Origin of the sequence: Streptomyces ochraceiscleroticus (assembly GCF_000720485.1) — a bacterium.
Classification (GTDB): domain Bacteria; phylum Actinomycetota; class Actinomycetes; order Streptomycetales; family Streptomycetaceae; genus Streptomyces; species Streptomyces ochraceiscleroticus.
Genome location: NZ_JOAX01000004.1, coordinates 1 through 230,686, shown reverse-complemented (window position 1 = coordinate 230,686; position 230,686 = coordinate 1). Strand labels below are relative to the sequence as shown.

Annotated in this window: 197 protein-coding genes and 14 pseudogenes (1 of these 211 cut by a window edge); 110 read left to right on the top strand and 101 right to left on the bottom strand. The window is 68.7% G+C overall.

Annotated elements, in window-relative coordinates:
• A protein-coding gene (locus IG84_RS0106860) for an RsbRD N-terminal domain-containing protein (protein WP_063761748.1) crosses the window boundary here: on the bottom strand, positions 1–180 show its start. The gene continues 1,074 nt to the left of window position 1, outside the view; 180 of the gene's 1,254 nt are visible here — the first part of the coding sequence; it begins with the start codon at positions 178–180; its stop codon lies off the left edge, out of view.
• Between the two features lie 290 nt (positions 181–470).
• Here IG84_RS0106860 and IG84_RS0106855 point away from each other — a divergent pair, with 290 nt between their 5' ends.
• From IG84_RS0106855 to IG84_RS0106845, 3 genes are read left to right on the top strand one after another with little or no spacing between them, the layout of a single operon-like run.
• Positions 471–1,967, top strand: coding sequence for a class I adenylate-forming enzyme family protein (locus IG84_RS0106855; protein WP_031052535.1), 1,497 nt, complete (start codon positions 471–473; stop codon positions 1,965–1,967).
• Positions 1,968–1,995: 28 nt separating this feature from the next.
• Positions 1,996–3,837: a DUF3556 domain-containing protein gene (locus IG84_RS0106850; protein WP_078648654.1), complete on the top strand. Its 1,842-nt coding sequence runs from the start codon at positions 1,996–1,998 to the stop codon at positions 3,835–3,837.
• Complete coding sequence (locus IG84_RS0106845) at positions 3,834–5,258, top strand: phytoene desaturase family protein (RefSeq protein ID WP_031052531.1); 1,425 nt, start codon at positions 3,834–3,836, stop codon at positions 5,256–5,258. The genes IG84_RS0106850 and IG84_RS0106845 overlap by 4 nt, the downstream gene beginning before the upstream one ends.
• Before the next feature lie 42 nt (positions 5,259–5,300).
• Here the strand turns inward: IG84_RS0106845 and IG84_RS41500 are convergent, their stop codons facing one another.
• The 7 genes and pseudogenes from IG84_RS41500 to IG84_RS0106815 all read right to left on the bottom strand — a co-directional run bounded on the left by IG84_RS41500 (position 5,301) and on the right by IG84_RS0106815 (position 13,975).
• On the bottom strand, positions 5,301–6,656 hold the full coding sequence (locus IG84_RS41500; protein ID WP_031052528.1) for an NAD(P)/FAD-dependent oxidoreductase: 1,356 nt from the start codon (positions 6,654–6,656) through the stop codon (positions 5,301–5,303).
• 144 nt (positions 6,657–6,800) lie between these two features.
• A pseudogene (cydB, locus tag IG84_RS41495) lies at positions 6,801–7,748 on the bottom strand (cytochrome d ubiquinol oxidase subunit II); the annotation flags it as partial.
• A 24-nt stretch (positions 7,749–7,772) separates the two neighbouring features.
• Entirely contained in the window at positions 7,773–9,362 is a 1,590-nt protein-coding gene (locus IG84_RS0106835; protein WP_031052525.1) for a cytochrome ubiquinol oxidase subunit I, read from the bottom strand.
• On the bottom strand, positions 9,362–10,492 hold the full coding sequence (locus IG84_RS0106830; protein WP_051861457.1) for a hypothetical protein: 1,131 nt from the start codon (positions 10,490–10,492) through the stop codon (positions 9,362–9,364). The genes IG84_RS0106835 and IG84_RS0106830 overlap by 1 nt, the downstream gene beginning before the upstream one ends.
• A gap of 192 nt (positions 10,493–10,684) precedes the next feature.
• Positions 10,685–12,172: a CoA transferase gene (locus tag IG84_RS0106825; RefSeq protein ID WP_031052519.1), complete on the bottom strand. Its 1,488-nt coding sequence runs from the start codon at positions 12,170–12,172 to the stop codon at positions 10,685–10,687.
• Between the two features lie 36 nt (positions 12,173–12,208).
• A complete protein-coding gene (locus IG84_RS0106820) occupies positions 12,209–13,201 on the bottom strand; it encodes a 3-hydroxyacyl-CoA dehydrogenase family protein (protein ID WP_031052517.1) in 993 nt (330 codons plus the stop codon).
• Positions 13,202–13,237: 36 nt separating this feature from the next.
• A complete protein-coding gene (locus IG84_RS0106815) occupies positions 13,238–13,975 on the bottom strand; it encodes an acetoacetate decarboxylase (RefSeq protein WP_031052515.1) in 738 nt (245 codons plus the stop codon).
• Positions 13,976–14,149: 174 nt separating this feature from the next.
• Here IG84_RS0106815 and IG84_RS0106810 point away from each other — a divergent pair, with 174 nt between their 5' ends.
• Complete coding sequence (locus IG84_RS0106810) at positions 14,150–15,067, top strand: LysR family transcriptional regulator (RefSeq protein ID WP_245659244.1); 918 nt, start codon at positions 14,150–14,152, stop codon at positions 15,065–15,067.
• Between the two features lie 102 nt (positions 15,068–15,169).
• Here IG84_RS0106810 and IG84_RS37715 read toward each other — a convergent pair.
• Positions 15,170–15,660, bottom strand: a pseudogene (locus tag IG84_RS37715) (DUF1345 domain-containing protein).
• Positions 15,661–15,918: 258 nt separating this feature from the next.
• On the opposite strand from IG84_RS37715, the gene IG84_RS0106800 reads away from it, so the two are divergent.
• A complete protein-coding gene (locus IG84_RS0106800) occupies positions 15,919–16,260 on the top strand; it encodes an amidohydrolase family protein (RefSeq protein ID WP_211266422.1) in 342 nt (113 codons plus the stop codon).
• A gap of 64 nt (positions 16,261–16,324) precedes the next feature.
• Here the strand turns inward: IG84_RS0106800 and IG84_RS0106795 are convergent, their stop codons facing one another.
• Positions 16,325–17,164 carry a MurR/RpiR family transcriptional regulator gene (locus tag IG84_RS0106795; protein WP_211266421.1) on the bottom strand — a complete coding sequence of 280 codons (840 nt, stop codon included), beginning with the start codon at positions 17,162–17,164 and terminating at the stop codon, positions 16,325–16,327.
• A 31-nt stretch (positions 17,165–17,195) separates the two neighbouring features.
• Entirely contained in the window at positions 17,196–17,498 is a 303-nt protein-coding gene (locus tag IG84_RS0106790) for a putative quinol monooxygenase (protein WP_078648652.1), read from the bottom strand.
• A gap of 80 nt (positions 17,499–17,578) precedes the next feature.
• Between IG84_RS0106790 and IG84_RS0106785 the strand changes: the two genes are divergently transcribed.
• Both IG84_RS0106785 and IG84_RS0106780 read left to right on the top strand, forming a co-directional pair.
• A complete protein-coding gene (locus IG84_RS0106785; RefSeq protein ID WP_157848833.1) occupies positions 17,579–19,036 on the top strand; it encodes an MFS transporter in 1,458 nt (485 codons plus the stop codon).
• Complete coding sequence (locus IG84_RS0106780) at positions 19,033–20,253, top strand: metal-dependent hydrolase family protein (protein WP_031052498.1); 1,221 nt, start codon at positions 19,033–19,035, stop codon at positions 20,251–20,253. The genes IG84_RS0106785 and IG84_RS0106780 overlap by 4 nt, the downstream gene beginning before the upstream one ends.
• Before the next feature lie 101 nt (positions 20,254–20,354).
• Here the strand turns inward: IG84_RS0106780 and IG84_RS40485 are convergent, their stop codons facing one another.
• The 7 genes and pseudogenes from IG84_RS40485 to IG84_RS0106755 form a co-directional block, all read right to left on the bottom strand.
• The gene (locus IG84_RS40485) at positions 20,355–20,585 is read right to left on the bottom strand and encodes a hypothetical protein (protein ID WP_157848832.1); all 231 of its coding nucleotides are present in this window, start codon (positions 20,583–20,585) and stop codon (positions 20,355–20,357) included.
• 59 nt (positions 20,586–20,644) lie between these two features.
• Entirely contained in the window at positions 20,645–21,346 is a 702-nt protein-coding gene (locus IG84_RS0106775; protein ID WP_031052496.1) for a type 1 glutamine amidotransferase domain-containing protein, read from the bottom strand.
• A 43-nt stretch (positions 21,347–21,389) separates the two neighbouring features.
• Positions 21,390–22,988: a succinic semialdehyde dehydrogenase gene (locus IG84_RS0106770; protein ID WP_031052493.1), complete on the bottom strand. Its 1,599-nt coding sequence runs from the start codon at positions 22,986–22,988 to the stop codon at positions 21,390–21,392.
• 14 nt (positions 22,989–23,002) lie between these two features.
• Entirely contained in the window at positions 23,003–23,923 is a 921-nt protein-coding gene (locus IG84_RS0106765; protein WP_031052490.1) for an acetoacetate decarboxylase family protein, read from the bottom strand.
• An 89-nt stretch (positions 23,924–24,012) separates the two neighbouring features.
• Positions 24,013–24,150 (bottom strand): hypothetical protein, encoded by a 138-nt coding sequence (locus tag IG84_RS42885; protein WP_425424018.1) that lies wholly within the window; start codon positions 24,148–24,150, stop codon positions 24,013–24,015.
• A 12-nt stretch (positions 24,151–24,162) separates the two neighbouring features.
• Positions 24,163–24,977 (bottom strand): annotated as a pseudogene (locus tag IG84_RS37710) (alpha/beta hydrolase); the annotation flags it as partial.
• Between the two features lie 322 nt (positions 24,978–25,299).
• Positions 25,300–26,565 (bottom strand): NADH:flavin oxidoreductase/NADH oxidase family protein, encoded by a 1,266-nt coding sequence (locus IG84_RS0106755; RefSeq protein ID WP_031052487.1) that lies wholly within the window; start codon positions 26,563–26,565, stop codon positions 25,300–25,302.
• Between the two features lie 109 nt (positions 26,566–26,674).
• On the opposite strand from IG84_RS0106755, the gene IG84_RS0106750 reads away from it, so the two are divergent.
• Positions 26,675–27,283, top strand: coding sequence for a TetR/AcrR family transcriptional regulator (locus tag IG84_RS0106750; RefSeq protein WP_031052485.1), 609 nt, complete (start codon positions 26,675–26,677; stop codon positions 27,281–27,283).
• On the opposite strand, the gene IG84_RS42880 is transcribed toward IG84_RS0106750, so the two are convergent.
• The 5 genes from IG84_RS42880 to IG84_RS40480 all read right to left on the bottom strand — a co-directional run bounded on the left by IG84_RS42880 (position 27,234) and on the right by IG84_RS40480 (position 31,724).
• A complete protein-coding gene (locus IG84_RS42880) occupies positions 27,234–27,566 on the bottom strand; it encodes a recombinase family protein (RefSeq protein ID WP_157848831.1) in 333 nt (110 codons plus the stop codon). The two genes, IG84_RS0106750 and IG84_RS42880, sit on opposite strands and share 50 nt — an antisense overlap.
• Before the next feature lie 197 nt (positions 27,567–27,763).
• Entirely contained in the window at positions 27,764–28,360 is a 597-nt protein-coding gene (locus IG84_RS0106745; RefSeq protein ID WP_037799430.1) for a S26 family signal peptidase, read from the bottom strand.
• 223 nt (positions 28,361–28,583) lie between these two features.
• Positions 28,584–30,419 carry an ABC transporter ATP-binding protein gene (locus IG84_RS0106740; protein ID WP_245659243.1) on the bottom strand — a complete coding sequence of 612 codons (1,836 nt, stop codon included), beginning with the start codon at positions 30,417–30,419 and terminating at the stop codon, positions 28,584–28,586.
• 131 nt (positions 30,420–30,550) lie between these two features.
• A complete protein-coding gene (locus tag IG84_RS0106735) occupies positions 30,551–31,108 on the bottom strand; it encodes a redoxin domain-containing protein (protein ID WP_031053029.1) in 558 nt (185 codons plus the stop codon).
• Positions 31,008–31,724: a MauE/DoxX family redox-associated membrane protein gene (locus IG84_RS40480; protein WP_211266420.1), complete on the bottom strand. Its 717-nt coding sequence runs from the start codon at positions 31,722–31,724 to the stop codon at positions 31,008–31,010. The genes IG84_RS0106735 and IG84_RS40480 overlap by 101 nt, the downstream gene beginning before the upstream one ends.
• A gap of 993 nt (positions 31,725–32,717) precedes the next feature.
• On the opposite strand from IG84_RS40480, the gene IG84_RS38745 reads away from it, so the two are divergent.
• Positions 32,718–33,407: an RICIN domain-containing protein gene (locus IG84_RS38745; protein WP_051861455.1), complete on the top strand. Its 690-nt coding sequence runs from the start codon at positions 32,718–32,720 to the stop codon at positions 33,405–33,407.
• 244 nt (positions 33,408–33,651) lie between these two features.
• Here IG84_RS38745 and IG84_RS39655 read toward each other — a convergent pair.
• From IG84_RS39655 to IG84_RS0106705, 5 genes and pseudogenes are all read right to left on the bottom strand, one after another.
• A protein-coding gene (locus tag IG84_RS39655; RefSeq protein ID WP_425424017.1) for an IS5 family transposase occupies positions 33,652–34,469 on the bottom strand; the annotation gives its coding sequence in 2 pieces (ribosomal slippage) (positions 33,652–34,137 and positions 34,140–34,469; 816 coding nt in all).
• Between the two features lie 73 nt (positions 34,470–34,542).
• Positions 34,543–35,254: pseudogene (locus tag IG84_RS37705) on the bottom strand (IS5 family transposase).
• Positions 35,255–35,475: 221 nt separating this feature from the next.
• Entirely contained in the window at positions 35,476–36,081 is a 606-nt protein-coding gene (locus IG84_RS0106715; protein ID WP_051861454.1) for an ATP-binding protein, read from the bottom strand.
• Positions 36,082–36,223: 142 nt separating this feature from the next.
• Positions 36,224–37,192 carry an MEDS domain-containing protein gene (locus IG84_RS0106710; protein WP_031052462.1) on the bottom strand — a complete coding sequence of 323 codons (969 nt, stop codon included), beginning with the start codon at positions 37,190–37,192 and terminating at the stop codon, positions 36,224–36,226.
• A gap of 84 nt (positions 37,193–37,276) precedes the next feature.
• On the bottom strand, positions 37,277–39,583 hold the full coding sequence (locus IG84_RS0106705; RefSeq protein ID WP_063761747.1) for an ATP-binding protein: 2,307 nt from the start codon (positions 39,581–39,583) through the stop codon (positions 37,277–37,279).
• 311 nt (positions 39,584–39,894) lie between these two features.
• Between IG84_RS0106705 and IG84_RS37700 the strand changes: the two are divergent.
• Positions 39,895–40,711 (top strand): annotated as a pseudogene (locus tag IG84_RS37700) (IS5 family transposase); the annotation flags it as partial.
• A 261-nt stretch (positions 40,712–40,972) separates the two neighbouring features.
• Here IG84_RS37700 and IG84_RS0106695 read toward each other — a convergent pair.
• From IG84_RS0106695 to IG84_RS0106685, 3 genes are all read right to left on the bottom strand, one after another.
• A complete protein-coding gene (locus IG84_RS0106695; protein WP_051861492.1) occupies positions 40,973–41,866 on the bottom strand; it encodes an SPFH domain-containing protein in 894 nt (297 codons plus the stop codon).
• Between the two features lie 216 nt (positions 41,867–42,082).
• Positions 42,083–42,529, bottom strand: coding sequence for a DUF5994 family protein (locus IG84_RS0106690; RefSeq protein WP_245659241.1), 447 nt, complete (start codon positions 42,527–42,529; stop codon positions 42,083–42,085).
• A gap of 319 nt (positions 42,530–42,848) precedes the next feature.
• Positions 42,849–43,439: a DUF5994 family protein gene (locus IG84_RS0106685; protein WP_031052453.1), complete on the bottom strand. Its 591-nt coding sequence runs from the start codon at positions 43,437–43,439 to the stop codon at positions 42,849–42,851.
• A 778-nt stretch (positions 43,440–44,217) separates the two neighbouring features.
• On the opposite strand from IG84_RS0106685, the gene IG84_RS0106680 reads away from it, so the two are divergent.
• Positions 44,218–45,039, top strand: a complete 822-nt coding sequence (locus tag IG84_RS0106680; protein WP_031052451.1) for a fatty acid desaturase family protein — start codon at positions 44,218–44,220, stop codon at positions 45,037–45,039.
• A gap of 167 nt (positions 45,040–45,206) precedes the next feature.
• A pseudogene (locus IG84_RS42055) lies at positions 45,207–45,421 on the top strand (ISAzo13 family transposase); the annotation flags it as partial.
• A gap of 348 nt (positions 45,422–45,769) precedes the next feature.
• Here IG84_RS42055 and IG84_RS42560 read toward each other — a convergent pair.
• The 7 genes and pseudogenes from IG84_RS42560 to IG84_RS0106655 all read right to left on the bottom strand — a co-directional run bounded on the left by IG84_RS42560 (position 45,770) and on the right by IG84_RS0106655 (position 49,274).
• On the bottom strand, positions 45,770–45,898 hold the full coding sequence (locus tag IG84_RS42560; RefSeq protein ID WP_281179320.1) for a hypothetical protein: 129 nt from the start codon (positions 45,896–45,898) through the stop codon (positions 45,770–45,772).
• Between the two features lie 75 nt (positions 45,899–45,973).
• Positions 45,974–46,615: a hypothetical protein gene (locus IG84_RS0106670; RefSeq protein WP_245659240.1), complete on the bottom strand. Its 642-nt coding sequence runs from the start codon at positions 46,613–46,615 to the stop codon at positions 45,974–45,976.
• A 597-nt stretch (positions 46,616–47,212) separates the two neighbouring features.
• A complete protein-coding gene (locus IG84_RS41490; RefSeq protein WP_169749861.1) occupies positions 47,213–47,383 on the bottom strand; it encodes a hypothetical protein in 171 nt (56 codons plus the stop codon).
• Positions 47,384–47,417: 34 nt separating this feature from the next.
• Positions 47,418–47,664 (bottom strand): annotated as a pseudogene (locus IG84_RS42050) (PRC-barrel domain containing protein); the annotation flags it as partial.
• A 1-nt stretch (position 47,665) separates the two neighbouring features.
• Positions 47,666–47,862: pseudogene (locus IG84_RS40475) on the bottom strand (transposase); the annotation flags it as partial.
• A gap of 154 nt (positions 47,863–48,016) precedes the next feature.
• Positions 48,017–48,646 carry a P-loop nucleotide/nucleoside kinase family protein gene (locus IG84_RS0106660; RefSeq protein WP_051861452.1) on the bottom strand — a complete coding sequence of 210 codons (630 nt, stop codon included), beginning with the start codon at positions 48,644–48,646 and terminating at the stop codon, positions 48,017–48,019.
• Positions 48,633–49,274: a bifunctional 4-hydroxy-2-oxoglutarate aldolase/2-dehydro-3-deoxy-phosphogluconate aldolase gene (locus tag IG84_RS0106655; RefSeq protein WP_031052440.1), complete on the bottom strand. Its 642-nt coding sequence runs from the start codon at positions 49,272–49,274 to the stop codon at positions 48,633–48,635. Before IG84_RS0106655 ends, IG84_RS0106660 begins: the two co-directional genes overlap by 14 nt.
• Positions 49,275–49,443: 169 nt before the next feature.
• Between IG84_RS0106655 and IG84_RS0106650 the strand changes: the two genes are divergently transcribed.
• The 8 genes and pseudogenes from IG84_RS0106650 to IG84_RS41060 all read left to right on the top strand — a co-directional run.
• Positions 49,444–50,439: a Gfo/Idh/MocA family protein gene (locus tag IG84_RS0106650; RefSeq protein WP_031052438.1), complete on the top strand. Its 996-nt coding sequence runs from the start codon at positions 49,444–49,446 to the stop codon at positions 50,437–50,439.
• Position 50,440: 1 nt separating this feature from the next.
• The gene (locus tag IG84_RS0106645; RefSeq protein ID WP_245659262.1) at positions 50,441–51,430 is read left to right on the top strand and encodes a LacI family DNA-binding transcriptional regulator; all 990 of its coding nucleotides are present in this window, start codon (positions 50,441–50,443) and stop codon (positions 51,428–51,430) included.
• Positions 51,427–51,966, top strand: a complete 540-nt coding sequence (locus tag IG84_RS0106640) for a VOC family protein (protein WP_031052434.1) — start codon at positions 51,427–51,429, stop codon at positions 51,964–51,966. The genes IG84_RS0106645 and IG84_RS0106640 overlap by 4 nt, the downstream gene beginning before the upstream one ends.
• Positions 51,966–52,877, top strand: a complete 912-nt coding sequence (locus IG84_RS0106635; RefSeq protein ID WP_031052432.1) for a sugar phosphate isomerase/epimerase family protein — start codon at positions 51,966–51,968, stop codon at positions 52,875–52,877. The genes IG84_RS0106640 and IG84_RS0106635 overlap by 1 nt, the downstream gene beginning before the upstream one ends.
• Complete coding sequence (locus IG84_RS0106630; RefSeq protein WP_031052428.1) at positions 52,874–53,857, top strand: Gfo/Idh/MocA family protein; 984 nt, start codon at positions 52,874–52,876, stop codon at positions 53,855–53,857. Before IG84_RS0106635 ends, IG84_RS0106630 begins: the two co-directional genes overlap by 4 nt.
• 262 nt (positions 53,858–54,119) lie before the next feature.
• Entirely contained in the window at positions 54,120–55,466 is a 1,347-nt protein-coding gene (locus tag IG84_RS0106625; protein ID WP_245659238.1) for an MFS transporter, read from the top strand.
• Entirely contained in the window at positions 55,463–56,227 is a 765-nt protein-coding gene (locus IG84_RS0106620; protein WP_031052423.1) for an SDR family NAD(P)-dependent oxidoreductase, read from the top strand. The genes IG84_RS0106625 and IG84_RS0106620 overlap by 4 nt, the downstream gene beginning before the upstream one ends.
• A 431-nt stretch (positions 56,228–56,658) precedes the next feature.
• Positions 56,659–56,793 (top strand): annotated as a pseudogene (locus IG84_RS41060) (flavin reductase family protein); the annotation flags it as partial.
• 356 nt (positions 56,794–57,149) lie between these two features.
• Here IG84_RS41060 and IG84_RS0106615 read toward each other — a convergent pair.
• The 8 genes from IG84_RS0106615 to IG84_RS0106585 form a co-directional block, all read right to left on the bottom strand.
• The gene (locus IG84_RS0106615) at positions 57,150–58,712 is read right to left on the bottom strand and encodes a long-chain-fatty-acid--CoA ligase (RefSeq protein WP_031052420.1); all 1,563 of its coding nucleotides are present in this window, start codon (positions 58,710–58,712) and stop codon (positions 57,150–57,152) included.
• Positions 58,713–58,802: 90 nt separating this feature from the next.
• Entirely contained in the window at positions 58,803–59,090 is a 288-nt protein-coding gene (locus IG84_RS0106610; protein ID WP_078648672.1) for an SDR family NAD(P)-dependent oxidoreductase, read from the bottom strand.
• A gap of 23 nt (positions 59,091–59,113) precedes the next feature.
• Complete coding sequence (locus tag IG84_RS37695; protein ID WP_211266419.1) at positions 59,114–59,947, bottom strand: acyl-CoA dehydrogenase family protein; 834 nt, start codon at positions 59,945–59,947, stop codon at positions 59,114–59,116.
• A 41-nt stretch (positions 59,948–59,988) separates the two neighbouring features.
• Positions 59,989–60,345 carry an acyl-CoA dehydrogenase family protein gene (locus IG84_RS41780; RefSeq protein WP_211266418.1) on the bottom strand — a complete coding sequence of 119 codons (357 nt, stop codon included), beginning with the start codon at positions 60,343–60,345 and terminating at the stop codon, positions 59,989–59,991.
• Positions 60,346–60,447: 102 nt separating this feature from the next.
• On the bottom strand, positions 60,448–61,815 hold the full coding sequence (locus IG84_RS0106600) for a flavin monoamine oxidase family protein (protein ID WP_031052414.1): 1,368 nt from the start codon (positions 61,813–61,815) through the stop codon (positions 60,448–60,450).
• 7 nt (positions 61,816–61,822) lie between these two features.
• Positions 61,823–62,203 carry a hotdog domain-containing protein gene (locus IG84_RS0106595; RefSeq protein ID WP_031052407.1) on the bottom strand — a complete coding sequence of 127 codons (381 nt, stop codon included), beginning with the start codon at positions 62,201–62,203 and terminating at the stop codon, positions 61,823–61,825.
• Positions 62,200–63,861 (bottom strand): flavin-containing monooxygenase, encoded by a 1,662-nt coding sequence (locus IG84_RS0106590; protein ID WP_031052406.1) that lies wholly within the window; start codon positions 63,859–63,861, stop codon positions 62,200–62,202. The genes IG84_RS0106595 and IG84_RS0106590 overlap by 4 nt, the downstream gene beginning before the upstream one ends.
• Before the next feature lie 116 nt (positions 63,862–63,977).
• The gene (locus IG84_RS0106585; protein WP_037799427.1) at positions 63,978–64,973 is read right to left on the bottom strand and encodes an alpha/beta hydrolase; all 996 of its coding nucleotides are present in this window, start codon (positions 64,971–64,973) and stop codon (positions 63,978–63,980) included.
• A 180-nt stretch (positions 64,974–65,153) separates the two neighbouring features.
• Between IG84_RS0106585 and IG84_RS0106580 the strand changes: the two genes are divergently transcribed.
• The 6 genes from IG84_RS0106580 to IG84_RS0106555 all read left to right on the top strand — a co-directional run bounded on the left by IG84_RS0106580 (position 65,154) and on the right by IG84_RS0106555 (position 73,076).
• Positions 65,154–65,804, top strand: a complete 651-nt coding sequence (locus tag IG84_RS0106580; protein ID WP_107053827.1) for a hypothetical protein — start codon at positions 65,154–65,156, stop codon at positions 65,802–65,804.
• Entirely contained in the window at positions 65,797–67,170 is a 1,374-nt protein-coding gene (locus IG84_RS0106575; RefSeq protein ID WP_031052403.1) for a glutamine synthetase family protein, read from the top strand. Before IG84_RS0106580 ends, IG84_RS0106575 begins: the two co-directional genes overlap by 8 nt.
• The gene (locus tag IG84_RS0106570) at positions 67,167–67,973 is read left to right on the top strand and encodes a gamma-glutamyl-gamma-aminobutyrate hydrolase family protein (RefSeq protein ID WP_031052402.1); all 807 of its coding nucleotides are present in this window, start codon (positions 67,167–67,169) and stop codon (positions 67,971–67,973) included. The genes IG84_RS0106575 and IG84_RS0106570 overlap by 4 nt, the downstream gene beginning before the upstream one ends.
• Positions 67,970–70,417, top strand: a complete 2,448-nt coding sequence (locus IG84_RS0106565; protein ID WP_078648645.1) for an AMP-binding protein — start codon at positions 67,970–67,972, stop codon at positions 70,415–70,417. The genes IG84_RS0106570 and IG84_RS0106565 overlap by 4 nt, the downstream gene beginning before the upstream one ends.
• Before the next feature lie 69 nt (positions 70,418–70,486).
• On the top strand, positions 70,487–71,584 hold the full coding sequence (locus tag IG84_RS0106560; RefSeq protein ID WP_031052400.1) for a Zn-dependent alcohol dehydrogenase: 1,098 nt from the start codon (positions 70,487–70,489) through the stop codon (positions 71,582–71,584).
• Positions 71,585–71,612: 28 nt separating this feature from the next.
• Positions 71,613–73,076: an aldehyde dehydrogenase family protein gene (locus IG84_RS0106555; RefSeq protein ID WP_031052398.1), complete on the top strand. Its 1,464-nt coding sequence runs from the start codon at positions 71,613–71,615 to the stop codon at positions 73,074–73,076.
• Between the two features lie 102 nt (positions 73,077–73,178).
• On the opposite strand, the gene IG84_RS0106550 is transcribed toward IG84_RS0106555, so the two are convergent.
• Positions 73,179–73,814, bottom strand: a complete 636-nt coding sequence (locus IG84_RS0106550) for a TetR/AcrR family transcriptional regulator (protein ID WP_245659237.1) — start codon at positions 73,812–73,814, stop codon at positions 73,179–73,181.
• A gap of 384 nt (positions 73,815–74,198) precedes the next feature.
• Between IG84_RS0106550 and IG84_RS0106545 the strand changes: the two genes are divergently transcribed.
• From IG84_RS0106545 to IG84_RS0106525, 5 genes are all read left to right on the top strand, one after another.
• The gene (locus IG84_RS0106545; protein ID WP_031052393.1) at positions 74,199–75,677 is read left to right on the top strand and encodes an MFS transporter; all 1,479 of its coding nucleotides are present in this window, start codon (positions 74,199–74,201) and stop codon (positions 75,675–75,677) included.
• A gap of 109 nt (positions 75,678–75,786) precedes the next feature.
• Entirely contained in the window at positions 75,787–76,479 is a 693-nt protein-coding gene (locus IG84_RS0106540) for a hypothetical protein (protein WP_031052392.1), read from the top strand.
• Between the two features lie 43 nt (positions 76,480–76,522).
• Positions 76,523–77,869, top strand: coding sequence for an NAD(P)/FAD-dependent oxidoreductase (locus IG84_RS0106535; RefSeq protein ID WP_031052391.1), 1,347 nt, complete (start codon positions 76,523–76,525; stop codon positions 77,867–77,869).
• Between the two features lie 114 nt (positions 77,870–77,983).
• On the top strand, positions 77,984–78,343 hold the full coding sequence (locus IG84_RS0106530; protein ID WP_031052389.1) for a hypothetical protein: 360 nt from the start codon (positions 77,984–77,986) through the stop codon (positions 78,341–78,343).
• On the top strand, positions 78,340–79,938 hold the full coding sequence (locus IG84_RS0106525) for a sodium:solute symporter family transporter (protein WP_051861451.1): 1,599 nt from the start codon (positions 78,340–78,342) through the stop codon (positions 79,936–79,938). Before IG84_RS0106530 ends, IG84_RS0106525 begins: the two co-directional genes overlap by 4 nt.
• Here the strand turns inward: IG84_RS0106525 and IG84_RS0106520 are convergent.
• From IG84_RS0106520 to IG84_RS0106495, 5 genes are all read right to left on the bottom strand, one after another.
• The gene (locus tag IG84_RS0106520; RefSeq protein WP_031052385.1) at positions 79,931–82,072 is read right to left on the bottom strand and encodes an ATP-binding SpoIIE family protein phosphatase; all 2,142 of its coding nucleotides are present in this window, start codon (positions 82,070–82,072) and stop codon (positions 79,931–79,933) included. The two genes, IG84_RS0106525 and IG84_RS0106520, sit on opposite strands and share 8 nt — an antisense overlap.
• A 179-nt stretch (positions 82,073–82,251) precedes the next feature.
• Entirely contained in the window at positions 82,252–83,148 is an 897-nt protein-coding gene (locus IG84_RS0106515; RefSeq protein WP_031052382.1) for an MBL fold metallo-hydrolase, read from the bottom strand.
• 553 nt (positions 83,149–83,701) lie between these two features.
• Positions 83,702–84,190 (bottom strand): glutathione peroxidase, encoded by a 489-nt coding sequence (locus IG84_RS0106505; protein ID WP_031052381.1) that lies wholly within the window; start codon positions 84,188–84,190, stop codon positions 83,702–83,704.
• Between the two features lie 200 nt (positions 84,191–84,390).
• Positions 84,391–85,215 (bottom strand): IclR family transcriptional regulator, encoded by an 825-nt coding sequence (locus IG84_RS0106500; protein ID WP_063761746.1) that lies wholly within the window; start codon positions 85,213–85,215, stop codon positions 84,391–84,393.
• Positions 85,216–85,603: 388 nt separating this feature from the next.
• Positions 85,604–86,752, bottom strand: a complete 1,149-nt coding sequence (locus tag IG84_RS0106495) for an acyl-CoA dehydrogenase family protein (RefSeq protein WP_031052378.1) — start codon at positions 86,750–86,752, stop codon at positions 85,604–85,606.
• A 266-nt stretch (positions 86,753–87,018) separates the two neighbouring features.
• On the opposite strand from IG84_RS0106495, the gene IG84_RS0106490 reads away from it, so the two are divergent.
• The 12 genes from IG84_RS0106490 to IG84_RS0106435 all read left to right on the top strand — a co-directional run bounded on the left by IG84_RS0106490 (position 87,019) and on the right by IG84_RS0106435 (position 102,182).
• Complete coding sequence (locus IG84_RS0106490; RefSeq protein WP_031052376.1) at positions 87,019–88,344, top strand: MmgE/PrpD family protein; 1,326 nt, start codon at positions 87,019–87,021, stop codon at positions 88,342–88,344.
• Positions 88,341–88,829 (top strand): MaoC family dehydratase, encoded by a 489-nt coding sequence (locus tag IG84_RS0106485; RefSeq protein WP_037799424.1) that lies wholly within the window; start codon positions 88,341–88,343, stop codon positions 88,827–88,829. Before IG84_RS0106490 ends, IG84_RS0106485 begins: the two co-directional genes overlap by 4 nt.
• Positions 88,826–89,296: a MaoC family dehydratase gene (locus IG84_RS0106480; RefSeq protein WP_031052369.1), complete on the top strand. Its 471-nt coding sequence runs from the start codon at positions 88,826–88,828 to the stop codon at positions 89,294–89,296. Before IG84_RS0106485 ends, IG84_RS0106480 begins: the two co-directional genes overlap by 4 nt.
• Positions 89,293–90,507 (top strand): CaiB/BaiF CoA transferase family protein, encoded by a 1,215-nt coding sequence (locus IG84_RS0106475; protein ID WP_031052367.1) that lies wholly within the window; start codon positions 89,293–89,295, stop codon positions 90,505–90,507. Before IG84_RS0106480 ends, IG84_RS0106475 begins: the two co-directional genes overlap by 4 nt.
• A gap of 69 nt (positions 90,508–90,576) precedes the next feature.
• Positions 90,577–91,476 carry an HpcH/HpaI aldolase/citrate lyase family protein gene (locus IG84_RS0106470; protein ID WP_031052364.1) on the top strand — a complete coding sequence of 300 codons (900 nt, stop codon included), beginning with the start codon at positions 90,577–90,579 and terminating at the stop codon, positions 91,474–91,476.
• Between the two features lie 54 nt (positions 91,477–91,530).
• Positions 91,531–92,943, top strand: a complete 1,413-nt coding sequence (locus tag IG84_RS0106465; protein WP_031052362.1) for an MFS transporter — start codon at positions 91,531–91,533, stop codon at positions 92,941–92,943.
• Positions 92,940–94,196: an acyl-CoA dehydrogenase family protein gene (locus IG84_RS0106460; RefSeq protein WP_031052360.1), complete on the top strand. Its 1,257-nt coding sequence runs from the start codon at positions 92,940–92,942 to the stop codon at positions 94,194–94,196. The genes IG84_RS0106465 and IG84_RS0106460 overlap by 4 nt, the downstream gene beginning before the upstream one ends.
• 86 nt (positions 94,197–94,282) lie before the next feature.
• Positions 94,283–95,680 (top strand): aldehyde dehydrogenase family protein, encoded by a 1,398-nt coding sequence (locus tag IG84_RS0106455; RefSeq protein ID WP_031052358.1) that lies wholly within the window; start codon positions 94,283–94,285, stop codon positions 95,678–95,680.
• A gap of 20 nt (positions 95,681–95,700) precedes the next feature.
• Positions 95,701–96,453, top strand: coding sequence for an SDR family oxidoreductase (locus tag IG84_RS0106450; RefSeq protein ID WP_031052355.1), 753 nt, complete (start codon positions 95,701–95,703; stop codon positions 96,451–96,453).
• A gap of 38 nt (positions 96,454–96,491) precedes the next feature.
• On the top strand, positions 96,492–100,028 hold the full coding sequence (locus tag IG84_RS0106445) for an indolepyruvate ferredoxin oxidoreductase family protein (protein ID WP_063761757.1): 3,537 nt from the start codon (positions 96,492–96,494) through the stop codon (positions 100,026–100,028).
• The gene (locus tag IG84_RS0106440; RefSeq protein ID WP_051861448.1) at positions 100,025–101,149 is read left to right on the top strand and encodes an SMP-30/gluconolactonase/LRE family protein; all 1,125 of its coding nucleotides are present in this window, start codon (positions 100,025–100,027) and stop codon (positions 101,147–101,149) included. The genes IG84_RS0106445 and IG84_RS0106440 overlap by 4 nt, the downstream gene beginning before the upstream one ends.
• Positions 101,142–102,182, top strand: a complete 1,041-nt coding sequence (locus tag IG84_RS0106435; RefSeq protein WP_031052336.1) for an isocitrate/isopropylmalate family dehydrogenase — start codon at positions 101,142–101,144, stop codon at positions 102,180–102,182. Before IG84_RS0106440 ends, IG84_RS0106435 begins: the two co-directional genes overlap by 8 nt.
• 102 nt (positions 102,183–102,284) lie before the next feature.
• Here IG84_RS0106435 and IG84_RS0106430 read toward each other — a convergent pair whose 3' ends face one another.
• The 6 genes from IG84_RS0106430 to IG84_RS0106405 form a co-directional block, all read right to left on the bottom strand.
• Positions 102,285–103,256 carry a PDR/VanB family oxidoreductase gene (locus IG84_RS0106430; protein ID WP_031052334.1) on the bottom strand — a complete coding sequence of 324 codons (972 nt, stop codon included), beginning with the start codon at positions 103,254–103,256 and terminating at the stop codon, positions 102,285–102,287.
• A 29-nt stretch (positions 103,257–103,285) separates the two neighbouring features.
• Positions 103,286–103,513 carry a hypothetical protein gene (locus IG84_RS0106425; RefSeq protein ID WP_031052332.1) on the bottom strand — a complete coding sequence of 76 codons (228 nt, stop codon included), beginning with the start codon at positions 103,511–103,513 and terminating at the stop codon, positions 103,286–103,288.
• Positions 103,510–104,574 carry an aromatic ring-hydroxylating oxygenase subunit alpha gene (locus IG84_RS0106420; protein WP_031052330.1) on the bottom strand — a complete coding sequence of 355 codons (1,065 nt, stop codon included), beginning with the start codon at positions 104,572–104,574 and terminating at the stop codon, positions 103,510–103,512. Before IG84_RS0106420 ends, IG84_RS0106425 begins: the two co-directional genes overlap by 4 nt.
• Before the next feature lies 1 nt (position 104,575).
• On the bottom strand, positions 104,576–105,865 hold the full coding sequence (locus IG84_RS0106415; protein WP_031052327.1) for a cytochrome P450: 1,290 nt from the start codon (positions 105,863–105,865) through the stop codon (positions 104,576–104,578).
• Positions 105,866–105,999: 134 nt separating this feature from the next.
• A complete protein-coding gene (locus tag IG84_RS0106410; protein ID WP_245659236.1) occupies positions 106,000–107,169 on the bottom strand; it encodes a serine hydrolase domain-containing protein in 1,170 nt (389 codons plus the stop codon).
• A gap of 48 nt (positions 107,170–107,217) precedes the next feature.
• Positions 107,218–108,027 carry an SDR family NAD(P)-dependent oxidoreductase gene (locus tag IG84_RS0106405; protein WP_031052321.1) on the bottom strand — a complete coding sequence of 270 codons (810 nt, stop codon included), beginning with the start codon at positions 108,025–108,027 and terminating at the stop codon, positions 107,218–107,220.
• A 202-nt stretch (positions 108,028–108,229) separates the two neighbouring features.
• Between IG84_RS0106405 and IG84_RS0106400 the strand changes: the two genes are divergently transcribed.
• The 4 genes from IG84_RS0106400 to IG84_RS0106385 all read left to right on the top strand — a co-directional run bounded on the left by IG84_RS0106400 (position 108,230) and on the right by IG84_RS0106385 (position 112,542).
• A complete protein-coding gene (locus IG84_RS0106400; RefSeq protein WP_051861447.1) occupies positions 108,230–108,850 on the top strand; it encodes a TetR/AcrR family transcriptional regulator in 621 nt (206 codons plus the stop codon).
• A gap of 148 nt (positions 108,851–108,998) precedes the next feature.
• Positions 108,999–110,081, top strand: a complete 1,083-nt coding sequence (locus IG84_RS0106395; RefSeq protein WP_031052315.1) for an aromatic ring-hydroxylating oxygenase subunit alpha — start codon at positions 108,999–109,001, stop codon at positions 110,079–110,081.
• Between the two features lie 267 nt (positions 110,082–110,348).
• Positions 110,349–111,311 (top strand): PDR/VanB family oxidoreductase, encoded by a 963-nt coding sequence (locus tag IG84_RS0106390; RefSeq protein WP_031052313.1) that lies wholly within the window; start codon positions 110,349–110,351, stop codon positions 111,309–111,311.
• A gap of 19 nt (positions 111,312–111,330) precedes the next feature.
• Entirely contained in the window at positions 111,331–112,542 is a 1,212-nt protein-coding gene (locus tag IG84_RS0106385) for a cytochrome P450 (RefSeq protein ID WP_031052311.1), read from the top strand.
• On the opposite strand, the gene IG84_RS0106380 is transcribed toward IG84_RS0106385, so the two are convergent.
• Entirely contained in the window at positions 112,539–113,369 is an 831-nt protein-coding gene (locus IG84_RS0106380) for a PaaX family transcriptional regulator (protein ID WP_051861446.1), read from the bottom strand. The genes IG84_RS0106385 and IG84_RS0106380 overlap by 4 nt on opposite strands.
• 141 nt (positions 113,370–113,510) lie before the next feature.
• Between IG84_RS0106380 and IG84_RS0106375 the strand changes: the two genes are divergently transcribed.
• The 5 genes from IG84_RS0106375 (at position 113,511) to IG84_RS41055 (ending at position 118,463) form a co-directional block, all read left to right on the top strand.
• A complete protein-coding gene (locus IG84_RS0106375) occupies positions 113,511–115,061 on the top strand; it encodes an AMP-binding protein (RefSeq protein WP_031052306.1) in 1,551 nt (516 codons plus the stop codon).
• A gap of 39 nt (positions 115,062–115,100) precedes the next feature.
• Positions 115,101–116,027, top strand: a complete 927-nt coding sequence (locus IG84_RS0106370) for an SDR family NAD(P)-dependent oxidoreductase (protein ID WP_031052305.1) — start codon at positions 115,101–115,103, stop codon at positions 116,025–116,027.
• Positions 116,024–116,965: an amidohydrolase family protein gene (locus tag IG84_RS0106365; protein ID WP_051861445.1), complete on the top strand. Its 942-nt coding sequence runs from the start codon at positions 116,024–116,026 to the stop codon at positions 116,963–116,965. The genes IG84_RS0106370 and IG84_RS0106365 overlap by 4 nt, the downstream gene beginning before the upstream one ends.
• Positions 116,962–117,096 (top strand): hypothetical protein, encoded by a 135-nt coding sequence (locus IG84_RS42555; RefSeq protein ID WP_281179319.1) that lies wholly within the window; start codon positions 116,962–116,964, stop codon positions 117,094–117,096. The genes IG84_RS0106365 and IG84_RS42555 overlap by 4 nt, the downstream gene beginning before the upstream one ends.
• A gap of 818 nt (positions 117,097–117,914) precedes the next feature.
• Positions 117,915–118,463, top strand: coding sequence for a hypothetical protein (locus IG84_RS41055; RefSeq protein WP_157848829.1), 549 nt, complete (start codon positions 117,915–117,917; stop codon positions 118,461–118,463).
• A gap of 406 nt (positions 118,464–118,869) precedes the next feature.
• On the opposite strand, the gene IG84_RS38740 is transcribed toward IG84_RS41055, so the two are convergent.
• The 6 genes from IG84_RS38740 to IG84_RS0106335 all read right to left on the bottom strand — a co-directional run bounded on the left by IG84_RS38740 (position 118,870) and on the right by IG84_RS0106335 (position 124,985).
• Positions 118,870–119,556 carry an acetoacetate decarboxylase family protein gene (locus tag IG84_RS38740; RefSeq protein ID WP_157848828.1) on the bottom strand — a complete coding sequence of 229 codons (687 nt, stop codon included), beginning with the start codon at positions 119,554–119,556 and terminating at the stop codon, positions 118,870–118,872.
• 55 nt (positions 119,557–119,611) lie between these two features.
• A complete protein-coding gene (locus tag IG84_RS0106355; protein WP_031052295.1) occupies positions 119,612–120,808 on the bottom strand; it encodes a cytochrome P450 in 1,197 nt (398 codons plus the stop codon).
• Positions 120,805–121,719, bottom strand: coding sequence for an SDR family NAD(P)-dependent oxidoreductase (locus IG84_RS41050; protein ID WP_157848827.1), 915 nt, complete (start codon positions 121,717–121,719; stop codon positions 120,805–120,807). Before IG84_RS41050 ends, IG84_RS0106355 begins: the two co-directional genes overlap by 4 nt.
• Entirely contained in the window at positions 121,716–122,669 is a 954-nt protein-coding gene (locus IG84_RS41045) for a terpene synthase family protein (protein WP_157848826.1), read from the bottom strand. The genes IG84_RS41050 and IG84_RS41045 overlap by 4 nt, the downstream gene beginning before the upstream one ends.
• A 65-nt stretch (positions 122,670–122,734) precedes the next feature.
• Positions 122,735–124,390 (bottom strand): prenyltransferase/squalene oxidase repeat-containing protein, encoded by a 1,656-nt coding sequence (locus tag IG84_RS0106340; protein WP_169749860.1) that lies wholly within the window; start codon positions 124,388–124,390, stop codon positions 122,735–122,737.
• A gap of 37 nt (positions 124,391–124,427) precedes the next feature.
• Positions 124,428–124,985 carry an EF-hand domain-containing protein gene (locus IG84_RS0106335; protein WP_031052285.1) on the bottom strand — a complete coding sequence of 186 codons (558 nt, stop codon included), beginning with the start codon at positions 124,983–124,985 and terminating at the stop codon, positions 124,428–124,430.
• 926 nt (positions 124,986–125,911) lie between these two features.
• Between IG84_RS0106335 and IG84_RS42040 the strand changes: the two are divergent.
• A pseudogene (locus tag IG84_RS42040) lies at positions 125,912–126,113 on the top strand (lipoate--protein ligase family protein); the annotation flags it as partial.
• Positions 126,114–126,381: 268 nt separating this feature from the next.
• On the opposite strand, the gene IG84_RS41040 reads toward IG84_RS42040, so the two are convergent.
• Positions 126,382–126,552, bottom strand: a complete 171-nt coding sequence (locus IG84_RS41040; RefSeq protein WP_157848825.1) for a hypothetical protein — start codon at positions 126,550–126,552, stop codon at positions 126,382–126,384.
• 325 nt (positions 126,553–126,877) lie between these two features.
• Here IG84_RS41040 and mdoH point away from each other — a divergent pair, with 325 nt between their 5' ends.
• The 15 genes from mdoH to IG84_RS0106250 all read left to right on the top strand — a co-directional run bounded on the left by mdoH (position 126,878) and on the right by IG84_RS0106250 (position 155,083).
• On the top strand, positions 126,878–128,899 hold the full coding sequence (gene mdoH, locus IG84_RS38730; protein ID WP_051861441.1) for a glucans biosynthesis glucosyltransferase MdoH: 2,022 nt from the start codon (positions 126,878–126,880) through the stop codon (positions 128,897–128,899).
• Positions 128,900–128,949: 50 nt separating this feature from the next.
• Positions 128,950–129,822, top strand: coding sequence for an arylamine N-acetyltransferase family protein (locus IG84_RS0106315; protein WP_031052275.1), 873 nt, complete (start codon positions 128,950–128,952; stop codon positions 129,820–129,822).
• Between the two features lie 14 nt (positions 129,823–129,836).
• The gene (locus IG84_RS0106310; RefSeq protein ID WP_037799492.1) at positions 129,837–130,691 is read left to right on the top strand and encodes an arylamine N-acetyltransferase family protein; all 855 of its coding nucleotides are present in this window, start codon (positions 129,837–129,839) and stop codon (positions 130,689–130,691) included.
• 874 nt (positions 130,692–131,565) lie between these two features.
• Positions 131,566–131,763 (top strand): hypothetical protein, encoded by a 198-nt coding sequence (locus IG84_RS0106305; RefSeq protein ID WP_031052271.1) that lies wholly within the window; start codon positions 131,566–131,568, stop codon positions 131,761–131,763.
• A 1,146-nt stretch (positions 131,764–132,909) separates the two neighbouring features.
• Positions 132,910–141,078, top strand: coding sequence for a non-ribosomal peptide synthetase (locus IG84_RS0106295; RefSeq protein WP_078648639.1), 8,169 nt, complete (start codon positions 132,910–132,912; stop codon positions 141,076–141,078).
• Positions 141,075–142,796, top strand: a complete 1,722-nt coding sequence (locus IG84_RS0106290) for a thioester reductase domain-containing protein (protein WP_051861438.1) — start codon at positions 141,075–141,077, stop codon at positions 142,794–142,796. The genes IG84_RS0106295 and IG84_RS0106290 overlap by 4 nt, the downstream gene beginning before the upstream one ends.
• Positions 142,793–143,986, top strand: coding sequence for a cytochrome P450 (locus tag IG84_RS0106285; RefSeq protein WP_031052264.1), 1,194 nt, complete (start codon positions 142,793–142,795; stop codon positions 143,984–143,986). The genes IG84_RS0106290 and IG84_RS0106285 overlap by 4 nt, the downstream gene beginning before the upstream one ends.
• A gap of 147 nt (positions 143,987–144,133) precedes the next feature.
• Positions 144,134–145,048 carry an acyltransferase domain-containing protein gene (locus tag IG84_RS0106280; protein WP_157848824.1) on the top strand — a complete coding sequence of 305 codons (915 nt, stop codon included), beginning with the start codon at positions 144,134–144,136 and terminating at the stop codon, positions 145,046–145,048.
• A gap of 11 nt (positions 145,049–145,059) precedes the next feature.
• The gene (locus tag IG84_RS0106275; protein WP_031052259.1) at positions 145,060–145,272 is read left to right on the top strand and encodes a hypothetical protein; all 213 of its coding nucleotides are present in this window, start codon (positions 145,060–145,062) and stop codon (positions 145,270–145,272) included.
• A gap of 21 nt (positions 145,273–145,293) precedes the next feature.
• Positions 145,294–150,642, top strand: coding sequence for an SDR family oxidoreductase (locus tag IG84_RS0106270; protein WP_051861436.1), 5,349 nt, complete (start codon positions 145,294–145,296; stop codon positions 150,640–150,642).
• 65 nt (positions 150,643–150,707) lie between these two features.
• Complete coding sequence (locus tag IG84_RS0106265) at positions 150,708–152,309, top strand: MFS transporter (protein ID WP_157848823.1); 1,602 nt, start codon at positions 150,708–150,710, stop codon at positions 152,307–152,309.
• A gap of 58 nt (positions 152,310–152,367) precedes the next feature.
• Complete coding sequence (locus IG84_RS0106260; protein ID WP_078648637.1) at positions 152,368–153,003, top strand: NADPH-dependent FMN reductase; 636 nt, start codon at positions 152,368–152,370, stop codon at positions 153,001–153,003.
• A 47-nt stretch (positions 153,004–153,050) separates the two neighbouring features.
• Positions 153,051–153,812 carry a thioesterase II family protein gene (locus IG84_RS0106255; RefSeq protein WP_037799420.1) on the top strand — a complete coding sequence of 254 codons (762 nt, stop codon included), beginning with the start codon at positions 153,051–153,053 and terminating at the stop codon, positions 153,810–153,812.
• 5 nt (positions 153,813–153,817) lie between these two features.
• Positions 153,818–154,528: a 4'-phosphopantetheinyl transferase family protein gene (locus tag IG84_RS39615; RefSeq protein ID WP_245659261.1), complete on the top strand. Its 711-nt coding sequence runs from the start codon at positions 153,818–153,820 to the stop codon at positions 154,526–154,528.
• A gap of 12 nt (positions 154,529–154,540) precedes the next feature.
• Positions 154,541–155,083, top strand: a complete 543-nt coding sequence (locus tag IG84_RS0106250; protein WP_031052247.1) for an NADPH-dependent FMN reductase — start codon at positions 154,541–154,543, stop codon at positions 155,081–155,083.
• Between the two features lie 122 nt (positions 155,084–155,205).
• Here IG84_RS0106250 and IG84_RS0106245 read toward each other — a convergent pair whose 3' ends face one another.
• The 4 genes from IG84_RS0106245 to IG84_RS41030 all read right to left on the bottom strand — a co-directional run bounded on the left by IG84_RS0106245 (position 155,206) and on the right by IG84_RS41030 (position 158,490).
• Entirely contained in the window at positions 155,206–156,069 is an 864-nt protein-coding gene (locus IG84_RS0106245) for an SCO6745 family protein (RefSeq protein ID WP_031052245.1), read from the bottom strand.
• A gap of 192 nt (positions 156,070–156,261) precedes the next feature.
• Positions 156,262–156,540 carry a hypothetical protein gene (locus IG84_RS41035; protein ID WP_157848822.1) on the bottom strand — a complete coding sequence of 93 codons (279 nt, stop codon included), beginning with the start codon at positions 156,538–156,540 and terminating at the stop codon, positions 156,262–156,264.
• 476 nt (positions 156,541–157,016) lie between these two features.
• On the bottom strand, positions 157,017–158,261 hold the full coding sequence (locus tag IG84_RS0106235; RefSeq protein ID WP_245659234.1) for a pyridoxal phosphate-dependent aminotransferase: 1,245 nt from the start codon (positions 158,259–158,261) through the stop codon (positions 157,017–157,019).
• A gap of 64 nt (positions 158,262–158,325) precedes the next feature.
• Positions 158,326–158,490 carry a hypothetical protein gene (locus IG84_RS41030; protein ID WP_157848821.1) on the bottom strand — a complete coding sequence of 55 codons (165 nt, stop codon included), beginning with the start codon at positions 158,488–158,490 and terminating at the stop codon, positions 158,326–158,328.
• A gap of 143 nt (positions 158,491–158,633) precedes the next feature.
• Between IG84_RS41030 and IG84_RS37690 the strand changes: the two genes are divergently transcribed.
• On the top strand, positions 158,634–159,023 hold the full coding sequence (locus tag IG84_RS37690; RefSeq protein WP_063761745.1) for an ArsR/SmtB family transcription factor: 390 nt from the start codon (positions 158,634–158,636) through the stop codon (positions 159,021–159,023).
• A 110-nt stretch (positions 159,024–159,133) separates the two neighbouring features.
• Here the strand turns inward: IG84_RS37690 and IG84_RS0106220 are convergent, their stop codons facing one another.
• Positions 159,134–160,207, bottom strand: a complete 1,074-nt coding sequence (locus tag IG84_RS0106220) for a permease (RefSeq protein WP_031052234.1) — start codon at positions 160,205–160,207, stop codon at positions 159,134–159,136.
• Between the two features lie 110 nt (positions 160,208–160,317).
• Between IG84_RS0106220 and IG84_RS0106215 the strand changes: the two genes are divergently transcribed.
• A complete protein-coding gene (locus IG84_RS0106215; protein WP_031052231.1) occupies positions 160,318–160,665 on the top strand; it encodes an ArsR/SmtB family transcription factor in 348 nt (115 codons plus the stop codon).
• A 185-nt stretch (positions 160,666–160,850) separates the two neighbouring features.
• Here IG84_RS0106215 and IG84_RS41485 read toward each other — a convergent pair whose 3' ends face one another.
• Both IG84_RS41485 and IG84_RS42035 read right to left on the bottom strand, forming a co-directional pair.
• Positions 160,851–161,417 (bottom strand): TerD family protein, encoded by a 567-nt coding sequence (locus IG84_RS41485; protein ID WP_031052229.1) that lies wholly within the window; start codon positions 161,415–161,417, stop codon positions 160,851–160,853.
• A gap of 150 nt (positions 161,418–161,567) precedes the next feature.
• Positions 161,568–162,344 (bottom strand): annotated as a pseudogene (locus IG84_RS42035) (serine/threonine-protein kinase); the annotation flags it as partial.
• Between the two features lie 306 nt (positions 162,345–162,650).
• Here IG84_RS42035 and IG84_RS0106205 point away from each other — a divergent pair.
• Together IG84_RS0106205 and IG84_RS0106200 are read left to right on the top strand one after the other, a co-directional pair.
• The gene (locus IG84_RS0106205; protein ID WP_031052225.1) at positions 162,651–162,974 is read left to right on the top strand and encodes a hypothetical protein; all 324 of its coding nucleotides are present in this window, start codon (positions 162,651–162,653) and stop codon (positions 162,972–162,974) included.
• A gap of 216 nt (positions 162,975–163,190) precedes the next feature.
• Entirely contained in the window at positions 163,191–164,576 is a 1,386-nt protein-coding gene (locus IG84_RS0106200; protein WP_031052223.1) for a GNAT family N-acetyltransferase, read from the top strand.
• A 105-nt stretch (positions 164,577–164,681) separates the two neighbouring features.
• Here IG84_RS0106200 and IG84_RS0106195 read toward each other — a convergent pair whose 3' ends face one another.
• A complete protein-coding gene (locus IG84_RS0106195; RefSeq protein ID WP_031052220.1) occupies positions 164,682–165,674 on the bottom strand; it encodes a helix-turn-helix domain-containing protein in 993 nt (330 codons plus the stop codon).
• Between the two features lie 481 nt (positions 165,675–166,155).
• On the opposite strand from IG84_RS0106195, the gene IG84_RS40465 reads away from it, so the two are divergent.
• From IG84_RS40465 to IG84_RS0106165, 6 genes are all read left to right on the top strand, one after another.
• A complete protein-coding gene (locus IG84_RS40465; protein ID WP_211266417.1) occupies positions 166,156–166,476 on the top strand; it encodes a hypothetical protein in 321 nt (106 codons plus the stop codon).
• Complete coding sequence (gene aroA, locus IG84_RS0106185) at positions 166,473–167,783, top strand: 3-phosphoshikimate 1-carboxyvinyltransferase (protein ID WP_031052218.1); 1,311 nt, start codon at positions 166,473–166,475, stop codon at positions 167,781–167,783. The genes IG84_RS40465 and aroA overlap by 4 nt, the downstream gene beginning before the upstream one ends.
• Positions 167,780–169,321, top strand: coding sequence for a 2,3-bisphosphoglycerate-independent phosphoglycerate mutase (gene gpmI / locus IG84_RS0106180; protein WP_031052215.1), 1,542 nt, complete (start codon positions 167,780–167,782; stop codon positions 169,319–169,321). The genes aroA and gpmI overlap by 4 nt, the downstream gene beginning before the upstream one ends.
• Positions 169,318–169,683, top strand: a complete 366-nt coding sequence (locus tag IG84_RS0106175; RefSeq protein WP_031052211.1) for a hypothetical protein — start codon at positions 169,318–169,320, stop codon at positions 169,681–169,683. Before gpmI ends, IG84_RS0106175 begins: the two co-directional genes overlap by 4 nt.
• On the top strand, positions 169,680–170,411 hold the full coding sequence (locus IG84_RS0106170; RefSeq protein ID WP_031052208.1) for a CTP synthase C-terminal region-related (seleno)protein: 732 nt from the start codon (positions 169,680–169,682) through the stop codon (positions 170,409–170,411). Before IG84_RS0106175 ends, IG84_RS0106170 begins: the two co-directional genes overlap by 4 nt.
• Before the next feature lie 104 nt (positions 170,412–170,515).
• On the top strand, positions 170,516–171,574 hold the full coding sequence (locus IG84_RS0106165; RefSeq protein ID WP_031052204.1) for an inorganic phosphate transporter: 1,059 nt from the start codon (positions 170,516–170,518) through the stop codon (positions 171,572–171,574).
• Positions 171,575–171,677: 103 nt separating this feature from the next.
• On the opposite strand, the gene IG84_RS0106160 is transcribed toward IG84_RS0106165, so the two are convergent.
• The 3 genes from IG84_RS0106160 to IG84_RS0106150 form a co-directional block, all read right to left on the bottom strand.
• A complete protein-coding gene (locus tag IG84_RS0106160; RefSeq protein WP_031052202.1) occupies positions 171,678–172,055 on the bottom strand; it encodes an ArsR/SmtB family transcription factor in 378 nt (125 codons plus the stop codon).
• 101 nt (positions 172,056–172,156) lie between these two features.
• Positions 172,157–173,137, bottom strand: coding sequence for a thioredoxin-disulfide reductase (trxB, locus tag IG84_RS0106155; RefSeq protein WP_031052200.1), 981 nt, complete (start codon positions 173,135–173,137; stop codon positions 172,157–172,159).
• Positions 173,134–173,547 (bottom strand): arsenate reductase ArsC, encoded by a 414-nt coding sequence (locus tag IG84_RS0106150; protein ID WP_031052198.1) that lies wholly within the window; start codon positions 173,545–173,547, stop codon positions 173,134–173,136. The genes trxB and IG84_RS0106150 overlap by 4 nt, the downstream gene beginning before the upstream one ends.
• A gap of 73 nt (positions 173,548–173,620) precedes the next feature.
• Here IG84_RS0106150 and IG84_RS0106145 point away from each other — a divergent pair, with 73 nt between their 5' ends.
• The 5 genes from IG84_RS0106145 to IG84_RS0106125 all read left to right on the top strand — a co-directional run bounded on the left by IG84_RS0106145 (position 173,621) and on the right by IG84_RS0106125 (position 180,769).
• Positions 173,621–173,935: an ArsR/SmtB family transcription factor gene (locus tag IG84_RS0106145; protein WP_031052195.1), complete on the top strand. Its 315-nt coding sequence runs from the start codon at positions 173,621–173,623 to the stop codon at positions 173,933–173,935.
• Positions 173,932–175,029 (top strand): ACR3 family arsenite efflux transporter, encoded by a 1,098-nt coding sequence (gene arsB, locus IG84_RS0106140; protein ID WP_031052192.1) that lies wholly within the window; start codon positions 173,932–173,934, stop codon positions 175,027–175,029. Before IG84_RS0106145 ends, arsB begins: the two co-directional genes overlap by 4 nt.
• Positions 175,026–176,096 carry an ArsO family NAD(P)H-dependent flavin-containing monooxygenase gene (locus IG84_RS0106135; protein ID WP_031052181.1) on the top strand — a complete coding sequence of 357 codons (1,071 nt, stop codon included), beginning with the start codon at positions 175,026–175,028 and terminating at the stop codon, positions 176,094–176,096. Before arsB ends, IG84_RS0106135 begins: the two co-directional genes overlap by 4 nt.
• Before the next feature lie 212 nt (positions 176,097–176,308).
• The gene (locus IG84_RS0106130; protein WP_382467406.1) at positions 176,309–178,789 is read left to right on the top strand and encodes a molybdopterin-containing oxidoreductase family protein; all 2,481 of its coding nucleotides are present in this window, start codon (positions 176,309–176,311) and stop codon (positions 178,787–178,789) included.
• 294 nt (positions 178,790–179,083) lie between these two features.
• Entirely contained in the window at positions 179,084–180,769 is a 1,686-nt protein-coding gene (locus IG84_RS0106125; RefSeq protein ID WP_031052175.1) for a DUF6119 family protein, read from the top strand.
• A gap of 32 nt (positions 180,770–180,801) precedes the next feature.
• On the opposite strand, the gene IG84_RS0106120 is transcribed toward IG84_RS0106125, so the two are convergent.
• Both IG84_RS0106120 and IG84_RS0106115 read right to left on the bottom strand, forming a co-directional pair.
• Positions 180,802–181,161 carry an ArsR/SmtB family transcription factor gene (locus IG84_RS0106120; RefSeq protein ID WP_031052173.1) on the bottom strand — a complete coding sequence of 120 codons (360 nt, stop codon included), beginning with the start codon at positions 181,159–181,161 and terminating at the stop codon, positions 180,802–180,804.
• 102 nt (positions 181,162–181,263) lie between these two features.
• The gene (locus tag IG84_RS0106115; RefSeq protein WP_031052171.1) at positions 181,264–182,337 is read right to left on the bottom strand and encodes a flavin-containing monooxygenase; all 1,074 of its coding nucleotides are present in this window, start codon (positions 182,335–182,337) and stop codon (positions 181,264–181,266) included.
• Positions 182,338–182,443: 106 nt separating this feature from the next.
• On the opposite strand from IG84_RS0106115, the gene IG84_RS0106110 reads away from it, so the two are divergent.
• The 4 genes and pseudogenes from IG84_RS0106110 (at position 182,444) to IG84_RS42030 (ending at position 187,264) form a co-directional block, all read left to right on the top strand.
• Entirely contained in the window at positions 182,444–183,808 is a 1,365-nt protein-coding gene (locus IG84_RS0106110; RefSeq protein WP_031052168.1) for an NAD(P)-binding domain-containing protein, read from the top strand.
• A gap of 5 nt (positions 183,809–183,813) precedes the next feature.
• Positions 183,814–185,151, top strand: a complete 1,338-nt coding sequence (locus IG84_RS0106105) for an MFS transporter (protein ID WP_078648632.1) — start codon at positions 183,814–183,816, stop codon at positions 185,149–185,151.
• A pseudogene (locus tag IG84_RS42870) lies at positions 185,084–186,115 on the top strand (zinc-ribbon domain-containing protein); the annotation flags it as partial. The gene IG84_RS0106105 and the pseudogene IG84_RS42870, both read left to right, overlap by 68 nt.
• A gap of 36 nt (positions 186,116–186,151) precedes the next feature.
• Positions 186,152–187,264 (top strand): zinc-ribbon domain-containing protein, encoded by a 1,113-nt coding sequence (locus IG84_RS42030; protein ID WP_245659233.1) that lies wholly within the window; start codon positions 186,152–186,154, stop codon positions 187,262–187,264.
• Positions 187,265–187,385: 121 nt separating this feature from the next.
• On the opposite strand, the gene IG84_RS0106100 is transcribed toward IG84_RS42030, so the two are convergent.
• The gene (locus tag IG84_RS0106100) at positions 187,386–187,832 is read right to left on the bottom strand and encodes an NUDIX domain-containing protein (protein ID WP_031052164.1); all 447 of its coding nucleotides are present in this window, start codon (positions 187,830–187,832) and stop codon (positions 187,386–187,388) included.
• Positions 187,833–187,836: 4 nt separating this feature from the next.
• On the opposite strand from IG84_RS0106100, the gene IG84_RS0106095 reads away from it, so the two are divergent.
• From IG84_RS0106095 to IG84_RS39580, 4 genes and pseudogenes are all read left to right on the top strand, one after another.
• Positions 187,837–188,250: a type 2 periplasmic-binding domain-containing protein gene (locus IG84_RS0106095; protein WP_031052162.1), complete on the top strand. Its 414-nt coding sequence runs from the start codon at positions 187,837–187,839 to the stop codon at positions 188,248–188,250.
• The gene (locus tag IG84_RS0106090; protein ID WP_037799417.1) at positions 188,250–189,152 is read left to right on the top strand and encodes a carbohydrate ABC transporter permease; all 903 of its coding nucleotides are present in this window, start codon (positions 188,250–188,252) and stop codon (positions 189,150–189,152) included. The genes IG84_RS0106095 and IG84_RS0106090 overlap by 1 nt, the downstream gene beginning before the upstream one ends.
• Positions 189,153–189,157: 5 nt before the next feature.
• Positions 189,158–190,066: a carbohydrate ABC transporter permease gene (locus IG84_RS0106085; protein ID WP_051861434.1), complete on the top strand. Its 909-nt coding sequence runs from the start codon at positions 189,158–189,160 to the stop codon at positions 190,064–190,066.
• 137 nt (positions 190,067–190,203) lie between these two features.
• Positions 190,204–190,392: pseudogene (locus tag IG84_RS39580) on the top strand (transposase); the annotation flags it as partial.
• 584 nt (positions 190,393–190,976) lie between these two features.
• Here the strand turns inward: IG84_RS39580 and IG84_RS0106080 are convergent.
• Both IG84_RS0106080 and IG84_RS0106075 read right to left on the bottom strand, forming a co-directional pair.
• Positions 190,977–191,930 carry a recombinase family protein gene (locus IG84_RS0106080; RefSeq protein ID WP_031052156.1) on the bottom strand — a complete coding sequence of 318 codons (954 nt, stop codon included), beginning with the start codon at positions 191,928–191,930 and terminating at the stop codon, positions 190,977–190,979.
• Positions 191,927–192,403 carry a recombinase family protein gene (locus IG84_RS0106075; protein ID WP_031052154.1) on the bottom strand — a complete coding sequence of 159 codons (477 nt, stop codon included), beginning with the start codon at positions 192,401–192,403 and terminating at the stop codon, positions 191,927–191,929. Before IG84_RS0106075 ends, IG84_RS0106080 begins: the two co-directional genes overlap by 4 nt.
• A gap of 124 nt (positions 192,404–192,527) precedes the next feature.
• On the opposite strand from IG84_RS0106075, the gene IG84_RS0106070 reads away from it, so the two are divergent.
• Complete coding sequence (locus IG84_RS0106070) at positions 192,528–193,154, top strand: flavin reductase family protein (protein ID WP_031052151.1); 627 nt, start codon at positions 192,528–192,530, stop codon at positions 193,152–193,154.
• 307 nt (positions 193,155–193,461) lie between these two features.
• Entirely contained in the window at positions 193,462–194,394 is a 933-nt protein-coding gene (locus IG84_RS0106065; RefSeq protein WP_031052149.1) for an endonuclease/exonuclease/phosphatase family protein, read from the top strand.
• 37 nt (positions 194,395–194,431) lie between these two features.
• On the opposite strand, the gene IG84_RS0106060 is transcribed toward IG84_RS0106065, so the two are convergent.
• From IG84_RS0106060 to IG84_RS0106035, 7 genes are all read right to left on the bottom strand, one after another.
• Positions 194,432–194,671, bottom strand: a complete 240-nt coding sequence (locus IG84_RS0106060; protein ID WP_031052144.1) for a DUF2277 domain-containing protein — start codon at positions 194,669–194,671, stop codon at positions 194,432–194,434.
• Positions 194,672–194,812: 141 nt separating this feature from the next.
• Complete coding sequence (locus tag IG84_RS40450; RefSeq protein WP_107053814.1) at positions 194,813–194,998, bottom strand: hypothetical protein; 186 nt, start codon at positions 194,996–194,998, stop codon at positions 194,813–194,815.
• A 96-nt stretch (positions 194,999–195,094) separates the two neighbouring features.
• Positions 195,095–195,679, bottom strand: coding sequence for a sugar O-acetyltransferase (locus IG84_RS0106055; protein ID WP_031052143.1), 585 nt, complete (start codon positions 195,677–195,679; stop codon positions 195,095–195,097).
• A gap of 250 nt (positions 195,680–195,929) precedes the next feature.
• Positions 195,930–197,159: an MFS transporter gene (locus IG84_RS0106050; RefSeq protein ID WP_063761744.1), complete on the bottom strand. Its 1,230-nt coding sequence runs from the start codon at positions 197,157–197,159 to the stop codon at positions 195,930–195,932.
• A 105-nt stretch (positions 197,160–197,264) separates the two neighbouring features.
• Positions 197,265–198,137 carry an undecaprenyl-diphosphate phosphatase gene (locus IG84_RS0106045; protein WP_031052140.1) on the bottom strand — a complete coding sequence of 291 codons (873 nt, stop codon included), beginning with the start codon at positions 198,135–198,137 and terminating at the stop codon, positions 197,265–197,267.
• A 527-nt stretch (positions 198,138–198,664) separates the two neighbouring features.
• Positions 198,665–199,210 (bottom strand): flavoprotein, encoded by a 546-nt coding sequence (locus tag IG84_RS0106040; RefSeq protein WP_031052137.1) that lies wholly within the window; start codon positions 199,208–199,210, stop codon positions 198,665–198,667.
• Between the two features lie 125 nt (positions 199,211–199,335).
• Positions 199,336–200,613 (bottom strand): helix-turn-helix domain-containing protein, encoded by a 1,278-nt coding sequence (locus IG84_RS0106035; protein ID WP_031052134.1) that lies wholly within the window; start codon positions 200,611–200,613, stop codon positions 199,336–199,338.
• Between the two features lie 173 nt (positions 200,614–200,786).
• Between IG84_RS0106035 and IG84_RS0106030 the strand changes: the two genes are divergently transcribed.
• Positions 200,787–201,257, top strand: a complete 471-nt coding sequence (locus IG84_RS0106030) for an ATP-binding protein (protein ID WP_031052132.1) — start codon at positions 200,787–200,789, stop codon at positions 201,255–201,257.
• A gap of 388 nt (positions 201,258–201,645) precedes the next feature.
• Here the strand turns inward: IG84_RS0106030 and IG84_RS0106025 are convergent, their stop codons facing one another.
• Positions 201,646–202,356, bottom strand: coding sequence for a TVP38/TMEM64 family protein (locus tag IG84_RS0106025; RefSeq protein WP_031052129.1), 711 nt, complete (start codon positions 202,354–202,356; stop codon positions 201,646–201,648).
• 168 nt (positions 202,357–202,524) lie between these two features.
• Here IG84_RS0106025 and IG84_RS42550 point away from each other — a divergent pair, with 168 nt between their 5' ends.
• From IG84_RS42550 to IG84_RS0106005, 4 genes are all read left to right on the top strand, one after another.
• Positions 202,525–202,659: a hypothetical protein gene (locus IG84_RS42550; protein WP_281179317.1), complete on the top strand. Its 135-nt coding sequence runs from the start codon at positions 202,525–202,527 to the stop codon at positions 202,657–202,659.
• Positions 202,660–202,868: 209 nt separating this feature from the next.
• Entirely contained in the window at positions 202,869–204,068 is a 1,200-nt protein-coding gene (tuf, locus tag IG84_RS0106015; RefSeq protein WP_031052127.1) for an elongation factor Tu, read from the top strand.
• Between the two features lie 257 nt (positions 204,069–204,325).
• Positions 204,326–205,225, top strand: coding sequence for a patatin-like phospholipase family protein (locus IG84_RS0106010; protein WP_031052126.1), 900 nt, complete (start codon positions 204,326–204,328; stop codon positions 205,223–205,225).
• 155 nt (positions 205,226–205,380) lie between these two features.
• Positions 205,381–206,214 (top strand): spermidine synthase, encoded by an 834-nt coding sequence (locus IG84_RS0106005; protein WP_031052124.1) that lies wholly within the window; start codon positions 205,381–205,383, stop codon positions 206,212–206,214.
• On the opposite strand, the gene IG84_RS0106000 is transcribed toward IG84_RS0106005, so the two are convergent.
• Positions 206,201–207,550 carry an MFS transporter gene (locus IG84_RS0106000; protein WP_051861433.1) on the bottom strand — a complete coding sequence of 450 codons (1,350 nt, stop codon included), beginning with the start codon at positions 207,548–207,550 and terminating at the stop codon, positions 206,201–206,203. The two genes, IG84_RS0106005 and IG84_RS0106000, sit on opposite strands and share 14 nt — an antisense overlap.
• Before the next feature lie 51 nt (positions 207,551–207,601).
• Complete coding sequence (locus IG84_RS0105995; protein ID WP_031052120.1) at positions 207,602–208,645, bottom strand: DUF8017 domain-containing protein; 1,044 nt, start codon at positions 208,643–208,645, stop codon at positions 207,602–207,604.
• Positions 208,646–208,909: 264 nt separating this feature from the next.
• On the opposite strand from IG84_RS0105995, the gene IG84_RS0105990 reads away from it, so the two are divergent.
• The 4 genes and pseudogenes from IG84_RS0105990 to IG84_RS0105980 all read left to right on the top strand — a co-directional run bounded on the left by IG84_RS0105990 (position 208,910) and on the right by IG84_RS0105980 (position 212,257).
• Positions 208,910–209,362 carry a DUF4442 domain-containing protein gene (locus tag IG84_RS0105990; protein ID WP_031052118.1) on the top strand — a complete coding sequence of 151 codons (453 nt, stop codon included), beginning with the start codon at positions 208,910–208,912 and terminating at the stop codon, positions 209,360–209,362.
• A gap of 170 nt (positions 209,363–209,532) precedes the next feature.
• Positions 209,533–209,889 (top strand): annotated as a pseudogene (locus tag IG84_RS42760) (universal stress protein); the annotation flags it as partial.
• Positions 209,890–210,040: 151 nt separating this feature from the next.
• The gene (locus IG84_RS42755; RefSeq protein ID WP_342668407.1) at positions 210,041–210,373 is read left to right on the top strand and encodes a universal stress protein; all 333 of its coding nucleotides are present in this window, start codon (positions 210,041–210,043) and stop codon (positions 210,371–210,373) included.
• A 150-nt stretch (positions 210,374–210,523) separates the two neighbouring features.
• Positions 210,524–212,257: a sensor histidine kinase gene (locus IG84_RS0105980; protein ID WP_157848842.1), complete on the top strand. Its 1,734-nt coding sequence runs from the start codon at positions 210,524–210,526 to the stop codon at positions 212,255–212,257.
• On the opposite strand, the gene IG84_RS0105975 is transcribed toward IG84_RS0105980, so the two are convergent.
• From IG84_RS0105975 to IG84_RS0105960, 4 genes are all read right to left on the bottom strand, one after another.
• Complete coding sequence (locus IG84_RS0105975; RefSeq protein WP_078648628.1) at positions 212,249–213,073, bottom strand: response regulator; 825 nt, start codon at positions 213,071–213,073, stop codon at positions 212,249–212,251. The two genes, IG84_RS0105980 and IG84_RS0105975, sit on opposite strands and share 9 nt — an antisense overlap.
• An 88-nt stretch (positions 213,074–213,161) precedes the next feature.
• A complete protein-coding gene (locus IG84_RS0105970) occupies positions 213,162–213,422 on the bottom strand; it encodes an SHOCT domain-containing protein (RefSeq protein WP_342668406.1) in 261 nt (86 codons plus the stop codon).
• A gap of 166 nt (positions 213,423–213,588) precedes the next feature.
• A complete protein-coding gene (locus tag IG84_RS0105965; RefSeq protein ID WP_245659232.1) occupies positions 213,589–214,572 on the bottom strand; it encodes an amidohydrolase family protein in 984 nt (327 codons plus the stop codon).
• A 120-nt stretch (positions 214,573–214,692) separates the two neighbouring features.
• Positions 214,693–215,409: an SDR family NAD(P)-dependent oxidoreductase gene (locus tag IG84_RS0105960; RefSeq protein ID WP_031052108.1), complete on the bottom strand. Its 717-nt coding sequence runs from the start codon at positions 215,407–215,409 to the stop codon at positions 214,693–214,695.
• A 217-nt stretch (positions 215,410–215,626) separates the two neighbouring features.
• Here IG84_RS0105960 and IG84_RS0105955 point away from each other — a divergent pair, with 217 nt between their 5' ends.
• The 5 genes from IG84_RS0105955 to IG84_RS0105935 all read left to right on the top strand — a co-directional run bounded on the left by IG84_RS0105955 (position 215,627) and on the right by IG84_RS0105935 (position 222,224).
• A complete protein-coding gene (locus IG84_RS0105955) occupies positions 215,627–216,640 on the top strand; it encodes an Lrp/AsnC family transcriptional regulator (protein ID WP_245659231.1) in 1,014 nt (337 codons plus the stop codon).
• A 380-nt stretch (positions 216,641–217,020) separates the two neighbouring features.
• Positions 217,021–219,030 (top strand): ATP-binding protein, encoded by a 2,010-nt coding sequence (locus IG84_RS0105950; RefSeq protein ID WP_169749858.1) that lies wholly within the window; start codon positions 217,021–217,023, stop codon positions 219,028–219,030.
• 189 nt (positions 219,031–219,219) lie between these two features.
• Positions 219,220–220,209: an Acg family FMN-binding oxidoreductase gene (locus IG84_RS0105945; RefSeq protein ID WP_031052099.1), complete on the top strand. Its 990-nt coding sequence runs from the start codon at positions 219,220–219,222 to the stop codon at positions 220,207–220,209.
• Positions 220,210–220,590: 381 nt separating this feature from the next.
• Positions 220,591–221,244 carry an ANTAR domain-containing protein gene (locus IG84_RS0105940; protein ID WP_157848817.1) on the top strand — a complete coding sequence of 218 codons (654 nt, stop codon included), beginning with the start codon at positions 220,591–220,593 and terminating at the stop codon, positions 221,242–221,244.
• A 272-nt stretch (positions 221,245–221,516) separates the two neighbouring features.
• Positions 221,517–222,224, top strand: coding sequence for a GAF and ANTAR domain-containing protein (locus tag IG84_RS0105935; protein ID WP_051861431.1), 708 nt, complete (start codon positions 221,517–221,519; stop codon positions 222,222–222,224).
• Between the two features lie 70 nt (positions 222,225–222,294).
• Here the strand turns inward: IG84_RS0105935 and IG84_RS42865 are convergent, their stop codons facing one another.
• The 3 genes from IG84_RS42865 to IG84_RS0105925 all read right to left on the bottom strand — a co-directional run bounded on the left by IG84_RS42865 (position 222,295) and on the right by IG84_RS0105925 (position 226,163).
• Complete coding sequence (locus IG84_RS42865) at positions 222,295–222,510, bottom strand: DUF2180 family protein (protein ID WP_078648626.1); 216 nt, start codon at positions 222,508–222,510, stop codon at positions 222,295–222,297.
• A 68-nt stretch (positions 222,511–222,578) separates the two neighbouring features.
• Entirely contained in the window at positions 222,579–223,445 is an 867-nt protein-coding gene (locus tag IG84_RS0105930) for a pyridoxamine 5'-phosphate oxidase family protein (protein ID WP_031052094.1), read from the bottom strand.
• 318 nt (positions 223,446–223,763) lie between these two features.
• The gene (locus tag IG84_RS0105925; RefSeq protein ID WP_245659259.1) at positions 223,764–226,163 is read right to left on the bottom strand and encodes a Pls/PosA family non-ribosomal peptide synthetase; all 2,400 of its coding nucleotides are present in this window, start codon (positions 226,161–226,163) and stop codon (positions 223,764–223,766) included.
• Here IG84_RS0105925 and IG84_RS42025 point away from each other — a divergent pair.
• The 3 genes from IG84_RS42025 (at position 226,074) to IG84_RS0105915 (ending at position 228,831) form a co-directional block, all read left to right on the top strand.
• Entirely contained in the window at positions 226,074–226,283 is a 210-nt protein-coding gene (locus IG84_RS42025) for a hypothetical protein (RefSeq protein WP_245659267.1), read from the top strand. The two genes, IG84_RS0105925 and IG84_RS42025, sit on opposite strands and share 90 nt — an antisense overlap.
• Positions 226,284–227,025: 742 nt before the next feature.
• The gene (locus tag IG84_RS0105920) at positions 227,026–228,108 is read left to right on the top strand and encodes a sensor histidine kinase (protein ID WP_078648670.1); all 1,083 of its coding nucleotides are present in this window, start codon (positions 227,026–227,028) and stop codon (positions 228,106–228,108) included.
• 345 nt (positions 228,109–228,453) lie between these two features.
• Entirely contained in the window at positions 228,454–228,831 is a 378-nt protein-coding gene (locus tag IG84_RS0105915) for a BlaI/MecI/CopY family transcriptional regulator (protein WP_031052089.1), read from the top strand.
• Positions 228,832–229,052: 221 nt separating this feature from the next.
• On the opposite strand, the gene IG84_RS0105910 is transcribed toward IG84_RS0105915, so the two are convergent.
• Complete coding sequence (locus tag IG84_RS0105910) at positions 229,053–229,316, bottom strand: hypothetical protein (protein WP_031052086.1); 264 nt, start codon at positions 229,314–229,316, stop codon at positions 229,053–229,055.
• Positions 229,317–229,802: 486 nt separating this feature from the next.
• Positions 229,803–230,360: an MTB12 C-terminal domain-containing protein gene (locus tag IG84_RS0105905; RefSeq protein ID WP_063761752.1), complete on the bottom strand. Its 558-nt coding sequence runs from the start codon at positions 230,358–230,360 to the stop codon at positions 229,803–229,805.
• Positions 230,361–230,686: the final 326 nt, after the last annotated feature.

Here is a 230,686-nt window from a genome sequence, read left to right as displayed (position 1 = left end):
ACGCTCGGCGTGAATATCGAATTGGAGGGTGTGGAGGATAGCGTTCAGGTTCCCCTTGACGCTATCCCAAAGGAGTTGACGCAGTCGTGCGTCGCTGCGTATTTCAGGTATTCCGGATTCCAGAATTTCTCTGATTCTGGTGGTCTCCTCGGCGATCTGGCTACTCAGCTCCGCGGCCATTTCTGCTGCGCAGTGGTCGACGGAGTCGGTGTCGCACGCCTCTGGACCGGGTCTTGTTTCCACCCGACAACCGTAGGCGGACCGATCGGAGCCGGGCAAGACGCTGGTTCCGCATGAGTCCGCCGCTGGGCGGGCGAGGCGCTGGGGCCGCGAGCCCCACCCAGGCAGGGCCTGTCCCTGCGAGACAAAGACTGTCGGTTTCTTCATTTCCCGGGGACATGGCTTGCAGGCGATGAGCTCCTTCAGGATTCCACAGGACGGCGGCGCACCACCCAGCAAGGAGACCGCAAATGCACCTTCCCGCAACGCACCTTTCCGCACTGCCTGCATTCCGGGCAGAGAATGATCCGCACGGGCTCGCAGTGGCCGATGACTCCGTGGTGCTGACGAATGCAGAATTCCAAACGGCGGTCGAGCGGGCGGCTTCCGCGCTGGCCTCTCGCCAAGTCGCCCCCGGTGACGCGGTGGCCGTCATGCTGCCGAACAGCGTGCGGTTCATTGTCGCCCTTTTCGCCTCATGGCATCTGGGCGCCGTCGTCACCCCGCTGAACCCGCAGGCCACCGAGCGGGAGGTGGAGCACCAACTGCGGGATTCCGGAGCGGAGATCGTCGTGACGACCATCGAGGATGCGCAGAAGGTCCCGTCCGACGTTGCGTGGACCGACCTGTCCTTGTCCACACGGACAACAGCGCCCCCGCCCGCGGTCCCTTCGTCGGGTGACGACCTCGCGCTGCTGATCTACACGAGCGGCACCACCGGTCGTCCCAAGGGCGTCATGCTCGATCACGCGAACGTGGCCGCGATGTGCTCGATGACCATCGACTGGTTCCAGATGGACGCCGATTCCCACAGCCTGCTCGTCCTGCCGCTCTTCCACGTCAACGGCATCGTGGTCGGCACACTGTCACCGCTGCTCGCGGGCGGCCGCACGACGGTCGGCGGCCGCTTCGACGCCACGACCTTCTTCGACCGGCTGGCCACGATCCGCCCCACCTACTTCTCCGCCGTGCCGACGATCTACGCGAGGCTCGCCGATCTGGCCGCGGACATTCCCACCGACACCTCGTCCTTGCGCTTCGTGATCTGCGGTGCGGCGCCGGCGAGCGCCGAACTGCTCAAGCGGTTCGAGGGCCGCTTCGGCGTCCCCGTCATCGAGGGGTACGGGCTCTCAGAGGGCACCTGTGCCACCACGGCCAATCCGCTGGACGGCAAGCGGAAGCCGGGAACCGTCGGCCTCCCGCTGCCGGGCCAGCACCTCCGGATCCTGGCCGCCGATGGCACCGACGCCGCATCCGGTGAGCGCGGCGAAGTACTGGTAAAGGGCCCCAATGTGATGCGCGGATACCTCAACCTGCCGGACGAGACCAGCAGGACGATCAGTGACGGCTGGTTGCACACCGGGGACATCGGGCGGCTCGACGAGGATGGCTATCTCGTCCTGGTGGACCGTGCGAAGGACATGATCATCCGTGGCGGCGAGAACATCTACCCCAAGGAGATCGAGGAAGCCGTCCACGAGCTGGACGAGGTGCTCGAAGCCGCTGTAGTAGGCCGTCCGGACCGGGAGCTCGGCGAAGTGCCGGTCCTGTGCGTAGTCCCCGCACGAGGTGCCGAGCTGAGCGAGACACGGATCCTCGACCATCTGCGCCTGCGGCTGACCCGCTACAAGATCCCTGCCGCCGTGCATGTCCTCGACAGCCTTCCCAAGAACGCCATCGGAAAGATCAGCAAGCCTGCCCTTCGGGACGAACTGACGACTCACGACGGACTGAAGTCCGGTATCTGACCGCCCGAACGACCAGGAAGGAATGGCCATGGGCTTCGTCAAAGGTGACTTCCCGCCCGTCGACGAGGACACGTTCCTCGACCAACCCCTGCCCGAGCGCATCAAGGCACTCACCCTGCACTGGGTCGAGTACGGCTTCGGCTCGCCGCGCATGATCCACACGATCTACGTGGTGAAGATCCTGCTGCTGTACGTCGCCGCCGGAGTGGCCCTGGCCACCTGGACGTCCGGTGCCGGCCCCGCCTGGGACGTCGCCGGATGGTGGGACAACCCCCTCGTCTACCAGAAGCTCCTCCTGTGGACCGTGCTGCTCGAAGCGCTCGGCCTGGCCGGGTCCTGGGGGCCGTTGGCCGGTAAGTTCACACCGATGACCGGCGGCGTACTGTTCTGGGCGCGCCCCGGAACCATCCGGTTGCGCCCCTGGCGCCGGGTCCCGTTCACCTCCGGCGACCGGCGCACCCCGTTCGACGTCCTGCTCTATCTCGCGCTGCTCACCGTGCTCGGCCTGGCGGTCGTCCTGCCCGGCGCCGACACGGCGGCCTCACCGGACAGTGGTGCACTGGTCAGTCCCGCACTGCTGATCACCGCTGCGGCGCTGCTCGTCCTGTGCGGGCTGCGCGACAAGACGATCTTCCTCGCCGCGCGCGGCGAGCAGTACCTGCCGGCGCTCGTCTTCTTCGCCGTCCTCGACTTCACCGACATGATCATTGCGCTGAAGCTGCTGATCGCCGTCGTATGGATCGGAGCGGGCGTATCGAAGTTCGGCCGGCACTTCGCCAATGTCGTGCCCCCGATGGTGAGCAACAGCCCCTGCATCCCGTCGAAATGGTTCAAGCGGCAGCTCTACCGTGACGCGCCGCACGACATCCGCCCGTCGGGTCTTGTCGCCGGTTCCCTGGCGCACGTCGGCGGCACCTGCCTGGAGATCGTCACCCCGCTGGTGCTGCTGCTCTCCACCGACACCACGGTGACCCTCGCCGCCGTGGGTCTCATGGTGGTCTTCCACCTGTTCATCGCCTCGACGTTCCCGCTGGCCGTTCCCTTGGAATGGAACGTGCTGTTCGCCTACGCCTCGGTGTTCCTCTTCGCCGGTTTCCCCGCGCAGGACGGGTACGGTATCGGCGACATGTCTTCCCTCTGGCTGACGGGCGCGGTCATCGCCGCTCTCGCGTTTTTCCCCGTGCTCGGAAACCTCCGCCCCGACCTGGTCTCCTTCCTCCCCTCGATGCGGCAGTACGCCGGCAACTGGGCGTCGGCGTTGTGGGTGTTCGCCCCTGGGGCCGAGAGCCGCCTCGACGCGGTGCAGCGGCCCACCAGGAATCAGAAGGACCAGCTCCTCAAGCTGGGATACACGGAGAGCGCCGCCGAGATCACCCTGCAGCAGACCATCGCCTGGCGGTCGATGCACAGCCAGGGCCGGGGCCTGTTCTCCGTACTGCGCAGCCGCATCCCGGACCTGGACCGACGCGCCGTCCGCGAGGCGGAGTTCGTGTGCAACTCGCTCATCGGCTTCAACTTCGGTGACGGTCATCTGCACAACGAGGACCTGATCGCGGCGGTGCAGAGCCGGTGCGGCTTCGCCCCGGGTGAGCTGGTGGTCGTCTGGGTGGAGTCGCAGGCCATCCACAGCCGGGTCCAGCACTACAAGCTCATCGACGCGGCGCTGGGCGTGATCGAGCGCGGCATCTGGCGGGTCGCGGACGCCGTACGGGAACAGCCGTGGCTGCCGAACGGCCCGATCCCCCTCGACGTCACCTGGTCCCACCGCACGCACCGCGTTCCCCGGCTCGACGGGGACGAGGCGCACCCGGCAGGGCAGGACGCCGAGGAGCCCCCGGGCCCCGGTTCCGGTGCGAGGGCCGGCGCATGAGCACGGCAGTGGTGGTCGGCGCAGGTCCCAACGGGCTCGCAGCCGCCGTCGCCCTCGCCGACAGGGGCGTGGCGGTCACCGTGCTGGAGGCAGCGGAGGAAGTGGGCGGCGGGACCCGCTCGGGCGAGGCGATCGTTCCCGGGCTGCTGCATGACCACTGCTCCGCCGTCCACCCCATGGCGGTGGGTTCGGCCTTCCTGCGCGGCCTGGACCTCGAACGCCACGGCCTGCACTGGCGGTGGCCCGAGATCGACTGCGTACATCCGCTCGACGGACGCGACGCGGCCGTCCTGCACCGGTCCGTGGCGGAGACGGCGGCGGGCCTGGGCACCGACGGAAAGCGCTGGCGACTCGCTTTCGGCAGCAACACCGAGGCATACGAGAAGCTGGCCGCCGACATCATGGGCCCGCTGCTGCGCCTGCCGTCTCATCCGCTGCGGCTCGCCCGCTTCGGACTGCCCACCCTGCTCCCCGCCTCCGCCTTCGCACGGTTCCTGCGCACCGAAGGGGCCCGGGCGTTGTTCGGCGGGGTCGCGGCCCACGCCTTCCAGCCGCTGCACCACCCGGTGTCTTCGGCGATCGGCCTCGGCATCCTCACCGCAGGCCATCGTTACGGCTGGGCGGTCGCGGCCGGCGGCTCCCGCTCCATCGGCCAGGCCCTGGCCTCCAAGCTGCGAGAACTGGGCGGGAAGATCGAGACCGGGGTACGCGTCACCCACGCATCCCAGCTCCCCGCCACCGACCTGACCCTGTTCGACCTGGCCCCGGGCGCGGTCGCCGCCATCCTCGGCGACCGGCTGCCCGCCGCCACGGCCCGGGCCTACCGCCGCTTCCGGCACGGCCCCGGTGCCTTCAAGGTCGACTTCGCCATCGAGGGAGGCGTGCCGTGGAACCATCCCTCGGCCCGCCGGGCCGGGACGGTCCACCTGGGCGGTACCTACGCCGAGATCGCCGCCACCGAGCGGCAGACCCACGCCGGGGCGATGCCCGAGCGCCCGTTCGTCCTGGTCGGTCAGCAGTACCTCGCCGATCCGGGGCGTTCAGTGGGCGATGTCCACCCGCTGTGGACGTATGCGCATGTCCCGCACGGCTACACCGGGGACGCGAGCCAGGCGATCATCGCGCAGATCGAGCGTTTCGCGCCGGGGTTCCGCGAGCGCATCATCGGCATGGCGGTCCGCAGCACGTCCGACCTGCCGGGACACAACCCCAACTATGTGGGCGGCGACATCCTCACGGGCGCGAAGGACCCGGCCCAGCTGCTCCTGGGCCCCAGGCCCGGACGCAACCCCTACAGCACAGGAATCCCCGGAACCTTCCTGTGCTCGGCCGCCACCCCACCGGGGCCCGGGGCCCACGGCATGTGCGGGGCCAACGCAGCGGCAGCCGCCCTGCGTTACCTGCACCGCCGCCTGGGATGAGGGTCAGGGGGTGTCCGGCGGACACCCCCTGACAGATGTCGGTCAGCTGGACCGGTCTGCAAGCTGCAGCACGGATTCGGGGTGGGCTGCCTCGACGAAGGCATCCCGCGGGCGTGCCATCTCCGGCAGGCCGACGGTCTCGCGCCGCAGGAAGGTGGCGAGGGTCCAGTCGAGGAAGACGCGGAGTTTGCGGTTCATGGTCGGCATCATGGCGCCGTGGTACAGGCGGTGGAACCACCAGGCCGACCGTCCCTTGAGCCGGAACTTCCCGAACATGATCGCCACGCCCTTGTGCAGGCCGATGCTGGCGACGGCGCCAAGGTTCTTGTGCCGGTACTCCTTCTGCGGTCGGCCCCGCAGGCGGGCGATGACGTTGTCGGCGAGAACCGTGGCCTGGCGGCAGGCGTGCTGAGCGTTGGGCGGGCACCATGCTCCCTCACCGACGGCCAGGTCGGGTACCTGGGCGTTGTCCCCGGCCGACCAGACATGGTTCATGCCCTGGACCTGGAGGGTGGCGGCGGTGTCGATGTGTCCCCGCGGGCCGAGGGGGAGACCGAACGCGGAGAGGACCGGGCTCGGCTTCACACCGGCCGTCCACACGATGGTGGAGGCGGGGGTCTCGACGCCGTTCTTCAGCACTACGCACCGGTCGGTGCAGGATTTCATGGAGGTGTTGAGGTAGACCTCGACGCCTCGTTCCTCCAGCTTCTCCTTCGTCCATACGCCCAGGTCGGGACCCATCTCGGGCAGGATGCGGTGTGCGGCCTCGACGAGGACGAAGCGCATGTCGTCCCGGCTGATGTTGCGGTAGTTCTTCGCCGCGTCGCGGGCCATGTCCTCGACCTCGCCGACGGCCTCCACTCCGGCGAAGCCGCCGCCGACGAAGACGAAGGTGAGCGCCTTGCGGCGGATCTCCGGGTCCGTGGTGGAATCGGCTTTGTCGAGCTGCCAGAGCACGTGGTTGCGCAGGCTGATGGCCTCCTCGACGGTCTTCAGGCCGATGGCGTGCTCGGCCAGACCGGGGATGGGGAAGGTACGGGAAACGGAGCCGGTGGCGACGACGAGGTAGTCGAAGCCGAGCTCGTACCCGTCGCCCGCTGGGGGCATCACGGTGGCGGTCCTGCGGCTGTGGTCGACGGCGACCACGTGCCCGGTGACGACCTCGGCCCTGTTCAGGGCGGGCCGCAGGGGGGCGACGAGGTTGCGGTCGGCGACATTGCCGCCGGCGGCCTCCGGGAGGAAGGGCAGGTACGTCATGTACGAGCGCGGGTCGACGACCGTGACGGTGGCCTCCTGTCCGCGGAGCTTCTTGCCGAGGCGCATCGCCGTGTACAGGCCGACGTATCCACCGCCGACGATGAGGATCCGAGGAGGCTTGGTGGCGCCGGTGTCGGTCATGATCAGTCCTTTCCGGGAAGGGGCAGCGGGCGTAAGTGCGCCGGACCGCTGCCGGGTTGAGGGCCTCGCGTCCGCCGGAGCCGACTGCGGGGACTTGGCACCGGGGATGTGCTGAATGCCGATGCGCCGGCGGAAGACCCAGTACGTGAAAGCCTGGTAGGCCATGACGAGGGGCGTCACGATCAGTGCGACCCAGGTCATGATCCCCAGCGTGTAGGGGCTGGAGGCCGCGTTACCGGTGGTCAGGCTCCACAAGGGGCTGAGGGTGGAGGGCATCACGTCCGGGTAGAGGCCGAGGAACAGCGCGGTGAACGCCGCCGCGACACCGGTGCCGGACAGGGCGAAGGCCCAGCCCTCCCGGGCACGGGAGTTCAGCGCCAGCGCGGCGCCCAGCGCAAGACAGACGACCCAAGTAGCGGCCAGGCTACGGCCGTTGCCGTGATCGGCCTGGGTCCAGCCGAGGAAGACCAGCGCCAGAGCCAGTGCGCCCGGGCCCAGTACACGGGCCTGGTGCCGGGCCCGCCCCCGGATGCCGCCGACCGTCTTGAGCGCTGCGAACACCGCGCCGTGGAAGGTGAAGAGCACCAGAGTGAAGGTGCCGCCCAGCAGGGTGTAGGGGGTCAGGAGGTCGAGCAGGTCACCCGCGTACTCCTTGTCCGCGCCGATGGGCACGCCCCCGACAATGTTGGCGAAGACGACCCCCCAGGTGAAGGCGGGAATCAGTGAGCACCAGAAGATGGCGTGCTCCCAATTGCGCTGCCAGCGCTCCTCACTGCGCTTGTGCCGGTACTCGAACGCGACACCACGCACGATCAGGCAGACCAGGATGAGCAGGAACGGCAGGTAGAACCCGCTGAGCAGGGTGGCGTACCAGTCGGGGAAGGCCGCGAACGTGGCGCCGACCGCCGACAGCAGCCAGACCTCGTTACCGTCCCAGACCGGGCCGATGGTGTTGATCAGGACCCGCTTCTCGGGCCGGCCCCTCGCCAGGGTCTTGGTCAGGACGCCGATGCCGAAGTCGAAGCCTTCGAGGAAGAAGTAGCCGATCCACAGGAAGGCGATCAGCACGAACCAGAGGTCGTGAAGGTGCATGAGTCGAGATCTCCTTTCCGTGGGTCAGTAGGCGAAGGACAGGGGGTCGTCGGCCTCCGCGTCAGCCGCGTCCCGGGAGTTCGTCCCGCCGCGGCCCGGTGTCCACAACCGCGGGTCGCGGGTCGGCGGCTTCTCCTCGGTATCGGGCCCGGCCTTGGCGTACTTGGTCATGAGCCGGACCTCGACCACGGCGAGGACCGCGTAGAGCAGGGTGAACACGCTGAGGGAGATGAGGACGTGGGCGGTGCTGACGCCGGGCGAGACCGCGTCGGAGGTGCGCATCAGGCCGTTGACGACCCAGGGCTGGCGTCCCATCTCGGTGAAGACCCAGCCGAAGGAGTTGGCGATCAGCGGGAATCCCATGGTGAGGGTGCCGATTCGCCAGGCCCACTTGGTCAGCCGAGGCTTGAGCTCACGGTCGGCGGTGAGCATCAGACGCGGCACCTCCGTCTCGCCGGTGCGGAACTGCGGGGCCACCCAGCGCTCCTTGCGGGTGAGCCACAGCCCGGCCGCGGCGACGGCGACGGACGCCATACCGAACATGATCATCAGCCGGAATGCCCAGAACGTCATGAAGATGTTGGGCATGTAATTCTGCGGAGATCCGCCGTGGGCCTCGGCTTGCTGTTCGGCGATGTCGTTGATGCCGGGGACAGGGTCGCTGAGGTTGTTGTGGGCCAGGAGCGAGAGCACTCCGGGAATTTCCACTTCGACGCTGTTGCGTTGCTCCTCGCTGTCTCCCACGGCGAAAACAGCGAAGGGCGCGGGGGACTTGGTCTCCCACAAGGCTTCGGCGGAGGCCATCTTCATGGGCTGCTGCTCGAACATGGCCTTGCCGAGCTCGTCGCCGCTCAGCGCGGTACCCATACCGGCGATCACCGCGATGACCAGACCGGTCCGCAGCGAGGTCCGCACCACCCCGACCTGCTTGGTCCGCTTCGCATCCAGTACTTCGCCGGCGTCCTGGGCCCGCTTGGCGCGCCAGAGGTGGAAGCAGGAGACGCCGATCATGAAGGCGGCGCCGGTGAGGAAGGCCGCGGTGAGGGTGTGGGCCACCGCGACGAGCGTGGTGTGCTGGGTCAGAGCCGCCCAGATGTCGGTGAGCTCTGCCCTGCCGGTCTTCTCGTCGATCGAGTAGCCGACGGGGTGCTGCATCCAGGAGTTGGCCGCCAGGATGAAGTACGAGGACAGCATCGTGCCGAGGGAGACGATCCAGATGCAGGCGCAGTGGAGTTTCTTGGGCAGCTTGTCCCAGCCGAAGATCCACAGGCCGATGAAGGTCGACTCGAAGAAGAAGGCGATCAGCGCCTCCATCGCCAGCGGTCCGCCGAAGACGTCACCGACGAAGCGCGAGTAGTCCGACCAGTTCATGCCGAACTGGAATTCCTGGACGATGCCGGTGACCACGCCCATCGCGATGTTGATCAGGAAGAGCTTTCCCCAGAACTTCGTCGCGTGGAAGTACTTCTCCTTGGACGTGCGGACCCAGGCGGTCTCCAGCCCCGCCGTGATGGCCGCAAGGCTGATCGTGAGCGGCACGAAGAGGAAGTGGTAGACGGTGGTGACGCCGAACTGCCAGCGGGCGACGGTCTCCGGCGATATGGCGAGGTCCATCAGCCTGCTCCCCGTACGTGATTGTGAGCACATTCACGAAGTCGCGCCGAAAAAATCTCAGTCGGTTCCTCGGGAGCGGGGGCACGAAGGTCGTTCCGTACGGGGCGGCCGACCTGCTTGCGGCGCTTCTCGGTCAGAGTGGCCGCGAGCATCAGGAGGACACCGGCCGCCAGCCATGAGCCGAGAACCAGAAGGTGCGAGCCGAGTCCGGTGTTGTCGAAGTAGAGGATGCTGCGGGCGCCTTCGAGGAAACCCGCACCGTTCCAGAACGAGTGCAGCGAGGCATAGAAGTCGTTCTGCAGCTCCGGTCCCACGAGGCCGCCGGCGCTGGTGAGGTTGAGCATCACGAACAGCCCCATCAGGACCACGGGAGTCAGGTCCTTGAGGAAGGTGTGCAGACCGATGCCCACGGAGATGACACCGGCGCTGAGTGCCAGCCCCAGGGCCCAGATCGCCGCGTAGGAGCCGTCGACGACGTCGAAGACGGGTCCGGCGAGAAGGATTCCGATCGTGCTGATGCCGAGCGAGGCAGTCAGGCCGAGGCCCGCGCGCGCCCGCACGCTGACGACGTCCGTTGCCTGTTCCAGCACGAGGACGGTGATGTAGGACGCGACGCTGAGCGCGATCAGCAGGAAGAACAGGCCGCCGCCGCCCGAGTCCTCGGCGCGGAGCGGCGCGACATCGGTGACCTTCAGCGCCACTCCCTGCTTGTCGGCCACCTGGCGGAAGATGTTCTCGGTGGCGTTTGCGGTGGAGGCGGAGCCGGCCTTGGCGACCAGGAGTTCCGGCGCGGCGTCCGGGGTCTGGAGGAAGGCGCCGGCGATGTCACGGCCCATCAGACGCTCGGTGGCCTCCTGACGGTCCGCCACGGTGACGACGTCCAGGCCGTCGCCTACCTTCTTCTCCAGGCTCTGGGCCAAGGTCTGGGTCCGTGCGGGCGGCCCGACGAGGGCCACCTTCATGTCGTTGGGCTGCGGGTGGTGGAAGGCGCCGAGGTAAGTGACTCCCAGGCCCAGGCAGATGAGCAGTGGGCCGAGCAGGTGGAGCAGCTTGCGGACGGGCTTGCTGCGCCGGTGGGAGGGGTGGTCCGCGCTCGCAGCCGTGGGCGGGGTGGTGTTCGGAGTGGTCATGACTGGCCGGCTCCTTGAGGGTGAGTGAGCGTGCAGTGGCGGAGGGGCGGCATGCAGAGGGTGCTCGGTTGAGGGGAGAGCAAGCACCACCGGCCCGGCACTGTTGCCGAGGCCGGGCACGGTGGGGTCCCGTGCGACAGCCGGCCCGAACGGCCCCTCACGGTCCGGAGGGGCCGGGAGCCGCCAGGCGGATCAGGCGGCGGGCAGCCATTCCGGACGGCCGGAGCCGCGCGGAACGAGAATCTGCCGGTAGGCGCCGGGGGTGTCGGACATCTTCACCTGGTCGGTGATTCCCTGGTAGTGACCCAGCGGGGTCTCGGCGGTGAAGACTTCCGGGTCGGGGTAGGCGTGGAGATCGCCGGTGCCCGCGATCTCCTTCGCGTATCCCTGGTCGAAGATGCCCATGGACAGGATCCACAGTGCGACCCGGGACAGGGAGACGTGCACGCGGTAGCTGCCGCCGTCGACGGCGCGGCGGCGCAGCGCTTCGGCGATGCCGGCGGTCAGGAACCAGGAGACGAGGTAGTCGTTGACGACGGTGATGGGCGGCAGGGCGGGCTCGTCGCCGTCGCCTTCCAGGTGCAGCAGACCGGTGAGCGCGCCCGCGGTCTGGTCGAAGCCGAGATAGTCCTTCCACGGACCGGTCTGCCCGTTCAGGGACACCGTGGCGTAGATCAGCCCCGGGCGCCGGGCGATGGACTCCTCCTCGGACAGGTCGATGGAGTGCAGGAACCCGGGACGGCGGTTGGCGAAGAAGACGTCGGCGCCGGACTGGAGCTCGTGGATGCGGGCCAGGCCCTCCTGCGTGTACGGGTTCACCGTGGCGGAGCGCACGCCGACACTGGTCGTCAGGTAGGTGACGTCGTGCTCGAGCTCGTACGGCCGCCAGAGGTTGAGGACGTCGGCGCCGTGCAGGGCCATGGCGCGCCCTGCGCCGGCGCCGGCGATGATGTGGCCCATGCCCAGCGCGCGTACGCCGTCCAGTGGGGCGGTGGCACCGGCGGGCAGCGGCTCGGGGGCGCTGTCACCGACGCGGGTGATCTCCACCAGCGGCAGGTCGGCGAGGACGTCGGTGTACTGACGCTCCGTCAGGATCTCGCTGGGCGTACGTACCATCGGCATGACGCACCCGGCCTCCGCACCGGCCTGCTCCAGCTCCCGGGCGTTCCACTTCGAGATCGCGGCCGCGACGTGCTCGGGGACGTCACCCACACCGAGCAGCTTCTGGGCGGCGACCTTGATGTTGGGGTAGATGTTGAAGGGCATCATCCAACGGCCGTCGGCGGTGCGGTAGAAGTTGTTGGCGAGGGCCATGTTGATGATGGACGGGGTGCCGCCGGTGTAGCCGTTGAGAAGCTCCCACTTCTGCTCGTAGAAGGGGCACAGACGGTGGGGGCCCTTGCGCAGGTCCATGTGGATGTCCTGGCAGCGGCCCGTGCGGTCTTTCCACAGGGCGGCGATGGCGGCGGACTTGGCGACCATCGCGATGCCGGAGGCCGCGCCCAGACGCAGCGTGCTGGGTACCACCGGGTCGGCACCCTCGAAGGTGATCGAGCCGCCGGTGTCCTCCGGCTTCAGCCCGATGCCTGCGAGAACCTCGGCCGTTTCGGCGTGGACGTCGAACGCGTCGTCGGTGGCCGGGTTGGCGATTGCCTTGGTGATCTTCTCGGTGAGGGACATGGTCTCTTCGTTTCTCGCGTGTGCTTCGGAGGGGGATCAGGCGCGGCCGGCGGAGCCGGAGTCCGGGGTTTCGCCCAGGGCGCGCATGAGGGCGATCTGCGCGCGGTCACGGTCGGCGGCGAGTTCCTCGACGGTGCCGTCGCCGAAGGCTTCGCGTGCCTGGTCGATGAGGGTGGCGACGGTGGTGTCGTCGAAGGTGGGGTTGCCCAGGGCCGGCCACATATTGGCTTCCATGGCGCGGCCGAGGTGTTCGATGAAGTGGGGCAGGCCGCCGGGGCCGCCGCCGAGATGGAAGGTACGGAAGGGGCCTCCCACGGCCCAGCGCATGCCGATGGATGCGGTGACGATCTCGTCGAGCTCCTGCTCCGTCACCACGCCCTGGGCGACGAGGTGGACACACTCGCGGAACAGGGCGGACTGCAGGCGGTTGGCGACGAAGCCGGGCACCTCCTTGCGCAGGACCTGCGGCTTCTTGCCGAGCGCGGTGTAGAAGGCCTTGGCCTGCTCGACGGTGGCCGCCGAGGTCTTCTTTCCGGGCACGATCTCCACCAGCGGCACAAGGTGCGGCGGGTTGAAGGGATGGCCCACGATGAGGCGTTCGGGCTGCTGCATCGCCTTGGCGATGGCGGTGGCCGGGATGCTGGAGGTGGAGCTGGCCAGCAGGGCATGGGCCGGAGCGGCCCGCTCGATGGTCTGCCAGATCTGCTGCTTGAGTTCGAGGCGCTCGGGGCCGTTCTCCTGGACGATGTTGACGTCGGCGACGGCGGTGGCCAGGTCGGCTTCGAAGGTGAGCCGCTCCGTGAGGTTCTCGGTGGGCAACCCGAGTTCGGCCAGGGCCGGGGTGATCTCGTCCAGGCCGGCCAGGACGAGGTCTTCGATGTCGGCGCGGGGGTCGTTGATGACGACGTCGATGCCGCGGGCGAGGAAGAGACCGGCCCAGGAGATGCCGATCACGCCGCCGCCGATGATCGCGGCACGCCGGTAGGAGTCCAGAGCGGTGGCCTGGGCGGGCGTGGATGTGGTGTTCATGATTTCGAGGCTTTCTCGAAGAGGGCGCGCATGCTGTCAGCCGGCGAGGTAGTCGTAGACGGGCTCGACGGGGTTGAGGGTCAGGTCGGTGACGATGTGGCTGGCGCCGACGACCTCGAGCACGGGCAGGTCCGCGAGCGGTGCCATCGCGTGGGCGAAGAGCTCCAGACGGGCGGGGCCGGTGAAGGCGCTCTTGACGGTGACGTCGGTGACCTGGGTGCGGACCAGCTCACAGATGCGGGGGGTGCCGTCGTAGTGGGGGATGTTCTTGATCATGAAATTGCGGGAGCAGATCTCCGCGCGGGCCTCGTCCAGGTCCACGGCGTGGTGCTTGTAACCCATGGTGGCGGTGGCCACGCGCAGGGTTCCGTAGTCGAGCGTGCCGACCACGGTGTCCGAGTCGACGTAAAGGCTGGGAGAACCGCCCTTCTTCGGGTACGCGCTGTATTCGCGCCCACTGGAGATCGCCGGAACGCTGTCGACGTACATCGCGAGGTTGAACTCGCCCGCCTCGCCCTGGTGCTCGACGGCGATGAGCTGGCCGGCCTCGGTGTAGTCGCCCAAACCGGTGACATCGGGCATCCGCATGATCTCGAAGCGGACCAGTGGCTCGGTGACGGTCAGCGGCTCCGGGACGAGTCGGCGCAGCGTCTCGGGGTCGGTGCGGTAGTAGATGTTGAAGTACTCGCGGTTCGTGAAGCGGTACCGGGTGGGCGCGTAGGCGGGCGCGTCGACCGGGGTGGTGAAGAGCCGCGCGACATCTTGCTTGTCCATCAAGGCCTCCAGGGAGAGGGGCGGACCGCGGGCCGGTAGCTCTGCGCCGCAGGGGTCGCGCGGACCTCTCCCACATCAAATTCTTGGGGGGGACGGGCGCCACGTTCATCTGCGGAGCGCCCACGACCCAGTGGACGCCTCTCGATACCTGTCTGTCCAATATATGATGTAGTCATGATCCATATGGTTGAGGATATTCATCTGACGAAACGCCTGCTGGAGCAGTTCTTGGTGGTGGCCGACGAGAAGCACTTCGGTCGCGCCGCAGAGCGTCTCTTCATGAGCCAGCCGCCGCTCAGCCAGTCGATTCAGCGCCTGGAGCGGGGGCTCGGGGTGCGACTGTTCGAGCGGGGTCCGGGAGGGGTCTCCCTGACCGCGGCGGGTGAGGTGTTCGCCGTGGACGCCCAGCGGCTCCTCGACACCCAGTCCGCGGCCATCGAACGGGTCCGGCGGGTAGCCAGCGGCCTGGACGGAGACGTCCGGGTGGGATACGTGAGCATCCTCAGTCATCACTACCTGCCCGGACTCCTGCGGTCGGCGGCTGAGGAACTGCCGGGGCTGCGAGTGCACCTGCACCAGGATTCGTCGGCCGCCGTCGCCGAGATGGTGCGCTCAGGCATGCTGGACCTGGGGTTCCTCCGTGACCCGTCGCCCCTGTCGGCCGAGCTCGTCACCCACGACTTCGCCGTCGAGCGCCTCGCCGCGGCCCTGCCGCACGATCATCCGCTGGCCGGAGCCGACGAGATCGGCTTGGACGATCTACGGGACGAGGACTTCGTCCTTCCCGACGCCGCGGCCCTTCCGGCTCTCGCTCAGCAGGTCCAACTCGCCTGCCGCGACGCCGGGTTCACGCCCCGCGGCCGCGCGGTGGCCGACGATCTCACCGGCCTGTTCAGCTATGTCGCGTCCGGGCTGTGCGTCAGCCTCCTCCCTGAAGGCCTGCGCGACTTCCCCATCCCCGGAGTTGCCTTTGCCGCACTGCGAGGGGCCTCACGCTTCCTGGAGACCACCGTGGTCGGCGTACATCGACCGGAAGCGGACGCGGCCGTACTGCGGCTACTGGAACTGATCGATCGCTTGACGCCTGCTTGAACCTCTCCCCAGAGACTCCCCGAGAGCTCTGGGGGAGCGCCCTCGCCCAGCCTGTAGCGGAAACAGCACCAGGGGAGTAGGTCTCGGCGGCCGGGACCGGGGTCAGTCGCTGTCCAGGGCGGCCACCAGGCTGGCCGCCGTCACAGTGCTGAAGACGAAGGCGATGACCGCGTTGGCTGCCACAGTTCGTCGCCTCTCTGTTGAGGCCACCGTTACGTCCGTTGCTCCGAATGTCGTCATGACGGAGAGCGCGAAGTACACGTAGTCGGCCCAGGTCGCCCTCTCCCCGCCGGGAAAGTCCAGCGCCTGCTCGTGCTGGCCACCACGAGCGCGGCCGCCGCGATGAAGAGGTAAACACCGGGCCCGGGTGCGGTGCCGAGGACGTACCGCTGGATCAGTGTGCCGTGCGCCTCGTGCGCCCATCCGCGAATCCTTGCGGGTGAGGCGGTCGAGAATGCGGTCAATGTGACGGCGAGATAGGTGAACAGGTCGGCGGACAGCGCCAGCACGCCCACGTCAGCCCCCGAGAGGAGAGCCGAAGTGTTGTCGCGTACGCGGACGAGGACGAGAACCGCCGCGGTGCAGGCCGCCATGAGCGTGCTCACCGCGGCCCGCCGGCGTTCGGAGAGCCAGGAATGCACCACGGAGCTCCTCTGAATGTATGCACCATCGTCCTGACGCGGCAGAAATGCGGTATTTATCTACTAAAGGGTATGAAAGGTGCGGGCCTGTGGCACGTGACCTGCCGATCTCTCAGCCGCGCAGCGCGGAAGTGAAGATTCGCGGCATCGCGGACCAGCGAAGGCACGGATCACGGTCTGTCCGAGTACAGCTGGACCAAGGCGGGAGAGGTGCTTGAGGGCAGCCTGTCCGCCATGGAGCGCGCGGGACGGGCCGGTGTGCAGATGGTCTTCGGTTCGGACCTGCTCGACGACATGGAACGGCACCAGAGCCACGAGTTCCGACTGCGTGCCCAGGTGCAGAAGCCGGCCGACATCGTGCGCGCGGCGACGTCCACGGCCGCTCGGCTCCTGCGCCAGGAAGGGCGTCTGGGTACCACGGCCCAGGGTGCCCACGCGGACCTGCTGGTGCTCGGCAACGGCCCCCTGGCCGACATCGTCGTGCTGGCCGAGCCGGAGAAGCACCTGCGTCAGATCGTCCAGGCCGGACGCGTATTGCCCAGCGCCGACTAGGGCCGGGCAGTACCGCGGATCTTCCCCCGGCGACCGCTCTTGACCGGCTGTGGTGTGCGGCCGGTCAGGGCTGGTCGTCCATCAGGTCCAGCTCGTTCCAGGCGTGTTCCACGCGCCCCACCGACCGCAGACGGTCAGGGGAGGCGCCCAGTTCCGCCACGATGGCCTGGACGGCCGAGACCATGGCGGTCAGCGACGGGGTGGAGTGCAGACCCTCGATCGGAGTCACGACCAGGTGGTCGGCGTCTTCCGCGAGGGGAGAGGAGTGCAGGTCGGTCAGTACACACACCGTCGCCCCTTGCTCGCGGGCGAGACGGGTGAGCCCGCGTAGGGCCCGGGTGAGGCGCCACACGTTGATGGCGATGACACAGTCACCGGCCTGTAGATGGCTCAGCCGCGCAGCCTGCACGGTGGGCGCGCCGAGGGCGAGCTGGATGTCGTAGCCCATGATGGTTCCCAGGTGCCCCAGGATGTGGGCGGGGGCTGCGGCGGTGCCGGATCCGACCACCAGGGTGCGGCGCGCGGAACGGACGGCCTCGGCGACGCGGCGGATCGCCTCGACGGATTCCGCTGCCATGAGTGTCTGCACATTGGCGGCGTCTCGTTGCAGCATGCGGGCGGCGGCGTCCTGGGCGGTGTTCGGCGCACTGCCGACCCCGGTCAGGCCGTCGAGGTACAGATCGCGCAGGCCCTCTCGCAGCGCCGGCCATCCGTCGAAGCCGAGCTGCTGGCAGGTGCGTACGACGGTGGAGGTGTTGGCCCCGGCGCGCTCGGCGACTTCACGCGCCGAGGCATAGCTCGCGAAGTGCGGCTCGCGAACCAGTACCCGGACCACCCGCTCCGCCTGCGGGCCCAGGGCCGCATAACCCTCCTGGTTGCGCAGCCAGGTCTCGATCACGGACACGGGCAACTCCTCGGCCACGGGGCACGCTCGTTCACGGGCGGCCCGACACGGTATGGGCGACGTCGAACAACTGGCTGTGCACCGCGTCCGGCGAGCTGAAGAAGCGTGCCATGCCCGCCGCCAGCTCGGCCCGGCGGGGTGACTGCTGCCACGCGGTGTACGCGGCAATGTCGGGCCATGCTGCGGTAACGACCAGTGTCTGTGAATCCTCGCTGGTCAGGATGTGTGAATCAAGCGCGCCGGAGGCCTCGAGGATCGCGTGGTGGCGGTAGAAGGCGAGGAGTTCGCCGGCCATGCCGGGCACGGGACGCAGGGTGAGTACCGAAATCTTCATGCATCAACTATTGCATAGCCTTGATGTATGCATCTAACGTTGCGCCGCATCGAGTGCCGGACCCCGTTCGTGGAGGCGCAGTGAACCCTTCCCAACCGTCAACAGCAGCACCAGCACTGAACGGCGCGGACCTGCTGCGCCGGCTCGACCGGCTGGAGCCCTCATCGGCACACCGCCGCCTGATGTTCCAGGGCGGCCTCGGCTACACCTTTGACTCCTTCGACGGCGCGCTGATGGGTTACGCCCTGTCCGCGGTCATCGCCCTGTGGAGCATCGACGCCGGACCGGCAGGCTGGCTGCTGTCCTCGCTCTACTTCGGCTATCTCATCGGCGCCCTCGGGGCCGGGGTGCTCGCCGACCGGTTCGGCCGACGACGCCTGATGATGTTCGCGCTACTGATCTTCTCCGTCTTCAGCCTGCTGATGGCCACCGCGACCAACCCGACCCAACTCTTCATCTGGCGGGCCCTGTCAGGCATCGGAGTGGGCGCCGAGAGCGTGCTCGTCGCGCCCTACATCTCGGAGTTCCTGCCCGCCCGCTACCGCGGCCGGTTCGTCGCCCGCACGGTGGGCTTCCTCTCCTTCGGCTACATCCTGGCCGGTGTCGTTGCGGCCGTCGTTGTTGGCCCGCACGCCGAGACCGGATGGCGGATCGCCGCACTGATCACCGCACTGCCCGTGGTCCTCCTCCTGTGGTGGCGCAAGAGCCTTCCGGAGTCACCGCGCTACCTCATCTCCCGCGGACGTCTCGCCGAGGCCGAACAGGTGGTCCGCCGGTTCGAAAGTGCCGCCCCCGCACCGCAGAGCGCTCACGCCGGCGCCACCCGGCCCCAGCAGGCACCGCAGGACGACAGCGGGGAGCCCGCCGCGGCCGGCCCACAGGCATCGAGCGCGCCGGAACCGGCGAAGCGGCCGACCGTCGCCCAGCTGGCAGCGCTCTTCGGGCCCGGACTGGCCCGCCGGACACTCGTCCTGTGGCTGATCTGGTTCACCCTCACCGGCGTCAACTACGGCTTCGCCAGCTGGCTGCCCACCCTGCTGGTCACCGCGAAGGGCTTCACCATCACCAAGTCCTTCCTGTACGGACTGGTGACCGCCCTCGCCCAAGTACCCGGCTACTACATCGCCGCAGCCCTCATCGACCGCCTCGAACGCAAGTGGGTCATCGCCCTCTACGCCACCGGCGCCACCCTCTCCGCCCTCCTGGTCGCACTCACCGGCAACGAGGTGCTGCTCCTGGTCGGCGCCGCCTGCCTCGCCGCCTTCATCAACGGCTCCGCCGCGGCCTACTACGTCTACACCTCGGAGCTGTACCCCACCGCCATCCGCACCACCGGAATGGGCGCCGCCTCCGCGGTCGGACGGTGCGGCGCCATCCTCTCGCCCATCGCCATCGGCTATTTCTACAGCGTGGTCGGCTTCAGCAAGGTGTTCCTCGGCCTCGTCGGCCTGCTCGCCGTCGCCGTCGCCGTCGTCACCGTGTTCGGCGAGAAGACAGCCGGACACAGCCTGGAACACATCGAAAGTAGGACCGCATGAACCGCCTGCTCATCACCAACGCACACCTGCTGCACCCGGAAACCGCTGAGCTCACCGACACCTCATGGCTGGAGGTCGCAGACGGTCGGATCACGGCCACCGACACTGGCCGTGCCCCCAAGCCGTCGGACGGCGTCCGGCACATCGACGCCGCGGGCGCCACCGTCATGCCCGGACTCATCGACGCGCACGTCCATCTCCTGCTGAGCACTCTCGACCGCCAGGAATCCGCCTCCTGGACGCCCGGCTACGCCACGGTCCGTGCTCTCGCCGAAGCCGGCCGCATGCTGCGCCGCGGATTCACCACCGTCCGCGACGTCGGCGGTGCCGATCACGGAATGGCCCGAGCCATCGAGGAAGGGCTCGCCCCAGGGCCCCGCCTGATCTACGGCGGCAAGGCGCTGTCGCAGACCGGCGGCCACGGAGACCTCCGCCCGCTCGGCGACGACACGCTGCCCTGCTGCCAGGCCCGCCCCGCCTTCTCCCGCATCGCCGACGGCGTCGACGCCGTCAAGGCCGCCGCCCGCGACGAGTTCCGTAAGGGCGCCGCCCACCTGAAGATGCTCCTCAGCGGCGGCGTCGCCTCGCCCCACGACGAAGTCTCCGAAGTCCAGTACACCGACGAAGAGATGAGCGCCGCCGTCACCGAGGCCAAGAACCACAACCGGTACGTGACCGTGCACGCCTACCATCCCCGCGGCGTCAACCGCGCCCTGCGAGCCGGCGTGCGCTGCGTCGAACACGGCAACTTGATCGACGATGAGACCATCAGCCTCTTGCTGGAAAACGACGCCTACCTCGTCCCCACCTTGGTCACCTACGACCAGATGGCCAAGCTCGGCCAGGTGATGGGCATGGCAGAGGCGTCTTACCGGAAGATCGCAGACGTCCACGAGGACGGCCTCGTGGCCCTCGAACGCGCCCACACCGCAGGCGTCAACCTCGTCTACGGAAGCGACTTGCTCGGCCCCATGCAAACCGCCCAACTCGAAGAGTTCACCCTGCGCGCAGAAGTCCAGCCGGCCGCCGACATCGTACGGGCGGCGACGAGCACCGCTGCCCGCCTGCTCAACCTGGAATCCCAGATCGGCACCTTGGCCATCGGCGCCAGTGCGGATCTCCTCATCGTCGACGGCAACCCGCTTGAGAACATCAGCGTCCTCACACGCCCGCAGGACAATCTCCGATACGTCATCAAGGGCGGCACCGTCATCTGATGGTGGTGGTGGCGGTCTCCGTGCGGATTGGGCACACATTCCGTGAGGACGATCACCGGTTGTCCGGGTCGGTGATGTTCGCTACGGATGTCGAATAGCGGTCAGGAGACGCCATTTCGGAGCAGCGAAAGCCGGGCACGGCCGAACAACTGACCCACGGCAATGCCGCCCGCGGCGACGGCAGCCGTTCCCAAAGCGATGAGTGATGAGGCAGGTGGCGAGCCGAGGAAGGCTTCGTGGATGTCGTCGCGTCGATCACCACCCGATGATCGCGCCAGCGACCACGCCGCCTCGGCGTCCGGTCCGGCAGCAACGGCTTGATCCGCGCCCACTGCTCGTCGGTTACTGAGGTTGAACTCGTGGTGTCGTAGGGGCTTACGTCTCGCCGTGTTCAGGTGTCCAGGTCGTCCACGAGCCGCTTGGCGAGCAGTTCGGAAGAGGCGGGGTTCTGTCCGGTGTAGAGATTGCGGTCGACTTCCATGAACGGGCGCAGGGGCAGGCGTCCCTTGCGGTAGTCGGCGCCACTTTCGCGCAGGCGGTCTTCCAGGAGCCAAATCGCCTTGCGTCCGAAGCTGTTGAACTTCTCCTCCAGGTTGGACAGGCCCGTCATCCGGTATCCGGCGAACGGCCACGAGCCGTCCTCGTTCTTCGCCGCGAACGTGGCGGCCGGTGCGTGGCACAGCAACGCCAGCGGCTTGCCGGAGTGCAGTACGCGGGTGAGCAGTGCTCCCGAGACCGGGTCGACGGCGAGGTCCTCCATCGGTCCGTGCCCGCCCGGGTAGAAGACCAGGTCGTATGCGTCCGGGGCGATCTCCTCCAGGGGTCTGGGGTTGTTCAGCTCGCCCTGGATGGAGTCGAGGTACCGGGCGACCTCGCGCAGTTTGGACGGCAGGCCGGCGGTGCGGGACATGCTGAGGCGGTCCAGCGTGGGAACCTTTCCGCCCGGCGTCGCGATCGTGATCTCCCACCCTGCGCGGGTGAAGATCTTGTGCGGCATGGCCAGTTCCTCGCCCCAGTAGCCCGAGGGGTGCACTTCTCCGTCCTTCAGCGTCCAGCGGTCGGCTGCGGACACGACGAAAAGGACTCTGGTCATCTCTGTCTCCGTTGTGTGGCAGGGCTCCCCCCTTCGTAAGGGCTCAGCGAGCGCCGGCCGCTTTGAGGACTTTCTGTGCGCTGGTCAGGAGCGCGGCCCAGGCGTCGGGCGAGATGCGGGCCGGCGGGGTGAAGCCCTGGAGGCGCTGGTGGGCGACGGTTTGCGGCTCGGTGTATTTGAGGATGCCGTCGGCTCCGTGGCGTCGGCCGAGTCCTGAGTCGCCCATGCCGCCCATCGGTGCGTCGATGCTGCCCCAGGCTGCGGCGAAGGCTTCGTTGACGTTGACGGTGCCGGCGTGGATGCGGGCAGCGACTGCCCGGCCTCGGGCTCCGTTGCGGGTCCAGACGCTGGCGTTGAGGCCGTACGGGGTGGCGTTGGCCCGCGCGATCGCCTCGTCGACGTCGTCGAAGGGGTAGAGGGAGACGACGGGGCCGAAGGTCTCGTGTTCGTACAGCGTCATGTCGGGGGTGACGTCGGTGAGGATGGTCGGTGCGTAGAACAGCGGGCCCAGGTCGGGGCGGGCCGTGCCGCCGGCCAGGACGGTCGCGCCCTTGGTGACGGCGTCGTCGACGTGTGCGGTGACGGTGTCCAGTTGGGAGGAGGTGGTGAGGGAGCCGACGTCGATGCTGTAGTCGTAGGCGGCGCCCATCGTGAGCCGCTTGGTGCGGGCGACGAAAGCTGCGATGAACTCGTCGCGGAGGGACTCGGCCACGTACAGGCGCTCGATGGAGACGCAGAGCTGGCCCGCGGAGGGGAAGCATGCGGCGATGGCGCCGTCGGCCGCACGGTCAATGTCGGCGTCGTCAAGGACGATCATGGCGTTCTTGCCGCCGAGTTCGAGGGAGGCGCCGATGAGGCGTTCCCCCGCGTCGCGCGCGATCCGGCGTCCGGTGGCGGTGGAGCCGGTGAACATCATGTAGTCGGCGCCTGCCATCAGCGCGTCGCCGATGGAGCTGCCGCGGCCGATCACCATCTGCCATATGCCGGCGGGCAGTCCGGCCTCGTGCATCAGGTCCAGTGCCCACAGTGCGGTGAGTGCGGTCTGGGTGTCGGGCTTCTGAACGACCGCGTTGCCGGCCATGAGCGCGGGAATGGCGTCGCCGGCGGCCATGCTCAGGGGGTAGTTCCACGGGGAGACGATGGCGACGACGCCTTTGGGGTGGCGCAGTTCGGTGGTGTGGGTAAGCACCGGGACTGCACCGCGGCGGCGCTTGGGAGCCAGGTACCTGGCGGCGCTGCGCGCGTAGTAGCGGGAGGTGATCGCGGTGTCGATCACCTCGAGGGAGGCGTCGCGGCGGGTCTTGCCGCTCTCGGCCTGCATCAGGTCCAGCACCTCGTCCCGGCGGGTGAGTACGAGGTCGTGGAAGCGCAGCATGATCTTCTTGCGCTCGTTCAGCGGGGTGGCTGCCCAGGCCCGTTGGGCGGCGCGGGCACGCGCGAACGCGTCCTCGACGTCAGCAGGCGTCGAGACGGGAAGGTCGGCCAGCGGGGCGCCGGTGTAGGGGGCGTGGGTGGTGACCCGTACGGCATCGGCCGGGGCCGCAATGCGCTCCGCCAGCCGGTGTATTCGGCCCGGGGTCAGTGATGCGGGCAGGCCGGTACCGCGGGCGGCGACGGGCGGAGCGGCGTGATCGGTGACCATGGCAGGGCTCCTTGTCACTGGTTCCCGCTGGGGACCGAGGTGGGGACGGGCATGTGCAGGGCGGCCTGGCCCTCGGTCATGACGTCGAGCTGCACCGTCCTGGTCGGCTTGAGCGAGCGCAGGTCGTCGGCCATGCGGCCCCGCCCGAGCTGGAGATCGATGCCGCGGGGGAAGCGCACGGTGCCCGCCGCGAGCATGTTGGTCTGGTTGAGGATGGAGTGCCAGGCGCCGTTGATCGACGTGTACGAGGTGAGACTCGAGACACGCTCGCCGCTCGCATGCACGGTCTGGGCGGGTGTGGGCACCGAGAGGGACAGGTCGGTCCCGCCGTCGCCGTTGGCCACACGTGCCGTCGTCCGGCCGGCGTCGATGTCCACATCGAGCTCGGTGACCCACTTGGGGAAGCCGTAACCGTCGTGGCCGCGAACCTGTGCGATCTCGCTGCTGACCGGCAGGGAGAGCACATAGGAATCGAGGTGCTCGTTCTTGAGGGCGGTCACGAGGTCGAAGAATCCGAGGCCGCCGTGCCGGGCGGGTTTCACGGCGATGCCAACGGCGGCTTCGGTGTAGAAGTCGATGTCGCACACGTCGTAGCGGAAGAACATCGCCGAGATCAGGCCGAGTCCGGGTGCGACCTCCAGTGGGGCCAGCTCCCGGGGCAGGCGGCTCCGGATCGCGCGGGTGCGGGCAAGCATCGTGAGCCGGGCGGTCGAGATGCGGTAGTAGAAGTTCGGAGTGAGCGTGGCCCCGATCGGAGAGTCGACCTCGGTCTTGGGCAGCCGGCGGAAGAAATCCACGCCACTGACGCGGGGATCGTCGGCGACTTCGTCCAGGTCGGTGTTCATCCGGTACCGGTCGTACAGGCCGCCCTTGGGGACCGTGACCGTATGGCCGCCCAGGTCGACTTTCACCGTGTCCTGCGGAGTTGACGACATCAGTATCGCTCCTCACTTAAATGTTAGCGGTGCTTACATCAGCCTAGTCGGCAATGTAAGCACCGTCAACACTGTGGGGTGGGAGTGTCTCAGGTGGTGTGCAGAGCCGAGGTGAGAGCATCGACGGCGAGTTTGCGGGCGACGTTGGCGGCACGGGTGTCGCGCAGGCTGTCCAGCAGGAGGAAGTCGTGAACCATGCCGGCCACGCGCACCGAGGTCACGTCCACGCCGGCTTCCCGCAGCCGGTTGGCGTACTGCTCGCCCTCGTCGCGCAGCACGTCCGCCTCGTCGGTGATGACGAGGTGGTTGGCAGTCCCCGCAGTTGCTCCAGGGGGGCCTGGAGTGGGGAGGCGTACATCTCGGCGCGCTGGGCGGGTTCGGTGGTGTAGGCGTCCCGGAACCACTTCATGCCCTCGCGGGTGAGGTAGTAGCCCTCGGCGAACTGCAGATAGGACGGGGTGTTGAAGTCGGCGTTGGTGACCGGATAGAGCAGGACCTGGGTCTTGAGGTCGATCCCGCCGCGCTCCTTGTTCATCAGCGCGAACACCGCGGACATGCAGCCGCCGACGGACTCGCCGGTGACGGCGATGCGTGAGGTGTCCAGGCCGTGCTCCGCGCCGTGCGCCAGGACCCATTGGCCCACGGCGTAGTTCTGTTCCACCTGGGTGGGGTACTTCGCCTCCGGCGCCCGGTCGTAGACGGGGAAGGCGCCTGCGGCGCCCGCCCCGACGGCGAGTTCGCGGAAGAGGCGGTCGTGGGTCTTGTCGTCGCCGAAGACCCAGCCGGCGCCGTGGATATAGAAGACCACTGGCAGCGGCCCGCTCGCCCCCTTGGGGCGGATGATGCGGGTGGGGACCGTTCCCCACTGCCCGGCATCCACGTCGACCCACTCCTCGTCGACGTCCGGGCGGGGCGCGCTGGTGTCGCTCTGGAGGTCCAGGAGGATCTGGCGCCCCTTCTCCGGGGGGACCTCGTAGATCCGCGGATGCGGGTCGGTCGCCTCGGCCAGCTCCTTCGCGGCGGGTTCGAAGTAGGGGGCGATGGGTGGCGGCATCTCGGTCATGACTGCTCCCTGTCCCGGGTACGTGCTCTGCCGTTCCGCACATCCGGCGCCTACCAGGCAGAACGGCGCATACCCCCCACTCATCGTCGCGCCTCACCCGCGATGCGCAACCTGTCGCGGGACTCTCACGGGCACCGGTCGGGTCTCGCCGCGGGGCCGGACCGGCCGCAGCCCGCGGGCACGCGCCTCCCGGCCCGGCGTTGCGGCGCTGGGCGCGCTGACAAGGGCGCGTGGCCAGGCGGCGGCCCGGGCTGCGCTGCACGCTGGGGCGTCGCCCCGTGGGGCCGTCACTCGACCCGGCCACGCACAGTGGTCACGCGGCCCGACTCGTGGTCGTACCCATGTGCCGCGATGCGGTCAGCCAGGTGCGGTAGCGGCGCAGAGCCCGTCGCTGCCGGCCCTGCTCACAAAGCAGGGCGCGCGCCGGGTGGGTGCCGGGCCTGGGAGCCTGGCCGTGGGACATGCGGCGCATCTGGTGGCGGACCTGGGCCATGGTGGCGGCCGAGGCGAGGGCCTTGTCGGACCAGGACACCGGCCGAAGTTGCCGGTCGGCCTCGCGGCCGTTCCGCCAGCGGTCGGGCAGGTCCGGGGTGACGGAGAGGGCGGTGCCCACCCCGACGAGCGCGACCCCGCTGTCGAGGACCTTCTCCGCGGTCTCGCGGCGGGTGATGCCGCCGGTCAGCATCAGGGGCAGCGGGCTGGCCTTGACCAGGTCCTTTGCCAGGTCGAGGAAGTAGGCTTCGCGGGCCTGGGTGCGCTCATCGGCGGGGCGGCCGGCCATCGCCGGGCTCTCGTAGCTGCCGCCGGACAGCTCGACCAGATCGACGCCGAGCGGTGCCAGCATCTCGATCACCTGGCGTGCGTCGTCGGCGTCGAACCCGCCGCGCTGGAAGTCGGCGGAATTGAGCTTCACCCCGACCCCGAAGGACGGCGAGACGGCGGCGCGCACGGCACGGACGATGTCCAGCAGCAGCCGGGCCCGGTTCTCCAGCGACCCGCCCCATGCGTCGGTCCGCTTGTTGACCAGCGGAGAGAGGAATTGCGACAGCAGGTAGCCGTGCGCGGCGTGAATCTCCACGCCGTCGAAGCCCGCCTGCTCGGCGCGGTGCGCCGTCACCGCGAACCGGGTCACCGTGGCGTCGATCTGCTCGGGAGTCATGGCGACGGGGCGGCCGAAGCGGCTGCTGTGCCGGCCCAGATCGACCCCCACGTCGGACGGGCCCCACACCACGCCGGGCATGCCGGCCTGCACCTGGCGGCCGGGGTGGTTGATCTGCATCCACATCGCCCCACCGCCCGACTTGCCGGCTTCGGCCCACTCAGCGAACGGCTTCAGCGGCGCCGCCTCGTCGAGCACGACACCCGCGGGGCCGGTCAGCGCCTCGGCGTGCACCATGACGTTGCCGGTGATCAGCAGTCCGGTGCCGCCGGCGGCCCAGCGCCGGTACAGCGCCAGAAGGTGCCGGCCGGGCAACTGGCCCTCGTCGGCCAGGTTCTCCTCCATGGCCGCCTTCGCGATCCGGTTGTCCAGAACCTGTCCGGAGCGCAGGGACAACGGCGAGAACAGCTCGCTGGTCATCCGAATCCCTCTCTGTCTGCGCGCACGCTCGGTGCGATCGCCTAGAATGTGTGCGCCGCTCACATTAACCAGAGAATGTAAGCGGTGCACACATGAGAGGGTGTGACCTGTGCCACAGACGACCGCGTACCATCACGGCGACCTGCGCGCCGCCTGCCTGCGCGCCGCGCGCGAGCTGCTGGAAGAGGACGGCAGCGCCGCACTGTCGATGCGGGCCGTCGCACGGCGCGCGGGCGTGTCGCCGGCCGCCCCCTACCGGCACTTCCCGGAACGCGAAGCGCTCGTCTCCGCGGTCGCCGCCGAGGGCTACCGCGAACTCACCGAGCACCTGGCCGCCGTCCATCCCGCGCCAGCGGCCCCCGACGAGATCGCGGCGGTCGCCGTCGCCTACGTCCGCTTCGCGCTCGACCATCCCGCGCTGTTCCGGGCGATGTTCGCCGAACCCTGCGACCCCGACAACGAGGAGCGGGTCGCCGCGACCGCGGCCATCGCGGAATACGTCCGCGACATCGCCCGCCGCGCCTTCCCCGGCGCCGACCCGGACGCACTGTGGACCTCGGTGTGGGCACTCGTTCACGGCCTGGCGTTCCTGCACCTCGACGGCAAGTTCGACACCTCCACCCCCGACGCGGTCGCCGACCAGGTCCGCACTGCGGTCTTGGCGCTGTTCACCGCCGCCCCGGCGCTTTCGCAGGCGGCCGATACGCAGCCCCGGTAGCGGGTAATCGCCCTCGGCGCCTTCCGCCGTAGGTGACCATTCCCGCGTACCGCGGATTGCGCAGCATTTTGTTGATCATGTTGGACGACCAGGTGAGTGCCTCGGGAGGTTTGATTCCCTCGACGTTGAACCGCTTGGCGATCGCGTAGGCGGACTCGCCGGAACTCCGGGCGCAGGACAATCCAGTCGATCGTTCCGTCGGGGCGGATGACCTTGCGCTATTGAAGGCGGAGGCGTCGTTCTCCTTGTAGACCTTGGCGAACGGCCCCCAGCGCAGGCGCATCCGTGAGTCCTCGGCGTCTTCGAGCCGGCGGTGGACGCCGGCTTGCGGTCCGCGGCCGCCCATCGGATACGCCGCCCATCGGATACGTGGTTCCCGGCCGAGTACGTGATGCGCGGCGGCATACGCGGTACCTGGTATCTGACGCCTGGGTGAATGAATGCATGGGTGCATGAGTGTCTGGCGGATCAGCCGCGGCGTCAGCTGGTCGAAGGGCTGACAGGGGCGGTACGGGAAGGCCGGGGAGGGGATGGCAACGGCCGGACCATGGTTCCCAGCACGCGTTCGGCGGGGAAGTAGCCCACACACCGGGAGTCGAAGCTGACGTCCTGGTTGTCGCCCAGCAGAACCAGTTCATTCGGCGGCACCTGATCCCCGGGCACCTCGGTGAGCGCCGCCACCCGGTCACGCGGTACCGGGTCACCGGGGATCGCGGCCACGCGCTTGATCATCCAGTCCCGGCGGCGGAGGGTGCCCGCTCCGGCCTCGGGCGGCACCGGTGGGCGGTCCCATTCGATGGTTCGCGGACTTGCGGTGTGCCACTGGCGGCGGGTGCCGGGCTCCATCGGGCCCGCGGTGTTCCGCTCCGTCACCTCCGGCACCCGGGCTTCCCACCGCACCGCCTCCTGCGGCCGCTCGACAACGACCACCTGTCCCGGCGCTGCCACCCGCCCGCGGTCGACCAGCACCCGGTCGCCGTCATGGAAGGCGGGTTCCATGCTGGCTCCTCGGACGGTGACAGCCACCAGCCTGCGTCGCAGTAGGGCCGGGGCCAGCCGGATCAGCTCCGTGTCCATCGGTCCCTCCAGGTGTCGGCCCGCTCGCCCGGGGCGACCGGCAAATGCTGACGCTTCGTCATGCCCGTTTGTTTTCCGATCCCTTCCCGAATCCTTCCAGGCCCCGAATCGGCCGGTCATGGCGTACCCCCGTACCTCCGTACCTCCATACCCCCCGTACCCGCCCCTCGCCCCCTTCGTACTGGCCCCCTCATACCCTCGCGCTTCTCACATGAGTGGTGTGTCAGTCGCGCTCCCTGGGGTTCCTCCCGTGTGTCTGTGTTGGTCGGCTGCCGTTCGTCGGGGCGCCGCTGTCCGCCGCGTCGCTTCGGTAGCCGGCCGACTGGAGGGTGAACAGCCGGGCGTACCAGCCCCCGCGCGCCATCAGTGCGTCGTGCGTGCCCTCCTCCACGACCCGCCCCTCGGAGAGGACGGCGATGCGGTCGGCGTCGCGCACCGCGTTGAGCCGGTGGGAGATCAGCAGGCTGGTCCGTGTGCCCCGGTACGCGGCGATGGAGGAGTGGATCTCGTGCTCGGCCTCTGCGTCGAGGCCCGCCGAGGGCTCGTCCAGGATCATCAGGTCGCGCCGGTCGCGCAGGAACGCGCGGGCCAGGGCCAGGCGTTGCCACTGGCCGCCGGAGAGTGCGACACCGGTGGCCGGGTCCTCCTTGTCGGTCTCCATCATGAACGTCCGGGACAGCAGCGTGTCATAGCCTCGGGGCAGCCCGGCGAGCTTGTCGTGGACGCCGGCCCGCTTCGCTGCTGCCTGGAGGCGCGCGCTGTCATTGAGGGAGCTGAGATCGCCCAGCGCGATGTTCTCCGTCGCCGTCATGTCGTAGTGCATGTAGTCCTGGAAGACCGCGCCGATCCGGTGGCGCAGCTCGGCCGGGTCGATGTCCCTGATGTTCACGCCGTCCCACAGCACGGCGCCGCGCACCGGGTCGTACAGCCGGCACACGAGCTTCACCAGCGTCGACTTGCCGGCACCGTTGAGGCCGACGAGCGCGAGCGTGGTGCCGTACGGGATGCGCAGGTTGACGCCGCGCAGCACCCAGGGGTGATCGTCGGAGTAGCGGAACCATACGTCGCGCAACTCGATCCCGTGCCGCAACGGCGGCAGGGCGCGCGGTCCGGCGGGCACCGGCAGGTCCGGACCCGCCGCCGTCACCACCTGGTAGTGCTCGAACATCAGCAGGGCCTGGTGGGCCTGGGCGACGTTGGCCGCCACCTGTGTCAGCGCGCTCTGCACCCCGGCCACGGCGGCGATGAACAGGGTGACGTCTCCTACCGACAGCGCTCCCGTCCGCGCCTGGAAGACCGCCCACACCAGCCCGCCGCCGGACACCAGCGCCGCGAACGCCGCGAGTCCGCTCTCCACGAGGAACTCGCGCCGGTCCATGGCGCGTTTGGCGGCGTTCGCGGTCCGCCGCTCGGCCAGCATCCGGCCGCGCAGGAACGCACCGCTGCCGTACAGCCGGATTTCCTTGGCCGCCTCCACGCTGGTCAGCAGAGCGCTGAAAAAGAACTCCCGCCTCTCGATCGGCCCCGTCTTCCAGAACATCCGCGCCCGCTGCCGCGACAGCACGATCTCACCGGCCAGCGCGGGCAGCGCTGACAACAGCACCAGCGCGGTCATCAGCGGACTGAGCAGCAGCAGCGAGCCGAGGAAGCCGCCGATGGTGATGACCGCGCGGGCGGTGCCCAGCGCGCCGTCCACGACCCGGCTGGGGACGGTGCCGCCGTACTGCTGGGCGAGCCGGAGCCGGTCGAGGAAGCGGGGGTCCTCGAAGCGGCCGAGGCCGGTGAACCCTTCCACGGAGGTGAAGAGGCGGTCCTGGGCGAGTACGGAGACCCGGCGGTCGGTCTCCGCCTGCAGGTACTGGCCGGCCTGCGGCAGCGTTCCGGTCAGTACCCCGGCTCCGGCCAGGCCGGCGCCCAGCGGCAGCAGCGCGCTCGTGGCCGCCCCGCCGACAAGGCCGTCGAGCACTTCCTTGGTCAGCCAGGCGATGACCACGGGGAGCCCGCCCGACGCCAGCTCCACCACCGTGTACAGCACCAGGAGGCCGGGCGCGGCCTTCACCGCCAGCGCGGCAGCGGCGAGGACGCGGGCGGCAACGGTGCCGGTTCGACGGGCAGGCGCGGGGGGCCGCGGATCTCCCGGAGTGCCGTGGGCGGTGGTTCGGGAAGCTGCCGCTGGGACACGGCTCCCGCTCATGCCGCTGCCGCGGCGGACGTGTCCAGCCGCACGTCGGCGTCCGTGACGACGACGCGGCCGGTGGCGTCCGGTGCCACGCGCAGGACGGTGGGGACCGCCCCGATCCGGAAGGCAGCGCTCAGCGGTCCGTCGGGATGCCTCTCGGTCACGACGTGGGCCACCGGGGAGAGAGCGGCGACGAACGCGTCGGTCTTCTCGCCGGGGTCGCCGACCACCGCCGCCAGCACGGGGCAGCCCCGGGCCCGTAGCTCCGCCGCGTAGGGCACGAAGCGGGACAGGGTCTCCTCGCACGGCTCGCAGTCGGGGGAGAAGAACGCCACCACGGTTCCGCCGGCGTCCTCACTCAGGGCATCGCGGGTGACGACCAGCCGTCCGTCCACCGTCGGTACGGAGAACTCTCCGACCTCGTCGCCGACGGCGATGCCGCCGTCGCCGCTCAGGAGCGCCAGCCGCTCAGCGTGGTCGCGCAGCCGCCTGATCACTCCGACGGTGAGGATCAGATCGGCCGCGCAGAGCACGCCCACGAGCACGACCGCTGCGATGAGGAAGGGCATGGTCCGTCTCCTTGTGATGCGCACGGCCCGCCGACGGCCGCGGGCGCTCGCCACGGGTGATGCGGGTGCCACGAGCCGGGCCGGCGGGTGAGAACAGTTCGTCGAACAGCCGGAAAAACGCGTCCGAGAAGGCGATCAGCAGACCGATAAGCATTCCGGCGGTCACCGCCGGGACGGCCCCGTACTGGTGCGCCGGCTCCTGGCGGAGAACCGCGACCAGCCCGCCGGCCGAAACGGCCATGAGGAGGGTGTTCCGTATGACATGGCGGGGGCCGAGTTCGGTTCGCGCGGCACCGAAGCACCGGCAAGGTACGTGAATACCATGCCGTAGCGACAGCACAATGGCCGTGGTGAAAGCAGTCAGCAGCAATTCGGCGAGGAGCAGGCCGCTTGCCCAGGCCGCTCGCCACGGTACGGAAAGCAGCGCAGCGACCGTCAGTTCGGCGGCCACCACAAGTACCGCCGTCGGCCGTATCAGTGCGGTCGGCAGCAGACGCATCCCGCGCAGCGAGGAAGCGAACGCCGTGAATCGGGACCGGCTCGCCGCCTTTCCGAGGAAAGCGGTCAGGAACACCATCGTGAGCAGACCGCGTATTCCCAGCAGCAGGTACAGCATGTGCTCCTCCGGGCACCCCGACCCCTGACGTCGTGAAGTCCTCGGCCGCACGGGACGAACCGGAGCCGTCCGCGTCGTGAAGTCCTGGGCCGTATGGGACGCACCGGCACCGCCCGGCCGCCCCGCAGGCCTGGGGCGGCCGGGCGCACGGCCCACAGCCGCCCAGGTCGCTCCGGGCATCGGCCAGGTGCTCCGGGCGCCGGTCAGGCTTGGCGCCGGAACGAGCCGGAAGCGCCGGAAACCGGATCGGTCAGTGATGGACGCACTGCCACCCACCACACTCGGTGTGGTGGTGCTCCCGGCAACACATCCTCTTGCACTTGTGGCCGTCGTGGCACCAGTCGCAGTGGTTGTACTGCCACCAGCAGTGCCTGCTCTCGGCCGCCGCCGCGTCGATCCGGGGTACGAGTTTGTCGAGCAGCCTATTGCCCATTGCTTGGAGCTGTCGGTACATGCCGCCCTCCCAAGTGAGATCGGAATGTCGAGTGGCGACGCTGTCCCGATAATGAGCGCGTTCGCCGGTACGTGGCAACAGAGGTCGGCTGTCCCGGACGGTTATTCCTGTCCGGTCTGGTGGACGGGCATGGCAGATCCATGTCCGCCCGCTGTCCGGCAGCTGTCCGGACCGCGACCGGCGTATGGCGCGATCGTCCATTGTCGGGCGCGACATCCGGGGAACACGCTGATGGCATGGAATACCGCCGATTACGGCCTCACGAGGCTCGTGATGCCGGAGAGTTCGTTGCGTTGATGCGAGTTCTCAAAGAGCGGTCGGGATGCACTTATCGGCAACTCGCTGAGCGTGCCGAAAGCCGGGGGGACTCGCTGGCCCGAAGCACACTGTCCGATGTTCTGCGCAAAGATGCATTACCGCGTCCGGAGATTCTGACGGCTTTCGTCCGCGCCTGTGACGACGACAGCCGGGTCAAGGAGTGGCTGGACGCCAGAAGCCGGGTCGAGGCCCGGGGGCATGAGAGCGTCCCGGGGGCGCCGGTGGCCCGCCCCCCGCGCTGCCGATTACGCCTGGGCGCCCGTCAGCTGATCGCGCTCGCGTGGCTGCCGGCCCTGGCGGCCCTGGCGGCCTTCGGAGTCTGGGCAGTGCTGTCCGGCAGCTGGGCCGATCAGTCCGCCGACCACGGGCGCCGGGTCGAGGCCGTCTCGCGGTCGCCGGGGGAGGACGCTTCGACCGCGCCCCGCCTGCCCTTCCTCGGCCCGGCGGGCGGCTGGGTGCGCCTACGCGTCACCGGCAGCGGGGGGTGTCTCACCGAGGGCCGCGGCCCGGATGCCTCCTCGGGGCCGGCCGCCGTGCTCGGACCCTGCTCCCGTACCTCTCCTCGCACCTACCTACAACCCGTCGGCGACGGGCTGTACTACATCCAGTGGCACCGCCCCGGGCGCAGGGCGGACTGCCTCACGGCCACTCACGGCAGCGACCAGGTGCGGTGGCTGCGGCCGCGGACCGACTGCGGAGGCGATCCGTCCACCCAGTTGTTCCACTTCGACCCCGTCGGCGGGTCCGCTCCGCGCGGTTACCGCCTCCGGCTGTCCTTCAGCGCCCTGTGCGTGGGCCTGAGCGGCGAGCGGTCACCCGCCAGTGACCGCCGGGTCCGCGAAGAGCCCTGCACCGGCGCGACCGGTCAGCTCTTCCGGATCGAGACGCTCCCACGCGGACTGCCCTCCTGATGCCTCGGCGCACCGGCACAAGGCACGCGCGGCCCGGCCCTCGCCCACGTGCCCCAGCCCATGTGCCCCAGCCCACGGGCTCATTGCCTCGCCGCACTCGTGCGGCCGCCACCGCCACCGCCACCGCGCTCGAAACGACGTTTCCTGTGCCCGATGGTCAACACGGCCTCACTGCCCGGTCCCTGCCGCCTGCTTCCTCGCTCGGGAACTGCCGGCGAGCTGGACGGTCGGCCTCTTAAGGTTCCTAACAAAGGCGTCGGACGTGTCGGTGGGTGATGAGGCAGGTGGCGAGGCCGAGAAAGGCTTCGTGGATGTCATCGCGTCGCTCCCACCGGATACGCAGGCGGCGGCAGCCGTGGAGCCAGGCGATGGTTCGCTCAACGACCCAGCGGTGGATGCCAAGGCCCGAGCCGTGCGCGACACCGCGGCGGGCGATGACCGGCCGGATACCCAGCGCCCGCACCAGTCGCCGGTACTTGTCGTGGTCGTAACCGCGGTCACCAAGCAGTGCATCGGGTCTGTGCCGCGGGCGTCCGACCAGGCCGGGGACGGACGGGATCTTCGTGAGGAGGGGGATCAGCTGGGTGACGTCGTTGCGGTTGCCGCCGGTCAGCGAGATCGCGAGCGGGATGCCTTGTGCGTCGGTGAGGAGGTGGTGCTTGCTGCCCGGCCGTGCGCGGTCGACCGGGCTGGGCCCGCTTTTGAGCCCCGTCGAGCGGCCCGGACATGGGAAGAGTCGATCACCGCCCGGGACCAGTCCAACTGGCCCGCCACCCGCAGTTTTGTCAGCAGAACTGCGTGCAGCCGTTCCCACACGCTGGCCTCGTTCCACGCGGCCAGGCGTCGCCAGCACGTCATCCCGGACCCGAAGCCGAGCTCCTGGGGCAGGTACTCCCACTGGATGCCGGTGTGCAGCACGAACAGGATCCCGCACAGAGCCCGCCGGTCTGGCACCCGGGGCCGCCCCGCGACCAGCTTTGGTCCCGGCTCCGGCAACCACGGCTCGATCAGGGCCCATAGTTCGTCCGAGACGATCCACGGGCGAACCTGTCTCTTTCCCACGCCCAGACCAACGAGCAGCCAAGCCGACAGTCACACCATCAACAGCTTCTGTTAGGACCTCTAAGGGGTCCTTTCAGAAAGCTGGGAGCTTGCGGGCGAGGATCACGCAGTGAGCAAGTTGGAGGAAGGCGTTGTGCATGTCATCGCGTGCCTCCCAGCGGACTCGCAGCCGGCGTGGCCCGTGGAGGTGGGCGATGGCGGCTTGGGCTAGCCCGGTCGGCATACAACGTCCGGGGTTTGCGCCGCGGTCGTCCGCGCCGGCCCCGGACGGGCGGCACGGTGTCGATCAGCGGCAACAGCTGGGTGATGTCGTTGCGGTGGCCGCCGGTCAGCGACACCCGCAGCGGAATGCCGCCGCCGTCGGTCAGCACGTGGTGCTTGGAGCCCGGCCGTCCCCGGTCAACCGGGCTCGGGCCGACTTTTGGGCGGCTTCGCCCCCGCTTGGCCTGCACGTGCGAGGCATCGACGGTGGCGCGGGAGAAGTCCAGTCGGTCCGCCGCCCGTAACCGGTCCAGCAGCACCTGTTGCAGGTCCTCCCAGATGCCTGCCTGCTGCCATTCGGCCAGGCGCCGCCAGCAGGTGGGGCCGGATCCGAAGCCCAACTCCTGAGGCAAGAACTCCCATTGAATGCCGGTGTAGAGCACGAACAGGATGCCCTGCAGCCTCTTGCGGTCATCGATCCGCCTCCGGCCCGGGTACCGGTAGCGACGCTCATGCCGGGGCAGCAGCGGCTCGATCACCGCCCACAGTTCATTACTGACTTCCCACGGCTTCCGCCGAGCCATCCTCACCCCCGAGGAACGACGTCACCGTCCCCTCCACCGTGCCACACGAAGATCATTCTGCAAGGACTCGTTATTTGCAGCGGTGCGTCGGACACTCTGCTCAGCCGTGGCGGCGTACGCCACCTACAGATCTGGAAATGCCGGCCATATCTCTCCAAGTGACTTCTTCGAGGCTCACCTGCCTCCCCAGCAACAGCCTGCGAGCTGGATTCCCGAATCGGTCACCATCGGACACGGAGGAAGTGTGATGCATCCTTCCACGGCATCTCCATTAGCCAGAGGAACGGCTCGGTGCGACCGGCCACCGCCTCCGGTCGTAGGCGACCCGTCGCCATGTGACGCGCGTCCGCTTCTCCCGCGCCGTCCCTCCTGTCCGGTGCTCCGATCTCCAGCTCGAACCAGACTTCCTTGCCTCCCTCGATGAGACGGTTACCCCACCGGTGAGACAGCGCGTCGACCAGGAGGAGACCGCGCCCGCTCTCGGCTGCACCGGCATGCTTCTCGTAGTGCCCATTGTCCTCTTTGCTCTCGGCCTGCCGGTTCGGCGGTCGGGGAAGTTGCCGCTGCTCGTCCGCCACCTCGCAGCGCAGCGTGCCGATGCCCAGGGACAGCGTGAGTCGGTAGCGGCCGCTTGCGTGCACCACCGCGTTGGTGGCGAGCTCGCTGACCAGCAGTTCGGCGCTGTCCACCAGTTCCTGGAGGCCGTGCTCGGCCAGAAACTTGCGGACGACGTACCTGGCCTGGCGGACCGAGGACGTCCCTGGGCCCAGAATCGTGGTGCAGTCACCGCCCACGGTTGGCAGGCCGCGCGGATGGGCGTTCGGCATGGTTGTTTCCCTTCGGCCCTTGGGGCGTTCGGCTTCTGTGGGGCGAGGCCGGGCCCGTCGTAGGGCTCGGCCTCGTATCCACCATGCGTCTGCCGTGCGTTCGGGTCGCGGGGGGAACTACCCGAATCCGCGCGCCGGTTCGTCAACCGGCCGGTGTGAGGGCTGTTTCCATGCGGATGGTCCATCCCTCCTTCTCCTCGTTAGCCGATCTCATGTCCACGAACTCGCATACCTGGCGGGTCTTCCAGAGCCCGTCCTCCGGCTGTGCCTGAGGGCCCGGTAGCCGAAAGCCGAGAAACGGATCGGTGATGCGTCCGACCGAGGTGCGCAGCTCGCAGATGATCCGCTGCCGGGTCGACCACAACTGTAGGTCCGCGCGGTCGCAGCCCTGGGCCACCGCGTAGCCCGTGGCGCCGGACACGGCCTGCCCGAAGCGGGCTGCCGCGTCCGGCGCCATGCCGCGGGCCTGTGCCTGGTCTGTCGCGAACCGGTGACCGGCGGTCAGGCCCTTGTCAAGGCTCACCCCGATCGCGTCCTGCGGTGGCGGGGGCAGCGGGCCAAGGTCCCGCGTCACGTAGACGGTGGGTTCCGTGAACAGCGGACTGGGCCGGATGCCGTGACGATCCAGTTCCGTCGGATGGGTGTGCCGGGCGGCGTCGATGACGTCGGGCGGTGCGGTGCGCGTGTCGTACAGGCACATCAGGTCGGGCGGGGCTCCGGTGAAGAGCTCGGTGGCCAGCGCCTCGTACCGCTTCCACTCGGTGATCTGGCGCGGAGAGCGACCGTCCCAGACCGGCTCGCCCGTTATGTGGATACGGCCCTGCGGGCTCGCGTGTGCGACGTAGTAGTCGAGAGCGGTGGCCATGCTGTTCGCGGGTGTCCCGCGATACCACTGCGCGGAGTCGTGGAAGTCCACGTGGCAGGCGTCCGGGCCGAGCGCGTCCCGCAGCAAGACCAGCTTGCGCGAGGTGGTGATGGCCGCCGGGTCCGGTTCATCCTCGGCGGCGATGCCCTCCTTGAGGAACGGCACCACCGTCGCCAGGAACTCCTCGTCGGACGAGTGGATGCCGACGTGATGGTTGATGGGTGTGTGGGGATCTCCGTGATTCATCGGTCCGCCTTCCCTTTCGCTCGGTGTCTGGGCGGTGACTGCTCTCGTGCACGGTGTCGGCGTCCGGTTCACGCATACACGTCGTCAGCGGTGCCTGACCCGACGTGTCTCGGTCCAGACGGCGACCTGACTGCGGGAGGTGAAGTCCAGCTTGCTGAGGATCCGCTCCACATGGCCCTCCGCCGTCCGCAGTGCGACGACCAGCCGGTCGGCGATCTGCTGGTTGGTCAGCCCTTCCGCGATGAGCTCGGCGACCTCCGTCTCACGGCGGGTCAGCGGACTGTCGCGCATCGACCGGGCGGGAGACTTCGTCTCGCCCACCGCGTAGCCCACTGCGGCGTCCGGGGCGAGCTCCAGGCCCTCGCGACAAAAGCCCTTGAACGTGTCGCCCAGCAGCTCGCGAGCGCGTTCTTCGGCTTCGGTGCGCACAGGACCGTGGGAAGGGGTGCGGTCCAGTGCGACGTGGGCGTCCTGCCAGATCCGCTTGGCCGCGCCCAGCAGGACGGCGGCGGGCTGGCCCTCGCCGTCGCGCGCATGGACCGCGGCGAGCAGTTCCAGCGTCATGCCGATCCCGAACACATCGCCGACCGCCCGCTTTAGCCGCAGGCACTCCCGGGCGTGGGTCCTGGCCGCCGCCACATCTCCCTTCGCCCACTCGGCGAAGGCAAGGATGCGCAGGAGGTAGGAGTGGACCCACTGCTCGCCGTGGTCCAGGCAGATCTGCCGGAACTCCTTGCACAGGTCCATTGCGCGGTCGTGCTCACCCTGGATGGCGAGGACGTGGGCCAGCTCGACGTACTTGAAGCCGACCAGGCTTATTGACTCGCCCTTGCGCGGCGGACGGGAGAGTGCCTCCTCGTACACGTCCCGGGCCTTCTCGTAGTCGCCGGTGATCAGGCGAGCACCGCCGCGGCCGAAGTAGGTGTGCGCCGCCTCGGCCTCGTCGCCCAGTTGCAGGGCCAGCTCGCGTGCCTCCTCGACGAGGGGAGCGGCCCTAACAGCATTGCCCTGGCTCAACAGCATCAGGGCCAGGGCCCACAGTGCCCGCACCCGCGCACTGGTTGGCTCGGGAGCGGCGGCGAGCAACCGCTCCAGCCAGTACCTGCCCTCCACCAGGGCGCCGCACGCGAACCAGAAGAACCACAGATGCCCGGCCAGCTTCAGCCCGGCCTGCAACTCGCCCGGGGTGCTCAGGCAGAACTCCAACGCCGAGCGGATGGTGTCCGACTCGGTGTGGAGCCGCCGGACCAGCTTCGGCTGGTTGGGGCCGAACCATTGCTGCTCGCACTCCTCGACGAAGTCCAGGCACCAGTCCCGCACCCGGCGCCGGGCAGCCTTCTCTGTGTCGGCGCCGCCCTCACGAAGCCTGTCGAGGCCGTACTGCCGGATCGACTCCAGCATCCGGTACCGGGCGTGGACGGCGTCGCCGTCCCGGACCAGTAGCGACTTGTCCACCAGACCGGTGACGGCGTCCACCATCTCGTCACGGTTGAGGCCGGGCCCGGCACAGACCTTCTCCACTGCGCCCAGGTCGAAGCTCCCTGCGAAGACCGAGAGGTGCGCCCACACCGTCTGCTCCTTGGGAGTGCACAGATCATGGCTCCAGTCGACGGCCGCCCGCAGGGTGCGGTGCCGGGGCAGGGCGTCCTCGCCGTCGGCCAGCAGCCGATAGCGTCGGTCGAGCCGTTCGAGCAGCTGCTGCACGCCCAGGGCACGCATCCGTACCGCCGCCAGCTCGATCGCGAGCGGCAACCCGTCCAGTCGGCGGCACAGATCGATCACCGGTTCCTGGTTGTCCGCCGTGAGCGTGAAACCGGGCAGCACGGCCGCGGCCCGGTCGGCGAACAGTGCCAGTGCCGGGTACTCCAGGGCGGGCTTCGGAGGTAGCGGCTCGCCCGGCGAAGGAGTGGGCAGCGGCTGCAACTCCAAGACATGCTGGGTGGGCACGTCCAGCGGGTGCCTGCTGGTGGCGAGGATGCGCACCCCCGCGCTCTCCTCCAGCAACGTCTTGACAATTCGAGCGCAGGCGTCCGCCAGGTGTTCGCAGTTGTCCAGGACCAGGAGGAGTTCCCGGTCCTGGAGGTGATCGACCAGGCACCGGACGGGCGAACCCCCCGATCCGTTACGGATGCTCAGCCCATCGATCAGGGCGAGCGGCACCAGCGACGCGTCCCGCACACCGGCCAGCTGGACGATGTGCACTCCGTCGGCGAACCCCCGAGCCAGCCGGCGCACGGCGTGCAGAGCCAACCTGGTCTTGCCGACGCCGCCCGTCCCGGTCAGGCTCACCAGCCGGTGGGCGGCCAACAGGCGCTTGGTTTCGGCGGTCTCCTGGCGTCGGCCGACGAAGCTCGACGTCTTGACGGGTCGGCCGGTCTCGTCCCCTGTCACGGCTACCTGCACAATTGGTCCCGCTTCAAAAGTGGTACGCCCGGTGTCTGCCGTGGCTCCGTGGTGTACTGACGTCAAGAACTCTATGGCCAAGACGCGGGCGGAGCGTCTGTAGGAGGGCATTGCCAGTTGAAGGCATATCTCTGACGGAATATGTGCAGAGTCTGTCTCTCGACGTTCGCCCGTGGATCAGTCGTGCACCGCTGCTGGTCTGTCGCATCAGCAGGACTTAAGGAGTCCTTGCAGAATGATCTTCGTGTGGCACGGTGAAGGGGTCGGTGATGTCGTTCCTCGGGGGCGAGGGGCTGAGGATGGCTCGGCGGAGGCCATGGGAGGTCGGTGACGAGCTGTGGGCGGTGCTCGAACCGCTGCTGCCTGGGCACGGTCGGCGCTACCGGTATCCGGGTCGCAGACGGATCGATGCCCGCAAGATGCTGCAGGGCGTGTTGTTCGTGCTCTACACCGGCATTCAATGGGGGAGCCTGCCGCAGGAGTTGGGGTTCGGGCCGGGCACAACATGGACGCGGCGTATGGCCGAGTGGCGGGAGGCCGGCGTCCGGGAAGAGCTCCAGCAAGTCATGCTGGACCGGATGCGGGCGGTGGACCGGCTGGGCTTCTCCCGCGCCACCATCGATGCCTCGCACGTGCAGGCCATGCAGGGGCGAAGCCGCCCAAAAGCCGGTCCGAGTCCGGTTGACCGGGGACGGCCGGGCTCCAAGCACCGCGTACGACCGACAGCGGTGGGATTCCGCTGCGGGTGTCGCTGACCGGCGGCCACCGCAACGACATTACCCAGCTTCTGCCGCTGGTCGACGCCGTGTCGCATATCCGGGGCCGGCGCGGACGACCGCAGCACAAGCCCCGGAGGCACTATGCCAACCGGGGCTACGCCCACGAGGTCTACCGACGCCGTCTGCGACAGCGGAACATCGTTATGAAGATCGCTCACCGAGGGCAGCTACACGGCTCGGGACTGGGCCGTATCCGATGGGTCGCCGACTCAGCCATCGCCCCCCTTTTCATGGTCCACATCGGCTGCGAGTCCGCTGGGAGGCCCGCGATGACATGCACAACGCCTTCCTCGAACTCGCTCACTGCATGATCCTCGCTCGCAGACTCCCAGCATTCCGAAAGAACTCCTGGTCGTTGGTGCGCGCTCAGTGCAGCCAACCGATCATCGCCCGCTGCGGTGTCCCACACGGCTCGGACCTTGGCGTCCATCGCTGGATCGTCCATCGCTGGATCGTCCAGCGCACCATCGCCTGGCTCCGCGGCTTCCGCCGCCTCCGGGCCCGATGGCAATGTCGCGGTGACATTCATGGAGCAGTTCGTACTGGGCATGTCCGACGGGCTGCTCACCTCGCTGATCACGCCCGCTGATGTCAGACATCAGCTTCGGACCGGAGGCTCTTCGGGCTCCACCACTGTCGGCCAGGCCGCCCGCCGCTCCCTGGCTACCTCCGCACGACTGCCGACCCGCTCTCCGGGCAGGGAGAAGGCGGGCTCGGCAGGCGTGGTCAGGTCGGGGAGTACGGGGAGTTCAGGGTGCGCGGCGCTGCGGTGCGCGGACTCGCCGCCGTTTTCCTGGCCATGGCGTTCGAAGAAACGAAGCATCTCGACCGGGAACGGCATGACCAGGGTGCTGTTCTTCTCCGCCGAGACGTCCACCACGGTCTGCAGCAGGCGCAGTTGGAGCGCGCCTGGAGTGTCGGACATGGTCGCCGCGGCGTCGGTCAGCCGTTGGGACGCCTGGAACTCTCCGTCGGCAGCGATGACCCGGGCACGCCGTTCACGCTCGGCCTCGGCCTGCTTGGACATGGAGCGCATCATCGTCTGGGGAAGAGCGATGTCCTTGATCTCCACGCGTTCGATGCGCAGCCCCCAGGGTTCCTCGGTGGGAGCGTCCATCACCTTCTTGAGCTCCGCGTTGATGTGGTCACGATCCGACAGGAGCGTGTCCAGGTCGGCCCTGCCGATGACCGCCCGGAGCGAGGTCTGGGCGATCTGGGAGACGGCGCTGGGGTAGTTGCGGACGTTCACCAATGCCTTGACCGGGTCGATGACCCGGAAGTAGACGACAGCATCGACGGTGAGCGTCACGTTGTCGGCGGTGATGGATCCCTGCGGCGGGATGCCAAGGACCTCGGTCTGTACGGACACCTTCCGCATCCGGTCCCCGATCGGCCGGATGACGCGCAGGCCGGGCTCGCGGAGCTCCGGCAGTAGCCGTCCGAAGCGGAACACCACGCCCTTCTCGTACTGCTGGACATTCCGCAGGCTCATGGCGAGCAGGACCAGCCCGGCCACGGCGAACACCACCAGCACAGCGATCAGAACACTCACGGTTGTCACATTCCTTAGCTCCATGACGCCACCGGGCCTGGTCGGTCCGGGAAGCACCCGGCACGGGGAGGCCCCGGCCTGACGTCTGCGGTGCGGCCGGGGACCGGGGCGGCGGGGGTTGTGCGAGCGCTGACACGTCCGGCTTCTGCCGGTCCTCTAGTCGGGAGAGCGGGGCGGTACGCCGAGCCTGTCGTCGCGGGTGACACCGGTGGCCGCGAATATCTGCTCGGCCGGGGCGTCGTTGTCGTCCCGTACGGCCATGGCCATCGCGGCGCGTGCGGGTGATGAAGCTGTACCCGGAGGGATCACCAGGAACAGGAAATGGTCCTGGTCGCCCCGAGTGACGATCATGGTGCTGTCACTGACGGCGGACCAGTCGATGCGGACCATATGGCCCAGGATGACCAGATGGCCCGGCGTCTGGTCCCAGGCGCTCGCGTCAAGGCCGACGCGAGCGAGGGGACCCAGCCGAGCGGTCAGCGCCGTGATCAGGCCGGACAGCTGGTCCTCGACGTCACGTGACCGCGGCCACCAGGCGCCGTCGAACGTACCCGTGCGCTTGGATGTCGTCTCCATCCGCAGGATCGCGGTGCCGGGGACCACCAGATCATTGCTGGTGTCTGCCAGAAGTCTGACAGGGGGCGTGACGATCACTCCTCTCCCTTCCTGGCGCGGCTCCACGCCCGCCTCCGCCCGCCGCCACGTCGGTGGCCATGGCGATCACCGGTGCTGGTTGAGCCGGCCCGGTCACGGATCCTCCGCGGGGCTGGTGGTGCCGGCCCCCGGGCAGCCGGCCGGGAGCGGCCGTAGTGGAGAGCGACGATGCTTCTGTCGTGCCGGGCGTTGATCCGGTGGATCAAAAGCGCGCCCAGAGCGATCATCGCCAAGAACACGACGACGGTCACGAAGGTCTCCATGCTCCTCAGATCCCCTTCGCCGGATTCGGCATCAGAGGGGTGACTGTGGGGATCCGTGGGCGTGAGGTCGAACCGAGGGCCTCCTGGCCCCCTTCGGAGTCCCAGACCGCTTCCACGGCCCGGTCGGTCTCCATCACTGTTCGCAGACGGGCTGCCTCGTCCATCAGCTGAATCGCGGTCGACGTGCGCAGTGGTGCGCTCGCGGCGGCCATCAGCCAGGCGGCCGAGACGGGATCCGCCCGAGGCGGGATCACCAGCAGGTCCCAGCGGCCCACGTGGTACGAGAAGAGCAACAGTTTGTGCGGGTCCTGCTCGGCCAGGAACCAGCCCACCTTCACCACTCGCCCGTTGACGGGCACCTTGCGTGGGATGACCGGCCAGTGCGTGGGATTCACGGTGACCCGGGTGATCCGCCCCCACAGTGGATCGAGCACAGCCATCAGCGAGGGAAGTTCCGCCGCGAGGTCGCGAGAGCGGGGCCACCACGCGCCGTCCAGCAGACCGGGTGCAAAACCGGTGGGAGTCAGCGACAGGCGGAGGGGCGGAGCGGAGCGCCGGTCTTCGAGCGTCGGCGTGCGGGAAACGGTCGCAGTCATGACGCGAACCCAGTCCCGGGCCGGTCGGAACCGGCCCGGTGTAATCAATCGCCGAAAACGACACAAGCATGGAAGCCGGTGCGCGAAATATCCTCGGTACCTCCAGCGTACTCCTCCGACAGGCCGAGCGAGCGCGCCCGGACGTCGCGGCGGCCTGGGGCCCACCGCCCGGGCCGCAGACGGGGTGGCACTGGCGCTGTCCCGCGGGATCCGCCGGCTCGCGACGGGCTCAATGCGGATGCAGGGCGTGGACGATGCCGTGGTGACCCCAGTGACGTTCATGGAGCCGACGAGCTCCCTGCCCCACGGAGAATGCAGGGGCGCGGGCAGGTGCCGCATCTGCAGTGCCCTATCCGGTCATTTCCGCGCTCGCCTCCCCGCCGTTCCTCAGGCAACTGTTCGTTCCGACCGTGCCCGTCTGTGCTCATGAGCCTTGCAGCCTGCCTCTGATGCGCGGTGTACCGGCCGTGCGGCAGATGGCCGGAACGCGGCTCCTGGGGTTTCTCACCGGTGCGCGTACGTGGTTAGCCTCAGCGCTACACGGCCCGGCACTACTCGAACGCCAATTCGTGCCGATGTGCTTTCCGGGGGCGCCGAGCTGACCGAACTTCGGGTACACGGCGCGAGCGCATGTTCGTGCCGGGTGCCCCTGCTCTCATCTGCCAGGTCGCGGATCGTTCAGCCGCGTGGTGGCCTGCGGTTCGCCGATCAGCCCGTGCACCCCGGGCGACCACCTCGCTGCGGACGCTGCACCCTTCGTCGACCAGGAGAGAGCCTTATGACCGTAACGGCCCCGGATCTCAACCCCGCACAGATCGAGGAGCTCGGGGCGGAGCTCGACCGGATCCGCGCCGAGATCCTCGCCCAGCGGGGCGCCGAGGACGCCCGCTACATCCATACGGTGGTCACCGCGCAGCGCCGCCTGGAGGTCGGTGGCCGGTTGGCGCTCGCCGTCTCCCTGTTTCCGCCCGCCTGGGCTGCGGGCACCGCGATGCTGGCCACGGCCAAGGTCCTGGAGAACATGGAGATCAGTCACAACGTCCTGCATGGCCAGTGGGACTGGATGCGCGACCCGGCCATTCACTCCACCACCTGGGAGTGGGACTTCCTCATCCCTGCCGCGGCGTGGAAGCACACCCACAACCACCTGCACCACACCTGGACCAACGTCGTCGGCCGGGACCGCGACCTCGGCTACACGATCTTCCGGATGAGTCCCGATCAGCCCTGGCATTCCGTCCACCTCGTCCAGCCGCTCTACAACCTGCTGCTGGCCCCGGTCTTCGAATGGGGCATCGCCCTGTACGACCTGGAGGCGGACGCCGTCCCCGCCGGCCGCAAGAGGCCGCGCGCGTTCCTGCGCGACGTGGCCCGGCTGGCCGGAAAGGCCGCTCGCCAACTCGCCAAGGACTACGTGACGTTCCCGCTGCTGGCCGGGCCGTCCGCGCTGCCCTGTCTGCCCAGCAACCGGTACGCGCAGATCGCCCCGGCCGTCCGCAAGGTGTGCGAGAAGTACGGCATCCCGTACGTCACCGGCCCGCTGCACAAACAGTACGGCTCCGCCTGGCGACGCGTCCTCCGCTACGCACTCCCCGCCTGATACTCCAGCCGGACTTCGTTGTTTGGCCTGGTCAATGGCTTGGGGCTGGGAAATGTGGCGGAGTGGTGCCGGAGACGGGGCGGGTTCTCCCGACCCGCCCCGCGAAGGTGTGACCACGCTGCCTGTAGTGACAACGGCGCGAACAGCCTCCATACGTGATCGATGACAACGAACGGCGCCGCCGGCTCTACCTGGCCGGCGATGCCGCCGTGCTCGACCAGGGATCACCGCGGTGGCCGCCGCCTCTGGCACCAGCACCGCCACCATCGCCCGTGGCATCACCGGGTTGGCCGCGCCGTCCCCACCGATCCGCCGTGTCCGTGTCCCAGGAGCCGGCCGCAAGCCGCCAACAACCACCGATTCCAGTCTGCTGCCGGCCCTCCGCGGAAAGCCACAGCTCCAATTGGTCCATGACCAGCGCGGACAGGTCGGTGAGGGCGGCGGCCCGCTCGGGTGTGATCGAGCGGGGCCGGATGTCCAGGACGTCGACCGCGCTGAACCGGTGGCCGTCCGGGATGGTGATGGGGGCGGCAGCGTAGAAACGGACGCCGATCGGGCCGGATCACCATTGGGCGTGCGCGGGCGAGGGGCGGCGTGGTGGGGGTGGCGGATAACCAGGGGGCGTGGGAGAGGACGACCGAGGTGTTCAGGCACCCGTCCCGGCCGGTCCGGGTGACGCCCTCGAGCCCGTAGGCGGCCTTGAACCAGACCCGGTCGGTGTCGACGATTGTCACCGTCGCCATCGGGGCCCGAAGAGGTGCGCGGCCAGCGCGGCGATCCGGTCGAATGCCCCGTCCGGAGGGGTGCCCAGCACGTCGACGTACCGCCTCGATACGCCGCGCTTTTCGTTCCTGAGCACGCTCGGGGAGCGCCTCCGTGCTTCCCGTCCTGCTTTCCGTCTGTTCGCCGTCCGGCTTGCCCCGCCTCGTCCCGGCTACTCCGGCCGCTGCGTACGGGCGTTGTGCCCGAGGCCGTCCGGACGGCCCGCCGTACGCTCTCCCAGGGGCAGCACCAGGGCGCGCTGCGCCGCGGAAACAGAGGGCTTGCGGACCTGTCCGATGTCCTGCCACCCCCAGGCCCGGAAGGCGGCGTGGACCGCGCGGTCGGCCTGGTCCACCAAGGTGGCGCCGAGTGAGGCGTGGTGGTCGGCGAGCAGCTGCGTCTGCAGCAGCCGGGCGAGATCGGGGGTGTGCTCGTGCGGATGGACCACGATCTCCGTGATGGCGAAGGCATGCCCGGAGGAAGTCAACTGTTCAACGGACGAGGGAAGTTCTCCCTCGAAGCCGAGCCACCAGGTCCCGTCGCGTGCAATGGGAAAGCCGAAGGCGCACCCGGCCAGGGTGGCAGTCTCGGCGACCAGCATGGAAAAGCCTGGGCGCCGTACGGAGTCCGCGAGGCGCCGCAGGAAGTCCTCCCTGCGGCGGTACGTCTCGCCGGCCTCGGCGTGCGAGGACTCGACGTACAGGTCTGCGAGGTCTTCGCGCAGGCTCTCCGCCTGCCAGCGGTTGAGGCGGCGCAGGCGCACCGCGTCCAGGGAGGAGTGCTCGTGCCGCGGCCCGGAGCCTGCGCCTGTCATCGCGCACCTGCCGAGAGAGGCGCGGACCGCGGAGCAGGCATGTCTCCAGGAGGGCTCGCTGGAAAGCCGTTCGTGATCAGCGCCCTGCTCTGTTCGTCGTGCCGGTGGATGTTCGGCTGGGGCAGGGACATGGCACCTCCGATTCCGGGCGACCGGCCGGGGCGGGAGCCGACGGTGCAGGCTGAGGCCCGGCAGACAGGTGTGCTCAGCAGCAACGCGCCGTCGGGGTCTGGAACGTCGACGTCCTGATGCGAGGGAGGATAGCCCCGGATCCGCCGGGGCGGGAGACGGAAAGAGCCCTTCAAGCCGGACCGCTCGAGGGGAGTTCGGGTACGTCGGATGGCGATGCGGTCGGGGAGGGACAGTGCACCTCGTGGGACCGGCCGAGGCATTCGAGGAGGCTGAGGGCGGTGGCGTAGGGAGCGCCGCCTGGTCGCGGTCGACGAGCGACCACAAGCCGGCAGAGGTGGTGGCGGGTGCGAAAAGTGACTGGGTCCCTTCTCGTGGATGTCTCTTCGACGCGGTTCCGGGAGTCACCTGTCACGGTCCGCTGACCGACGTCAACGAGGATTCATGACATGAGCAGTGGGACAGCCGTTATCGGATGGGGTGGCGGCCGGAGCGCCGGGACCAGTGCACGGCGATGAAGGCCAGAGGGGCCAGGAGAAGCGCGATGCCGATGATCAGAAGATAGCCCAGCTTCTCCGCTACTGTTCCGATGATTTTCAGCACGACGGCGACCAGAGCGAGGAGCAGAAAGAGCACCATGGCGCGAACGCCTCCTCGGGCTGAGCGCGGGCGGTCAGCGGCGTGCGAGCTGCCTCTCGCCGCCGTCGCCGGTCCGGTAGGTCACGTCGTAGTGCTTGAAAGAGCGTTTTCTCTGCCTCGGCGGGCAGGATGTCGTCCATGCCGACTGCGGGCGCCTTTTTCGCCAACGCCTTTGCGTAGGAAACCTTGACGTGGTCCGGCCTTAGGATCGCGTGATCAAGAGGCACGAAGACCAACCGGTGGCGGGTGGGCAGTCCGGTGCGGACCGTGGCCATAACCGGTCTCTTCCCGGACGCCGGCCTCCTGCCACTCGGCCATGCGTCGCCACCATGTCGTGCCCGGCCAAACCCCCAACTCCTGAGGCAGGCTCTCCCATTGAATGCCGGTGCAGAGCACGAACAACTCGCCTTGCAGCATCTTGCGGCATCGATCCGTCCGCGACCCGGATACCGGTAGCGCCGACCGTGCCCGGGCAGCAGCGCCCTTGCCGTCCCAGGTCGGTACGGCGAACTCTCCCCGTGCGCCCCAGTCCAAGTCGAAGAGTGTGCCCCGGTCGCCGTCGCTAAGGGAGTGAGGGTCACGACCATGGCTTGATCTTTGACCTCAGGCGACGCCCGAGGACAAAGATCAAGCTCAGAAGGTGTGCAGGGGCACCTGCCCGGTATCGCCCACGAGCCCCACAACAGCGTCGAGGTCCGGTTCCCCGTCGTTGTCCACGACGATGTGCCGAGCGCCGGACCAGGTGCAGTCCTGGGTCCCCAGCCGTTGCCAGAATGCGGGCCAGTCGGCCAGTTTGGCCCGGTCGCGGGGCAGGCCTCGTTGGGTCAGTCGCGTACGGACGGTCTCCGCGGAGGTCTGTACCTCGACCACGACGACAGGTGTCCCCGTGGGCCACGAAGCCTGGTCGGCGGAGGCGGTCAAGAAGTCGGGGTCGGCCAGGTATGCCGCGAACGGTGCGTCCAGGACGACGGGGAGACCCAGCCGCAGGTTGTCCGCCGCCGTGGTGAACAGGGCTGTGTACTCGGCTGGCATCAACCGTTCGATGTACGTCGGGTCATCCTCGCGGCCTCCGGCCCGTCGGCCGACCAGTTCGAGCGCGGCGTCCACGACGTCGCCGGTCAGTGAGTCCTTGTCGAGGTAGACCGCGCGGAGCCGGCGTGCGAGCTCGCGGGCGACATGGGACTTTCCCGACCCCGCAGGCCCGATCGCGACGAATACCGGTGGCGTCCCGGAGGCGGGGGACAGCGGGTCAGGCGCGGGCATTGGCCACCGCCTCGAGGAATGTCCGGGCCGCCGCACGCACCGGGTATCGCTCGGTGCTTTCTCGCAGTGCTGCCTTGGTGACGAAGCTTCCGACGCCGACTGCTGCGACTCCGGCATCGAACCAGTCGGCCACGTTGTCCGGGGAAACGCCCCCAGCCGGGACGAGGGGGATGTGGCCGAGTGGTTCGAGTACCGCACGGGCGTAGTCGTGGTTGAGAACCGACGAGGGAAACAGCTTGACGAGGTCGGCTCCTGCCGTGACCGCTTGGACGATCTCTGTGGGTGTTGCCGCTCCGCAGATGCTGACGACCTGGTAACGGCCGGCGGTCTCAAGCATTCCGTGATCGAGCTGGGGACTGACCAGGAAACGCGCGCCTGCCTGGATGCTCGCGTACGCCGACGCTGCGTCGAGCACGGTGCCGGCGCCGATCTCGACCTCGGGGCACTCCGAACTCAGCTGGCGGATTACGTCCAGGGCACCCGGCGTAGTGAGTGTCACCTCGACCGCTCGTATCCCTCCTTCGATGGCTTCGCGCGCCACTTCGTATGACGCCTCGGCGGTGGACAGGCGCACGATCAGCACAGTCCCGGTGTCGTGCATAGCAGTCAGAGTGCGCAGCTTGCGCATCGAGTCACCTCACGGGGGCGGGTTTGCGGGGGTGTTGACAGAGGTTAGGGCCCTCTGTTTCGGTATTGCAACCGATCTCAGCAACCGATCTCAGCAATCGATCGCAGTGACCGGTTTCAGCGGTGACAGTCAGCAGCAGTTGATCCGTATCGAAGTCGGGAGGCGCGCGGTGAGACGTCCGCGAACAGCAGTCCTAGGTGCCCGTCACTGGCACGTACCCCTGTACGTCAGCGCCTGGGCGGACACTCACGATGTCGTGCTGGTCCAGGATGAGGAGCCCGACCAGATCACGGACATCGCCCAACGCCTCGACGCGTCCGTCTGTGGGGAAGTCGAGGCGGCTCTGGACGCCGGGCCGTTGGATTTGGCTTATGTCTTCGGGGCGCATGACCGCATGGTGGATACCTGCCTGGCCTTGGTCGAGCGTGGTGTCCCGTTCGTGGTCGAGAAGCCGGGCGGCCTGGGACCCGAAGACGTGGAGAGGGTCCGGGATGCTGCCACCTCGGCAGGTATCGCGGCGACCGTCCCGTTCGTTCAGCGTGGCGGACCCGTGGATCGTGCCCTGTCTCTGGCCGGCGCGCCGACGTACCAACGGGCGAGCTTCGTAGCCGGCCCGCCAAAACGCTATCGACAGGCAGGCTGCTCCTGGATGCTCGAGCCCGCCCGCTCCGGCGGGGGGTGCCTGGTGAACCTGGCGCCGCACTTCATCGACCTCTTCTTGCAGCGAAGTCGGGCCCGGCGCGTCGACCTCGTGGCCGCCAACCTTTCAGCGAGCCTGCACGGCGAAGACGTCGAGGATCACGCCACCCTGGTGCTCGCAGGCGACGACGGCAGTGAGGCGATCATTGAGGTCGGCTATGCCTTCCCGGCGAGTCCCGCCAAGCGGTACTGCTCCTTCACTAGCGCCGGCGCCGACGGATACGTCGACGTCGGCACCTCCGGCGGCGTCGCGTTCACCCACGCCGCGGATGGTGTCACCGAGTCGAGCATCATCGATGTGGACAGCGACCCGCTGTACGACGTGTTCGTCCGACAGGTGGCAGACACCTGGACGGACGGATTCGCCGGGCTGCCCACCCTGGCCGACCTCGCCGACACAATGAGCCTCATCTGGACCGCGTACCAGCGGTCTCCCATTGCGTCCACGGAGGTCAGCCTTGGCTGAGGTGAGTATCGACGACGTCGCTGCCCGAGCGGGTGTCCATCGCTCCACGGTTTCCCGCGCGTTCTCCCGGCCGGAAGCCGTGAACGCGGCGACACGCAAACACGTCCTGGAGGTGGCGGAGAGCCTGGGTTACCGGGTGAATCCGCTGGCGCAGGCACTGCGCCGCCGTGCGAGCAACCTTGTCCCGCTGATCGTCCCGGACATCACCAACCCCTTCTACGGTGAGCTGGCGAGGACCATGGCCGCCGCGGCGGCCGACCGGGGCTATCAGTTGGTGTTGTGCGTGACCGGCGGCGAGGTCGCCCAGACCAACGCGTATCTGACATCCCTGCAAGAGATGTACGCGCCCTTCGGGATCGTCGCACCGTCGACCAGCGTGGACCTCGACGAGCTGCAGAACGTCGCCCTCGGCAGCAAGGTCGTGGTCGTCGACCGCGTCGAACAGGCACAGGTGCCGACCGTGACGGTGGACAGCGCCGAAGGGATCGCCCTCGCCGTGGACCACCTGCGGGGCCTGGGACACCGGCGCATTGCCTACGTGTCCGGTATCTCCGGGGCGTACACGTCCAGGGACCGCTTGGCCGCCTACGAGGGGCTGGCCGCGGAGCTGGACATGCCGGCGATGATCCTGGACGCGGGCACCGGGCCCGACGTGGGGGAGCGGGCCGCCGAGCGCCTCGTGCACATGACCCGCGAAGAGCGTCCGACAGCGGTCATCGCGGCCAATGACATGGTCGCCTTCGACCTCATCTCCGCTCTCGGTGTGCGCGGTGTGTCCGTCCCGGACGAGGTGTCGGTGATGGGCTTCGACGGCCTGGAGTTCGGCGCCCGGTTCAACCCGCGACTGACCACCGTCCGCCAGCCCATCGCCGACATGGGAGTGATCGCCATCGACCTCGCCGAGAAGCTCCTCAAGGACGGCGAGACGAGCCATGTCGTGCTCGCCCCCGATCTGCTGATCCGTGATTCGACCGCGGAGGTGCCCCGATGAGCCTGCCCGCAGGGTTTCAATACGTCGACCATGTCGCCTTCACGGTGCCCGACCTGGGCGAAGCGGTCGCCTTCTTCGTCGACGCGCTGGGCGCCGAGGAGCTGTACCGCTCGACGCGAGGGCCTGATGCCGACTTCATGCCCGAGCACTTCGCGGTCCCGGCCGACGCGCGCCTGGAACTGGCCATGTTGCGCATGCCGCCCAACCTCAACGTGGAGCTGTTCCAGTGGTGGAGCACGGACCAGCGGCGCGACTACCCGCGCCACTGCGATCTGGGTGGCCACCACCTGTGCTTCACCGTGGACGATGTCGACGCGGCCACTGAGCATCTCCGTTCGCACGGCGCCGACGTTTTGGGTGGAACCAAGGAGGTCGGCCCCGACAGCCCCCTCGTCGCGGGCAACCGGTGGACCTATCTCCGGGCGCCATGGGGCCTGCTGATCGAGCTGGTCGACCGGTCCCGCGTCCACAACCCGCCACCGTTGGTCGGCCCCGCCGACTGGGCCGCCCCCTCCCGAACTGGAAAGGACCTGTAGTGCGCATCATTGGCCACACCCTCGGCACACCGGAACAGACCCTCCCCGAGGCGCTGGAGCTCTTCGCCGCCGCCGGGCTGGAGGGAGCGGAGGTCATCTACCAGAACGATTACCGCAGCGGACTGCCGGTCGGGGACGACACCGCCGCGGCCGAGGCGGCCCGCGTGGCGGACGATCTCGGCGTACCGGTGGTGGGGCTCGCTCCGTACACCACGGGAATCAACCATGAGGACCCGGCGCAGCGCCGGGCCGCGCTCGACGAGCTGAGGGCGACGGTGGACTGCGCCCATCGCGTGGGCGCGACCCGGATCCGCGTGTACGCGGGTTCCTGGGGAGCGGATCGAACCGATCACGCCGGACACTGGGAGCGCCTGCGCGCGAGCCTTTCGGAGCTGGCGCCGCTCGCCGCGGATGCCGGAGTACGCCTGTGCGTGGAGAACCACTTCGGCACCATGACGCAGTCAGCCAAGGAGACGGCCCGGCTGATACGTGAGGTGGACTCGCCTGCCGTCCGCGTGCTCTACGACCAGGCGAATCTCACCTTCACGCACGACGAGGCATGGCCGGAGGCGTTGCGGGAGCAGGGCGACCTGATCGGACACGTCCACGTGAAGGACCTCGTCTTCACCGACCCGGACGCCCCCTTCGTGGCTTCCGAGACGGCCCGGGTGAAGGCGGACGAGCGGGCCGTGCGCTCCCGCGTCGTCGGCGACGGCATCGTGCCCTGGTCGGACATCCTGCAAGCGATCAAGCAGCACGGATACGACGACGTCCTCAGCCTCGAGTACGAGTATCGCTGGCACCCACAGGACCTCCCGGCTCCGGCGGAGGGCTTCGCCCGGTCCGCGCGCGTACTGTGCTCCCTCCTCGAAGAGGCCGCCGACCCGATGCCCGCGGAGATGTCCCGATGAGCCGGCCCCCGCTGCGCGTCAGTGTGGTCGGCGCCGGGAACATCGCGCACATCGCGCAGTTGCCCACCCTGGTGGCGCGGGACGATGTCGTCCTCGATGTCCTGGTGTCCCGGCGTGAGGATCCGTCCGAGCTCGTCCGTCGATGGGGATTCTCCACCGCGGTCCCGACGATCGAGCAGGCCCTCGAGCGTGACCTCGACGCCCTGTTCGTCCTGACCCCGAGGTCGGAGCATTTCGCCGGCGTGAGAAGCGCGTTGGAGGCGAACGTCGACGTCTTCTGCGAAAAACCCCTTGCGACCGCGACCAGCGACGCGGAGCGGCTCGCCGACCTCGCCGACGAGCGCGAACGCGTGCTGATGGTGGGGTTCAACCGGAGGTTCGCGCCGACCTACGTAGCCGCTCGTGACCAGTTCGGGGACACCGGCGCCGACTTCTGTATCGCGCAGAAGAACCGCCGCGGCAGTGAGTACCGCGCGACCTTCGAGAACGCCATCCACATGGTGGACCTGCTGCGCTGGTTCTGCCCGGGCGAACCGGTGGATGTCTCCGCCCATGCCGCTGGTGACGACCCCTGGCAGGAGGACGGGGTCTCTGCCCTGGTCCGATTCGCCGGTGGCGGCACCGGCGTCCTGACGGCGGCACGGACCGCAGGTTCGTGGGCAGAAAAACTCGATGCCTACGGCGCGGAGCGCTCGGCCGAGGTGGTGGCTCCGGACACGGTGACCCTCACCCGGGACGGCGTCAGCACCGTGCGCTCGATGAGCCCCGAGGCATTCGGCTGGGCCACGGCGACGAACACCTTCGGGTTCGCCGCCGCCGTTCACCACTTCCTCGACCGTGTACGAGACCGTGACGCGCCCCTGACGTCGGGGCGCGAAGCCGCCCGCACGCAGGCACTCCTCGACAGGATCCTGCTGGCCGCCGGTCTCCCCGTGAAGGAGCAGGAGGGCCGCACCTGGTCCTCTCACGCGACGCGCTGACCCTCTGCGAGCCTCGACCGGCCCCTCATCGCGGCCGGCATCGGCGGCATCAACTTTCGAAGAAGGCTTCCGGAACCGCCGACAGCGTCGACCGGAATCGATCGGAACCCCCTGGTCCGCGGCGCCCCAGACCGCCGACTGTTCGCACAGCCCCATCCCTCACTGCACTGAGGAGCGCTCAATGGCGAACGCACCAAGAACAGCCTCACCGAAGTCCCTCTCCGCCACCGGCCAACCGGACGCCCCGCCCCGCGGAAGGCGGTTGAACGTCCTGGCAGGCACCGTCGGCCACTTCATCGAGTGGTACGACTGGTACATCTACGGCCTCCTGGCCGCCGTCTTCTCAAGCCAGATCTTTCCCGGGGGCAGCCCGGCGATGTCGCTGATCAGCGCCCTGCTGACCTACGCGGTCGGGTTCGTGGTGCGGCCGCTGAGCGGCATCATCATCTCCCCCCTGGCCGACCGCTACGGCCGCCGTGTCGTCCTGGCCACCACCATCGGCGGCATGGCCGCGGGCAGCCTGATCCTCGCGCTCACCCCGCCGTTCTCCGCAATCGGCTACGCGGCGCCGCTGCTGTTCCTGCTCGCCCGCGTACTGCAGGGCATCTCGGCCGGCAGCGAGATGCAGAGCGCCATCGCCTACATGGTGGAGAACGGCTCGACCGACCGGCGCGGCCTGTTCGGCTCGTTGTCGAATGCGGCCAGCGGCCTGGCGACGCTGGCCGCCACCGGCATGGGGGCGATCGTCACCTCGACGCTGAACACCCATGACCTGGAGACGTGGGGCTGGCGCATCCCGTTCGCCATCGGCGGCCTCCTCGGCGTCGTCGGTCTGCTGCTGCGATCGCGCGCCGACGAATCCCCGGAGTTCGAGGCCGCCGTCGAGGATTCCGCCGCCGGTCGGCAACCCGAGAAGCTGCGCCTGAGGGAACTGCTGCGCAGGCATCCCAAGGCACTGCTGCAAACCGCGGCGCTGTCGGCCCCGGCAGTCGCGTACTACACGTGGGCCACCTTCCTGCCCACCTACGCGCACCTGACCACCGGCCGTGACCTGGCCTCCGCCTTGGCCGGGAACGCCATCGGGCTGGGCCTGCTGGTGATCATCGTGCCCCTGTGCGGCGCCCTGTCCGACCGCATCGGCCGGCGCAAGCCCTTCCCCATCATCGGGGCCATCGGCATGGTGGTGCTCTTCTATCCGCTTCTGCTGTTGCTGCAGCAACCCGGATTCGGCGTATACGTGACGGTGACCGTCTCCGGCTGGGTGGTCCTGGCGATCTGGCAGGGCGTTTACCCGACGATCCAGGCCGAACTGTTCCCCGCTGCCGTCCGCGTGTCCGGCATCGGTGTGGCCCACCAGCTCGTCATCGCGGCCCTCGGCGGGACGGCACCGCTCATCGCCAGCGCCTTCATCGAGGCGGGCCACCCCATGGGCGTGGCGGTGTACATGACGGTCATCGTCCTGCTCTGCCTCATCGTCTACCTGACCCTGCCGGAGACGGGTAGCGCAGGCACGCACACCACTTCCACCACGTCCTCCGCTGCGGCACCCGACGCCGAACACAGCTCTACAACCACGAAATGCACGGAACCCACGGAGGACACCGCATGACCACCTCGTCCCAGATTGCGCTGGTCACCGGGTCCAGCGGAGGCATCGGAGCCGCTACCGCCGAACGACTGCACGCAGCGGGCTCGGTGGTCATCGGATGCGACCGCACGGCACCGGACAGCCGCCCGAAGTGGCTCGCGGACTTCCGTGAACTCGACGTCACGGACGAAAAGTCGGTGCGCGAGACAGTGGCCGGGATCCGGGCGGAGTACGGGGCGATCGATGTTCTGGTACACGCCGCCGGCATTCTCGGCAACGAGCCGGACCTGCTCACCACCTCGAGCTCCGAGTTCGCCCGGGTGATGGCGATCAACGCCACGGGGGCCTTCTCCGTACTGCGCGAAGTCGGCCTCGTCATGCAGGCCCAGCGCTCCGGCTCCATGGTCGCGGTGGCCTCGGTCGCCGCGAAGGAGGCCCGTCGCGCGTACGTGCCGTACAACGCCAGCAAGGCGGCCGTGTTGAACATCTGCTGGTCGCTGGCTCTGGAACTCGGCCCGGACAACGTGTCGGTCAACTGTGTGTGCCCCGGCCCGGTCAACACCGCCATGTGGGCGCAGCTCGCGACCCGCGCCGGCGGCGGCGACCCCAAGGGGGACCGGCGCGCCCGCCAGGCCCGGGCCGCGCAGATCCCGATGGGCCGGTTCGCCGAGCCGGAGGAGGTGGCGGCGACCATCGCCTTCCTCACCGACCCGGCCAACCGTTACCTGACTGGTCTGAGCCTGGATGTCGCCGGTGGTGCCCGGCTGGGGATGGGCAGTTGATGGAATGCCTCCGCACGGGGAGCCGGTGACACGTCCCGGGTTCCGTGAGCCGGGGCTCGGGGCCCCGGGAGGCGAGCTGTACCAGTGGGGGCCCACGGGCACATCACACGCAGGGGGCAAGGGGGCAAGGGGGCAAGGGGGCAAGGGGGCAAGGGGGCGCAGGGTGGTGAGGGAGGGATCAGGACTTCGGTGCCGGTTCGGCGATGCGGGCTTCGAGGTCGGCGACGCGCCGGTCCTGGAAGCGCAGGTTCGAGCGGGCGGCCTTGAGTCGCTTGTGGAGGGTGCGGTTGTCGGTGGTGAGCTGGCGGACGCGCTGTTTGAGGGATGCTGGACGAGTCCGATACCGGGCACTGTCTTCCGAGAACAGGGGTTGGGTGATGCCGGCGATCTGCGGTTAGCCTGCCGGGTTGCCTCCGTGGATACTGGCGATCATGCGTATCGAGATCGATCCCCGGAACACGTCCCGCAACGACTTTTACCGGCTTCTGACCGCGACGGTGGTGCCGCGGCCGATCGCCTGGGTCTCCACAGTCGATCGATATGGTGGTTCGGCGAACCTAGCCCCTGCGTGATTCGGTGGACAGCGGTATCGGTGAGCTGGGACGTTAACGCAGGTCAGGATAGGTGTGCAACGACGAGCTTGTGAGCTCGACGGGCGGCGGGTGGCCCGCGGGTAAGCTTTCGCGCTTCTTGCGGGTCGGGGTAGACCGCTGTGGATCACGACCTCGGGAAATATGTCATGTACTTCCCCAGTGGACGGCGCTGACCTGCGGCGACTTCCCTTATCGGGGCTTGGTGGGATGGCACCCAGTCCTCGGTGTGTGGCGGGTGGCTTGGTCACGAAGTCATCCCAGCTCAAAGCGATTCCGTGGCACCGGCTGGTCCGGCGTCGACCACGATGTGTAGTCGTGCGTCTTGTGTGTCAATTCTGTGTTCTGCGGGCCAGCTCACGCTTGAGGATCTTTCCGGTGGCGGTCATCGGCAGGCTGGGCACGAACTCGACGATGCGCGGGTACTTGTAGGACGCCATCTGGCCCTTGGCCCAGGCGACGAGCTCGTCGGGGGTGAGGGAGGAACCGGCCTGGAGGATGACGAATGCTTTGATCTCCTCGCCGTGGCTGTCGTGAGGTACGCCGATGACGGCGGCCAGGCTGACCTCCGGGTGCCTCATCAGGACTTCTTCGATCTCACGCGGATAGACGTTGAAGCCGCCTCTGATGATGAGGTCCTTTGATCGGTCGACGATGTAGTAGAAGCCGTCCTCGTCGCGTCGTGCGAGGTCGCCGGTGCGGAGCCAGCCATCGCGGATGACCTCCGCGGTGGCTTCCGGCCGGCCGTAGTAGCCCTTCATCACGTTGTGGCCCTTGACCGCGATTTCGCCGACCTGGCCGCTCTCGGTCACCTCGGTCCAGTCGTCGTCGACGAGTTTCAGTTCGACTCCCCAGACTGGCACCCCGATCGATCCCGGACGTGGGGCGAGATCGGGGTCGCTGAACGTCGCGACGGGAGAGGTCTCCGACAACCCGTATCCCTCGAGCACCGTGATGCCGAGGCGCTGTTTGATCTGGTGGGCAAGTTCCATCGGGAGTGCAGCACCTCCGGAGATGCCGATCCGGAGGTTGCCCGCGATGCGCTTGACGTCGACGGCGTCGCTGAGCGCGTTCAAGAGCCCCCACCACATGGTGGGGACGCCGGCGAAGAACGTGATGGGCTCGTGGCCCATCAGGTCGACGACTTCGCGCGCATCGAAGCGGGGAACGAGGTAGAGGGTGGCAGCCATCGAGAAGCCTGCGTGCATCTGCACCGTGGCACCGAAGGTGTGGAAGAGCGGGAGGCAGAGCAGGTGGCTGTCAGAAGCTGGTGTACTGCGGAAGAGGCGGTTGCATGCCAGCACGTTCATCACCGTGTTGGCATGCGACAGCTCTGCGCCCTTGGCCTGTCCGGTGGTCCCGGAGGTGTAGAGGATGACCGCCGTGTCGGTGGGTTCGGTCGTTACTGAGTCGAACGTTGTGCCATGGCCGACCAGGGCACTGCCGAGTGTCTCGACGCCGTCGATGGGACTGGGAGCTGCCGGATCATCGGTGATGACGAAGAAGTGCTCGACAGCGTCGACCTGCTGGAAGCCGGCGAAGCCCTCGGCGCTCATGGGCAACCCGGGAGTGCCCTCGAAGCAGAAGTACGCCGTCACGTCGGCGTCGTCCAGGTGGTAGGCGATCTCGCGGCTTTTCAGGAGCACGTTGAGCGGAACGACAACTGCGCCAGTCTTAAGGATGCCGTAGTAGACGACCGGGAAGTGCGGCAGATTCCGGCAGCTGAGGGCCACCCTGTCACCGGGGCGGATCCCGCGCTCCACGAGCAGGTTCGCCACCTGGTTGGCCGCGGCGTTCACCTGACTGTACGTCAGGCGGGTCGGGCCCAGTACGACAGCCTCGCGGTCGGGGTACTTGCGGGCGGAGTCCTCGAGCAGGATCGACAGGTTCAGCATGGTGACTCCTCATGAGCCTCGCGGCGGGCTTGCTTGCCCGCGGGTGGATTGTGTGTCCGTGCTTCGCCCTCAGCGCGGCCGTGTATGCCGTCATTGCGGTGGATCGACGAAGACGTCGTACTGGAGGTCCCCCGTGCCGGCGCCGAACCTGTCCACGCACCGTTCGACAGCCCGCTGCACCGATGCCTCGTCGCTTACGTCCTCGACGACAGCAAGGGCACTGCCGCTGGCAGCCTCGATCACCGCGGCGGCGGTGTGGATGGTGCCGGGCAAGCGTGAGTCCGGAGTGTCGGTCTTGGCCGGCAGGATCACGTTGACGCCTCGGCGGGCGGCGGCGACGGCGATCGCCGGGCCGATGCCGCGGCTGCCGCCCGACATGAGCAAGGTGCGGCCCGCGAGGCTCAGCCAGTGATCTCCTTGCCGAAGATGCCGCGAGCGATGACCCACTTCAGGACCTCGTTGGTACCCTCGTAGATCTCCCCGATCTTGCTGTCGCGGTAGATCGCCTCGACCGGCCCCGGCGTGCCGTCGGCGCTGAGCTCACGGGCGAAGCCGAGGCCGCCGAACGCCTGGACGGCGTCGCGGACCATGTCGACGGCGAGCCGGCTCCCGTAGAACTTGGCCATCGAGGCTTCCGGTTCGGGGAACACCTCGCCGTCGTCGCGTCGCAGGGCCGCCTTGAGATACAGGGACCGCGCGTTCTCGATCTCGGTGGCCCGCTCGGCCATCAGGAACTGCCAGTGCTGGTTGGCGGCCAGCTTCCGTCCGAACGCCTCCCGGGTCGACAGGTGCGCGACAGCGTGGTCGAAGGCGGCCTGCGCCATGCCGACACCGGCGGCGGCGATGCCGATGCGGCCGAGCGTGAGTGTGGCGAGCGCGTGACGGAGTCCGTGTCCCGGCTCGCCGCCGAGCAAGGAGTCGTTTGTCAGCTCGACGTCCTCGAACCACACGTCGGCGGTGAGCTTGCCGCGGTTGCCCATCTTCTGGTCGGGCTCGCCGCCTCGAACTCCGGGCAGCGAGGTGTCGACAATGAACATTGACAGCCGGTCGTCGGTGCGAGCGAGGGTGACGACAAAGCCTGCGACCGGCGAGTTGGAGATCCAGCGCTTGCGGCCATTGAGGCCCCAGGTGTCGCCGTGCCGGACGGCGACTGTCTGGACCGATTGAGGGCGCAGGTCGGAGGATGCATCGGGCTCGGTGGTGGCGAAGGCACCCACCATGGTGCCCTCGGCCACCGGTCGCAGCCACCTCTGCTGCTGGGCAGCGGTGCCGTGGGTCAACACGTTGCCGGCGAGGATGCAATGGACGTCGAAGACGCCGCGATGCTGCTGGAGTAGTACGCCAGCTCCTCAATGGCGACGGCGGTCGCCGTGACCGGATGCGCGAGGCCGTCCCCGCCGACCTCGGCGGCGAAGGGCACCCGGAACAGGCCGGCGGAGGCAAGGCCGTCGAAGACGTCCTGCGGGAAGCCGTCGATGCGCTCATCCCCGTTCGCGATCCGGCGTGCGGCGGGGGCGACGACGTCGGCGGCGATCTTCCGCACTCGGTCGCGGAGCTCCCGGGTCTCCGTGGGGGAGAGGAGGTCGTGGTAGAGGCGGTCCGCCTCACGGGCGGGGTTCTGTGTGGCAGGCATGGTTACTTTCCTTGCGAGCGTCAGCCGCGAATGGCGGGGACGAAGATGTCGGGGAGCGGCCGCCGGCGCGGGCGGCCGAAGAATGCGGTGAGCGTCGGATCGTCAGCGCACCGGGCGGGACAGGCTCGCCAGAACCTGTTCCGCGGCCCGCTCACCCGACGAGGCCGCGTCGGCGAGCGAGGGCATGTCGAGCTGATAGTCGCCGGCCAGGTAGACGGGGCCGAGGTGTTGGCGCAGCGTCGGCAGCGAGGCACGTCCGCCGGGTGGCCAGAACGGCACGACCCGGTGGTGACGTCGGACGATCCCCTCGTCGAGCTTCCCCTCGAGCTCGGGGTAGAGCGAGAGGAGGTCTGCGGTGAATCGAGTAACGATCTCCTCATCGGTGAGCCCGAACAGGTTGTCGGCCACCGCACCGCCCGCAAAGCAGGCCAGCGCGCCGCCCGGCTTTCGTGGGCCAGGACCGCGCATGGCCGCGGCATGGTTGAACATCGCCTGGAACGACAGCTGCGGCGTCGACACAGCGATGTAATCGTCCCACCGCTGCGGGCCCTCCTCGCGGGTGAAGTAGCCCACCACCACGTACCGGCCGTAGTGAATGTCGTCGAACGCCGCCCGATACCCAGGTGGGAGGCCGGGCATGAGCTTCACAGCCACGTCGCTGGGAACGGCCACGATCGCACGGCGGGCGCGTATCCGCGCCGGTCCGTTCTCGTCCTCGTAGTCCACGACGACACCGTCCTCGGTCCACTCCACCGACCTCACGGGCGAGTTCAGCCGCAGCCGAGCGCCGAGGTCGGCGGCCAGGATGTCGGTGAGGGTCTGGTTTCCTCCCGCCGGCAGGGAGAAGTTCGGAACCTTCGCCGGGTCCGTCAGGAGTATCCCCATCGAGATCGCGAACTGGGTCGCCGCTGTCTCCTCCGGCTCGCATCCCATCCACTGCCCGGACCAGGACCGGACCATGGCCCGCGCGACTTCGGAGCGAACGCCGCGCAGCACGTACGACGCGGAGCGCGCATCGAGTGCCGCCCGGACCCGCTTCGCCAGGGCATTGTCGGGGTTCATCGCCAGGAACGGTACGGCCGCGAGGATGCGAGCCCCGACAGCCGCCAGTCCGACCCGGTCCATGAAGGTCATCCGGGAGCGAAGCATCAGGCCGAACGGATTCGAGGTGTCGACCTGCTTTCCGTTGAGCGCGAGGGCCACTTTCTTGCCCGCCAGCGTCTCCATGGGGATCCGGTGGCGTTCGAGGGCTTCGATCAGGGTGCCGGTTCCCTCGGTGAACTGGGTTCCGACGTTGATCCAGTAGTCGCCCTGGCGAACCGACTCCACGCGCCCCCCGGCCCGACCGGTGGCTTCGAGCACGACGACGTCCCGATCGGACAGGGTGGTCGCCGCCATCAACCCCGCCATGCCGGCACCGACCACAACGATCTCGCACGCCTCTTCACGTACGTCGCTCGATGAATCCATAGCTGCATCAACTCCCGTTCTTGATTGCGCCGGCAGGGACGACACCCGTCCCTCGGGCACGAGTGGCGACGATGGGTTCGGCCAGTACCTCGGCTCGGCCGGTCTCGTCCAAGGGCCGGCAGATGATGCGCAGTTCGAACTCGACCGTTCGACTCCGGTTGCCTCTGGACGCGAGGCGCGCCTCGGCTTCGATGACGTCTCCGCCGCGGATCGGCGCGAGGAACTCGACCGAGGAGTACCCGGCAAAGAGACTTTCGTGGCCGTCGACGGTGATCGCCAGGTGCGTCCCGGCGTCACCGAACAACTTCAGGCTGAACGCACCGTCGACGAGGTTGCCGGCGTAGTGGGCATCGGAGTACGCGACGTACCGCTGGTGGACGACCTTCACGCGATCTCCTTGTCGATGCGGCCGATCCCGGGGGCAACGGCCTGTCCGCCGATCCTGACGCCGGGGTAGCCGCGCTTGGCGATCTCGTGGCACATGCGACGGTACTTGCCGACGCCGCCGACGTAACCCAGGAAGGTGGTCGGCTTGCCGGCCACGTTGGAGCCGCGGTACCAGGAGTCGGTGGTTGCGTAGAGCGTCTGGTCGATCGTGGCCTCGGTGATGTTCACCCAGTCGTCCTGGGCCTCGGTGGTGGGTTCGATGACCTCGCTGCCTTCGGCCTTGGCATGGGTGATCAGGTCGGTGATCCAGTCGACCGCCTGCTCGATCGTGACGACGACGTTGCTCACAAGCGCGGGGCTCTGGGGGCCGCCGATCATGAAGAAGTTGGGGAATCCGGCGGTCATGGTGCCCAGGTAGGTGCGCACACCGTCACTCCACGCATCCTGCAGTCTGCCTGCCTCCGGCGTCGTGACGTTGAGCGCGAACAGTGGTCCTGTGAAGGCGTCGAAACCGATTGCGAGGACAATGGCGTCAACGTCGTAGGAGCCGCTCTCGGTGATGATGCTGTCGGACGTCATGGTGGTGATCGGCTCATCACGTAGCGAGACGAGCGAGACGTTCGGACGATTGAACGTCTCGTAGTAGTCGGTTCCGAAGCAGCTGCGCTTTGCGCCCAGCGGGTGGAATTGGGGCTCCAGCAGGGACGCGGTCCGCTGATCGTGGACGATCTGACGGATCTTCTGACGCATGAAGTCCGATGCGGTCTTGTTGGCCTTGAGGTCGGTGAGGAGGTCGGCGAACTCCGCTCCGACGCCGAGGAATCCGCTGCGCTCGTAGGCCCGTTCGTAGCGCTCCTGACGCTCCTCGTCGGAGACATCGAAGGCGTGGTCGGTCACCGGGCGGTCCGGAATTCCGCCGGGGGAGTGCCGGCACTCCTCACGGATGGCGGAGTACTTGCTCTTGATCTCAGCGACTGTCTCCGCGGACAGCGGGGCGTTGCGAGCGGGGAAGACGTAGTTGGGGGTCCGCTGGAACACGGTCAGGTGCTCGGCCACCTCGGCGATGAGCGGGATGCACTGCACGCCCGACGATCCGGTGCCGATGACTGCGACCCGCTTGCCGGCGAGGTCGTCGAGCGAGATGTTCCAGCGGCTCGTCGACACCGTCAACCCGGTGAAGTTCTCCAGGCCGGGCACGTCGACGTCCTTCGGCGTCGAGAGTCCGCCCGAGCCGGCCAGGAAGTAGCGACCACGGCGGGTGTCGCCGGAGTCGAGGGTCACTTCCCAGAGATGTTCGTCGGGAAGCCAGTTCGCCGCCACCACCTTGGTGTTGAACCGGAAGTGCCGACGAAGGCCGAAGCGGTCGGCGACGTGGTTGATATAGCTCAGAATCTCTGCCTGCGGGGCGAAGCGCTCGCTCCAGGTCCACTCCTGCTGGAGCTCCTCGCTGAACGAGTAGGAGTAGTAGACGCTTTCGACGTCGCACCGGGCGCCGGGATAGGTGTTCGAGAACCAAGTGCCGCCAACGTCGGGAGCGGCCTCGTACCCGGCGAACGTCCAGCCGTGCTCGGCCGCCTTGTAGGCGGCGTACAGGCCGGAGAACCCGGCGCCGACGCACAGGACGTCGACGACCGGGGCGGTGGAGGAGGTGTCAGTCATGGTCTCTGCCTTCTCGTGGTCCAAGGGGCGGACGGACGGCACGAAGGTAGTCATGTGTCTAGGTCGATTGACCAAGAAGGTAGCTATGGGCCGTGACCTTCGTCAATGCCCGGCGGTCAGCAAGGAGTCGAGGTCGATGTGGCGCGGGCGGCGGCGGTGCCTCGCAGATGCCGGACCACGTCGTCGATCGCCGCGTCGGTCTTGGCGAAGACCCCGACCTCGGTGAAGAAGCCGTGGAACACGCCCGAGTGGCGAATGGAGGTGGTGGGTACGCCGTCGTGTCGCAGTCGTTCGGCGTACGCCTCGGCGTCGTCACGCAGCGGGTCGACCTCGGCGGTGAGGACCAGGGCCGGCGGCAATCCGCGGAGGGATGTTGCCTTCATGGGGGCTGCGTACTGATCGATGCCGCCCTGGCGGCCGGGACCGATGTACTGCTCCCAGAGCCAACGCGCATCGGCCGTCGTCAGCAGGGGCGCGTCGGCGAACCGGGTCCAGGACGGTGTGGTGAACCGGTCGTCGACCGCGGGATAGACGAGGACCTGCGACACGGGGAGCGGGAGTCCGCGGTCCCGGAGGTGGAGGCAGAGCGCGGCGGCGAGGTTGCCGCCTGCGGAGTCGCCGCCGACGGCGATCATGTCCGGATCGATGCCCGAGTCGAGGGCTGACTCGCGGAGCCAGGTCAGCGTGTCGAGCGAGTCCTCGAGGGCCGCCGGGTAGGGGTGCTCCGGAGCGAGCCGGTACTCCAGGGAGAGCACTGCCCACCCGGATCGAGCGGCGATCGCGCGGCAGACCTCGTCCACTCCGTCGAGGGTCCCGAGAACGAATCCGCCGCCGTGGAGATACAGCAGTGCCGGCCGCAGGCCCTCGGTCGGCGGGCTGGATGGGTGGTAGAGGCGTGCGCGGAGTTCTCCGGCACGGGTCGGGACGGCCACCGCGTCGACCCGGTCGAGGGGCGTCAGTGGACGGTCGGACGGCGTACTCGCCAGTAGCTCGCGCGCCGCCCGGGCTCCGAGCTCGCGGACAGGTGTCGTCAGCGCGGCCGCGATGGCCTGGGCTGCGAGCTGGGCGTCGGCGTCGAGGCGTTCCCAGTGCGGGGGGAGTGGCTTGTTCACGCGATGGCCTTTCCGAACGAGGTGGAAACCGGGTGTTGACAGCGTGTGACCCGTGCCCCACCATCCTAGTCATGCGTTTGAGTCACCTGACTAAGTAACCTCGGATTGTTCGAGCCCGTGCGGCGCCAACAGGTGTCATGCGGCTCGTGAAGTCGAAAGGACCGAAGGATGACCGGAACCATGACGGCCCCCACGTCGGCCTCCGCGGGTGCCGCAGCGGTCGACGTCAGGATCGAGGACGATGCGAGCCCCGTCGTGCGCTTGATCGCCCGCACGCTGCGTGACGCTGCCCAGGCCGGGCATGCCATCGACGCTCTGAACAGGTCGGCCGGCACCGTTGCGATTCGCTCTCACGACACGCCCCAGAGCGCGACGATCACCTTCGGTGACAACGGGATCGACGTGTCCAGCGGCGTGCCGGCCGAGCCGGACGCCGCCCTCACGGTCGACCTCAACGCGCGTTTCGCGCCGACGGCGGATCCCTCCGGCGACGCCGACCTGGCCGCGGGCGTCCTGCGGGCGCTCACGCCTCCCCTGCCCGGGTGGCGTGATGCCGCTCAGCGGTTCTGGGACGCGACACGTTCGCTGCCGGGCATTCCCGACGTACTGATCGCGGTCACCGAAGGGCCCGAGGGCCTGGAGCAGGCCGTGCTCGGTGACGGCTCCACGCAGTACCTGATCGCCGGAGCTCCCGAGACGCTCGCCGGCGTGTTCTCCGGTGCGGACGACCTCATGGCTGTCCTGTCCTCGGGTGCCCTCGGGATCCAGGGCACCCTGTCCCAGCTCTCGGTGATGACCGGCGCCTCCTGGAAGGTTCGTTTCGATGTCTGAACTCAGCACCACCGCCACGCGCGCACCGCTCCGCGACTCCGGAGCGCGAACCGTCCGGCTCGAGGCGACGAACCACGAGGGATGTTTCCTCGGCAAGAACGTCTCGCCCAAGAAGTTCGCCGCGGGCAAGGACGCCGGTTTTGCCTTCGCGGATCTCCTGTTCGGCCTTGATCTCGGCAACGCTCCCGCCTTCGGTTCCGCCTACCCCGCCTGGCGTGGCCACCTCGACGACGTCTACCTCCGTCCCGACATGTCGACCATGGTCGAGTGGAAGCCGGGCCTGGACTCGGTGATCGGCGACTACTGGCTCAAGGACGGCACACCGGTCCCGATCTGCCCGCGCAACCTCGTGCGGAAGATGGCCGAGCGGCTGGCCGGCCACGGATTCACCGCGACCGTTGCGGTCGAGATCGAGGCGACCGTCTTCGAGGAGTCGATCCACGAGGCACGAGCCCGCGGGTACCGCGACCTGACTCCCTTGGGCGGCAGCGCGGGCACGGCATACCACCTCGCCAAGTCGAAGGACTGGACCGACTACATGAACGCCGTGGCCGACCGCCTCGACGAGGTCGGCATCGAATGGGAGGCATGGAGCGACGAGGACGCCGCCGGTCAGATCGAGCTCAACCTCGCACCGGGCGACCCGGTCAAGGTCGGCGACGCCTGGGCGCGGACCCGCCAGATCATGCGCGAGGTCGCGTTCGAGCGCGGGCACAGCGTCACTTTCATGGCCAAGCCCACCGCCGGTTACGGCCAGGCGTCCCACCTCAACCTCTCCCTGCAGCACGACGGCGACAACGCGTTCTACGCCGAGGACGGACCGTCGGCCACGATGCTGCACGCCATCGGTGGGCTGCTGGCGACGATGGAGGGCAACACGTCGATCGTGCTGCCGCAGATCACGTCGTACCGGCGGCTGGTCGACCTCAGTGGGCCGCCGGTCACGATCAGTTGGGGGATCAGCAACAAGACCGCCGCGGTGCGCGCCGTCTGCGGACACCCCAAGTACTCCCGCCTCGAGTACCGTCTGCCGGGCGCGGACGCGAACCTCTACCTCGCGCTCGCGGGCGTGCTGGCCGGCGTCATCGCCGGCATCGAGCGGAAGATCGACCCGCCCGAGCAGGTCACCGACATGGCGTGGTGCCTGCCGCCGGGGCTGGGCATCGAGCGGATTCCGGACACCATCAGCAAGGCCGCGGCGGCCCTGGACGCCGACCCGATCCTGCGCGAGCTCCTCGGCGACGAGTTCGTCGACTGCTGGATCGCGTCGCGCAAGTGGGAGTGGATGCAGTTCCACACCGCCGGCGGCGACCCGTTCGCCGAGCTCTCGGAGTGGGAGTCGGTTCGCTACTTCGAACTGCCGTGAGCGCGCGTGAGGAGGCCGTGCCGGTGCGCCCGCTGATCGGCATCACCGGGCGGCGGTACCGGCTGGAACTGCTCAAGGGGTCCGACGAGCGGTACGGCGACCGTTGCACTGACAGCTACATGTCGGACTTCGCAAGCCGGATCGCGCAGGGCGGCGGACTTCCGGTGCACCTGTCGTACGACACCGACGCGACGGACATCTGCCAGTGGCTGTCCGGTGTGGTGATCACCGGTGGACAAGACGTCCATCCGGCGTGCTGGGGCGGCGACACGGCAGTGGCCCGCGACATCGATCCACGGATGGACCCGATGGCCCACGATGTGGCTCGGGACGAGTACGAGATCGAGCTCGTCCGAGCCGCGCTGGAGCGGGGGATACCCGTGCTGGGTGTGTGCCGCGGGATGCAGGTGCTCAACGTCGCCCTCGGCGGCACGCTCATCGCCGATCTTCCGTCCGGCTCCGTGAGCCACCTCTCGGCAGAGGCTGCACCGACCGACGGCACCGCCGATCACCTCGTGACCTTCGAGCAGGGCTCGGTCGCCGCCGGCCTGTTCGGCGAGCACGCGCTGACCAACTCCTGGCACCACCAGGCCGTCGACCGCTGCGGCGCCGGGCTGGTCGTGACCGGGCGGACGAGCGACGGCGTGGTCGAGTCGGTGGAGCTCCCAGGTGCTCCGGTGCTCGGAGTCCAGTGGCACCCGGAGTGGATGAAGAGCACAGACCCGGCGATGACGTGGATCGTCCGGGCCGCGGCGGAGCTGCTTACGGCCCGCTGCGGTGAAGAGATGCAGAGGATGCGATGACTGAGAACGTGGCAGCCGAGCGAGCCGGTCGCACCCGCTCGCGCCCCCTGCCGGTCGTGCTGCCCGAACAGCTCGGCGCGGACCCCACCATCCCGACCCTGACCGAGCTGCTGTCGCAGCGCGCACAGGATTCACCGGACCGGGAGTTCCTGCGCTTCGGCGAATGGTCATGGAGCTTTGCCGAGATCGACGCATGGAGTTCCCGGCTGGCGCACCGGCTGATCGAGCTCGACGGCGTACAGCCGGGCGACCGTGTCGCGATCATGCTCCCGAACGTCGTGCACTGGCCGGTCGTCTGGCTCGCCGCACTCAAGGCCGGCGCGGTCGCCGTTCCGATCAATTCCTCCTACCAGCGGGGCGACCTCGCCTTCGTCCTCCGGGACTCGGGTGCACGCGTCGCCTTCACCGACTCCGAGCGGTCCGGACTGATCGCCGACGTCCTGGCAACCGAGGGCGGGCTCGCCGGCTTCCGTGTCGTCGACGTCGCCGACGACGGGTCCGAGCCCTTCCCGGAGACGGCGCCGGCGGTGCCGGTCGATGCCGGGACGCTGGCGAACCTGCAGTACACCTCCGGCACGACCGGTTTTCCCAAGGCGTGCATGCTCACCCACGACTACTGGGTCAGGTTGGGCTGGGTCTGTGCGGCGGCGACCGGACTCGGTACCGAGGACGTGCTCCTGACGGCACAGCCCTTCTCCTACATGGATCCGCAGTGGAACACGGCGCTCGCACTCACGGTCGGGGCCCCGTTGGTCGTGTTGCCCCGGTTCTCCGCGTCGACCTTCATGGCGGACGTCCGCCGGCACCGCGCGACCTTTTTCTACGTCCTCGGGTCGATGCCCACGCTGTTGTTCAAGCAGCCGCCGGTGCCCGAGGACCGCGACAACGACGTACGCCAAGTGTTCTGTTCGGGCATTCCCGTCGGTCTTCACGCGCAGCTGGAGGAGAGATGGGGTGCGCCGTGGCGGGAGATCTACGGGATGACCGAGTCCGGGGTCGACCTGTTCAGCCCGTTCGCCGACGCCGGTGCCGTCGGGAGCGGGAGCCTGGGGCAGCCGGTGCCGACCAAGCAGGTCCGCGTCGTCGACTCCGCCGGCGACGAGGTGCCGGCCGGCGAACCCGGTGAGCTGGTCATCTCGGGCAAGCCCATGATGAACGGCTACTGGAACCGTCCGGAGGACACGGCCAGGGTCTTGCGCAGTGGGGGTCCCCCCGGCAATGAGGGCGTAGCCGCCGGGGGAGGCTGGCTGCACACCGGTGACGTCGTCGTCCGCCGACCCGACCATGGCATCCAACTGGTCGGAAGAATCAAGGACATGGTGCGCCGCGGCGGCGAGAACGTCGCGAGCGTCGAGGTCGAGGCCGCCCTCGAGCGCGACGACGTGGTAGTCGCGGCCGCGGTCGTCGCCGAACCCGACGAGACCCTCGGTGAGGAGGTCAAGGCATTCGTCCAGCCGGCAGCCGGCGTGCCGTGGAATCGTGCGACGGCTGAGGAGATCGTCGAGCGGGCCGGCAAGGAACTCGCTCGCTTCAAGGTGCCGCGCTACATCGAGTTCGTCGCCGACTTCCCCCGGACGCCGTCCGAACGCATCTCCAAGGCGGCCCTCAAGGCACGCGCCGTGGACGAGCCCGGGGTGACCTACGACCTGGGTGCACGACGGCGCAAGACGGCGGCACCTGCCGCGTCCGGCGGAGGATTCCTCGATGTCGACGTCGTGCGGGGCGTTGCATTGCTGACGCTCCGGCATCCCGAGAAGCTCAACGCCATGGACGTTGCCACCCGGCTGCGGCTGGCCACGGTCATCCGCGAGTACGGGACCGGCGAGAGCGTGCGCGGCATCGTGCTCACCGGCGAGGGGCGGGCCTTCTCCGCGGGTGAGGACCTCCAGAGCGCGCCGTCCACGGACGCCGAGGCCCGTGCGGCGTTCGCGAGCTTCCACGACATCACCCGAGCCATCCTGGAGACGCAGGTACCCGTAGTCGCGGCTGTCAACGGGCTCGCGGTCGGGGGTGCCTCGGAAATCACCCTGTGTTGTGACGCTCGCATCGGAACCCGGGCGACGGAGTACTACCAGCCGGAGAACGGCCGGGGCATCACGATCTCGAACGCGTCCAGCGTGCTGCTGAGGCGCCTCATCGGGAGCCATGCGATGCGCATGGTGCTCGGATCACCTCGGATCGGAGCCGACGAGGCGCTGCGGATCGGACTCCTGGACGAGATCGTCGAGCCCGACGCCCTGCTCGGCCGGGCCATCGACACCGTCATCGAGTGGACGCCCGAGGGCAACACGACGGCCCTTCACCTGGCTCTCCTGCGCCCTCAGACAGAGGAGGTCGAAGCGGCCTTCGCCCGTGAGGACCTCGCTGCGATGACGGCGTGGGAGAGCGGAGCCCTCAGTGCGGGGATCAAGGGCTTCTGGTCCGCCAGGCGCACCGGCGCGTAAGCCTCGCCCTGTGCTCGCCATCACCTTCAACAGACCAATGACACAGGAATCGACAGAGGGGACGTCGACATGATCGACACCCAGGCCGCGGTACTCACCGCAGTCAATGAGCCGCTCGAGCTGACCGACATTCGGGTGGACGATCCGGAGCCGCACGAGGTGCGGGTCGAGGTCACGAACGTGGGGCTGTGCCACAGCGACCTGCACTACATGACGGGGACGGTTCCGACCGACCTGCCGGTCGTGGTCGGGCACGAGGTGGCGGGCGTGGTCGAGGCGGTCGGGGCGCAGGTGTCCGGCTTGCGTCCCGGGGACCGCGTGGTCGGCGCGCTGACACCCTCCTGTGGCCGCTGCACCAACTGTGAGGCAGGACGGTCGACCCAGTGCCGGCGTCTCGAGGAGGTACGCCGCCGTCCGCGGCCCGCGTTCCGGACCACAGACGGCCGGCCGATCGAACGGCTCGGCGACATCGGGGCGTTCTCCCAGCACGTCCTCATGCGTGAGACCGCGCTGGTGCGCCTCCCTGACGACGTACCGCTGCACGTCGGGTGCCTCTTGGCCTGCTGCGTCATCACCGGCGTCGGCGCTGTCTTCCGCGGCGCTCAGGTGAGGCCGGGCAGCACGGTGGCGGTCATCGGCTGTGGCGGTGTGGGATCGGCCATCATCCAGGGGGCCAGGCTCGCCGGCGCGTCGGCGATCGTCGCGATCGACCTGGACGACGCACGGCTCAAGGCCGCGCGCGGCTACGGCGCGACCCACGTCATCAACGGCGGAGAAGGTGACGTTGTTGCCGAACTCCACCGTCAGTTGGGTGACGGAGCGGACTACTCCTTCGAGGCGGTCGGCTCGGCCCGTACCGCGGCGACGGCCGTGGCCCTCCTGCGCCCGACGGGTACCGCGTGCCTGGTCGGGATCGCACCCGGAGGTACCGAGCTCAGCATCCCGGCATCGGACTTCTTCTTCGAGGAGAAGCGGCTCATCGGCTCCTACATGGGCTCGGGCCAGGCGCGGCAGGACATCCTCCAGCTCGCGCGCCTGTACCAGCAGGGACGCCTGCTGCTCGACGAGATGGTGACGCGGGTCATCCCCTTCGACGAGATCAACGAGGGCTTCGAGGCGATGAAGTCCGGTGACGTGACCCGCATTGTCGTCGATCTCCAGTCCTGACCGACGAGTGAATGCAGAGGTGAGCTCCATGGCGAGCAACGAAATCACGATCCCCCAGCCGGTGAACTACATCGCCGACGACTGGAGCGAGTGCCCGACGGCCGATGACGCCTGGAACGTCGACCCCAACACGCGCGAGCCCATCCACCGCCTCGTCACGACAGCACCCGACGATCTCGACCGGGCGCTGCGGCACGCGGAGCGCGTGTACGACATCGGCCACTGGGGCGAGGACGCCCGGCGTGAGCGCGCCGACATGCTCGAGCGCGTGGCCGAGATCATCGAGACCCGTGCCGAGGACATCGCGCGGACGGACTCGCTGACCAGCGGCACGCCCATCAGCGTCACGCGCAAGGTCGCGGCCTTCCTGCCCGCGAGGATCCGGGCGTCGGCGTCGGACCTGGTGAACATCCCGCGCGTCACCGCGCTGTCGGCCGGCGGCCGCGACGTCCGCCTCCACAAGGTGCCGTGGGGGCCGGCCGCGATCCTCACACCGTGGAACGGTCCGAGCTTCATTCCCGCCGCCAAGATGGCCAGCGCGATCGCGGCGGGCTGCCCCGTCATCCTCAAGCCCTCGGAGCACGCGCCCAGCAGCGCGCAGATCATCGTCGAGTGCTTCCTCGCGGCGGGCCTGCCCAGCGGCGCGCTGCAGCTCGTGCACGGCGGTGGTGACGTCGGCGCCAGGCTGACTGCCGACTCGCGCATCAAGATCGTCTCGTTCACCGGCGGACCGGCCGCGGGCCGCGCCATCGCGCGGGCCGGCGCGGAGGACTTCAAGGTCCTGCAACTGGAGCTCGGCGGCAACAATCCGGTGCTCGTGCTGGACGATGCCGACCTCGACGTCGCCGCCGACGGCATCCTCGACGGCATGACCAAGCTCAACGGTCAGTGGTGTGAGGGGCCGGGCAAGATCCTCGCGCACCGCAGCCTGGTCGACCCTCTTCTCGAGGCGTTGACCGAGCGGATCACCAAGCTCGTCGTCGGCCACTCTCTCGACGAGGACGTCCAGATCGGCCCGATCTCCAATGCGCCGCACTTCCAGACCCTCCAGAGCAGGATCGAGGGGCTGCGTGATCTCGGGGCGAGCATCCGCCAACCCGCCCAACTGCCCGATCTCGACGGCTTCTTCATGTCGCCGACGATCGCCGCCGGTGCCGACCCTGCTCGGGCCACCGCCGAGCTGTTCGGTCCGGTCGTCTCTCTGCACGCCGTGGACTCCACCGAACAGGCGTTGCGTTTCGCCAACGCCAATCCCTCGGGCCTCGATGCCTACGTGTTCGGCGCCGACACCGACCGCGCGATCGACGTCGGCTCCCGCGTCATGTCCGGCGAGGTGCGCGTCAACGGCGCCAAGCTCGCCGACCTCGGTGAGGAGTCGGCTCAGAGCTTCTGGGGCCCGGCCGGCATCGGCGGCCACGGGCCGGCGGAGTCGGTGCGCGTCTTCTGCGGCGACCGGGTCGTCGGCGTCGACTCGCCCGACCTGCCGTTGTGACCACACCACACACGCTCTGTGGGAGGCCCGGCCCCGGGCCTCCCGCCGTGCACACCCCTGACGAGGGGCAGCAGCTCGAGTGCGGCGGCGTTCATGAGCCCATCACAGCGCCGCAGGTGAAGATCCGAGCCGAACCGTGAGCCAGTTCTCCAGTACGGAGACGGCGATTTCCATCTGTTCCGTTGCGGCAGACCGATCCCCGTAGGTCATCCAGTTCAGGGCGAAACCGTCAGCCAAAGCGGCGATGACATAAGCGATCTGGTCGATGGTTTCTGCGTCGACCGGGTGGTCCGAGGTGGCGCCGCGAAGCGCAGTACGCGCAGTCTCCAGGGCCTGGTCGTACACCGCGATACCGCGGTCTCCGTGCTGACGCCGTGCCCAGCTGATGAGTTCCAGCGTCGCCGCGGCGAAGTTGGCCGACTCGAGGTAGCACTCCATGACACCGCGCAGGAGCTGGCGAGCCGTGTCCGCCAGGTTGGCGTGCGGATCACTGTCCTTGAGCACCTCGCGGAATTTGCCGGCCACGAAATCGTAGACATCGGCGAAGAGGTCCTCCTTGGAGTCATAGCAGTAGTGCAGCATCGCCAGGTTCGCCTGAGCCTGCTCGGCAATCCGTCGGGTCGTTGCGCCTTCGATGCCGTAGACCGCGATGACTTCCACGGCGGCGTTGATGAAGTCGCTACGCCGTTGGGCGACGGAGATCCGTGGCACGAAATCCTCCCGGTGCAACGCGTCCACTCAGTTGGACGCTTGATTAAGTCAGCACCCAGCTTAGCAGTTGCGCCTGTCGTCGACGGTTGTTGCGGCCGGGCAGTGAATTTTCTTAGTCGCGCGTCTTGAACAGCTGACTAACTTCGCCTTAGCGTATGAGACGGATCACAAGGCGGCCCGGCGCCTCTCCAGCGCGGACCAGCCCTTTCTCGAGAACGAACCTGCCGTGACGAAGAACGGACCAAGCGTGCAGGCGCCTTGTTCGCGCGGACCGAGCACATGGCGTCGAGGCACTCAACCCGTTGTACCGAGGCGTCGCCCAACGCATCCGCAACGAGCCGGACCGCCATCGGGGCCGGGCTCCCGGGCCATGTCTGATCAGCCACCTCTGATCGGGAACTGGAGAGAACCATGACAGAGATCCACCAACCTGCCGGACTCGCCGGCGAGGCGCCTTCTCGCCCTGCGCCGAACAAGCCGCACAAGGGGGTGCTCATCGGTGTAGGCGCGCTGCTGGTCGTCCTGACCAACGCCGTCATCTTCATCCTGCCGCCGCTCCTGCCGGTCATTCAGGCGCAGTACGGCCTCGCCACAGTGGCCGAGACGACGTGGCTCTACACGGCGCTGACCCTCGGCGGGGGAGCGGGCTTCATCCTGTTGCCGCGCCTCGCCGATCTGTACGGCGACCGGAGCGCCTCCGTGGCGGCGTCCGCATTTCTCGCGGTCGGCGCGCTCATTCCGGCCGTCGGCGACTCGTATCCGACCCTTCTGGCCGGCTGCATTCTGATGGGCTTCGGTGGCGCGGCGCAGCTCCTTCCGCTCGGATTCCTGCGTCGCAATCTCGGCGAGGACGGCATCACGGTGGGGGTCGCGGTCCTGGTCATCGCTACCGGTGTCGGCATCGTCGTCGGCATGATCGGCGGCGGCTTCATCGTCGAGAACCTGTCGCTGCGGAGCTTCTTCATCATCCTCGCCGCAGTGTGCGCGGCCACGACCGTTGCGTCGTACGCCACGATTCCCCACGCCCCGCCTGCCGAGCGCGCCGGCCGCATCGGAGTACTCGGCACGGTGTGGATGATCGCCTGGGTCGCGACGATTCTCCTGACTCTGACGCAAGGCCTCGTGTGGGGCAGCGCGGCACTCATTCCGTTGGTGGTCGGCATCGTCGGTGGCATCGCCTGGGTGCGCGTCGAGCGCAAGTCGTCCTCGGCGGTGTTCGACGTCGCCATGATGAAGGCTCCGCTGGTCACCGCTTCGTGCTTGTGCATCGCGCTGTTCGCAGCGGTGAACTCAGCCTTCATGCTCCTGCTCAGCACGTATGCCCAGATCAGTCCTGAGGTTCTTCGGCCGGCGGACGCCTACGGCCTCGGGTTCAGCGCTCTGCAGACCGGCTTGCTCATGGCGCCCTTCGCGGTGGCGTTCCTGGTCCGAGGCACCGTGCTCGACCGCGCTTTGTTCAACGGCCGTGGTGTGCCCGTCTTCGTCATCGGAGCGCTTACCAGCGCAGCGGGACTGGCCTGGCTCGCCGTGGCGCACGACCAGCAGTGGCACCACCTCGTGGGCGCTGCCGTAATGGGCCTCGGGTGCAGAATCGGCTACGCGGCCAGCTTCACCCTGGTGCAGTTGGCAGTGCCCGAGGAGAAGGCCGAAATGGCCGCCGGTGCCGCCGGCACCTTCATGGCCGTGGGTTTCGCCTTCGGCACGGCACTGGTCAGCGGCGACCTCAGCGCCTCCCTGGTTCCGGTGCCCGGAACCGGTCTCGAAGTCGCCGCAAAGGGCCTCTACGGCATCGGCTACTGGCTGTCGGGAGTTCTCGCCCTGCTCGTCGTGGTGACCGTGCTGATCTCACGCGCTCGGTCCGGTCGGCGGTCCGGAAGTGCCGCGTCCTGAACCAGCCCCTCGCTCCGACGGCATCCATGTCCGAGGCAATTCAACGACCCCCTGCACAGATTGGCCTTCTGCTCAGCAGTAAAGGCCCGGCCCAAAGGAACCGCACACCATGAAAGAACTGCTCTTCATGCTCGCCGATCTCTGGATGATCTTCACCGGATTCTTCTACGGATGGAGATTCATTCGACGGTACGGCAACTACCTGCTCGGCCTGGAATGGATGATCGTCGCCACGTCCGGCTCGAACTTCCTCGTCTGGTCCCTCCTCGGAGGCGACCCGGGCAGCTTCCTGTACTCCATCGCGTACTTCTTCGATGCCTTCTCGCGATCGGTGGGCATCACCCTGATTCTCATCATGGGCCTGATGCGAGTCACGCACCGGTACAAGCCGACGTTGGCGGTCGACATCAGCGTGTTTGCGCTGGCCATCGTCGCCGGGCTGTATCTCCAGCAGTTCCGCAGTCATGAGCTTCACGTCGGCCCGGCAACGTACTACGTCATCGTCAACGTGCTCACGACCCTGTTCCTCGCCTATTTCTCATGGCGGCTCTGGAAGATTCGTGCCAAGGGCCTGGCCATCGGTGCTGCGCTCGCTACCGCCGCGGGGACCGCCATCGCGCTCATATACGACTTCTTCCCGATCCCGGACGACGAGCACCGCACCACCCACTACATCCTCGCTCTCACCACGTGGGGATTCCAGATGTTCGTGTACTTCCTCGCCTACCGCGCTCTGCACAACCACAACGTGGCGACGGGTGCGGAACCGGCTTCGAACGAACACAGCGCTGCTCGGGCCTGAGCAACGCGCCAAGGACCAGAGCGCATTCCCGAGGAGCAATCAGATGAAGACCCACAACGTCGAGTACACCACCTTCAGCGGCTGGGTCGATCCGCCCGCAGACATCCTGCCGGGCCTGACCGGCGACCTCACCTGTGACGTCGCGGTTGTCGGCGGCGGCCTCGGAGGCATGTCGACGGCGCTGCGGCTGGCCGAACATGGTCAAGATGTGGTGCTGCTGGAGGCCGAGTTCTGCGGACACGGCGCCAGCTCCCGCAACGCAGGGCAAGTGGCGGGTGCTCCGGGCGGGGACCTCCAGCTCCTCAATCTGCTCTACCGCAAGAAGATGCCCGGCATGATCCGGCTTGCCGAGCACGCCGCGCACCACGTGGAAGACCTCATCAAGACGCACGGCATCGACTGCGACTACGAACCGACGGGCAACTGCTTCGCGGCGGTGTCGCGTGGACAGATGGGCCGAGTGCGCCGCGTGACCAAGATTCTTCAGCGCGCCGGCTGCCAGGTGGAACTGGGCACGAGCGAAGAGCTCGGAATCCCGCGCGGATTCCTCGGCGGGATGCGCGAGATGGTCGGGGGAATGATGAACCCCGGCAGGTTCACCCTGGGGGTGCGCCGCGCACTGCTCGGCTCGTCCGCGCGAGTCTTCGAGCAGACGAAGGTCACCGACATCACGCGCGACCGCGGTCAGGTAGTTCTGACCACTCCTCAGGGCCAGGTGCGGGCGAACAAAGTGGTTCTGGCGACGAACGCGTACGCGGGAGAGTGGGACATCACTCCTCCACGGCTCTCCGTGCCCATCTGGGTCATCGAGGTGGAGACTCAGCCCATCGATCCTGCCCGTTTGGCTGCACTGGGGTGGACGAGTCGGTCGGGACTCGTCACCCAGCACAACATCATGGAAAATTACCGCCTGACGCCGCGCAACACCATTGTGTTCGGCGTCCGGCGGCTCGAGCGCGGCACGACTTATCCACTCCCGCAGAAGGAGCCGGACCCGTCGCTCGTCGAAGAACTCGCGGAAGCCTTCGCGACGCGGTTTCCGGCTCTCTCCGACGTCGCGATCGATCGTGCGTGGGGAGGATGGATCGCGATCGCCTCGTCCTGGCTTCCGCTCGCGGGGCAGATCGACGACAACATCTTCTACTCGATGGCCTGCAACGGCCACGGTCTGGCTCAAGCGCCCTATGTCGGGTCCCTCATCGCCGATCTGATCGTCGACGGCGAGCGACACGAAGACTTGGAGGGATTGTGGATGAAGAAGCCAACGTTCCCTCGTCCGATGATGATGGGCCCGCTGGGACTGCGCACCATCTGGGCCGTCGACCGTTTCAACGATCTCGTCAACGGAAGCCGACGCAATGCCCGACGAGGCTCGGTGCCTGTGGCCTGACCGTCGGCTCGGTGCCTGTGGCCCCTGACCGTTCCAAGACGCCTCCGCTCTCCGACGACCGGTTCACCACCACCACGTCCTGTACCCCCGCACCTTTACTTACAAGAGAGTTCCGTGCGCTCCTACTTCGTTCCGAAGCCGCCCGACGAGTCGGTGACGGACGTCCGTCCGCAACGCGCCGACCTTCACCGCCACGCCGTGCACCGGGCCCAGCGGGTGTTTCTTGCCCTCAACGCGGTGCCTTTCGCCGTCGGTGTCGTGCTGTCCTGTGCCGCCGAGCTCGCCGCGGCTCCCGTGTACGGTCGGCTCACGCTGGGCCTCGGCTGGGGAGTCCTTCAACTCGGCGTCTTCGCCGGCAGCGTCTGGTGGTACGAGAACCGGGCGACGCGGGTGTGCGACCCCCTCGAACGGCCTCCGACGCCCGGGGCCTCGGGTGCCTCTCCGGCGGACGCGTCCCGGGCGGTGACGCGGTGACCTGGTACCTCCTGAGCTCGGGCGTACACGACCCGATCGGCTCGGCGGCGAGAGGTCCGGTGGTGGTCGCCTTCTTGGTCTTCATCGGTCTGGCTCTGCTGTGGGTGGTCACGCTGGCCACCCACGACGACCACCCGGAAGGGCTGTACGTCGCTGACCGGTCCCTGTCACCGGTGTTCAACGGGTTTGCCATGGCCGGCGAACAGATCTCCGTCCTTACGCTGTTCGCGACGTCCGGAGCCATCGCTCTCTTCGGCTACGACGGGTACGCCTCCGCCGTCGACAGCGTCCTCGCCCTCGGTCTGCTGCTGCTCCTCGCTCAGAAGGTCCGCAACAGTGGCCGCTACACACTCGGCGGCCTCTTCTCCCTGCGGGCATCCGGGCCGGCGCCGTGCATCGCCGCGGCCGTGGTGACGCTCGCGATCACGCTTCCCATGCTGGTGATCCAGCTACGGGCCGGCGGCATCATCGCGGCCATGCTGATCGGCTTGTCGACCGATGCGGCCCAGGTGCTGTGCACGGTCCTGCTGGGTGGGCTCGTCGTCTGCTTCGCCGTGGTGGCGGATCTCAAGGGCACCAGCCGCATGCACGTGGTCAAGGTCGGCATCACCCTGGTGACGCTCGCGGTGTTCGTGGTGCTGTCCCTGAACAAGTTCTCGTGGGACGCCGGAAGCCTGCTCTCCGCCGCCGTGGACAAGAGCGTGGCGCCCGACGACTATCTGAGCCCGGGGCTCTGGGCACACATCTCGAGCCTCGTGCCACTCAACATGATCAGCGATCACATCGTCGTGATCCTCGGCACGGCTGTGATGCCCCACCTGATCCTGCGTGTCGGCGCGTCCCGCACCGGGCGCTCGGCACGGCGATCCATGAGCATCGCCGTGGGACTGACCGGTGCCTACTTCCTCCTCCTGATCGCCACCGGCTTCGCAGCCGCGGCCGTGGTGGGTGGCAGGGACATCGGTAGGGTCGACGACAACGGGCAGGCGTCCCCGGTCCTGCTGGCCTCCGATGTCCTGGGGAACGGCTCCGCCATGCGCGTCGCGCTGATCACCGCCGTGGCGTGTGCCGCCTTCCTCGTCATCCTCACGACCGTAACGAGCGTGATGTTCGCAGCCGCCGTCACCCTCGCGCACGATGTGTTCGCGCGTGCCGACGGTCCGCGCGCCACCAGGCGACACGTGCGGGCGCTGCGTCTGGCCATCGTCGTCCTGGGTGCCATGGGCCTGACGCTGTCCGCGGCCGCTCACCGGTATTCGGTGGAGTTCCTGGCCATCTTCTCGATGAGCGTCGCGGCGACATGCGTGGCCCCGGTGCTCGTCTACTCTTTCTTCTGGCCGGGGTTCAACCGCAGAGGGCTGTTGTGGTCCGTCTACGGGGGGCTGCTGCTGTGCACCGTCCTCACGATGTTCTCTCCCACCGTGTCCGGATCCGCGTACGCGCTCATGCCGGAGGCGGATTTCCATTGGTACCCGTTCCGCGCTCCGGGCCTGCTCTCCGTACCCGCGGCGTTCCTCCTCGGTTGGCTCGGCAGCAGGAACCCGGTCCGGGGCCCGGTTCGCGCCGAGAGACCGGTGGAGCAGGGCGTCATCTGAGGACGCCGTCCGCCTCGGTGGGCAGGGCCTGTTCCGCCCAGATCACCTTGCCCTCGCGGCTGTGCCGTGTGCCCCAGCGCTCGGCGAGCTGGGCGACCAGCAGCAGGCCACGCCCGCCCTCGTCGAAGGTGCGGGCGTGGCGCAGGTGCGGGGAGGTGCTGTTCGTGTCGAAGACTTCGCAGGTCAGCGTGGACTGGAGGATCAGCCGCAGCTGGATCGGGCCCTTGCCGTAGCGGATCGCGTTGGTGACCAGTTCGCTGACGATCAGTTCCGTGGCGAAGGACAGTTCCTCCAGTCCCCAGGCGGTGAGCGTCTGGGACGTGTGGCCACGGGCGCCGGCGACGGCCGCCGGGTCCGAGGGGAGGTCGAGCGTGGTGACATGGCCGGGGTCGAGGGCCAGGGTCCGCGCCACCAGCAGGGCGACGTCATCGGAGCGGTTGCTGGGCAGCACGGCGGCCAGCAACCGGTCGCAGATCTCCTCCGGCATGTCCGGCCCGTCGGTGAGGGCGTCGCACAGCGCGGCGCGCGCGGAGTCGACGTCACGGCCACGGCTCTGGATGAGACCGTCGGTGTACAGGGTCAGCAGACTGCCCTCCCCCAGCTCGAACTGAGCCGTCTCGAAGGGGAGCCCGCCCAGGCCCAGGGGCGGGCCGATCGGCATCTCGGGAAAGTCGACCGACCACGTGGCGTCAATGTGCCTGGCGGGAGGAGGAGTTGCCACGGCCGGGGCGACATGGCCGGCGCTGGCCAGCGTGCACACGCGGGACACCGGATCGTAGACCGCGTACAGGCAGGTGGCGCTCAGCTCGCCGTCGTCCCGCGCCTCCTCGCGCTGCAGACGGATGACCACGTCGTCCAGATGCGTGAGGAGTTCGTCGGGCATCAGATCGATGTCCGCGAAGGCCCGGACGGCCGTGCGCAGGCGGCCCATCGTGGCGGCGGCGTGCAGGCCGCGCCCGACGACATCGCCGACGACGAGGGCGACCCGCGCTCCGGACAGCGGGATCACGTCGTACCAGTCACCGCCCACGCCCGCCCGCGCACCGCTCGGCAGATAGCGGGACGCCGTGTCGACGGCGGACTGCTCCACCGCGCGCTGCGGCAGCAGGCTGCGCTGGAGGGTGAGCGCGGTGGTGCGCTCCTGGCTGTACCGGCGGGCGTTGTCGATGGACACCGCCGCCAGTGCCGCGATCTCCTGGGCCAGCAGAAGGTCGTCGTCGTCGAAGGGAGCCGTGGTGCTGCGGCGGAGGAACTGGGCGAGGCCCAGGGTGTGGCCGCGCGCCCGCAGGGGCAGCAGCAGGGCCGAGTGGTGGACGGACGCGGGCGCCGTGGCGCGGTGCGGGCGCGGCTGTCCCGAGGCCAGAGCGCGCGCCGGTTCCGACTCCGCCGGATAGGTGTGCGTCCGGCCGGTGGCGACCGGCAGGCCCACGTCGTCCTCCCGCGCCGAACGCTGGGCGATACGACGCAGCACCGGCGTGCGTGCGGCCGGCGCGGGCGGCTGGGCGTCGCCGTCGTGGAGCAGGGAGTCGAGGAGGTCGACGGTGACGAGGTCGGCGAAGTCCTCCGTGCCGAATTCCGCCAGCTCCTCGGCGGTACGGGCGGTGTCGAGACTCGTCCCGATCCGCCGGCTCGCCTCGTTGGCCAGCAGTAGCCGGCGCTGCACCCGCCGGTCGCGCTCCTCCTGATAGGCCGCGACGACCTGCTCCGAGCCGCGGTCGACGTACGCGAAGGCCGCGCCGACCAGCCGCATGGCCGCGGCGTTCATCAGCTCCCAGTCGTCGCTGAGCCGTGCTGCCTCGCCCTGGAGCAGTTGGATGAGGAGCATGTGGGCGAGGCGGTAGGAGCGCAGCAGCTGGCTGATCGGCACCCCGCGCCGGGCGGCCTGGCGGGCGACCTCCAGCGCCTTGGGCGGCGCCTCGACCTCTGTCACGTCGATGCGCTGTTCGAGTACGTCGAGGAACCTGGTGATGTGCCCGGCCGTCTCCTCCAGCGCGAGCTCGGCGATCTCTTCGTGCTCCCACAGCTCGGGCATGTCGACGCGCAGGCGTCGCAGCAGCAGGTCGGCCGACTCCTCCGCCCGGGGGCTGAGCTCCTGAGCAAGACGACGGAGGAACGTGTCGACATCGATGCCCATACCGGAAACGTACCGAAGGTCCCGCATCCGCGCCCCTCCAGCGCGGCCGGGCAGGCCAGGGGTGCCGTCTACAACGGCGCCGGCGACGAGGCGCCCGCGATGCAGACGCCGGGGGGAGGTCACCGTTCCGTGTCATGCTCTGGGCCCATCCCTCGGGCCGCTGTGCGGCCGTCTCGGCTCTACGTAGCGCGGAAACGCCCCTGCTCCACCTCCGCGACCTGCCCTTCGGCCATCAAGCGGTCCAGGTGCTGTACCGCCGTTCTCCGCTCTACGGGCCCCACCTGTGGCAATTCGACGTGGGGCCGGTAGACCAGCCGGTGTTCGACGATCTCCTCGATGGTCCGGGGTTCGCTGAGGAAGGCCAGCAGCGTGGCCTCACGCTTCTCCACTACTCCGGCGAAGGCGTCGAGCCGGCGCCGGAACTCCGCGGCGCCCTCGATGACGCCCTTCTGGTGGGAGGTGCCGTACCAGCGCGCATCGATCTCCCGGCACCGGCGCATCGATGCCTCGAAGTCCACGAGGCTGCTGCCCACGTCGCCGTAGTACGGACCGAACGACGTCAGGTCGATGTCCGCCACGAACAGGAAACCCTCCGGCTCGATCAGGAAGCCGCTGTGGCCCGCGGTGTGGCCGGGGAGGTGCACGACGGTCACGGTGCGCCCGCCCAGGTCGAACACGGTGCCGTCCGCGAACCCCGTCGCGTCCGGACGGCCGTGCACGTGGAAGTGATCCCGCAGCGCCTTGTCGGCCTCGTCGGCTGCCTCGGGCGGAAGACCGAATCCGGCGACCAGGACCTCGCGGGAGCGCAACGCATCGAGATCGCCGTGGTGGCCGTGGACCGGCACGTCGTAGCTGCTGAGACCGGCGATGTGATCCTCGTGCGCATGGCTGACGAGGACCCCGTCCGCGGGTGGCGCGTCTTCGACGAGTGACAGCGAGGGATCGATGACCAGCGATTCGCCGGCGCCGCGCACGAGCAGTGAGTTGCCGTACGGGTAGGCGCCCCGTTCGGCGCCGACGAGCACGCTGACCTCACCGTATTCCACTGTCGTGTATCCGGTGGTGCGTGTTTCCATGGTGACGACTTCCTTCTATTCTCTTCTGTCCGACATCCGGTCGAGCGTCCACATCACCCGCAGTACCAGGGTGTTGAAGACGAGTGGGGGCGAACTCGAGGAGCTATTCGCGTGCTTGCGGGATGCAGCCTGAGGACCTGCCCTCCACTGCAGGCTTGTGAGTTGAGCACTGGGACAGCAGTGTTGGAAGCAATGAGACATCGGTCGTGAGCCGGCACCATGAGCGATACCCCTGTTCAGTACGAACTGGTGACCTGCGTGATTCGGGGGACAGCGGTATCGGTGAGCTGGGACGTTAGTGCAGGTCAGGCTGCTGATGCAACGCCCAGGACTGTTGGAGGGGACAGTCTCGGCATGTACATCATGTACTTTCCCGGTCGACGTCGCTGGCTTGCGATTCTGCAACTCCCCAAGGGGGCGTGGGAGAGCAGTCCTCTGCCCAGAGCTGTTCTCCACCCCCCAGGACGTTGCCGCGACCTGGCTTGCCAGGCGGCGGACCGCCTCGACGCGGCCCGGCGGTCGGGTGCGGGGGCGCCACCGACCAGCAGGCGTGTCAGGCGGGAAGGATTTCCTCCAGGGCCTCTACGACCTCGAAGGAGTCCGGGGTGGTCTGCGGGGAGAAGCGGGCGGCGACGGTGCCGTCGGGGGCGAGGAGGAACTTCTCGAAGTTCCAGCGGATGTCGCCCCTGTGCCCGTCCGCATCCGCTGTGCGCACGAGCTTCGCGTACAGCGGGTGCCGCCGGGGGCCGTTCACCTCCACCTTCTCGGTCAGCGGGAAGGTGACCCCGTACGTGGACGAGCAGAACTTGGCGATCTCCTCGGGTGTTCCGGGCTCCTCCTCCGCGAACTGATTGCACGGGACGCCGAGGACGGTGAACCCCCGTGCTGCGTACTTCTTCTGGAGCTGTTCCAGCTCGGTGTACTGCCGGGTGAGGCCGCACTTGGAGGCGACGTTGACGACGAGGACCGCCTTGCCCCGGTACTGGGCGAGATTCGCGGGACCGCCCTGGAGAGCGTCGATGTGAACTTCGTAAAGAGACATGCCGGAGATGTTATTAGGACTACTCGTTTGGATCTTGCGCGCCCGCGGGCCCGGCACCGCACCGGACCGCCTCGACCGGCGAGGTCGGTGAGACCGCCACCCTCGTCGCCCTCGTGGCCGCCGGACACATGGCAACTCACCTGTCCTGCAGCAAGTGGCCTCGGTTGTCGAGGAGTGACCGGGCGGCGGGCGGGGAGGGTTCAGGCGCCTCGGAGCAAGCTGGGCTGAGCCGGTTCGGCTCCGCGTGACGCGTGGGCGCCGCCGCTGGGGACAGGTGCTCCCAGCGCACGGGAGATTCCGCGGGCGGCCGCCTGGACGGGAGGGATCAAGACGTGGGCGTGGGCGGTGTCGGCGTGCGCGACGATCGAGACCGCCGCGACCACACCACCCCCTGGGCCGTGCACCGGTGCGGCGACCGACATGCTGTCCATCGTGATCTGCCGGTCGCTGATGGCGACACCGGTTTGCCTCACCTCAGCGAGGGCCCGCCGTACCTGGGCGGGAGAGCAGAGGGTCTTCTCCGTGTAGCGGGTCAGGGGCTGACTGAGGACCTGTTCCTGCATCGCAGCGGGAGCGTGCGCGAGGAGCACCAGGCCGACCCCGGTGGGCGGAAGGGAGAAACGGCCGCCTACTCGGGTCAGTACCGGCACGGCTCCTCGTCCGGCAAGCCGCTCCACGTACACGACCGATAGAGCCTCGCGCACGGCGAGCTGTACGTTCTCCCGTGTGAACTGATTCAGGTCTGCCAGATAGGGCAGGGCCAGTTCGCGCAGCCCCAGCCCACGCGGTGCCAGCGCCGCTATCTCCCAGAGTCGGAGGCCGATGCGGTAGCCACCACCCTCCTCCCGCTCCAGCGCGCCCCAGCATGTGAGCTCCTTGACGAGGCGGTAAGTAGTGGTCAGAGGCAGGCCGCTGTACCGGGAGATGTCCGTGAGGCGGAGCACCAGGCGGGCACTGGAGAATGCCTCCAGTACCCGCAAAGCCCTTCCCGTTACCGTGGCGGTCGTCCGCTGTCCGTCCTGCATGCGGCTCTCCTCGTCTCGGGCGCCTGTCGAGGGCGGTGGCTGGATGGTTCGCTCGGCTGCGTACCGCCGAAACCGACTTGACTGCCAACCTCGGGGTGGCCGATGCGTGTGCGACGCGGATGGCGAGCCGTCGGATCCGGCATCCGGTTGAGTGCAGCGCTCACCGTCACGGAGAACCGATGGATCACATCAGCTCCTCATGAGAAAGACTGGGCGCTTTCTGCAGCACGCACCTCACGTCAGGCAGTACGGCCAGTGGTTTCCACTAGTACCGCATCCCTGATGCATCCCCTGAAGTTAGGCATCTGAGACACGCGCGTCAATGGTTTGTTAAACTTTGGTGGCTGCTGGGATCGCGCCGAGACGTAGAGGCCGCCGACGCACCAACTCACTTCACGAGGTCGCGGCCGATGATCTCCTTCATGATCTCGGTGGTGCCGCCGTAGATCGTCTGCACCCGGGCGTCCACGAAGGCGCGTGCTACGGGGTATTCGCGCATGTAGCCGTAGCCGCCGTGCAGTTGCAGACAGCGGTTGATCACGCGCTGCTGGAGTTCGGTCGCCCACCACTTGGCCTTTGCGGCGTCGATGCCGGAGAGCCGGCCCTCGTTGAGCGCCAGTACGGCGCGGTCCAGGTAGGCCCTTGTGACGTCGAGCTCGGTGGCCAGTTCGGCAAGGGTGAACTTGGTGTTCTGGTACTCGGCAACGGGCCGTCCGAAGGCGCGTCGCTCCTTGGTGTATTCCACGGTCCAGCGCAGCGCGGCTTCGGCGGCGGCGAGGCCGTAGTAGGCGATGGACATGCGTTCCTTCGGCAGACGCTCCATCAGGTGGCCGAAGCCGCCACCCTCGACGCCGAGGAGATGCGCCGCGGGAACGCGGACGTCGTCGAAGAACAGCTCGGACACGTCCTCGGCTCGCTGTCCCAGCTTCTCCAGGGCACGGCCTCGGGTGAACCCCGGCATACCGCCTTCCACCACGAACAGGCTGAACCCGCGCGAGCCGGCCTCCGGGTCGGTGCAGGCCACCACGATGATCACGTCGGCACGCCCACCTCCGGTGATGAACGTCTTGCTGCCGTTGAGGACCCAGTCGGCGCCGTCGCGCACCGCAGTGGTCCGGATGCCGCGCAGGTCGCTGCCGGCACCCGGCTCCGTCATGGCGATGGCGGCCCCCTTCTCACCGGAGCACAGGCCGGGCAGCCAGCGCCGCTTCTGGTCCTCGGTGCCCAGGTCGACCAGGTACGGGCCGATGAGGTCGTCAAATCCGCCGAGCGCAACGTTGACCGAGGCTGCACCGACCCGAGCGAGCTCCTCCATGATCACGCAACGGAAGCGGTAGTCGGCCGTTCCTCCTCCGCCGAAGTCCTCGGGCACCGCCAGTCCCAGCAGGCCCTGCTCTCCCGCGGTGCGCCAGAGCTTCGGGTCGATCCGGCCCGCCCGTTCCCACTGCTCCACGTATGGAGCGACTTCGCGGTCCACGAACTCGCGCACGCTGTCGCGGAACAGTTCTTGCTCATCAGTGAACAGGTCGGATCGCATCGGACACTCCAGAGGTACGGGCCGGACTGAGTGCGACAACCAATCCCGCGTGCGGACCGGACGTCAACGCGCTTTTCCGTTCAACGGCAGCCGGCCCGCCGGACGACCGGGTGTTCACAGAACTTCTTTCGGTGAGCGGAAGGGGCCGTAGACGGCCTCACGGCCCGGCCCGGATATTCCTGGCACCCGCTGAACGCATGGTGTTCCGCCGCTGGAACACCCCTCGACGAGGAGGGTGTGTGGGCATATCCCTGTCACCGACCGGCGTGCTGGCCGGCTCCGTTGCTTCTCTCACGTACGACGATCTCCCACCGTTCGTGGTGACACTGGCCAAGCAGTGTGTCCTGGACACCCTTGGCGTCGCGATTGCCGGCGCATCGCAACCGGCCGTGCGTCTGACGTGGGAGACCGTACAGAGTGAAGCGGCGACGGGGCCGTGCACCGTGCTCGGCGTCGACCGGCGCGCGGGCGGGGCGGCCGCCGCGTTGGTGAACGGCATCGCCGCTCACGCACTGGACTACGACGATCTGCAGATGGACGCGATGGGCGGGCACCCGTCCGCGCCAGTGTTGCCGGCCGTGCTCGCGGCCGCCGAGGAGGCGGGCACGACCGGCCGGGACATGCTCACCGCCTTCGTCGCCGGATTCGAGGCGGAGTGCCGGGTCGGGCTGGCCGTCGCACCGGGACACTACGCACGCGGCTTCCACACCACGTCGACCGTGGGAACGTTCGGCGCGGCGGCCGGCGCCGCGCGGCTCCTCGGCCTCGACGCGAAGCGTACCGAGCAGGCACTCGGCATCGCGGCACTGTCGGCATCGGGTGTGAAGGCGATGTTCGGCACCATGGGAAAACCACTGCAGACCGGCCGCGCCGCCTCCGCCGGATTCCTGGCCGCCAGGCTCGCCGAGCGCGGGCTCACCAGCGCCGAGGACGCCCTGTTCTGCCCTCAGGGGTTCGCCGCCACGCAGACGGACCGGTCGGACCGCGAGGCGGTGTGCACGCAGTTCGGCAACCCCTGGCACATTTTGCAGGTGCTGTTCAAGGCACACGCCTCCTGCTACGGCACGCACGCCTCGATCGACGCGATCGGGCTGCTGAGGAGGAACGATGGGTTGAGCGCCGATCAGGTCGAGGACATCGAGATCGAGGTACCCCCTCAGCAACTGCACGTCTGCGCGATCCCGCGCCCCTCGACCGGCCTGGAAGGCAAGTTCAGCCTGACATTCACCACAGCGCTGTCCCTGCTGCACGGAGCAACGGACGAGAGCCGTTTCACCGACGATGCGGTTTGCGATCCGCGGATCGTCGCTCTCATCGAGCGGATGCGAGTGACATCCGACGATCTATTGCCCGCCCTGGGCGCGCGGGTGACCGTCCGGCTGCGCAACGGCCGCACCCTCGCGGCCGAGGTGGACTGCGGGGCGCCCGCCTGGAGCCGCGACCCCACCGAGCAGGAGGAGCGGCTGCGCGCCAAGTTCCGCGGCCTGGTCGCTCCGGTGCTGGGCGCGGACGCCGCCGCGGCACTCATCGATCTCGTCGATCACCTGGAAGACCTCGACGACATCCGCGCACTGACGAAGGAGCTGACGTGAACGTCACGACCCTGCGAAAACAGGCCCGGAGAAGAGAACGCGTCCATTATTTCGAGGATTTCCCGGAGGGCCGCCGGTTCGAGCACCACTGGGGGCGGACCCTGACGGAGGCCGACAACACCCTGCTGTCCACGCTGACGCTCGCCTACAACCCGGTCTACTTCAACCGGGAGAAGGCACTGGCGGCCGGCCACGCGGACACCGTCATCAACCCGATGCTCGTCCTGATGGTGGCGGTCGGGCTGTCCGTGGAGGACCTCAGCGAATCGGGCGGCGCCTTCCTGGGCATCGACGGCCTCACCTTCCACCGGCCGGTGATGGTCGGCGAAACGCTGACGGCCGCCAGCACGGTGGTCTCGGCGCGGAGGTCGGGCAGCAGGCCCGGAATGGGCGTGGTGACCTGGCACACCCAGGGCAGGATCGGCGAAGGGCCGGTCGTCGACTTTCGGCGCACCAACCTGATCAAGTCTCGGGAGGCCCGGTGAGCGGCCCACAGACCGACGGCGAGCTGTACTTCGAGGACTTCGCCGTCGGCGAGGTATACGAACACGCGCGCGGCAAGACCGTCACCGACGTGGACGGTGTGCTGCTGTGCAACCTCGCGATGAACACCGCCTCCGGGCACTTCGACGAGGAGTCCATGAAGGACACCCCCTTCGGAGAGCGCATCGTGTTCGGCGGGATCACCGCTGCCCTGGTCATCGGCCTGACCATGCAGGACACCGCGGAACATGCGGTGCGCGAACTCACCCTGGACCGGCTCCGGTTCCCCTCGCCGGTCTTTCACGGCGACACGCTCTACGCCTTCACGCAGGTGGTCTCCACCGATGACGCGGACGAGGACGAGAAGGGCGCCGGCGTCGTGGGGCTACGCCACTGGGGCGTGAACCAGCGGGACCAGATCGTCTTCGAGGCCGAGCGCACCGTGCTGGTGAAGCGGAGGCCCGCGTGAGCAGCAGGCCGCTCGACGGTATCCGCATCATCGATCTCACCCGGGCCCTCGCCGGGCCGTACTGCACCATGCTCTTCGCCGACCTGGGCGCGGAGGTCATCAAGGTCGAACCGCCCCAGGGCGACATGTCACGGAGCCAGGGACCGTACCGCCAGGACGATGAACTGAGGGAGTTCGGCGGCTACTTCGCCTCCATCAACCGCAACAAGCGCTCCATTTCCATTGACCTGACCACCTCGGACGGCAAGGAGCTGCTGCGCCGCCTGATCCGGGACGCCGACGCACTGATCGAGAACTTCCGGCCCGGCGTGATGGACCAGTTGGGCCTCGCCTATGAGACTCTGCGCGAGGGCAACCCGCGGCTGGTCTACGGCGCGATCCGCGGATTCGGCGATCCGCGCACCGGCAAGAGTCCCTACGTCGACCGGCCCGCGTTCGATGTCGTCGCGCAGGCCATGGGCGGGGTCATGGCCATCACCGGGCGCCCGGACGGTGAGCCCACCAAGGTCGGGCCCGGCATCGGTGACATCTTCCCCGCCGTGCTGACGGCGTTCGGCGTGATGGCCTGCGTCACCGACGCCCGACGCACCGGCCGGGGCCGGTTCGTGGACGTGGCGATGTACGACGCGATCGTCTCGCTGTGCGAGCGTGTGATCCACCAGCACGCGTACGTCGGGGCAGTGCCGGGGCGCGAGGGCAACGACCACCCGTTGCTCGCGCCGTTCGGGGTGTTCCGGGCGAGCGATGGCTGGATGGCGATCGCTGCTCCTTTGGACAAGCAGTGGGCCCGGCTGGCCGAGGTCATCGGCAGGCCGGAACTGGGCACCGATCCGCGGCTCGCCACCAACGCGGCCCGGGTCGTCCACCGCGACGAGATGCGCGCGGCGATCGAGGAGTGGACCTCGGTCCGCACCCGTGCCGAGATCACCGCGGCGCTGTCGGACACCGTTCCGGCCGGCCCGGTGAACACCGCCGAAGCCCTGTTCGCCGACCCGCATCTGACGGTACGGCAGATGCTCGCCGAGGTGGAGCAGCCCGGATCCGCCGCCCCGGTCACCGTGGCCGGGCAGCCGGTCAAGGTCACCGACGCCCCGCCCGAGGAGTTCCGCCGGGCTCCGCTGCTCGGCGAGCACACCGACGAGATCCTCACGGAACTCGGCTACCAGCGCGAGGACATCGCGCGGCTGCGCGTCGGCCGCACCGTCCGCTAGCCGCGGGCCAGGCGGGACTTTGCGGACACGGTCTAGGCCACCATCAGAACACCCCGATAGGAGCTCCCCATGCGCCGTCTGCGGCGAAGCGAACTGTCCACCCCCGGCAGCAGCGAGAAGATGATGGCCAAAGCGGCCGCCGGCGAGGCCGACTACGTCTTCCTCGACCTGGAGGACGCGGTCGCCCCCAAGGAGAAGGTCCCCGCCCGCGCCAAGATCGTTCATGCGCTCACACATCTGGACTGGAAGCCCGGCACCCGGGCGGTCCGTATCAACAGCCTGGAGTCCCCCTACGCTCACCGCGACATCATCGAGATCGTCGAAGGGGCCCGCGGGGCACTGGACGTCATCATCGTCCCGAAGGTGAAGCAGGCCCGCGACGTGTGGTGGGTCGACGTGCTGCTCAGTCAGCTGGAGCAGAGCCTGGGCATGGCCAAGCGGATCGGCCTGGAGGTCCTCATCGAGGAGGTCGAGGGCCTGGTCCACGTGGAGGATATCGCCACCGCCAGTCCGCGCCTCGAGGCGCTGATCTTCGGCCCCGGCGACTTCGCCGGCTCGCAGGGCGTGCCCGCCCAGGCCATCGGCGAGAGCCCGCACTATCCGGGCGACATCTGGCACTACGCCCGTAACAAGATCATCGTCGCGGCGCGCACGGCCGGGATCGACGCGATCGACGGCCCGTACGCGGCGATCTCCAACCCCGAGGGCTATCGGCGAGAGGCCCTGTGGGCGGCCTCGCTGGGATACCAGGGCAAGTGGGCGATCCATCCGAGTCAGGTCGTCCCGGCCAACGAAGTCTTCTCCCCGTCGCCCGAGGAGGTCGAGCGGGCCCGCAAGCTCGCCAAGGCATACGCGGAGGCGGAAGCACAGGGGCTCGGCGCCCTCACCCTCGAAGGCGACATGGTCGACGCGGCATCGGTCCGGCTGCTGCGCAACGTGCTCTCCAAGGCCGAACTCATCGGCCTGTGACCTGCATTCCCCTCTTCTCGAACTCCTCGACGACGAGCCCAGAAGGGGCCTGACATGGCCGTCACCTCAGATACCTCGGATTCCCTGGAGAGAACCGCTCCCAGCCTGGTGGCCCGGATGAACCGACTGCCGGTGGTCACCCGTACGCAGCGCAGCTGGCTGGTGCTGCTGGGAGCCCTCCTCCTGTTCGACATGGCGGACCTGAACACCTTCGCCTACGCCGCTCCGGCGATCCGCGAGCAGTGGGACCTCACGGTGGGAGATGTCGGCGTCATCACGTCCGCGGCCTTCCTCGGGATGTTCGTGGGGTCCTCCGTCGGCGGCTGGCTCGCCGACCGGCACGGCCGCAAGCGGACGATCATCGGCGCGGTCTTCTTCTACTCGGCCTTCTCCCTGGCCTCGGCGGGCGCCACCGGCATGGTCGACCTCGCCGTCTACCGGGTGCTCACCGGCGTTGGGCTACAGGCCATGGTCGCCGTGCTGATGACGTACGTGGCCGAGATGTACCCCCAGTACTGCCGCGGACGCGTCCAGTCGACGGGCCTCGCGGTGGGACTGGCCGGCATTCCGATGATGGCCTGGTTCGCACGCTTCATCATCCCCACCGGCCCGTCGGCCTGGCGTTGGATCTTCGTGCTCGGCGCCGCGGGTGTACTCGTGGGCGTCGTGGCCGCCCGGCGGCTACCGGAGTCGGTGCGCTGGCTGGAGGCACGCGGCCGCGCCGACCAGGCCCGGGACCTGGTCGAGCGGCTGGAGGTCGAGGCCCGTCGTACGACCGGGCGGGAACTGCCCATTCCGCAGGAAGAACCCCCGATGGTCCGGGCCACCACAGCCGAGCTGTTCGGACCGGTGCTGCGTCGTCGCACTCTCATCACCTCGTTGATGCTGGTCTTCCTCGCCGTCGGTTTCTACGGATTCAACTCCTGGGTCCCGACCCTGCTGATCGAGCACGGGCTCAGCGCCGAACAGAGCCTGGCCTACACGTCCGTCCTCTCCCTGGCGGCGGTCCCGGGCGCCCTGCTCGCCTGGCCGTTCATCGACCGCTGGGAACGCAAGTACACCCTGTGGGTCGTCGAGTCGCTGGTCGCCGTGGGCATCCTGGTCTTCGGTTTCACCAGCAGCGAAGGGATCCTGCTGGCCAGCGGTCTGCTGGTGACTCTGCTGCTGCAGACCGGAACCTCGTTCGTCTACACCTACCTGCCGGAGAACTTCCCGACCCGGCTGCGCGGTACGGGAACGGGGTTCGCCAACGGCATCGGGCGACTGGCCGGGTTCGGCTCCGGCTTCCTGATCCCCGCAGTCTTCTCCGGCCTCGGATTCACGGCCGTGTTCATCGTGGTCGCCGGCGCCATGGTCGCCATGGGCCTGACGGTCGGCGTCTTCGGTGAGCGCACGACCAACCGAAGCCTGGAACGCATCTCTGAGTCTCCCCGTACTTCCGCCATCCCTGCCAAGGAGCGCGCATGACCGCCCCTACCTTCCGTGAGCCGAAGCCCCCCGTTGTCGCCGCCCCGTACTGGACCGAGGAACGGGCAGCCGTCCAGGCCGAAGCCCGCCGGTTCGCCACCGAGGAGATCCTGCCGGTGGCCGACGAACTCGACCCGCAGAAGGCGGAGATTCCCCGCTCCCTGCTGGAGAGGCTGGCCAAGCAGGGCTATTTCGGGATCACCGTGTCCACCGAGCTGGGTGGCATGGGGCTCGGCGTCTTCGAGTACTGCATGATCTCCGAGGAACTGGCCCGGGCGTGGATGAGCACCGCGAGCATCATCGTCCGCGCACAGGGCGCGATGGGTGTGAACGTCGCCGACCCGCAGCGGCGCCGCGCGCTCATCGAGCGCAGTGCGCAGGGTGAATGGATCGGCGCGGCGGCCCTGTCCGAGCCGGATGTGGGCTCCGACCTCGCGGCGGTACGGACGCGGGCCGTGCTCGACGGCGACGAGTACGTCATCACCGGAGAGAAGCGGTGGTGCGGCAACGCCCTGGCCGCCGACTTCATCCAGGTCTTCTGCCGGCTGGCCGACCCGGAGCCGGGGCAGTCCCGGGCCGTCGGCCTCGGTTCGATCCTGGTGGAGAAGGAACGCGGCTCGTTCCCCGAAGGGCTGACGGGCACGCCGATCGACAAGATCGGTTATCACGGGTTCGTCACCTGGAACCTGACCTTCGACGGGCTGCGGGTCCCGGCCGCCAACCGTGTCTACCCCAAGCCCGCCGGCGACCTCACGCCGCTGACCGAGACCGAGGCCGTCTCCACGGCCGGGTTCAAGGCGGTGGAGGCCGAGCTGAACACGGCGCGTGTGCAGACGGCGGCGCGTGCGGTCGGGCTGGCGCGCGGAGCGGTCGAGGACAGCCTGGCGTATCTGCAGCGGCGTGAGCAGTTCGGCCGCCCCATCGCCGATTTCCAGTACCTGCGGTTCCTCATCGCCGAGATGGCAGCACGCGTGGAGCAGGCGCGGGCCTTCTACCAGCAGGTCGCCCACATGATCGACGCCGGGCTGCCGTGCGAGCGGGAGGCGGCGATGGCCAAGCTCACCGCCTCCGAGATGGCCGCCGAGGTCACCGCCCAGGCCATCCAGTTGCACGGCGGCAACGGCTACACCACCGAGCACCGAGCGGAACGCTACTGGCGTGACGCCCGCCTCACCACGATCTTCGAGGGCACCAGCGAGATACAGCGGAAGATCATCGCCGACCGGCTGCTGCCCAAGAGCCCACTCGGCTGATGCCCGACAGAGGCACACGAAAGCACGGAGGCCAGGAGTGCCGGTGCAACCCAACAGCTGCGTACCGAGATGACCAAGGAGCGGGGATGACTCTGCGATACGAGCACTGGATCGGCGGCAAGCCCGTCCCGCCGGCCGGCGGACGCTATCTGACGTCCACCAGTCCGGTCGACGGGCGGGCGGTGTCACAGATCCCGGCCGGCGACGGAGCCGACGTGGACGCGGCCGTCACGGCGGCCGAGCGGTCCGGTCCTGACTGGCGGGCACGGCGCCCGATGGACCGCGGGCGGCTGCTCATCGCGCTCGGTGCTGCCGTACGGGACAAGGCCGAGGAGTTCATCGCGCTGGAGTCGGCCGAGACCGGCAAACCGGACTGGCAGGCCCGGCTGGAGGTCGAGGGCGCGGCGGCGTACTGCGAGTTCTACGGCGGCCTGGTCAACATCGAGCAGGGCCACACGCTCGACGCCGGCCCCGGCACGCATGCCTACACTCGCCGCGAGCCGTACGGCGTGATCGGGATCATCACGCCCTGGAACGCGCCGCTGAACCAGTGCGTACGCTCCGCGGCTCCGGCTCTGGCCGTGGGCAACACCGTCGTGGTCAAACCCTCGGAATTCACCTCGGCAGGCGCACTCGCCCTGGCCCGGCTGGCAAGCGAGATCGGCTTCGATGAGGGCGTGTTCAACGTGGTGACCGGCACCGGCCTGGAGGTCGGCGAACCACTGGTCGCCCACCCCGCCGTACGCCGGGTGTCCTTCACCGGGTCGGTCGGCGCAGGCCGGGAGGTGGGACGCGTCGCCGCGGAGAAGATCATGCCGGTCACCCTCGAACTCGGAGGGAAGTCGGCGAACATCATCTTCTCCGACGCCGACCTGGAGCTCGCCGTCGAGGGCTCGGTCATGGCCTTCTCCTACAACACCGGACAGGTGTGCTCGGCGGGCACCCGGCTGCTGATCCACGACAGCGTGCACGAGCCGGTGCTCGAGGCGCTGACGTCCCAGGTCAAGGACATCAGCGACAGACTCGGCCCCCTGGCCACCGCGGCGCAGTACGAGAAGGTGTGCCGTTACTTCGACATCGCGAAGGAGGACGGGGCCACCCTCGTCACCGGTGGCAGGGCGATGGGCGGCAACAGGGTCGAACCGACCGTCTACACACAGGTGCACGGCGACATGCGCATCGCCCGCGAGGAGATCTTCGGCCCCGTGCTGGCGGTCATGCCTTTCCGCACCGAGGACGAAGCGGTGCGGCTGGCCAACTCCACCGACTACGGCCTGGCAGCGGGCGTGTGGACGCGGGACATCTCCCGGGCCATGCGGGTCGCCGAGCAGTTGCAGGCCGGTCAGGTCTACATCAACGCCTGGCGCAGCTCGCTGATCGAGACGCCATTCGGCGGCTGCAAGCAGAGCGGCCACGGCCGGGAGAAGGGCCTGCAGGCCCTCCACGAGTACACCCAGCTCAAGAGCGTCATCGTCACCTACTGACCACACACAAAGGAGCAGGGATGGCTTCCTTCATGGACAAGACGGTCATCGTGACCGGTGCCGCAAGCGGCTTCGGAAAGGCCACCGCACGCGCCTTCGCCGACGCGGGTGCTCGCGTGGTCGTCGCCGACATCGACGCCGACGGTGCCGCTCGGGTGGCCAAGGAGTTCGAGCAGGGCATCGCGGTGCGTACAGACGTGTCCGACTCGGATTCCGTACGCACCATGGTGGACAGCGCAGTGGGAGAGTTCGGGGGCATCGACGTCCTGGTCAACAACGCCGGTATGCCGCACCGTTCGATGCCCATGCTCGACCTGCCGGTCGAGGACGCCGACCGCATGTGGGCGATCAACGTCCGCTCGGTCTTCCTGTGCTGCAAGTACGCGGTGCCGGTGATGCGACAGAGGACCGGCACCTCGGTGGTGAACGTCGCCTCGATCGGTGCCCTGCGCCCGCGCCCCGGCATGACCGTATACAACGCCAGCAAGGGCGCGGTCCTCACCCTGACCCGCGGCCTCGCTTCCGAACTGGCCCCCGATGTACGGGTCAACGCGGTCAACCCGGTGGTCGCCGAAACCGGCTTCGTCAAGGGCGCGCAGGGCGTGGACCGGATACCCGACGACGTGCGCGCAGCCATGGTCGCCGGCATCCCCATGGGACGGACCGCCGACACCCAGGACGTCGCCGACTCGATCCTGTTCCTCGCCTCGCCCGAGGCGGGCTTCCTCACGGGCGTCTGCCTCGATGTCGACGGTGGGCGGAGCATCCAGTGACCACGGCAGAGGGAGCGGCCGAGGCGCTACGGGACGGCGTGACAGACGGCGGACCGGGCCCTGCGAGCACAACTCTCGACGCTCGGTACAGCGGATACGGCGAGCTCGTGCACCTCACCGGAATCCAGGCTCTCGTCCGCGTCATCGTTGAGCGCCGCCGCACCGACGTCGGGGCCGGCCTTGACACGGCGGGGTTCGTCTCCGGGTACCCGGGCAGTCCGCTCGGCGGGCTCGACACCGAACTGGAGAAGCAGCGGGACATGCTCCGTGAGCTGGGAGTCGTTCACCAGCCCGGCGTGAACGAGGAGCTCGGTGCTACCACAGTGCTGGGCTCGCAGCTCGTCGAGGGACGTCCCGGGGCGCGGGTCGAAGGGGTCACCGGCTGGTGGTACGGAAAGGCACCAGGACTCGATCGAGCCGCCGACGCGATCCGGCACGGCAACGCGGCCGGCACCGGCCCGCGTAGCGGGGCCGTCGTACTGGTCGGCGATGATCCGTCGTCGAAATCGTCGACGCTGCCCAGCGCTTCGGAGCTCACGCTGCGCGACCTCGGCCTCCCCATCCTTTATCCCGGGACCATCGCCGACGTGCTGGAGCTCGGCCACCACGCCGTGGAGCTGTCCCGCCTCTCCGGCCTGTGGGTCGGGATGAAGATCGTCACCGACGTCGCGGACGGATCGGCGAGCGTCGTGGTCGAGCCGGCGGCCGCCCCGGTCTCAGACGCCGGGCCGTCCTTCACGCACAAGGTCGACGCGCGCGTCCTGCCGCCCGTCACCACGGCGGCCGAAGAGCGGACGACCACCGTGCAGCTCGACGTCGCCCGTCGATACGGTGAGGTCAACGGGCTCAATCGCGTCACCCTGTGGGGACCGGCCGACAGGCTGGGGATCGTTGCCGCCGGCAAAACCTACGCGGACTTGCGGCACGGCCTGCGGGAAGCAGGCATCGACGACGAAGAACTGCAGCGCGCGGGCATCCGCCTCTACGAGCTCCGCATGCCGTGGCCGCTGTCTCGGGACGCGATCCGCGAGTTCGCCGCGGGCCTCGACGAAGTCCTGGTCGTCGAGGAGAAGCGCCCGTTCATCGAGCTCGAGGTGGCACGCGCCCTGGTCGGGCTACCGGACGCACCGGCCCTTGTCGGCAAGACCGATGGGTCCGGTAAACCGGTCGTCCCGGAGTACGGGACGCTGGGTCCCGGTCGCCTGGCGGACATCGTCGTCTCTCGAGCGGCCGGACGTCTGCCGACGGCCCACCGAAACGGTGCATCCCAGGTGGGCCGTCCATTGGGACTGTCGCCGTTGCCATCTCGCCAGCCCTACTTCTGCTCCGGATGCCCGCACAACCGATCCGCACAAGTGCCTGCGGGCACCGCGGTCGGCGGCGGAATCGGGTGCCACCTGATGGTCGTCGGGATGGACGAGCGGTTCGGCGAGTTCACCGGGATGACACAGATGGGTGGCGAGGGTGCCCAATGGGCGGGGATGGCCCCGTTCCTCGCTCCCACGGCCTTCGTGCAGAACATCGGCGACGGGACCTTCTTCCACTCCGGCCAGCTCGCACTGCGTCAGGTGGTGGCGGCCGGTGTGACGATGACCTACAAGATCCTCTACAACACCGCGATCGCCATGACGGGAGGACAGTCACCACAGGGCGCCATGTCGGTGCCCGACCTGACCAAGCTGCTCCAGCTCGAGGGCGTGGTGCGGACCATCGTCACGACTGAGGAGCCGGCCCGCTACAAGGGTGTCCGGCTGGCCGCCAACGCCACTGTGTGGCGCCGGGACCGGCTCGAAGAGGCGCAGCGCGTCCTCGCCAACGTCTCCGGAGTCACCGCCCTGGTGCACGACCAGGAGTGCGCATTGCAGAAGCGGCGCTTTCGTAAACGCTCTTCGGAGTCCAAGACGAAGCAGCTCGTCGTGATCAACGAGCGAGTCTGCGAGGGCTGCGGCGACTGCTCGCGAGCGTCGAACTGTCTGTCGCTGCACCCCGTCGACACCGAGTTCGGGCAGAAGACCCAGGTACATCAGTCGTCGTGCAACGTCGACTACTCGTGCCTGGACGGCAACTGCCCGTCGTTCGTGACGATTACGCGCAGTGCCAACGCTGGCAAACGTGCCAGCCGGCGGCCGGACCGGCTCGACCCCCCACTGTGCGACGAGCCCGAACGGGTTTCCGTCCCGGACGGCGGTCTCGTCAGGATCCGGATGGCGGGGGTCGGTGGCACGGGCGTTGTCACGGTGAACCAGGTGCTGGCGACGGCCGGTCTGCTCGACGGATACAGGTGCTCGGCCCTGGACCAGACCGGCACCGCGCAGAAGGGCGGCCCTGTGGTGTCCGACCTTCTCGTCGCACACCAGACACCCTCCGGAAACCGGGTGAGCGAGAGCGGCTGCGACGTCCTGCTCGCCCTCGACAGCCTTGTGGCCATGAGCGGTCCCGCCGTGGAGACCGTTCTGCCCGGTTTGACCTCCGTGGTGCTCAATACCGATGTGGCACCCACGGGCGAGATGGTCGGCCACACGGAAGGCGCTCTGGCCCGTCTCGATGAGGCGAGCCGTGAGGCCGAGCAGTTCTTCGGTGCCGAACGGACGGTGACGATCGCGGCGAACACCGTGGCCGAGCACCTCGTCGGTAACCACGTCCTGGCGAACGTGGTCGTGCTCGGTGCTGCCTACCAGCGCGGCCTCCTCCCCATGTCTTCCGAAGCCATTCTGGAAGTCTTCACGATGAACGGGACCGCCGTCGCAGCCAATCACGCGGCATTCGGCTGGGGCCGCGCCGCGGTGGCGCATCCGCACCGGCTGCGGGCGGCGCTCGACGCCCGCGTCCCCGCTCGATCATGGCCGTCGTCAGGCCGGCCGGAGGCGGACTCGCTCGCCGGACTGGACATGCCTGCCGGGGTTGCGGACCTGGTGCGCAGCCGGGCCGAGGACCTGGTGCGCTTCCAGAACCGTGCGCTGGCCGAGGATTACGTGAGAGTCGTCGCACAGGTGGCCGCGATCGAGGCTGAGCGGGTGCCTGGCAGTACGCGGCTCGCCACGGCGGTCGCCGAGAACTTGCACAAGCTGACTGCCTACAAGGACGAGTACGAGGTTGCACGGCTGCACCTGGAGGAGCTGCAGCGGGTCCTCGACAGCGCCGGCGGGGAGGTGAAGACCTTCCACTGGAACCTCCACCCCCCGGTCCTCAAGGCACTTGGCATGTCACGCAAGATTCGGTTGGGACCGTGGTTCAGGCATGTGTTCCGTGCGCTCTACGCCGCGCGCGTGCTGCGCGGCACCAGGCTGGACCCGTTCGGCCGCGACCGGATCCGACGCCTGGAGCGGCAGTTGCTGGCCGAGTACAGAACGGTCATCGAATCCCTGGGCACGGTGTTGTCGCCGACGAACGCGGACCTGTGCGTCGAGGTCGCCGGCCTTCCCGCACTGGTCCGCGGCTACGACGAGGTGAAGCTCGCGAACATCGAGACCTACCGAGCGGAGCTCGGCCGATGCCTGGCCAACCTCGGGTTGACCGATCTCCTGCCCGCCGCGCCGAGCGGGTCGGGCTTCTCCGGGAAGGAGCAGGCACTGTGACCCGTCCGAGAACGAGGCTGCGCACCGCCGGCGCTGTAGGGGCCACCCTCCTCACCCTGATCCTGGCGGGCTGCACGGCAGGAGACGGTGGTCCGGGTTCCCCGGCGGCGGGCAAGACGTCTCAGGCTCCCGCCAGGCAGAGCTTCATCAACGGAGTACAGCGTCCGGAGGACCTGTTCGCGGTGCCCGGCACGCCGTGGGTCGTGGTGAGCTCCCAGAAGCACGGCAAGGAGCCCGGCAAGCTTGAGGCCGTCGACTCCACGAACAGGCAGGTGACGGAGGTCTGGCCGGCCCATGCCCCGGCGCCCCGACCGGACCGGAAGCGCTACCCGGACTGCCCGGGGCCACCGGACGCGGCCACGGTGGCACCCCACGGCATCGACGTACGTACCACCGCTTCGGACCGCGCCGAGCTGCTCGTGGTCAACCACGGCGGACGCGAGGCGATCGAGGCGTTCGACCTCGACCTCTCGAAGGCGCGCCCTGTCGCCACCTGGGTCGGTTGTGTGCTGATGCCCTCTCACACCTCGGGGAACGGGGTCGCCTCACTGCCCGACGGTTCGGGTTTCGCCGTGACCAACTTCTTCGACCCTGCGCGCAAGGACAGCTTCAAGGCGATGTTCGACAGGGAGGACACCGGCGACGTCCGGGTCTGGCGGACCGGGAACGGTTGGCGGACCGTGCCGGGCAGCGCGATGGGAGGACCGAACGGCCTCCTTGTGACACCCGACGGGAATGCGGTGATCGTCGCGGCCTGGCCTGGGCGCCGTGTGGTCCGGTTGCCCCTGGCCGGAGGTCCGCTGAGGACCATCGCCAAGCTTGACTTCCTGCCCGACAACCTTCGGTGGGGCACCGATGGAACCATCCTGACGACCGGTCAGGACCTGACGTACCAGGACATCGTCACCTGCAATGCGGGAGAGGGGACGGACTGCCCGGCCGGCTACAACATCATGCGGATCGATCCGGCCAACTCCGAGGTGAGCACGGTGTTCCGCAGCAAGGACCCGACCTTCGGGCTGGCTACTGTCGCCGCGCCCGTAGGGAACGAGATCTGGGTCGGGACACTCGGGGCCGACCGTATCGCCCGAGTCCGGGACCGAGGAGAACACCATGAGTAAGGTCGCAGTCTTCTCCGGGGACGATGCCAGCCCGGAGGTCGTCGAGCCGACGGTTCGACTCGTCGAGGCGGCGGGAGCCGATGTCGATTGGATTCGTGTCCCCCCGGACGCCGTTGACGACCTCACCGCGGTGCGGGCCGCCGTCGATGCCGCAGACGCGACCCTGTTCGGTGCGGCGAGCGGGCGCTCGATACCCGCCCTGCAGTACCTGCGGTGGGGAAGGCGCACCTACGCAAACGTACGCCCGGTGCGCACGCTGCCAAACACCCTCCGCCCGTTGCGTGACGGCGCCCGGCTCGATCTGGTGATCGTGCGGGAGAACCTCGAAGGACTTTACGCAGGCGTGGAAGGCGACCTCGCCGACACCGAGGGATGGGGCCTCACGGATCGGACAGGCCGCCCGATCGCCGCCGGCGGCCCCGGGGCCTTCGCGGTGCAGGTGGTGACCCGCCGCTGGACGGCGGCGGTGGCCCGGATCGCCTTCGACCTGGCCCGACAGCGGGCGGTGGAGTCCGGGCGCACCGGCCACGTCGCCATCGGGACCAAGCACAACGTCCTTCCACGTACGGACGGTCTCTTCCGCGAGGTGGCCCTCGAGGTGGCCGCGGGCTATCCCGACGTCAGGGTGACCAGTTACCTGGCCGATGACCTGGCCCGGCGGCTCGTCGCGAGTCCCGCAGAGCTGGACGTGGTGCTCCTGCCGAACATGTACGGCGACATCTTGTCCGACGCCGCGGCCGCGCTGGTCGGCGGCCTCGGGATGGCGCCCAGCGGTTGCTATGGCGACGACTACGCCTATTTCGAGCCCGCACACGGCACGGCACCCGACATCGTCGGACAGGGCGTGATCAACCCGACGGCCCAGATGCTGTCGGCCGCCATGATGCTCGATTACCTCGGACAACCTGCCGCCGCCGCCAGGATCGATGCGGCGGTCGGGCAGGTCTACCGCATCGGGCGAGCACTCACCCGTGACCAGGGCGGAGCCGCCTTGACCGCCGAGTTCAGCAACGCGGTTCTGGAGGCGTTGTGACGTCCGGAGTCGCGGTGGTCACCGGTGGGACCACCCGGGACCGTCACCGCGCGGCACCAGTCTTTGGCCCTGCTGGGGGCCGGGCCGCGCGGTGACGGTGAATCACAGGTCGAGGACCAGGCGGGGAGAGCGGGACCGGGAGACGCACACGAACATCACTTCTCCGGCAGCTCGCTCCCTCTCGCTGAGCAGCGAGTCGCGGTGGTCGGGCTCGCCTGCCAGCACGGCGGTCTCGCAGCTGCCGCAGGTGCCCTCCTGGCAGGAGGACAGGACGTCGACCCCGGCCTCCTCGACCACCTCCAGGATGGAGCGGTCCGTCGGCACCGTCAGGGTCAGGCCGGACTGCGCGAGTTCGACTTCGAAGGCAGTGGCGGGGCCGTCGTCTTCGCGTGCCTTCGGCACGAACCGCTCGATGTGCAGGGCGCCTTCGGGCCAGCCGGCGCACGCTTCCTCGACCGCGTTGAGCAGCGGCTCGGGGCCGCAGCAGTACATCGCCGTGTCCTGCTGCGGCGTCCCGAGCAGCGTCTGGAGGTCGAGGTGGCCGGTCTCGTCCTGGGGACGGAGTTCCACTCGGTCTGGGTAGGTCTGGGCCAGTTGCCCGGCGAAGGCCATGGTCGTGCGGGTGCGTCCGCCGTAGATGAGCCGCCAGTGCGCACCGCGCTGTTCGGCTTCGCTGATCATCGGGAGTATGGGGGTAATGCCGATGCCACCCGCGATGAACAGGTACCGCGGGGCGTCGACCAGGGCGAAGTGGTTGCGGGGACCGCGTACCCGGACGGTGTCTCCCTCGACGAGTGCGTCGTGCACGTGGCGGGAGCCGCCGCGGCCCGCCACCTCGCGAAGGACGGCCACCTGGAGGACGGAGCGGTCGGCGGGGTCGCCGCACAGGGAGTACTGGCGGACGAGGTCCGGGCCGAGGAGCAGGTCGATGTGGGCGCCGGGCTCCCAAGCGGGAAGCGGCTCGCCCGCAGGGTGTTTCAGGATGAGACGGACGACCCCGTCGGCGAGGGTCTCCTTGCGCTCCAGGCGCAGGTCGAGTTCGACCTCGGTGCGCGCAGGCGTCGTGGTGGTCATGGTGCTTTCCTTGCTGAGCCGGGCGGCCTTCAGGCGAAGACCTCGTGGAGGGGCTGGGGGGCGACGGCAGGTTCGGACTCAGGACCGGCCCGGTGGTCGTTGGGATGGCCCAGGAGCCAGTCCCACAGCAGTACCGGATCTTCGAATTCGCGTTCAGCCCCGCAGTGGCAGACGGCCAACAGCCTGTCGGTTCCGAGGATCCAGTGGATGCGGAAGACGTTGTCGCCGGTGAGAACGGTGGGGTGCAGCGGGTTCATCGGGCCGTTGCCACGGAGCGCTGCTCGGTGTTGGCCTGCGCCAGGCGGGCGAGGATGCGGCGGGCGGCCAGGCCACCGGTGTCGATGTTGATGCTCAGCTCCTGGTAGCCGGCCTTCTCGGTGCTCAGGGACTGCTGGAGCACATTGAGGGCGACGACGTCCTGCATGACCACGGTGTGGTTGTTCTCTCGCAAGAAGTCGGTGACCTCCTGGTCTCCGAGGGCGAAGTCGCGGGCCACCGCCCAGAAGTCGTAGGTGGTCGTCTCCGTCGACGGTGTGATGCCGTAGACGACCTCGGTGTGGAAGGCGTGCGGGTCGCTGCCGTCGGCGTTGGGGGCGGGTGCACCCACCGGCGCGATGCGGGAGTGCAGCAGGTAGAGGCCCGGCGCGTGGTACTCGATGTCCTGCCAGCGGGTAATGCGCCCCTCGATGCCAGTGGACTTGGCATAGAAGGGCGGGCATTCCGCGTCGTGCATGTGCCGGCTGACGTACACAACGCCGGCGGCGTCGTCGACCTCGGTGGTGATGGGGGTCTCCGCGACCTCGGGGGTGCCGATGTAGCCGCCGTGCAGGTACGTCTCGTGGGAGAGGTCCATGAGGTTGTCGACCAGCAGCCCGTAGTCGCCGTCGATGGGCTCCATGCCGGAGACGACGGTGTAGTCGGGCGAGTCCATCCACGGCGCGCGCGGTGGCACCGTGTCGCCCGGCTCACGGTCGCCGATCCACACCCAGACAAAGGAGTCCTGCTCGATCACCGGGTAGGTGTTCAGCCGGGCCGTACGGGGGATGCGCTGCTGCCCGGGAACGTACACGCACCCGCCGTCGGTGCCGTAGGTGAAGCCGTGGTAGCCGCAGACCACCCGGTCGCCGTCCAGACGGCTCGGCGCCTGCGAGAGCGGGAAGCGCCGGTGCACGCAGCGGTCGGACATGGCCACGGCACGGCCGTCCTCGGTGCGGTACAGCAGGATCGGCTCGCCCAGGATGGTGCGGCCAAGCAGCTCGCGGCCCACTTCACGGCCGTAGGCGGCGACGTACCACTGGTTGCGGACGAAGGCGGTCATCTCAGTGCTCCTTGCTCTCGGGGGCCTTGGCGTCGCTCGGGGTCCAAGTGACCTGGAGGCTGCGGCGGATGGGCAGCATGGCTAGGGGAAGGAAGTCCTGCTTCTGGTCGGGCACGGCTCGCAGACCGGGCAGCCGCTCGTAGGCCACGCGCAGTCCGATGGCGCCTTGGGTACGGCCGAGGGGCGCACCCAGGCAGGTGTGGCGGCCCTTGGTGAAGGCGTAGTGGTCGTGGTCGTCGAGCCCGTCGCGGTGGATGTCGAAGCGCATGGGGTCGACGACCGCGGCCGAGTCGGTGTTGGCACTGGCCAGCGCCAGCCACACGATGTCGCCTTCGGGGATGGTCACTCCGGCGATCTCCGCGTCGTGGGTGGCCACGCGCGAGGCGAATGGCGCGGAGGGGCGACGCCGTACGGTCTCCTCGAACACCCGGGCCCAGAGGGTCGGATCGGCCTGCGCTTCGGCACGTTGCTCGGGGGCGTCCGACAGGAAGAGGATCGCGTTGGCCATGGCCTGCGCGGTGGTATCGGTGCCGGCCGCGGCGAACTCCGTGAGGTGCATGGCGATGCGCTCCACGGACAGCGCATCGTTGCCTTCCCGGTTCTTTGCCATGGCCATCAGGCTGATGATGTCGCCGCCGTCACCGTCCCGGCGTTCCTGCGCGAGCTGCCGCAGGCGCAGCTGGGCAGCGACGTAGCGGGCCCAGACCTCGCTGCGCTCGGGCTCCGGCATCGGCTCGCGGCCGCTCGCCAGCACCCGGAAGTGATCGTCGCGCAGCTGGCGCATCATCGGCTCGTCCTCGGCGGACAGGCCGAGCAGAGCCATCAGCGTCTGGGTCGTCAGCTCCAGGCAGTACGTCTCCATCAGCTCGGCGGCGCCGAGATGAGCGAAGCCGTCGAGGATCCGGTGCGCGCGGGCCTCGATCTCCGGCGCGAGGGCTTCGATGACCGGCTTGAGGAATCCGCGCTGGGCGACCTTGCGGGCCGCCGTGTGCTTCGGCGGATCCATACCGATCATGATTTCGGCCATCAGCTCAGGCGGTACGACATCGGCGTACTCGTCGGGCACGGGAAGCCGTCCGCCGTTGGCCTCGCAGGACCAGGTCTCCCAGTCCATGAGGACGGCGTCGATGTCGGCGCGGCGGGTGACCACCCATGTGCCGAGCGCTTCATTCCAGAAGACCGGTGCTTCTTTACGGGCACGGACGAAGGCCGAGGCCGGGTCGCGCAGATACGCGTCGCTGAAGAGGTCGAACTCCGACGGTGGGGCCGGTCGGCCGGCGAGCTGAGTCATCTGTTGATCACTCCGAGGATGAGGGGGAGGAGGGGAACAAGGGGATCAACGGCATGGGCGCCGAACTCCCCGGCAGAGAAAGGGCGCACTTCCCGCCGACCCGCCGGGGGAGAGGTCGGCAGGGAACGGCCGGGTCAGAGCGCGGCGGCCGCGGCCAACGTCGACAGTCGCTGGAAGCGGAGGACGTTTTCGCTCTCCTCCATGACGCCCGCAGTCAGGCAGACGAAGGTCAGGTCCCGTTCGGGGTCCACCCAGAACAGCGTGGAGCCGGCGCCGTAGTTGCCGTGCGTACGCGGGCTGGTGGTCGAGCCGAAGAAGGACGCGTGCGTGCCGGTTCCGGACAGGGCGAAACCGAGACCGAAGTTGCCCGGCGGCACGTCCCAGCCGCGCGCCTCGGCCAGTGCCCGGTAGAGGTCGTTGGGCAGATCGCCGGTCTGGTTGGTGGTGGCCAGATCCAGGATCGCGGGGGAGAGGACGCGCTTGCCGTCGTACTCGCCGCGGCGGCGCAGCATCTCGGCGAAGGAGTGGATGTCCCGGGCCGTGGACACGGCACCGACCCAGGGCATCTCGGCTTCCTCGGTGATGATCTCCTCCATCACCTCGACATCCGCGCTGGACAGCCAGCCGCCGTCCGGAAAACTCGCTCGGACGGGTACGTAGCGCTCGGCCCACTTCCGGGGGGCGCCGAGAGCCGTGCTGCCCATGCCGAGGGGCTCGAAGATCTCCTGCTTCATCAAGTCGCGCACCGACTCGGCGCCGGTGGCGCGGCGGACCATCTCGGCGATCAGCGCGTGGTTCAGCGCCGGTGAGTAGTTGAGCGTCGTGCCGGGTTCCCCGACCACATCGAGCTGGCAGATGGCGTCGATGACCTTGCCGAGGTCGCCCAGCTCGTCGTACGGCAGCGGCGTCGGCGTGGTCACCAGGCCCGCGCGGTGGGTGAGCAGATGAGCGAGGTTGACCCTGTCCTTGCGCGCTGTGCGGAAGCGGTCGCGACCGTAGAACTCGGGTATGACGTCGACGACCCGGGTGGTGAGCGCCAGTTCGCCGCGGTCTATCGCCTGCAGGGCGAGGACGTTGGTGAACGCCTTGGTCATCGAGAAGATCCGGTAGATGTCGTCGGGAGCGGCGGTGCGGCCGGCCTTCCGGTCGGACCAGCCGATCGAGGCATGAAGGCCGATCTCACCGTGCCGCGCGACGATGATGTTGGCGCCGTCGTACCGTCCGGCTTCGATGTCGCTCTCGATGGTGGCCTGGATCCTGCGCAGGGCTGCGGCGTCCAGTCCGCTGTGGTCTTCGTTGATCACGGTTGTGCCTCTCCTGTGTGGAAGGTTCATGACGAGAAGACCGCCCGGTCACATGTGCAGGCCGCCGGACGGTGAAAGGGTCTGGCCCGTGTAGTAGGCGCCGTCGTCGGACGCGAGGAAGAGCATGGTGCGGGCCAGCTCGTCGGGCGTGGCGGGCCGCTTGATGGGCTGCATCGAGACGAGGCCGGCCACGATCTCCGGCGGCTGTGCGTTCAGCAGCGGGGTGTCCACCGCGCCGGGGGCAACCGCGTTGACCCGGATGTGGTGCGGGGCCAGCTCGCCGGCCGCGGCCCGGGTGAGCCCCAGGACTCCCGCCTTGGACGCCGGGTAGTACAGCGGCATGGGCGCGCCCACCAGCGCGGCCACGCTGGCGATGTTGACGACCGAGCCGCCACCGCTCCTGCGCATCAGTGGAGCCGCCGCGCGCAGACAGTAGAACGGCCCGACCAGGTTGACCGCCAGGACCTTGGTGAAGTCCTCGTCCGTGGTCTCGCTCAGGAAGTCGGGGTGGTAGGCCTCCCCTCGGCCCGCGGCCTGGAACGCCGCTACGTTGATCTCGACCAGACGGTCGTTGGCCTTCTTGGTCGGTGCGTTGACACCCGCAGCGTTGACCAGGACGTCGAGACGCCCGTGCTCGCGTTCCACCGAGGCGAAAGCGGCGTTCACCGCGGCACTGTCGCTGACGTCCAGACCGATGCCGTCAGCCCCGTCGACGCTCTTGAGCGCGTCCTTGACCTTCTCGGCGGACAGGTCCGCTCCGATGACCGTGGCTCCCTCGGCGGCGAACAGCCGGGCCGTCGCGGCCCCGATGCCTGAAGCGGCTCCGGTGACGAAAGCGACCTTTCCTTCCAGCTTCATCCGACTCCTCCTTGAGCTCGCCTGCCGGTAAGCGGCAGAACTGGCGTGGTGCGGGCCACCATGCCACTAGGCTAGACGCGTGTCTAGTAAAGAGATACGCGTCCAGTGGTAAATTTGCTGGCATGATCGCGACTTCGGTGGGTGGGGCGACGCCGCACCCTGGCCGGAGCGGGCAGCCGGCGGACGCAGGGGCGTGACACGAGTGACGGAAGCAAGCAAAGCGGGCCAGTCGGCCGGTGAGTCCTTGCGGGAGGCCCAGAAGCGACTCACGCGGGAGCGGCTCGTCGATGCGGCCTTCGAGGCCTTTCGTGACAGGGGCTACGCGGCGGTGAGCACGGCACACATCGCCTCGGCGGCGGGAGCCAGCCGGGCCACGTTCTACCTGCACTTCCCGAGTAAGGCCGAAGTGGTCATCGCCCTGCTGGAACGCATCGAGCCCACGGTGGTGGCGTTCCATCGCCGTCTCGATGAGATCGCGGACCCTTCCCTGGAGTCGGTCCGTGAGTGGGTCGACCGCGCTGTCGCCTGGTGGGAGCGCGACAGGCTCCGCTTCGAGGCCTTCGAGCAGGCAGTGGCCGTTGAGCCCAAGGTGGCGGCCCGCTGGTTCGAGAGTGTCTACCGTGCGGCGGATGCCATGACGAGGCATCTGGCCGCGTTCACGGACGGGGCAGACCGCGATCGTGAGCGACTGCGTCTCGTCACGCTGATCACTCAGATGGAGAGGACCATGTATTTCACGGCTGTGCGTCAGGCTCCGCATGACCGTGAGCAGTTGGTGGATGTGCTCGCCGAGCAGTGGTGGGATGCGCTGAAGCAGCCATGACCGGGGGGCCAGAGGTCTGACACGGGCCTCAGGAGATCCTCCCTCTGCTTCCGTTATCCGGAAGCGGCGCTGATTTGGTGTGGTGGCGGACGGCATTGTGGGCTCTGACCGCGCCACAAGCTGTTCCCCGTGCCTTGTTGGAGGAGCCGTGTCACCATTCCCTCGTAATCAGTGGTACGTCGCCGCGTATGCCCATGAGGTGGGCCGCGAGCTGTTCACCCGCACGGTGTGCGGGGAGTCGGTTCTCCTGTGGCGTACGGAAGCCGGCGAGGTCGCCGCGATGGCCGACCGTTGTATTCACCGCCGCTTCCCGTTGTCGGAGACGCCGAGCCGTCTGGTGGGTGACAGCGTCGTCTGCGGCTACCACGGCTTCACCTACGGTGCGAACGGCGTGTGCACGGCGGTTCCTGGCCAGGCCCGCGTGCCGCGCACGGCCCGGTTGAACACCTACCCCGTCAAGGAGCAGGACTCCTTCGTGTGGGTGTGGATCGGCGAGCGCGACAAGGCCGATGAGACCCTGATCCCACGTAGTCCGTGGCTGGACTCGCCGAGGTACACGACTGTCTGCGGCATGGAGCCCTTGGCGGCCCGGTACGGACTCCTCGTCGACAACCTGCTGGACCTTTCTCACGAGACGTACCTGCACGGCGGCTACATCGGTACCCCTGAGGTGGCGGAGACGCCCATCACCACCGAGGTCGATGAGGCAGCCGGCGTTGTTCACGTCAGCCGCCACATGGACGACGCGGAGTGCCCGCCGTTTTATGCCAAGTCCACCGGGATCACCGGGCGCATCACCCGCTGGCAGGACATCGAGTACCACGCCCCGTGCCTGTACCTGTTGCACTCCCGCATCGCCCCTGTCGGTGCGCCCGGCCCGAACGCGGACGGCAGTGACCTGCACGCCTTCCACGTCGAGGTCGTCTATGCCATTACCCCCGAGACCGAGCACAGCACGCACGACTTCTGGGCCGTGGCCCGCGACTTCGCCCTGGAGGACCAGGAGGTCTCCGACTTCCTTCGGGAGAACAACCGCACCGTGGTTCTCCAGGACGTCGCGGCCCTGGACAAGCTCGAGCAGGTGATTGCCTCCGAGTCGGCCGGAGCGCAGGAGCTCAGCATCAACATCGACACCGGTGGACTGGCTGCCCGTCGCCTCCTCAAGCGCCTGACCGAGGCCGGTTCGGAAGCGAGGGGCACGAACGAGCGGCAATCCCTGGCTGTGTCATGAGCATGTCCCGCCCTGCCCCCTCCGCCATGCTGACCGGTGACGCTGTCTACCGCGTCGTCTGGGTCCCCGGCACGGACCGCCTGCGCGGTTGGTGCTGGTGCGGTACGTCGTACGAGGCCGAGGGGCCGGTTGAGCTGTGGCAGTGGCTGCTCGCCCACCCCGACAACCATGTCGACGGCTCGGCCGGCAGAGGGAGCAACCTCCCTCTCCGCCCCGCAAGCCGCTTGCCGCACCGGCCCCGAGATCTGAGAGGAGACGAGCCGAGCCATGAACGGCAACCATGAGGAAGCCGAACTCGACCTGGTGGTCACCCGCAGAACCGCTGAGGCGGACAGCGTCATATCGCTGGAACTGCGTGACCCGAACGGCGCGGACCTCCCCGACTGGACCCCCGGTGCCCACCTCGACCTGATGCTCGCTCCAAATCTGGTGCGGCAGTACTCGCTGTGCTCCGATCCTGCGGACCGCTCCATGTGGCGGGTCGCCGTCCTGCGCGAGCCGGACAGCCGCGGCGGTTCCCGGCGGATCCACGACGAGCTGCGGGAAGAGAGCACCGTACGGGTCCGCGGACCGCGCAACCACTTCACGCTGGCCAAGGCCGAGCGCTACGTCTTCATCGCCGGAGGCATCGGCATCACCCCGATCGTGCCCATGGTCGCCGCGGCCGAGGCCGCCGGAGCGGAGTGGACCCTCGGCTATGGTGGCCGCAGCCGAGCCACCATGGCCTTCAGCGGCCACCTGACGGCGGCCTACGGAGAGCGCGTGGCGCTCCGCCCTCAGGACGAGTACGGGATCCTCGATCTCGGAACTCTGCTCGGTGCCCCGGACAAGGACACCTTGGTCTACTGCTGTGGCCCCGAACCGTTGCTGAAGGCCATCGACCAGCACTGCGCGGCGTGGCCCACCGGGGCACTGCATGTCGAGCGCTTCGCGCCCAAGGAACACAACGCCCCGGTACTGGACAAACCCTTCGAGGTGGAACTCGCCCAGACCGGTGTCACGGTGACGGTGCCTCCGCAGAAGACGATCCTGCAAGCTGTCGAGGAGGCCGGCGTGCACGTCCTGTCCTCCTGCCAGGAAGGCACGTGCGGCACCTGCGAAACCCCCGTCCTGGCCGGGGAGGTCGACCATCGGGACTCTCTCCTGACCGCCGGCGAGCAGGCCGCCATGGACACCATGATGATCTGCGTCTCGCGCGCCGCCTGCCCGCGCCTCGTCCTCGACCTCTGACCCCGGGGAGACTCACGACATGAACAGCGACACCGTGGCCGACGTCAAGGTGCCCGCCCTGGACGATGACCCCTTCGGGCACGGCATCCTCACCGACCCGTACGACTTCCACGCGCGGTTGCGGGATGCCGGGCCCGTGGTCCGGCTGGCACGCTACGGCGTGCTCGCCATGGGCAGGTACACAGAGGTCTACGCTTCGTTGCAGAACTGGGAGACCTTCGTCTCCAGCCGAGGAGCAGGGCTGTCCGACTTCAAGAAGGAGAAGCCCTGGCGGGCGCCAAGCCTGTTGCTGGAGGCCGACCCGCCGGAGCACACAGTGGCACGCCGAGCGATGGCTGGAGTCATCTCGCCCCGTGCCGTGCGCGAACTGCGGGCGACCTTCCGGCCCTTCGCCGAGGAGCTGGCCGATCGGCTGGTGGCGCGCGGCACGTTCGATGCGGTCACCGACCTCGCCGAGGTCTACCCACTGAAGGTGTTCCCCGACGCCGTCGGTCTGCCCGAGCGCGGTCGGGAGAACCTGCTGCCCTACGGAGCGCTGGCGTTCAACGCCTTCGGCCCGCACAACGACCTGCTCGAAGCCGCACTGGAGACGGCGGCTCCGGTCCAGGAATGGGGCATGAAAAGCTGCCGCCGGGAGTCGCTGGCCCCTGGTGGTTTCGGTGCCCGGATCTGGGAGGCAGCCGACCGCGGCGAGGTCACCCACGAGCAGGCACCGCTGCTCGTGCGGTCCCTGCTGAGCGCCGGTGTCGACACGACCGTGTACGGCATCGCCAACTCCCTGTACGCACTGGCCACGCACCCCGAGCAGTGGCGGCGCCTGCACGCCGATCCCTCGCTGGCCAAGTTCGCCTTCGACGAGGCGCTGCGCTTTGAATCGCCGGTGCAGACGTTCTTCCGCACCACTGCGCGCGACACCGAGGTCGCCGGGGTCCGCATCCCGGAGGGCACCAAGGTGCTGCTCTTCCTCGGGTCGGCCAACCGGGACCCGCGGCACTGGGGCGTGGGCGCGGACAGCTTCGACATCACCCACCGGGCAGGAGGTCACGTGGCTTTCGGCATGGGTGTGCACCAGTGCGTGGGCCAGCCCATCGCCCGCCTCGAAGCGGACCTTGTGCTCACCGCACTCGCTTCCCGGGTCAGCGGTGTCGAACTCGCCGGGGAGCCGGTGCCGAAACTCAACAACACCCTCAAGGGCTGGGCGAGCATCCCCGTCCGTGTGACGCCCGCCTAGAAGCGCGCCGAACCGGCCAGCTCGTCGAAGGCGTCGTGCGCGGGCTTCTCCAGTTGTTCCCAGAGGTTCCAGTACGTGTCCGAGGACTTCGACGACGGCCAGTCCGCAGGCAGGTACCGCGCCGGCAGCCCGGGATCGGCGCGGAGCAGTTGCAGCCAATCGGCGACCAAGGAGGTCAGTACCATGGCCGGATTTCCCCTGGGCACAGATCCACGGCCCCACCGATCCAGAAAACGGTCGTGCTCGGCGCGCAGGCCCACCAGATCCCAGGCCCGCTCAACGAAGGCGGTCATCGGGGTGCCGGGAAGGGGCTGCGCGAGGAAGCCGCCCACGTCCGCCATGGAGTCGGTCAGAGGGCTCAAGGCGTCGTCGAGATCGGGGCGGCCCGGCGCGATCCACAGTCCGTCGCGCAGGCAGCCGAAGCCGGCCCACACCAGGCGTGCCCGTAGCTGGTCACGTGCCTCCCGTCGGCTCTCGGGCAAGGAGAAGGTGAACAGCGTCCACGTGTCATCGGCGGGGGTGAACGGCGACGACGAACGTACCCGCTTGCCCGCGTCGCGGATCATCTTCTCGGCTTCGGCGGTGAGGCCATAGACGACGATCCGCCCGTCCTTCCGCTTGTCCAGCAGTCCCTTTCCGACCATGCGGCTCAGCGTGGCGCGCGTCGCCATCTCGTTGACTCCGAGGTCACCGAGCAACTCGATGAAGACGCGGGAGGGCGTCGGCTCCTCCCGGCGATCCAGGACGAACGTACCGAGCAGCGCAAGCAGCAGTTGCTGCGGACGCCGCCGGTGCCCCGTCCCGCTGCTTGTCCCGGTGTCTTCCACGCTGACTCCTTCTGCTCCCTCGACAGAGATCCTCCCCGACACGCTGCCGCTCCGAAGGCCCGTGCAGAGACTAAACACTCTATTGACGCCCGTAGGAAAAATACCAAACTTCCCCTGAGTGACCCCTCCCCAGGAGCCCATGTGATCTATCGCAGCCGCGTCTCCGGACTCCGCATCCCACGCACTCACCTCTCGGACCATGTACTCGCCGACGCCCGGCTCCGCGGGCAGAAGGAAGCCGTCATCGACGCGGCCACCGGCGAAGTCCTCACCTATCAGGACCTCGTACGGGACGCGGACCGCGGTGCGGCGGCACTCGCGGCGGCGGGCGTCCTGCCGGGAGACGTCGTCGCGGTCATGAGCCACAACCAGCCCCGTTTCGCCGTAGCGGTGCACGCCACGCTCCGCGCCGGGGCGGCCGTTTCCCCGCTCAATCCGGCGCTGACGGTGGGGGAGATCGTCAAACAGCTCATGGACTCGCGGGCGCGCGTGCTCCTCGTGGCGCAGCCCTTCGCCAACAAGGGCTTGGAGGCCGCACAACGTGCCGGGATGCGGGAAGTGTTCGTGATCGGCACGTACCCCGAGCACGGCTCCTGGGACGAACTGGTGGCCGGCGTCCTCCCGGCGCCTCCGCCGCTCGACGCGGACCCCGACCATGCGCTCGCCGCGCTGCCGTACTCCAGCGGGACCACCGGCGCATCAAAGGGCGTCATGCTGACGCACCGCAACATCGTCGCCAACCTTGAACAACTGCGGCTCGCCTGGCAGATGTCCGAGAAGGACGTGTTGTGTGCTGCGCTGCCCTTCTTCCACATCTACGGCCTGACGATCATCCTGAATGCGGGACTGCTTGCCGGCGCGACCATCGTCACCCTGCCGCGCTTCGGGCTGCGCCCCTTCCTCGGCGCCGTGCAGCGCTACGGCGTCACCCGCGGCCACCTCGCCCCTCCCGTAGTCCTGGACTTGGCCCAGGCCGCGGAGATCGACGAGTACGACGTGTCGTCGATGCGCACGGCGGTTTCCGGCGCCGCTCCGCTGGACGAGGAGTTGGCAGCCCGCGCCGAGGAACGCATTGGATGCGTGATCCGTCAAGGGTACGGAATGACCGAGGCCAGCCCCGGCACACACTGCGTCCACGACGAGGACTTCCCGGTGACGCCTCCAGGCTCGGTCGGGCGGCTGCTGCCGGACACCGAGGCCAGGCTGGTCGACCCGGGCAGCGGCATGGACGTGGAGCCGGGAGACGCCGGCGAGCTGTGGGTCCGCGGCCCACAGGTGATGGCTGGATACCTCGCCGACTCCGAGGCCACCGCGGCAACTCTCACCGACGGGTGGCTGCGCACCGGCGACATCGCCCGCGTCGATGACCAGGGGAACTTCTTCGTCGTCGACCGGCTGAAGGAGCTGATCAAGTACAAGGGCTACCAGGTCGCGCCCGCGGAGCTCGAGGCCGTGCTGCTGGCCCACCCCGACGTCGCCGACGCAGCGGTGGTCGCGGTGCCGCATCCGACGGGCGGTGAGGCGCCGAAGGCCTTTGTCGTGACCGGGCGGGCTGTCGCTCCCCAGGAACTCCTCGACTGGGTGGCCGCCCGGGTCGCACCGTACAAGCGGATCAGATCCGTCGAGTTCATCGACGCGATTCCCAAGTCACCGGCCGGGAAGATCCTGCGCCGCAAGCTCAAGAACTCCTGACGCCCTCGCACACCGAAACCAAGAGAGAAGGAAGCGAACATGGATCTGACGGGCAAGGTCGCCGTCGTGACCGGAAGCGGTCAGGGGCTGGGGCTGGCGTATGCCTCCGCCCTCTCCCGCGCGGGCGCCCGCGTGGTGGTCAATGACATCAACGCCGAAGCGGCCGAGCAGGCCGTCAAGACCATCCGCGATGCCGGGGGACAGGCCGTGGCCGAGGTGGCGGCGGTCGGCAGCAGCGAGACGGCGGACTCGTTGGTCGCCCGCGCTCTCGACGCGTTCGGCCGACTCGACATCATGGTGACCAACGCAGGGCTGCTGCGCGACCGAGCGCTGTGGAACATGACGGACGAGGACTTCGACACCGTCATCGACGTCCATCTACGTGGCACCTTCACCTGCGCCCGCGCCGCCGTGAGGCACTTCCGTACTGCAGGCGAGGGCGGGCGGCTGATCCTGGCCGGATCGCCCGCCGGGCAGCGGGGCAACTTCGGTCAGACGAACTACGCGGCGGCCAAGGCCGGTATCGCGGCGATGGCCAGAACATGGGCCATGGAGTGTGCCAAGGCCCGGGTCACGGTCAACGCGCTGATTCCCAACGCGGCCACCGCCATGACCCGGTCGATTCCGTTCCTCGCACCATACGTGGACAGACTCGACCGCGGTGAGCCGATCCCGTCCGAAATCCGGCGGGCGTTGTCCTTCGGCGGGCCGGAGGACTGCGCGGGACTGGTCGTCTTCCTCGCCTCCGACTCCGCGTCCGAGGTCACCGGTCAGTGCATCGGCATCGGCGGCGACCGCCTCTCGCTGTGGTCGCACCCGGCCGAGATCCGTACCTCCTTCCTGAACGGGGGCTGGGACGCCGACGCGATCGCCGAGTCCTGGGCCTCCGGCGCCGGCGAGCGCCTGGAGACCTACGGCATCCCCATGCCAACTCTGCCCGCTACGTGCCAGGGGGCCGCCGGATGACCGCCGCGCTCGATGTCGCCTCGCTCACCGCGATCGACGTCCACGTGCACTGTGAGGTCTCCAAAGACGGACGGCCCTCACTGCCCCCGGACTTCCTCGCCGCCTCCGAAAAGCACTTCGGCCCGGGCGGCCAGCGCCTGCCGCAGCTCGCCGAAGTTGCCGACCACTACCGCGAACGCCGAATGGCCTGTGTCGTATTCACCGTGGACGCCGAGTCCACCACCGGTTACCCAGCCATCCCCAACGAGGAGGTCGCCGAAGCCGCAGCCGAGCATCCGGATGTGCTCATCCCCTTCGCCAGCATCGACCCGGCCAAGGGGCGGATGGCGGTGCGCGCGGCGCGGCGCCTGGTCGAGCAGCACCAGATCCGCGGCTTCAAGTTCCACCCCAATATGCAGGCGTTCTTCCCGAACGACCGGGCGGTCTACCCGCTCTACGAGACCCTGGAAGAACTGGGCGTGCCGGCGCTGTTCCACAGCGGCCAGAGCGGCATCGGCGCCGGGCTGCCCGGCGGCGGTGGCGTACGTCTGAAGTACTCCAACCCGCTGCACCTCGACGATGTCGCCGCCGACTTCCCAGACCTCGACATCATCATTGCCCACCCGTCCTTTCCCTGGCAGGACGAAGCCCTCGCCGTGGCCACGCACAAACCGAAGGTATGGATCGACCTGTCCGGCTGGTCACCGAAGTACTTTCCGCCGCAGCTCGTCCAGTACGCCAACACGCTGCTGCGCGAAAAGGTCCTCTTCGGCTCCGACTACCCCCTGATCACCCCGGACCGGTGGCTGCGAGACTTCGCCGAGCTGCCGCTCAAGGAGGAGGTACGCCCCCTCATCCTGAAGGACAACGCCGTACGGCTGTTCGGCCTCGGCGACGGAAAGTCGCCGTCGAGCGGGTCAGCATGGGCGTCGAACGGCCCCTCCGGAACGCAGACATGACCACTCACACCGATCGCACCACAGTCGCCGTGCCCGCCGATCTCCTGCAGCTCGTCGGCAAGCCGCTCGGCACCAGCGACTGGCGCGCGATGAACCCGCCGCGGCATAACTCACCTCAACCGACCATTTGAAAGAGGTCATACGTGCTCAGTGAGGTGGCGACACCGCTCAGTTGTTTTCCCCAGCTTTTGTCCGGCTCTTTCGCGGGTTCGACCCCCACCGTGCCCGGGCCGTGCGGCTGGCGAGGGCGCCTTCGCCGCTGCGGCAGGGTGGTGGGGTGAGAGGCCGTGGCGGCGCTGGCACGGGCACGCGCCCGACCGGCCTCCTGCGCGACCGGGGGCAGGGCATCGAGGTATCGGGATACCTGCGTGAGGCGGTCCCCGGGAACCTCGATGTGGTCGGCGATGGTGCGTAGGTGATGCGCCAGCGCGGGGCCGTCCGGGTGGTCGAGCCCGTCGCACCAGGTCGCCGCCGCCCCGATGAACTGCTGCAGCTCCGGACCGGAAGGCGAGGAACGCGAAACCGGCAGCCAGGGCGACGGCCGGTTACGTCGTCGAGCTCCGCCGAGCCGAACGACGGGCCTGTGTGGCTGCCCCCTTCCGCACGTGGGCGGAGGCGAGAACCACACGGGAGGCACCGATCCGGCCCGTGCCATTGAGGGGCAGCCTCACCGCCTCATGCGGTTGGTCCCACGCGCTGGCAACTGGAGCCCCCGCCTATCACCCGGCCCTGGGTGTCCGCGACACCGGCCGCATGCCGTCGAAAAGGCGACAGCGTGAGGTCGGCGCAACTCGTGCACAAGGTGCAATCTTTCGAACATATCTACATGCTCAGAGGATGCATGGTCGCCTCGTTCACGACCGAAAATAGCCTGGACTCGCATAGCGAGCGAGATGAATTCTGATCCCCTTCCCGGTATTACTGATCCCGCTCCAGGAAAGAATTATCTATGCGCTTCCCCAAGACCCGCACGGCCCTCCTCGTGGCCGGAGGCGGCCTCCTGTCCATCGCCCTGGTAACCTCGACCGCTACCGCCGCGCCGCAGCGTGAAGCCGTCCACACGCCAGATGTATCCCTCGCCGAAGGTGGGTTTCCCAACGGGCAGTTCACCATCCAGAGCATCGGCTCCCGGGGAGACTGCCTATCCGGAAGTTACCGACTGGAACGGTGCGCAAAGCCAGCCTCGAAGGATCAGCAATGGCAAACCGCCGGGTACAGCTTAGGCGGCCAGATGCTGAGGAACCTGGAGACCGGGCAGTGCATCACGTTTGCTCCGGTCGGTGACGGAAAAGGTCATTACCCTCTGCGGCATTCGGTCTGTAATCAAAACCTGGCCAGGGGGTTTGCGCTCGATAGTCAGAAGCTCGCGACCCCCTACAAGACCGGCGAGTACGATAACTACGCCTGCCTATACAGCCGAGATGACGGCTGGGCCGAAGCGACTAGGTCATGCCGTCAGTCGGGCCCCGAACTCAAGTGGAGGGTAGGAGCCACCTGACGTCCGGGGGCAGACGTCCGCGGCAAGCAGCCCTGCGTTTCCCCGCGGGCAGCGGCTCTCACGCTCTCCAGTAGATCCGGCCGGCAGACTCACCGCATGGGATACAACCTTAGGCCGCAATAGACGATCGGCCCGCATCAGTGGCTGGCCACAGCTCGACCAGCTCCCCGCCCTGCCTGCACTCCGACCGCGCTCATCCGAGGGGGCCGGCACGCCTCACCCGTCGGACACGTAACGGCCGGTTCCGCGCCCGCTCTCCTCACGGTTCCCCGCGGGCTGTCGGACTTCGCCGCACGTGCCAACCGTCACCACCGGAGTCCCGGGACCGACCGTGGCTGGCTCATCGTCCACCGTCACCAGCACGGCCGGGAACTGAACTGAGCGCGACGTACGGCGTGCTGGGAGATCACGGTGCATCGTGACGTGCACTCGGTGTCTGGGTGTCTGCCCGGCCCACGCGGGTTCCCTCGGGGAAGAAGAAGCGGGCTTGCGATACCGAAAGCGTGAGACGTGGCTTTGTCGTATTGAGGGCGGGCAGGCAGTCGTGCCATGCGGTGGGGGTGATGCGGCTCGTGCCGAGGTGTCCTGCGATGCGGCCGATGAGGAGCGTTCGGTCTGTGGCGATCTGCCCGAAGCCGACGCTGGGGACGTGGGTCACCGGGATGCGCCATCGGCTGTGGGGGCCCACCCGCAGGGTTGCGATCGGCGCGGATTCGCCGCGGATCTCCACGGTCCTGTCGTTCCAGGAGAAGGTGGCCAGCTCCTTGGGGATGCCCCAGAGCTGTCGGCCTCCGTTCAGGGAGGCGGCGGAGTCCACCCAGATGCGGTGGCAGAGCACGCCGGCGTGCCTGCCTTTGCGAACGAGGGAGCCGACGGCGAATTCGTCGTAGCGGAGGGACCCTTCCGTGTACCGGACGAGTAAAACGATCAGGGTGTGCCGGTCGCCGACGGGTGTGAGATCGCAGGGCAGTGTCAGCGCTTCACGGGACCGGAAGACGGACATCCACAATTCGCCGCGTGCCCTCCAAGGGGGTGATGGGTAGTCGGTGGACGACGGAGCGTTCGGCGTCGGCGGTTCGGGCCAATCAGTCACTGCGGGGCTCCTCGCGGGGTCGGATCCGAGCGCGGGTGGCGCATCGGTCGTTCGCTCACCATGTGACGGGCAGGCTTTCGAGTCTGCGGACCAGGAATCCCTCGTGCCACCGCAGGCCCTCCAGCGAGCAGCTCAGGGCGAGGTCGGGAAACCGGGCCAGCAGGGAGCTCAGGGCGACTTCCAGCTCACTGCGGGCCAGTGCCGCGCCGACGCAGTAATGGGCGCCCTGGCCGAAGCTCAGGTGCGGATTGGGGTGGCGCCGGATATCGAACGTGTCCGGGTCGGTGAAGGCGCGCTCGTCACGGTTGGCGGCCGCGATGGGTCCAATGACCGCCTGGCCTGCCAGCACGCAGCCGCCGGAGAGCTTAATGTCCTCCGTCGCCCGACGTGGCACTCCGTGCGCGAAAGGCGGCCAGTAGCGAAGGATCTCCTCGACGGCGGGGCCGATCAGCTCCGGGTGCGTGCGGAGTGCCGCACGTTGTTCGGGGTGGGCCAGCAGCAGGGCGGCGCCGTGGGCGATGGCACTGGACGTGGTCTCGTAGGCGGCGAAGATGAGCCCGCGGACGGACCGGACGATGCGGTGTTCAGCGAGGCCCTCGCCGTCGATGTGGGCCTCCCGGAGGGAGCTGATCAGCTCTCCGTCACCGGTTGCGGCGTTGCTTCTGACCAGGTCGGCGACGTAACGCTCGAAGGCTTTGAGCCCTGCCCGGACTTCGTCCACGGAGTACTTCGTGAGGGAAACGGTCATGTTGGACCATTCCTGCCACTGGGTGCAGTCCTTCGCCGGGGCTCCGACCAGTGCGCACATCACGAGGTTGGGCAGTGGCTCGGCGAAGTCCGTCACCAGGTCCGCCGAACCTCCGCGGGCTGCCAGGGCATCCAGGAGGTGGTCCGTTGTCCGTTGGATGTGTCGGCGCCAGGAACGCACGTTGCGGGCGCTCACCGCATGCTGGAGAAACCTCCTGATACGGGTGTGCTCAGGCGGGTCCATGTTGAGGATCGACTCCGGGTCGGAGGACACGTCACGGGCGGCAGTGAAGCGCGGCGCGCCGGGGTAGTAGAGGCGTCTGCTGAAACGTGGGTCCGACATGACGGCGGTGACATCGGCGTGGCGGCAGACGAGCCGGACGGGGTCCCCAATAGGGCACGAGACCTCGGATATCGGTTCGTCCTCGCGGAGCCCCTTGTATTCGGTCGAGGGCTCGCCGGCGGCGCCGCTGGGGAAAGGGAAGCGCGGGGGCGAATCAGTCACCGCAGGTCTCCTGTCCAGCTCGGCGGCGCGGCGCCCGGGTCCTGTCCAGCGCCACCGTTCATGTGGCGTGAGAAGTCCCGGCGGGCGGGGCCGCCCAGCGCGGCGAGTTTCTTGAAGAGCTCCGGCGCGGTGGCGTAACACCGGTACATCAGCGGCAGATAGCGGGGGAAGTCGATTACTTCGCGGTCTTGCACGAGCCCTCGTAGTACTGCTGCCGCCAGTTGCTCGGGTGTGCAGCGGGGAACGAAATCAGCGATCCTGGGCAGCCGGCTGGAGGCGACGTGCTTGCCGAAGAAGTCGGTGCCGACGACGGTGCTGGGGCGGACCAGGGTCTCCCTCACGGGAGATGCCTTGAGTTCAAGGCGGAGAATCTGGGTGTACGCCTCGATCGCTGCCTTTGAGGCAGCGTAGGCGGCCGACGGGCCCTTGGTGAAGACGAGCCCGGTGGCCGAGCCCATGTTGACGATGCGCCCACGGCCGGCCGCGCGCATCAGGGGCAGGGCGGCCTTCACGCCGTAGACCATCGCGTCGTATCCGGTCCGCATGGAGCGTTCTGCTTCTTCGACGGTCATCTGCTCGACGTCGCACCATCGGACGAAGGCCGCATTGTTGACCAGGATGTCCATGCGCCCGGACTGCCTGTGGACGGCAGTGATGCATGCTTCATAGGACGCGCGGTCGGTGACGTCGACCCGGTGGCAGTGCAGGCGCGAGACAAGGTGGCTGCTCGAGGTGTGGGCCGCAGCCCGGTGCAGGAGCTCTTCCGAGATGTCGGCGATATGGACCTGTGCGCCGTGCAGCGCGAACAGCCGGGCCATCGCCCAGCCGATTCCGCCGGCGCCGCCCGTGATCAGACAGGTCTTGCCGGACAGCACGGCCGAGGGCGTGGTCATGGGGAAGGGTGGGGTCATTCCGGGAGCTCCTGCCATGGCCCTGTTTCCTTCAGCAGGCACCGGACGAGTGAGGCTTTGTTGGGTGCCGAGCCGAAACGCCGAGTCTCGGACTGCCATCGAAGCGATCCGCTGACCCAGTTCGTCATGAGCTCGGCGTAGGCGCCGGCCGGCCCGGAGCCGAGTTCCGCGCTCGTGGCGCGCACCAGGCGGAGCTGCTCGCGCAGGTGTGCGGCTGCCTGTTCGTAGGCCGAGCTGCGGTCGCAGTGTTGCTCCTGGGAGATGACGGAGACGATGTTGTCCTGCCCCAGGGCGCGTTCGACTTCCGCGGACGCGATGTCGTTTCCGTAGGAGACGGCGCGGACGGCGGCGTGCCGCAGGGTGCGTACCAGCTTGTGGTTCCGCCAGAAGTCGGTGAGGACGATGCCGCAGAGCCGTTCCGAGACCTCGAACAGTGGGAGCATGGTGATGCTCCGGTGCCGGATGTGGAGGTAGGTCCGGAGGTCCAGGGGCGTTCCGGACGACCTTGCTTCCGCCTCTTCGATGCTGGCTTCGGCAAATTCCGTGTAACGAGCGATGAAGCGGCGCCGCCATGCTTCCGGTGCCGACTGCGCGGTGCGCCACCACAGGTCGGCAAGGGCTGCGACGACCGGAGGACTCGCGGCTGCGGCTCGCGGTGACTCCGATGGCGTGCGTGGCCGACACGTCGTGAGGACGCTGAGCAGCTGTGGCATCAACTCAACTGCGCTGAGCCCGGTTTGTGCCATGGGCACCTCGTCGAAGACGTCATCGACCGCACAGACGAAGGCTGCCCACTGCCCCATCAGAGCCAGGTCGTCCACGCCATGACCCGGCAGGACGTAGGACGCCCAGCGGCAGAGCCCGGCAGCCGCCAGGCGTGCGGTTTCCTCTTCAGTGGTGGCCAGGCCGATGCCACGCGCCCACGATCTGAGCCGAGCCTCGGCGAGCACGGCGTGGCCAGGCGCGAAGGGATCGGTAGGGCTCGGCGGTACCGGGCGGTGCTCGGCTCCCCGTGTCATACCTGACCTCTCCCGGGGCTACTGGTCTGCTCTCGGGGCCAACTCGTGCGGGTCGATTGTTGCGGCGCACGCAAGCGGGACCGCACCGCCCGGAGCCCCATGACGGTGAAAGCGTGGGTCTGGATCCGGCTGTGGCTCAGCAGTGGCCGGGGCCCCAGCATTTCCGGTCGGCCCGGCCAGCTACCGTCATCCTGTTGCTCGGCGGACAGGTACGAGAGGGCCGCCTGCGCTCTACTGTTGCGGAGGGCCCGGTTGAGGGCGGTCAGTGCAAGGCCGGTTGCTGACGGCAGGCTCTCGGTGCCCGAGGTGGGGGCCCACCCGCCATCGTGCCGTTGTGCCATGGCAAGCCTGCGCAGTTCAGCTACCACTGCGCGACGTGCAGGCGGGAGGGCGGGGGCGATCTCGCAGACCGCGTAGGGAGTTCCGCGGTACCAGCTCGCGGACCAGCCTTCTGGTGCGTGACTGGCGTGCTCGGCGTATTCGCTGAGCCAGCGGCGGGCCGCGCCCGTGGCGATGGTGTGCCGACCCTCGTACCGGTCCAGTGCGGTGAGCACATGTGCGATGACGTCAGGAGCAGGCGGGTCGTTGGTGTCCTGCCACGTTGCCCACAAGCCCGCCGCATTCTGCTGCCGGGCAAGATAAGCGAGTGCCCGCTGCGCGGCCTCCGCTGCCTCGGGTATGTCGGTCAGGGCGAGCAACATTGCCGCGGTGGTGTCGTTGTCGGACTCAAGCCCCCGCCGGCAAGGCCACCCCCCATCGGGCTGCTGAGCCCGGTAGAGGAACTCCAGTGCGCGCCCGAGGGCTTGGGCATCGAACGCCGGCTCTCCGCGAAAAGCCCGCACCACCAAATGGGTGTCCCAGACGTCAGTGGTCAGGAACCGCCAAGTGCCGTCCGCTTGCTGGCTGTTCAGGATATACGCCTGCGAGCGCCGGTGCGCAGCGCTCGCAGGGGCGACAGCCGTCAATGCCATGCATGCGAGGGACGTACTGAGGGGGTTTCCGTAGAAGGACCCGTCCGGCGCCTGGAGGCTCCCAAGGCGCCGGACGGCAGCGTCCGCTTCCTCCCTCTCCCCGAAGCGCTCCTCAAGGAGGGCGTGCTCGGCGAGCAGGTCCACCAGCGCCCAGGGCTTCGTCCGCGATGCGCCTGCGTTGTCCAGGGCCGTCCTTACGCTGGAGCGCACTGCCCGAAGATCGGCGTCGGCGAGCGCGATGGGCCCCCTGTCCACCGGCCTCCCGGATCGCCCGTCAGCCCGTGGCGCAGGAAGGCCACAGGCCCGCAGAACGCCCAGCATCCGGTGCCGCGAGTCGAGGACCGGGCCGGCGGAGACATCCGGCATGAGGTCCTCTGCATGGCTCACATCAGTGACTTCCCTGTGCGTCGCTTCGCCCGCGAGAGCGGCAAGAAGCCTCTCCGCATACTCCGCCACAGGATGGTGCCTCTGCGGATCGGCGGTACGGAGCCAACTCCGCGCCCGAAGGACCGCGTACCGGGATGCCGAATCCGACAGGCCGGACAGCGCCAGGCATCCCAGGGCGGTTTCGGTGATGCGCGGATCAGGTGGGCTCTGCCAGCTCCCGTCCCCTTGCTGCGTTCCGAGGGAGTAATCGACGGCGCGGGAAATCATCGTCTCTGCGCCGGAGACAGCGGCCATGAGCACACTTGCGGCTCGTATGTGGGGCCAAGGCATATTAGTGGCGAGTCGGAGTCAGCGGCCCCAGCAGCCAGTTTCCCGGAGCGGATTCATCGTCACTGAGATAGAACTCGTTGAGCGCGGTACGCCACTCGTCATGGCTGATGACGCCGTTACCATCCCTGTCGAGCCGGTTGAACGCATCGCTGCAATGCTCAGCGTCGATCCCGAGATGGGTGTAGATACGGAGGTACTCGTCCTTGCTCAGGACGCCGTCCTTGCTGGTGTCGAGCGCCCGCATTAAGGAATCTGCGATCGCCAGAACGGCTTCTTCCAGATTCCCGGGGGAGGTGACTCGCGACCGCATGATACTCACGAATTCTTCCCGCTCGATCCTGCTGTCGCCTTTACCGTCGGCGGACTGCGCGAGAATCTCCCACCACTTCTCGAATGCATTACGCATGGCCGTCGCGTTCTCGACGTCGCCGCTCGGCACGAGCCCGGTGACAGCATCGGTGAAACGACGGAACCCGTCCCGTGTGAGATAGCCCTGACCGCTCGGGTCAAACATCTCGAAGAGAGCCTTGAACTTCCGGTCTTTCAGGGCCTCAGCCATGTTGCGTCCTCTCGCCTGTCACCAAAATTCCCGACACACGCCAATCCATGACCTTCCGCATGCATTGGCGCGCAGAGAACACGGTACGAATCGGCAACGATCGGCATCAACAGGATCAAGAAAAGAGCACTCAACCGAGTGAAGGCGAGCCCTTAAACTCCGCGAGATGGGGCTGGCGAGGAATGCGCCCACCAATGAACCTTAATCAGGCGACACCATCAGTTTCAAGACTTCACTGCAGTGACGCGAATACCGGGCGGATAGACGTTCAGTTCGCGATATCGGCAGGTCGACCGCGGTGCCGGCAATGCCCCACCAGGCAGGCTTCAAGAGGTCATCTCAACTGACTCAATTCCTAGGCTGTATGTCGCGATAACGATGATGGGGCGTCTGGGTTCGGACGGATTATGGGCGTGGTTCCAGCATTGCGCCTCGCGCCGGTACGACCGCAGGGTGGGGCCGACGAGGGCAGGGTGATCGAGAAGTTGCCGGCCGCGACCGCCCGCCGATCCATCCTCGACCGCCCCCCACACACACCCATCATCGTCACCTGGGAGTGAAAGGAAGGGCCCAACGGGACGGGCCGCCCGCGCCTCCCGCTCATCGCCCGGCCCCGCCCGGCGTCACCCCCGCCCACAGCGCGTGCCCGGCTGGGCGTCCGCGCCCGCGACAGCTACCCTCTGCCCCGCGTGGGTCTACCCAGCATCAATAGGTGTGCGTCCTTACGACGAGCGTTGTCCCCCCACTCATCAAGCCCCTGCCCCAGGACAAGCCGAGGCTCGAACTGCGGTCGAAGTCCAGCAGCTTTCCCCTATCCAGCAGTTCGCCCGCCTGAGGCGCTACCCAGTGCTGTAGGGCATACCACTCTCGATGCGGCCGCCCTTGCCTCTCGACGGGCGGGCTCGTGGTGCGCTCCCTCGCCGACCTTCGCCGAACCCGGCAACACCATCACGTACTCGCTGTGCGTACGGCGAGTCCCTGGTCCACGGGCTTACCTTTGCGGAGAGCTACGTCTACCTCAACGACTGGGTGCACGCGGCCCTCGGCAACATGGGCATCAACGCCTGGCACAAGCCGCTCAACGGCATCGCGACGGACCGCCGGAAAAACGCCGACGCAGTGCAGGAATTCCACGACGTCCATGTCGCTGTGGGCGAGGCCGAGGATGGTGTCGTCGATGTGGGCGCGGCGGCCGCTGATGCCGGTGGGGGAGTGCACACCGGCGGCTGGTCCCGCCGTGTTCCCCGTCGTGGCGGGACGCCCTGTGCGTCAGCCGGCTGCCGGTGCGTTGCCCTGCCCGAACCGCGGGGGAATCGGCCAGGGCGAGATCGCCGCGAGTGCTTGTTCCTCTGAGGGGTCCAGATCACCACTGCTGGTTAGGGCCGGGGGGCTTGCGTCAGCGTGCGGGGCGCGGGAGGAGTACGCGGAGGCGTGGATCTGCGCGGTACCACGCCGGGAGGTCGCAGTCGTCGATGAGGTCGCTGGTCGCCTCCAGGTCGTCGGCCCCGCCGGTGTGCCGGGCGGCGATCTGGCGCCCTACGAGGGAGGCCCAGTCAGCAATGACCATGGCGGGGGCAGGGCAGGCGGGCTTCGAGGGCCTGGCCGATGCCGGACGAGCGCCACGGCGGCGGAGGAACTGGTGCTCATATTTCTCAGTCCCCTCAGACGTGTCGGTGCGGCTTGGCTGGCGATTCACTAGTGCCCCGTGGCGGACTCCGGAAGGGTGATCACCCGTCCGTGTCCGGGGTCTGAACGCGCTGGGGGTCATCCTGACTGGGAAGTCCGTGCACACGACCACGATCGAAGGTCAGGGTGAACACCCGCCGATAACAGCGGAGTTACCCGAGCACACCGGGCGGCCCGGGCGGTCGTGGGCGACGCCGTCGCTGTTGATGAGCCTGGGGATCCCGCTGGTGCTCGCGGCCCTGCTGGCCGGGTACGGTGCGCTGCTCACCGATGCGGGCATCGCCGGAGCACCGCTGCTGCTGTGCACCGGGCTCGCCTCGATACCGGCGTTGCTCCTTGCCACCGGCCTGTTCACCTGGAGCTTCGGCATTGTCGCCCGGCGCTCGCGGCACACGCCCGCCGGGCTGCGGCAGCCACCTGAGGGCACGCGGCCGGGCCCTGCGGCGCGTACCGCACTGGTCTGCCCCATCAAGAACGAGGACACCGCTCAGGTCTTCGCCAACCTCCAGGCCATCCATGAGTCCCTGCGGGCGACCGGGGCCGACCGGCTCTTCGACGTCTTTGTCGTCAGTAACTCCGACGACCCGGACTGCTGGGTCGAGGAGGAGTTGGCCTGGGCGCGGTTGCGCCGTAGCGTGCCCCGCAGCCATCTGTGGCGCCGGCACCGCGAGACGGGGCGCAAGACGGCCAACATCGCGGAGTTCTGCGAGCGGTGGGGCAGCGCCTACCGGTACGTGGTCGTCCTCGATGCTGACAGTCTGATGTCCGGGGAATGCCTGCTGGAGCTCGTACGGCTCATGGAGCACAACCCGCGTGCGGGGCTGCTCCAGGCCTCCAGCAGGTTGGTGAACGGGCGGACCCTCTTCGCCCGCCTCCAGCAGTTTTCGACGTACGGTTGCGCGGACGTACCGCAGTGGGGCGAGCGCCTGTGGCAGGGCAGTGCTGGGACGTACTACGGGCACAATGCAATCATCCGCGTGGCCCCCTTCATGGCGCACTGTGGGCTGCCCCGCCTGTCGGGCAGGTCCCCGTGGGGCGGAGAGATCCTCAGCCACGACTTCGTCGAGGGGAGCTTGCTGGCCCGGGCGGGCTGGGATGTGTACGTCGTGCCCGAGGCGGCCGGCTCCTACGAGGAGTGCCCGGCGACGCTGCACGACCACGCGCGCCGGGACCACCGCTGGTACCAGGGCGATCTGCTGAACCTGCGCCTGCTGCGCACCCCTGCCCTGCCCCTGGCCGCCCGCGCCCGCTTCCTTCTCGCCGCGGTGCGCAACCTCGGAGCCCCGGCGGTCGTGCTGCTCATCGGCTGCGTCCTGGGCTTCGCCGACCCGGAGGGCCGGTCGGCCTGCGCCGCCGCGCCCACGTCGGCGGGCGGGTGCCTCGGCGGCACCGGGATCAAGGTGCTCCTGGCGGTCACGCTGCCGTTCGTGGTCTGGGACCTGGCCGGGCGCACCGCCTGGGCCGGTACCCCGGCCGTCGCACCCGGCCTGCGCACCGTGGCCAAGGCTGCGGAGGGGAGTCGCAGGTTCGGGGCAGCCGCGCTCGCCGACGGCCTGCTGGACCTCCTCCTGTGGCTGGCTACCGCACCGGCGCGGCTGATGAGCCGCGCCGCGTTCACGCTTCAGTTCGTCTGCGGGCGGGACGCCGGATGGGCCGGGGCGCGCCGCGCCGCCCGACGACCGCGGCTCACCGCCCGGACCAGCGGCTACCTGCGCCACTCCCTGGCCGCGCTCTGCGTGTCCGCCGTCTGCTGGCTGTACGCGCCGTGGACCATGTGGTGGGCGGGGCCACTGCTGCTCCTGTGGCTCGGCACGTTCGCCAGCGCCCTCGTCCTGGACTCCCCGCGCGCCGGGAGCCTCAGCAGGCGCATGGGCCTGCTGCGCACCCCGGAGGAAGTGGACGTGCCGCCGGTGGTCGCCAGGGCGGAGCAGTTGCGCCATGGCTACCGGCGTGCCCTGCCGCAGGGCAACGGCGGCTGGCAGACGGCGCTCACCGACCCCGCGACGGCCGCCCTGCACCGGGGCTTCGTGGCCCATCTGCCGCCGCTCACCCCCGAGCTTCGCGCGGCGGCCGAGAGAGCGGCCCATGCGTACGAACGCGGCCTGCTGCTGACCGGCGCGCAGGCCATGGCGCTGCTGCACGCACCCCGGCCCGCCGTGGGCACGGCGCGCACGGCCATCACCTTCCCGCAGGCACGCCACCGCCCCATGCCCGCGCAACGGCTGTAAGCCGCATGGCCCGGCCCGCGCGAACCCGTATCCCCGCCCCCGGAGGCGAGATGACACCGGACGACGGCGCCGCCGTGCTGCTGGCACGTATCGGATACACCGGGCAGGTTCGGGCCGACGCGGCCACGCTGTGCGGTCTGTACCGGGCGTGGCAGCGGTGCGTGCCCTACGAGAACATCGACATCCAGTTGGCGCGGCCGATCAGCTTGGAACCCGAGTCCCTGGTCGACAAGTTCGGTCACCGTCGACGCGGCGGCCAGTGCTTCGAGATCAATGCCGCCTTCGCGCTGCTGCTGGAGAGCATCGGTTTCGCCATCACGCTCGTGGAAGGGGCCGCTGACCGGGAGACCTTCGGCGACGAGCGCTGGGGCGGGCACACCGTCCTGCTCGTCGTGGCCGGGGGCGAGACGTGGCTGGTCGACATCGGCCTCTCCGACCCCTTCCTGGAACCGCTGCGGCTGCGCCAAGGCACGCACCAGCAGGGGAAGTTCCGCTATCGCCTCGAGATCCTCCAGGAGGGGGTGTGGCGGGCCCACCACCACCCGGCGGCCCTGCTGCCCTCCTTCGACTTCCGTACGACGCCCCGCCGGGTCTCGGAATTCGCGGCGCGCGCCGACCGGCACCGGCACGACCCGGGCGCCGATCGCGGCTGGCTCATCGTGCACCGTCACCGGGAGGGCCGCGAACTGGCGCTTCGGGCACGCACCGTACGGTGCGTCGGCCCCGACGGCAGCAAGCACGACTCCACGCTGACCGGCCTGGACGAGTTCGCTGACACGCTCGCCGACGTCTTCGGCGTTCCGTTGGAGGACCTCGGCCCTCAGGGGTTGCGGACTCTGTGGGAGGTCTCGGGCCAGCAGCACGAGGCGTGGCTGGAGAGCCGCGCCCGCGCGGTCCGTGAGGAGAAGGGGCGAGTCCGTTGAGCACGGAGCTGAGGATGGATACGGGTACAGAGCCGGATGCCTATGTGGGGCCACTGCTGCGCCGGATCGGTCACCCTCGTCCGCCCCGGCCCGGCGCACCCGCCCTGCACTCGCTGTACCGGGCCTGGATTACCAGCGTGCCCCACGAGAACTTCGACGTCTTCCTCGGCCACCAGGTCAGTCTCCAACCGGACGATCTGATGGAGAAGTTCGGGCACCGCCACCGCGGCGGGATGTGCTTCGAGCTCAACGCCGCCTTCTGCCTGCTGCTGCGGGGCGTTGGATTCGACGTCACGCCCGTCGACGCGGTGATCATGCCCAACGACGGCGCCGAGCCTCCGTGGGGCACTCACGTGGCGCTGCTGATCCAGGCCGACGGTGAGACCTGGTTCGCCGACGTCGGCGTCTGCGCTCCGTTCGCCGCGCCGCTTCCCCTGTGCGAGGGCGTCCACGTCCGCGGCGGGTTCAGCTATCGCCTCGAACGCCGCGGGGCGTCAGTCTGGCGGGCCCACTACCACTCCAGAGGGCCGTTCGCCTTCTTCGACTTCTGCACGGCCCCCGTGCACTTGGAGGACTACGCCGCCTTCGCCAACCGCCGCGCGGGAGAGGGCCCGGCCCCTCATGAGCACCCTCTCGTCCATATCCATCGCGGCGGCCACGAGCTGGCGTTGCGGGCTCGTACGTTCAGGAGGGTCACTCCCCACGGCAAGACCCAGCACACCGTCACCGGACAGGACGAATACGTGCGCCTCCTTAAGGAGCAATTTGCCGTCCCCGTAATGGTCTTCGGTGCTGAAGCGGTGCGCTCCCTGTGGGACCTGGCCTTGGCCCAACACCAGCGGTGGACCGCTGGCTCCCGGCCCACATAGCGCCCCGTCCGGGCTCCCCCTTGCCGCGCTCAACTCAAGCCGTGACTCGCATTCCACGTGGTCGCCCAGTGTGGAAGATCAGTACGTGCCCGAGTAGTGCTTCTGACCGTACCGCCAGCCGAAGAGACGAAGGCATCGACGCCGGTAGTCGGCCAGAGCCGGCCAAGGGCGGGAGGCAGTCGGCTGTTGCAGCGGCGCTCAAGAACCAGAAACAGTCGACCCGGGACACCGCTCCCTCCTCGGCGCTCGGCCCGGAGTCCGCTTCGCCGACGGCGCCCAAGAGCCGGGGCGGGGGCGAAAGCGCGTCCGGTGTCACGGCCGCCGACGTCAACGAGGCCGAACGATGGGGCCGGCCCGGATCACAGCCCGCGATCACCACCGGGCGTCTCTTCTACCGCACTCCGGACGGCAGCGGCTTCAACTGCTCGGCCAGTGTCATCACCGCCAAGAACAAGAGCACCCTCTGGGCCGCCGGACACTGTGTGCACCCCGGTGGCGGCGGCGACAGCAAGTTCTACGCCCCGGACTACATGGCCTTCGCCCCGGACGACGACGATGGCAAGGCGCCGCATGGCCTGTGGGACGTCACCTACATCAACACCATCAAGGGATGGTCCGAGGACCGCGACTTCGACTACGACGTCGCCGCCATCAAGCTCGCTCCGCAGGCCCAGTACGGCAACATCGAGGACTTCACCGGCTCCCAGGGCTACCGCTTCAATTACGGCCAGGAGTTCAGCGACGTCACCTTCCTCGGCTACCCCGCCGCAGGTAACGGCCGAAGCTTCCCGGGGACCAGCTCTTCCACTGCCTCGCCGACACCGAGGACGCGAGCATCTTCCCCTGGGACGAACGGCTCCAGATGGAATGCGACATGGGACAGGGCTCCAGCGGCGGCCCCTGGATCGACGAGCTCGGCAGCAACGGCCGCGGCTACATCGTCGGGGCCATGTCGCACATCGACGAAGACGATCCCAATGACCCCGACAACCCCTGGAACGAGCCCTACGGCTACTCCGCCAACCACGGGGACGGCGCGATCAACGTCTACCACGACGTTGCGGACGACTGAGGGCCATCTCTCCGCACCTGTACGACCGGGCGGCACCGTACGCGGTGCCGCCCCACCGCGTGATCGGCGGCATCACTTCCGGGGGTCGGGCATCTCCGCCGGTGACGCCTCGCGCCTGCGTTCTTCCGTCCAATACGACGATCCGGTGCCCGGTTCCTGGCTGGCCGAGGCGCCGCCGCCCGCCTTTTCGGGGGCGGACGAGCGGTGCGTCGGGGAGGACTCGCTCGGTACGGGTTCACCCGGGCCGCTGTTCTCGCCGCCCGGGCCGCCACTCACGGAAACACCGACGACCACGGTCGCCAGTACGGCGGCCACCGCCCCGGCAACGGCCCATAAGCCTCTCGATACTCGCGCCACGGTGGCTCCTCGAATACGGCAGATGTCCTTCGTTACCCGTGGGACATGAACCCCAGCCCCCAGGTTCCTTGCCCGGCTTCAGGCCTTCCGCATCATCAAAGGGGCCCGGCCGGTGAGGCACAACCTGCTTGAACCCTGAACGAACTTCGGGTTGCAAGGCATCGCTCTCGTCCGGGTGTTGAGACGCCGTCTCGTCTATGGGCCTTTCCGCGCCACCTCTTGGGGCAGGTTTTAACGTCACTTACTGTGCTGACCTCCGCGCTCAGAGTCGTCTATTGGTGGCGCATCGCCCCAGGTGGCCGACCTTTGGCAATGGAACGGTCAACTCCGTCTACAAATTTGGCGAATAATGGGATTGATCAACATCTTCCTCGCCGGACCGACGGCTTGACATGGCTCCCCAGGCTGGGTGAGATGCAGCGAACACGGCGGGACTTGCTCAGGTAGTGGGGTCCCGGGCCGTGGAAGTTCTGCCCGGTGTCTGAGTGCGTTCTTCGAGAGTCGCCCTCGGTGCTGTGGCCCACGGGGGAGAGTGCCGTTCACGCGGCACGTATGGGGGGATATCTGTGTCTACGTGTAGCCGGCCCGGCTCAACGTCTTCAGATCGACGTCATCGATAGCGCCTGTTTCCGAGCCTTCAGGGCTCGCTGAACGCGGCCACGCCGCCGCTGTCTCCACAGGCTGCAAGCACTCAACGCGCACATAACCCTGTCCTGCCCCGCGCCACGCCGTCGTGCGCCGGGCGGTGGGTGGCGTGCGCCTTCCTGGAACCGAAAGACGGAGTGACTCGTGAAGAGTTTTGCCGGGCGCCTGCCTTTGTCCGCCGCGCAACACGAAGTGTGGATCGCCCACCAGATGGATGCCGGTGGCGCCCTCCACAACTGCGGGGGATACGTCGAGATCCGCGGACGGCTGGACGAGAAGCATCTTGCTGAAGCAGTCCGGCGGGCCGTCGGGGAGACCGACGCCTTGCGAGTCCGCTTCGTCGCCGACGAAGACGGCACTCCTTGGCAGCTGCCGACCGATGTCGACGCTCCGCTCCGCGTCATGGACTTCAGTCAGGAGAGCGAGCCTCGACGGTCCGCGGAGGACTGGGTACGGGCAGACCTGGCCACCCCCGTCGACCTGGCGAACGACCCACTGTTCACGCACACACTGCTTCGTCTCGCTCCGGATCACTTCCTCTTTCATCTCCGGTACCACCACATCGTGTTGGACGGTTACGGCCAGGTCCTCTACTGGCGCAGGTTGGCGCAGATCTACACGGCGGTGGAGCAAGGGACGGCAGTCCGCGAGAAGAGCGCGGGCACGCTCGCCGATCTGCTTGAAGACGAGGCCGGGTACCGGGAATCGGCGGACCACGAGAGTGACCGTGAGCACTGGTTCGGTCACCTGGCCGACTGGCCCGACCGCATCAGCCTGAGTGACAGGGCGGCCGGCACATCCCGGCCCGCCGAGCGGTTCCAGTCCTCGGTCCGCATCAAGCGAATCGACGAGCTGGCCGTCAAGCACGGGACACCGTGGGCGGTTGTCGTGCTGGCGGCAACGGCGGCGTACCTGCACCGGATGACCCAGCAGGAAGAGATCGTCATTGGGCTGCCGGTGCGTGCCCGCACCACGCGGACCGCACTGACCACGCCGGGCATGCTCGCCAATGTGCTGCCGTTGCGGCTGTCCGTACGCTCCGACATGTCCTTCCGTGCCCTCGTGGAGCACGTCTCCGCACAGGCCAGTGAAGTGCTGGCGCATCAGCGCTTCCGTGGTGAGGACCTGCAGCGGGAGCTCCGGCGGGCCGGGGCCGCCGACGAGCCCTCGGGCGTGGTCGTGAACGTGGTGTCGTTCGACGGGAAGATACGGTTCGGTGGCTTGCAGGGCACCGTTCACCAGCTGTCCTCCGGGCCCGTACGGGATCTCTCGATCGAGTTCTTCGGTGGCACCGGGGGCGCGGACCTCCGGCTGTCCTTCGACCCCAATCCGGCGCTGCACGACGCTGCGACCGTGGCTGCTCACCGCGATCGGCTCGCTGCCTTCCTGGGCTCCTTGGTCCAGGCAGACGCGCAGCTGCCCGTGGGAGAGATCGACATACTGACTGCCGCCGAGCGTGCCTCGGTGCAGGCGGAAGCCGCCGCCCATGCGCGGAACTATGACCTGACCCGGCCGCTCCACGAGCTGATCGAGGAACAGGCCGAGCGGACACCGGACGCCGTCGCCGCCGAGGTGGAGGACGGCTCGCTGACCTACCGCGAGCTCATCGGCCGGGCCCGCAGCCTCGCCACCCGTCTCCGCGCCGACGGTGTGGCGGCAGGCCAGGTGGTGGGCGTGCACGACGAGCGCTCGCTCGACCTGATCGTGGAGCTGCTCGCCGTCCTGATGTCCGGTGCGGCGTACGTGCCGCTGGACCCCGAGCTCCCTGCTTCGCGGCTGGCCTTCCAGATCGAGGACTCCGGCGCCCGTGTCGTCCTGACCCGGTCGCACCTCGCCGGACGGCTCACCGGCACCGGTGTGCAGGTCATCGCCGTCGACGAACTGCTGCGCACGCTGCCGGAGTCCGGTCCGCTGCAGCACACGGCCACGCCCGACGACACCGCGTACGTCATCTACACCTCCGGGTCGACCGGCCGGCCCAAGGGTGTCGCCGTACCGCACCGTGGTGTGGTCAACCGGCTTCTGTGGATGCAGGACGAGTACGGGCTCGGCGCGGACGACCGTGTGCTGCAGAAGACGCCCTTCACCTTCGATGTCTCGGTGTGGGAGTTCTTCTGGCCACTGCTCAACGGCGCCGTGCTCCACCTGGCAGCGCCCGGCACCCAGCGCGACCCTCGGGCGCTTGCGGACGTCATCCGCAGGCACGGGGTCACCACCGTGCACTTCGTACCGTCGATGCTCGACCTCTTCCTGGCGGAGCCCACGAGCCGGGACCTGGCGTCCCTGCGCCGTGTCGTCTGCAGTGGCGAGGCCCTCCGTTCCGAGACCGTCGGCCGGTTCTTCGAACAGTACGGTGCGGACGAAGAAGCCCCCGAGCTGCACAACCTCTACGGGCCGACCGAGGCGTCCATCGACGTCACGTACTGGCGGTGCACTCCGCAGGACGCCCAGCGTCCGGTGCCCATCGGCAAGGCGGTCGCCAACACCAGCCTGTATGTGCTGGACCGGGAAGGGCGACCGCTGCCGCACGGGATCGCCGGTGAGCTGCACATCGGCGGTGTCCAGGTCGCCTCTGGTTACCTCAACCGCCCGGAACTCACCGCCGCGAGCTTCATCGACAATCCCTTCGGCCCCGGGAAGCTGTACCGGACCGGAGACCTGGCGGTGCTCCGCGAGGACGGTGTCGTCCTGTACCGCGGCCGGCTCGACCACCAGGTGAAGGTGCACGGCTTCCGCATCGAGCCCGGCGAGATCGAGTCCGCGCTGCTCAGCCACCCGGCGATCGAGCAGGCGGTGGTCACGGCGCCGCTCGGCAACGACGGACAGCGTCAGCTCATCGCGCATGTCGTGCCGGAAGGCGATGCGCCGCAACCGGCTGAGCTGCTGGCCTGGCTGCGGGAGCGGCTGCCTGCCTACATGGCCCCGGCCCACTTCGTCCCCCTCAACGCCCTGCCACTGCTGCCCAACGGGAAGCTGGACCGCAAGGCGCTGCCGATGCCGGAAGCACGGCCGGTACGCGCGGCGACGCCGCCGGAGACTGCCGAGGAAGAGCTGCTGCACCGGGCATGGTGCACCGTCCTGGCCACCGATGAGTTTGGTGTGGAGGACTCGTTCTTCGTCCTGGGCGGCGACTCCATGCACGCCATCCGAGTCCGTATGGAGGTCGAGCGCCACGGCTACACCTTCGAGGTCGCCGACCTGTTCCAGGGACCGTCGATCCGCGAGCTCGCCCGCGTCGTCAAGCCACTGAAGGAACAGGAGGACTCCGTCGGCCGGGAGCCTTTCGGACTGCTGTCCGCCGAGGACCGGCTGCTGCTGCCGGACGGGATCGACGACGCCTACCCGCTCAGCGCAATGCAGGCCGGCATGCTCTACCACGCGGCCTACGCGGACGACTCTTCGGTGTACCGGGTGGTGACCAGCGCCAGGGTCACCACCCGCCTCGACCTCGACGCCCTGCGCGCCGCGATCGATGACACCGCGGCCCGGCACCCGTCCCTGCGCTGCTCCTTCGACCTGGCCCGTTTCTCCGAGCCGCTGCAGCTCGTGCACAGCAGCGTCACTATCCCGCTGGAGAGCGGCGAGGACCTCAGCGGCCTCGATGACGCAGCCCGGCTGCATGCCGTGGAGGAGTGGGTCGAGCAGGCGAAGTTCACCCACTTCGACCCGGAAGTGGCACCGCTGCTGAAGTTCGTCGCCCATCCCTGTGGCCCCGACGCCTTCGAGCTCTCGGTGATCGAACACCACGTCGTCCTCGATGGGTGGAGCGACATGCGCATGCTCGAAGAGGTCGTCGACCACTACCGGGCACGCCTCTCCGGCGAGGAGCTGGATCTGCCGCCCGTCCGCTCCGTCTACCGGGACTTCGTCGCAGCGGAGCGCCAGGCCCTCGCGAGCGAGGAATCGCGGGACTACTGGACCGGTCTGCTCCGAGGTGCCGAGCCCACCCGGCTGGTGTCCCGTGGCACCACCGCGCAGGAGCGGCCCGACGGCACCCGGCCGGCCGCGAATCATCGGTACGACGTCCCGGTGGATGGCGAGGTGGCCGAAGCGCTGCGCGCCCTCGCCGGGCGCGAAGGGCTGCCGCTCAAGTCGCTGCTGGCCACCGCGCACCTCGCGGTGCTGCGCCTGGTGAGTGGGGACGACGAAGTACTCACCGGCGTCGTGGCCAATGCCCGGCTGGAGGAAGAGGGCGGCGACGAGACGATCGGCGTCTTCCTGAACACGCTGCCGCTGCGTCTGGACCTGTCCTCTGCCACACTCCTGGCCACCGCGCGAAGGGTCTTCGACCACGAGCGCCGGTCCGCGGCGCACCGTCGCTACCCCTTCGCGCAGATGCAGCACGACGTGGGCGAGGGCCTCCAGCTCGACAGCTACGTCAACTTCATGGACTTCCACCGCGACCGGCACCGTTCGGCGGACGCGCTCATGGCCGTCACGGTGGGCGTCGCGGAAACCAACTACCCGCTGGCCGTGAACTTCCTGATCGACCCCGAGCAGGGGCAGCTCCAGCTCTGGCTCGACTGTGATCTGGCGGTGCTGCCGGAGGAGTTCTGCGCCCGGCTGGCCGGTTACTACGAGCGTGCTCTGTCGGCCGTAGCACAGCAGCCGGAGGAGGAGCTCACCGCCGTCGACCTGATGGCTCCGGCCGAACATGCCCAGCTGGCTGTCTGGAACGACACCGCGGTTGCCTACGACCCCGCGGACACTGTGCACGGACAGTTCGAGCGCCAGGTCCAGGCACACCCGGACGCCATCGCGGTCGCGCACCGCTTCGATGAGCTCAGCTACGCGGAGCTGGACGCCCGGGCGAACCGCCTCGCGCACCACCTGCGCGGCCAGGGCATCGGCCGCGGAGACCTGGTCGGCGTGAGCCTGCGCCGCGGCATCGACCTGGTTGTCGCTCTCCTCGCCGTACTCAAGAGCGGCGCCGCGTACGTGCCGATGGACCCGTCGTTCCCCAAGGGACGGCTGGAGAACATCGCCACCGACGCCGGCATCGGCTGCCTGATCAAGGGACCGGGCACCCCCGACGGGATCACAGCCCCTCACCTGGTGGACATCATCGCGGACGCGAAGACCATCGAGGGGCTGCCCGGAACGCAGCCGGGCACCGAAGTCTCCGGTGACGACACGGCGTACGTCATTTACACGTCGGGATCGACGGGCAAGCCCAAGGGCACCGCCCTCCGGCACCGCAACGCCGTGAACTTCTTCGCCGGCATGGACGAGCGGGTGGGCTGCGGCCTCGAGGACGCGGTGCTCGCGGTGACCAGCGTCTCCTTCGACATCTCCGTGCTGGAGCTGCTGTGGCCGCTCACGCACGGCGCCAAGGTGGTCGTCGCGGGAGAGCGCATCATCAGCAATCTGGTGCCGCAGTCGGAGGCGACGGAGCGGGCCCTCGGATTCAGTCTCTTCTTCTTCGCCGCCTCGGCGGGCGTGTCCAACCGTGAGGGCTACCAACTGGTGCTGGACGCCGCACGCTACGCCGACACCCACGGCTTCGAGGCCGTATGGACCCCCGAGCGGCACTTCCACGAATTCGGCGGTCTCTACCCCAACCCCTCGGTGATGTCCGCCGCGCTGGCCACCATCACTGACCGGATCGCACTGCGCTGCGGCAGTGTCGTGTCCCCGCTGCACGACGCGGTGCGCATCGCCGAGGAGTGGTCGCTCGTCGACAACCTCTCGGACGGCCGGGTCGGCCTGGCGTTCGCCGCGGGCTGGAACTCCAACGACTTCGTGCTGCGGCCGGAGAACTTCCCGGTGCGCAAGGACCGCATGTCCGAGCAGCTCGCGGAGTTCCGCAAGCTGTGGCGCGGTGAGCCGGTGCAGCGCGTCGGCGGCAGCGGTGAACTCGTCGACGTACGGATCTTCCCCGCACCGGTCCAGGCGGAGCCGCCGGTCTGGCTCACGTCCGTCGGCACCGTCCAGACCTTCGAGAAGGCCGGCGCCTCGGGTGCCAATCTGCTCACCCACCTGTTCGGCCAGGACCCCGACGACCTGGCGGAGAAGATCAAGGCGTACCGGCAGGCGAGAGAAGCGGCCGGACACGCGGGCTCCGGACAGGTCACCGTGATGGTGCACACCTTCATGTCGGACGACACCGAGCAGGCCAGGCAGCAGGCACGCGAGCCCTTCCGCAACTATCTGCGCAGCTCCACCGAGCTGTGGCGCACCCTGTTCGCCTCCACCGGTCAGGACCTCCCGGAGATGGGCGCCGAGGAGCAGATCGACGCCGTCATCGACATGGCGATCAGCCGGTACTTCGAGACCTCCGGCCTGTTCGGCTCCCCGGACACCTGCGCCGAACTCGTCCGTGATCTGGCCGCCGCGGGCGTCGATGAGATCGCGTGTCTGGTCGACTTCGGTGTCGAGGCGGACGCCGTACTGGAGAGCCTCACGTGGGTCGACCGTCTCCGCGACGCCCACGAGGCCGAGGTCGCCGAAAGCGCCCACTCCTTCGCGGAGCTGTGCGAGCGGCACCGGGTGACCGTCGTGCAGGGCACCCCGTCGCTGTTCACCGCGGTGGCGGCGGAGCCCGAGGCCCTGGAATCGCTGGTCGGCCTGCGTGCCCTGCTGATCGGTGGCGAGGCATTCCCCTCGGGCCTGGCGCAGCGGCTGATCGAGGCCCTGCCCGGCGTGCGGATCTGCAACATGTACGGGCCCACCGAGACGACCATCTGGTCGACGGTGCACGAACTGGATGCCCAGCGCGACGCGACGGCCGACACCATTTCCATCGGCCGGCCGATCGCCAACACCGAGGTACGCGTCGTCGACGGCCGTGGCCGGCCGCTGCCGGTCGGCGTCTCCGGTGAGCTGTGGATCGGCGGCGACGGCGTTGCCGCGGGGTACATCGGGCGCCCGGAACTGACCGCGGAGCGGTTCGTCGCGGGCGTGGAAGGCAGCGGGCGGTTCTACCGGACCGGTGACCGCGTACGGTGGCGCGCCGACGGCAGCCTGGAGTTCCTGGGCCGCGTCGACCGGCAGGTGAAGATCCTCGGCCACCGGGTCGAGCCGGACGAGGTGGAGAGTGTGCTCTCCCGCCACTCCAGGCTCGATGCGGTCGCGGTCACCGCGGTCGAAGGCGCCAACGGCACCGAGCTCGTGGCCTATGTGTCCCCGGCGGATTCGCTGTCCGACGCCTCCGTGCAGGAAGCACATGTCCGCCGCTGGGGTGAGGTCTGGGAGAGCGCCTACACCGCGCCGCCGGCGGAGGCCGCCGCCGAGGACGGTTCCGAGTTCGCCGGCTGGCTCAGCAGCTACACCGGTGAGCCGATCCCCGTATCCGAGATGCGGGAGTGGCTGGGGCACACCGTCGACCGGATCCGCGCGCTGCGGCCGACCGCCGTTGCCGACATCGGCGTCGGCGTCGGACTGGTGCTCCGGAACCTGGCCGACCAGGTGGAGGAGTACCACGGTGTCGACGTCTCGCCCGCCGCGCTCACGGCCGCGGCCGCCAGCCTCGGGCGTCCGCTCCCGGAGCACGTACGGCTGAAGCAGTCCGGTCCCGAATACCTGGCGGGTCTTGAGGCCGGGAGCCTGGACACGGTCGTGATCAACTCCGTGGCGCAGTACTTCCCCGGCACCGACTACCTGCGCACGGTGCTCACCGACGCGGTACGCGCCGTACGGCCGGGAGGCGCCGTCTTCATCGGCGATGTGCGCTCCGTCGAGATGCTGCCAGAGTTCCACACCGCCGTGCAGCTGCACAGGGCCGGACCGCTCCAGACGATCGAAGAGATCCGGTCCGCGATCTCCCGGCAGCTGCAGGAGGAGCGGGAACTGTGTCTCTCTCCCGCCTTCTTCCACCAACTGGCCGCCGAGCTCGACGGCGTCGGCGAGGTCCGCGTCGAGCTGAAGCGGGGCAGTGCGGACAACGAGCTGTCCCTCTTCCGCTATGACGTGACGCTGCTGATCGGGGAGCCGGCCGCGCCGGCCGGCACCGAGGACCGTGTCAGCTGGGATGCGCTCGACGGCGGCCTCGACAGCCTGCGACAGCGGCTGGCCGGCGGTACCGGCGGCCTGGTGGTGACCGGCATTCCCAACCGGAGGCTGTTGCGCACCACGGCGGCGGTGCGGGCGCTGGAGGAGACGGACGGCACGGCCACCGCCTGGGACCTGGAACGACTGCTGTGGGACCTGGACGAGGCGGCCGGTGCCCATCCGGAGGAGCTGTTCGCCCTGGCCGCCGAGGCGGACCGACAGGTCCGGACCCTCGTGTCGCCGGACAACCGCCTGGGCGTCTTCGACGCCGTATTCGACAAGCCCGTCCCCGCCCACCACGACGACGCTGAGGACAAGGCATGAGCCCGACCCGACAACTCGCCAACGACCCGCTCACTTCGTCCTGGGCCGCGGGTCTGCGCTCCTCGCTGCGTGCCTACGCCCGGACGCACCTCCCGGACGCCATGGTCCCGGCACACTTCGTAGTGCTGCCGGAGCTCCCCAAGCTGCCCAACGGCAAGGTGGACCGGGGCAGCCTGCCTCCCCTGACCGTGGAGGAGAGCCCCGAGACCGCCTTCGTCGCACCGCGAACGCCGGTGGAGACGGAATTGGCCAGGATCTGGCAGGACCTGCTCGGCCTGCCGAAGGTCGGCGTGGAGACCAGCTTCTTCGATCTGGGCGGCGACTCGCTGACGGTGCTGCAGATGGCCGCCCAGGTGCGCGATGTCTACGACGTACGCCTCGACCTGCGGCGGATGTTCGAGGACCCCACGGTCGCCCAACTGGCACGGATGGTCAGCTCCCAGGCGGACCCGACGGTGACCGGGGCCGGCAACCCCCGGGGCGTCGCGAGCGAGGCGATGGTGGCCGACGCCGTGCTGCCCGCCGACATCGTGCCCGAAGAAGGCGCGCTGCCGCCGTCGACGGGTCCGTACCGCACCGTCCTGCTGACCGGCGGCACCGGCTACACCGGCGCCTTCCTGCTCCGCGAACTGCTGGACCGCTCGGCCGCCACCGTGTACGTCCTGGTCCGGGCCGACGGGCCCGACCAAGCGAGCGAGCGGGTGCGCGGCAACCTCGCCGAGTACGGGCTGCTGCGTGACGGGGACGCGGAGCGCATTGTCGGCGTCCCCGGTGACACGGGGCGTCCCTACCTCGGGCTGAGCAAGAGCACGTACCACGAGCTGGCCGCGGAGGTGGAGCTGATCATCCACAACGCGGCGATCTCCAGTTGGATCGTGCCCTACGCCAAGATCAAGCCGGTCAATGTGTTCGGCGCGATGGAGGTGCTGCGGCTCGCCTGCCGGAAGCGGGTCAAGGCCGTGCACTTCATCTCCACGATCGGCGTCTACCCGGGCCATGAAGGGCAGCGCAGCTGGGCCGAGACCAGGCTCACCGAGGCCGATCACGTCGTCGGCGGCTACCGGCAGTCGAAGTGGGTCGCCGACAGCCTGATGCTCCAGGCACGGGACCGGGGCGTGCCGGCCCATGTGTACCGGCTGGGCGCCATCACCGGCTCGCAGACCACCGGCGCCTGCTCGCCCGACACCTTCATCAACCACCTGATCAAGGGCTGTGTCCAGCTCGGCGCCTACCTGGACTACGACTTGCTGCTGGACCTCGTACCCGTGGACTTCTGCGCCGCGACAGTGGTGCACACCGCGCTCTCCGGAGGCCGTGCGGAAGCGGTATTCAACGTCCCCAGCGCGCGGTCCGTCAGCATGAACGAGATCTTCGAGCTGATCGTGGCCTACGGCTATCCGCTGCGCCGGCTGGACTACCAGGACTGGTACCGCGAGCTCGCCGCGGCCGTGGAGCGCGGCGAGGAGAACGAACTCGCGGTGTACCTTCCGCTGTTCGGCGCGGACCAGCCCGCCGAGGAAGTGGGCTATCTGGGCAGCAAGCCCGACTTCCGCACCGACAACCTGCGTGCCGCACTCGACGGTTCAGGCATCGCGTGCAAGCCGGTCGAGCGCGAGCTGTTCGACCTCTACCTCGACTACTTCGTCTCGACGGGCTTCCTGCCCGCCCCTCCCGGTGGCACCGCCCGCCCTCAGAACCAGTGGAGAGCATCGTCATGACCGCTCCTGCCATACCCGCCTTCCCGATGCCGCGCCGGCACCCGCTGGACCCGCCGCCCCAGTACCGCGAACTCAGCGCCGAGCAGCCGGTCTTCCAGGTGCAGACGCCGCGTGGTGAGGCCGTCTGGGTGGTGACCCGCCACGCCGACGTGCGCGCCGTGCTCACCGACACCCGGTTCAGCTCGGACCCGAAGACGCCCGGCTACCCCTCATACATCTCCGGTGACACTCCGATCCCGCCCGGCTTCTTCCTCAACCAGGACGCGCCGGACCACACCCGGCTGCGCCGCCTGGTGACCCGCGAGTTCCTGATCACCCAGATGGAAGCGAAGCGGCCGCGGATGAAGGCCATCCTCGACACGCTGCTCGACGACATGGTGCGCCAGGGGAACAGCGCCGACCTCGTCACGCAGTTGGCGTTCCCGATGGCCGCCACTGTGATGTGCGAGCTGCTGGACGTGCCGTACGAGGACCACACGATTTTCGTGACCCTCACGGACACGATCCTCAACCGCAGCAGCACACCCGAGCAGGCCGAAGGCGCGGCGCGTGAGCTGATGGCGTACTTCGACCGGGTGGTGACGGCACGGGAGCAGCAGCCGACGGACGACATGCTCGGCCGCCTGGTGGGCCAGGAGGAGGCGGGCAAGCTCAGCCACGACGAGTTCGTCGGACTGGCCGCGCTGCTGATGCTCTCCGGCTACGACACGATGGCCCAGATGATCGGCCTGGGCACGGCCACGCTGCTGGAGCATCCGGACCAGCTCGACGACCTCAAGGCGGACCCGTCGCTGTATCCGCAGGCCATCGAGGAACTCCTGCGTTATCTCTCCATCAACCACGCCGGGCTGCCCCGCGCCGCGACCGAGGACCTCACCGTCGGCGGACAAGAGATCCGCGCGGGTGACGGCCTCCTGGTGATGATCAACGCGGCCAACCGCGACGCTGCCGTCTTCGAGGCCCCCGACACCTTCGACATCCACCGCAAGGACCCGCAGGCGCACGTCGCGTTCGGCCACGGCTTCCACAAGTGCATCGGACTGACGCTCGCCCGTGTCGAGCTGAGCACCGTGTTCGCCGGTCTCTTCGCGCGTGTGCCCACGCTGAAGCTCAGCCGTCCGCTGGAGGACCTGCCGTTCCGGCACGACATGGTGCTCTACGGCGTCCGCGAACTGCCCGTCACCTGGTGACCGCTCGGTGTTCCCACGCAATGCCACTCACTTCACGAAGGATGCAAAGGACGCATGATGGCGGTTGAAACGGTCTTCCTCTTGCCCGGTCAGGGGGGTTACACCCCGGGAATCTTCGCCGGTGACGGCTCGCCCGACGTCGGAGAGGTGCTCGACGCGGCGGACCGGATCGCGGCCGAGTTCGGACGCGGTGGCGTCTCGGACCTGCTGACGCGCACCGACGCCCCGTCGGCGGCCGACCTGATGCGCTCGGACTCCTTCGCACTGCAGCTCGCCGTGTTCACGGCAGCCGTGGGCAGCTTCCGTATCGCGGAGCGGCAGGGAGCACCGGATGTTGTCGTCGGACACAGCATGGGCGAGATCGCGGCACTGACGGTGGCCGGAGCGTTCAGCCTGGCCGATGGCGCGCGCCTCGTGTGCCACCGCTCGGAAGCCCTTCTCGCGCATTGCCCGTCCGACGGCGGCATGGTGGCCCTGGAGCTGCCGGCCCCTCGCGCGGCACACCTGGTGGGCGCGGTTGCCGATCGCGGCCTGGCCGTCGCGGTTTCCAACGCCCCGCGCCAGACGGTCGTATCGGGCCCTGACGACGCGGTCGGAACGATTGCCCGGCTGGCCGGCACCTTGGGCGTGCAAGCCACCCGACTGAACTCGCCATTCCCGTTCCACAGCCCCATGCTGTCCGTCGCCGCGCACGCCTTCGACGAGGCGATCTCCGGCATCAGGCAGCAGCCCCTGCGTCGTGCCGTGTACTCGCCGGTGGCCGGCGGCTATGTCCACGACGACACCGACCTCAAGGCGCTGCTCGTACGGCAGCTCACTACCCCGGTGCAGTTCATGGCCGCCGTGCGGGAGCTCCACGCGGAGGGCGCCCAGCGCTTCGTGGAGTGCGGCCGCGCGGGGCTCTCGGGGCTCGTCCGACGGAGCGTGCCGGATGTGAGTACGACCAACACGGTTCAGCCGCGAGCTGCCGAGGCCGACCCGGCCCGCACGGTCGTGGAGGCCGCACCGGTCAACACCGCCACCGCTGTTGACTGGAGGCGGATCTGGGGATCGATTCGCTGAAGCGTGCGGAGATGCTCGGCAAGGTGTCGGCTCATTTCGGGTTGGGGGAGTCGGCCGAGGACGGCCGGTTCATCGCCCAGTCGCTGAAGCGTGCGGAGATGCTCGGCAAGGTGTCGGCTCATTTCGGGTTGGGGGAGTCGGCCGAGGACGGCCGGTTCATCGCCCAGTCCACGCTCGCCGACCTCGCCGACCTCATCACCGCCGTTCAGGCATCCGCGCGCTGATCTACGAATACGGGAGCCAGCATGTCCCTCGACCTCTCCGGTCGCATCGTCGTGGTCGCCGGTGCCGGCCGACCGCTCGGCACACTCCTGGCACGGCACCTCACGCGGGCCGGTGCACTCGTGGTGTCGTGCGACGCGCATGGCACCACGCAGATGCAGGCCGCACTCGACCGGGCCGACGTACGGAACCGCCGCATCGACGCGCTTGTGAACGTCGTGGCCGGTGAGGAAGGACTGCACGGCGCCCGCGTTGCGACGACGGCGGCCACCGCACTCATGCCGTCCGGTCGTGGTGCGGTCGTGCAGGTGGCCACGGCACCGCCGGCGCAGGAAGCGCTGGTGGAGCTGGTGCGTGAACTCGGTGCCAGTACACCGGAAGGCATCCGCATCAATGCCGTGGTCGTACCGGAGGACGCGGAGCAGTCGGCCGCGGAGGGCGTCGCGCAGCTCGCCACGTTCCTGGTCTCCGACGACGCCTCGTCCGTCGACGGCCGGACGCTGGTTGTCAGCGGGGCGCCGACCGAGGCGGCCCCTGACGATGACGCGGTGGTCGTCGTGGGAATGGGCCTCGCCCTCCCGGGGGCGAGCTCGCCGGAGCAGTTCTGGGAGCTGCTGAAGAGCGGCGAGCCGGTGTTCGCCGAACCGGGGGACCGGCTGGACCTGGACACCATCTGGTCAGCGGACGCCACCGCCGAGGACAAGACCTACTCGCGCGTGTCCGGCTTCATGACCGGCTTCGAGCCTCACCCGCGGCTCCGGGAGGAGCTGGAGTCCGGAGCATTCGACAGCGAGGAGTACACGGCACTGTGGCTCCGGCACTCGCTGCTGAGCGCCACGGAGAAGGTCACCGTCCGGCCCGGAGACCGGCAGCTCTTCGCAGTGGGGCTCACACCTGACGGCAGCCACCATCTGGAACACAGCCTGATCTCGGCCGGGGTCCGGGAAATCCTCACCGAAGTGGGGGCGGAGATACCGGACGCGCTCGGCACGCTCTACCCGCTGGCCTCCGAGGCGCCGGAGGACGTGCTGCCGTACCGGATCGCCCGCATGGCCGCCCCCGATCTGCCCGAGTCCGCGGAGATCGTGGTGGTGGACACCGCCTGCTCATCCTCCCTGTACACCGTTGACCTGGGCGTACGGGCGTTGCGTGCGGGCGAGACGGACGTGGCACTGTGCGGCGGGGCCTTCGCGCTGAGCGCTCAGAATCTGGTGCTGTTCTCCAAGCTTCGCGGCCTGTCCCGGTCCGGCCGGGTACGTGCCCTGGACTGCGAAGCCGATGGCGTGCTGTTCAGTGACGGCGCCGCGGTGCTGGCCCTGAAGACGTACGCCAGAGCGGTCGCCGACGGCGATCCCGTGCTCGGCTTCGTCGCCGGGTTCGGCGGATCGTCGGACGGGCGGGGCAAGGCGATCTACGCTCCGAATGCCTCGGGCCAGACGATCGCCCTCGACCGGGCATGGCGCGCTGCTGATGTCACCCCCGAAGACGTGGACTGGATCGTCGCTCACGCCACCGGCACGCCAACGGGCGACCGCACCGAGATGAGCGCGCTCACCCAGAGTGCGGGCCCGGCCAAGACGTGGACCATGACCTCGAACAAGTCGCTGGTCGGGCATTCCGGCTGGGCGGCCGGCGCCGTGTCGGCGATCCACGCGCTGCTGGCCATGCAGCACGAAGTAATCCCTGCGCAGCGGCAGTTCAGCGAGCTGCCAGAGGGAGTGACGCAGGCAGTACACGTGCCGACCGACGACATTCCCTGGGGCAGCACACCAGGTCGCCGCCGCACCGTGGGCGTGTCGGCCATGGGCTTCGGCGGCACCAACGGCCACCTCGTGCTCACCGACCGCCGCCCGGAAGGGAACGCGGCACCGGCCGCGCAGCCGGAGAGTGCCGAGGACGACCCGATCGTCGTCGTGGCGCAGGGCGCGCATCTGCCTGGTGACCCGGACGAGGAACGCATCGCCCGCTGGCTCTCGGGAAGTGTGGCCGACTGGCCGTCGTCCTTCGGCGACTCCTACCCCCTGCCGTCACCCGTGGAGGCCCGGCTGGCGCCCTCGGCCATCGCGGCCATGGACCGCAGCCAGCTCATGGCCCTGCGCTGCGCGGATCTCCTGGCCGGGGACTGGGCGAAGGACGAGCGGCTGGCGGCCCGTACCGGCGTGCTCGTCGGCCACACCGGCCCCACCAGGTCCGCGCTCGGCTACGACCTGCGCTGTTACCGCGAGGACCTGATCAGCAAGCTGACCGGGCCCGCCGGCATTCCGCCCGAGACGCTCAACGATGCGGTACGCGCCATGACGCGTCCCATCAACGAGGACGCCTATCCGGGCCTGATGCCCAATGTCATCGCGGCCCGGGTGGTGCAGCGACTCGACCTGCACGGGCCGAACATGACGCTTGACGCGGGAAGGGACTCCACCAACTCCGCGCTGGCCACCGCGATCCGCTACCTGCGGGACGGCGACATGGACCTGGCCGTGGTCATCGGCGTCAACGCCATGACTGCACATGTGACCGGCCACGGAAGCAAGGAGAACGCGGAAGCCGCGGTCGGCTTCGTACTGACCAGGTCGAGCGTCGCCAAAGAACACGGCATGACCGTCCTGGGACGGGTCGAAGTCGCCACGGGGGCCACCACCGACGACGCCGCTGCGCACGAACCTGTGGGGGAACGCAACTACCGCGGTGCCGAGGGCGCCGTGGCACTCCTGCACGCCCTGCACGCCCCGCGTGAGCAGACGGTCATTCGGCCGCTCGAGGACGGCCACACACCTGCGATCGTGGTGACGCCCCAGCCGTCGGCGGATGCCCCCGGGCCCGAAGAGGCGGAGAAGGCCGACACGCTGAACGGTCACCTCGCGCGGCACTCGCTTGTACTGCGTCCCGTGCCCGCCCACGGTGTCCGCCCCCGGGTGGAGGCGCTGCCTGTGGGAAGCCTGGTGCTGACCGACGACCCACGGGCCTTGGCGGATGTCCCAGTGCCGGGTGACTGCCTGGTCGTCGCGCCTGGGTCCGCGCCGCGAGACGCCGCCCTGCCGTTCCCGGTCTCCCGCCTCGACGAGCCGGAGGGTCTGGAGCGTCTGCTGGCCACGGACGGCCGTCAGTTCGGCCAGATCCGCGTCATCGTGACCGGATCGCGTGCCACCCCGTCTGCCTGGGACGTCCCGAAGCGGGTCCTGGACCTCCACGATCTGGCATTCGAAGCGGTCAAGCACTGTGCCGCGACGCTCGACGATGCCGGCTGCCTCGCCGTCCTCGTACTGGATGGCATGGACGGTGCCACGCCCGTTCCGGCCGCGGGACTCTTCGGCGGCCTGGTACGCAGCCTGTCGCAGGAACTCACCGGGTGTGTGATGTTCGCGCTGGTCACCGACGGCAGGGAAGCAGCCGACGGGCTTGCCCGGCTGTACGAGGAATCGGCCGCACATCGCTACATCCCCGTGGCTTACCACGTGGCCGGCGTGCGCCACGAGCTCATGCTCCTGCCTGTCGAGACGCCCGGGGACGACGCTGGTCTCGGTCTCCCGGACGACCCGGTGATCGTCGCCACTGGTGGGGCCCGCGGACTCACCGCCCATCTGGTGCACGAACTCGTGGCCGACCGCGCGCCCCGCAGCGTCTGGCTGCTGGGCACGGGCCCTGCTCCCGATCCCTCCGCGGCCGCCACCGCTTCCCAGCCGCGCGCGGACGCCCTGCGGGAGCTGATGGTGCAGTATCCGTCCGAGACTCCCGCGGCGCTCAGCCGTCGCTACGACCGGGCCGTCCAGCAACTCGAACGAGCAGGAACACTGGAAGAGTTGGAGCGCTCGTGCGGTGCCGCGCGGGTCCACTACCGGCAGTGCGACGTCCTGGACGAAGCCGCCGTGCGCAAGGTGATCGACGAGATCCTGGCCGTGGAAGGCCGGGTGGACGTCCTGGTGCACGGCGCCGGCCTGGCACGCTCGGCGGGCATCGCCCGCAAGAAGCTCGCCGACTTCCGGACCGTCCGCGATGTGAAGGTCCGCGGTTACGCGCACCTGCGTGCCGCCCTCGGGAACCGGCGCCCCGCGCTGTGGTGCAGCGTCAGCTCCGTCTCGGCGTTCACCGGACTTCGCGGCGAGCCCGACTACGGCGCGGCCAACGAGTTCCTGCTGCTCGCCGCCGCGCACGCACGGGCGATCGAAGGCGCCGACGAGGTCGCTCTCGCCTCCGGACTGTGGGTCGAGTCCGGCATGGCCTCGGCCGACACCCCGGGCGGCGCCTTCCTGGCCCGGCAGGGCGAGATCGGCCAGCTCACCGATGCCCAGGGCCGGGAATTCTTCCGTACGGAACTGCGCGCCCGGGGCAGCCACGGGCTGGCGACGACCTGGATCGGCGACGCGGACTGGACGACCCTGCAGCACAGGGCACCCGGCTTCCGCGCGGCGTGCGAGGCAGCAGCCAAGACCGCCCCTGAACAGTCGCGCACCACGCTGTTCGCTGCCCGGCGGGCCTTCCTGAGCGGCCCTCCTCAGTACGACGACGCGACAGCGAACTGGACGTTCGAGATCGGTCTCGACGAGCATCCATATCTGCTGGAGCACCTCGTCGACGGCCGGCCGACCGTACCCGGTACCTTCATCCTCGAAATGGCGGCCGAGGCCGCGGCCGAACTGGCTCCGGGCCTGATCCCGGCACGCATCACCGACGTCGTCCTGTCGCAGTTCATCCGGGCCGCCCGGCACCGCTGGCCGCGTACGCTGCGCGTTTCGGCCGCACGCGACGGCGACCAAGTACGCGTACGGATCACCTCTCCCGCGGCCGGTCCCATACCCGAGCGCGAGCACACCCGCATGGTGGTGCACCTGGCCCGCGTCCTCCCGAACGGGCCGTGGTGCCCGCCTGCTCCGTCCGGCAGTTACGATGCCCCGAACACGTACGAACTACCGGGCACACCCGTCGAGTTGAGCGGGGTGTTCGGAGCGTTGCGCTGCCCACGGCTGGCAGCCGACGGCGGCTCTGCGGAACTGCGACTGACCCTTCCGCCGAGCGGTGGCGTGTTCTCCCGCTTCATCCTGCCGAGCATCACTCTCGACTGTCTGCTGCGCACCTCCGTGCTCGACGGCAGGAAGTCGGGAGACGTGCCGGTCATGGTGCCCACCGCGCTGGCCTCCGTCGATCTGTACACCCCGGCCAATGACGTGGAGCTGGCCGCCGGGTGGCCGGACGGGCTGGTCCTCCGCCACTGGTTCGACCCCGCGTCGGGCGAGGAGCGCTGTGCCGTGGTCGCCCCGGACGGTCGCGCCCTCATCCAGGTGACCGGCATCACGGGGGCGGAGAAGGGCGCGTACGAACCCGGCACGCGGACGTGGCGCGCCGGGCCCGCACAACGCCGCACGGGTGAGCCCGTGTGACCGCAATGAGTTCAGAAGAAACAGAAAGCGGCGTTCAGGTGCCGCTGAGCAATGAGGAGATCGTGATGTCAGCTGAAGCAGCCGTCGGCAAGCAGGCGGAGGACGGGCCGCCGGCCGACCGCGCCCGGTCATGGACCCTGGCGCTGGCCTGCGTCGCGATGTTCATGCTGATGCTCGACGTGACCGTGGTCAACGTCGCGCTGCAGGACCTGCGGACCTCGCTGGGGGCGGACTTCTCCGACCTGCAGTGGGTGATCGATTCGTACACCCTGACCCTGGCGGCCTTCCTCCTGACGGGCGGCTCGCTCGCCGACCGGCTGGGGCGCAAGAAGGTCTTCAACGCGGGCCTGGTCCTCTTCACGCTCTCCTCGCTGGGTGCGGGCCTGGCGCAGGACGTACTCACGCTCAACATCGCCCGTGGCGTCCAGGGCATCGGCGCCGCGGTGCTGTTCTCCGTCGGGCCCGCTCTGATCGGCAACGAGTTCCGGGGCAACGACCGGGGCAAGGCGTTCGGTCTTTTCGGCGGTATCGCGGGCCTCGCCCTGGCCTTCGGGCCGCTGGTCGGCGGATTCCTCACCGATGCGCTCAGCTGGCGCTGGATCTTCCTGGTCAACGTGCCGATCGGCGTCGTGGCGCTGATCGTGGGCGTGCTGCGCCTGCGGGAGTCCCGGGAACCGGTGAAGCACGGCATCGACTGGCTGGGAATGGTGAGCTTCGGCCTCGGCCTGACCCTGCTCGTCTTCGGCTTCCTGCGCGGTGAGTCCGCGGGCTGGACCAGCACCCCCATCCTCGGCTCGTTCGCCGGTGGCGTCGTGCTACTGATCGCGTTCGTCGTCATCGAGAAGGTGCGCGGCGAGCGGGCCATGTTCGACCTCTCGCTGTTGCGCACCCCCACCTTCACCGGTGTCTGCCTGGCCACTCTGCTGTCCAACGCCACCAGCCTCGCCGCCGTCTTCCTGCAGATCTCCTACGTGCAGAACGTCCTGGGCTACTCGCCGTGGGAGACCGGCCTGCGTTTCATGCCGATGATGATCACGCTGTTCATCGTCGCCGCGGTCACCGGTGGTCTGCTGGCCAAGGTGGCTCCCGGTGTACTGATAGGTCTGTCCATCGCCTTCATCGGGATCGGCATGGGCCTGATGGTGCTCGTCGGGCCGGACAGCTCGTGGACCGCGATGCTGCCCAGCATGATCGTCACGGGTATCGGCATGGGCCTGTTCAACCCGCCGCGCGCCGCCGTGACCATCGGTGTGGTGCGGCCCGAGAAGGCCGGTATGGCCTCGGGCATGGGCGAGACCTTCCAGCAGGTCGGTGTCGCTGTCGGTGTCGCCGCGTTCGGCGCGCTTTTCCACCACAAGGTGGTCGACGCGTTCGCGGCCTCCTCTGCGGGCGGCGAGCTGGGCGGACAGGCCGAGGCAGTGGGCCAGAAGGTGGCCACCGGTGGCACCTCCGGGCTGGCCGACGCGGTGCCCTCGTCCGTACTGGACCAGGTGACCGCGGCGGCCCGCTCCGCCTTCGTCGGCTCCCTCGCCGACGTCATGGTTGCCTGCGCGGTGGTCGCCATCGTGGGCGCGGCCATCGCCTTCGTCTGCATTCGCCGCCGTGACCTGCACGAGAGCGCGCAGGGCGAGGCTGTGTCGCCAGCGTCTGAGGCGGTCACCGCCTGACCGCGGTAGCCCGTCACACATACCCGTAGGACTGTCGAGAGAACTGGGGCGAATCCCTATGCAGCAGACCGTGAAGGTGGTCGGAATCGGGGGTTCGCCCCGGCCGGATTCGACAGCGGAGCGGGCACTCCGCGTGGTACTGACCGCAGCGGAGCGACAAGGCGCGGAGGTGTCGCTCATCGGCGGTGCCGAGCTGGTGATGCCGCTCTATGACCCGCGGGCGGAAATCCGTTCCCCGCGGGCGCTGCGGCTGGTGTCCGAGGTGGCGGCCGCGGACGGCCTCGTACTGGCCAGCCCGGCCTACCACGGAAGCATCTCGGGCCTGGTGAAGAACGCCCTCGATCACGTCGAGGAACTGCGCGACGACGCCCGCCCGTACTTCAGCGGGCGGGCCATCGGCAGCCTTTCCGTCGCGCAGGGCTGGCAGGGCGGTGTGTCCACGCTGGCCGCGCTCCGGGACGTGACCCACGCCCTGCGGGGCTGGCCCACGCCCCTCGGAGTCGTGGTCAACAGCGCGTCGGCCGGCTTCGGACCGGACGGCAAGTGCACCGATCCGCACATACAGAGCCAGCTGGAAACCATGGCTGCCCAGGTGGTGGACTTCGCCCGAATGCACGCCCTCGCCACACCGGTACGGGACGCCCCCGGAGTCGAGGCGCTCTCGTCGGCCGGCGGGAGACGGCGCGCGTGGTGACACCGATGGCGACAAGACCCACCAGGCGCCCGCTGGCTCACGGAGCCGTGACGTGCCCCCGGCCCGTACCGGGAGCCGGGCTGCGGCTGTTCCTGTTCCACCATGCCGGTGGCTCGCATCTCCTCTACAAGGACTGGGAGTACGCGTTCCCGGCCGACTGGGAAGTCTGTCTGCTGGACGCGCCCGGTCGGGGCCGACTGCACGGTGTCCCTCTGATCGACAACAGCGACGGGCTGGTGAGGTTCTTCGCCGAAGAGATCCTGCCGTGGGCCGACCGCCCCTTCGCCTTCTTCGGGCACAGCATGGGTGCCCTGGTCGCATATGAACTGACGCGGTACTTGGAGGCGCAAGGGCGTCCGCTCCCCGTCTGGCTGGGGCTGTCCGCCTGCGGCGCACCACGCTCCGCCGACGGTGCGACAGCAGGCGCACGGCACCTGCTCACCGACGACCAGTTGCGGGATTGGCTGCGGTCGGTAGGCGGCACCCCCGACGCACTGCTGGACGAGGACTCGATGTGGCGGGTCTTCGGCCCCACGTTCCGCAACGATTTCACCCTCGTCGACACCTGGCGGCCGGTGTTGGGCGCCGCACCACTTCATGTACCGGTGTCTGCGTTCGGTGGAGACGATGACCCGGTGGTCGGGCGGGAGTGTCTGGCCGCCTGGTCGGAGCAGACGGAACACTTCCTCGGCCTGAACATGTTCGGAGGCGGACACTTCTACCTCCAGGATCACCACCGTGCGATCACTCGGCGTGTCACCGCGGCGGTGTCCGCGGCCCGCCGGGCAGCGCGGGAGAGCATCGCGTGACGGCGATGGAAGCCTTCGTGTGGTCGGTACGGCTGCCGGCGTCAGCGAGCGAACGTGACGTTGCACTGCTCGACGCCGCGGAATGCAGACGGGCCGACCGGTACCGGAGGACCGAGGACAGAGCGTCGTTTGTGACAGGACGGGCCGCGCTACGGCGCGTGCTGGCAGAACACCTGAAAACCGAGGCCGACCGGATAGTCCTCGGGCGCCACTCGTGCCCCGGATGCGGGAGTGACGATCACGGGCCCCCGCGCGTCGCCTTTCCCCCGACGCAGCTGTCCTTCAGCTTTTCCCGCTCCGAACAACAGGCGCTGGTAGCCGTGGTCCCTGCCGGGGCAGTGGGAGCCGACGTCGAGGTGCTACGCCCCCTCGACGTCCAGGAAACCGCGGCTCAGTGCCTTTCACCGGTCGAGGCGGCGTACGTTCGCGGACTGCCGCCAGGAGAACAACTGCAAGCGTTCTACCGCGCCTGGGTCCGCAAGGAGGCGGTCACCAAGGCCATCGGTGTCGGCATCACGATGGACCTGAGAACCGTCGACGTGAGTCCCGACCGGAAGGGGCCCGTCACGGTCCAATGCGGTACGGGAAAGGGCCCTCGGCTCTGGACGGTGACCGATGTCGAAGTGCTGCCGGGGACGATGGCGGCACTGGCGCTGCCAAGTACACGGCGACAACCGTCAATCCATGCGCGATGCTTAGCTCTTCTTGAAGGATAGGAAAGGAACCAGATGAAATTCGTCGCCATCTCCGGGAGCCTGCGGGCCAGGTCGCTCAACACCGCGGTGGTGCGCACCGCTGCCGAATTGTGCCTGCCGCCGGTGTCGATGACGGTCTACGAAGGGCTGGGGAGCCTGCCCTTCTTCAATCAGGACGTGGAGAGCGAGTGCCCGCCGCCCGAGGTCATGGAGTTCCGGGCGCTGCTCGAATCCGCGGACGCGGTGATGATCTCCAGCCCGGAGTACGCACACGGTACGTCAGGGGTGCTGAAGAACGGTCTGGAGTGGATAGTCGGCGGCGGTGAACTGGTGGACAAGCCGGTCGCCGTGGTCACCGCGTCGCCGTCGATGACGGGCGGCGACAGGGCCCAGGCATGGGTCAAGGAAACCCTGGAGGTGATGGGCGCGAACATCCTCCCCGAGTCCCTCCCCATTCCGCTCGCCAGCGCCAAGGTCACGGAGGGCCGGGTCAGCGACGAGGAGACGTTGGCCGCGCTGAAAGATGTCCTCGCGGCGATGGCACGTGCGGCGAAGGAACAGGGCGCGGAAGGCTGAGTGGGCTGGCGGACTCGCTCCGCCGTGAACGGCCCGCGCAGCTACCCGTGAACCCCTGAATGCGTCACAGAAAAGACGACGCATTCAGGGGCGAGTCATGCCCTCCTCCGTCACACAACGCCTCAGCGCTTGCCGATGTCCTTGAGCGGCAGGCCGCCACCCGCCAGGACCACCTTGGAAAAGGCTCCGGCCAGTTCAGTGAGCCGTTGGGTGCCCGCCGCCCCCAGGTGCTCGTAGGGGGCCACGTCAAGGCGGTCGGTATCGGCCTCGATGGCCCGACGCAACTCCGCCCCCTGCTCGGTCAGTGTCCCCTGAGCGTCGAGGACGCCGCGAGCCCGCAGCCGCTCCTCCGCCGCGGCCCACTCCTCCGGGGACCAGCCCCGCGCGGACTGCAGGTACCCGGGCCGCCAGTTCGTGCCGGTGGCGGTATGGGACACCAGGGCCTCCAGGCCGTCGAGCCCTGCTTCCACAAGCGCGGTCACATGGCCGTCACCGCGGTGCTCACGCAGCAGGGTGGTGGCGTGCCAGAAGGCCAGATGCGGAGCGTCGGGCACTGGCAGGTCGGCGTTGGCCGAGTACAGAGGCCGACCGGGCCGGCTGCAGGCTTCGGCGGCCCGGAGGGCCAGCTCGGCGCTCTCCGCCATCTCAGGAGAACTGATCACCTCACGGCCCAGCAGCCGGGTGAGGTAGGCATCCACGATGCGCAGCCGGGATTCAAGGACAGTGGAAGGAGAGGCGACCTCCCAGGCCCGGGGAATGTGCCGTGCCACGAGATCAGGGTGGAAGTTGTAGAAGGCGGCGGTGACCGCACCAGCGCCCACCTGCCCGAACGGCGCGGCCCGGCCGGCCAGGTAGGCCATGGGGCCGCGCTCCAGCCCGAGACCCGCGTACGTGGCATCGTGCTCGGGCGAGAAGTAATACGCCGCGTGTACGGGATGGTGGGCGTTGTAACAGCGCCTGGCCTCGCGCGGGGATATTGCCGTCATGGCGCCTACGCTACGTGGCAGGTAGACGGTCCGGAGCCGCAGTGGTCGATCAGCCGCGTCCTCTTCCCCAGAAGCCGCACTTACCGAAGAACACGGGTCGGGGCGGCAGATGGAAATGCCACCGCACGGTGGAACCGTCAAGAGCGCGGGGCCCGGCGGTGCCGGGCCCCGCGTCGGTGCTGACAGCAGCGCCTACTGGATGGAGAAGAAGAACGCCGCGTTCGTGAACGCACCGTCCTTGTTGAAGACGCTCACGTAGACAGTGTCCGGGTCGTTGCCGCAGATGCCCGCCGGGCTGGTGTACACCCGTACGGACCCGCCCTTGGCCTCATAGCCGTTCAGAGTCCCTGTCGGGATGCTGCGGGCGAGGTCGATGTCCGGGTCGGAGATGTGGACGCAGTAGCGGCCTGTGTCCGGCTTGGTGACCTTGTCGACGTTCTTGGCGATCAGTACATCGCCGTTGGCTGTCACCGATGCCGCAGCCTGTGCGTACGGAGCGATCGCCTTCGGAGGGTCGGCTGCGACAGCCGAGCCCGACCCAACCGCCAGAAGCGAAGCGGCGAGAATCGCCACCGTCGCGGAGAGGCGCTTGCGCATGTGTCCTCCTCGTAGTGCTGCCCGGCACTCGCCGGTCAGACCAGAGGAATACTGAGTTCATCAGCCCTAGTTCATGCGAAAAGTCCCCTATAAGGGTTGTAATGAAGCTTATCGGAAGTCCGGTCCTGAGCCGGAAGGAAATCTCATTGATCACAGTCCGGTGGCACTTCCAACGCCTGCCTCGATCAACGTTCTTCGGCAAGTGCGACTCCAGCCGAAACCACTCTGCATCGCTCAGATCACCCCACCCCAGATGCCTGTGAACGCTCGTCCACCAGCTCATCACGGACCCAGCGGACTGGGCCTGGGCGCCGCTCACAACCGGACCGCGTGATGCGGCAAACCTGGGATCAAGCGGCCGGGGAAAGGGCTGCGGTGAACCGTGCGATTCGTGACAGCGCCTCGGCCAGGCGGTCGGCCGGGACCGTGTAAGAGATACGGACGTGGTCGGGGGCCGCGAAGTCGGCTCCCGGTACCACTGCGACATTGGCCTGGGAGAGGAGCAGTTCCGCGAAGTCGGCCGCGGTCCGGATCGTCCGGCCTTCCGTTTGCAGGCCGTACGTGCCGGAGACGTTGGCGAAGACGAAGAAGGCGCCCTGCGGGTCGGCGTCGAGGCTCAGGCCGGGGATGTCGGCGATCGCCTGGAGTGTGGTCTTGCGGCGCTCGTCGAGTTCGTCACGGCGCTTGGCGAGTTCGGCGTCCAGGTCGGTGGTGAGCGCGCCGAGGGCCGCTCGCTGGGATATGGACGAGGGGGCTGAGGCGGTGTGGCTCTGGACCGCGGCGATGGCCTTGGCGACCTCCACGGGTGCGGCGGTCCAGCCGATGCGCCAGCCGGTCATGGCGAAGGTCTTGGAGACGCCACCGATGGTGATGGTGCGCTGGGCCACGTCCGGGCTGAGCGCGGCGACACTGGTGAACTCGGCATCGCCGTAGACCCAGTGGTCGCAGATTTCGTCGCTGACGATGGTCAGGTCGTACTCGACGGCGAGCGCGGCCAGTTCGGACAGTTCATCGTGGCTGTAGACGACGCCGGAAGGGTTGGCCGGGCTGTTGAGGAGCAGGACGCGGGTGCGCGGGGTGAGCGCGGCGCGGACCTGTTCGGGGGTGATCTTCAGGCCGTTGCCCGGGGCGGGGTGGACCTCGATCGGCCTGCCGCCGGCGAGCGACACCAGGTGCGGGTAACTCACCCAGTACGGCGCCGGGATGAGTACCTCGTCACCCGGCTCCAGCAGAACTGTGAACGCGTACTGCAGGGCCTGCTTGGCGCCGGCGGAGACAACGACGTTCGCGGCCTCGTACGCGGTGTTGTGCCGGTTGAGGTAGGTCGCCACGGCGGCGCGCAGCTCGGGGATGCCGGCCGCTGCCGTGTACCGCGTGAAGTCCTCGGTGATGGCGGAGACAGCGGCGCGGGCTGCGGGTTCGACGGTCGGGAAGGACGGTTCTCCGCTGGTGAGGTTGATGACGTCCACGCCGTCGGCGATCAGGCTCTTGGCGTGTGCGTCCAGCGCGGCGGTCGCCGAGGGCGGCACTTGGGTGGCGCGGTGGGCCAGGCGGATGGACGACCGGTCCATACGTGCAGCGGTGGGGCTGTTCATGATTCCTTCGCCGTCTCGTCGGGGCGGAGCGAATGACCGCCCGCCAGGGGTGTGTTGGCAGGTCTCAGCGCGACGCGGCCAAGACCGCCGCGAGGCGTCGTCGGTACTCACGGGAGCGCTCGGCCGAGTCGGTGACCTCCGCGCAGTCGTCGCAGAACCGCACGTCCTTGACGTTGGCGGCGAACGCGACGTGGAAGAACCGGCGAATGGGGCGGAGCAGGCGTCGCATGGCGACTTCCTTTCATCGATGAGCGTCGATGGGTTGAGTCTGCCGCAATGTATCGATGAACGTCAATGTGTTTGTGTGGGGTGAGGTTCCCGAGAGGCGGACGGCTATGGACTGGACGGGCCGTATCCGTCAGATTGGGACGCATGATCGAGCCCATGGCTGTCGTGTCCGCGCAGGAGTGCGGTCCTTCGGCGTGCAAGCCGCCGATGACGTCGGAACAGGCGCTGGACCTCGCGGCGGTGTTCAAAGCGCTGGCAGATCCCGTGAGGTTGCGGATCGCGAGCATCGTGGCGTGCTGCCCGACGGGTGAACTGTGCGTCGGCGATATCGCCGCACAGTTCGACGTCACTGGTCCGACGGTCAGCCACCATCTGCGGAAGCTCCGGGAGTCGGGTGTACTCGTCAGTGATCGGCGTGCGAACGAGGTGTACTACCGGATCCAGCCGGCGCGGTTGGGGGAGGCGCTGGAGCAACTGACCGGGTTCGGCATGGCGACGGATGCGGCCGCGAGCGGCCCGGTCGGTGCGCCCTGAGTGCAAGCGTCGACCTCCACGCGGTACGGCCCGCCCCCGAGATCGGGAGCGGGCCGTTGCCGTCAGTGAGCCGGAGGCTCAGTCATTCTGCGCGGTGGGGCTGTTGAGTATCAGAGCCACATCGGGGCGAGCCAGCCGAGCAGCACGGCACCGCTGAAGAGCGAGCCGACGACGAGGCCGACGATCTTCTTACGGGCAATGATGAACATGCCGCTGATGGCGCCGATGCTGGTGCCCGCTCCGGTGACCAGGAAGGCGAGAGCGGGGCCGGGGCCCATGCCGCCGTGCATCAGGGTGGCGACCAGGGGGAGCGAACCGTCGGAGTTGAGGTAGACGGGGATGCCGATCAGCGCTGCCAGCGGGACGGCGAGGGGGGAGTCGCCGCCGAGGTAGTCGGTGAGGAAGCTGGTGGGGATGGACTCGATCAGCAGGTAGCCGAGGGCGGCGAAGCCGAAGAAGTACAGGGCCAGGCGACGGGCGTTCTTCCAGAGGGTGGTGCCGAGCTCGTCCAGCTTGTACTTGCTGACCAGGCTGACCTCGGGGGCCGGGGCGATGGGCTTGCTCTCGGCGCGCTCCAGCAGGGCCGCACGGGCCAGACCGCCACCGGCGGGAACCGTAACGCCGCCGCCGTTGCTCTCGCCGCCGTCGGCCGGGCCGCAGCAACCACCCTCGTCGGCAGGCTTCTCTTCCTCGGCGCTGCCGCAGCAAGAAGCCTCCTCGGCTCCCTCCATGCGCGCCTGCCCCTTGAGCCACCCGGTCTTCTCGATGAAGTGGGTGATGGCGCCGGCCGCGAGGCCCAGCACGATGGCCGCGAGGAAGAAGGTCGTCGCGAAGCTGAACCCGAACAGCCCGGTTGAGTAGACGTACTCCTCGGGGCTGGTCAACGGCGAGGAGACCATGAAGGCCACGACCGGGGCCCAGGGGACGCTGGACGCCAGCGCGCCCAGGACGACCGCGGTGGTGCCGCAGGAACAGAACGGCGTCACGCTTGCCAGGATGACCGCGCCGACCACGGCGACCCAGGTCTTCTTCCTGAGGGCGGCCGAGAGTCTGTCCGCCCCGACATACACGGTGATGGCCGAGGCGACGACCACACTGATCAGCAGAAACGGCCAGTTGGCGGTGAAGGTGCTCCACACGTCAACGGCCACGCGGCCGAGCACGTCGACCACTGACTCGATCATGACTGTCTCCAACACATTGACGGCTGTCGATGAATTAGAGACTACGGTTCTATCGATGAGTGTCAATAAGTTCCGGGAACAATCCATCGATCGTCATCGTTGGGTCGGGCATGAGCACCCCCGTGATCCAGTTGTGCTGCCCGCCCGTACTGACGGGCCCGCTGTCCCAGGACGACGCCGAGCAGCTTGCCGCCGCCCTGCGCGTCATCGCCGACCCCGCACGCCTGCGGCTGCTCGGCCTCATCAAGAACCAGCCGGACGCCGAGGCGTGCACCTGCGACCTCGTCGAGCCGCTCGGCCTCTCCCAGCCGACCGTCTCGCACCACCTGAAGGTCCTCTACGAGGCCGGCTTCCTGGAGCGAGAGAAGCGAGGCCGCCAGACCTGGTACCGACTCGCGCCGGACAGCCTCGGCATCCTGCGCGATGCGCTGGACCCGAACGTTCATCAGCGCGCTTAGAAGGCGCTACTGAGGGCTGTTCCCGCACTTCGCGGTAGCCTCGCTCGACCACGCCCACCGGCCCGCCCGTGCGTCCACCCTTCGGTACCGGATAGTCCGCAGGCTGCGCCGGATGGCTTCGATGAGGTGGACGGAAGTGGCGACACGGTAGTGGACTGCCAGCCGCACCGCGGCAGGGAAGGGCGTCACAGCTGCGGAAGAATCGCCGGCATCAGGTCCTGGAAGGTTCGGCCCTGGGCTGGGGCGCCGATGGCGGTCATTCGCCAGCCGCCGCCGTCCCGCTCTACTTTTGCCAGGATCTGCGCGGTGTGCCAGCCCTTGTCGTGCGCGAGGGTGAAGCGGGCCAGCTCTTGGCTGGTGGTCTCGTCGACCATCCGGCAGTACGCGCTCTGTACCGCGTCGAAGGTCTGGCCCACGAAAGAGTTCAGGATGAAGACGATTTGGTCGATGTGCCTGGGGACGCGAGGCAGGTCGACCAGAACCGCTTCGTGGTCGGCTTCCTCCGGGAGGCGCGCCAGGCTGTCGCCGGTGTGCCGGACCGAGCCGTCGTCGCTGACGAGGTGGCGGAAGAAGGCGACGTCGACAGGGCACCGGTCGGCGAACAGCAGCGCCGACGAGTCGAGGTCGATCTCCCGGGTGCGGCTACCGAACAGCCCGCGCCGTGGGGCGGCCTGCCAGCCGAATCCGATTCGAACTGTGGTGAGGGCGCGGCCGTCGGGCCGTACGAGTCTGATCGTCTGCCCCCGGGACAGATTCACTCGTACGTGCCCTTCCGAGGGCGGGGCGACGGCCGTGATGGTGTCGACGACCTCGGTGGGTTCGTACAGTGGCGGCGCGGGTGACGTCGGCAGGGGCGGCCCCGGAGTGGGGAACGGCCTGCTGATGAGCGCCAGCGCCTCGGCGATGGTCGGCCGCTGATCCGGGTCTTTCTCCATCAGCCCGGTGATCAGCGGCGTGAGCCGCCCGGCACGCTGAAGCGGCGGGGGGTCATAGCCCAGCACGGCCATCATCGTGGCTCTCGGGTCATCCCGCTTGAACGGGGAGACTCCCTCAATGGCTCGGTACAAGGTCACCCCGAGGGAGAACAGGTCACCGGCCGACTGGTCGTCCTCTCCCTTGGCGCGCTCGGGGGCGACGTACTCCGGTGAGCCGATGAACGTCCCCGGCGTGGTGATGGCGGTCTCGTCCGGATGGAAGGCGATACCGAAGTCGGTGAGCAGCACATCGCCGCTGTCGGCGAGCATGACGTTTGCGGGCTTGACGTCCCGGTGCACGATCCCGGCGGCGTGGGCCGCATCGAGGGCCTTCAGGACCGAGGTGGCGACATGCTCTGCCTCGGTGACCGAGAGCGGCCCCCGCGTGTCGAGGCGGTCTTGCAGCGATTGCCCGACGACCAGTTGCATCACGGTCCATGAGATCCCGTCCTCGACGACCACGTCGTGGACCCCGACGATGTTCGGGTGATCGCGCAGGGCTGCGGCCTTGCGGGCTTCACGCGCCGCGCGGACGGTCCGCGCGGACCGGTCGGAGTCGGTGGCCGAAGGCGGCAGCCGGAGACTCTTGACCGCCACCTCGACCCGCAGAGTCTCGTCGTAGGCTTTCCATACATCCCCGAAACCGCCGGACCCGAGCTTCTCAGAAAGCCGGTACCGGAAGCCGACCAACCGGCCTGCCTGCACGTCTTGTTCCACGGACCTCGGCCCCCGCCCGCCTCATGGTCTTCCCCTGGTAGCAGCAGAGTAGTTGGCGGTCCCATGGCTGGGCGCGCGCTTTGCGTAGCGGTGGCCCGTGTCATGGCCAGGGAGGCACGAGAGTGCCGCGTGCACTTGATGCCACCCGGAAGCTCTTCCCCCGCCCCTGGTGGCCGAGCAAACTCATATTCACCAGGGCGGCGCACCGCCACTGGGAAAGTCGAGAAAGGGTTCTCGGCTGCTGCTCGCGAATTTCGAACGAATCGTCATCGCCATTCTCGCTGGGGGAGAGTCATGTCTGTTTCGCGTCGCATCGCTTCCATTGCTGCCGCTCTTGTTCTCGGTGTCGCCGGTTTCTCCGCCGTCGGTGCGGTCCCGGAATTCGGTGCCGGCACGGCCTACCAGGCGGACGGGTCGGGAGCGGGCTGGGACAGCGTTCAGGCCACTGACGGCGGCGCGGGCTGGGACACCCCGCTGGCGTCCACCGGCGACGGCGCCGGCTGGGACACGGTGCAGGCATCCGCTGGTGATGGGGCCGGGTGGGACACGGTGCAGGCGTCCACCGGTGACGGCGCCGGGTGGGACGCGCCCGCTCAGGACGCGATCGTTCAGGTCTGACATTCGCGGCAGCGTGCGGTGACGTGAGCTTGCGGCTCAGTAGTACCCGGGAAAGTCGAGAATCCCCCCACGAATTCTCGGGCGCAACTTGCCGCTGCTGCGCATGCCGTGCGGCGACCGTACGCAGCCAGCTTCGAATCGCGCGAATTCATTCCCCAGGCCACCAATCGGCCCGGCCCGGCCGACCGGACCGGAATACCTCACGAGGAGCAAGAAATGGCAACGACGGCCCCCACGTGCTGTGGCGACAGCTCCGAGCCCGTCCAGATCGAGATCGCGTCGCCCGGGCAGGACACGTCCGCCGCGTGCTGCGGTGGTTCCGCGGAGACCGCGACCGTGGCGACCGGCCTGTCGCTCCAGGACGCGACCAAGGGGCTCGACGCCGACCGGAGCACCTGGCCCTACCTCCACTCGGCCTGGCTCGGCGCGACCGAGACCGCCCTTCCCGAATCCCGGCCGTGGCACTCAGTTGCCCGCCGCGGTGACGACGTCGCCTTCCTGCCCGGCTTCGTCTTCGATGCCCCCTCGCTTGTCGACGTCGACCCCCGTACGTACCTGGGCTGGCAGCCCGCCAGCGGCGAGAGCGCCTGCTGCAGCGTCACCTCCTGCTGTGACGCCACCACCGACGTCGAGGCGTTGGGGGAGGAGAAGTTCTTCCCCGCGCTCGTGCTCGGTTCGCCCATCGGCTACCGGAGCGAGGCGGTCTCGTCCGTACAGGATCCGCTGCTCCTCGCCGACCTCGTCGACCAGGTCGTACTGGCCGCCCGTGAGGCCGGCTTCCGCAGCATTGTCGCCCCGTGGGTCGCCGACCTACCCGCCAACGAGGCACTGCTCGTCGCCCTCCGCGCACACGGCGGCAACATCGCGTTCTGGGGAGAGGAGAACATCCTCGCCCTCGAACACGACAGTTACGAGGCGCACTTGGCCTCGCTGCGCTCCCGCAAGCGGCAGAAGATCAAGGCTGACCACGCCAAGGCGCTGGCGAGCCCGGTTGAGGTGGTCCGCAAGGACGGCCAGGAGCTGCTGCCGCTGGTGGGCCGGATCGCCGAGCTGACCAGCCTGAACCGGCAGAAGTACGACGGCAGTGAGGGGCCCGAGCAGATCGCGGCCCTGCTCACCTCGATGATCGAGAGTGGCGCCGACGTACGTGCCTACCTCGGCTACCTTGACGGCCGCATCGTCGCCTCCACAGTCACCTTCCGGCAGCACGCCCGCCTGTTCATCAAGTGGGCCGGCTTCGACTACGACGCGATCGGCGAGCGCAGCGGCCTGTACTTCGAGCTGACCTTCGACCGCCCGCTGCGGGACGCCTACGAGGAGGGGCTGGAGGCTCTGGAGCCCGGCCCCGGCGCCGACCAGGCCAAGCGTCTTCGGGGTTGCAAGCCCCGGGCGGTGCACACCGCGCTGCTGATGACGGACGCGAAGGTCGCTGCCAAGACCGCAGAGCTGCAGGACGCCTTCGGTGAGTCCCGCCGGGAGGCGCTCGGCGCGGAGGTCGCGGACGACTCGGTGACCGGGCGGCTGCTGTCGAAGTTCCGCGGCTCCGGCAAGCAGGCCGAGCCGATCAAGCCCATCCAGCCGGAGGGCGGTTGCTGCGGCTGAGCGAGAGCCTGACGGAGCACCAGCACGACGCATGTGGGCCTGGTACGCGCGATTGAGCGTCGTACCAGGCTCTGAGCTGTTCGTGGCGAAAGGTGCGCTGCTTGATCAGCCCACCCAGCCGCGTTGCGCCGCTCCGGCCCCGGCCTCGAAGCGGCTTCGCGCCTCCATCCGCCCCATCAGATCCGACATCATGCGCCGGACAGTACGCAGGCCGACGCCGAGCTTCCGTGCGGCGATTTCATCGGTGTGCCCCTGGAAGAGTAGCCGCAGCAACTCGGCCTCTTGACCGGTGAGCCCCTCCTCGTTGCGGCCCCGGTCCCGGGCGGTGCCGAACGGCGCGGCGGCGTCCCAGATCTGTTCGAACAAGGCAACCAGTGCGGTGATCACCCCGGGACCGCGCAGCAGTGCGGCACCCTTCTTGGTGTTGTCCGGGTCCACGGGAAGTAATGCCACCTCGCGGTCGAACATGACCATGCGGACGGGCAGCGTCGGTGCGGTACGGACCTCACCGCCGCGCTCCGCCAGCCACTGGGCGTAGTTGAGCGTCGCTTGGTCGTTGCGCACGCTGTCCAGGTACAGCGTCAGTACGTGAGCTCCACGCGCCATGAGATCTTGGTCGAGGGGCTTGCTCGCCTCCAGGCTGGCCGCAGACTGGGCGCCACCTGGCATGAAGGAAAGGCATTCGGTCTCGCAGCGGTTCGCGAGTTCCTCCAGCCGGTTCTGGATCGCGTCGATGCCGTGCAAGTACTCCAAGTCCTGATGCTCGCCGCGTCCACTGCTGTCGGCGTACTCCTCGACCAGGCGCATGACCGCGGCCTGGCCCTCGGCCAACTCCTGTTGGCGGCGGAGCACCTCGCTCTCACGTTCCTGCAGGAGCAGTCGCAGCCCCACCTCCGGGCTGACCGCCCGCATGTTGCCAGGTGCCTGCAACGAGCTACGCAGCAAACGCAGTTCGGCGAGACGGTCCAGCGCTGACCTGACATCCTCTTGCGGGCACTTCAAGTGCTCCCCGAGCTGTGCGACCCCCCAGTCGTGGTGGTTCAACATCAGCCGGTAGACCGCCTCCGCGGTCTCGTCTATGCCCAGCACCTTCAGCACGGAGCCCCCCCATCTCACAGTGCGAGATTCCTCGTAGCTGCATGAGCAGCGATAAATATTTACAGGTCAGCAGGGACACGACAAGGCTTTGTCTCAACTACCGGGCAGGTTTGGCAGCTTGCTCCGGGGGTCGTGAGGCCGCCGGCGGTCCGTCGGCGGCGGCACGCTGATGCCAGGGGCGCTTCGTGCCACCTGTTTCCTCTTCCGCGACCGTGCTCGCAGCCGGAAACTAGTCATTGCCAGGCGGGAAGCCGGGAGAAGAGCCCGAATAACTCGCCGCTCATTCCTCCCCTCGCGTAGGGGAATTCCTTTTACTTCGATCAGGGGGACAGTCATGTCTGTTGCCGTGCGTGGTGCCGGGATGAGGTTCTCGTACGTCGGTCACGTGTCGACCACCGAGGTGGCGGCTGCGGCAGCGGGCATGGTCAGGTCGGGCGGCCCCGAGGGCGCCGGCTGGGACTGAGCCGTCCAGGAGTCGCCGATGCACATGATCACGGTGACATTCTCAGCCGCCGGTAATTCTGCGAACGAATTGCTGAATGCGGCGCTCGTCACCGATCTCCTTTGGGTATTCGTCACGCCCGGAGACGACCTGGAGCACATTCACTCCTCTCCGGCTCCCGGACGTGTCGACGTCACCTACTTCATCCGCGCCGTACCGCTCGCCGCAGCGGAAAGCACGGCGGCCGCCGTCAGCCGACGCGCGCTGCACACCGCGCCCGCCCTGCGTGGCTGGCACCTCACCGACACCGCCTTGCCAGGCGGCCGTCCTTATCCGCCTTCCAGGAGGAACCCTTCATGACGCACGCCAAGGACCCCCGCCTGTCCGCCGAGCAGCTCACCGTCGAGACGCTTTCCGCGGTCGACACCGAGGTCGCCGTGCTCGGTTCGAAGAGCTACACCAACCGGGCCATCGCCATCGCCTCGCTCGCGGCGGAGCCGACCCGGGTCCAGGGCGCGCTCCTCTCGGACGACACGGTCTACTTCTCCCGCGGCGTCGAGCAGTTCGGCCACGTCACGGTCGACATCGACCACGAGACCAACACAATCAACGTGACGCCCACCGGGCAGCCGATGCGTGCGCCCGAGGAGGACATCTTCGTCGGCGGCGCCGGCACCCCGCTGCGCTTCCTGATCTCCCTGGCCGGCCTCGCCGAGGGCACGACCACCATCACCGGCAACGCCCGTATGCAGGAGCGTCCGATGGGCGACCTGCTCGCGGCCCTCGGGCCGCTCGGTGTCGAGGCCCTCGCCGTGCGCGGCAACGGCTCCCCGCCGGTCCGCGTCACCGGCGGCAGCTACCGCGGCGGCGCGACCCGGATCAGCGGCGCGGTCAGCAGCCAGTTCACCTCCAGCCTCCTGATCAGCTCGGTCAAGGCCGAGCAGGACACCGAGATCACCATCGTCGACGACCTGGTCTCGAAGCCGTACGTGGAGATGACTCTGGCCTCCCTCGCGGCCGCCGGCATCCGCGTCGAGCGCGACGGGTACACCAAGTTCACCGTGCCGGCCGGTCAGTCCTTCCGCGGCGGCGAGGTCGTCGTCGAGCCCGACGCCTCCGGGATGTCGTACTTCCTCGCCGCCGCGGCGATCCTCGGCGGCCGGGTCACCATCCCCGGTATCGGCAGCGGCTCTCACCAGGGCGACGTGGGCCTGGTCGACGTCCTGGTCCGGATGGGCGCGCACGCCGACGTCACCGACTCGGCCATCACCCTCAAGGGCGGCCCGCTGCGCGGCATTGACGTCGACATGGAGGCCATGCCGGATGTAGTGCCGACGCTCGCCATTGTCGCTGCCTTCGCCGACGGCCCCACCCGCATCACCAACATCGCCAGCCTTCGGGTCAAGGAGTGTGACCGCATCGCCGCCGTCACCACCGAGCTCCGCAAGATGGGCATTGAGGTCGACGAGTACGACGACGCGATGACCATCCACGGCGGCACCCCGCACGGCGCGACCATCGACACCTACGACGACCACCGCATTGCGATGACCTTCGCCATCGCCGGCCTGCGCACCGAGGGCGTCGTGATCAAAGACCCGGGCTGCGTCGCCAAGTCCTTCCCCACCTTCTGGCAGGTCCTCGACACCCTGCGGGAGGCCCAGTGACCACCGCCCCCTACAACCCTGGGGTGCTGCTCGTCCTGGACGGCTGGGGCCACGGCCCCGCCACCGAGGACAACGCCATCGCCCGGGCGCACACCCCCGTACTGGACGCCCTGGCTACCAAGTACCCGACTACGTACGTCGACGCGTCGGGCGAAGCGGTGGGCCTCCTGCCGGGTACGGTCGGCAACTCCGAGATCGGTCACATGGTCATCGGCGCCGGCCGCCCGCTGGAGTACGACAGTCTCCTGGTCCAGCGCGGCATCGACTCCGGTGCGCTCCGTGAGCACCCGCTGCTGAGCGAGACGCTGAGCGGCCTGGCCCGTGAGGACCGGGCGCTGCACCTGGTCGGCCTCGCCTCGGACGGCCAGATTCATGCCCACATCGAGCACCTGCGGGAACTGCTCGACATCGCCGCAGCTCATCAGGTACCGCGGGTCTGGATCCACGCGATCACCGACGGCCGGGACGTCGCCGACGGCACCGCCGCCGAGTACCTGCGCCGGGCGGAAGCCATCGCGGCCGCCGCGGGGGCGGGCCGCATCGCCACCGTCTCCGGCCGCGGATACGCCCTCGACAAGAGTGGCGACCTCGGTTTCACCCGCCCGGTCACCGCCGCCATCGCCGACGGCGACGGCCCCCGGGCATCGAACGCCGAGGCGGCGACCACGAACGCCCCGCGTGGCGACGTGTGGATCGAGCCCACCGTCCTGACCGGCGAGGACGACACACCGTTGGGAGCGATCGCGGACGGCGACGCGGTGCTGTTCACCAACTTCCGCAGTGACCGCATCCAGCAGCTAGCCGACCATCTGCTCGACCACCTCCGGTCCGGCCCGCACCCGCGGCACGTCACGGCGCTGAGCCTGGCCGAGTACGACACCCGTGCATCGATCCCGGCCCTGGTCGGCCGGGCCGACGCCTCCGGCGGACTCGCCGACGAACTGGAGGGCCACGGCCTGCGCTCGGTGCGCATCGCGGAGAAGGAGAAGTTCGAGCACGTCACCTACTACATCAACGGCCGGGACGACCGCAGGCGGGAGACCGAGGAGCACATCCAGGTCGCGGGGGACACCGCGCCGGACTACACCGCGCGTCCCGAGATGAACCTCGGCCGCGTCACCGATGCCGTTGTGAACGCCGCGGCCCGCGATGAGGTGGCACTCGTCATCGCCAACCTCGCCAACATCGACGTCGTCGGGCACACCGGAGACGCCGAAGCCACCGTACGGGCCACGGAATTCACCGACCAGGCCGTCGAACGCATCCGCGTGGCCGCCGAGGCCGCCGGCCGCTGGGTGCTGCTCGTGGGCGACCACGGCAACGCCGAGCAGATGGCCAAGGCCGGCCCGGACGGCAAGCCCCGTCCGTACGGCGGCCACACCACCAACCCGGTGCCCGTCATCGTCGTCTCCGCTCCCGAATCCATGCTGCCCGACCGGCTGGTCGAGCCCGGGACCCTCGCGGACATCGCGCCCACCGTTCTGACCCTGTTGGGCCGCACGCCCGGCCCCGCCATGACCGGAAGGTCACTGACATGAGCGACGCCACGCTGGTGAACCAGCCGCCGGCCCTCCACCCGGCACTGGAGGACGAGCGCTTCGCCGACGCCTTCGCCTCCGACGCGACGGTCCGGCAACCCGACTTCGGCACCGGACTGTGGGCCGTACAGCGCAACGGCGCCACCAGCCGACTGCTGTACGTCCAGAACACCACCGACCAGGAGCTCTCCTTCCGTCCCTCGCTCGTCCTCGGCGACGACGCCACGCCGTTGTTCCTGGCCGGCGACGTCGTCACCGCGGGGGAGGAGGGCGCCGGACTGATCTGCCGCCTGGCGCCGCAGAGCCACGTCTGGCTCGGCCGCACCGACACCGCACACGCACTCACCAAGGACGACGCATGACTGCTGAGCCTTCGTACCGCCCCAGGGTCGCCCTGGTCGGCAACCGCAACGACCACACTCCCGCCCACCCGCGGCTGGACGCGATCGCGCCCGCCCTGCCGGTGCAACTGGAGTGGGTCGCCAGCCAGAACGTGAACGGCCCCGAGGACCTCGCCGGGTTCGACGGCATCTGGGTCATCCCCGGCTCGCCGTACGCGTCCAAGGACGGTGTGCTCACTGCGATCCAGTACGCCCGGGAGAAGGGAATCCCCTACCTGGGCACCTGTGGTGGCTTCCAGCACGCGCTGATCGAATTCATGCGCAACGTCCTCGGTATCACCGATGCCGACGACGTGCAGTACGACCCCGATGCCGCCACCCCGGTGATCATTCCGCTGACCTGCTGCATGAAGGGCCAGCAGGCATCGCTCCACCTCGGCGACGGAACCCGGCTGTCGGGCGTCTACTCCGGCGCGGAGCAGACCACGGAGACCTTCCACTGCCAGTACGGGCTCAACCCGGACTTCGCCGAGACGATCGAGCGCAGCGAGCTGGTCATCAGCGGCTGGGACTCCGAGAACGCCCCGCGCGCGATCGAGCTGCCGCAGCATGCCTTCTTCATCGGCACGCTCTTCCAGCCGGAGCTGTCCTCCGAGCCCGACGCCATCCACCCGCTGATCGAGGCGTTCGCGGCGGCCGTGCTCCAGCACGCCACGGCCATACCGCAGCAACTCGTCTACACCAACTGATCGCTGACTCCTTCCACGATCCTTTCGAACTTCACCGCGTGGTGCGGCGTACGGCCGGTACGGCCGGCCCTACGCCGCACCACGCCCGCTAGAGAGGCACTGCCTTGGAATTCCTCGTTCTCTTCCTCGTCCTGGCGCTGGCCTTCGCCAACGGCGCCAACGACGTCCCCAAGGGCGTCGCCACCCTCGCCGGCGCGGGCGTCGCCAAGGTGAGAACCGCCCTGATCTGGGGCACGGTCACCACCGCCATCGGGTGCCTGATCTCCCTGCACTTCGCCGGCAAGATGACCGCACTGTTCTCCAAGGGCATCGTCGCGGCCGAGCCCACCCCCGCGTTCGCCGCCGCGGTACTCATCGGCACCGTCGCGTGGATCGCGGTGGCCACCATCTACAAGCTGCCGGTCTCCACGACGCACGCTCTGGTCGGTTCGCTGCTGGGCGCCGGGGCGGTCTTCGCCTCCAGCGCGGTCCAGTGGAACTCCCTGGTGGCCAAGGTCGTTCAGCCGCTGCTGATCAGCATCGCCGTCGCATACGGCGTCTCGCTCGCGCTGACTTACCTGAGTCGTTTCCTGACCGCGAAGGTCGCCGTACGTAAGGTCACCACGTCCGCTCCTGCCGACGACCGTGGCGGCGTCCTGGTCGGTACCGGCGCCACTGCTACCGAGACGGTGACGGCCAAGCCGGAGCAGCAGACGGCCTCCCGCCTGGGCGCGCTCGGTGTCGCCCACTGGATCACCAGTGGCCTGACCAGCCTCGCCCGCGGTATGAACGACACCCCGAAGATCGTGGCCATCGGGTCCTTCGCGCTGGTCTCCGGGATGTCCACGACGTCGCTCGCCATCGGTGTGACCGCGGCGATGGCGGTCGGCGGCCTGCTGGTGGGTTCCCGGATCGCGGACAAGATGGCCAACGACGTGGTCAAGCTGACGCATGTGGGCGGCTTCACCGCCAACCTCACTACTGCCGCACTGGTGGGTCTCGGCGCTTCGCAGGGCCTGCCGATGTCGACCACGCACGTCTCGACGGGCGCCATCACCGCGAGCGCCGGTGCCGGGCTGTCCCACGTCAAGGGCAAGACACTCCGCGACTTCGCCCTGGCCTGGATCGTCACCCCGCCGTTCGCCGCGGCCGTCGCCGCAGGGGCCTACCTTCTGCTCGGCTGACCTGTCGCAACCAGGTCAGCTATGCAAAGATCTGCCCCGGAAACCGGCCCCCGTTCCGCCATGTCGCAACCACGGCGGAACGGGGGCCGGCGTCTGTGCGCTCCTACGTCCGTACGAACACGAGCGAGTTGAGGAGCTCGGTGCGCTCAGGGTGGACCGAATACCACATCCATGTGCCGCGTCGCCGACGCGTGACCAGCCCTACGTCGGCCAGGACCTTCAGGTGGTAGCTGATCGTGGGCTGCGTCTGGTCGAGTGGCGCGGTGAGGTCGCAGACGCATGCCTCGCCGTCCGGGGCCGCCAGCAACATGCTCAGCATCTGCAGCCGGGTCGGGTCGGCGACCGCCTTGAGCGTCTTGGCCAGTTCCTCGGCCTCGGGGCGCGGAATGGGGTCCACACCGAGCGGCGGACCGCAGGTGGGGTCCTCGCCGTCGATCAACGGAAGCTGCGGTCTCGACTCGGCGTCAGTTGCATCGGGCATGTGCTCACCCTATGAAGGCTTGCCTTCCCGCGGTGGGCGGGGATGCGTCAAACTCCCCGCCCACCAGGAACATTCGAGACTCGTTCAGCTTCCGTTCACCTTCACAGCGCCGCCGCCTCCTTCTCGGGCTCGGCGGACTCGCCACCGGTGAGGGCGGCCAGGTAACGCTCGGCGTCGAGCGCCGCGGCGCAGCCGGTCCCGGCGGCGGTGACCGCCTGGCGGTAGGTGTGGTCGACCACGTCACCGGCGGCGAACACACCCTGGACGTTGGTACGGGTGCTGGGGGAGGCGACCTTGAGGTAACCCTCGTCGTCCAGGTCGAGCTGCCCCTTGACCAGCTCGGTGCGCGGGTCGTGCCCGATGGCCACGAACAGCCCCGTGACGGGGAGTTCGGAGGTCTGGCCGGTCTTGGTGCTGTGCAGTGTCAGCCCGCCGAGCTTGCCGTCCTTGTCGTGGATCTCAGCGACCTCGCTGTCCCACGCGAACGTGATCTTCGGGTCGGCGAAGGCACGCTCCTGCATGGCCTTGGAGGCGCGCAGGGTGTCGCGACGGTGCACGATGGTGACCGACTTGGCGAACCGGGAGAGGAAGGTCGCTTCCTCCATCGCGGTGTCGCCGCCGCCGATCACGGCGATGTCCTGGTCCTTGAAGAAGAACCCGTCGCAGGTCGCGCAGTACGAGACGCCGCGGCCGGACAGTGCGTCCTCGCCCGGGAGGCCCAGCTTGCGGTGCTGGGAACCGGTGGCAACGATGACGGCTCTCGCGCGGTGAACCGTGCCCGCGCTGTCCGTGACGGTCTTGATCTCCTCAGTGAGATCGACGGCGGTCACGTCGTCCGGTATGAGCTCGGCGCCGAAGCGCTCCGCCTGGGCCCGCATCTCATCCATCAGCTCGGGGCCCATGACGCCGTCACGGAAACCGGGGAAGTTCTCCACCTCGGTCGTCTGGATCAGCGCGCCGCCGGCGGTCACCGAACCTTCGAAGACCAGCGGCTCGAGCGAGGCACGCGCGGTGTAGAGCGCGGCGGTGTAGCCCGCCGGGCCCGAGCCGATGATGATGACGTTCCGTACGGTGGCGGTCACTTCGTCTCCTCAGGGGCGATCTCGGCGATCAAGCCCTCGATGCGGGACTTGATCTCGTCGCGGATGGGGCGTACGGCGTCCACTCCCTGACCGGCCGGGTCTTCAAGCTTCCAGTCCAGGTAGCGCTTGCCGGGGAAGACCGGGCAGGCGTCGCCGCAGCCCATGGTGATGCAGACATCGGATGCCTGGACGGCCTCGACGGTCAGGATCTTCGGGGTCTGGGCGGCGATGTCGATGCCGACCTCGCGCATGGCCTCGACCACGGCCGGGTTGACCGTGTCGGCCGGGGCGGACCCCGCCGAGCGCACCTCGACCCGGTCCCCCGCGAGGTGGGTCAGCCAGGCGGCGGCCATCTGCGAGCGGCCGGCATTGTGCACGCAGACAAAGAGTACGGAGGGCTTCTCGGACATCAGGTTCTCTCTTGTCTCGCGGGGTATCAGTGCGGGGTGGTATCACCACCCGCTGATGTGAGAGTATCAGTACATGATGACGTCAGTCGATACTGACCTGATCCGGGTCCTCGGTGATCCGCTCAGGCTGCAGATCGTGCAACTGCTTGCAAAAGAGACGCTGTGTACGACCCACCTGGTGGCGGAGACCGGCGCCCGGCAGACCAACCTCTCCAACCACCTGAAGGTGCTCAGAGAGGCAGGAGTGGTGGAGACCGAGCCGTGCGGCCGCTTCACCTACTACAAGCTGCGCCCTGACGTCATCGATCATCTGGCCGGTCAGTTCGCAGAGCTGGCCGCGTCCGCCCGTACGACCGTCGACAGTGCGCGAAAGAGGCCCTGCCCGTGACAAGGACAGCACCCCCATCCACCACCGAGGTGACCAGCACCGAGGAAGCGGGGGTCGTCGGCAAGCTGTCGACGCTCGACCGCTTCCTCGCCGTCTGGATCCTCGCGGCCATGGCCATTGGCCTCGGCCTCGGCCGGGCCATCCCCGGCCTGGGTGACGTGCTCAGCAAGGTCGAGATCGGTGGCATCTCGCTCCCGATCGCGCTCGGCCTGCTGGTCATGATGTACCCGGTCCTCGCCAAGGTGCGCTACGACAAGCTGGACGCCGTCACCGGTGACCGCAAGCTGATGGTCTCGTCGCTGGTCATCAACTGGCTCATTGGCCCGGCTGTGATGTTCGCGCTGGCCTGGATCTTCCTCCCGGACCTGTCGGAGTACCGCACCGGCCTGATCATCGTGGGTCTCGCCCGCTGCATCGCGATGGTGATCATCTGGAACGATCTGGCCTGCGGCGACCGCGAGGCCGCCGCCGTACTGGTCGCGCTCAACTCGGTCTTCCAGGTCATCGCGTTCGGTCTGCTCGGCTGGTTCTACCTGGACCTGCTCCCGCAGTGGCTCGGCCTCGGGAACGGCCAGGGCCTGGACGTCCCGGTCTGGCACATCGCGCTGAACGTGATCGTCTTCCTCGGCGTGCCGCTGCTCGCGGGCTTCCTCACCCGCCGCATCGGTGAGAAGAAGCTCGGCCGTGAGCGTTACGAGTCCAAGTTTCTGCCGAAGATCGGCCCCTGGGCGCTGTACGGCCTGCTCTTCACCATCGTCATCCTTTTCGCCCTGCAGGGAAAGACGATCACCACGCAGCCACTGGACGTGGCCCGGATCGCACTGCCGCTGCTGGTCTACTTCGCCGTGATGTGGGCGGGCACCTTCCTGCTCGGCAAGGCGATCGGCCTGGCCTACGACCGCACCGCCACCCTGGCCTTCACTGCCGCCGGCAACAACTTCGAGCTGGCCATCGCGGTCGCCATCGCCACCTTCGGCGTCACCAGCGGCCAGGCGCTCTCCGGCGTCGTCGGCCCGCTGATCGAGGTGCCGGTGCTCGTCGGACTGGTCTATGTCTCGCTGGCCTGGCGCAAGAAGTTCACGGCCGTGCAGTGACGCAGCAAGCTGATGTGGTGGTGATCGGCGGCGGGCAGGCAGGGCTCGCCGCCGGTTACCACCTGCGCCGCCTCGGCATCGAGTTCGTCATCCTCGACGCCCAGGAGCGGCCGGGCGGCGCCTGGCAGCACACCTGGGACTCGCTCCACCTGTTCTCCCCGGCCGCCTACTCCTCACTGCCCGGGCGTCTCATGCCCGGCCAGCCGGGGGAGACGTACCCGGACGCTGCACACGTCGTCGACTACCTCACCGGCTACGAACGCCGTTATGACCTCCCGATCGTTCGGCCCGTGCGGGTGGAGGCAGTCCACAGGGACGGTGGCTTCCTGCGCGTCGAGACCGGTGCCGGTACCTGGCGCGCGCGGGCAGTGGTGAGTGCCACCGGTACCTGGTGGCGGCCGTTCCTGCCCGCGATTCCCGGCGCAGAGGTCTTCCGGGGGACTCAGCTGCACACGGTCGGCTACCGCAGCCCCAAGGACTTCGAGGACCAGCGAGTGGTCGTGGTCGGTGGTGGCAACTCCGGTGCGCAGATCGCCGCCGATCTGGCCGAGCACACCGAGCTGACCTGGGTGACCAAGCAGCCCCCGCGCTACCTCGCTGACGACATCGACGGCCGCGCCCTCTTCGACGCGGCCACCGCCCGCCGCCGCGCACTGGACGCGGGGGAGGGGGACACCGGAGGCGTGGCTTCACTCGGCGACATCGTCGCGGTGCCGCCCGTACGCGAGGCGCGGGACCGTGGACTGCTGACCGCCCGGCCGACGTTCGCGCGTCTGGGAGCCGAGGGCCCGGTCTGGGCCGACGGTACGCAGACGGCGGCCGACGCAGTCATCTGGTGCACCGGTTTCCGCCCCGCCCTCTCCCACCTCGCCCCGCTCGGTCTCCGTACGAGCAATGGCCGGATCCCCACCACCGGAACCCGCGCGGACGCCGAACCCCGCCTCCACCTGCTCGGGTACGGAGACTGGACCGGCCCGGCCTCGGCCACCCTGATCGGATTGGGCCGGCCCGCCCGGGAGATGGGCCGCGAGATCGCCGACCTGCTGGGCGTGACGACGCGCCGCTGAGTGCGTGGGCACCGTCCTCCCCGACCGCGGCAGGACGGTGCCCACGCACGTACATGCCAGCCGAATTCCCTGGCCTGAGCCGTACCGACCTCGCCAGACTCCCTACCAACCGCGATCGAGTGCTGTTGCCAAGGAGTTGTCAGGTGAGAAGAGACGAGCGAGGCGTGTCCCGCCGGGGCTTCGTACACGGGACTATGGCCGGCGGAGTGGGAATGAGCCTGCCGGTCCTCGGCGCGGCCGCCGCACCGGCCTCCGCGGCATCAGCCGCGGCCCCCACCGCGACGCCCGCTCCAAGCACCAAGCACGGCAACAGCACGTCGGCGCCCGACTTCACCGTACGGTCGGCCGCGCTGACCCCCGACCGTACGGTCGCCACCGCCTGCCAGTTCTGCAACGCCAACTGCCGTCTCCACGTCGACCTGAAGGCCGATCGCGTGATCGCGGTACGCGGTGAGCAGGACGACCCGGTACAGGCCGGTGGCCTGTGTGTGAAGGCCGACCTCATGCCCCAGCTCGTCTACAACGACGAACGGCTGACCTCCCCGCTCCGGCGGGTGTCCGGCAAGAAGGGGTCACCCGACTCCCGCTTCGAAAAGATCAGTTGGGAAGAGGCGCTGACCACCATCGCCCGCAAGTTCCTCGAACTGCGCGACGCGGGGCAGGCCCACACGATCGCCAACCGGACGACGGGAAGGATGCCCCGCGGCACCGGCTCGCTCGTCGCCCGCATGTTCGCCATGCTCGGCAGTCCCAACAACACTGATGTCGGCCCGGTGTGCAACGACGCCGGAGCCAACGCCCTCACCGCGTCCTTCGGTCTCGGCAACTTCACCAACGGCTACGGCGTCGACGGCGCCACCGGCAAGCAGGACCTCGGCGCCGCCCGCTACCTGCTCCTCCTGGGCACCAACCAGGCCGAGACCCACCCGGTCACGTACGAGTACCTCCTGCGCGAGCGGAAGAAGACCGGCGCCAAACTGACCGTCGTCGACCCCCGCCTGACACCCACCGGCGAACAGGCCGACCGCTGGGTCGCACCCAAACCGCACACCGACTACGCCCTCGTCCTGGGCATGCTGCACCACATCATCACCACCGACCGGCATGACCAGAAGTTCGTCGACCGCTGGGTCCTGGGATTCGACGAGCTGCGCAAGCACCTGATCGACCACCGCTACTCCGCCGCCTGGGCGGCCAAGGTGACCGGTGTCCCCGAGGCCACCATCAAGGCCATCGCCGAGGAGTACGCCTCCGCCAAGCCCGCGGCGATCTTCTGCAACGCCGGCATCTCCCACCAGCTCGGCGCCTTCGACACCTACCGCGCGCTCACCTTCCTCGCGGCGGTCACCGGCAACATCGGCGTACCGGGCGGCGGCTGCAACTTCATGCACAACACCTGGCCCGGCGACCTGCACCTCCCGCCGCTCAAGGCCGAGACGCCCAAGCGCACCGACGCCCTGCCCGTTGGCCCGGACTACTTCGCCGAGTCCATCCTCACCGGCCGCCCGTACCGCCTGCGTGCCATCGTCTCCCAGGGCAACCCGCTCGTGTCCTCGGCCAACTCCAAGCGCGTCCGGGAAGCTTTCGAGCAGCTCGAATTCTTCGTCTACACCGGCCTCTTCATGGAGGAGCCCGCCTACTACGCCGACATCATCCTGCCCGTGTGCAGCGGGCTGGAAATGGACGGCGTGTACATGCGGCGCGACGACCGCGCGATCCGCTGGCAGGAGCAGGCCGTGCCCCGCGTCGGCGACTCACGTCCGGACTGGGAGATCTGGATCGGCCTCGCGCACGCCGTCGCCCGACTCGACAACCGTCGACCGGCCGATGAATGGCGGGAGGCATTCCCGGAGAAGTGGCTGGACTACCGCGAGTTGTGGTCCGAGTTCGTCCGGCACACCCCGGGTATGGTCGGCATGACAGCCCACCGCATGAGCCGCCGTGCTGAGCCGCTCCGTTGGCCCTGCCCCAGCACGGACCACCCGGGTGTGAGCACCCTCTTCCTCGACCACCCGTCCTGGTATGAAGCTGCCGAAAGCCTTGATCCGCGGCACAAGAGGAAGCGCTTCCTCACCCCATCCGGCAAGGTCGAGATCTTCACCAAGGAGCTGGACGACCGCCTCTCGACGACAGGCCACGGCGCCCTCCCGGTCTTCTACACCCACCCGGAAGTTACCGGCGATCATCCCACCCTCCGCTACAAGTCCTTCTTCGTCACCAACCCGATCAACCCGCAGGCACTCACCCACCCCGTGACCATCGGGGCTCGCCCCGACCGCGCCCCGCACGGCGCGTACCCCCTGATGGGCATGACGGGACGCCCCAGCGTCGTCCACTTCGCCGAGGTAACCCACTGGACGTACACAGGCAAGCAGCTCAACGGCATCCGCCTCATCCAGATCCACCCACGTACGGCCCGGGCAGCGGGCATCGCCGACGGTGACCCGGTGAAGGTGGAGAGCCCGCGAGGCGCGGTCACCGGCACGGCCCTGCTGTGGGACGGCATCCGCGAGGACACCATCTTCGTACCGAACACCTTCGGGCCCGCTCAACGTGTGGGCGACATTTTCGGCGCCCCGCGCTACGAGCCGGCCAACACGCTCCCCGACGACGGCTACTACGACAACCTCTCCGGCCAGCAGGCGTACAAGTGCTTCGCCTGTCGGGTGACGAAGGACGGAAAGGCGGGGTAGGGGCTGTCGGCCTCGCCCCTCGGCGCCTTCCGCGTTCCCCCTCGAAGATCGCCTGTGAAAAATCATGGGCATATGCCGAACGCATGACAACCAACCGGGTTCCTCGTGAGTCTCATAGTCATTCAGAGGTGGAGATCCCGGTCAGACGGTGCGAGTCGTGGTGTCCGCAGACATTCAGGTGGTCTGCGGACAGCGGACGCGGAAGGTGTCACACGGCCCCAGGCTCTTCCTCCGGATGCGCGCGTGTCACGCCAGCACCGTACGTATCCAGGCACTGCCGGGAGGGACCGCGAAATGAGCAACGGCCAGAAGACGCCCAAGTCGAGCACGCGGAAGTCCACACTTCATCGGCTCAAGGTCCCCGACGGCCGCAAGGCCGAGCTCCGCGACCTCATCCGCGCCCACTACCTGGAGCGCGAGGGCTACACGCTCCAGGAGTTCTCCCGCCCCGGTATCGAAGGTCTGCTGGTCACCGGCGGCATACCGCGCCCCAGAGCGGACTGGTGCGCCGCAGCCGCCAGTATCACCGGACTCGAAGTGAACGAGCACAACCACTCCGCGGCCGGTCTCATCCTCATGCGCACGGAGCGCGGCATGTACGCCCTCAGCTACGGCGTCGGCTTCCACATGCTCGACCCGTACTACCGCGACGACGAATTCGGGTTGGAGTTCGCCACCCGATGTCTCGACGAGGCCGGAGTCCTCAAGGTCCGTAACCAGATCATGGACGGTCGCGGACGCGTCGACGAATACTCCGTCGCCCGAGGCGAGCGCATCGACGGCTTCGGACTCGACCGGTTCGGCGCCATTGTCCGCCGGCTGTGCGGTTCGGTCAGCCGCGTACCGCTGACGTCGTTGGGCCCCGGGAAGGCGCAGCAGGTGAAGGTGGAATGCGCCGAGTCGACGATCAAGCTTCCCCTGGCCACGGACCCGGAGGCATTCCTCAGCGACCTGCGCGCCATCGAAGACATCTGCGCACGGAAGGATCCTCTGCCGGAACTCGGATTCGTCGCCCGGCTCCACGCGCTGGACAACCAGGGCCGCAAGGCCCAGGAGGCCCAGGCCGTCCTGGAGAAGCTCCTTGCCGATCCCGGCAGCTCGCGATTGGCCCTTGGGGTGCCGGAGTCCTGCCAGGAGGCGTTCGGCTCGGCCCAAGCCTTCCGGCTGACCAAGGGGAAGCGTTCCAAGGAGCTGATGGACCTCGACCTCCCTGCGCTCTTGGAGTTCGTGAGGGACAAGGAGGAGGGCGACCGACTGAAGGCGCTCGGCGATATGCGGGTCACGATGTACAGCGACGACGACTACCGGACTCCGGCCGGCCCCGCCACCAAGGGCCGGGAGTGGCTGATCGCCGATGTCGCCGTCGGTAGCGAGCGATACTTCTACGGCCATGGAAAGTGGTACGAGGTCGGCGCGGGTTTCCTGGAGACCTTGGAGGAGGAGTTGGAGGAACTCTTCTCCAAGACGCCGACCGTCACGCTGCCGGCCTGGCCGGAGGGGCAGATCGTCAAGAAGCGGGACACCCACGACGAGGGCTGGTACAACGACAAGGCCGCTGAGGCGGACGGGTACTTCCTCTTCGACAAGAACACCGTGGTCACAAAAAAGTTCAAAGGCGGCGGGTTGGAGATCTGCGACGTCCTCGGCCCGGACAACCAACTCATCTGCGTCAAGAAGGCGACCTCAAGCACCGCCCCGCTCAACCATCTCTTCGCCCAGGGGGTGACAGCGGTGGAAACGCTGCGCAGTGACCTGGAGGTCCGCAGCAAGTTCCTTGAACAGGTAGCCACCCACACTCCCCGTCACCGACTGCTCGAGGACTTCGGCACACTCCGGGTCGTCTTCGCGATCCTCCTCAAGGACGGCCAGGACATCGCGGTGGATTCCCTGTTCGCCTTCGCTCAGGTATCCCTGCTCCAATCGGTCCGACGACTGCGCGCGATGAACGCGGAGGTTGAGATCGTCGCCATTCGGCGGTGAGGGATCGATTCCTCGGCGCGCGAGGCGGGCCGTCAGTCGGCAGCGGTCAGTAGCTGCCCCATGGCGGCCAGCACGCTGGGGGCGACCTTGTAGTAGACCCACGTGCCACGGCGCTCGGAGGTCAGTAGACCGGCCTCCCGGAGCTTCTTCAGGTGATGGGACACGGTGGGCTGGGAGACGCCGACGTCGGAGATGTCGCAGACACACGCCTCCCCGCCCTCGTGCGACGCCACCAGCGAGAACAGTCGGAGCCTTACCGGGTCGCCGAGGGCCTTGAACATCTTCGCGGTCCGCTCTGCCTCCTCCGCGGTCAGCGGACGCTCGGTGAGCGGCGGGCAGCACGGCGCCACGGCCTCCGGCTCCAGCATCGGCAGTGCCTTGGTGTTCGACATACATCTATGTTGGCATACGTCGAATCAGTCGGCGAGGGGCGGAGTCGCACGCCAGGGCTGCGGGCCAGGCCCTACCCCTCACCTGCCCGTGGAGGGTGGACGTCAGAGGCCGGCAGCGGCCGGTGCCTTGCGTATGTGTGCGATCAGCGGGTCGATCACGTAGTCCGCATCCCTGCCCACTCCGCGCAGTGTGTTGGAGGCGAAGGACCGCTGGAATTCCAGGCCGAGGTACACCAGCCCGGGATGGGTGGCGGAGATGCCTCCGCTGTGGAGCGGGGCGCCCTGCGCATCCATGGCGCCGAGCTTGGTCAGGTAGGGCAGGTTCGGTCGGTATCCCGTGGCAAGCAGCACCACGTCGACCTGCTCTCTTGTGCCGTCGGACCACACGACCGCGTCACCATCCAGTGAGGCGAACATGGGGCGCCGCTCCAGGCGTCCTGCCTCCAGGGCGCTGCCGTAGAGACCGGCATCCAGGACGAGGGTGCCTCCGACGTAGTGGATGAGCCACTCGGGCGGCAGGTGGTCGAAACCGGTGGTGGTCAGCCAGTGGTGCAGGTCCTTGCCGTCGCGCAGCTGCGGCAGGAACCGGATCGGGGCACGGCTGACCAGGGTCACCGTGGCGTGTGTTGTCAGCTCGTAGCCGACCTGGACCGCGGAATTGCCGCCACCCACGACGACGATCCGCTTGCCCGCGTACCGCGCCGGGTGACGGTAGTCGGCGACGTGCAGCAGCTCGCCGGTGAATTCCGACTGTCCCGGCAGGTCGGGCAGTAGCGGGTTGCCGAAGGCGCCGGTCGCCGCGACGATGCCGGCCGCGCCGATGCTGCGACCGTCGGCGGTGCGCAGTGTGAAACCGGCACCGTTGCTCTCCACGCGCTCGACGCGGGTGTTGGTGCGGATGTCGACGTCCAGGCGGTCGGCGTAGCGGGTGAGGTACTCGACGACCTCGTCGCGGTGCGGGTAACGATCTCCGTCGCCGCCGAACGGCAAGCCCGGCAGGGCGCTGTACTGCGCAGGCGAGAACAGCGTGAGGCTGTCGTAGTAGTCGGGCCACGAGCCGGTCGCCTGCCCGGATGCCTCCAGCACCACGGGGGCGACGCCTCTCTGACGGAGGGCGTGTGCTGCGGCCAGCCCGGACTGCCCGCCCCCGATCACTGCCACATCGACGTGCTCCATGAATCGAACCTCCTGGATTCGATGAATGTCTATGTTGACGTCTATCAATACAGGTGCCATGCTGGCAGTGCAACCCATCGACGGGTGTCGAATCGAAGGAGTCGTCGTGAACGCGCCCACCACTGATTTGCCTGTCGTGGTCGTTGGGGCTGGCCCGATCGGCCTGGCCGCCGCTGCTCACCTCATCGAGCGCGGCCTGGAACCGCTGGTGCTGGAGGCCGGTGCCAGCGCCGGCGCGGCGGTGCGGGAGTGGGGCCACGTCCGGCTCTTCTCGCCCTGGGCCGAGGTCGTCGACCCCGCCGCCGAGAAGCTGCTCGCGCCCACCGGCTGGGTTCGGCCGGACGGTGCCGCCTATCCCTCCGGCGCGGACTGGGTCGAGCGGTACCTCCAGCCGCTGGCGGCCGTCCTCGGTGACAAGGTCCGCTTCGGCACCCGCGTCACGGGTGTATCCCGCGTCGGCCGCGACCGCGTCGTGGACTCCGGCCGGGAGGAGCAGCCCTTCACCGTTCACGTCACTCACGCCGACGGCACCGAGGAGCGCCTCACTGCCCGCGCCGTGATTGACGCCTCCGGTACCTGGACCGCCCCCAGCCCGCTGGGCGGCGACGGGCTCCCTGCTCTCGGTGAGCGAGCGGCCGCCGACCGTATTTCCTACCGCGTCCCCGACCTCAAGGACCCGGCCGTCCGCGCCCGTTACGCGGGAAAGCGCACCGCCGTCATCGGTTCCGGCGCCTCAGCCTTTACCGCCCTCGCCTACCTGGCCGACCTCGCCAAGGAAGCCCCCGGTACGCACACCACCTGGATCCTGCGGCGCGGCATCAGCGGCTCCACCTTCGGCGGCGGCGAGGCCGACCAGCTCCCGGCCCGCGGCGCCCTGGGCCTGCGTGCCAAGGCCGCCGTGGACGAGGGATACGCCGACGCCGTCACCGGCTTCCGGACCCGTGAGGTCGGGAAGTCCGGTGAGCAGCTCGTCCTCGTCGCCGATGACGGCCGCCGCCTCGCTCCCGTCGACGAGATCATCGCCCTTACCGGCTTCCGCCCCGACCTTAGTTTCCTGGACGAGCTCCGCCTCGGCCTCGACGAGCGCCTCCAGGCCCCGGTAGAGCTGGCGCCCCTCATCGACCCCAATGTGCACTCTTGCGGCACGGTCTACCCGCACGGCGTCAAGGAGCTCTCCCACCCCGAGCAGGGCATCTACCTTGTGGGGATGAAGAGTTACGGCCGCGCCCCGACGTTCCTCGCGATGACCGGGTACGAGCAGGTCCGTTCCATTGCCGCCGCCCTGGCCGGCGACCAGGAGGCCGCCGAGCGCGTGGAGCTGACCCTGCCGGAGACCGGAGTGTGCGGGGGAGCGGGCCTCTTCGACGAGCCGGAGGCCGCCGAGGCGGACCAGTCCGGCGGGGGCTGCTGCGCCGCCCCGACCACCCTGCAGATCGGCGTCGGCGCGCCCACCTCCTCCGGCGGCTGCTGACCGCAGTGACCAGCCTCGATGCGCCAGAGGCCGCGATCGGGAACGATGCCCGGCCGCGGCCCCGCGCCGTCCTGCCCGCGCTGTGCGCCACCCAGATCACCAGCTGGGGCATCGTCTACTACGCCTTCCCGGTCCTGCTCCCGCGCCTTACCGAAGACACGGGCTGGTCCTCGGGCGCCGCCTCGGCCGCGTTCTCCGGCGCCCTGCTCATCTCGGCCGTCACCGGAATCCCGGTCGGCCGGATACTGGACCGCCGAGGCCCCCGGGCCGTGATGACCGCGGGCTCATGTCTCGCCGTCACTGCCATCGTTCTTATCGCCGCAGCGCCCAACCTCCCGCTATTCGCCGTAGGTTGGCTGCTGGCCGGGATAGCCATGGCCGCGACCTTCTACCAGCCGGCATTCGCCGCAGTCACCCGCTGGTGGGGACCGGACCGCGTTCGCGCACTGACGATCGTCACCCTGGCCGGCGGTCTGGCTTCCACCGTCTTCGCGCCGCTGACGTCCGCGCTGGCAGACCGACTGAGTTGGCGGATGACGTACGTGGTTCTCGCCGTGCTGTTGGCCACGGTGACCATCCCCGCGCACGCATTCGCCCTGCGAGGTCCTTGGCCGCCCGCGTCACGGCGACCCACGCAGACGGGCGGCAACCACAGCAGCGTCGTACGCACACGCCCATTCCTACTGCTGGCAGCAGCCTTTGCTCTCTCCGGCTTCGCGATGAGCGCAGTCGTGATCGGCATGGTCCCCCTATTGACGGAACGCGGCGCCAGCCCAACTGCCGCCGCTTGGGCGCTCGGCCTCGGCGGTGCAGGCCAGACACTCGGCCGTACGCTCTACGCTGCCCTTGCCCGCCGTACAGGCGTGACCACTCGCACCGTAATCCTGATCACCGCAGGAGGTCTCACCACCTTCGCCCTCGGTCTGGTTCCGAGCCCGGTCGCACTGCTCGTCGTACTGGCAGTCCTCGCCGGCATGGTCCGGGGCAACCTCACCCTGCTCCAGGCCACAGCCGTCGCCGACCGCTGGGGAACCACCCACTACGGACGCCTGTCCGCGCTTCTCGCCGCCCCCGCCACTGTGGCTACCGCCATTGCCCCCGGAGCCGGCGCTGTACTCGCCGGGCCATTCGGCGGCCAGGCTGGGCTCTTCGTTGTGCTCTCCGGTGTGTCAGCTCTGGCCGCTCTCCTGGCGGGAGTCTCAGGGGCCAGTGCTTGTCTAGGAACTTGCAATCACCGCGATCGAGGTCAAGCGCCATGCGAGTGTGCATCCAGGCATGACGAGGTGCGGAGCGTTGGGCGGACGGATCTCAACTTGCGGGGGACGGAGCAGACTTGGGAGTGATGTCCTTGCGTTCGTGTCGTCGACGGGGTGCTATGAGGTTGGCCGTCTAGCAGGAGAGCTCATGTCGCTACGGAACCCTCAGCCCGGGGAATCCCTCCATGACCGTTACCCCGCCGTAGCGGCCGATTGGCACCATGAGCTAAACGGTGGCTTGCTCCCGGACGAGGTCAAGCCCTTCTCCACCTTGAAGGTGTGGTGGCACTGCTCGCAGTGTTCCCATGAATGGCAAGCGGTCATCAAAAACCGGACAGCGCGAGCTTCCCGGTGCCCCGAGTGCTCAGTACGCCTCGTGCGCGAAAGCCGCACCACTCCTGGAGCGGATGAGTCGCTTGCCGAGCTTGTTCCGGAGCTGGCGGCCGAGTGGCACCCCGAAAAGAACAGGCCGTTAGCGCCTTCTGACGTTAAGCCGAATCGGTCGCTGAAAGTGTGGTGGCACTGCCCGGCGTGCGGACACGAGTGGCAGGCTGTGATTCGGGCACGGGTTTCCGGCAGGGGATGTATGAGGTGCGCCGCTCGTCGCCGTGCCGTGGAGCGGAAGATAGCGCCTTCCCGGAGAAGGCGCCCACTACCCACCCATCTGCTTGCCGAATGGCACCCAGACAGGAACGACCGTGCTCCGTCCACGGTGACGGGCGGTAGCGACTATCGCGCCTGGTGGTGCTGTGACAGTTGTGGTCACGAGTGGCAGGCGTCCGTGGCCAATCGAGTGGCTCATGGTTCAGGCTGCCCGCCCTGTGCCCATCGCCGGCGTGGGGCAGCAGCAAGCAGTCCCGAGCCGGGGGAATCTCTAGCGGATTTGTACCCAGAGTTGGTCGCTGAGTGGGACGTTGAGCGCAACGGGGTGCTCAGTCCCACAGGTGTCCGCCCCGGAAGCCTGCGGGGTGTCTGGTGGTTCTGCTCGACATGCGGATTCGGATGGCAGGCAACACCGGGCGCACGGACTGCGCGGGGGGCTGGGTGTCGTAAGTGCGCGGCGCGGAAGCGGGCAGAGAAGCAGCGCGTGCCGCCGGAGGGCAGGTCGCTTGCCGACATCCTGCCGGGCGTGGCTGCCGAGTGGCATTCAACACTCAATGGACCTTTGCGCCCTGAAGATGTCAAACCGCAGTCGAATCGCAAAGCGTGGTGGCAGTGCCGTGACGGTCACAAATGGCATACGCGCATTGTTCACCGTGCCAAGGGTCAGCGTTGCCCGCTGTGCCTGCTGCATGGCACGTCAGCGCAGCAGATACGGCTCGCTGCCGAGCTGGCGGCTCTTGGACTGCCGGTGTCGGCACGGCACGAACCGATCAGGGTCACCGGGCGGCGAGCCGTCCGGGGTGACGTCGTTCTAGCCGATTGGCGTGTCGTTATTGAGCTTGATGGGGAGTTTTGGCACACCGGGAATGTAGCCCGTGACGAGGTGCAGACGAAGGCTCTACTCAGCGCTGGGTGGCACGTGCTGCGGTTACGTGAAGGAAGCTTGCCCGAGCTGGGCGTCGGTGAGATCTCGGTGCGCGTCCCCGCTTACGCCGACGCGTACACCCTCACGTGCGCGGCCGTGGACGGTCTCGCGCAGCTTGGATGTACTGTCCCCGAAATCCAGAGCTATCGCTCGGCCGGGAAGCCCATTGCCACCGCGCAAGCCGACATCGGCATCTATTCTTTGCGAGACATAAGCCTCGCCTCTGAATTTCCAGAAGTCGCCGCCGAGTGGCATGCGACGAAGAACACCACGACTCCTAGCCGAGTGGCCCCCTACGCCAATACGAAGGCCTGGTGGGCTTGCACCGCGTGCGGGCACGAGTGGCAGGCATATATCAGCAACCGCACGGCGCATGGTGTGGGCTGCCCCTTGTGCGGACGTGCTCAGTCAGATGTCGCCCGAGCAGCCCCCAAACCAGGCCGTTCTCTCGCCGACCTATTCCCTCATGTGGCCGCGATCTGGCATCCGACGATGAACGGGGAGGTCACACCAGCCGACGTCAATCCCGGTTCCAATAAGGACCGGTGGTGGCTGTGCCCGCGCTGCGATAGACCCTTCCTTTCCACGCCGCACAATCGCAAAAAGGCTGCTCTACTCTGCCGGCCATGCTCGCTCAGCCATCCACGTAAGCAACCTTCCCCGAGAGCGTGACTGGGTAGCGCGTTCCTTTTAGCGGTCGAGGTAAGGAATGAGCGCGTCGTTCAATAGTGCGGCAGGTGCCGGCGATCGGCCTCGGAATCATTCTGGCGTTTGAGCCGATCTACGGAGGTGGTCACCGGCTGACCTCTCGCGTGCCAGTCGGCTGCTGGTCGTCCTCCAGGTACAGCGGAGCCTCCTGCGCCCCGGAAGCTGCCCGCACGGCGGCGGCCAGGAGCGGCGCGTTCGTCCTGTCCATCACCGCCAGGGCCGCCTCGGGCTCCCACCAGTCCCAGCCGAGCAGCTCTCCTTCCGGAACGCGGATGCGGTCGTAGTGCCGCGGGGAAACGGTGGCGCTGAACACAAAGAGGTGGCACGCGCGAGGATTGCTGTAGTTTCCCGGACCCCCGCTGGACAGCCACTGCACTACAAGGAGGCGGCCCACTTGGACCGGTACGCCGGTCTCCTCCCTGCCTTCCCGCTCACAGCACTGGAGCGGTGTCTCCCCACCTTTGGGCCCGTCGTCGGTCTTTCCGCCGGGCATCACCCAGTGCTTCGTCCCAGCGTGGTGGACCAGGAGCACGGGGATGCCCAAGGAGAAGTTCGACACCTTCGTCCTGCCCACCGATCACCGCGTGGTGCGCACCTCCGGCTGGACCGAGGGCCTGTTCATCCCCAAGGGCGCCGCTCATCCGGAACAGGCCACGCGGCTCTTCGACGTCCTGCTCACCCCGCGCGCCCAACGCACCTTCGCGGGCTTCCGCACCCCGGCCCGGGAGCTCGACCCGCCGGGCGCCGAGGCCCAGCCGCTGGCCGCCAAGTGGCTCCGCTGGTCGAGGCAGTACCCCCACTACAGCATCCAGGACCAGGCGCTCCCCAAGGACGTCGCCGAGGCCTACTACCAGATTCAGTCCGACGTCGCCCAGCGCAACATCACCGCGACCACCGCGGCCGAGCAGATGCAGAAGGCCGTCAGCGGCTGGAAGAGAGGCGATGCCTGATGGCCACCGCGGCCCTCGCACGCTCCCCCCGCGGCGCCCGACGCAAGGGCTGGCGGCCCTGGCTCTACGCCGCCCCCGCCCTCGTGGTCTACCTCGCCTTCCTGGTCTACCCGGCCGCCCGGTCCGTGCTCATCAGCCTCACCGACTGGAACGGCATCACGCCGACCATGGACTTCACCGGCCTGGACAACTACCGGAGGATGGCGGACGACCCCGTCCTGGGCCTCGCCGTCAAGAACAACGTCGCCTGGGCCGTCGTCACCATCCTCGTGCCCATGCTGCTTGGCCTCGCCCTGGCACTCGCCCTCAACAGCTGCCTGGTACGCGGCCGCGCCCTGCTGCGCACCGTCTTCTACGCCCCGGCCGTGCTGCCGCTGGTCACCGTCGCCACCATCTGGGGCTGGCTGTACGACCCCAGCGCGGGCGCGGTCAACGGTGCGCTGCGCGCGGTCGGCCTGGGATCGCTGGCCCAGAGCTGGACCGGCGACGACGCGTTCGCGCTGTGGGCGGCGATGGTCCCCGCGATCTGGGTACGGGCCGGCTTCCCGCTCCTGCTCTACCTCGCCGCCCTGCAGAACATCCCCGAGGACCTCTACGAGTCCGCCAGGGTCGACGGCGCCGGGCCCTGGCAGAGGTTCCGGTTCGTCACTCTGCCCGCGCTGCGGCCCACGAACTACGTCATCCTCGCCCTATCGCTCATCGAGTCGTTCAAGGTCTTCGACCTGATCTACGCCCTCACCTACGGCGGGCCCGGGCGCTCCACGCAGATGCTCGGCACCTGGATGTTCTTCAATGTCTTCGCCTACTACGAGGCCGGTTACGGAGCCGCCATCGCCGTGGTCACCACACTGGTCGCCGTACTCGTCGGCATCCCCTACGTCCTCTCCCAGACCAAGGACTGACAACGATGGCAGCCACCCTCACCGCCACCCCGGACCGCGCTCAGGACGGCGCCCCCGCTCTGCGACGGCGCTCCCGCCCCCATGCCCGTACCCGGGCCGCCCGGATGCTGGCCGCCACCGGTGTCCTGGCCGTTCTGGCCGTGCTCTGGTTCTCCCCGCTGCTGATCCTGTTGTCCACGGCGGTGCGCACCGCCGCCGACTTCGCCGGGAACGGAACGCTCTCGCTGCCGCACGACCTGACCCTGCGGAACTTCCCGGCCGCCTGGGAGACCGGACGGTTCTCCACCACCTATGTCAACACCATGCTCATCACGGTGGTGAAGACCCCGATCGGGGTCTTCATCTCGGCCCTCCTCGCCTATGCCCTGGCCAAGCTGGAGCTGCGGTACCGCCGTGGGGTCATGATCCTGGTCTTCGCCGGGCAGACGGTGCCGATCTACATCGCGATCGTCCCGCTGTTCATGATGGAGCGGAGCCTGGGCCTGACCGACTCCTTGTGGGGACTACTGCCGCCCTACCTGGCCTTCGGCCTCCCCTTCACCACCCTGGTGCTGCAGCAGTACTTCCGCTGGCTGCCCGACGAGCTCTTCGAGGCCGCGCGCATGGACGGGGCCGGGGATCTGCGGATCTTCCTGCAGTTCGTCATCCCGCTGTCGCTGCCGGTCCTGGTCACCGTCACCGTGCTGGACATGGTCGCCACGCGGAACGAGATGCTGATGGCCCTGATCATCCTCAGCTCGCCCGGGCACAACACGCTGGCGCTGGGGATGCTGAACTTCAGCGGCACCTTTTCCACGGACTACACCGGCCTCAGCGCCGGCATCCTCATCGCGGTGGTCCCCATCCTCGTGATCTACGCGTTCCTCCAGCGCTGGATCGTGGGCGGACTCACGACGGGAGCGGTCAAGGGCTGACGTCGGAGAGCGTCCAGCTTGTTGCTGGACGCTCATTCAGCCGGCGAGGACTGTCTCCGGCCGGGTACCGGGGGCGACCGGTGGATCGGTCAGGGGCGGTCAGGCGTCGGCGGGGCGGGGGCGAGTGAATGCGGGGGCTGGCCCGCAAAGGAACCGAGTCCTCGCGGCGGCTGGGCCGGCGCCGTTGGGTCGTCGAGCGCACGGTGTCCTGGCTGCTGGGCTGCCGACGTCTCCACCGCCGCTACGAACGCAAGCCCCAGCACTTCCTCGCCTTCACCGCCATCGCTTCAGCCCTCGTCTGCCATCGACGACTCCAAACGAAATGACGTCTAAGTGAATTTGGTGCGGCCGTTGCTGGAGAATAGTGTTCATCTTCATGTTGCCTGCAGTAGGTGCGTGAAGACCAGAGCGGCACTACGGGTTAATTCTCTTTGGCGAGGTGAAGCGAGAAGTGCCCCACCAGGATTCTCATCGATGTGAGTCGGTTCGTGCGATGAATGGCGTGCCGGCTCCTTCACCGCGAGGCCCAAGCCAGGATTGGATCGATCGGTTTCTGGCTGAGTGCCCAGACCTGATCGATACTGAGGCGGTGCGAGTTCGAAAACTGCTGGAGCATATGGGTAATTAGGTGAGGGGTCCACCGGCTGTCCGGCGGGCCCCTCACCTAGTAGGTGATCTCTTCGAGAGTCTTCCATGATGGAGCGAGGCGTTCCTTCACGGTCTCGCTCCGATTGAAACCCCGGCGTGGGGGAGCCGGAAGGACCACGATGCGGCGGAGATAACGCTTGAGTATTGCGCGTCGTTGATGCAGCGTCCCTCCTTCCCAGTTCTGAATCAGTTGGTCGATTGAGATGTTGGGCGGCGGGTTTCCTTCCAGTTCTTCTATCTGCGTGCGAGCCGTGGATACCTTTCAGTTCAGTCCGGAGAGCATCGCGAAGTAGTCCTCTTCGGATAGGCCCGTCTCGTGAAGGGTTCCGCTGGACCAGCGTTGAATGAGATCACTCTTCCGAGCCAGGTCTTGGTCCACGCGTGCCTGCAGTGCCGTAATGGCATCTGCGGCGCTCTCCTGGTTGTCTGCCGCCGTGCGGAGCTGCTTGCGCAGGAAGGCGCTGATTGCTTCTTCGATCGCCGCGTCTGTAGTGCTGGCAGCGATGGCTGTGCCGCCACAGCCTCCTTGGACGGTAGGTGGGCAGATGTAGTCGCGGACGACCTTTCCTGTCTTGCGTTGTTTGTAGGCGTGGCCTACCAGCCCGCGGTCGCATTTCGAGCACCGGAGGATGCCGGAGAGGAAGTACTTGCGAACAGGAGCGGGACGGGCCTTGCCGAGGTGGATGCCAGCTTCTTGGCGGCGCCGCTGCAGCTCGAACTGGACCTGGGACCAGAGCTTTGGGGTGATGATGGGTTCCCAGGAGCCGAGGTAGGGACGCCCATCGTCGTCGAAGAGCACGAGTGACCAGCCGTCATCGACTCGCGTGCCTCCGACGCGGTGCCTGCCTCCATAGGCGACCATCCCCGCGTACCGCGGATTGCGCAGCATCTTGTTGATCATGTTGGACGACCAGGTGCGTGCCTCGGGAGGTTTGATTCCCTCGACGTTGAACCGCTTGGCGATCGCGTAGGCGGACTCGCCGGACATGAAGTCCTGGTAGATGCGGACGACGAGGTCGGCTTCGTCGGGTACGAGCTGGCCCTTGTGCTCGCCCTTGCGGACCCAGCCGTAGGCGATCCGGCCTTGGGCGATGCCGTTCTGGGCGGCGGAGAGGTGTTGGCGTGCGACGCGGCGGGCTGTGTCCTCGGAGGACTTCAGTGCCATCACGCACATCATCCGGGCCATGTGGCGGTCGCTGTCGTTGATCAGGTTCATGCGGCCGCCGGTAGCGCCGGTGACCGGCCGCTTGACGTACTCGACGATGTCGATGAGTCTTCGAGGTCGCGGGGCTGGCGTACGAGGCGGTCGAGGTCGTAGAAGATGACCCCGTCGATGACGCCGGCTGCCAGATCGGCGAGGAGTTGCCGGAACTCCGGCCGCAGGACGATCCAGTCGATCGTCCCGTCGGGGCGAATGACCTTGCGCTTCTTGAAGGCGGAGGTGTCGTTCTCCCTGTAGACCTTGGCGAACAGCCCCCAGTGCAGGCGCTTGCGCGAGTCCTCGGCGTCTTCGAGCTGGCGGTCGACGCCGGCTTCCAGGCCGAAACGGTCGGAGGAGATGCGCAGGTACGCGCCGGGGCGCTTGGGGACGTAGCGGGCGAGGTGGTCGTAGAGGTTGAGGGTTACCTGTCCGCCTCGGGCGTGGGCGGGGACCTCGAAGTCCTCCCAGAGGGGTTGGACGGCTGGCACGGTGTCGGCTCCTGGTGGTGCTGGACGAGTCCGATACCAGGCACTGTCTGCCGAGAGTGGGGGTTGGGTGATGCCGTCGATCTGCGGTTAGCCTGCCGGGTTGCCTCTGTGGATACTGGCGATCATGCGTATCGAGATCGATCCACAGAAGGTGTCCCGCAACGACTTCTACCGGCTCCTGACCGCGACGGTGGTGCCGCGGCCAATCGCCTGGGTCTCTACAGTCGGTCGATATGGTGGTTCGGCGAACCTAGCCCCGCATTCGTTCTTTACCATCTCCTCCGTCTCGCCGCCGATTGTGCAGTTCACTTCCGTGGGGCGGAAGGATTCGCTGCTCAATGTGGAAGCCAGCGGGGAGTTCGTTGTGAACCTCGCGCCTGAGGGGCTCTTCGAGCAGATCAATGAGACGGCGACGGATTTCCCGCACGGGGTGAGTGAGTTCGAGGAGGTGGGGATCGCGACGGAGCCGAGTCGGTGCGTGAAGCCGCCTCGGGTGGCTGCTTCCCCGGTGGCGCTGGAGTGCCGGCTGCACAGCACGTTGCGCTTCGGGGACTCCACGGTCGTCTTCGGCCAGGTCGTGCATGCCGTGGTCGCCGAGGACGTCATGGTCGACGGGCATCCGGACATTCGTAAGCTGCGTCCGCTGTCCCGGCTGGGCAGGGACGAGTGGGGGACGGTGGGGGAGGTACGGGAGATCTCCCGCATTCGATACGCGGACTGGGAGGGGCCGTCGGGCGGCAGCGGTGACTGAGGGTCGCGTCACAGCTCATTGCGTCAGCAGCTCATCGCGTCAGTGACTGATGGGCTCCGGGGGCCGGGGCTCTCGGTGAGTGCTGGGCCCGGTCGGACGGTCATGGCGAATTCCGAGGGGCGCCGGGAGGTGGCCACTTTCATATAACCGGGAGGGCTGAGACTCTTCGGTGTTCTGGAGGGGAAGGGCGGGAGAGGAGAAGGGCGGAAGCTCGGACCGGTCGGTTGGAGGAGATGTGACCGCAACTGCGACCGCAACTGCATCGGCACGTGCAAGTGTGGCTGTCGCCGCGGCCGGCAGTGACTGGGTGGGGCGGCGGCTTGCCTTGCGGGTGGCGGGGGTGGCTGTCGCGGCGGCGGTGCCGGTTGTGGGGGTTGGCGGGACCGGCGGGGTTGCTGAGGCGGCGGACGGGGAACGGCGGACGGCTTCGGAGGGGCGGACGGCGCCGGAAGGGGGTGCCGGGCGGCGGCTGCGGGCGATGACGTTCAATCTGCGGTACGCCTCGGAGCAGCAGCCGAACTCCTGGGTACAGCGTCGCCCGGTCATGCGTGAGCTGCTGCGGCGGGAGGCGCCGCACCTGCTGGGGACGCAGGAGGGGCTGTACGGGCAGTTGCAGGAGATCGCGGAGGACCTGGGAGCGCGGTACTCCTGGCTGGGGACCGGGCGCGCGGGCGGCAGCCGGGACGAGTTCGCGGCGATCTTTTATGACACGCGGCGACTGCGGCCTGTTGAGTACGACCACTTCTGGCTGTCCGATACGCCGTACGTGATCGGCTCGGCGACCTGGGGAAACAGCGTCATCCGCATGGTGACATGGGTGCGCTTCCGTGACCTGCTGACCGGTGCGGAGTTCTACGCCCTCAATACGCATCTCGATCACGCCCACCAGGGCTCGCGCGAGCGCTCCGCCGGCCTCATCACCGACCGGCTGCGCAGCCTGGAGGCGGGACTGCCCCGGATCGTGACAGGTGACTTCAACGTCGCCGCGCACGCGAATCCGGTGTACGAGACGATGCTGCGTGCCGGATCGCTCGTGGACTCCTGGGACGCGGCGGAGGAGCGCAGCGCGCAGTACGCCACGTTCCACGGCTACCGGCCGCTCGTCCCGAACGGCGACCGCGTGGACTGGCTGCTCACTTCCCCGTCCGTGCGGACGCTGAGTGCCGAGATCAACATTTTCGCCAAGGACGGACAGTATCCGAGTGATCACTTACCGGTGCAGGCGGATCTGGAGTGGTGAGCGGTGACCTGGAGTGGCGAGTGAGGGGGAGTAGTGCTCAGGGCGTCGGGTGTGAGGGCGGGGGCGGGCTGCTGCCGCGTACGTGGAGGTTCGCGAGGAGGTCATGGGTCGCGGCGGTGACGGCGTCCACGGCCTGGTCGAACACCTCGCGGTTGTGCGCGGCAGGCGCGCGGAATCCGGAGACCTTGCGTACGTACTGCAAGGCCGCCGCGCGGATGTCCTCCTCTGTCACGTCAGGAGTGGTCGGTGGACGGAGCGTCTTGATACTGCGGCACATGAGGCCAGTCTCCCTCGTCGCCGGGTCGGGCGCGCGACGTGCGGTTTCGTCGTCCTGCGTCCGTCAGTCTTCCTGTGACCGTCCTCCTGCGTCCGTCGTACCGTGCGTCGCCGGCTCGCCCCGTCGCCGGCTCGCCCCGTCTCAGGCCGCCGTGACGATCTCGTCCCGCATCGCCGAGGTCCATGCCGCGAGAAGGCATGCGTACTCCTCGCGGTCCTCGGCCGTCCAGGCGCAACCACGCCGCGCCCGGACGAACCGCCGTATGGAGTCGTTCACTTCGGCGGCAGAGCGGCGGACTTGGCCCGGAAGGAGATGAGTTGCGGACATGGAACACATATTAGGGGGAGGCACTGACAACCGACCGCGAGTTATGTCCGGGACGGGCTGCCGGACCGCCGGACTGCCGGGCCGCGGGGCTGGCCGTCAGTTCGTCGGCTCGTCCAGTTTGCGCAGCACACGGGCGGGGTTGCCGACGGCGAGAACGCCCGGCGGCAGGTCCTTGGTGACCACCGCGCCGGCGCCCACCACGGTGTTCTCACCGATGGTCACGCCCGGACAGACGATCACCCCGCCCCCGAGCCAGACGTTGTCGCCGATCGTCACCGGCAGGGCCTTCTCCCAGCCGGCCCGGCGTCGCTCGGTGTCGAGCTCGTGGGTCGGGGTCAGCAACTGCACGTTGGGGCCGATCTGGACATGGGCACCGATGGTGATGGGCGCGGCATCGAGGAAGACCGCCCCGAAGTTCACGAACGTGCCGGAGCCGATGCTGATGAGATATCCGAAGTCGCAGTGGAAGGGCGGGCGGATCCGTACGTCCGTACCCACCGAACCGAGCAGCTCTGCGAGGACCGCGTCGCGACGGGCCGGGTCGTACGTGCCGGGCGTGTGTCCGGCGGCCGCGTTGAAGGCCGCGCAGAGTTCGATGCGGCGTTCGGTGTCCGCGAGGAGCTCCGGGTCATCGGCGATGTACCAGTCACCGGCCAGCATGCGGTCCTTGTGCTCGCCCACGGGGCTCCTTGGGTAGTCACTCGACAAGCATTTGACAGGTACGTTTCCGGAGCGGGGACGGGTGCGTCAAGGAGTGGCCGGCCGTGGCGAGTTCACTCCTGCGGGCGAATTGCCGACGGCCGGGACCTTGGAATTGCTGGGCGAACGCGGTGACCGGGGCGGCCGGAAACGGTTCGCCGGCCGGCGGCGCGCCCGCGATTGTCAGTGGCCCCCGCTAGCGTGAGCAACGTTCCTATCCGAGCTGCTGGCGCTACTCGGACCGGCCCCACCCCCCGACAGCGCGGGGAGTGGGGCCACCGGGAACGATCGATCGCGGGGTCACGCGGGCCCGCGCTCGCATGACGATGTAGGCCGCGGCAGCGCAGAGTTGGAGGGCAGCGATGATCAGCAGGAGGACCGGAGCCGGCAGCGCGGTCGCCGCGCCGGTCAGCGCCGCGCCGCAGGCCGCCGCGGAGATCTTCAGCCCGGCCCCCAGGGTGAAGACCTGGGTGCGGACGGACGGCGGCGCATGGTCGGCGCGAATACGTAGCGTGGCGCTGAGCAGAGGCCCGTCGAACAGCCCCGCTGCCGCGAACAGCAGAGCACTCGCGGTGAAGGAAGGGAGCGCAGCGGCGGCGATCAGCGTCAGTCCGGTGCCAGCGAGGCTGTAGGTGACGAGACGCTGTGGCGGGAAGGCCGGCTTGCGGCGGGCGAGGAGCAGCGAGCCCGCGAGCGCGCCGACCGCGAAGACGGTCATCAGCACGCCGCCGGCCTCCGGCTGACCGTGACGTTCGGCGAGGAGTACCGCCGTCGTGGTCAGGCCGCCCACGCCGACGAAGGCGAGCGACGTGGCGACGGTGATGGCGCGCAGCTCGGGGACGCGCCACATCGCTGCCCCTCCGTTCGCGACGCTCTTCAGCGGAGGGAGGGAGTCGGTGGTGTGTGGCTCCGGTGTGCGGTGCAGGGGGAGGACGGTGGTCAGGGTGGCGGAGCCGGCCGCGATGACGGCGAGGGCGAGTGTGGAGGTGGCGGGGGAGGAGATACCCGCCAGCAGGCTGACGACGGCGGGTCCGGTCACCGAGGCCGCGTTGTACACCGCGGCGTCCAGTGCATACGCACGTGCACGGCCGGTGTCGTCCGGAGCCAGTACGGCTACGAGGCTCGACAGGCCACCGGAGACGACCGGACCGCAGCTTCCGCCCAGCAGGGCGATCGCCAGCGTCAGGCCGGTGGGTGCCCGGCCGACCGTCAGCGCGAGTCCGCCGATCGCCAGGGCGAAGCCGGTCAGTGCGCTGCAGTAGAAGAGACGCGGCCGCCGCATCCTTGCCGCAACGGCCCCGGTCAGCGGTGCGGCGACGGCGTGCGGTGCCATCCACATGGTGAGGAGTAACGCCCCGTGGGCCGCGCTCCCGGTGCGCTGCATCGCGAGGAGTACCAGCGCGACGGCCATGCCCTCCTCGGCCAGCCGGGCGCCGAACGCTGTCATCAGGTAACGCTTCATGGACCTGATCCTGTCCGTCTGCCGGCCGCCCCGGGACGATTACGCCCCGCCTCGGGCGGAGCCGGGCGGGGCGTAGGGGGACGGGCGGCGCAGGCGGGGGCGGGGTCAGCCGGCCGACTCTCCTGCGTGGGGGCTCAGGACGCCCGCGCCGATCAGGGCGAAGAGGGCGATGCCCAGGAGGACGCGGTAGATGACGAACGGCATGAAGCTCTTGGTGGTGATGAACTTCATGAACCATGCGATGACCGCGTAACCGACGACGAAGGCGATGATCGTGGCGAAGATGGTGGGGGGCCAGGACACGTGGCCCTTGCCGGCGTCCTTCAGTTCGTAGACGCCGGAGGCCAGTACGGCGGGGATGGCCAGCAGGAAGGAGTACCGTGCGGCGGCCTCCCGGGTGTACCCCATGAGCAGACCGCCGCTGATCGTGGCGCCCGAGCGCGAGACGCCCGGGACCAGGGCCATCGCCTGGCAGACGCCGAAGAGCAGACCGTCCTTGACGCCGAGGTCGGTGAGCGTCTTGCGCTGCTTGGCGGCACGGTGGCGGCCGCCGGTCTCGTCGCGTGCCGCCAGGCGGTCGGCGATGCCGAGGACGACGCCCAGCACGATGAGCGTGGTCGCGATCAGGCGGAGGTCCCGGAACGGGCCCTCGATCGCGTCCTTGAGGGTGATGCCGAGGACGCCGATCGGGATGGAGCCGATGATGACCAGCCAGCCCATCTGGGCGTCGTGGTCCTGCCGCATCGCCTTGTTCCCCAGCGAGCGGGCCCAGGCGGAGATGATCCGGACGATGTCCTTGCGGAAGTAGATCAGTACGGCCGTCTCGGTACCGATCTGGGTGATCGCGGTGAACGCGGCGCCGGGGTCGTGCCAGCCGGCGAAGGCCGCGGTCAGGCGCAGATGCGCGCTGGAAGAGATCGGAAGGAATTCGGTCAGGCCCTGGACAAGCCCAAGGATGAATGATTCAAACCAAGACATGGGTAGTACGCCATCCGGAAGGTGATATTGCCGTTACCAACAAATGTGCAGGTCGGCAGGGAGTTCGGGGTGGCGGCCGTCATGCGTGCGGCCGCTGTGCGTGCCGGTTCGGAGAGTGGATCGGGTCAGCGTCGTGTCGTCGTCCTCGGGCGGGGCTGATGACGCATCAAGCGACCCTGAGAGGTAACGCGCAGGGCGTGAGGCGTACGACACGGACGCTGGGCGCGTACGCGTGCAGACGCACGTGCGGATCACTGATGGCACAGCTGGTGAATGGGTGACTCGTGGGCGGGCTGCGACGCGATCTTGCGCCGGTCGTAGGGCAGCGTAGCGTCCCGAAGTGACCGGCAGGCGTTCGGCCCTGTTCTGGCCCGGTTTTGCCCCTGCCCGGACTGGTGAGGGGCGGACCCCGGCCCAGCCCCAGGGCCCAATATTCGTGACGGGCGTATCCCGGACCGGTGCATGCACGGTCCGGGATATCTTCCGCCCATCTCTGGCCGTAGCTGTAGCTGCGCCTGGCCGAGTGCCTAGGCTCGCTTCAGCGCCGGGGCCAGCAGGTCGAGTGCCTGTTCCCAGCGGAAGCGGATGCGGCCGCCGCCCGTCCGGGGCGGGTGCGGGGCGTAGTCGCCGAGCAGGACGCCCATGCGGCGCAGCCGGGCCAGGCTCTGTGCGTACGCGGGGTGCGCGGCCTGCGCGGCGTTCAGGTAGGGCAGCGCGGCAACGGGGATGCCGAAGCCGTGCGCCTCGCACAGGATGCCGAGCGCGAGGGTGTCGGCGATGCCCTGGGCCCACTTGTTGATCGTGTTGAACGTTGCCGGGGCGACCGCGATCGCGTCAGCGGGCGGCAGCGGGCGCGGCTCTCCCGGCGCGCGCCAGGCCGACTGCACGGGATAGCCGGTCTGGGCCTCGATCGCGGTGGCGTCGATGCACTCCAGGCCGCGCGGCGTGGCGATGACGCCGACGTGCCAGGTGCGTTGCTGCGCGGAGGCGATCAGCTTGTCGACGTCGTCGGCGATGCCTGCCGCGCAGAGCACGACGTACAGGAACGGCCTCTGCCGCCGACTGCCCGTCATGTCCAGGTCCACGTCCATGCCCCTGTCGGGCACGTCCGGATCCCGGTTCCCGTCGGGCACGTCCCGATCGGCGTCCCCGTCAGGCACATCCGGATCCGCGATCCCATCGGGAACGGCCGGACCGTTCACGCCGGGGCTCCCAGGCGGCGGCTGAAGAGGTGCAGTTCCGGGAGGGCGCGGTGGCGGTCGCGGGCGGCCATGTCGGCGACCATCTCGCGTACCGCGGGCCGGCGGATGTCCTGGGACGCGCAGCGCTCCGCGATGCGCAGTGCCTGGAAGGCGTCGGCGAGCTTGCCCTGCTGGCTGTACGCACGGGCCACGTCCACCCACAGGCCGGCGCGGCGCTCCGGTACGGGGATGTGCCGGCGCATGAGGGGACGCGCGGCCTCCAGCGCCTGCCCCGCGTCACCGAGCGAGACGGACGCGCTGACGGTATGCAGCTCCACGTTGGTGGGGCTGAAGTTGGCCCAGGCGTCCGGCCGGTCGTGGGAGACGTACCGCGCGACCTCCCGTGCCTCGTCGAGCATTTCGCGCGTCGCGGCCCGGTCCCCGCTGCTGCTGGCTGCGGTGACACCGCGCAGCAGCATCAGCCCGAACGCGGCCAGATAGCGCGGCGAACGGCGGTCGTAGGAGCCCGAGAGCTGGTCGGCGGTGTGCCGGACGATCGCCACGGCCTGCGCGGCGTGCTTCTCGCGCACCAGGACGTGCGCGTGGACGCGGACGCTGGACGCGAGGACCACCGGGTCCTCCGAGCGCTCCGCCTCCGCCATCGCGCGGCCGACCGCGAGCCAGGCGTTCCCGTGGTCGCTCTGCTTGAGAAGCAGGCCGGCCGCGGTCTGGTACGCGGTGGCAAGCAGGCCGGAAAGCTGCGAAAGCTCGGCCGAATTGCTGCCGGTGGCGGCCCGGAGATCGGCGATCACACCGGGGAGCGCGCCCTCCAGTTCCTTGTAGCTGCAGTGGTAGAACAGCCGGCGAACGGCTGCCACCCGCTCGCGCAGCTCGGCAAATTTCAGTGCCGGCCGGGCGGCTGCCTTGCCCGGTCCGGGAAGAAGCGAACGGACCAGGTCGTCATGGGCGACGGGTGCTGGTACGTCCGATGTCGCGAGCGCGGTGATGCTCGCGGCGAGGAAGGTGCGGCGGTACATGTCCTCTGCCTCAGGGTCGGCGGTGCTTACATCCGGGGAGGCAGCAAGGCCGAGACTGTCCAACGGAATACCGAGTACCTGCGCGACTTCACGCAACAGGCGGGTGTCTTCGGTACCCCGGCCGCCTTCGAGGCGGCTCACCTTCGACTGGTGATAGCCAAGGGCTTTGGCGACATCCGCTTGCGAGCGCTTCTTCAGCACTCGCGCCCGGCGGATCACTTCGCCCAGCCTCTTCGCTTCACTTTGTGCGTCGACCATGTGTGCCACGGCCCCTTTGCCGTCGCCGATCCTGACTGTTGAACCGAGCGTAATGAAACCATAATCGAGAGTGATGCAGTCCCTGCATGAGTCATGCAGCCGCCGCGTTCGATCTGGCCATCGCGGCCGTATCGCTGCTTGCCTGAGTTGCCCACTCAGTCAGGAGGCCACTCATGCAAGCGCACGGGCTCACCTTCTCCGTGCCTGGTACGCCCGCCGCCGCAGCAGCAGCGCGGCGCCGGGTAGTGAGCGACTTACGGGGCTGGAGCGTGCAATTCGACGCCCAGTCACTCGATAACGTCGAACTGGTAACCAGCGAATTGATCACCAACGCGGTCCAGCACGCGGGCGGCGGTGCCGTCGCTGTCAGCGTGCGACTGAACGGCGCGGCCCTGCTGATCGAGGTTTCCGACTCCAGTACCGAGCTTCCGAGCGCGTGCCTCGCGGACATGGACGACGAGGGCGGGCGAGGGTTGTTCCTCGTCGCGGCGTTATCCGTCGACCACGGCGCCGAGCGCACGCCGACGGGCAAGCGGTGCTGGGCGGAGATCGCGGTCAGTTGGGCGTCACGTACGACCGCTCCGGCGGGAGGCGGCACAGCGGCGCACCTCGCCGGCGCACGCGTTCCACTGCGCTGTGTCTGAGGACGCGTCGGCGACGCCGCGCGGACGATAAAAGGAATGGCTCGTACCGGGTGGGCAGTTGACCGGAATTGATTGAGGTCGAGTTCTACTGCTCAGTACCGATCGGGGAATGTCCGTCGTCGGCGGTGAAGTCGATGGTGAAGGGAATGCGCGACTGGTGCTGCCTGGCCCCCGCAGTACGCGGTCGCTCTTCTTGTCTTGTTGCCCGATATCCCTCAGTCCCATTACCGAACTCCATCCGGGGGTGGGTCGGGAGCGGCGGGGACGGTAAAGGAAATCCTCGTATGCGTGTGCAGATGCACATGCAGCGGCAAACGCATATGCGATTGCGCGCAGGAATGCGCCGCGCTCAGCAATCCGGCGTGTTCAGGAATCCCACGCGTTCAGGTCAGGAATCCGAACTGCCGCGCAACGCACCGCGTTTCCACCATGCGACGGCGACCGCCGCGAGGCCCGTGACGGCGATGAAACCCATCGAGATCAGAAATGCCGGCGAGGTGGGCGTGGACGCGCGGGCGCCGGCCACGACGTACGCGGCGGTGTTCGGGATGCTGCCGAGCGCGGTCGCGAGGAGGAACGCCGGCCACCGCATACGGGACACCGCGGCACAGTAGTTGGTGGCCGCGAAGGGCAGACCGGGGAAGAGCCGGATGGCCAGCATCGAGCGGAAGCCGTGCCGGCTCAACTGCCGGTCGGCCGCGGAAAGCCAGCGGGTACGGAGCAGCGGCCGCAGGGCGTCCTGGCCCAGCAGCCGGCCGAGCCCGAAGGCGAGCGCGGAGCCGAGCACTGTTCCCAACAGCGCGGCCGGCGTCCCGATCTGGGCTCCGAAGAGGGCGCCCGCCGCGGCGTTCAGCACGGGACGCGGGACGAACGCGGTGGTACACAGTCCGTACGCGACCGTGAAGAGCACGACGGCGCCGCCGCCCGAGAGGTGCGGCGGCCACCCATGGGCGAGCAGGCGCTGCGGTTCCCATACGAACATGGCGGTCGCGGCGCACGCGAGCAGCGCGACCAGCAGCGCCAGCCGCGACCAGGGTGACAGGAGGAGCCGCGTACAGCGCACGGCGAGGGCGTCGGGCGGGGTAGCGGAATCGAGCATCAGGGGAGCGTAACCGACTCGGCGTCGGAGTGGCGTAATAGCGGTGCAATAGCGGTGTAACAACGGTCTACGGGGAGGGAGCCGGCCGGCTGCCCGCCGCCGCCCATCGCTCGCCGCGTGCCCGATAAATCGGTCGACGCGGCGCCGTCCGCCCGCGATTCTTTTCTCATGACCCGGTTCGCCTTCCTCGCGCTCACGTCCGCCGTCGCGGACGCGCCGAAGGCTGCCGTCACCGCCCCGGCCAGGACAGCTGTCACCGCCCAGGCCAGGACCGCCGCCGCATTCGACGGCGTCCGAAGCTGACCCTCCCCGGATCGTCCGGCGGGCCCCGCAGGGGGAGGGTCGGGCCGGTCGAGGGGCCCGTACGGCGCTGAGCCGCCGTCATCATCACAGCGCTGCGGCAGAACGAGTGGTTACCGCCTCGGTACCGCCCGTACCCCAGCGTTTCTGCACCGCGCCCCGCGGCCGACGCACGCCGTCCGCCGCGGCCCGCGCGAAGGAGACGGACACCCATGTCCCAGAGCCCCAAGACGGCCTACGTCCGGACCAAGCCGCACCTCAACATCGGCACGATCGGGCACGTCGACCACGGCAAGACGACCCTGACCGCCGCCCTCACCAAGGTCCTCAGCGACCGCGGCAGCGGCACGTACGTCCCGTTCGACCGCATCGACCGGGCCCCGGAGGAGAGCGCCCGCGGCATCACCATCAACATTTCGCACGTCGAGTACGAGACGAGCACGCGGCACTACGCGCACGTCGACGTGCCGGGCCACGCCGACTTCATCAAGAACATGGTCACCGGAGCGGCGCAGCTCGACGGCGCGATCCTGGTGGTCTCCGCGCTCGACGGCGTCATGCCGCAGACCTCCGAGCACGTGCTGCTCGCCAGGCAGGTCGGCGTACGGCACCTCGTCGTCGCCCTCAACAAGGCCGACGCCGGGGACCCGGAGCTCACCGACCTGGTGGAGCTGGAGGTGCGCGAGCTGCTGCACGCGCACGGGTACGACGGCGAACACGTACCGGTCGTCCGCGTCTCCGGGCTGCGTGCCCTGGAGGGCGACCCGCGCTGGACGGCGGCCATCGAGGCGCTGCTGGACGCCGTCGACACGTACGTCCCGATGCCTGAGCGCTACGTGGACGCGCCGTTCCTCCTCCCGGTGGAGAACGTCCTGACGATCACGGGGCGGGGAACGGTCGTCACCGGGGCGGTCGAGCGTGGCAGCGTACGCATGGGCGACCGCGTGCAGATCGTCGGCGAGACGGGCGACGGGGTCACGGCCGTGGTCACCGGCCTGGAGACCTTCGGCAAGCCGATGGAGCACGCGGAGGCGGGCGACAACGTGGCGCTGCTGCTGCGCGGCGTGGCCCGGTACGCGGTCCGCCGCGGCCAGATCATCGCCGCGCCGGGCAGCGTCACGCCGCGCCGCGCGTTCACCGCCGATGTGTACGTGCTGTCCGCCGAGGAGGGCGGCCGGCGCACCCCGCTGTCGACCGGGTACCGGCCGCAGTTCTACATCCGCACGGCCGATGTGGTCGGCGAGCTGGACCTCGGCGAGCGCGGCACCGCCCGCCCCGGCGAGACCGTCCGCGTCACGGTACGGCTGGGCCGCGGCACGCCCCTGGAGCCGGGCCTCGGCTTCGCCATCCGCGAGGGCGGGCGCACGGTGGGCGCCGGCACGGTCCGCGACGTGGTCACGGACGCGGGCTGAGGGACCGGGGCCGAGGGCCGTTCGGATGGTTCCGAAAGCCCGGACCGTGCGGCCACACGTGCACCTGCACACCCGCGTTCACGTGAAGTTTCTTGTGCGAGGGCGCGGGTGTCCGGGCGTGCGGGCCGGGTCCGGATGGGGCCTGTCGGCGGCGCGTTCTCGATGGAAGACTGCACGTCCGGCGTTCCCCTTGGAGCAAGGGGAACGCCGGACCATCGAGGAATGTCGGACCATCGACGAATGGGAGAGCGGCACGCATGGCGGGTACGGCGTTGGTGCTGGGCGGTGGCGGGCTGACGGGCATCGGCTGGGAAATCGGGATGCTCGCCGGACTGGCCGAGGCGGGGGTGAATCTCTGCACGGCCGACGTCGTCATCGGCACATCGGCCGGTTCCCTGGTCGGCGCGCAACTCACCTCGGGGCAGCTTACGTTGGAGGACCTGTACGAGCGGCAGTTGGCCGGGCCTTCGGGCGGCCCGTCGGTCGGTGCATCCGCAGGCGGCGTCGGTATCGCGCAGGGGGGCGGCGCGCCGGCGCGGATGGGCGCCGTGTCGATGGCCCGGTTCGCGGCCATAGCGCTGCGGTCGCGGGACGCGGTGAGCTTCGGCGCACGGATGGGGCGGCTGGCGCTGGCCGCCCGTACCGGCCCGGAGAACACCCAGCGCGCCGTGATCGCCGGCCGGCTGCTCTCGCAGGAGTGGCCTGCCCGGCGGCTGATGATCACGGCGGTGGACGCGCTCACGGGGGAGCGCAGCGCGTTCGACGGCGGGAGCGGGGTGAAGCTCGCCGACGCGGTCGCCGCGAGCTGTGCGGTGCCCGGCGTCTGGCCGCCGGTGACGATCGGCGACCGCCGGTGGATCGACGGCGGCGTCCACTCGTGCGCGAACGCGGACCTTGCCGCCGGGTACGGGCGCGTCGTCGTGATCGCGCCGATGGCGTCCGGCGGCGGCCCCGTCGCGACGCCGCGCTCGCAGGCCGCGCGGCTCGCGGCGGAAGGAGCGGAGGTACTGGTCATCACGCCCGACCGCGCCGCGCGGGCGGCCTTCGGGCGCAACGTCCTGGACCCGTCCAAGCGCGCCGCCGCGGCCCGCGCCGGGCGCATCCAGGCGACCGCGCACGCTGCGGAGGCGGCCCGGGTGTGGACGGACGGCGGGTGAGGGACCGCGTCGGCGGGCGGCGAACGGTACGGAACACCGCCCGCGCATCGCACAATAGGACGGTGGCAGACCGATCCGACGTTCCGATCTCTCTCGCGCCCGAGGCTCCCGAGCCGGCAGCTCACGAGCCTGCGACTCCCGCGCCCGAAGCTCTCGTGCCCGTCACGCAGGAAGTGGACTGCGGCACCGCCAAGTTGCTGCCCGACGTGGACCGGCCGCGCGCCGTGCTGCTCACCGTCGACGGGGCTCCGCAGTCGTACGTCGACCTCGACGAGCCCACCTACCTGGAGTTCGAGTACGCCCGCCGGATCGCGCACGTCCTGGACGCGGCGGCCGAGCCCGGCCGCCCGCTCGACGCGCTGCATCTAGGGGGCGGCGCGCTGGCCCTGCCGCGCTACCTCGCCGCGACCCGGCCCGGCTCCCGGCAACAGGTGATCGAGGCCGACCGCGGGCTGCTCGGCCTCGTACGCCGATATCTCCCGCTGCCCGCGGACAGCGGGATATCCGTACACGCCGCCGACGCCCGTACCGCACTGGAAGCGGCGCCGGCGGCCTCCGCGGACGTCGTGGTGGCGGACGTCTTCGGCGGATCGCGGGTGCCGGCGCACCTGGCCTCGGCGGAGTACGCGCGGGCCGCCGGCCGCGTGCTGCGCCCGGGCGGCTGTTACGTGGCGAACCTCGCCGACAGCGCCCCCTTCGCCTTCCTGCGCGGCCAGCTCGCCAACTTCGCCGCGGTCTTCGCGCGGCTGTGCCTGATCGCGGAGCCGTCGATGCTGCGTGGGCGCCGCTTCGGCAACGCCATCCTGGTCGCGTCCCAGGAAGAGCTGCCGCTGGCCGACATCGCGCGGCGCGTGACGGCCGATGCGTTCCCCGCCCGGGTCGAGCACGGCGACCGGCTGCGCGAGCTCATCGGCGACGCGCAGCCGGTACGGGACGCGGAGGCGGTTCCGTCGCCGGAGCCGCCCACGGGCGCGTTCAGCGTGGGGTGATCTCGTCGGGTGAGGCGGGTGAGGCGGGTGAGGCGGGGGCCGGGAGGCCGGTCACCGGAGCCTGGCCGGGTGCCTCGGCCGAAGCCTGGTCAGCGGTCCCCGCCGGGGAGGACGTCGCCACCGGCTCCGTCCGCCGCCGCAGCCACCGCACATCCCGTACGCACAGCACCGCCGCCGTCAGCAGCGCGACCAGCGCCGAGCAGCCCCACAGCGCGGCGGTACGGCCCACCAGATCCTGCACCGGACCCGCCAGGGCGGTCGCCAGCGGCACCATGGCGAGGGAGCCGAGCCAGTCGTACGACGAGACCCGGGAGAACTTCTCCTCCGGTATCTCCTGGTGCAGCGCCATCATCCACGTCACCGCGAACACCTCGACCGCGATCCCCGCGCCGAACATCACGGCCGTCAGCGCGCCGGCCGGCACCGGCACGGCCAGCGCGGCGGACGGCAGGGCGAGCGGGAAGACGCACAGCGCGCCCACGCGCAGCAGGTAGCGCGGCTTGTACCGGGTCATCAGCAGCGCGCCGCAGACCGTACCGGCACCGAAGGCCGCCAGCGCCAGTCCCCACGGGCCCGGACCGCCGAGATGATCCTGCGCGACCAGCGGTCCGTACACCGCCTCGGCGGCCGCCACGACCGCGTTGACGACGGCGAACTGCAGGACGATCGACCAGAGCCAGGGCCGGGAGACCACCTCCCGCCAGCCGTCCCGGAGGTCGGCGATCAGGCCGTGCCCCGGCTCGCGCGGCGGCACGCCCCGTACGTCGAGGAACGCCCGCAGCAGCCCGGCGAGCGCGAAGGCGGCGGCGTCGACGGCCAGCACCCAGCCGGGCCCGACCGCCGCGATCAGTGCGCCGCCCAGTGCCGCGCCGCCGATGTTCGCGCCGTTCATGCCCATCCGGAAGAACGCGAAGGCGCGTCCCGAATGCTCGCCGGAGACGCTGGCGAGGACCATGCCCTCGGCGGCGGGCGCGAAGAACGCCTGGCCGGTGCCGCCCAGCGCGGACAGCAGCGCCATCTGCCACAGGTGGGGATCGCCGGTGAGTACCAGCAGCGCGAAGGCGCCCTGGGAAACGCAGTTCAGGGCGTTGGCGGCGACCATGACGCGGTGCCGCGGCAGCCGGTCGGCGATCGCTCCTCCGACGAGGAGGAAGATCACCAGGGGGATCGTACGGGCGGCGGCGACCAGACCGACGTCGGTCGCCGAACCGCCGGCTGCCAGCACGGCGAACGCCGCCGCGATCAGGGCCCCGGAACTTCCGAGACCCGTGACCACGGCGGCGGCCGTCAGCAGGGTGTAATTGCGCCCCGCCCAGGCAGGGCGCTCCATCTTCATCACAACAGCATCGCGTTCTTGCCCGGAGGCGTCATTCGATTATTCGAGGGGTTATTCGAGCGGCCGCAGGGAGCTCATGATCTTCTTGACCGTGGCCTCGTCGATCTCGCCCTTGACGTCCTTGGCGGCGTAGAGGATCCAGGTCGCGTACTCACCGGTGGTGTCGGTGTACGTGACCGCATACGCCTTGCCGTCCGAGTCGCACTTGTTGTCCTTCTTCACGCCGGTCACGGTCGCCGTTGACAGCTTTCCGGTGATGCCGTGATCGCTCTTGAAGGACTTTGCCTTGGTGCCCTTGAACGTACCGGTCTTCTTCTGATCGTAACCGGCCCAGACCCAGTTCAGAGCCTCGTTCTGGGCGGCCTCGCCCTGGCTCTTCGCGCCCTGCGCGCCCTTGACGCCGGTGCCGGCCAGCGACGCGGTGGACTCATTGCCGTCCTTGTCCTTGATGGTGCACCAGTCCTCCTTGAGGTAGGCCGGCGCGGTCATCGAGATCAGGGTCTTGGGGAAACCGGACTTGTCCTTCTCGTCCTGGAATCCGGTGTAGGTGTCCGCCGAGGTGGTCGTCCAGTCCTTGGTGGGGACGTCGAATGCCACGTGGCGCTTGGAGTTGACCACCGTCTGCCAGCCCTTGATCACCGGCCGATCGGGAGCGTTCGGGTCGCCGCCGGGGCCCGCGCCCCCGCTTGCCGACTCCGTGGGCTCGGCCGTCGCGGACTGCGAGTGGGTGGGCTTCGGGTCGTCCTTGGCGACGGTCTTCTTGTCGTCCTTGCCGTCCTGGAGGACGAAGACGCCGGTGACGACGGCGGCCGCCACGACCGCGACCGCCGCGACGATGGCGATCGTCATGGTGGTCTTCTTCTCGTTGCCGCCGCCGCTTCCCTTGGGGGAGTGCGGTCCACCCGGCCCCTGGGGCCCGCCCGGCGCCGGCCACTGCGGCGGCGGAGGCTGCATGGGCTGCTGGCCCTGGTACGGATTGGGCTGCTGAAAACCCGGCTGCTGATACGGATTCTGTTGCTGGTAACCCGGCTGCTGATACGGGTTCTGATCCTGCGGGTTCTGCTCGCCCCCGGGCGGCTGCTGTCCTGGCCACATGGGCGCTAACGATAAAGGTCCGAGGTGGGAGGTGTCACAGCTGCCCCAGGGAGCGTGACAGAACCCTGACGTTGACTCATGACGTTCGGGGGTACTTCGGGGGAGTTTGGCATGTACTTGGCGGGGTGCAGGTGGGTGCTTCGTGGGCGTCGGCCACCGCAGGCTCGTGGCGGCGGGTCTTTCCCGTCAAGGGGCTTCTTCCGAGGTGAGGGTGTGACGTGAGCAGGGTGGCCATTCGAACTACTCGTCGGTAACATCTCGCTCATGACAGTTGAGAGTGCCTCGATGGGTGAAATGCTGGCCGCCGCGGTCCCGATGGTGCGGACCCTGAATCTGGAGTTCCTCGAGGTCACCTCGGAACGTGCGGTGCTCCGGCTGCCGGACCAGCCGGACTTCCACAATCACATCGGCGGCCCCCACGCGGGCGCCATGTTCACCCTGGCCGAGTCCGCCAGCGGTGCCATCGTTCTCAAGGCTTTCGGTGACCAGCTCTCTCGTGCGGTGCCGCTCGCGGTGCGGGCGGAGATCGGCTACAAGAAGGTCGCCAAGGGTCCGGTGACGGCCACGGCGACCCTGGGCCGTCCCGTGGACGAGGTCGTCGCCGAGCTCGATGCGGGCGGGCGGCCGGAGTTTCCGGTCAGTATCGCCATCCAGCGCGAGGACGAGGCCGTCACGGGTGAGATGACGGTTGTGTGGACGTTGCGGCTGAACGGTTGAGGAAGCAGGGGCGAGGGCAGGGGAGGGGCCCGGCCGGGGTGACGGCCCGGGGCCGGAAGGCCCTGAGCCGGAGCCGGACCGGCCCCTGTCCGGAGACGGACGGAACGCGTGATGCTGCTCGCAGGCGCGGGGTGGATTGACGAAGCCGCCGTGATGAGAAGGGCAGGGTCGTGGAACATCCGCTCGTGGTGGGAGTTGACGGTTCGGAGACCAGCCTGGATGCGGTGGACTGGGCAGCCGATGCGGCCGCGCGGTACGGCATTCCGCTGCGCATCGTGTACGGCTCGCGCTGGGAGAGGTACGAGGGGTACCTCCCCGATCGGCCGACCGAGCGGGCCTCCGAACGCGTCACGGAAGAGACGATTGTCGGCGTCGCAGCCGAACGGGCCTCTCGGCGTGTGCCGGGCCTGGAGATCACCACATATCCTGCTCCGGATGACCCGGAGGAGGCCCTGCTGGCCGAGGGGCAACGAGCGAAAGCGGTGGTGATCGGACACCGTGGCCGGGGACGGCTGACGTCGTTGCTGCTCGGTTCGGTGGGGCTGGGCGTGGCGGCTCGTGCTCACTGCCCTGTGATCGTGGTGCGCGGCCGTACGGAGACCTCCCTTGGTGGTCAGCGCAAAGTGGTCCTGGGGGTCGGTGAGTGCCCGGCGGTCACGGCGGCGGTGACGTTCGCCCTTGAAGAAGGCGCGCTCCGCGACTGCACCGTCGAAGCCGTCCATGCGTGGCGCTGCGCCGGCACCGAAGTACCTGAACAGTTCGGTGCGCCCGGCGAATACCGCGCCGAACACGAACTGCGCGCGGGCGTTGCTCGAGGAGGTGCTGAACAAGCCGGTCACCGCATTCCCGCAGGTGACCGTGGAGCGCCGGGCCGTCGAGGGAACTCCGGGCACCCTGCTGGTGGCGGCGTCACATACCGCCGACCTGCTGGTGGTCGGTGCGCACCGGCGGCACGGCCATGCAGGGCTGCAGCTCGGCCTGGTCACTCACACGGTGCTGCACCACGCGTAGTGTCCGGTCGCGGTCGTCCCGAAAATCTGATCGTCCGCGGGCTGCTGCACGTAGCGCGGAGCCGGCGTGCACGGAGACGGGACGAACCGCTGCCTCCGGGCTAGTCTGCCGAGAGCGGATCGAACGCGGGGGAGCGGGGAGGCTCGCCCTATGCCGGATTCGACGGACAAACAGGAGTCGGTCGACAGGCAACACCCTGAGACGCTGTCGCCGCTGCGCTTGGGCGGGCTTCTGGAGGAGTTGCACTCTCGGCTCGCTGCCGCTCGCACCCCACACGACCGTATACCCGGCCTCCTGGACGCGGTTCTGAACATCGGCGGCGACCTGGATCTTGAGCAGGTACTGCAACACATCGTCGAGGCCGCAGTGGTGCTTGCCGACGCCGAGTACGGCGCTCTCGGGGTGATCGGAGAGGGTCAGTGGCTGTCTCGCTTCCTGCCTGTCGGCATCGGGAACGAACTGGCCCATGACATAGGCCCGTTACCCTCCGGGCACGGCATACTCGGCGAGCTGATCCGCCATCCGAAGCCCTTGCGGCTGACGGATCTCGCCGCTCACCCCAGCAGCTACGGTTTTCCCGAGCATCACCCGCCGATGCGGACGTTCCTCGGAGTGCCGATACGAGTCCGTGACGAGGTCTTCGGCAACCTCTACCTCACCGAGAAGCGCGGTGGCGCGCGGTTCGACGCCGAGGACGAGGCCATGCTCTCCATGCTGGCGGTCGCCGCGGGTGTGGCCATAGACAACGCGCGGCTGTACCACGAGAGCCGGCGGCGGGAGCAGTGGCTCGAAGCGCTGGGCGAGATCACCAGGGTGCTGCTGTCCGGAGCCGAGACCGGCGAGGTGCTCGCCCTGATCGCCCGGTGCAGCGGGGAACTGGCGGACGCGGACTCGGTGGCGGTCTTTCTTCCGGACGCCGTCACTGGTGAGCTGACCGCAACGGTGGCGCAAGGGGTGGGAGCCGAGCAGCTCGCCGGATCGGTGGTTCCGCGCGAGGGATCGCTCGCAGGCCGGGCCGCCTGCACTGGTGAACCGGCGGTCACCGGCGACCTCGCCACCGATCCACGGGCGTACGCGTCGCGATCCCACCTCTCGGCCACTGGCCCCGCCGTCGCCGTTCCGCTGCGGAGCGACGCGCACACCCGCGGTTCCCTCAGGCTGAGTCGCACGGCGGGCCGGCAGCCGTTCTTGGACAGCGACGTACGACTGATCTCCGGGTTCGCCGAGCAAGCCGCCCTCGCCCTGGAACTGGACCGTGGCCGACGGGAGTCGGAGCAGGTGGCTGCCCTGCGGGAGCGCGACCGGATCGCCCAGGACCTCCACGACCTGGCAATTCAACGGCTGTTCGCGACAGGGATGACGCTGCAGAGTGCCGGCCGGCTGATCGAGCGGCCGGAGGCCGCACTGCGCGTGGGACGGGCGGTCGACGACCTCGACGAGACGATCAAAATCATCCGTTCCACCATCTTCGGTCTGCGCACCGCCGCGGATCCTCGGGAAGGTGCCGGCCTGCGGCGCCGGATCCTCGATGTCGTCGGAGCGGCGGGGGAGGCACTGGGATTCTCTCCCTCGCTTCGTATGGAGGGGCCGGTCGACACCGATGTGCCGTCGGCGACGGCCGAGCACCTTCTCGCGGTACTCACCGAGGCGCTGAGCAACGCGGCCCGGCACGCCCACGCCCGTCGAGTGGACGTGGCCCTGACCGTGGCGGACGAGGCCGTCCTCAGTGTCACGGACGACGGGGTGGGCCTCGGGGCCGGCACACCGGGAGGGGGCCTCACCAACCTCCGGTCCCGGGCCGATCTCCTCGGCGGCAGCCTGCGTCTGGAAGCGCCGGCCCAAGGGGGAATCCGTCTGATCTGGCGTGTTCCCCTGTCACGGTAGCTCCCGGCGGTCGGGGACGGGGTGATGCCGGTGGGATCGCGGACCGGTACCGCCCTGCCCGTGTGTCCCGTGTGTCCCGCGCTCAGCGGTCCTGTGACCCTCCCCTGGCCCTGACTCTTCCCGCTCCCGTACGCGCTCGGCGATGACCGCGGCCTGTATGCGCCTGCCCACCTTGAGCTTGGTGAGGATGGCGGAGATCCGGTTTTTCACGGTCTTTTCAGCGAGGTAAAGGCGCTCGGCGATCTGACGGTTGGTGAGGCCCTCGCCGATCAGGTCCAGGATCTCCCGCTCACGCGGGGAGAGACGGGAGAGTTCGGGTGAGCCGCTGGTACCGGTGTGGTCGGCGGGGCTGCGGACGTGGGCCAGCACGCGGGCCGTCGCACCGGGGTCCAGCATCGACTTGCCTGCCGCGACGGTACGTATGGCCGTCACCAGATCGGACCCCCGGATCTGCTTGAGGACGTATCCCGCGGCTCCGGCCATGATCGCGTCGAAGAGCGCCTCGTCGTCGTCGAACGACGTCAGCATCAGGCAGGCGAGATCAGGGAGTGCGACGCGCAGATCGCGGCAGACGCTGATGCCTTCCTGATCCGCGCCGTCCGCCGTGGAGCCCAACCGGACGTCGAGCACCGCGACGTCCGGCCGCAGGGCGGGGGCGCGGGCGAGTGCCTGACGGGCGTCGGCCGCTTCGCCGACGACGGTCATGTCCGGCTCGGAGCTGAGGAGATCCTGTAATCCGCGGCGGACGAGTTCGTGGTCATCCAGCAGGAAGACCCGGATGGGAGCGGCGTCAGGGGACGCCGGCGTGGTGTTCATGTTGTCGGGATCCGTCCTTGTTCTTGGCAAGAGATGGGGCGCACCGGGCACGGGGTCCGCCTCCGCCCGGATGCCCGCACGCGTCGGCTCAGCCGCCCCGCAGGGCCGTGAGGCGGCGCCGGTACTCCTCTTCGTCGATCTCGCCCCGCGCATAACGCCCCGCCAGGACCTGCTCCGGTGTCTGATGGACCGGCGTTGTGCCCGCATCACGGTGGCCGCGGACCAGGTAACGGACAAGAAGCGCCACGCCCCCGAGCAGCAGACCCCAGAAGAGAAGCTGGGCCACTGCCATCGCGACAAATCCCCAGCCGGTCATGCCGGTGCCGTAGCCGTACATCACGTCACTCACCTCCCGGAGAGTCGACTCAAGCGTGCGCTGACGGAGGTGAGACAGCCATGGGCCTGTCAGCCCTGACCGGAGCCGGCCGGCCCTGCCATGCCGGCCGGTCGGGCGCCGGTCAGGCAGCGCCGGCGAGGCACTCCGGATGTTCACGACCTTGATCAACGCCCCCTGCCTAGAAGTCAATTCCGTACAAAGATGCCGCGTTGGCCGAGGAGAACTGCTCGCGTTCCGCGTCTGACGAGAAGTGATTCAGGAAGGAATCGATTTCTTCTCTGGTTGGCCGTTGGAACGGGTAGTCGGTCGAGAAGATCAACCGGTCCACAGAGGTGACGGACAGGGCGTGCTGCAGGAGCGCCGGATTGAGCATGCCGGAGGTGGTGATATAGAAGTTCGACCGGACGTAGTCTGATACGGATCGCTCCAGACCGGCGATACGAGAAAGGCTGTCAGCTCGGTCGAGCCAGAAGAGCAGCATCTCGCCCCAGTGGCCGAGTACGACTTGAAGGTCGGGATGGCGGTCGAACGTTCCTCGCAGCACCAGCCGGAGCGCCGCAATCGCGGTGTCCAGGTGCCACCCCCACCCGAAAGTGGCGAGGGCGAGGTCCGTCATGGTGTCGAATCCACGGTATGAGGCATCTCGGGCCGCGGTCGAGGGCAGCTGCGGATGGATGAACACGGGCTGGCCGAGTTCTGATGCGGCGGAGAAGAAGTCGTCATAGGCGGGGTCGTCGAGGAACCGGTTCCCCGAACGACCGTGGACCATGGTGCCTACATGCCCCATGCCCGCAGCTCTTTCCAGCTCGCCCGTGACGTCCTTCGGTGACGACATGGGGAGAGTGGACAGCGATCGGAAGCGGTCCGGGTGTCGGGCGATGGCCGCTGCAGCCATGTCGTTGGCGGCGCGGCTGAGAGCCAGTGCCTTGCCGGGCGGCAGCGGCTGGACTCCCGGCGGGGTCAGAGCGAGGACAGAGACGTCGATTCCCTGAGCGTCCATGGCCGCGATGCGGCCGGCCCCAAGGTCCTCCAGACGTTCCTGGTTGTCGCCCAACTCGTTGTAGGCAAGGCTTTCGTCAGGCTGCGGCACAGCTCGGAGGGCGGACGTCACGTCCGGCGTGATCCAGTGTTCTTCGACAGCGATGAGAGGCATCGTCGTCATCCTTTGCGGTCTCCTGCGCCGCGGCCATGTCATACGCGGGTGAGGGGTGTTTGCGAGTGATGAGACCGCTTACGGCGCCTGCTGGTCGTCAGGCCGCCCGCAAGGGGCGCTCGGCGGGGTTTACCAGGGCACTGTCCGACCCGAGCGGTCCAGGTAGGCCAGACCGGGCGTGCCCAGTTTGGACAGCAGGACGTCCACGAGCAGCGGGACGCTCTCCTCGACGGTGTACGGAGCGTCCGGCCCTCCGAGCGCGGTGCGGATCCAGCCCGGTGCCAGGAGGGCGAAACCGCGCTGTGTCCCGGCCTGCCGGACGGCGAAACTGCGCATGAACATGTTCAAGGCCGCCTTGCTTCCCCGGTAGACCTCGCGGCCTGCGGTCGTGTTGTTCGTGATGCTGCCCTGCCCGGACGACATCGCCCCGATGAGGCCGGTGGGGGACACCAGGTCTGCGAGCGACTCGATGACGCGCATGGGGCCGAGAGCGTTGGTGATCATCACCTCGACAAAATCGTCCGTCGCCACCTTGCCGATGGGTGTCTGCTCATTCTTCGTGGTGCCGGCGTTGACAAAGAGCAGGTCAAGCCGGCGGTCCCTAAGACGCTCGTGCAGGGGCGCCAGGTGGTCGGGCTCGTTGATGTCGAGACGCTCGATGGCGACGCGGCCCTCGGCCCGGTCGGCGAGACCGTGCAGGGGCGTTTGCGCAGAGGTGTCGCGGACCGTGCCGATGACGTTCCAGCCTCGGCCGAGGAACTCAGCCGCCATTGCGTGGCCGAGGCCGCGCGAGGCCCCGACGATGAGGGCGGTCGGTATGTGCTGCCCTGCGACAGTCGATGACATACAACGTCATCTCCATTCCTTTTACGTTCTTTTACGTCACGAGCTCACTTCGTGCGTCCTTGACCGAGACCGCCTCGGGGCGACACAGGAGTACGCACTGCTGTGGCTCTTCATCGGTACGGAACAAGTCTGCTCACCGCGCTGCCGCAGGTACGATCCAGGCAGTGGGATTTGTAGGATTCCCGCTATGGCAGGTAGTCCCATAGCTGGATCCGCCGTGCTCCAGCCCGATGATGTGCGAATCATTCGCGCACTGCAGGTCGCCCCGAGAGCCTCCTTCGCCTCGATAGCAGCCGCGCTGGGCCTCACCGAAAGCACCGTCAACCGCCGGTATCGGCGCCTGCGCGCAGACGGCGTCATCCGCGTCGCCGGCGTCGTCAACCCGGGAGCGCTGGGGCAGAGCAGATGGCTGATACGGCTACGCTGCCGGCCCGGCAGCGTAGCGGCGATCGCGGGCGCACTCGCCAAGCGAGACGATGTCAACTGGGTGGCCCTGGGCGCAGCCGGCTCCGAAGTCACGTGCGCGACGCAGTCACGGGATCAAGTGCAGCGGGAAGAACTCCTCGGCCAACGGCTTCCGCGCACCGCAGCGGTGCTCGACATCAATGCCTTCGCCATGCTCCGCCAGTTCATGGGAGGCCGCGGCCACTACTGGGCCGCGCTCCACGGCGCGCTGTCCCCAGAGCAGGAAGCCATGCTCGGGAGTGACGGGCCCCCGTTCACGGAATCTCCGGTCGTCACTGACGACCCCATACACCTCACCGCTGAGGACGAGAAGATCCTCGATGCGCTCGCTGCGGACGGCCGGGCCAGTCTCGTCGACCTCGCCACAGCGGCGGACTCCACACCAGGTCGCGTATCCCGCCGCCTCCGCGTCCTGCTCGAGCAACGCGTCGTCCACATCGACGTCGAGATCGCCCCAGCAGCCTTGGGCTATCACGCGCGGGCCAACCTGTGGCTGCGAGTACATCCGTCCGAGGTGAAGAACGTCGGACGCTCGCTGGCACGAGAACCCGAGATCGCCTTCGTCGCGGCCATCTCCGGCCCTTATAACATCCATGCCGTCGCCCACTGCCGAGACTTCGACGAACTCTTCGAATTCACGTCGGATCGCATCGGGGGCCTGCCTGGCCTGCAGAGCATGGAAGTCTCACCTGTCCTACGGCATGTCAAGCAAGCAGGCACGCTACTGTCCGGCGATCGCCTCGTCGGGCCACCGGCTCAAGCGTGACGTAAGCAGGCCCGCGGCGTCGCGACGCCTTACGACACTCTCGTCCGCTACGAGGCGCGTTCGGCTCACTTTGGACGACACTCTCCGTGCCCTCATTCCCAACACGGCCCAGGACGTTTCCTTCGGATCACCGTGCCGCCGCGGCGGCCGTCCGCGACCACTTCATCACCGACTACGCGCCCAACGGAACGCGGAAATAAGTGATCCGCTCTCGGCAGTCGGCCGGCCTGTCGCGGTCGGGGTGGGGAGAATTCGCGCACCTTTCATGTATTTGGTGTCACCCCACCATGCTCTGCGGGTGAGGAGGGATGCTGTGGCGGGTGGGCTGTCTCCCCCTACCTCGTACGCGTCTGATCGGGCGCGCAGTCGAACTGACACGTGTGGAACGCCTCGTGTGCCGGCGGTCCCGGCTGGTGACGCTGACCGGGGTCGGCGGCGTGGGGAAGACCCGTCTCGCGCTGGCGGCCGCGGAGGCCGTGCAGGGGCGGTTCCGGGACGGGGCCTGGTTCGTCGAGCTGTCGCCGCTGACGGACGGCGCGCTGGTCGCGCATGTCATCGCAGAAACGCTGCCACTGGCCGACCAGACGACCCGGCCGATGATCGACGTGGTGGCCGAGTACCTGGCCGAGCGGGAGACGCTGCTGGTGCTGGACACCTGCGAGCACCTCGCCCATGCCTGTGCCCTGGCGGCGGAGGTGCTGCTGCGGGCCGCGCCGGGCCTGCGGATTCTGGCCACGAGTCGGCGCCCGCTGAATCTGGCCGGCGAGGAGGTGGTGGTGCTCGACCCGCTGCCCGTGCCCGAGGAAAGCGATCTGGCGAAGGGCGAGGAAGATGCCATAGCGCTGCTGGCCGAGCGGGCCGCCCAGGCCGTGCCGGGCTTCACCGTTACCGACGCCAATCGACCGGATCTGGTACGGCTGTGCCGTCGCTTGGAGGGGCTGCCGCTGGCGATCGAGCTGGCCGCGGCCCGGCTGCATGAGCTGAGCACGACCGAGCTGGCGGAGCGGCTGGACGACCGGTTCGGCGTACTGGGCAACGACCGCGAGGCGGTGCCTGACGCCGACCCCCCGTGGCACCAGGCGCTGCGTACCGCGATCGGCTGGAGCCACCAGTTGTGCACGCCGGCGGAACGGCTGCTGTGGGCGCGGCTTTCCGTGTTCGCGGGCAGCTTCGACGCCGAGGCAGCACGCCAGGTGTGCGCCGACGAGCTGTTGCCCGACGGCAAGCTGCTGAGGCTGCTGGGCGGACTGGTCGAGGAGTCGATCCTGACCTGGCTGCCCACGGGCGGCGGCGAGCGTTACGGGATGCTGGACACCATCCGCGAGTTCGGCGGCCATTGGCTGCGCGCGCTGGGTGAAGAGGACGTGCTGCGCCAGCGTCACCGGGATTATTACCTGGCGTTGGCCCATCGGGGCGACACCGCCTGGCTCGGACCGGACCAGTACGCCTGGTGCGGCCGGCTGGCGGGAGAGCGCGACAACGTGCGTGCTGCCGTGGAGTTCTGTCTGGACCGGCCGGCTGGGCATGCCGCCGTGGAGCTGACCGGAACGCTGTGGTTCTTCTGGCACTGCTGCGGCTTCCCCAGGGAAGGGCTCCATTATCTGGAGCGGGCCCTGGCCCTCGACACCGAACCGAGCCGGGCGCGTGCCCAGGCGCTGTGGGTCTGCTCCTTGATCCTGTCGGACCTGGGTGATGCGCGAAGAGGGGAGGCCCGGGCCGCCGAATGCGCCGACCTGGCCGAGTGCCTGGGCGACACCGAGGCGGCGGACGAGGCCCGGGCCATGGTCGCCTTCGCCGCGATGATCAGCGGCGACACCCAGCGTGCCAAGGAGCTGGCGCAGGGCCTGTTCGACGGGCATCGGTGTGAGGACGGACTCGCCCATGCAGTGCTGGCGGCCGCCTTGTTCCTAGGGCACGCGCACACCCTTGAGGGAAAGATGGAGGAGGCTGTCGCCGTGCTTGAGCACCTGCGCGCCGATTGCGAGCGGTACGGCGAGTCCTGGATGCGCGCTTACGCGGACTACCTGCTCGCCCGGGCTGAGCTGGCCCGCGGCCACCACGCAGCGGCGCAGCACCGCGGCCGGGCGGCCCTGGAGGTCAAGCAGAGGTTGAACGACCGCTTGGGCGTTGCCATGTGCCTGGATGTGATCGCCGCAGCCACGGCCGCCGCGGGCCTCGGCGAGCGCGCCGCCCACCTGCTCGGCCTGGCCCAGCAACTGTGGGACACGTTGGGCAAGCCGCAGCTCGGGGTGGCCGAATGGGTCGCCGCACGCGAACGGTGCGAGAAGCAGGTCCGCATGGTCATCGGCGAGCACGCCTACGAGGCTGCCTACGAAGCAGGACGGGCGGCCACGTGGGACGCGGGGTTGACCTACACCCTCAACCGCTAGGTGATCCGAAGAAACGGCCTGGTCAGCAGCCGGTGGGCGGGCTCAGATTTTCCTGTGGCCGAGGAGGCGTCGAGCGAGTGGAGGCGGTTCGGCGGGAGACGGGCACACAGACCGGGGCCCGACTACCATGGCGGGGGAGGGAGCGAGCCTGCGCTCGCCGGGCCCGTCGTCTTCGAGGGGAGACGCGCGATGCCGGTGTTCCCGCCTGACACGAAGACCGTGACGGCTCTCGTCCGGGACGCGACTGCCGCCCCGTCCATGCACAACGCTCAGCCGTGGCGCTTCCGGTATCTCACCGATCGCGACACCCTGGAGTTGCGCGCCGACGTCGAACGCGCCATGCCCCGTAGTGACCCCTTGCACCGAGGGCTGCACCTCGGCTGCGGGGCGGCCTTGTTCAATCTGCGGGTTGCTGCCACGCACGCGGGCCTCGGACCGCATGTTCATCTGCTGCCGGACGCTTCGGAGCCGCAGCTTCTGGCCGTCGTGCGACTGACCGAGCGCGAATCCACCGACGCCGCTCTCGCTGCTCTGCACCCCGCCATTCGCAGGCGTCACACAAGCCGATATCCGTTCGCGGCCGAGGACATTCCCGAGGCGGTGCGGGCGGCGCTGAGTGAGGCTGCTCGGCTGGAGGGCGCGCGACTGGATTTCCCCAGCCCCTGGCACGCCCAGTCGCTCCTGGACCTCGTCAGTGACGCTGAGGGACGTGACACGCTGGACCCCCGGAATGCCGAGGACCGGGATCGCTGGACCCGCATGGGAGCCGCCGAGGCCGACACCGCCACCGATGGCGTCCCCGATTACGCCTTCGGGCCACGCAAGTGGTACGGCGACGCCCCCGTACGCGACTTTGCCGGCCGACGAACGGTGGCCGACCGTGGCGCAGTCACCTTCGAGAACATGCCACAGTTCGCCCTGCTGAGCACCTCCGAGGACCGGGTCGAGGACTGGGTCCGCGCAGGGCAAGCACTGGAGCGCGTTCTCCTGGTAGCCACCGAGCACGGTCTGGCCACCTCCCTCACCTCCCATGCGCTGGAGTGGCCCGATCTGCGCTGGCTGGCCCGCGATCCCCGGTCGGCGACCGGGTTCGTGCAGATGGTTCTGCGCCTCGGCTACGGTCCTCAAGGGCCCACTACGCCCCGGCGCCCGGTGCGGGAGGTACTCGACATCAGGTGATTCGCCACCGGATGACGTGCGACAAGGCGGACCGGCCTCCTGGAAGGCGGTGTTGGCCCGCCCGTAGGGGGCACATTTCTGTACCGGTGGTCATGCGCGCCTGCGCCCCACCGAAGGTCGGCTGCGGCCCACTCGCGCTGTCCGGCCCCTCCCTGCCGCCACACCAACACCTCTGGCCTGCCGGAGACACGAACGAACCCTACCCAGGGCCTTCCGGCGGGACCGTTGCCCCAGGCGGCCCAGCCCCTCAGGGCCCCCGCGTGGGCATGCCGGCGAGAACCTTGCCCCGGGCGGCCCGGTCCTTGCCCTCGCTCCTGATGGCCACGCTGAACGCAGCCGCACTCAGCGGGGCGGTCGGCGTGGTGTGGCGGGGAGGCGTCTGTGACGGAACGTGCGCTTTCCGGGCTGCTCGGGGAGTTGCAGCCGGGAGGAGCGGGGCCCTCGGATCAATGGTGCGGCTGTCTGGCAGCGCTGTTGTCGGTAGACGGTGCGGCAGTCACCGTCGGTGGATCGGAGTTGTTGTGGTCGAGCTCTGAGGCCAGTACCCGCCTGGACGATGTGCAGTTCATACTCGGCCAGGGACCGGCGTTGGACACCGCATGCGACGGTGCTGTGCACCTGCATCCCGACCTGGAGCGTGCCCCGGCGCACTGGTCGGCCTTCATCACGGCGGCTCTGGCCATGGAGGTACGAGCAGTCTTCGCCTTCCCGCTGTGCCCGGAAACGACGCCGTACGGTGCCCTGGTCTGCCACCGGTCCGCAGCTGGGCCGCTGCCGAAGCGGGCCGTCGACGACGCCTTGTACGCGAGCGAGGCGCTGACTCGTTCGCTGCCCGCGTGCGCCCAGCGCATCACAACGATGAAGCTGCACCGTGCCGACGTGCATCAGGCATCCGGCATGCTCAGCGCTCAGCTGCGCATCCCGATTTCCGACGCGCTGGCCCGGCTGCGCGCCTACGCCTACGCCACCGAGAGACCGATCATCGACATCGCCCGCGATGTGCTGGAAGGGCACCTGCGTCTGACCGGACGGTGACCGAGGCGGCGTTACCGTTGTGCTCTTGACGCGCCCACTTGCGTTCCAGACGCCGGCAGCCCATGAGTTGGCCTTGGCAGCACGAGCGGTCTCCCTGGCCTTCAACCACAAGCCGGGAATCTCGGACCCACCCGGGAACGCATCTTGAAAAGTGGCTTGAGCAGAGCGGCATAATGTTGTTGACCTGTTTGATGGCGTTTCCTGGTGAATTTCTGTGTGACAGATCGGTGGTACACGGAGTGGGGCGTGGAGGATTATCGGCAGAGCAGGGCATGACGAAATTCGTGATCGAGGTGATGGGCCGGCTGCTGGACGAGTCCGCGGAGGAACGGTTGGCTCTGCAGTGGGTGGTGGAGCGATCTGCGGAGCGGCTGGGTGCGCGGGCGGCCGGAGCGCTACTGGCGGATCAGGCGAACCATTTGAAAGTGGCAGCGGCCACCTCCCGGTCGGTGCTTGCGCTGCAACAGTTGGGAGCGGCCAGCGGCGAGGGCCCAGGACAGGCGTGCTTCCGCGACGGCAAGCCGGTACTCGTCCCCGATTTTTCCGCCGCGAAGAAAAAGTGGCCGCAGTACGCCGACAAGGCTGGTGCCGTTGGTATCGGTGCGGCGACCTCAATTCCCCTGCATGACCGGAACAGCGGCCGGCAGCTTGGAGTATTGAGCCTGTTCCACGCGCGGCCCCGCCCGATGCACGAAGGCCAGCTCGCGGCGGCACTGGCTCTGGCGGACGCCGTCTCTCTGGGACTGATGCGGCGCTGGGAGTTGCAGGCTGTCCGCCGCGAGAACGGGCAGCTACTGCGGGCTCTGTCCAGCCGAGTGGTGATCGAGCAGGCCAAAGGAGTCCTCGCGGAGCGCTGGCAGACAGATGTGAGCACCGCGTTTGACGTGCTGCGCAAGCATGCCCGCGCTCGACAGATGCGGCTTGCTGAGGCCGCCCGCGCCGTGGTCGAAGGCGAGCCCGGAGCCGACCCTTTGGCCTGACTGCCATCAGTTCTCTGATGTACGCGTTCCCTTCACAGCCCTCATCCAGATGTCCTACCTGGATGGGTGTCTACGCGGCAGGACCTTCGTGCTCGGCGCCGCCGCAGGTGCGACAGGTCGCGCGACGGGCGGAACGCTTCCCCCAGGCAGGGCCGGTGCCCACCTCGTGATGGACCTCCTCGGTGCTGAGGAGCATGTGCCCGGCACAGATTCCCGTGCCGCAGTGACAGCAGATCGCGACCGCTGGGACGTTTTTCTGCTCTTGTGTGCAGTCGAAGCAGTTCATGGCGAGGACCTCGGGGGATCGGGCTTTCTCACTTCGTCCTACGGGTCAGTGTGCTGAGGTGCTGTCCTTCACTCGACGTCTATGCGCCGCCCGCTGATGCGCAGTGGCTTGATCGCCACCCAGAGGGGGCGGTCTCCGCCGACCCACGGCAACGAGGGTGCCCGAGCGGCCAGTTCGTCGGCTGCCGGACCCGTCACGTGCCGCGCGGGCCCGACCACCAGCACGCTCCAGCCGCGGCTCATGGCCTCATCGATGTGATCCACCTGGAAGGCCGCGAGGTTTCCGACCGCTCCGGCCGTGACGGTTCCGGGCGCTGTGCGGTAGACGACCGTGTCGTCGACCAGCGCATAGTTCACCGGTATGATCTGGGGCCCTTCGAGGGTCGACAGGGCGAGGCGCCCCACGCCGTGCGAGGAGAGCAGACGCAGGCATTCCTCCGGCTCGAGCTCGCGAAGGCGGGGATGCCTCGCTGCGCGGCCCCCTCCCGGTGCAAGCTCCGCATCGGCGCCCCGTAACACATCGGGCGTGGTCTCCAGGGCGGCTGCCAGGCTCAGTACAGTGGCGGAGGCCGGGTCGGCCGGCTGCTGTTCGAGATAGGCCAGGTAGCTCTCGGCCACCCCCGCCCGGTCGGCCACCTCGGCCCGGCTCAGACCCAGGCGCTGCCGTTCGTGTGCGACGCGGCGTCCGAAGTCGCTCCCTGGGGGAGGCGGTTGGGGTTCCGTACCAGGTTCGGAAGGGTCCTCCGGCGGCTTCAGGGGATGTATGTGGGCATCCGGTCCTGGAGAGAAGAGCGTCACCCGGCCGGTGTCCGACCAGCGCACGTCATAGGGCGGTGATCCGTCCGCGTGATGCAGTCCGACGATCACTCCATCCCGCCGGCGGCTTCCGATGATGAGGCTCTCCACCACGAGTTCGTCACCGAGGTGGGCTCGCATGTGCGCCACTCTCCTCTCGTGCTTCGGCACCGTAGGGCCTTACGACACCAGTACCCCGAACCGGCCATGGCCCCAGCTTCTGCGCGTTCTGAAGTCCGCACCAGGGCCGAACGGGCCCAGGTGGTGGGGCCCGCCGCAGGAGTACCCCCTCGGCCCTCAGCTCGGCTAGGTCGGCGACGCGGTAGTACACCACGCGGCTGGAGACCGCCAATACCGACGAGCGCCACGGCCCGCGAGCAAGTGGTGGGTGCAACACGCCGTCGGGCAGTGCGCCGAGCGGCGCCTCAGCGGAGGGGGCCGCCGAGGCGCCGCCTGATATCACCGGGACGAGCGGACGGTGATGTCCTTGGCGGGGTTCCCTGCCCAGTGTGCGTGCGTGGGGACTTCCTCGCCCTTCATCAGGAAGGAATCGGGGCCGAGTACGACGCCGTCCCCGACCGTCACGCCGTAGTGGACCAGGGTGTTGACCCCGAGCGTGCAGCCGGCGCCGATCGAGGTGCGGTCGGACTTGAAGCTTCCGTCCTCCTGCGAGTGGCACTGGATGACGGTCCCCACGTTGAGCGTGCAGTCGTCGCCGATCGTGACGAGAGTCCGCTCCGGCAGCTTGCACCCGTCATCGAAGAGCCGCCGCCCGAGGTGAGCGCCCAGCAGCCGCCACCACAGGCTCTTGAACGGGGTGCCGTTCAGCAGCCGCATATCGATCGCCTGGTGCTTCCAGAAGCGTTCGTGGCGCCAGAAGGAGCGGTCGTAGATCGAGCAGAAGAGTGCCTTCTGCTGCTGGAAGCCAGTGGTGACTCGCTCCATGAGCCCGGTGTACACAGCGCTGAAGGCGAGGCTGAGCATCGTGGCCAGCGCGATTGCCGCAGCGCCCAACGAGCCGTAGAAGCTCGCCGCTCCCCACACCAGCAGAAGGATGCCGAAGGTGTAGATCCAGCGTGCGAGCAGGAACGACAGCAGCGTCACGGCGTTGTGCTTGTTCTTCGCGTGGAGGTGGCGACGCAGTTCTTCCTCGGCTTTGAGGTGGTCGAAGGAGGCATCGCGATCGACCGTCCGCGGGATCTCGAAGCTGGGCGAGCCCAAGAGGCCGACGCCCTCCCGCACGGGCCCGTCGATGGGCACCATGACCTTGGTCGCGAGCAGGCAGTTGTTGCCCGTCTTTCCCTGCGGTGGGTAGGCGACCTGGTTTCCGAGGAAGTTGTGGGGGCCGATCGCCACTCGCCTGACGCGGAAGGAGGTCGCGGAGTACTCGGTGTTCATGACCGACAATCCGTCGGCGACCATCGTTCCGGTGCCGACAGTGGTCAGGAACGGGTCTTCGTGTTTGAGCTCCGAGCCGAAGTTGGAGCCCGTCTGCTCGACCCGGGACAGGTCGTACCCGAGGCTGCGCAGGTAGTGGACGACAAGCGAGCTGTCGCCGGCGAGCCGCAGCAGGAATTTGTTGTTGGTCAGGCGCGTGATCGTACGAAGGAGCGAGTACCGGAAGCCGTACAGCGGATAGTCCTTGTCCGGCTTGATGGCGAGATGGAGCAGCCGGGGAACGGTGGTGACGAGGAGGAGGCCGACGACCAGCGAGCCGAAGAAGAGCACGAAGGACACGATCAGAGCTTCACGGTAGAACGCCCAGCTCGTCAGGGAGCTGGGCTTCGTGATCGTCACTGCGCCGAGCTGCGGGATCTCGTTGAGCAGAAGGCTGGCCCCGCCGATCGCCAACGGCATGTACACGGCCACCGCGGTCAGCAACTGCGCGAGGCTGTACGTGACCTTGGTGAAGGCGGTGCAGCCGGTGGCCGCGACCGTCGACCGGTAATCCACCTCGGTCCGCTGCGCAGGGGTGCCATGCCACCGCTCGCCGGCGGGAACCCGCTGCCCGGAGTGCAGCGACGAGGCATGCCCGAGCTGAGCTCCGTCACCGAGGGAGGAATCGATGTCGAGGACCGTTGACTCGCTGATGTACACGTCCTTCCCGAGGGTGACGGGGCCGGTGCGGATCCATCCGGCCTCGGCCCGGTAGCAGGTGAAGTAGGCGTCCTTGCGGATCACCGTGTTGTCGCCGACGGTGAGCAGATCGGTGCACACCGGCACCTGCTTGGAGAAGATCGCCACACCGCGCCCGATGTGCGCGCCGAGCGCTTTGAGGTAGAGCACGAACAGTGGCGAACCGACGAACAGCACCAGCGGGTTGATCTGAATCAGTATCTTGACCAGCCAGAAACGGAAGTAGGCCGGACCCCAGATGCGAATCTGTTGGGGCTTCCAGCGGCCTACCAGTACCCACTTGACGAGAATCGGCAGGGTGCATACGCCGAGGAAAATGGCGCCGCCGAACAGTACCGCCCGCAGGTAGCTGTCCAGCAGGTTCCTTCCGGCGGAGATCCAGTCATAGCCGAGCGAGAGAACGAGAGCCGTGAGGTAGGCGTATCCGAGGAAGACGAGGAACTGCAGTACGCCACACAGCACGTACCGCGGCGTACTGCGGGGGGCCGGCGGCAGGACGTCGGCCGATACCACGGGTGATGACTCGGCCGGTACGGGCTCGGCATCCGAGGTGTCCGACGGCCCCCCGAGGGCCGTCGCCAAACTGCGGATGGTCGGGTACCGGTAGATGTCCTTCATCGACACCGACGGAAGATGATCCTGTTTCCTGACGCGGGCACAGAACTGAGCCATCAACAGGGAGTCGGCGCCCAAATCGTCGAAGAAGTGACTGTCGACCGGCACTCGGTCGACATGTACGACGCCTGCCATGACCTCGGCGAAGGCATCTTCGACGGCAATCGCCGGATCACTCCGCTTTCCCTGTGCGATGTCGCGCGAGGGGGTGTCCAGCTGAACTGTTGATGCTTGGACGGGTTTTCCCACCACGTGAGCTCCTTGAGGTGAGTGGCCAGGTGGGTTGTGTCAGGGCGCTCGCCTTGCCGAGCCGTAGCCGGTGTGCTGCCGACCGCCGCGTATCAGGCGAGCCGATCGTGGTGTCGGGTGGTCAAGGTGCGGTCGTTGACCTGCGCGGACGACGCGCGGTGGTAGCCCATCGCAGAGCGGCGTGCGCGGGGTGCGGATGAGCTGGCAGAGGCGTGTGCGCCAGGCGGCGCGTGATTCGAGACCGCCGAGGTGTGTCGGTCGACATCCACGCGTTTAAACTACTACATGAAGTAGAAAGTGATGTCGTCCGGCACGGGAGTCCGAGCCGAGACGGCAGTCTGTCGCCGAGCGGAAGGGAAGAAAAGGCAGGTGGAGACCTTGCGAACATCCGGACAGCGGAAATCGGACATTATGCGAGCACTGTGGACGAGCGGAGAACTCGATACCCATCACCTCCTCACTGATACGCCTGAGCAGCAGTGGCAACTCACTTGCACGTCTCTGATGGCGGTGGCCAAGCGCTTACGTGCCAGCATCCGGTTCGCGGGGCCGGCTGCCTTGGGTGTTGCGATGGGTAGCACTCCAGCCGGCGCGATCCGCGGCTGAGGTGTGTGCTGTGCAGGCCGCCACCGTTCGGTCCGCCGCCGAACGGCCAACGCTCCACCGGCCTTTGCAGGACGGCGAAGGCCGGGCGACGCTTCGTCCCCTGCTCGCCGCACTGCTGGACGTCGCCCTCATCGGTGTTGCGCTGCTCGATGCCTGGGTGCACTTCGATGCTGATGAATCGCTCGGCAACGCCTGCGCTTCCCTCGCTGCCCTGGCTCTCGCCCTGCGCCATCGACTGCCGCTACTGACCGTGCTCTTGACCCTGCCCGCTGTCCTGGTCGCCGATGCGAGGCTCGCCGCGCTCGCCGCTCTGTACAGCCTCGCCTCGCGCACTCGCCGACGCGCACTACTGGCACTCTGCTCCTTGGCCTTCGTGGCCTGCGGTATCGCGCCGTGGCCATTACCGCAACGGGACGGCCTCTGGAGCGCTGCCGGCCTGACCAACACGGGGCACACACTGGCAGCAGTCACCGCTGCGGTCTTTCTCGGCCGGCTCGTCCAGGCCCGACGGGACCTGTCGGTGCGGCTCACCGAGGTTTCCCAGGCGCGCGACAACGAGCGCCTGCTGCTCGCCCAGACCGTGCTGGCGAAGGAACGCGCGCAGCTGGCCGGGGAGATGCATGACGCGATCTCCCACCAGGTCAGCCTCATCACCGTACGGGCCGGGGCGCTTCAGGTGTGCAGCCGGGACCCAGCGGTGAAAGACGAGGCAGCCACGATCCGAAGGCTCAGCGCGGAGACCCTGGGCGAACTACGGGACATGGTCCATGTGTTGCGTGCCTCCGGCAGTCGGCCGACCGAGCTGGCCCCGCAGCCCTCCTTCGCCGACCTCCAGCGCTTGGTGAGTCGGAGTGGCGTCGAGGCGGAGCTGAAGACGGACCTGCCCGAAGGGCTCCCACCGACCGTCCAGCGCGCCGTCTACCGTACCGTCCAGGAAGCCCTGACCAACGTACGCAAGCACGCGCCGGGCGCCAGGGCGACGGTCCGTATCCGGCACGAGCGCGGCACCGTGCACGCGACGGTCACCAACACGGCTCCCACTTGTCTCTCGCACCCGCTGCCCAGCGAGTCTCGTGGTTTGGCCGCCTTGCGCGAGCGCGCCGACCTCCTCGGCGGCACGGTAACCTTTGGCCCAGTGACCGACGGGGGCTACGAGGTACATCTGCAACTCCCTGCTCCAGGCTCGCCGGGACGGTGAGCAGCGGCAATGCAGCCTCGCGACCACGCGTGGGCGTCGACAGGCCGACTTCACAACTCATCGACGCCCTGCCTCTGCCGATGGCGGAGGCGGCCTGCCGCTCGGCATACCACTGCGGCCAATGGACCGGCCCAAGACCGACCCAACGGCGCGGCGGCGCAGGGATCGACGTCCGCGCGAGCCGATAACTGCACAACGTGGGAGCTGTATAGCAAGGAGAAGCACGATCGCCGGATACGATTTCTACGCGAGGTAGAAGAACAGTGTCGTGAGGTTCGGTGCGACGGCGTGCTGGAGCGATGAGGCACGCCAATGTTGCAGAGCGAAGAGGTGGGAGCGAGGGGCATGCGGGCATTCGGCGAACTGGAGGCCGACGTCATGCGGATCGTGTGGGCGAGCAGCGAGCCGCTCAACATCCAGGGGATCGTCGATGCACTCAACGGCGAGGGGCGGCAACTGGCGTACACCACGGTCATGACGGTGACCGAGCGCCTGCGGACCAAGGGCTGGCTGGAGCGCGTCAAGCAGGGCAGGTCCTTCCGCTACAGCGCGGTGCGCACCGCCGACGACTACTCGGCCGGACTCATGCAACAGGCACTGGACTCGTCCGCCGACCGCACGAGCGCCCTGCTGCGCTTCGCCGGCCGGCTCGACGCCTCCGAGGCCGCGGCGCTGCGCCAGGCGCTGGAGGACATGCCCGCCGATCCCGCCCAGGACGGTTGAGGCGCCGCGCCTGCGGGCAGCACTGCGGCGGCGGCACACGCCCCGGGGAATACGGGCGTACGGCGTTCGCCAGCTCATCGGCGCTGATGTCGCGGTGCCAGGGCAGCGCCTCGGCGCCGGTGACATACGGCATGCCGCTCTGCCCGGTTTCGTGCCAGTGACCCTCGACGGTGCCGCAGCCCACGTCCGGCTGCAGATTCTGCTCGCGCTGCCGCGAATGGTCAGCGGCGTACTTGAGCGCGTTGCAGGGCGGCAACACCGAGGGCCGCCAGAGTGATCTGGACGAACCACTCGATCCAGTCGATTCCCTGGGTGTCGGCGACGCCGAGGCCGAGCGCGATCCACGCGCCGAGGCATGCGGCGGTCACACCGATCAACATCGTCCACAGGGCGCCGATGCGGTGCCGTCTTGGGACGATGAGCCTGCCCAGAATGCCGATGATGATCCCGACCAGGAGTGCGCCGGTGACACTGGTGACTTCCATGATGACCCTCCCGTATCCCGGCCATTGACGAACGCATGTCGTGCGGCAGCGGGATCAATCCATTCACGGCAACTGCTCACCAGTCCGCGAGGTGTTGTACGCCGTTGCTCCAACCTGACCGGTTCAGCTGTTGCAAGAAACGATCCACCGGGTTTTGGCTGGTTGATGCTCCTACGCCCATTCTTCTGCGTGTGCAGGGACGCAAAATTATGCATGTGATCTCTTTGAACTCACGCGTTTCGGTTCTCTGCATCGTGAAGGGCGTTAATGAGTCAGGGCACGGTCGTTTGTGGTGCGGGGGAGTGGCGGTATCAGGCAGTGGCTACGGTATGTCCAGGCCAGGCGGCCGTCGGCGGCTGAAAACGGTGGAGCTGACATGGGGCGGAGCGGCGCCTCGGCGCGGCTGGCGGTCGCGGTGACCGCGTACGCGCGGAGGTGACCGGTGGCATCCGGTGCTGACCGGACTCGGTCCCGGTGCCGGCTGAGTCAGCACACCGGGGCCCGGGGGACATCCTCGCCGTAACGCGTCAGGCTGCACACGGTCTCTGTGGAGACCTTCCAGGTGCCGTCCTGACGTACGGATGCCCCCGGGGCCTCGGGCCCGATTCTGTGGCCATTGGCGAACAAGGTGTAGCGCACTCGCGCGTGAAGGTCGGAGGTGAAGGTCACGGAGTCGACGCGTGCCCGCAGAAGCCGGGCTTCGGGATCGGTGCGCAGCGCTTCGATCATGAGCTGGTACTGATCGCCGTCCTCCGCCACGTCCGCTCGCTCTTTCACCGAGGCACCCGAGGCGAAGAAGCGTGCCCACGCCGCGCGCACCTGCTTCTCGGCCTTGGCGGGGTCGGCCGGTGCACTGGCGGTCGGCGACGGTGAGTGGGTGAGAGCGGTGGTGGGGGACGGCTCCGGAGGCTCGGACGACGGTGAGGGCGAGGCGGACGTGGGAGGCCGGGGCGGTGGCTCCGGCTCGTCGGAACAGGCGGCGGCGAGCGGCAGCAGCGCCACCGCCGCGGCGGTGCGGAGCAGGGCGTGTCGTACACGGATCATGACCACCACCTCACTGCCAAGCTTGGTACCCAGTACGAGGCCCCGCACGCCGACGCTTGGGCACCCGGAGCCTCAGGAGACGCTCGCAGGGGGCCTCCGAGCGTCCAGGGCAGTGTGCAGATGGGGGATCCGGTCCGGATCGTGCGACGGTCATAGCCGTAGCGCCATCTGCACCACATGCGCATCGGTAGGCCCCCGCATAGCGCCCGCCTGACCGACTGGCTGTCGTGCGCGGGCCGGTCACAGCGGCCGGAACATGCGCTCCCGGGACTCGTAGGTGAAGACCTCGCCGGAGGTGATCTCGTAGAACCAGCCGTGCAGGCGCA

Bases quoted from the DNA above. Each gene is read 5' to 3' on its own strand.
- IG84_RS0106855 (WP_031052535.1), top strand. From the start codon at position 471: ATGCACCTTCCCGCAACGCACCTTTCCGCACTGCCTGCATTCCGGGCA.
- IG84_RS0106850 (WP_078648654.1), top strand. From the start codon at position 1,996: ATGGGCTTCGTCAAAGGTGACTTCCCGCCCGTCGACGAGGACACGTTC.
- IG84_RS0106845 (WP_031052531.1), top strand. From the start codon at position 3,834: ATGAGCACGGCAGTGGTGGTCGGCGCAGGTCCCAACGGGCTCGCAGCC.
- IG84_RS41500 (WP_031052528.1), bottom strand. From the start codon at position 6,656: ATGACCGACACCGGCGCCACCAAGCCTCCTCGGATCCTCATCGTCGGC.
- IG84_RS0106835 (WP_031052525.1), bottom strand. From the start codon at position 9,362: ATGGACCTCGCCATATCGCCGGAGACCGTCGCCCGCTGGCAGTTCGGC.
- IG84_RS0106830 (WP_051861457.1), bottom strand. From the start codon at position 10,492: ATGACCACTCCGAACACCACCCCGCCCACGGCTGCGAGCGCGGACCAC.
- IG84_RS0106825 (WP_031052519.1), bottom strand. From the start codon at position 12,172: ATGTCCCTCACCGAGAAGATCACCAAGGCAATCGCCAACCCGGCCACC.
- IG84_RS0106820 (WP_031052517.1), bottom strand. From the start codon at position 13,201: ATGAACACCACATCCACGCCCGCCCAGGCCACCGCTCTGGACTCCTAC.
- IG84_RS0106815 (WP_031052515.1), bottom strand. From the start codon at position 13,975: ATGGACAAGCAAGATGTCGCGCGGCTCTTCACCACCCCGGTCGACGCG.
- IG84_RS0106810 (WP_245659244.1), top strand. From the start codon at position 14,150: ATGATCCATATGGTTGAGGATATTCATCTGACGAAACGCCTGCTGGAG.
- IG84_RS0106790 (WP_078648652.1), bottom strand. From the start codon at position 17,498: ATGAAGATTTCGGTACTCACCCTGCGTCCCGTGCCCGGCATGGCCGGC.
- IG84_RS0106780 (WP_031052498.1), top strand. From the start codon at position 19,033: ATGAACCGCCTGCTCATCACCAACGCACACCTGCTGCACCCGGAAACC.
- IG84_RS0106775 (WP_031052496.1), bottom strand. From the start codon at position 21,346: ATGACCAGAGTCCTTTTCGTCGTGTCCGCAGCCGACCGCTGGACGCTG.
- IG84_RS0106770 (WP_031052493.1), bottom strand. From the start codon at position 22,988: ATGGTCACCGATCACGCCGCTCCGCCCGTCGCCGCCCGCGGTACCGGC.
- IG84_RS0106765 (WP_031052490.1), bottom strand. From the start codon at position 23,923: ATGTCGTCAACTCCGCAGGACACGGTGAAAGTCGACCTGGGCGGCCAT.
- IG84_RS0106755 (WP_031052487.1), bottom strand. From the start codon at position 26,565: ATGACCAGCGAGCTGTTCTCGCCGTTGTCCCTGCGCTCCGGACAGGTT.
- IG84_RS42880 (WP_157848831.1), bottom strand. From the start codon at position 27,566: ATGCGCCTGCGCTGGGGGCCGTTCGCCAAGGTCTACAAGGAGAACGAC.
- IG84_RS0106745 (WP_037799430.1), bottom strand. From the start codon at position 28,360: ATGGACACGGAGCTGATCCGGCTGGCCCCGGCCCTACTGCGACGCAGG.
- IG84_RS0106735 (WP_031053029.1), bottom strand. From the start codon at position 31,108: ATGCCCTTCCTCATCGCAGCGGTCGTGCTCGTGGGCGTGCTCTGCGCG.
- IG84_RS40480 (WP_211266420.1), bottom strand. From the start codon at position 31,724: ATGCTGTACCTGCTGCTGGGAATACGCGGTCTGCTCACGATGGTGTTC.
- IG84_RS0106715 (WP_051861454.1), bottom strand. From the start codon at position 36,081: ATGCCGAACGCCCATCCGCGCGGCCTGCCAACCGTGGGCGGTGACTGC.
- IG84_RS0106710 (WP_031052462.1), bottom strand. From the start codon at position 37,192: ATGAATCACGGAGATCCCCACACACCCATCAACCATCACGTCGGCATC.
- IG84_RS0106695 (WP_051861492.1), bottom strand. From the start codon at position 41,866: ATGAGCCTGCGGAATGTCCAGCAGTACGAGAAGGGCGTGGTGTTCCGC.
- IG84_RS0106685 (WP_031052453.1), bottom strand. From the start codon at position 43,439: ATGACTGCGACCGTTTCCCGCACGCCGACGCTCGAAGACCGGCGCTCC.
- IG84_RS0106680 (WP_031052451.1), top strand. From the start codon at position 44,218: ATGACCGTAACGGCCCCGGATCTCAACCCCGCACAGATCGAGGAGCTC.
- IG84_RS0106670 (WP_245659240.1), bottom strand. From the start codon at position 46,615: ATGACAGGCGCAGGCTCCGGGCCGCGGCACGAGCACTCCTCCCTGGAC.
- IG84_RS41490 (WP_169749861.1), bottom strand. From the start codon at position 47,383: ATGGTGCTCTTTCTGCTCCTCGCTCTGGTCGCCGTCGTGCTGAAAATC.
- IG84_RS0106660 (WP_051861452.1), bottom strand. From the start codon at position 48,646: ATGCCCGCGCCTGACCCGCTGTCCCCCGCCTCCGGGACGCCACCGGTA.
- IG84_RS0106655 (WP_031052440.1), bottom strand. From the start codon at position 49,274: ATGCGCAAGCTGCGCACTCTGACTGCTATGCACGACACCGGGACTGTG.
- IG84_RS0106640 (WP_031052434.1), top strand. From the start codon at position 51,427: ATGAGCCTGCCCGCAGGGTTTCAATACGTCGACCATGTCGCCTTCACG.
- IG84_RS0106630 (WP_031052428.1), top strand. From the start codon at position 52,874: ATGAGCCGGCCCCCGCTGCGCGTCAGTGTGGTCGGCGCCGGGAACATC.
- IG84_RS0106620 (WP_031052423.1), top strand. From the start codon at position 55,463: ATGACCACCTCGTCCCAGATTGCGCTGGTCACCGGGTCCAGCGGAGGC.
- IG84_RS0106615 (WP_031052420.1), bottom strand. From the start codon at position 58,712: ATGCTGAACCTGTCGATCCTGCTCGAGGACTCCGCCCGCAAGTACCCC.
- IG84_RS0106610 (WP_078648672.1), bottom strand. From the start codon at position 59,090: ATGTCGGGCGGCAGCCGCGGCATCGGCCCGGCGATCGCCGTCGCCGCC.
- IG84_RS41780 (WP_211266418.1), bottom strand. From the start codon at position 60,345: ATGCCTGCCACACAGAACCCCGCCCGTGAGGCGGACCGCCTCTACCAC.
- IG84_RS0106600 (WP_031052414.1), bottom strand. From the start codon at position 61,815: ATGGATTCATCGAGCGACGTACGTGAAGAGGCGTGCGAGATCGTTGTG.
- IG84_RS0106590 (WP_031052406.1), bottom strand. From the start codon at position 63,861: ATGACTGACACCTCCTCCACCGCCCCGGTCGTCGACGTCCTGTGCGTC.
- IG84_RS0106580 (WP_107053827.1), top strand. From the start codon at position 65,154: ATGACGGCCCCCACGTCGGCCTCCGCGGGTGCCGCAGCGGTCGACGTC.
- IG84_RS0106575 (WP_031052403.1), top strand. From the start codon at position 65,797: ATGTCTGAACTCAGCACCACCGCCACGCGCGCACCGCTCCGCGACTCC.
- IG84_RS0106565 (WP_078648645.1), top strand. From the start codon at position 67,970: ATGACTGAGAACGTGGCAGCCGAGCGAGCCGGTCGCACCCGCTCGCGC.
- IG84_RS0106560 (WP_031052400.1), top strand. From the start codon at position 70,487: ATGATCGACACCCAGGCCGCGGTACTCACCGCAGTCAATGAGCCGCTC.
- IG84_RS0106555 (WP_031052398.1), top strand. From the start codon at position 71,613: ATGGCGAGCAACGAAATCACGATCCCCCAGCCGGTGAACTACATCGCC.
- IG84_RS0106545 (WP_031052393.1), top strand. From the start codon at position 74,199: ATGACAGAGATCCACCAACCTGCCGGACTCGCCGGCGAGGCGCCTTCT.
- IG84_RS0106540 (WP_031052392.1), top strand. From the start codon at position 75,787: ATGAAAGAACTGCTCTTCATGCTCGCCGATCTCTGGATGATCTTCACC.
- IG84_RS0106535 (WP_031052391.1), top strand. From the start codon at position 76,523: ATGAAGACCCACAACGTCGAGTACACCACCTTCAGCGGCTGGGTCGAT.
- IG84_RS0106520 (WP_031052385.1), bottom strand. From the start codon at position 82,072: ATGGGCATCGATGTCGACACGTTCCTCCGTCGTCTTGCTCAGGAGCTC.
- IG84_RS0106515 (WP_031052382.1), bottom strand. From the start codon at position 83,148: ATGGAAACACGCACCACCGGATACACGACAGTGGAATACGGTGAGGTC.
- IG84_RS0106505 (WP_031052381.1), bottom strand. From the start codon at position 84,190: ATGTCTCTTTACGAAGTTCACATCGACGCTCTCCAGGGCGGTCCCGCG.
- IG84_RS0106500 (WP_063761746.1), bottom strand. From the start codon at position 85,215: ATGCAGGACGGACAGCGGACGACCGCCACGGTAACGGGAAGGGCTTTG.
- IG84_RS0106495 (WP_031052378.1), bottom strand. From the start codon at position 86,752: ATGCGATCCGACCTGTTCACTGATGAGCAAGAACTGTTCCGCGACAGC.
- IG84_RS0106470 (WP_031052364.1), top strand. From the start codon at position 90,577: ATGCGCCGTCTGCGGCGAAGCGAACTGTCCACCCCCGGCAGCAGCGAG.
- IG84_RS0106465 (WP_031052362.1), top strand. From the start codon at position 91,531: ATGGCCGTCACCTCAGATACCTCGGATTCCCTGGAGAGAACCGCTCCC.
- IG84_RS0106460 (WP_031052360.1), top strand. From the start codon at position 92,940: ATGACCGCCCCTACCTTCCGTGAGCCGAAGCCCCCCGTTGTCGCCGCC.
- IG84_RS0106455 (WP_031052358.1), top strand. From the start codon at position 94,283: ATGACTCTGCGATACGAGCACTGGATCGGCGGCAAGCCCGTCCCGCCG.
- IG84_RS0106450 (WP_031052355.1), top strand. From the start codon at position 95,701: ATGGCTTCCTTCATGGACAAGACGGTCATCGTGACCGGTGCCGCAAGC.
- IG84_RS0106435 (WP_031052336.1), top strand. From the start codon at position 101,142: ATGAGTAAGGTCGCAGTCTTCTCCGGGGACGATGCCAGCCCGGAGGTC.
- IG84_RS0106430 (WP_031052334.1), bottom strand. From the start codon at position 103,256: ATGACCACCACGACGCCTGCGCGCACCGAGGTCGAACTCGACCTGCGC.
- IG84_RS0106425 (WP_031052332.1), bottom strand. From the start codon at position 103,513: ATGAACCCGCTGCACCCCACCGTTCTCACCGGCGACAACGTCTTCCGC.
- IG84_RS0106420 (WP_031052330.1), bottom strand. From the start codon at position 104,574: ATGACCGCCTTCGTCCGCAACCAGTGGTACGTCGCCGCCTACGGCCGT.
- IG84_RS0106415 (WP_031052327.1), bottom strand. From the start codon at position 105,865: ATGACTCAGCTCGCCGGCCGACCGGCCCCACCGTCGGAGTTCGACCTC.
- IG84_RS0106405 (WP_031052321.1), bottom strand. From the start codon at position 108,027: ATGAAGCTGGAAGGAAAGGTCGCTTTCGTCACCGGAGCCGCTTCAGGC.
- IG84_RS0106390 (WP_031052313.1), top strand. From the start codon at position 110,349: ATGAACGGCAACCATGAGGAAGCCGAACTCGACCTGGTGGTCACCCGC.
- IG84_RS0106385 (WP_031052311.1), top strand. From the start codon at position 111,331: ATGAACAGCGACACCGTGGCCGACGTCAAGGTGCCCGCCCTGGACGAT.
- IG84_RS0106370 (WP_031052305.1), top strand. From the start codon at position 115,101: ATGGATCTGACGGGCAAGGTCGCCGTCGTGACCGGAAGCGGTCAGGGG.
- IG84_RS0106365 (WP_051861445.1), top strand. From the start codon at position 116,024: ATGACCGCCGCGCTCGATGTCGCCTCGCTCACCGCGATCGACGTCCAC.
- IG84_RS42555 (WP_281179319.1), top strand. From the start codon at position 116,962: ATGACCACTCACACCGATCGCACCACAGTCGCCGTGCCCGCCGATCTC.
- IG84_RS41055 (WP_157848829.1), top strand. From the start codon at position 117,915: ATGCGCTTCCCCAAGACCCGCACGGCCCTCCTCGTGGCCGGAGGCGGC.
- IG84_RS41050 (WP_157848827.1), bottom strand. From the start codon at position 121,719: ATGACCCCACCCTTCCCCATGACCACGCCCTCGGCCGTGCTGTCCGGC.
- IG84_RS0106340 (WP_169749860.1), bottom strand. From the start codon at position 124,390: ATGGCCGCTGTCTCCGGCGCAGAGACGATGATTTCCCGCGCCGTCGAT.
- IG84_RS0106335 (WP_031052285.1), bottom strand. From the start codon at position 124,985: ATGGCTGAGGCCCTGAAAGACCGGAAGTTCAAGGCTCTCTTCGAGATG.
- IG84_RS41040 (WP_157848825.1), bottom strand. From the start codon at position 126,552: ATGGTCATTGCTGACTGGGCCTCCCTCGTAGGGCGCCAGATCGCCGCC.
- mdoH (WP_051861441.1), top strand. From the start codon at position 126,878: ATGAGCCTGGGGATCCCGCTGGTGCTCGCGGCCCTGCTGGCCGGGTAC.
- IG84_RS0106315 (WP_031052275.1), top strand. From the start codon at position 128,950: ATGACACCGGACGACGGCGCCGCCGTGCTGCTGGCACGTATCGGATAC.
- IG84_RS0106310 (WP_037799492.1), top strand. From the start codon at position 129,837: ATGGATACGGGTACAGAGCCGGATGCCTATGTGGGGCCACTGCTGCGC.
- IG84_RS0106305 (WP_031052271.1), top strand. From the start codon at position 131,566: ATGGGACAGGGCTCCAGCGGCGGCCCCTGGATCGACGAGCTCGGCAGC.
- IG84_RS0106290 (WP_051861438.1), top strand. From the start codon at position 141,075: ATGAGCCCGACCCGACAACTCGCCAACGACCCGCTCACTTCGTCCTGG.
- IG84_RS0106285 (WP_031052264.1), top strand. From the start codon at position 142,793: ATGACCGCTCCTGCCATACCCGCCTTCCCGATGCCGCGCCGGCACCCG.
- IG84_RS0106275 (WP_031052259.1), top strand. From the start codon at position 145,060: ATGCTCGGCAAGGTGTCGGCTCATTTCGGGTTGGGGGAGTCGGCCGAG.
- IG84_RS0106270 (WP_051861436.1), top strand. From the start codon at position 145,294: ATGTCCCTCGACCTCTCCGGTCGCATCGTCGTGGTCGCCGGTGCCGGC.
- IG84_RS0106265 (WP_157848823.1), top strand. From the start codon at position 150,708: ATGTCAGCTGAAGCAGCCGTCGGCAAGCAGGCGGAGGACGGGCCGCCG.
- IG84_RS0106260 (WP_078648637.1), top strand. From the start codon at position 152,368: ATGCAGCAGACCGTGAAGGTGGTCGGAATCGGGGGTTCGCCCCGGCCG.
- IG84_RS39615 (WP_245659261.1), top strand. From the start codon at position 153,818: ATGGAAGCCTTCGTGTGGTCGGTACGGCTGCCGGCGTCAGCGAGCGAA.
- IG84_RS0106250 (WP_031052247.1), top strand. From the start codon at position 154,541: ATGAAATTCGTCGCCATCTCCGGGAGCCTGCGGGCCAGGTCGCTCAAC.
- IG84_RS0106245 (WP_031052245.1), bottom strand. From the start codon at position 156,069: ATGACGGCAATATCCCCGCGCGAGGCCAGGCGCTGTTACAACGCCCAC.
- IG84_RS0106235 (WP_245659234.1), bottom strand. From the start codon at position 158,261: ATGAACAGCCCCACCGCTGCACGTATGGACCGGTCGTCCATCCGCCTG.
- IG84_RS41030 (WP_157848821.1), bottom strand. From the start codon at position 158,490: ATGCGACGCCTGCTCCGCCCCATTCGCCGGTTCTTCCACGTCGCGTTC.
- IG84_RS37690 (WP_063761745.1), top strand. From the start codon at position 158,634: ATGATCGAGCCCATGGCTGTCGTGTCCGCGCAGGAGTGCGGTCCTTCG.
- IG84_RS0106220 (WP_031052234.1), bottom strand. From the start codon at position 160,207: ATGATCGAGTCAGTGGTCGACGTGCTCGGCCGCGTGGCCGTTGACGTG.
- IG84_RS0106215 (WP_031052231.1), top strand. From the start codon at position 160,318: ATGAGCACCCCCGTGATCCAGTTGTGCTGCCCGCCCGTACTGACGGGC.
- IG84_RS0106205 (WP_031052225.1), top strand. From the start codon at position 162,651: ATGTCTGTTTCGCGTCGCATCGCTTCCATTGCTGCCGCTCTTGTTCTC.
- IG84_RS0106200 (WP_031052223.1), top strand. From the start codon at position 163,191: ATGGCAACGACGGCCCCCACGTGCTGTGGCGACAGCTCCGAGCCCGTC.
- IG84_RS40465 (WP_211266417.1), top strand. From the start codon at position 166,156: ATGCACATGATCACGGTGACATTCTCAGCCGCCGGTAATTCTGCGAAC.
- aroA (WP_031052218.1), top strand. From the start codon at position 166,473: ATGACGCACGCCAAGGACCCCCGCCTGTCCGCCGAGCAGCTCACCGTC.
- IG84_RS0106175 (WP_031052211.1), top strand. From the start codon at position 169,318: ATGAGCGACGCCACGCTGGTGAACCAGCCGCCGGCCCTCCACCCGGCA.
- IG84_RS0106170 (WP_031052208.1), top strand. From the start codon at position 169,680: ATGACTGCTGAGCCTTCGTACCGCCCCAGGGTCGCCCTGGTCGGCAAC.
- IG84_RS0106160 (WP_031052202.1), bottom strand. From the start codon at position 172,055: ATGCCCGATGCAACTGACGCCGAGTCGAGACCGCAGCTTCCGTTGATC.
- IG84_RS0106150 (WP_031052198.1), bottom strand. From the start codon at position 173,547: ATGTCCGAGAAGCCCTCCGTACTCTTTGTCTGCGTGCACAATGCCGGC.
- IG84_RS0106145 (WP_031052195.1), top strand. From the start codon at position 173,621: ATGATGACGTCAGTCGATACTGACCTGATCCGGGTCCTCGGTGATCCG.
- IG84_RS0106130 (WP_382467406.1), top strand. From the start codon at position 176,309: ATGAGCCTGCCGGTCCTCGGCGCGGCCGCCGCACCGGCCTCCGCGGCA.
- IG84_RS0106125 (WP_031052175.1), top strand. From the start codon at position 179,084: ATGAGCAACGGCCAGAAGACGCCCAAGTCGAGCACGCGGAAGTCCACA.
- IG84_RS0106120 (WP_031052173.1), bottom strand. From the start codon at position 181,161: ATGTCGAACACCAAGGCACTGCCGATGCTGGAGCCGGAGGCCGTGGCG.
- IG84_RS0106115 (WP_031052171.1), bottom strand. From the start codon at position 182,337: ATGGAGCACGTCGATGTGGCAGTGATCGGGGGCGGGCAGTCCGGGCTG.
- IG84_RS0106095 (WP_031052162.1), top strand. From the start codon at position 187,837: ATGCCCAAGGAGAAGTTCGACACCTTCGTCCTGCCCACCGATCACCGC.
- IG84_RS0106090 (WP_037799417.1), top strand. From the start codon at position 188,250: ATGGCCACCGCGGCCCTCGCACGCTCCCCCCGCGGCGCCCGACGCAAG.
- IG84_RS0106085 (WP_051861434.1), top strand. From the start codon at position 189,158: ATGGCAGCCACCCTCACCGCCACCCCGGACCGCGCTCAGGACGGCGCC.
- IG84_RS0106080 (WP_031052156.1), bottom strand. From the start codon at position 191,930: ATGAACCTGATCAACGACAGCGACCGCCACATGGCCCGGATGATGTGC.
- IG84_RS0106070 (WP_031052151.1), top strand. From the start codon at position 192,528: ATGCGTATCGAGATCGATCCACAGAAGGTGTCCCGCAACGACTTCTAC.
- IG84_RS0106060 (WP_031052144.1), bottom strand. From the start codon at position 194,671: ATGTGCCGCAGTATCAAGACGCTCCGTCCACCGACCACTCCTGACGTG.
- IG84_RS40450 (WP_107053814.1), bottom strand. From the start codon at position 194,998: ATGTCCGCAACTCATCTCCTTCCGGGCCAAGTCCGCCGCTCTGCCGCC.
- IG84_RS0106050 (WP_063761744.1), bottom strand. From the start codon at position 197,159: ATGAAGCGTTACCTGATGACAGCGTTCGGCGCCCGGCTGGCCGAGGAG.
- IG84_RS0106045 (WP_031052140.1), bottom strand. From the start codon at position 198,137: ATGTCTTGGTTTGAATCATTCATCCTTGGGCTTGTCCAGGGCCTGACC.
- IG84_RS0106040 (WP_031052137.1), bottom strand. From the start codon at position 199,210: ATGACGGGCAGTCGGCGGCAGAGGCCGTTCCTGTACGTCGTGCTCTGC.
- IG84_RS0106035 (WP_031052134.1), bottom strand. From the start codon at position 200,613: ATGGTCGACGCACAAAGTGAAGCGAAGAGGCTGGGCGAAGTGATCCGC.
- IG84_RS0106030 (WP_031052132.1), top strand. From the start codon at position 200,787: ATGCAAGCGCACGGGCTCACCTTCTCCGTGCCTGGTACGCCCGCCGCC.
- IG84_RS0106025 (WP_031052129.1), bottom strand. From the start codon at position 202,356: ATGCTCGATTCCGCTACCCCGCCCGACGCCCTCGCCGTGCGCTGTACG.
- IG84_RS42550 (WP_281179317.1), top strand. From the start codon at position 202,525: ATGACCCGGTTCGCCTTCCTCGCGCTCACGTCCGCCGTCGCGGACGCG.
- tuf (WP_031052127.1), top strand. From the start codon at position 202,869: ATGTCCCAGAGCCCCAAGACGGCCTACGTCCGGACCAAGCCGCACCTC.
- IG84_RS0106010 (WP_031052126.1), top strand. From the start codon at position 204,326: ATGGCGGGTACGGCGTTGGTGCTGGGCGGTGGCGGGCTGACGGGCATC.
- IG84_RS0106000 (WP_051861433.1), bottom strand. From the start codon at position 207,550: ATGAAGATGGAGCGCCCTGCCTGGGCGGGGCGCAATTACACCCTGCTG.
- IG84_RS0105995 (WP_031052120.1), bottom strand. From the start codon at position 208,645: ATGTGGCCAGGACAGCAGCCGCCCGGGGGCGAGCAGAACCCGCAGGAT.
- IG84_RS0105990 (WP_031052118.1), top strand. From the start codon at position 208,910: ATGACAGTTGAGAGTGCCTCGATGGGTGAAATGCTGGCCGCCGCGGTC.
- IG84_RS0105980 (WP_157848842.1), top strand. From the start codon at position 210,524: ATGCCGGATTCGACGGACAAACAGGAGTCGGTCGACAGGCAACACCCT.
- IG84_RS0105975 (WP_078648628.1), bottom strand. From the start codon at position 213,073: ATGAACACCACGCCGGCGTCCCCTGACGCCGCTCCCATCCGGGTCTTC.
- IG84_RS0105965 (WP_245659232.1), bottom strand. From the start codon at position 214,572: ATGACGACGATGCCTCTCATCGCTGTCGAAGAACACTGGATCACGCCG.
- IG84_RS0105960 (WP_031052108.1), bottom strand. From the start codon at position 215,409: ATGTCATCGACTGTCGCAGGGCAGCACATACCGACCGCCCTCATCGTC.
- IG84_RS0105945 (WP_031052099.1), top strand. From the start codon at position 219,220: ATGCCGGTGTTCCCGCCTGACACGAAGACCGTGACGGCTCTCGTCCGG.
- IG84_RS0105935 (WP_051861431.1), top strand. From the start codon at position 221,517: ATGACGAAATTCGTGATCGAGGTGATGGGCCGGCTGCTGGACGAGTCC.
- IG84_RS42865 (WP_078648626.1), bottom strand. From the start codon at position 222,510: ATGAACTGCTTCGACTGCACACAAGAGCAGAAAAACGTCCCAGCGGTC.
- IG84_RS0105930 (WP_031052094.1), bottom strand. From the start codon at position 223,445: ATGCGAGCCCACCTCGGTGACGAACTCGTGGTGGAGAGCCTCATCATC.
- IG84_RS42025 (WP_245659267.1), top strand. From the start codon at position 226,074: ATGATCCTGTTTCCTGACGCGGGCACAGAACTGAGCCATCAACAGGGA.
- IG84_RS0105915 (WP_031052089.1), top strand. From the start codon at position 228,454: ATGCGGGCATTCGGCGAACTGGAGGCCGACGTCATGCGGATCGTGTGG.
- IG84_RS0105910 (WP_031052086.1), bottom strand. From the start codon at position 229,316: ATGGAAGTCACCAGTGTCACCGGCGCACTCCTGGTCGGGATCATCATC.
- IG84_RS0105905 (WP_063761752.1), bottom strand. From the start codon at position 230,360: ATGATCCGTGTACGACACGCCCTGCTCCGCACCGCCGCGGCGGTGGCG.